The sequence below is a fragment of the Streptomyces sp. cg40 genome (assembly GCF_050320165.1).
GTDB classification, from domain to species: domain Bacteria; phylum Actinomycetota; class Actinomycetes; order Streptomycetales; family Streptomycetaceae; genus Streptomyces; species Streptomyces hokutonensis.
Genome location: NZ_CP190128.1, coordinates 8,407,533 through 8,637,085 on the forward strand (window position 1 = coordinate 8,407,533; position 229,553 = coordinate 8,637,085).

The window sequence follows — 229,553 nt, forward strand, 5'->3', positions numbered from 1 at the left end:
GCTCGTCGGCACGTCGGTCCTCGGCCGGGGCCGCCCGAACGTCTGGGGCACGGCGCTGGGCGCGGTCCTGATCGGCATCATCACCACCGGCCTGACCATCAAGGGTCTGCCCTACTACACCCAGGACGTCGTCGAGGGCGCGGTCCTCATCCTCGCCCTGGTCTTCAGCTTCACCCTGTCCAAGCGCCGCACCGCATAAGGAAGTTCGAGGAGTTCGTACGATGGGCTACCGCATCCTGGAGACCGACGACATCCCGGCGTACCTGCACGAGCGCGGCCACTGGGCGGACGTGACCGACATCCACGTCCGCGAGGTGTCGGACGGCAACATGAACCGGGTGTTCCTCGCCTCGAACGCCGACGGCAGCCACAGCCTCGCCGTCAAGCAGGCGCTGCCCTGGGTACGGGTCGCCGGCCCCTCCTGGCCGATGAGCCCCGAGCGCGCCGACGCGGAGGCACGCGCGTACGAGCAGGTGGCGCGGGTCGCCCCCGACAAGATCCCGGCGATCCACGGCTACGACGCCGACAACTACGCCCTCGTCATGGAGGACATGTCCGACCTGGAGGTCCTGCGCACGGTCCTCAACGAGGGGGCGTCCTACGGCCCGGACACCTCGGCGCGGATCGGTGAGTTCGTCGCCCAACTCGCCTTCGCGACCAGCGACTTCGGGATGGAGTCCGCCGACCGCAAGGCGCTGGTCGCGGCCTCGGTGAGCCCGGAGCTGTGCAAGATCACGGAAGACGTGGTGCTGTCCGAGCCGTACATCGAGCACGAACACAACCACTGGCTCCCGGAGTTGACGGACCTGGCGGCCGAGTTCCGTGCGGATGCCCGCCTGCGCACGGAGGTCGCGGACCTCCGGTACACGTTCATGACCAGTGCGCAGGCCCTGCTCCACGGCGACCTGCACACCGGCAGCGTGATGGTCGGCGAGCGCGAAGGCGCCCCGGTGGTACGGGTCTTCGACCCCGAGTTCTCCTTCGTCGGCCCGGTCGGCTACGACCTCGGGCTGTACTGGGCCAACGTGCTGGTGTCGGAGGAACGGGCGCGTGCGCTGGGCACGTCGACCGACCACGGCGACCAACTCCGCCTCTCCTGGGAGGCGTTCGAGACCGAGTTCCGCCGCCTGTGGCCGACCCGCGTCGACACCTTCTTCGACGACGCCTACCTGGACCGCTTCCTCTTCCGCGTCTGGACCGACTCCGTCGGCTACGCCGGCACGGAGATCGTCCGCCGCATCATCGGCTTCGCCCACCTGACCGACCTGACGACCCTGCCGGATCCGGTGCCGGCGTCCCGGCGGGCGTTGTTGTTGGGGCGCGAACTCATCGTGCGGCGCGCGGAGTTGACGTCACCGGAGGCGGTCCGGGCGCTGGTCTGAGTCCGGGTGGGAACCCGAGGACTCGCCTGCCTGCACCGAGCGGTCCTCGCACTCGCGCGGTCGTGACGGCCCGTCCTCCTGGCGAGGGGCGACCACCGGGGGCGTGTCGAGGCCCGCCAGGTGCGACTGAAGCCGCTGGTGCCGGAACTCGAACCCCGCGCCGGACTGCCGTAGAACACCGCGGCGGTGGGCGTCCTCCAGGAACGTCATCAGGCGCCACGGCATTCGGCCCGTCGCCGCGAGCCAGGTTCGGGCGACGGTGAAGCGGCCCCAGGCGCTCAGCGCGAGGGCCGCCGAGCCCAGTGGCAGCCACAGTTGGGTGCCGATGTGGACGAGGCCGCCCCAGTCGCCCGGCAGCGTTACCACCGGTACGCAGACGGCGGCGATCAGCAGCGCTACCAGGCCGCCGCGGGTGAAGGACGCCGTACGGTCCGTACGCAGGGACGAACCGGGGCCGGCCGCGCGCATGACGTCCGACGGGACGCTCAGCGCGCGGTAGACGCCGCACACACAGCCGCCCACGATCCCGACCAGCACCCCGCCCGCCATCAGCGGCGGCAGACAGCGCCGGAGCACGCCCGACGGCGGGCCCGCGGTGAGCCAGCCACGGGACGCCTCCGGCAGCACGGACCGCAGGTTCGCGGCGTACGCCGTGATAGGCGGAGCCGTGTCGTCCGTGAGGTCGAGGCGGGCCACCACCGCGCCGTCGTGCGACTCGAAGACCGTGCGCCGCGCGGTGAACGGGACGCAGCGGCGGTCGGCGAGGAGCGGGATCTCGCAGTCCGGGGGCCGAGTGCCTTCGGGGTAGGCGATCGGCCGGGCCCCGTTGCCGGGCAGGAGCAGTGTGCCGCGCAGGTGGTGCCGGGTGGTCGCGGTCCGGATGCCGGGGCGTTCCGTGAAACTCCAGCCGTCGATCGTCCGGCCCGAAAGGTCGTTCGTGGAACCGGACTTGAGCAGGGTCACCCCGGCTGCCGTGAACCCCGCGACCGTGCAAGCCGTGACCCCGATGAGCAGTGCGGCGGCAGTGCCCCGGACCGCGCCCGCGGCGAAGCGCCGGGCGATGCGGCCGGACCGGGTCGCGTGCGCGAGGTCCTGTCCGGCCCGGCGGCCACCGCTCATCAGCAGGGCCGCGCCCGCTCCCGCGCAGGTGATGCCGACCAGCCCGGTCCAGGGGTTGCCGGACCGGCCGGTCACCACCGCGCACGCCAGGCCGAGCCCGCTCAGCAGCAGGACGGCCCCGCAGACCCGGGCCACCGCGCGGCCCGCGCTGCCGCTCCAGGGCAGCGAGAGCGGCACGGGATGGCGGGACAGCCCGGCGATGCCGAAGAACAGGGTGAACAGGAGGGAGAACAGGCAGCCGCCCAGCAGATCGGGTACCCAGCCGTCCGTCACCGCGCCGAAGCGGAATCCGAACCGCAGGTCGTCGGCGTAGGCGAAGCCCGCCCACAGCAGCGCGCTCACCCCGGCGGTGATCAGCGTTTGACGCAGGAGAGCGCGGCGGCCCGGCGGGGTGTCCCCGGACGGGAGCAGGAACGCCTCCCCGAACGCGAAGCCCGCGGTCTGCCCGGCGAGGGTGGCGAGCACGGACGCGAGATCCTCCACGCCCGCCAGTTCGTTCGCCGCGCGCGCCACCGTGATCGGCAGTACCACCAGCGACAGCAGGGCCAGCGACAGCAGGCCCGGGGCCAGGACGGAGACGGCCCTCGGCAGCAACGACTCCAGCTCCCACCACGCCAGCCGCCCGGTGCCGCGCCGCTCCAACGCCCGTGCCAGCAGCGTGAGTCGGCGCACCGCGGCCGAGGTCGTGGCGGGCCCGGAGTCCGCGAACGCGGCGGGCACGAACGCCCCGAGCAGATGCTCCTCCACGGCCTCGACGGTCGGGAAACGGTCCGGGTCCAGGAGTTCGGACGGGTCGCGGGAGGTGTCGCCGTAGACCGCGCGGGCCAGCGCCACCATCAGGGGAGTGGTGAGCGCCCGGGCCGCAGGGCCGTCCGGACGGGCCGTGAGTTCCCGGAGCACGGGTGTCCACACGGTGCCCGGCTCACCCTCCCCGTGGCGTAACGGCCGTGCCGTGCGCTCCAGATGGGCCCCGGCCTGCGCGAGGCCGAGCGGGCGCAGCTCGACCACCTCGGCGGCGGTCAGCACATCGCCCTCGGTCACCGCCTTCGCCCAGGCCTCGGCCCGGCTGGTGAGCAACAGCGGCAGGCTGTCGTCGAGTTCGGCGTTGATGCGCCGTACGGCCTCTCCGTAGACGGGCCGGGGCAGTTCGTCGAAGCCGTCGAGGACCGGCAGCACGAGCCCCGAGTCGAGCAGGCCCCGGGCGAGGGTGTGCCGTCCGTCGGTCACGGCGGCCAGCGGGCGGTGCTCGGCGGCCAGCCGCTCGGCGAGCCAGTCGCGCAGCCCGGTCCGCCTCGGGTCCCAGCCCGCCAGCGGGAAGATCACCGGGACCGGACCGCCGGGCCGCCGCGCGGCCAGCCGCCCGAGCACGAACCGCATCGCCAGCACGCTCTTGCCCGACCCGGGACCGCCCAGCACCACCAGCCGCCGCCCGGGCAGCGCGGCGAACGACCCGGTGACGTCCTCGATCCGCTGCCCACGCGGCGCGGGCAGCGGCCGGCCCCGCCTGATGTTCTCCGGGTGATCGGCCAGCCACCGCTCCGCCGGAGCCCAGGCCACGTCCAGCGGGGCGGGGTCCTGCAACCGCCGGAGCCGGGCCTCGGCGGACCACTGCTCCCGTACGGCCTCGGCGAGCGCGTCGGCGGCCCGCCTGCGGTCCTCGTCGGCCGGGCGCGGGGACGGATCGGCGTCGCCGCGCAGCACGTCGGCGACGAGCGCCGCGACCGACACGAACGCGCCGATCGCCGACACCATCACCCCGGCCGTGGCCGCGTCGCTCCACCACAGCCGCAGCACCCCCGCCAGTGCCGCGAGCGCGCCCCCGCACACGGCGAACCCGAGCCGCCGCCGGACCCGCGCGCTGTGCCATCCACCTTGCATACGACCGCCGCTCCCCGGGCCGGACCCCATGGCCCGACCGCTGTGTCGGAAGCCAACTGTTCTAACGGCCGGGCGGGCCGAGATCCGCCGGTCGCCAACCCGTGTGAGGGAGCGCGCGGAATCACCGCAGGGGCGTGCGGAAGCGCGAATCCCCGGAGGGGCATGGGCCGTTGGCACGTGTGAGCAGCATGCACAGGACACGGCGGAGGGGCGGCTCCCGGTCGGGAACCGCCCCTCCGATGTCGTAGCGACTACTTCTTGTCGAGCAGATCCTGCACCTTCGCCCGCACCTCGTCCGTGGCAAGCCCACGGATTGTCAGGGTCGTGCGGCGGCGCAGGACGTCGTCCTGGGTCTCCGCCCACTCGTGGTCACGGGCGTAGACGACCTGCGCCCAGATCTCGGGGGCGTCCGGGTGGACGCGCTGGCCCAGCTCCGGGTTCTCGTTGGCGAGTCGGGCGATGTCGAAGGCCAGCGAACCGTAGTGGGTGGCCAGGTGCTTCGCCGTGTCGGCCGCCATGCGCGGGCCCGGCGCAGGGTTGTCGACCAGGAGGCGGTGGGCGACCGCGCGCGGGTTGGCGACACCCGGCAGCGGGAGCTTCTTCGGGAGGGAGGAGATCGGCTCGAAGTCCTCGCCCAGCGGGCGGCCGGGGAGGGCCTCCAGCTTCTGCATGACCGTACGGCCGATGTGCCGGAACGTCGTCCACTTGCCGCCCGCGACGGACAGCATGCCGCCCTTGCCCTCGGTCACCACGGTCTCGCGCTTGGCCTTGGCGGTGCTGCCGGGGCCGCCGGGCAGCACGCGCAGACCGGCGAAGGAGTAGGTGATCAGGTCACGGGAGAGCTGCTGGTCGCGGACCGAGAACGCGGCCTCGTCCAGGATCTGGGATATGTCCTGCTCGGTGACCGAGACGTCCGCCGGGTCGCCCTCGTACTCCTCGTCGGTCGTGCCGAGCAGCAGCATGTCCTCCCAGGGGAGGGCGAAGGTGATGCGGTACTTGTCGATGGGGGTGGCGAGAGCGGCCTTCCAGGGGGAGGTGCGCTTCAGGACCAGGTGCGCGCCCTTGGAGAGGCGGATGGAGGGCGCCGCGTTCGGGTCCTCCATCTTGCGCAGGTGGTCCACCCACGGGCCGGTCGCGTTGAGCACCAGGCGGGCGCTCACGCCGAACTCGTCGCCGGAGGTCGTGTCGCGCAGCTCCGCGCCGGTGACCCGGCCCTGGGTGAAGCGCAGGCCGGTGACCTCGGCGTGGTTGAGGACGACGGCGCCCGCCTCGACGGCCGCGCGGACCGTCATCAGCGCCATGCGGGCGTCGTTCATCTGGTCGTCGCCGTACACCGCGACGGCCTTGAGGTTCTGGGTGCGCAGCTCGGGCACGTCCTGCGCCGCCTTCGCGGGGGACAGAAGGTGGCCGACGCCGTCGCCGAACGCGGAGAGCGCGGAGTAGGCGAAGACGCCCGCCCCGAGCTTCGCCGCGCCGTGCGGACCGCCCTTGTAGACGGGGAGGTAGAACGTGAGCGGGTTCGCCAGGTGGGGGGCCACCTGGCGGGAGACCGCACGGCGTTCGAAGTGGTTCTCCGCCACCAGCTTCACCGCGCCGGTCTGCAGGTAGCGCAGACCGCCGTGGAGGAGCTTGGAGGAGGCGGAAGAGGTGGCACCGGCGAAGTCGCCGGCGTCGACCAGGGCCACCCGCAGCCCGGACTGCGCGGCGTGCCAGGCGGTGGAGATGCCCAGGATGCCGCCGCCGATGACGAGGAGGTCGTACGTCGCCTTGGAGAGCTGCTCCCGGGTCTCGGCCCGGCTCGGGTTCGAGCCGGAGGCCGGGTGCGTACCGAGGGCAGGCACGGACTGCAGGGTGGACTTAACGGTCATGTGGGGTTCTTACTCCTCGTCCTCGAGCCAGCCCATGGTCCGCTCGACGGCCTTGAGCCAGCTCTTGTACTCACGGTCGCGCTTCTCCGCGGCCATGTTGGGGGTCCACTCGGCGGCCCGGCGCCAGTTGGCGCGCAGGTCGTCGGTGCTGGTCCAGAAGCCGACGGCCAGACCGGCGGCGTAGGCGGCGCCGAGGCAGGTGGTCTCGGCGACCATCGGGCGCACCACGGGGGCGTCGACGAAGTCCGAGAGCGTCTGCATCAGCAGGTTGTTGGAGGTCATGCCGCCGTCGACCTTGAGCGCGGCGAGCTCGACGCCGGAGTCCTTCGTCATGGCGTCCGTGATCTCACGGGTCTGCCAGGCGGTGGCCTCCAGGACGGCACGCGCGAGGTGCGCCTTGGTGACGTACCGGGTGAGACCGGCGATCACACCGCGGGCGTCGGAGCGCCAGTACGGGGCGAACAGGCCGGAGAAGGCCGGCACGAAGTAGGCGCCGCCGTTGTCCTCGACCGAGAGCGCGAGCGTCTCGATCTCGGCGGCGGTGGAGATGAGGCCCATCTGGTCGCGCATCCACTGCACCAGCGAACCGGTGACGGCGATCGAGCCCTCCAGGGCGTAGACCGGCGCCTCGTCGCCGATCCGGTAGCCGACCGTGGTCAGCAGGCCCGAGTAGGAGTTGATGATCTTCTCGCCGGTGTTCATCAGCATGAAGGTGCCGGTGCCGTACGTGGACTTGGCCTCGCCCTCGGCGAAACAGGTCTGGCCGAACAGGGCCGCCTGCTGGTCGCCGAGCGCGGAGGCGACCGGGATGCCGCCGAGCAGCTCGCCGAGACGCCCGCCGGTGACCTCGCCGTAGACCTCGGCGGAGGAGCGGATCTCCGGGAGCATGTTCAGCGGGACGCCGATGGACTCGGCGATCTTGTCGTCCCACTCCAGCGTGTGCAGGTTCATCAGCATGGTGCGGGAGGCGTTGGTGACGTCGGTGTAGTGCTTGCCGCCGTTGACACCGCCCGTCAGGTTCCAGATGACCCAGGTGTCCATGGTGCCGAAGAGGATGTCGCCCGCCTCGGCGCGCTCGCGCAGGCCCTCGACGTTGTCGAGCAGCCAGCGGGCCTTGGGTCCGGCGAAGTACGACGCGAGCGGCAGACCGGTCTCGCGGCGGAAGCGGTCCTGGCCGACGTTGCGGCCGAGCTCCTTGCAGAGCGCGTCGGTGCGGGTGTCCTGCCAGACGATGGCGTTGTGGACGGGCTCACCGGTGTTCTTGTCCCACAGCAGCGTGGTCTCACGCTGGTTGGTGATGCCGATGGCCTTGATGTCGTCGCGGGTGATGCCGGCCTTCTCGATGGCGGAGGCGACGACCTCCTGGACGTTGGTCCAGATCTCGGTGGCGTTGTGCTCGACCCAGCCCGGCTTCGGGAAGATCTGCTCGTGCTCCTTCTGGTCGACGGAGACGATACGGCCGTCCCGGTCGAAGACGATGCAGCGGCTGGAGGTCGTGCCCTGGTCGATGGCCGCGATGAACGGTCCGGCGGTGTGGGCGTCGGTCACTGTGTGCTCCTGAGGGGTTCCGTGGTCATGAGGACTGGTTCTACGGCTGCTTCAGTGCTCGGAAGTGCTTGGAATTCTGCTTCTAAGCAAAAGCGACGTTGTAGAGGCCCGCAGCGATGGCGCCGCCGATCAGCGGACCGACCACCGGGATCCAGGCGTAGCTCCAGTCGGAACCGCCCTTGTTGGGCAGGGGCAGGAGCGCGTGCACGATGCGCGGGCCCAGGTCACGGGCCGGGTTGATCGCGTAGCCGGTCGGGCCGCCGAGCGACAGACCGATGGAGACGACCACGAAGGCCGTGATCAGGGCGCCCAGGGTGCCCAGGCCGTTGCCCTTGTCGTTCAGACCCTGCGTCAGGATGGCGAGGATCAGGACGACGGTGCCGATGATCTCCGTGGCGAGGTTCTGCACCACGTTCCGGACCTCGGGGCCGGTGGAGAAGATGCCCAGGACCGGGCCCGCGCCCTTCTCCTCGGCCTCGACGGCCTTGGCCGCCGGCTCGCCGACGATCTCCGTGTCGGTCAGGTGCGCCTGGAACTGGCCGTAGTAGGCCACCCAGACCAGGGTCGCGCCGATCATGGCGCCGAGCAGCTGCCCGGCCCAGTAGATCGGGACGTTGTCCCAGCCACCGTCCTTGATCGCGAGTGCGAGCGTCACGGCCGGGTTGAGGTGGGCACCGGAGAGCGGTGCCGAGATGTACACGGCCGTCATGACGGCGAAACCCCACCCGAAGGCGATGGCCAGCCAGCCGGCGTTACGGGCCTTGGAGGCCTTCAGCGTGACGGCGGCGCAGACGCCACCGCCGAGCAGGATGAGTACGGCGGTACCTATGGTCTCGCCGATGAAGATGTCGGAGCTGGACACCCGCGACTCCTTTGTCCTTCGTCCAGGGAAGCCGAACCCCGGGTCCCGCCGGGGGTTCGTGCGCCCTCGGGGGTGAGAGCGATGCCAGCCTTTGGCGTTGCCACACTCTAGCGCGTATTGCCGGTAGGTGTTCGACAATGCCGACCGATGGACGGGAGTCTTGCTCCGGGGTTACAGGCGCGTCAAGAGTGCTGTTATCGAAAACACGATCGTTATTGATCGCTGTGGGCTATCGATCCCGCGATCGCTGCGGACGGCGTTCAGCTGGACACCGTGTGTGGCGATTTGGCGTTTTGGCCGACTTTGTCGTTCAGGGTACGACTAAGACCGGAACATCCCCCAGGATGTTCCGGTCTTTTTGCTGTGAATCCGGCTGTGGATCCGCCGAGGTCAGAACCGCCCGGCGCCCAGGTCCCGCGACACCGCGCGGGCGCAGTCCCGTACCGCGGCGATCAGCTCGGGCCGCAGCGCGCCGTCCTCGTCCGGCCGGCACAGCCGCTCCACGGCGCCCGTGATCCCCACCGCGCCCACCGGCATGCGCCGCCGGTCGTGGATGGGTGCGGCGATGGACGCGACGCCCTCCCAGGTCTCCTCGACGTCCGCCGCGTACCCACGCGCGCGCGTGACGTCCAGGACCTGCTCGAAGGCGGCCAGCTCGGACACCGTGCGCTCGGTGAAGGGCTTGCGGTCGGCCTCCAGGACCTCGCTGTGCGCGACCGGATCGTAGGCCGACAGCACCTTGCCCAGGGCCGTGGAGTGCAGCGGCTGCATGGCGCCGATCTCCAGGACCTGCCGGCTGTCGTCGGGCCGGAAGACGTGGTGCACGATCAGGACGCCCTGCTGGTGCAGGACCCCCAGGTGCACGCTCTCGCCGCTGGAGCGGGCCAGGTCGTCCGTCCACACCAGGGCACGCGCGCGCAGCTCGTGGACGTCGAGGTACGTGGTGCCCAGGCGCAGCAGTTCCGCGCCCAGCTGGTAGCGCCCGGAGGCGTCGTCCTGCTCGACGAAGCCCTCCTGCTGGAGGGTGCGCAGGATGCCGTGGGCCGTGCCCTTGGCCAGGCCGAGCGACGAGGCGATGTCCGAGAGGCCGAGCCGTCGCTCGCCGCCCGCGAGCAGGCGCAGCATCGCGGCCGCCCGTTCGAGCGACTGGATGTTCCGTGCCATCGCCGTACTGCCTCCGTCCCGTTCGACCGCCGATGCGCGACGCTGCCGCCGCCGTTCGGCAATGTCGAACACTACCGGTCCATGCCGACCTCCCGCCAATGGTCGGTCGGCACCTGTTACGTCACTCGTCGCGAGAACCTAGACGGGGTTGATCCGCCCGTCACCCCGGTCCGCCCCATGGACGTTCCGACATCCTCCCGTCCGACCCCGTTACCCTGGCGGCGTGCACGCTCCCCGGGGTGTTCCGTGAGAGGTTCCCCGGGAAGCCGCGAAAGCCGACAGCCGTCGCACTCCAGGGAGCCCCTCCATGGCCTCGTCGCCACTGACCCCTTCTGCCGACAGCCGGACCCGTGTGTCCGAGCTCCGAGAGGCACTCGCCACCCGTGTGGTGGTCGCCGACGGAGCCATGGGCACCATGCTCCAGGCGCAGGAGCCCACTCTCGACGACTTCGAGAACCTCGAAGGCTGCAACGAGATCCTGAACATCACCCGCCCGGACATCGTCCGCTCGGTCCACGAGGCGTACTTCGGCGCGGGCGTCGACTGCGTCGAGACCAACACCTTCGGCGCCAACCACTCCGCGATGGCCGAGTACGACATCGCCGACCGCGTCTACGAACTCTCCGAGTCCGGCGCCCGCATCGCCCGCGAGACCGCCGACGACTTCGCCGCCCGCGACGGCCGCCGCCGCTGGGTCCTCGGCTCCGTCGGCCCCGGCACCAAGCTGCCCACCCTCGGCCACATCGGCTACGCCACCCTCCGGGACGGCTTCCAGGCGAACGCCGAGGGACTGCTCGCCGGTGGCGCCGACGCCCTGATCGTCGAGACCACCCAGGACCTCCTCCAGACCAAGTCGTCGATCCTGGGCGCCCGCCGCGCCATGGAGGCGACCGGAGTCGACGTGCCCCTGCTGGTCTCGATGGCCTTCGAGACCACCGGCACCATGCTGCTCGGCTCCGAGATCGGCGCCGCGCTCACCGCGCTGGAACCCCTCGGCATCGACATGATCGGCCTGAACTGCTCGACCGGCCCGGCCGAGATGAGCGAGCACCTGCGCTATCTGGCCCGCCACTCCCGCACCCCGCTGCTGTGCATGCCGAACGCGGGGCTGCCCATCCTCACCAAGGACGGCGCCCACTTCCCGCTCGACCCCGAGGGCCTGGCGGACGCCCAGGAGCACTTCGTCCAGGACTACGGCCTGAACCTCGTCGGCGGCTGCTGCGGCACCACCCCCGAGCACTTGCGTCAACTGGTCGAGCGGGTCCGAGAGTTGGAGCCCGTCGAGCGCCACCCCCAGCCCGAGCCCGGCGCCGCCTCGCTCTATCAGACGGTCCCGTTCCGCCAGGACACCGCCTACATGGCGATCGGCGAGCGCACCAACGCCAACGGCTCGAAGAAGTTCCGCGAGGCCATGCTGGAGGCCCGCTGGGACGACTGCGTGGAGATGGCCCGCGACCAGATCCGCGAAGGCGCCCACATGCTGGACCTCTGCGTGGACTACGTGGGCCGCGACGGCGTCGCCGACATGGAGGAGCTGGCCGGCCGCTTCGCCACCGCCTCCACCCTGCCGATCGTTCTCGACTCCACCGAAGTCGCGGTCATCCGGGCCGGGTTGGAGAAGCTCGGCGGCCGCGCGGTCATCAACTCCGTCAACTACGAGGACGGCGACGGCCCCGACTCCCGCTTCGCGAAGGTCACCAGGCTGGCGCAGGAGCACGGCGCCGCGCTCATCGCGCTGACCATCGACGAGGAGGGCCAGGCCCGCACCCCCGAGCACAAGGTCGCCATCGCCGAGCGGCTCATCGAGGACCTCACGACCAACTGGGGCATCCACGAGTCGGACATCCTCATCGACACCCTGACCTTCACCATCTGCACCGGCCAGGAGGAGTCCCGCGGCGACGGCATCGCCACCATCGAGGCCATCCGCCAACTCAAGAGCCGTCACCCGGACGTCCAGACCACGCTCGGCCTGTCCAACATCTCCTTCGGCCTCAACCCGGCCGCCCGCGTCCTGCTCAACTCCGTCTTCCTCGACGAGTGCGTCAAGGCCGGCCTCGACTCGGCGATCGTGCACGCCTCGAAGATCCTCCCGATCGCCCGCTTCACCGAGGAGGAGGTGAAGACCGCCCTCGACCTCGTCTACGACCGCCGCGCCGAGGGCTACGACCCCCTCCAGAAGCTGATGGCCCTCTTCGAGGGCGCCACCACCAAGTCCCGTACGGCGGGCCGCGCCGAGGAGCTTGCCGCCCTCCCGCTGGACGAGCGGCTCAAGCGCCGGATCATCGACGGCGAGAAGAACGGCCTGGAGGCCGACCTCGCCGAGGCCCTCCAGACCCGCCCCGCCCTGGACATCGTCAACGAGACGCTCCTGGACGGCATGAAGGTCGTCGGCGAGCTGTTCGGATCCGGGCAGATGCAGCTGCCGTTCGTGCTCCAGTCCGCCGAGGTCATGAAGACCGCGGTCGCCTATCTCGAACCGCACATGGAGAAGTCGGACGCCGAGGGCAAGGGCACCATCGTGCTCGCCACCGTGCGCGGCGACGTCCACGACATCGGCAAGAACCTCGTCGACATCATCCTGTCCAACAACGGCTACAACGTCGTCAACCTCGGCATCAAGCAGCCGGTCTCCGCGATCCTGGAAGCAGCCGAGGAGCACCGCGCCGACGTCATCGGCATGTCGGGCCTCCTGGTCAAGTCCACGGTGATCATGAAGGAGAACCTCCAGGAGCTCAACCAGCGCAAGATGGCCGCGGACTACCCGGTCATCCTGGGCGGCGCCGCCCTGACCCGTGCCTACGTCGAGCAGGACCTGCACGAGATCTACGAGGGCGAGGTCCGCTACGCCCGCGACGCGTTCGAGGGCCTGCGCCTCATGGACGCCCTCATCGGCGTCAAGCGGGGCGTGCCCGGCGCGAAGCTGCCCGAGCTCAAGCAGCGCAGGGTACGGGCGAGCGCCCCCGTCGAGGTCGAGGAGCGCCCCGAGGAAGGCCACGTCCGCTCCGACGTCGCCGTCGACAACCCGATCCCCACTCCGCCGTTCCGCGGCACCCGGGTCATCAAGGGCATCCAGCTCAAGGAGTACGCCTCCTGGCTGGACGAGGGCGCCCTCTTCAAGGGCCAGTGGGGCCTCAAGCAGGCCCGTACGGGCGAGGGACCGTCGTACGAGGAACTGGTGGAGACCGAGGGCCGCCCCCGGCTGCGCGGCCTCCTGGACCGGCTCCAGACCGACAACCTCCTCGAAGCCGCCGTCGTCTACGGCTACTTCCCCTGCGTGTCCAAGGACGACGACCTGATCATCCTGGACGACGAGGGCAACGAGCGGACCCGCTTCACCTTCCCGCGCCAGCGCCGCGGCCGCCGGCTCTGCCTGGCCGACTTCTTCCGGCCCGAGGAGTCCGGCGAGAAGGACGTCGTCGGCTTCCAGATCGTCACCGTCGGCAACCGCATCGGCGAGGAGACCGCCAAGCTCTTCGAATCCAACTCCTACCGCGACTACCTCGAACTGCACGGCCTGTCCGTCCAGTTGGCCGAGGCGCTCGCCGAGTACTGGCACGCGCGCGTGCGCTCCGAGCTGGGCTTCGCCGGCGAGGACCCCGCGGACGTCGAGGACATGTTCGCCCTCAAGTACCGGGGCGCCCGCTTCTCCCTCGGCTACGGCGCCTGCCCCGACCTGGAGGACCGCGCGAAGATCGCCGACCTGCTGGAGCCCGAGCGCATCGGCGTCCACCTGTCGGAGGAGTTCCAGCTGCACCCGGAGCAGTCGACGGACGCGATCGTCATCCACCACCCCGAGGCGAAGTACTTCAACGCACGTTGATCGGATAAGTCGTACACTGGTCGGTCCACCGCAGGCCGGTTGCCTCTCTGTGAAAAGGAGGCGACCGGCCTGATCGTCCCTCAAGGAGGTGCGCCAGGATGACCAGCACGGTTCCCGCGCTCGGAACCCGTACGGCCGAAGGCTCCGCGCTTCAGGCCGTACTCCTCGACATGGACGGCACCCTGGTGGACACCGAGGGCTTCTGGTGGGACGTCGAGGTCGAGGTGTTCGGCGCCCTCGGACACACTCTCGACGACTCCTGGCGCCATGTCGTGGTCGGCGGCCCCATGACCCGCAGCGCCGGCTTCCTGATCGAGGCCACCGGCGCCGACATCACCCTCGCCGAGCTGTCCGTCCTGCTCAACGCGGGCTTCGAGGACCGCATCGGGCGGGCCCTGCCGCTGATGCCGGGTGCCGCCAGACTCCTGGCCGAGCTCTCCGAGTACGAGATCCCCACGGCCCTGGTCTCCGCCTCGCACCGGCGCATCATCGACCGCGTCCTGACCGCGCTCGGCCCCCAGCACTTCGCGCTGACGGTCGCCGGGGACGAGGTGGCGCGCACCAAGCCGTACCCCGACCCGTATCTGTTCGCCGCCGCCCGCCTGGGCGTCGACCCGGCCCGCTGCGCGGTCGTGGAGGACACCGCGACCGGTGTCGCGGCGGCGGAGGCGGCGGGCTGTCTGGTGGTCGCCGTGCCGTCCGTGCAGCCCATCGCCCCGGCCGCCCGGCGCACCGTCGTGACCTCGCTGGAAGTCGTCGACCTGGCATTTCTGCGGGGACTGATGACCGACCGATGACGGAAATGCGTCAGCCGTTCACCGAGCGTGCAAAGTCCAATGGGAAAGGAATTCACGCTCGGTCGACCGGTCGAATTCGGTTGCTCTTCAACCGAGTTGAGGGTGTGAGGTTCCCCACGTGCACGGGAGTCGACATCCCGGCCGTCCTGTGCTGTTCACCCCATTTCTGAGGCCGATCACGCACCGTTGTGTCCCGATTGGTGAAACGCTGCACTAATCCTTCCGCCGACGGGTTTTCGGTCTGTCCACAGCCGGTTCCGCAGCGTGATGGGAACTCGACTACGGTGACCGCGAACCCCTGTGCGGGTCCGGACTAATCTCAACGCGAGAACATCGCCCTTGTCCCCGTGATTCGGTGTCACCACCCCATGCATGCCGGGTACACGGATTCGAACAGCTCTGGAGATACGCCCGCATGAACCGCAAGACTTTGGTGCTGCCGGCCGTCGTCGGCCTGCTCGCGCCGGTGCTCGCCGCCTGTGGCGGTTCCGGCAGCGGGAGTTCCGGCGACGGAGCGATAGTCGTCGGCACCACGGACCGGTTCGAGGCGACGAAGGACGCTCCGGCGCCGCTCGACCCCGCCTACGCCTACGACGTCGGCACCTGGAACATCCTGCGCCAGACCGTGCAGACCCTGATGATCCAGCCCAAGGGCGAGGGCGACCCGGTCCCCGAGGCCGCCGAGAAGTGCGGCTTCACCGACACCGGCAGCGAGCGCTACGCCTGCACCCTGCGCGATGGTCTGAAGTTCGCCAACGGCAGCAAGATCACCGCGGCCGATGTGAAGTACTCCATCGACCGCGCGATGCGCATCAAGGCCGACAGTGGTGTGTTCGCCCTGCTGTCGACCGTCGACACCGTCGAGACCCAGGGCGACCGCGAGGTCATCTTCCACCTGAAGACGGCCGACGCCACCTTCCCGTACAAGCTGTCCACCCCGGTCGCGGGCATCGTGAACCCCGACGACTACCAGAAGGACAAGCTGCGCGACGGCTTCGGCGTGGACGGCTCCGGCCCGTACACGCTCTCGGTCTCGCAGAAGGACGACGCGATCACCACGGCCACGTTCACCAAGAACCCCAATTACAAGGGGACTCTGCAGGTGAACAACAGCAAGGTCGAGATGCGCTCCTTCGACGACGCCACCTCCATGGGCACCGCGCTGAGCAAGGGCGACATCGACGTGATGACGCGCACCATGTCCCCGGAGCAGATCCAGAAGCTCGGCGACGACACGAACGGCGACATCGACCTCGTCGAGATGCCCGGTCTCGAGATCCGCTACCTGGCCTTCAACACCGACGCCGCGACCGTCAAGACGAAGGCCGTGCGCGAGGCGATGGCCCAGCTCATCGACCGCGGCGAACTCGTCTCCAAGGTCTACGGCACCGAGGCCGAGCCGCTCTACTCGATGGTCCCCGCGACCATCACCGGCCACTCGAACTCGTTCTTCAACAAGTACGGCAACCCGAGCGCCACCAAGGCCAAGTCCCTGCTGACCAAGGCCGGCATCACCACCCCGGTGAAGCTCACGCTGCACTACACGACCGACCACTACGGCCCGGCCACCAAGGACGAGTTCGAGCAGCTGCGGTCGCAGCTCAACAACAGCGGCCTGTTCGACGTCACCATCAAGGGCGAGCCCTGGTCGACGTTCGTCCCGGCCGAGCGCAAGGGCTCGTACGACGTCTGGGGCATGGGCTGGTTCCCCGACTTCCCCGACGCCGACAACTACCTCGCGCCGTTCCTCGACACGGACAACTTCCTCAAGCTGCCGTACAGCAACCCCGAGATCATCAAGACCCTGATCCCGGAGTCCCGCCAGGAGGCGGACCGGCTCGCCGCCGCCAAGAGCCTCACCACCATCCAGGACATCGTCGCCACGGACGTCCCGCTGATCCCGCTCTGGCAGGGCAAGCAGTACGTCGCCGCCCGCGACGACATCACGGGCACCGCGTACGTGCTCAACTCCTCCTCGACGCTCCAGCTGTGGGAGCTCGGCCGCGGAGTCTGACCGCCCGACAACCCAGTGAGCAGTTCCACCAGTGGCCGGTCCCGCCCATCGCGGCGGGGCCGGCCACTGGCCTGTCGACTCGGCAAGAGCCGAACTCGCCCCGCAGACACGGAGAGGGCGCCCCTGTCAGGAAGGGGCGCCCTCTCCGCTCGTACCCGGTCTGCTACGGCGTCTACTGCGCGCCGGGGCGCACCAGCCCGCTCTCGTACGCGTACACCGCCGCCTGCACCCGGTCGCGCAGGCCCAACTTGGTGAGGACGTGCCCCACATGCGTCTTCACGGTGGTCTCGCTGACGAACAGATCGGCGGCGATCTCCGCGTTCGACAGCCCGCGCGCCACCAGCTTCAGCACCTCGACCTCACGCTCGGTCAGCGTGTGCAGGGCGTCCGGCACCGGCTCGTCACCGGACGGCAGATGACCGGCGTACTTGTCCAGCAGCCGCCGCGTGATGCTCGGCGCGAGCATGGCCTCGCCGGCCGCCACCACCCTGATCGCCTGCACCAGTTCGTTCGCCGGCGCGTCCTTCAGCAGGAAGCCGCTGGCACCGGCCCGCAACGCCTCCACGACGTACTCGTCGAGGTCGAAGGTGGTCAGCACCAGTACCTTCGCCGGGCCGTCCCGCCCGGGACCGGTGATCTGCCGGGTCGCCTCCACCCCGTCCATCCGCGGCATACGGATGTCCATCAGCACGACATCGGGCTGCAGAGCCCGCACCTGGTCGAGCGCCTGCAGACCGTCACCGGCCTCACCGACGACCGCGAGATCCTGCTCGGCCTCCAGAATCATCCGGAACCCGGTGCGCAGCAGCGGTTGGTCGTCGACAAGTAGGACGCGGATGGCCACGTGAGTCTCCTTCGCTAGCCCGGGCCCATTCTGCCCTGCGCGACAGGTGACTACCCGACCGGGCCGAGGGCCTGACGCCCGGACCGGAGTGGCTGCTCCGGGTCTCGGGCCGCCTGACGCCTCGACTGCTCCGATGCTCGGGCCGCCCGAGGCTCCGGCGCCCGGTTCGCTGACGCTCCGACTGCTCCGACTGCTCCGACGCTCGGCCCGCTGACGCCCCCGATCGCTCCGACGTCCGAGCGCCCTGATGGCGGACCGGCCGGACGCCTTGAGGCCCGACTGGATGGCCCGACTGGCCGGGTTGGCCCGGCCCTCGGATCGGCCTGACCGGCTCGGCGGGCTTGATCGACCGGACTGACCGGACTGGTTGGACTGCCCGGACCGGCTCGGCCGGCTGCCGGACCAATCGGACCAGCTCGGCTCGGCTGGCTGCCGTAGCGGCCGACCCACTGAGCGCAGGCCCGACCCGTAAGGTCCGGGTCACTCGCTCTGCCGACGGCGTCGGAGTCGGCCGCTACGCCTCCGGCTGAAGCGCCGTCAGCGGTTCCTAGCCCGCCGTGGAGTCACCGTCCACTGTCGTGCCGTCGGCCAGAACGCGGTGGGCCGCCGTGCCCTCGCCCGCTGCGCCCTCGTCGGAAACGCCGCCGGGCGCCCGCACCGGCAGCGGATACGGTGGGGGAGTGCCGCCGAACTCCGGGCACACCGCTTGGTGGTCGCACCAGCCGCACAGCTTGGTCGGCCGCGGCACCCACTCGCCGGTCTCCGTGGCCAGCCGGATCGCCTCCCACAGGGCCAGCAGCTTGCGCTCCACCCGCTCCAGATCGGCGAGGACGGGGTCGTACGTCAGCACGTCCCCGCTGCCCAGGTACACCAACTGGAGCCGCCGCGGCACGACCTGCTTCAGCCGCCAGACCACCAGCGCGTAGAACTTCATCTGGAACAGCGCGCCCTCGGCGTACTCCGGCCGAGGCGCCTTGCCGGTCTTGTAGTCGACGATCCGCACATCACCCGTGGGCGCCACATCGACCCGGTCGATGATCCCGCGCAGCTTCAGCCCCGAGTCCAACTCGGCCTCGACGAACATCTCGCGCTCGGCGGGCTCCAGCCGCGTCGGATCCTCAAGCGAGAACCAGCGCTCCACCAGCCGCTCCGCCTCCCCGAGCCAGCGCGCCAGCCGCTCGCCCTCCGGATCGTCGGCGAACAGCTCCACGACCTCCGGCCGGGTCTCCCGCAGCCGGTCCCACTGCCCCGGGATCAACGACTTCGCGCGCGGCGCCGTACGCTCGGCGGCCGGCGCGTCGAAGAGCCGCTCAAGGACCGAGTGCACCAAGGTCCCTCTGGTCGCCGCCTCGCTGGGCTTCTCGGGCAGCCGGTCGATCACCCGGAACCGGTACAGCAACGGGCACTGCATGAAGTCGCTGGCACGCGAGGGGGACAGCGAGGCGGGCGCTATGGCGACCCGCTCGACCACGCCCACCGTCCCCGTCTCCACTGCCGCTTCCGCGCCCGGCCCCGCCGCCGCGCCCTCGTCGCCGACTGTCCCCGCGACGCCCTCCGCACTCGTCTCCATGCCCACAGACCTTACGGCCCGCCACTGACAGTGACCCGCCCCCGGCCGACGCGCCCGCGACAGCCGGGGAAACACGGGGGGTGCCGGGGCGGAACGCGTCGCGACCGCCGCATACCATCGACCCGAGACCCCTCCGCCCGGCTGGCGCGGAGGACGCTTCGAACGAGGGGACACCGTGGACGAGAGCGGCGGCAGCGCACAGCCGCGGTCCGGCAACGACGAGCCGACCGAACACGCCACGGGCGCCACGACCCCGGCCGCCGATCCCGGCACCCCCGAACCGAAACACGACGCCACCCCCCACAACGGCGCCGAGAGGCCCACCCGCCACGTCGAGAACCCCGACACGTCTTCCCCCAACCACGCGAAGCCGACCACGCCCGACGACCCGCAGACCCCGACTCCTTCCGGCACGACTCCGACGGACCGCAACGAGCCGGGACCGCCGTCCGAGCCCACCACGAGCGACGGCCCGTCGGCGCCGGCATTGCTCACGCCGTCCGACGTATCCACTCCGCACGGTGGCCTGCCGCCCCGGGCATCGGCCGCGCAGCCGGCCGGCTCGGCCCCGCACGACGACCCGTCGGCGCAGGCATCGGATACGCCGTCCGTCGACTCGTCCCGGCCCGACGACGCGTCGGGGGCGGTATCCGGTCCGGCGTCGGCCGACTCTGCCCCGCACGACGGCACGCCGACGGCCGTGTCGGGCACTCAGCCCATCAGCCCTGCCCCGCACGACGGGTTGTCGGTGCCGGGATCGGCTACGCCGTCCGGAGACTCCGCCCCGCAGGAGGCCGCATCGGCGCCTGAAACGGGCACGCAGTCCGGTGACTCCGCCACGAACGCCGACCCGTCGCCGCCGGTATCGGGTACGCCGTCCGCCGGTTCCGCCCCGCACGACGGCTTGTCGGTGCCGGTATCGGGCACGCAGTCGGCCGACTCCGCAGCCAACGACGACCCGTCGACCCCGGTACCCGGCGCACCGTCCACCGGCCCCACCCCACGCCCTGACACGAACACAGCGACCGGCGCCCCCGACGTGGGCATCACCCCCCACGCCGACCAGCCCCCCACCGACCTGGCCCCCGACCGCCCCCACGCCCACACGGAGCCGCACGCCCACGCGGGAGCGCCCACGGCGCCCGATGCCCGCCCCGCCATGCCCAAGGGACGCCCTCCGCAGCGCCCCAAGGAGCCCGGTGGGGGCCTGCTGATGGGGCGGCCCTTCGGGGTGCCCGTCTACGTGGCGCCCAGCTGGTTCCTCGTCGCGGCGCTCATCACCTGGGTGTTCGGCGGCCAGCTGGACCGCGTGCTGCCCGAACTCGGCGCCGCCCGCTACCTCGTGGCGCTCTTCTTCGCGGTCGCCTTCTACGGCTCGGTCCTGGTGCACGAACTCGCGCACACGGTCGCCGCGCTCCGCTTCAAACTTCCGGTCCGCCGCATCCAGTTGCAGTTCTTCGGCGGGGTCTCCGAGATCGAGAAGGAGGCCGAGACCCCCGGCAGGGAGTTCGTGCTGGCCTTCGTCGGCCCGTTGCTCTCGCTGATCCTGTCCGGCATCTTCTACCTGGCGATGCAGCCCGTGGAGCCCGGCACGGTCCCCGGGGTCCTGCTGGCCGGCCTGATGGTCTCCAACCTCATCGTGGCCGCCTTCAACCTCCTCCCCGGCCTGCCCCTCGACGGCGGCCGGATGCTCCGCGCCGTCGTCTGGAAGATCACCGGCAGGCCCATGAGCGGCACGATCGCCGCCGCCTGGGTCGGCCGCGCCCTCGCCGTCTCCGTCCTGATCGGCCTCCCGCTGCTCACCCAGACCGGCGCCCTCGGCACCAACACCGAGGACATCAGCGGCATGGACACCGTCACGGACGCCCTCCTGGCCGCGATCCTCGCCGCGATCATCTGGACCGGCGCAGGCAACAGCCTCCGCATGGCCCGCCTGCGCGAACACCTCCCCGACCTCCGCGCACGCAACCTCACCCGCCGCGCGGTCCCCGTCGAGACCAACACCCCCCTCTCCGAGGCCCTGCGCCGCGCCAACGCGGCCGGCGCCCGCGCCCTGGTCGTCGTCGACGCCGACGGCCAGCCCCTCTCCCTCGTCCGGGAGGCCGCCATCGTCGGCGTCCCCGAACACCGCCGCCCCTGGGTCTCCGTCAGCGGCCTCGCGCAAGACCTCACCGAGGGCATGCGCGTCTCCGCGGAACTGGCCGGCGAGGACCTCCTCGACACCCTGCGCGCCACCCCCGCCACCGAATACCTCGTGGTCGAGGAGACCGGCGAGATCTACGGCGTCCTGTCCGCCGCAGACGTGGAGCGCGCCTTCGTGAAGGCCATGGCCCGCCCCAACTGAGGCACGCGCGTGGTCGGCGGCCCCCGCAATCGCCGGTAGGCTGGTCACATGTCCGAACCGACCGGTGCCGCCCGCAGGCGCGGGCCCTTCAAGGTCGGGGACCAGGTTCAGCTGACCGACCCCAAGGGCCGCCACTACACGTTCACGCTCGAAGCGGGGAAGAACTTCCACACCCACAAGGGTTCCTTCCCGCACGACGAGCTGATCGGCGCACCCGAGGGCAGCGTTGTCCGCACCACCGGAAACGTCGCCTACCTCGCGCTGCGCCCCCTGCTCCCCGACTACGTCCTGTCCATGCCCCGCGGCGCCGCCGTGGTCTACCCCAAGGACGCGGGGCAGATCCTGTCCTTCGCGGACATCTTCCCCGGCGCGCGCGTCGTGGAAGCGGGCGTGGGCTCCGGCTCGCTCAGCAGCTTCCTGCTGCGCGCCATCGGCGACCAGGGCATGCTGCACTCCTACGAGCGCCGCGAGGACTTCGCCGAGATCGCCCAGCAGAACGTGGAGCGCTACTTCGGCGGCCCGCACCCCGCCTGGCAGCTCACCGTAGGCGACCTCCAGGACAACCTGTCCGACACGGACGTCGACCGCGTCATCCTGGACATGCTCGCCCCGTGGGAGTGCCTGGAGGCCGTCTCCAAGGCGCTCGTGCCCGGCGGCATCCTGTGCTGCTACGTCGCCACCACCACCCAGCTCGCGCGGACCGTCGAGTCCATCCGCGAGATCGGCTCCTTCAACGAGCCGACCGCCTGGGAGACGATGCTCCGCAACTGGCACGTCGAGGGCCTGGCCGTCCGCCCCGACCACCGCATGATCGGCCACACCGGCTTCCTCCTCACCGCCCGCCGCCTCGCGGACGGCGTCGAGCCCCCCATGCGCCGCCGCCGCCCCTCCAAGGGCGCCTACGGCGACGACTACACCGGCCCGAACGCCGACGGCGGTGGCGGCCGCTAGCACCCGCCGCGCCGCACCCTTGGCGGCCCTGTGCCGCACTCAACGCACGAACGCCGTGGCCGAGTTCCCGGAAGACCTCCGGAACTCGGCCACGGCGTCTCTCTTCTGACGTACCGCCACGGCCGAACCTCTCCCGGGCGATCACGCGAACGAACTCTCGACCCCGCCGTTCCCCCGCATTGTGACGTGTGGCACCATGCAGGCCACCCCCACCGGCACAGCCCTCACAGGAGACACTCCTAGTGCAGCACTCCGCCGTCCCGGAACTGGAACTGGCACACACGAACACCCGGCCCATCCACTGGGTCGCCACCGCCACGGCACTGGCCGCCGTCGTGGCGCTCTCCTCGGTCCTGCAGCCCGATTCGGCGCGCGCCGCCCAGGCCTCCGGCCCGCAGGCGAAACCCGCCACCGCCGCTGCCCCCGCGACCACAGGGGTCGACTTCCCCATCCAGTGCGGTCCCACGAAGGCCGTCGTCCAGAAGCAGGCCTCCGGCGACCTCGACGGGGACGGCAGGCCCGAGACGGTCGCCGTGGTCCACTGCGACGCCGGCATGGGCACCCCGCCCGACGCCGTCTACGTCCTGACCCAGGCCGCGCACGCCGCCAAACCGCGCGTGGTGGCCACCCTGATCGCGCCGAAGTCCCGGGAGACGGTCACCGAGTTCGCCGTACGCGACGGCGCCGTACTCGCGACCATGCTCGGCTACTCGACCCAGGACGTGCCCAGTTGCTGCCCCGACGTCAAGGAGAGCGCGAAGTGGCAGTGGAAGAACGGCACGTTCGTCCGCTCCACGCCCGGCAACACCCAGAGCGTCTGACGCCCCGGAACCGGCGCCCCGACGGCCCTCAGGCCGCGTCGGGGCCGTACACCTCGACCCGGTCCGCGACCCGGCGCACGTGAATGCAGTCGCCGGGACACTCCTTCGCGGAGTCCACCACGTCGACCAGCAGCGGCAACGGCACGGGCGTGGTGGCGCCCTTGTCCTGCAGCAGCTCGTCGTCCGGGCTCTTCACATAGGCCAGACCGTCGATGTCCAGTTCGAAGACCTCAGGGGCGTACTGCGCGCAGATGCCGTCGCCGGTACAGAGATCCTGGTCGATCCAGACCTCCAGCGCCTCGCCGTCGGCCGCTGCCTCGTCCTGCACGGTGATGTCTCCTGCTTCCGCCGGGTGTTGAACGCTTCGACCCTACCTCCGCGCACCCCGGCGACACTTCCCGGAGATCCCTGGTTTCACGCCACGGCATGACGGGCACCGTCCGCGCGGACACTCTCCGTCAAGGGACGTCCCGGCGGGATTTCGCCGGGCCCCGGACCCGCCGTCACGGCAACTCACGTCCCCCATGAAGGATTTTGACCGACCCACCCTTGGAACAGTCGGCTTCTGAATCACGTTGAGTGGGTATTCAGACGGCACGAGGGAGAGCGCAGGGTGACCGACGACACACCTTGACAGTCTTTGTGATCTAGGGGTTTCAATCGACACCCACCCAGGTAGGGTCTGGAAGCGTCCAGCTCCCCTTGGAGGAGGTGAGGACCGTGGCAGCCCACGACGACGACATGAACCGCGGCATCCGCCCGGGACGAGGGTCCGACGACCCGTCCGGGCAGATTGCCTACCTTGAGCAGGAGATCGCCGTCCTGCGACGTAAGCTCGCCGACTCTCCGCGACACACGAGGATTCTCGAAGAGCGGATCGTCGAGCTGCAGACCAATCTGGCCGGAGTGTCCGCCCAGAACGAGCGACTCGCCAACACGCTCCGTGAGGCCCGCGACCAGATCGTGGCCCTCAAGGAAGAGGTCGACCGGCTCGCACAGCCACCGGCCGGCTTCGGAGTCTTCCTCGTGGCCAACGAGGACGGCACCGCGGACATCTTCACCGGCGGCCGCAAACTCCGGGTGAACGTCAGCCCAAGCGTGGATCTCGAAGAGCTCCGCCGCGGCCAGGAAGTAATGCTCAACGAAGCGCTCAACGTGGTCGAGGCCATGGAGTACGAGCGCGTCGGCGACATCGTCACCCTCAAGGAGATCCTTGAGGACGGCGAACGCGCCCTCGTGGTGGGGCACACCGACGAGGAGCGGGTGGTACGGCTCGCCGAGCCACTGCTGGACATCACCATCCGCCCCGGCGACGCCCTGCTGCTCGAACCCCGTTCCGGCTACGTCTACGAGATCGTCCCGAAGAGCGAGGTCGAGGAACTCGTCCTCGAAGAGGTCCCCGACATCGGCTACGAGCAGATCGGCGGTCTGGGCGGCCAGATCGAGATGATCCGCGACGCGGTCGAACTGCCGTACCTCTACCCCGACCTCTTCAAGGAGCACGAACTGCGGCCGCCCAAGGGCGTCCTGCTGTACGGGCCCCCCGGATGCGGAAAGACGCTCATCGCCAAGGCCGTCGCCAACTCGCTGGCCAAAAAGGTCGCCGAAGTCACCGGACAGGCCACCGGCAAGAGCTTCTTCCTCAACATCAAGGGCCCCGAGCTCCTCAACAAGTACGTCGGCGAGACCGAGCGGCAGATCCGCCTCGTCTTCCAGCGTGCACGCGAAAAGGCCAGCGAGGGCACCCCCGTCATCGTCTTCTTCGACGAGATGGAATCCCTCTTCCGCACCCGCGGATCCGGTGTCAGCTCGGACGTGGAGAACACCATCGTCCCCCAGCTGCTCGCCGAGATCGACGGCGTGGAAGGCCTACAGAACGTGGTCGTCATCGGCGCCTCGAACCGCGAGGACATGATCGACCCCGCCATCCTGCGCCCCGGCCGCCTGGACGTGAAGATCAAGATCGAACGTCCCGACGCCGAGGCCGCCAAGGACATCTTCGGCAAGTACCTCACCGAACGCCTCCCGCTCCACCCCGACGACGTCGGCGAGCACGGCAACGACAAGACCACCACCGTCACGAGCATGATCCAGACGGCCGTGGAACACATGTACACGGAATCCGAGGAGAACCGCTTCCTGGAGGTCACCTACGCCAACGGTGACAAGGAAGTCCTCTACTTCAAGGACTTCAACTCCGGCGCCATGATCGAGAACATCGTGGGCCGGGCCAAGAAGATGGCCATCAAGGACTTCCTCGACCACAAGCAGAAGGGCATCCGCGTCTCCCACCTCCTCCAGGCATGCGTGGACGAGTTCAAGGAGAACGAGGACCTGCCCAACACCACCAACCCGGACGACTGGGCCCGGATCTCCGGAAAGAAGGGCGAACGGATCGTCTACATCCGTACGCTCATCACCGGCAAGCAGGGCGCCGACACCGGACGCTCCATCGACACGGTGGCGAACACCGGTCAGTACCTGTAAAAAGCAGGGTGGCTGCGGGTGCCCTAGGCGGGTACCCGCAGCCAACTGTTTTTCAGGCCATGACCGCGACAAGGGGCGCGCAAGGCAATGACGCAAATGATCTCCCCACCAGCGCAAAGCCGTTCTAGGCTCTTCGGTACCGCCGAGTCGCGCAGTGCGGGGACGGGCACCGCACACGCACCGGAGCGCCAGCGGTACTTGAGCGGCGCCCCCGACCGAGGGCGCCGCCGGGCAAGGAGGGCCGCATGACCGTACGGCGAGTAATGGGCATCGAGACGGAGTACGGGATCTCCGTCCCCGGCCACCCCAACGCCAATGCCATGCTCACCTCGTCCCAGATCGTCAACGCCTACGCGGCGGCGATGCACCGGGCCCGGCGGGCCCGCTGGGACTTCGAGGAGGAGAATCCGCTGCGGGACGCGCGAGGCTTCGACCTCGCCCGGGAGGCCGCCGACTCCACCCAGCTCACCGACGAGGACATCGGCCTCGCCAATGTCATCCTCACCAACGGCGCGCGCCTCTACGTCGACCACGCACACCCGGAGTACAGCTCTCCCGAAGTCACCAACCCCATGGACGCCGTGCTGTGGGACAAGGCCGGCGAACGCATCATGGCGGAGGCCGCCGAACGCGCGGCCCAACTCCCCGGCGCCCAGCCGATCCACCTCTACAAGAACAACACCGACAACAAGGGCGCCTCCTACGGCACGCACGAGAACTATCTGATGAAGCGGGAGACCCCCTTCTCGGACATCGTGCGCCACCTGACGCCCTTCTTCGTCTCCCGACAGGTCGTCACCGGAGCCGGCCGCGTGGGCATCGGCCAGGACGGACACGAGCACGGCTTCCAGCTCAGCCAGCGTGCCGACTACTTCGAGGTCGAGGTCGGCCTGGAGACCACCCTCAAGCGCCCGATCATCAACACCCGCGACGAACCGCACGCGGACGCCGAGAAGTACCGCCGCCTGCACGTGATCATCGGCGACGCCAACCTCTCCGAGATCTCGACGTACCTGAAGCTCGGCACCACGGCCCTGGTCCTCTCCATGATCGAGGACGGCTTCATCGCGGTCGACCTGGCCGTGGACCAGCCGGTCCGCACCCTCCACCAGGTCTCCCACGACCCGACCCTCAAGCGCCTGGTCACCCTCCGCAGCGGCCGGACACTCACCGCGGTCCAGCTCCAGATGGAGTACTTCGAGCTGTCCCGCAAGTACGTCGAGGAACGCTACGGCTCCGACGCGGACGACCAGACCAAGGACGTCCTCGCCCGCTGGGAGGACACGCTCAACCGCCTGGAGAACGACCCGATGAGCCTGGCCAGCGAGCTGGACTGGGTCGCCAAGCGGGAGCTCATGGAGGGCTACCGGCGCCGCGACGGCCTCGACTGGGACGCGGCCCGGCTCCAGCTGGTCGACCTCCAGTACGCGGACGTACGGGCCGACAAGGGCCTCTACAACCGTCTGGTGGCCCGCGGCCGCATCAAGCGGCTGCTGGACGAGGACACGGTCGAGCGGGCGCGTACGACGCCTCCGGAGGACACGCGCGCGTACTTCCGCGGACGCTGCCTGGAGCAGTACGCCGACGACGTCGCGGCGGCCTCCTGGGACTCCGTGATCTTCGACCTCCCGGGCCGGGACTCGCTCCAGCGCGTCCCAACCCTGGAACCGCTTCGCGGAACGCGTAATCACGTCAAGGAGCTCCTGGACCGCTGTCGTACGGCGGAAGACCTGGTCAGGGTCCTGTCGGGCGGCTGACAGGACCCTTCGATCCGGGGCTCCGGACAGGGTGGAATGTCCGGTGGCCGGGAATCATCGAGGTGGCCGCCGTACGTTGTAGGAACTGCGGGGCCGATGTCAGTCCCTGCAAGTAGGGTCTGATCAAGAACGTCGAACCGAGCGGGGTGAGGGTTATGGCGACCAAGGACACCGGCGGCGGACAGCAGAAGGCGACGCGCTCCACGGAGGAGGTCGAGGAACAGGCCGAGGAAGCACAGGCGACCGACGACCTCAAGGAGCGCCACGAGAAGCTGAGCGACGATGTCGACTCGGTTCTGGACGAGATCGACGATGTCCTCGAGGAGAACGCCGAGGACTTCGTGCGGTCCTTCGTTCAGAAGGGCGGCCAGTAGGTCGCTCTACCCTTCGATTCGAAGGTGAACGGGGTGGCGTGGTGGCAGGCGAGTCGAAGATGAAGTGCTGCGTGCGGTGCGGTGGGACCAAACCGCACGCAGCCTTCGCATCCGAGCGCACGAATCGCGTGCGATTCGGGGAGGGCCGGCCACGTTCGGAGCGGTATTCCGAGCGGTGCAGGAATGCCTCCGCCGTTCATGTGGATCACTGCCACGAGACGGGTAGGGTCCGTTGCGTACTGTGCTTCAACTGCAATTCGGCCATCGGCAAGTTGGGAGATGATCCCGACGCTGTTCGTCGGGCTGCCGCCTACTTGGAAGGATCCTCGTGGAAGCCAACACTCGTAGCACCGGGCGTCTACCAGCTGCCTTCCTGACGCCCGGGTCGTCGTCCTTCATGGACTTCCTCTCCGACCACCAGCCGGAGATGCTCCCGGGCAACCGGCAACTGCCGCCCACCCAGGGCGTCGTCGAGGCCCCGCACGGCACGACCATCGTCGCCGTCACGTTCCCCGGCGGCGTGGTGCTCGCCGGTGACCGGCGGGCCACCATGGGCAATGTCATCGCACAGCGGGACATCGAGAAGGTCTTCCCGGCGGACGAGTACTCGGCCGTCGGTATCGCCGGCACCGCCGGCCTCGCCGTCGAGATGGTCAGGCTCTTCCAACTGGAGCTGGAGCACTTCGAGAAGGTCGAAGGCGCCCAACTCTCCCTGGAGGGCAAGGCGAACCGACTGTCCACCATGATCCGTTCCAACCTCGGCATGGCCATGCAGGGCCTCGCCGTGGTCCCGCTCTTCGCCGGCTTCGACGTGGACCGCGGCGTCGGCCGCATCTTCTCGTACGACGTGACGGGCGGCCGTTCCCAGGAGCTCGGCTACGCGGCCACCGGCTCCGGCTCGGTCTTCGCCCGCAGCGCCATGAAGAAGTTCTTCCACGACGGACTGACCGAGTCCGAGGCCACGACCCTCGTGGTGCAGGCCCTCTACGACGCCGCTGACGACGACTCGGCGACCGGCGGTCCCGATGTGGCCCGCCGGATCTACCCGATCGTCACCGTGATCACCGAGGACGGCTTCCGCCGGCTCACCGACGACGAGTCCTCCGAGATCGCCGCCTCGATCCTGGAGCGGCGACTGCAGCAGCCCGACGGCCCGCGCGCCGCGCTGCTCTGACCGCGGGCCCGTTCTCATTCAAGGTGATCCAGTGACTTCGACGGAACTTTAAAGAGAGGGACGGATACCGGTGTCGACGCCGTTCTATGTCTCACCCCAGCAGGCCATGGCCGACCGGGCGGAGTACGCCCGCAAGGGCATCGCCCGTGGCCGCAGCCTGGTCGTGCTGCAGTTCGCCGACGGCATTGTCTTCGTCGGCGAGAACCCGTCCCGTGCGCTGCACAAGTTCAGCGAGATCTACGACCGGATCGGGTTCGCGGCCGCCGGAAAATACAACGAGTACGAGAACCTGCGGATCGGCGGCGTGCGCTACGCCGACATGCGCGGTTACACCTACGACCGCGCGGATGTGACCGCCCGCGGTCTCGCCAATGTCTACGCCCAGACGCTCGGCACGATCTTCTCCAGCGCGGCCGAGAAGCCGTACGAGGTGGAGCTGGTCGTCGCGGAGGTCGGGGACACCTCCGACGGCGATCAGATCTATCGGTTGCCGCACGACGGTTCGATCGTGGACGAGCACGGCTCGGTCGCGGTCGGCGGCAACGCGGAGACGATCAGCAGCTATCTGGATCAGCGGCACCGCGACGGCATGACGCTCGCGGAGGCGCTCAAGCTGGCCGTGCAGTCCCTGTCCCGCGACACGAACGGCAGCGAGCGGGAGATCCCCGCCGAGCGCCTGGAGGTCGCGGTGCTGGACCGTACCCGCCCGCAGGCCCGCAAGTTCAAGCGGATCGTCGGCGGGGAGCTGTCCCGGCTGCTCGGCGAGAGCGAGAGCGCGGACGCCTCGTCGGAGTCCGAGGACGACGCCGAGAAGTGAGTCGGGCGGTCGCCCCGCTCATAGCCCTTCGTGCGCCCCGGCCGGTCATCGGCCGGGGCGCACGGCGTTGCGAGGGGCGTCAGGGGCCGTCCGGCGCGGCTGTGGAGCCTCGTACGACCAGTTCCACCGGGATGTCCCCGTCCTCCGGCACGCGGCCGTCCAGGACCGCCAGGAGGGCGCGCATGCCGTGTTCTCCGAAGAGTTCGGCGTCGAGGCGGACCGTGGTGAGTTCGGGGTCGAGGGCGGTGGCCAGGGCGAGGTCGTCGAGGCCGGTGATCGACACGTCCTCGGGGATGCGCAGCCCGAGGCGGCGGGCAGCCTTGTAGGCGCCGGCGGCGAGTTTGTCGTCGTCGCAGACCAGGGCGGTGGGCCGGGGACCGGGTGCCGAGAGGGCGGTCCCGGCGGCGGTCAGGGCGCCCTCGATCGAGATGGGTGCGCGGGTCGTGCGTACCGAGGTGCCTGCCACGGAGCCCACCCGCGCGGCCAGTTCACGCGCGCGTACCTCGAAGGTCCAGGACGGAATGTCCGCGGCGAGGTGGAGGAAGCGGCGGTGGCCCAGGGTCAGCAGGTGGTCGGCGACCTGGCGGACGCCGTCGGCGATGTCCAGGTTGACGGTCGCGGCGCCGAGGCTGCCCTCCGGGTCGCTGTCGAGCATCACGAGGGGCAGCTGGTCGCCGCGGATCGCGGTGAGGGCGTCGGCGGCCATGGAGGAGGCGATGACGCCGTCCAGGGCGGCCTGTGCGGAGGCGAAGGGGTCGCGGGCGGGGCCGATGCCCTCGGGGGAGGGGTAGAGGACCACGCCGAAGCCGTGTTCGGCGGCGACCCGGGCGGCGCCGGTGTAGACGCCGGCGAAGAACTCCGTGGTCAGCGCGGGGACGACCAGGAGGACGGTACGGGTGCGTCCCAGCCTGAGATTGCGGGCCGCGAGGTTGGGGCGGTATCCCAGGTCGCGTGCGGCCTCCCGGACGCGTTCGGCGGTGGTCTCCGAGACGCGGCCCCGCCACTTGTCGCCGAGCACCAGCGAGACGGCGGCCTGCGACACCCCCGCGGCCTGGGCGACGTCGCGGCTCGTGGGGCGGGTGCTGCCTCGTGCCACCGTGGGGCTGCTCCTTCGGCCGGGCTCCGTCTGGACTCGTGACAGGGCACATGGTACGTATGACGATGGAAGTTATACGTAAAACGTGAGGGTGGGGCATGGCCGTGGGATATCTGGAGATCCTCAGGGCGAGGCACGCCACCCGGCTGCTGGTGGGCACGCTGGTGGGACGCCTGCCGAACGCCACCGCCGCGATCGCGATCGTGCTCTTCGTCCGCGCGGAGGGCGGCACCTACAGCCTCGCCGGGGCGCTGGCGGCCGTCTACGGCATCGCCAACGCGGTCGGGCAGCCCCTTCTCGGCCGGCTGGTGGACGTCCACGGCCAGCCGCGGGTGCAGCTGCCCGCCGCGGTCCTCTCCGCCCTCTCGATGACCGTCTTCGCCTGCTGGGGCACGGACCCGCTTCCGCTCGCCTACGTCTCCGTGGCCGCCGCCGGTCTCTTCGCGCCGCCCCTGGAGGGCGGTCTGCGCGCCCTGTGGCCGGCCGTGCTGCGCCGGGAGGAGCAGGTGCACACGGCGTACGCCATGGACGCCGTGGCGCAGGAAGTCATGTTCACCGTGGGGCCGTTGCTCGTGACGGTGTTCGTGTCGCTGTGGTCCGCCCCGGTGGCGCTGCTCGTGCTGAACGTCATCGGGGTGCTGGGCGCCCTCTCCGTGGTCGTGTCGCCGCCCTCGCGCGCGTGGCGGTCGGCTCCGCGCGAGGCGCACTGGCTGGGCGCCCTGCGCTCGCCGGGGCTGCTGGCGCTGCTGGGCGCCTTCCTGTTCGTCGGGATGGCGCTCGGGTCCATCACGGTCGCCTCCGTGCCGTACGCGGACGGGCACGGCGGCGACGTGGTGTACGGGTGGCTCATGGCGGCGATCGGTCTGGGCGCGCTGCTGGGCGGGACGGTCTACGGGGCGCGGCAGTGGACCGGGGTGCCCGAGCGCCGACTGCGGGTCCTGGTGGGGCTGCTGGCGGTGTGTTACCTGCCGCTGATGCTCATGCCGGGCGCGGTCGCCATGGTGCTGCTGACCGTGCTCGCCGGGGTGTTCCTGGCGCCGGCTCTCGCCTGTGCGTTCATCATCGTGGACCGGCATGCCCCCAAAGGGACGGTCACCGAGGCTTTCTCCTGGCTTGTCACGACGTTCACCGTGGGCGCGTCGGTCGGAACGGGCGTCGCGGGACCGGTCGTAGAGGCCGGTGGGGCCCTGTGGGGGTTCGCCGTGCCGGGGGTCGCGGGGGCCGTGTCGCTGCTGGTCCTGCTGTCCACCGGGCGGGTCCTCGCAGCTCCCGCCGGGGGAGCGGTCGTTGCGGCTTCATCGGAAAATGATCCAAACCGTGCGGTCGAACCCCGTTTCAGCACAGGCGATCGGGCGTAATGTTCACTCATGGACCGCCGCATTTTCGGGCTGGAGAACGAGTACGGCGTCACGTGTACGTTCAGGGGACAGCGGCGTCTGTCTCCCGACGAGGTGGCTCGGTACCTCTTCCGCCGTGTCGTGTCATGGGGCCGCAGCAGCAATGTCTTTCTGCGAAACGGCGCCCGGCTCTATCTCGACGTGGGCTCACATCCGGAATACGCGACCCCCGAATGTGACAACGTGACCGAACTGGTCACCCACGACAAAGCCGGCGAGCGCATTCTCGAAGGACTCCTGGTGGACGCCGAACGACGCCTGCACGAGGAAGGAATCGCGGGCGACGTCTACCTCTTCAAGAACAACACCGACTCGGCGGGCAACTCGTACGGCTGCCACGAGAACTATCTGGTGGCACGGCACGGCGAGTTCTCCCGGCTCGCGGACATCCTCATCCCGTTCCTGGTGACGCGTCAGCTGCTGTGCGGCGCGGGCAAGGTACTGCAGACCCCGCGCGGCGCCGTGTACTGCGTCAGCCAGCGCGCCGAGCACATCTGGGAGGGCGTCTCCTCGGCGACGACGCGTTCCCGGCCCATCATCAACACCCGCGACGAACCGCACGCGGACGCCGAGCGCTACCGCCGTCTCCACGTCATCGTGGGCGACTCGAACATGTCCGAGACGACCATGCTGCTCAAGGTCGGCGCCACCGACCTGGTGCTGCGCATGATCGAGGCGGGCACGGTGATGCGCGACCTGACCCTGGAGAACCCGATCCGGGCGATCCGCGAGGTCAGCCACGACATCACGGGCCGGCGCAAGGTGCGTCTGGCCAGCGGTCGCGAGGCCTCCGCGATCGAGGTGCAGCGCGAGTACTACGAGAAGGCCGTGGACTTCGTCGACCGCCGCGGCATCCGCACGGGCACTGTCGAGCAGGTCCTCGAACTGTGGGGCCGCACCCTCGACGCGATCGAGGCCGAGGACCTCGACCGGATCGGCACCGAGATCGACTGGGTCATGAAGTACCAGCTGATCGAGCGGTACCGGGCCAAGCACAACATGACCATGTCCCACCCGCGGGTCGCGCAGATCGACCTCGCGTACCACGACATCCACCGTCGCCGAGGGCTCTACTACCTCCTGGAGAGGAAGGGCCAAGCCGCCCGGATCTGCAACGACTTGAAGATCTTCGAGGGCAAGTCCGTTCCGCCGCAGACCACTCGGGCACGGCTGCGCGGCGACTTCATCCGCCGGGCCCAGGAACAGCGGCGGGACTTCACCGTCGACTGGGTCCATCTCAAGCTCAACGACCAGGCGCAGCGCACCGTGTTGTGCAAGGACCCGTTCCGTTCGGTGGACGACCGGGTGGAGAAACTGATCGCCGGAATGTAGACAAAAGCGTCCGGATGCCGATGTCCGGATACATATTCGGTACGCCACACGGGCCCCGTACGTTTCACGTACGGGGCCCGTGCCACGCCGTAGAGTTGCGCGCACGCCATCAACAAGATCGACCGATACGAGGCCTTCACCGTGCGCCGACGCTCCCTTCTCATCGCTGTTCCCGCAGGACTTGTGACGCTCGCGGGGTGCGGTGACAGCGATTCCTCCTCCAGCAAGGCCAGTGCGTCGCCGTCGCCGTCCGCCTCGGCCTCGACCGTTCCGCCGCCGAAGGTGGTCGACGGTCCGGTGCCGGCGATCACCGCGGGCACGAAGTTCGACGAGAAGCCGACCGTCGCCAAGGGGACCGGCGATCCGTCGAAGAACCTCGCGGTCAAGACGGTCATCGCGGGCAGCGGAAAGGCCGTGGCGGAGGGCGACTTCGTCCAGGTCAACTACCTGGGCCAGATCTGGTCGACGGCCAAGGTCTTCGACAACTCCTACGACCGCAAGACCCCGTTGGTCATCCAGCTCGCACAGGGCAGCATCATCGACGGCTGGCGCTACGGCCTCGCGGGCCGCAAGGTCGGCAGCCGCGTCGAGATGGCCATCCCGCCGACCTGGGGATACGGCACGACGGGCAACAGCCAGGCGGGCATCAAGGGCACCGACACGCTGGTCTTCGTGATCGACGTGCAGGACGCCTTCAACATCAAGAGCTCCGCCAAGGGCAAGGCCGTCGCCCAGTCCGACTCCGCGCTGCCCAAGGTCGGTACGAACACCGACGGCAAGGCGCCCTCGGTGACCGTCCCGAAGGCGGACCCGCCGAAGAAGCTGGTGTCGAACTACGTCCTGGAGGGCGACGGAGCCGTCGTCAAGGCGTCCCAGACGATCCTGTGCCAGTTCGAGGGCGTGGTCTGGTCCACCGGCAAGCAGTTCGAATCGACGTACTCCCAGGGCCGGTTGAGCCAGTTCGCGATCTCGCAGATGGAGTCGGTCGTCAAGGGCCTGGCCCAGGGTGTCACCGGCAAGAAGGTCGGCAGCCGCGTCCTGATCGTCGCGCCCCCGGACCTGGCCTACGGCGACACCCCGCCGACCGGCGGCACCATCAAGAAGGGCGAGACCCTGGTGTTCTCGGTCGACATCCTGGCGGCGATGTAGTCGCGCGGGTGAAGAGCCTGGCCGACGCACGAGCGCGGCCGGGATGCGAGACTGTCCGAGTTGCCTTGTCGTACACAAGCAGGAGCTAGAGACGTGAGCATCGAGAAGCCCGAGATCGACTTCCCGGAGGGCGCACCCCCGGCAGACCTGGAGATCAAGGATCTTTGGGTGGGTGAGGGCGAGGTCGCGAAGTCGGGCCAGAACGTCACCGTCCACTACGTGGGCGTGGCCTTCAGCACCGGCGAGGAGTTCGACGCCAGCTGGAACCGCGGCACCCCGTTCAAGTTCCCGCTCGGTGGCGGCCGTGTCATCAAGGGCTGGGACCAGGGCGTGCAGGGCATGAAGGTCGGCGGCCGCCGCCAGCTGACCATCCCGGCGCACCTCGCCTACGGCAACCAGAGCCCGACCCCGGCGATCAAGCCGGGCGAGACCCTGATCTTCGTGGTCGACCTCGTCGCCGTCTGATCACCGGTTCCGACCGGGCCTGATCAACCGGGGCCCATGCCTGCTCGGGCATGGGCCCTCGGCTTTTGCCAGGCCACCGCGGAGCGGTACGGTCATCGTTCGTAAGTACAGAGGAAGGCGAAGGGCGTCGATGGCCATTGCCAAGGCCGAGCGGCTGATGAACCTCGCGCTGTGTCTGCTCGGGACGCGGCGGCCGCTCAGCAAGCGTGAGCTGCGCGAGTCCATCGAGGCCTATCTCGAAGCGGGCAGCGACGACTCCTTCAACCGGATGTTCGAGCGCGACAAGGACGATCTGCGCGAACTCGGGCTGGTCATCGAGACGGTGGAGAATCTCGACGGCGAGGTCGGCTATCTCGCCCGCCGCGACAGCAACCGCCTCCCGCCCATCACCCTCGACGCCGAGGAGGCCGCGGCCCTCGGTCTCGCCGCGAAGGTCTGGCAGCAGGCCCGGCTCGCCGGCGCGGCCAGCGGCGCACTGCAGAAACTGCGGGCCGCCGGAATGCCCGAGGACCTCGACCCGTACGAGCCGCACGGCGCCCTGGAGCCTCGTATTCCGGTGCACGAGGCGTCGTTCGAGCCGCTGATGCTGGCCTGCCGGGACCGTCGGCCGGTGGTGTTCGAGTACCGCAAGGCCACCGCCGCCCGCCCCGAGACCCGCAGCGTCGAGCCCTGGGCCCTGGAGTGCTGGCGCGGCCACTGGTACCTCGCCGGCTGGGACCGGGACCGTGGCGCCGAGCGCGTCTTCCGGCTCTCCCGGATCACCGGCAAGGTGCGCTCGCGCAACGGGCGGTTCACCGCGGACGTGCCCGATGTCGTGACCGTGCGCGAGACCGTCGCGAGCTGGGCGGGGGAGACCGCCGACCGCTCCGCCCTGATCCGGCTGCGCACCGGCTCCGGGTACCCCCTGCGGGCGAAAGCCACGGCGGTTCGGGAACTCGGGGACGGCTGGGACGAGTTGGAGATTCCGTACGGCCACGGACTCGACGCCTGGCTGGTCGAGTTCGGGCCGGACGTGGTCGTCCTGGAGCCCGCCGAGCTGCGGGCCGACGTGGTGGACCGGCTGCGTGCCGTGGCCAAGGGCTGAGGGGGAGCGGAAGAGAACTGTGGCAGGAAAACCGGTCAGGCCCGTCAACGCCATCGACCAGACCCGGCGGATGCTCTCCCTGGTGACCTATCTCAAGGAGCGCCCCGGAGCACGCGTCGAGGACGTCGCGCGCGCCTTCGGGGTCACCGAGGAGGAGCTGGTCTCCGACCTCGACGTGCTGCCCATGTGCGGGACCAGCTTCCGGGGCGGCGACCTGCTCGACATCGACACCGACGGCGAGCGCATCTGGTGGCACAACCCGGACGACGTCGCCGAACCGCTCCGGCTCGCCGCCGACGAGGCCACGGCCCTCCTGGTGGCCGCCCGCGCGGTGTCGACGCTGCCGGGCCTGCGCGAGAGCGACCGGCAGGCGCTGCTGCGGGCCAATGCCAAGCTGGAGGCGGCGGCCGGCGAGGCGGCCGGGGCCAGCGCCCGCCTCTCGGTGACCTTCGAGTCCGAGGGCGGGGTCTTCGCGGACGTCGACCGCGCGATCTCGGAGCGCCGCCGCCTGTGGATCCGCTACTACTCGCCCGCGCGCGACGAGCTGTCCGAGCGCGAGATCGACCCCATCCGCCTGGTCAGCGTCGGGCACACGTACGTGGAGGCCTGGTGCCGGCGCTCCGAGGCGCGCCGCACCTTCCGCCTCGACCGGGTCGCCGAGATCAAGATCCTCGACGAGCCGTCCGCACCGCCCGAGATCGAACTGCGGGACCTGTCGGAGGCGCTGGTGCAGCCCGCCGCCGAGGACCCGGAGGTCGTCGTCGAGGTCGGCCCGGGCGGGCGCTGGGTCGCCGAGTACTACCCGCACGACAGTGCCGATGAGCTTCCCGACGGCGGGCTGCGTATTACCCTGCGCACCCCCGACCCGACGTCCTTGCGGCGCCTGGCCCTGCGGCTCGGGCGCGACGGCCGGATCGTCTCCCCGGGCGATCTCGCCGACAGCGCCCGCCGCGCGGCCCGCGAGGCGCTGGCGGCGTACGACGGACCGCAGGGAGTTGTTGACGGAGTGCACGCAGTTGACGACAGGCAGGAGCAGGAGCTGTGAGCGAGTCGACGATGTCGGGTGTTTCCGGTGTCCAGGAGATGACGGTGGCCACCGCCTTCGCCGGGATGAAGAACGTGATGCCGGTCGTGTTCAGAGCGGGCTGCCCGGACTGCCGGGGCAACTTCGAACTGGCGGCGAGCGCCCTGCGCCTCGCCATCGGCGCCACCAGCCGCACCACCTTCTACTCCTTCACCTGCCCCGACTGCGGCGCCGCGGTCCGCAAGCCCGCGGGCGAGCGGATCGTCGAACTGCTCACCGGCGGCGGGGTGCGGACCCTGCGCCTGACCTCCGTCGGGTAGCAGGGTCTAGGCTCGCCCCATGTTCTGGGCGATGGTCGCGGTAGCTGTGGGTTTTCTGGGTCTCGCCGTGCTCGGCGTGCTCGCCGTCCGGGTCTTCCTGGAGGCGCGGCGGCTCGGACTGCAGGTCACGGACGCCGCGCAGCGCATCAACAGGGCGGCCGAGGACCTGGAGAAAGCGGCCGTCTCCACGGCCCGTTCCGTCGACGCACTGTGAGTCACGTATGCGTGGGGTGTGAGTTGCGCGGCTGATGCGCTTCGCGTCACTTTGCCCTGTCACGTTGTCGCTCAAGGCGGGTACGCTGCTGATCGCGGTCCGGATAACGAGGCCCGGAGCGCGGACCGGGAGTACGCACGGGGATTGCCTGACGTTTACCCCTGAGCGTTACGATCGCTGGCAGCACGAACGTCGGACACATGTCCGACCGATCGGACAGCACCCCCACCCCAGCCGCCTCGGTGAGAAGGTAAAGACTTATGTTCGGAAGGCTCGGAGCTCCCGAGATCATTCTCATCCTCGTCGTCATCGTGCTGCTCTTCGGCGCGAAGAAGCTTCCGGACATGGCCCGCTCCCTCGGCAAGTCCGCCCGCATCCTCAAGAGCGAAGCCAAGGCGATGAAGGAAGAGGGCAACAGCACCCCCGCTCCCGCCGGCCCGCCGGCCACCGACGAGCCCGTGCAGCGCACCATCCAGGCGGCCCCCGGCGACGTGACCAGCTCGCGCCCCGTCACCGAGCCGTCGGACACGACCAAGCGCTGACGCAGGGCCGGGACGCCCCCGGCCTGCCGCACGAGATGAGGACGTGGGTTGCCCAAGTCTGCCCGCAAGAAGGAGAAGGACCCCGAGGGGCGGATGCCCCTCGCGGACCATCTGCGTGAGCTGCGCAACCGGCTCGCGAAGGCGATGCTCGCCATCATCGTGGTGACCTGCGTGGCCGCCTTCTTCTACAACGACATCGTCAACATCATCACCAAGCCGGTGCTGGACTCGGTCGGTTGCGCCTCGACCTTCGAGGAACTGCGGAAGGCAGGCGACAAGAGCCACCAGTGCGCGCAGATCACCATCAACGGTCTGCTGACGCCGTTCACACTGGCGTTGAAGGTGTCCCTGATGGCCGGCGTCGTCCTGGCGTCCCCGGTCTGGCTGTACCAGCTGTGGGGCTTCGTCGCCCCGGGCCTGCACAAGAACGAGAAGAAGTACGCGCTCGGCTTCGTCGGCACCGGCGTACCGCTCTTCCTCGCCGGCGCCTACTTCGCCTACCGGGTGCTGCCCACCACCGCGAAGGTCCTGCTCGGCTTCACGCCGAAGGACGTCAACAACCTGCTGCCGCTCGACGACCTGCTCGACCTGGTCACGCGCATGGTGCTGGTCTTCGGACTCTCCTTCGAGCTGCCGCTGCTGCTGATCATGCTCAACCTCACCGGGGCGCTGACCGGCAAGCGGATGCTCGGCTGGTGGCGGGCCATGATCCTCGGCATCACGGTCTTCGCGGCCGTCGCCACCCCCAGCACCGACCCGCTCACGATGCTGGCCCTGGCCGGGCCCATCTGGGTGCTGTACTTCGGCGCGGTCCTCTTCTCGCTGCTCAACGACCGGCGCAAGCGCCGCCGCGACGAGTCCGGACCGGCCGACGACGAGGCCTCCGACCTGGACCTCACCCCCGAGGACATCGGCGACGTCGAAGCCGTCTCGGCCGGCCGGGCGGCCCTGCCCGAGCAGGCGGGCGGCACCGGTTCGGACCGGGTCAACGGGTATGACGACGTGACCTGACCACCGTCCCGACCTCCGCCGAGACCGGCCGTTCCCGCAGCGCGGGCGGCCGGTCTCCGTGTGTGGAGGACCTATGGGAACGGATAATGATCGTCCTGTTGTCAGTGGCGCCCGGTACGCTCGAAAGCACGATGACAGAGGACCTCTCCCCGGCCGAGCGGTACGCGGCAGCCCGCCTGCGGGCAGCCGAGCAGGCCACCGCGCTCGCGGACTTCCGCGAGATGTACGACTTCGGTCTCGACCCCTTCCAGATCGAGGCCTGTAAGGCGCTCGAAGCGGGGAAGGGCGTCCTGGTCGCGGCGCCCACCGGCTCCGGCAAGACGATCGTCGGCGAGTTCGCCGTCCACCTCGCCCTCCAGCAGGGCAAGAAGTGCTTCTACACGACCCCCATCAAGGCACTGTCGAACCAGAAGTACGCCGACCTGTGCCGCCGTTACGGCGCCGACAAGGTCGGCCTGCTCACCGGCGACAACAGCGTCAACTCCGAGGCACCGGTGGTCGTCATGACCACCGAGGTCCTGCGGAACATGCTGTACGCCGGTTCACAGACCCTCCTCGGTCTCGGCTATGTGGTCATGGACGAGGTGCACTACCTCTCCGACCGCTTCCGCGGCGCCGTCTGGGAAGAGGTGATCATCCACCTCCCCGAGTCGGTGACCCTGGTCTCCCTCTCGGCGACGGTGTCGAACGCGGAGGAGTTCGGCGACTGGCTCGACACCGTCCGCGGCGACACCGAGGTGATCGTCTCCGAGCACCGGCCGGTGCCGCTGTTCCAGCACGTGCTCGCCGGGCGGCGGATGTACGACCTCTTCGAGGAGGGCGAGGGCCAGAAGAAGGCCGTCAACCCCGACCTCACCCGCCTCGCCCGCATGGAGGCGCAGCGCCCGTCCTACCAGGACCGCAGACGCGGCCGGGCCATGCGCGAGGCCGATCGGGAGCGCGAGCGCAGACAGCGCTCACGCGTCTGGACACCGGGACGCCCCGAGGTCATCGAGCGGCTGGACAGCGAAGGCCTGCTCCCCGCCATCACGTTCATCTTCAGCCGCGCCGCCTGCGAGGCCGCCGTACAGCAGTGTCTGTACGCCGGGCTGCGGCTCAACGACGACGAGGCGCGGGAGAAGGTGCGCGCCCTCGTCGAGGAGCGCACGGCGTCCATTCCGTCCGAGGACCTGCATGTCCTCGGGTACTACGAGTGGTTGGAAGGCCTGGAGCGCGGCATCGCGGCCCACCACGCGGGCATGCTGCCGACGTTCAAGGAGGTCGTCGAGGAGCTGTTCCTGCGCGGCCTGGTGAAGGCCGTGTTCGCCACCGAGACCCTGGCGCTCGGCATCAACATGCCCGCGCGCTCGGTGGTGTTGGAGAAGCTCGTCAAGTGGAACGGCGAGCAGCACGCCGACATCACCCCCGGCGAGTACACCCAGTTGACCGGTCGGGCCGGCCGGCGCGGCATCGATGTCGAGGGCCACGCCGTCGTGCTGTGGCAGCGCGGGATCAGCCCCGAGCACCTCGCGGGACTGGCCGGCACGCGTACGTATCCGCTGCGCTCCAGCTTCAAGCCGTCGTACAACATGGCGGTCAACCTCGTCGAGCAGTTCGGGCGGCACCGCTCGCGGGAGCTGCTCGAGACCTCCTTCGCGCAGTTCCAGGCGGACAAGTCGGTCGTCGGGATCTCCCGGCAGGTGCAGCGCAACGAAGAGGGCCTGGAGGGCTACAAGGACTCCATGACCTGCCACTTGGGCGACTTCGACGACTACATGCGGCTGCGCCGCGAGCTCAAGGACCGCGAGACCGAGCTCGCCCGGCAGGGCGTGGCGCAGCGGCGCGCCGAGTCCGCCGTCGCCCTGGAGAAGCTCAAGCCGGGGGACGTCATCCATGTCCCGACCGGCAAGTACGCGGGCCTGGCACTGGTGTTGGACCCGGGCCTGCCCGCCGGGCGGTCCAACGGCCACCGCGGTTTCGAGCAGCACGACGGTCCGCGTCCGCTCGTCCTGACCGTCGAACGCCAGGTCAAGCGGCTCGCGTCGATGGACTTCCCGGTGCCCGTCGAGGCCCTGGACCGGATGCGGATCCCGAAGTCCTTCAACCCCCGTTCCCCGCAGTCCCGTCGGGACCTGGCCTCCGCGCTGCGCACCAAGGCCGGGCACATCCCGCCGGAGCGCGCCCGCAAGCAGCGCTCGCAGGCGGCGGACGACCGGGAGATCGCCCAGTTGCGTACGGCGATCCGTGCGCACCCGTGTCACGGCTGCACCGACCGTGAGGACCACGCCCGTTGGGCCGAGCGGTACCACCGGCTCCAGCGGGACACCACGCAGCTGGAGCGGCGCATCGAGGGCCGGACCAACACCATCGCCCGCACCTTCGACCGGATCGTCGCGCTCCTCACCGAGCTGGACTATCTGCGCGGCGACGAGGTCACCGAGCACGGCAAGCGACTCGCCCGGCTCTACGGCGAACTCGACCTGCTCGCCAGTGAATGCCTGCGCGAGGGTGTGTGGGAGGGGCTCGCCCCTGCCGAACTCGCCGCGTGCGTCTCGGCGTTGGTGTTCGAGGCGCGGGTCAGCGACGACGCCACGACGCCGAAGGTGCCGTCCGGTGCGGCCAAGGCCGCGCTGGGGGAGATGGTGCGGATCTGGGGGCGTCTCGACGCCCTGGAGGAAGACTTCCGCATCACTCAGACCGAGGGGGTCGGGCAGCGCGAGCCCGATCTCGGCTTCGCCTGGGCCGCGTTCATGTGGGCCAGTGGGAAGGGGCTGGACGAGGTCCTTCGGGAGGTGGAGATGCCGGCCGGGGACTTTGTTCGGTGGTGCAAGCAGGTGATTGATGTGCTGGGGCAGATTTCGGCGGCGGCTCCGGTTTCTGGTGGGGAGGCGTCTTCCACTGTGGCGAAGAATGCGCGTAAGGCTGTTGATTTGTTGCTGCGGGGGGTTGTGGCCTACTCGTCTGTGGGGTGACGGGTGTGTTGGCGGGTGCGGGTGCGTGGGGGCTGGTCGCGCAGTTCCCCGCGCCCCTAAAACGCTATCGGCTCAGGTAAGTTCGCCAGGCGCCGTACTTGGTGATGTCCTCTGCGTCGGGCAGCGCTGCCGGCTCGCACAGGAAGCCCGGCACCCTCGTGCCGTCTGCCAACTCCACGCTTCCCAGCGTCATCGGGCGGGGGAGGGTCGCCAGCAAGCGGCCCAAACCCTCTGCCGGTAGGCGCCATACCTCTGTCTCTATCGCAGCGCCGCCCTCGCCGCCCACATGCACCAGGCCCGGCTTGGGGGGAGTTGTCGCGAGGGCGTGCAGGCGGTAGACCGGGGCCGTTGTCGTTGTGCGGTCCAAGCGGGCGCCCAGGGACAGGAGTTGGGGGTTCAGGGGCTGGCCCGTCAAGTGGGCTCCTACGACTGCCAGTTGGATCGTCGGATCGAGGGCGCGCGCGATCTGTGCCAGGCGGTCGTCCGTGAACGCCGGGCCGATCAGCATCACGCCGAAGGGCAGTTCGTTCACCTTGCCCGAAGGGACCGCCACCGCCGCCAGGTCGAAGAGGTTCGTGGAGTTGGTGAAGCGGCCCATGCGGGCGTTGGCCCCCAGGGGGTCGGCCGCGACGTCCGCCAGGGTGGGGTGGCCCGGTGTGGTCGGGAGCAACAGGGCGTCCGCGTCGGCCAGTTCGGACAGGGCTCGGGTGCGGAGAGCGGCCAGACGTTCCTCGTCCGCGTACAACTGGTGGGCCGGGATGTCGCGGGCCCGGGTGATGATGCCGGTGACCGTGGGGTCCAGGCCCTCGATGCCGTCTGCGATTGTTTTGTCGATAAAGCTCCCCACCGCTGTATAGCGCTCGGCCACGAACGCGCCCTGGTAGAGCATCGCCGCCGCCTCCGTGAAGGGGGTGAGGTCGAGGGTGCGGATCTCGGTGCCCGCGTCCCTGAGCTGCTCCACCGCCGCCTCGTAGGCCTCCGCCCAGCCCTCGTCCAGTTCGCCGAGCTGTTCGCGTGCCGCTACCGCGATGCGCCACGGGCCCGGCGCGCGCTGGGGGAGGGGAGGGAGGTCGCGGTCAGGTGGGGAGGCCATGAAGGACAGGGCCTGTTCGGCCTCGGGGAGGGTCCGGGCGAAGACCGTCACGCAGTCGATCGAGGCGCAGGCCGGGACGACTCCCGCCGTCGGGACTAGGCCCCGGGTGGGCTTGAGGCCGACGATGCCGTTGAAGGCGGCGGGGACCCGGCCCGAGCCCGCCGTGTCGGTGCCGAGGGCGAAGTCGACGATGCCGAGGGCCACGGCGACCGCCGAACCGGCGCTGGAGCCGCCGCTGATCCGCGCCGGATCGTGGGCGCCTCGGACCGCGCCGTACGGGGAGCGGGTGCCGACCAGGCCGGTGGCGAACTGGTCGAGGTTCGTGGTGCCGAGCACGATCGCGCCGGCCGCGCGGAGGCGGGCGACGACCGGGGCGTCCGTGTCCGGGTCGTAGGCGTACGCCGGGCAGCCCGCCGTGGTCGGGAGGCCGTGTACGTCTATGTTGCCCTTGGCGGCGAACAGGCGGCCCGCGAGGGGGAGTTGCTCGCCTGCGGCCACTCGCTCGTCGATCGCCCGTGCCTCTTGTTCGACCTCCGCCTGTGGGCGCAGATCGATCCAGATCTCGGGCCGGTCCACGGCCTCGATGCGGGCGTAGGCGGCGCGGACTCGGGACACGGTGGTCGAAGTGGTCGACATCTCTTGGTGCTCCTTGCTGTTCAGCTTGCGGGGGCGAGGACGAGGAGCGCCGTGCCCGCTTCGACCTGGTCGCCGGGCCTGGCCAGGATCTCGGCCACCACACCGGCCATCGGGGCGTGGACCCTGGATTCCATCTTCATGGCCTCAAGGGCCAGGAGGGGTTGGCCGACAGTCACTTCGTCGCCGGGTTCCACGTTCAACTGCCAGACGGACGCGGCGAATTCGGCCTCGACCAGGCGTCCGCCGGCCGGGACCGTCACCTCGGCCTGCGGTGGTGCCGGGGCGGCCGCCGCCTCCGCGCGGGTGAACTCGCCCGCAGCCTCCCAGGCATCACGTTCCGCGCCGAACGCGGTTTGCTGCCGGGTCCTGAACTCCGCGATGGACTCGGCGTGTTCGGCCAGGAACGCCTCGTACTCGGCCAGCGAGAACGTGCCCTCCTCGATGCGCGGGACGAAGCGGCCGGAGACGATGTCGGCCCGGAGTTCGAGGAGTTCGTCCGCCTCCACCGGGTACCACTTGATGCGGTCGAAGAAGCGCAGCAGCCAGGGCGAGCCCGGTTCGAACGCGCCGCGCTGCTGCCAGCCCGACCACACCTGGGTCGTACGGCCCACGAACTGGTAGCCGCCGGGGCCCTCCATGCCGTAGATGCAGAGATAGGCGCCGCCGATGCCGACCGAGTTCTCCGCCGTCCAGGTGCGGGCCGGGTTGTACTTGGTGGTCACCAGGCGGTGGCGCGGGTCCAGCGGCGTGGCCACCGGGGCGCCCAAGTAGACGTCTCCCAGGCCGAGTACGAGGTATTCGGCGTCGAAGACCGTGCCGTAGACGTCCTCGACCGAGTCCAGGCCGTTGACGCGGCGGATGAACTCGATGTTCCAGGGGCACCAGGGGGCGTCGTCGCGGACGCCGGCCATGTAGCGGGCGATGGCCTCGCGGGTGGCCGGGTCGTCCCAGGAGAGGGGGAGGTGGACCGTGCGGGAGGGGACGATCAGCTGGTCTGTGGGTGGGAGGGAGGCCGCAATTTCCCTTACTGCGGTGAGGAGTTCGGACTGTCGCAGGCGGGTCGGGTCCGTCTGGATCTGGAGGGAGCGGATGCCCGGGGTGAGGTCCGTGACGCCCTCGAAGTCGGCCTCCGACACCGCCTCCATCAGGGCGTGGACGCGCATGCGCTGCGCCAAGTCCAGTTGCATGGGGCCGAATTCGACCAGGAGGTTGTCGTCACCGCTGCGGCGGAAGGTGACGTCACCGTCCCTGGCGAGGATTCCGCCGTCCACGATGTCGGGGCGGGGCGAGCCGTCGACGTTCACCGGGAGGAAGCGGACCGTGTCGCCGGGCCTGAACTGACCCAGTTTCCAGCGCTCTTGGCTGATCACCGTCGCCGGGCAGACGAAGCCGCCGAGGGACGGGCCGTCGGGGCCGAGCAGGACCGGCATGTCGCCCGTGTAGTCGACGGCGCCGACCGAGTACGGGGTGTCGTGGATGTTGGACGGGTGCAGGCCCGCCTCGCCGCCGTCGGTGCGGGCCCAGCGCGGCTTGGGGCCGACCAGCCGGACGCCCGTGCGCGCCGAGTTGAAGTGGACCTTCCAGTCGGCCGCGTAGAAGTCGTGGACGTCGTCCTCGGTGAAGAACTCCGGTGCCGCGTGCGGGCCTTCGACCGCCGCCACGTTCCATACGGTGCCGAAGGCCGGGCGGTCGGCGGGCGGTACCGGTGTGCCCTCGGTGACCGTGCCGCCGTGCAGGACGTCACCGGTGCGCAGCGCCCGGCCGCCGTGGCCGCCGAAGCGGCCCAGGGTGAAGGTGCTCGCGCTGCCGAGGAAGGCGGGCACGTCCAGGCCGCCGGCGAACAACACGTAGGTCCGCAGGCCGTGTTGGGCAGGGGCGCCGATCTCCAGGACCGCGCCGACGGGGACCGTCACCGGTTCCCACTGCGGGACCGGAACGCCGTCGACCGTCACCGGTGCCGGGGCGCCCGTCACGCACACCGTGGTGGCGTGGGTGAACCTCAACGTCGGTCCCTGGAGCGTGCATTCGAGGCCAGGGGTGCCTTCGTCGTTGCCGAGCGCGCGGTTGCCGAGGCGGAAGGAGAGGTCGTCCATCGGGCCGCACGGGGGGACGCCGACCTGCCAGTAGCCGGTGCGGCCTGGCCAGTCCTGGACCGTGGTGAGGGTGCCGCCGGCGACGATCTCGATGCGGGGCGTGGGGTCGGTGACGCCGGCGAGGGTCGCCGTGGAGTGGGCCGCCGTACGGAAGTGCGGCTCGGCGAGTGCCGCCCGGACCAGGCCCAGGTTCGTCTCGATGCCGTCGACTCGGGTGCGGGCCAGGGCCTCGTCGAGCCGTCGCAGCGCGTGGGCGCGGTCGGAGCCGTAGGCGATGACCTTCGCGAGCATCGGGTCGTACGACGTCGTCACCTCGGTGCCGGTCTCCACCCAGCCGTCGACGCGCACGCCGTGCGGGAACTCGACGCGGGTCAACAGGCCCGCGCTGGGACGGTGTTCGCGGGAGGGGTCCTCGGCGTAGACGCGGGCCTCGACGGCGTGGCCGCGCGGGCTGCCCGGGTCGCGGACGACGTCCCGCTCGCCACGCGCCAGGCGCAGCATCCAGGCGACCAGGTCGACGCCGTAGATCTCCTCGGTGACCGGATGTTCCACCTGGAGGCGGGTGTTGACCTCCAGGAAGTAGGCCTCCTCGCGGCGGGCGTCGTAGACGAACTCGACGGTTCCGGCGGAGCGGTAGCCGACCGAGGCGCACAAGTCGCGCGCGTTCGCCGCCAGTTGGTCGCGCACGTGGTCGGGGAGTCCCGGTGCGGGGGCCTCCTCGACCACCTTCTGGTTGCGGCGCTGGAGGGAGCAGTCGCGGTCGCCGAAGGTGACGACCCCGCCCTCGCCGTCGCCGAAGACCTGTACCTCGACATGGCGGGCGTGTTCGACGAGGCGTTCCAGGAAGACGCCGGCGGAGGAGAAGGAGGCGGCGGCGACGCGCTGCACCCGCTCCCAGGCCTCGGTCAGTTCACCGGCTGAGTGGCAGGCCGACATGCCGATGCCGCCGCCTCCGCCGGTCGCCTTGAGCATGACGGGGTAGCCGATGCGCGCGGCTTGGGTGAGTGCTTCGGTCAGGTCTGCCAACAGGCCTGTTCCCGGGGCGAGTTGTACGCCCGCCGCCTCGGCCGCCGCCCGTGCCGTGTGCTTCGCGCCGAACAGTTCGAGCTGTCCCGGCGTCGGGCCCACGAACACAATGCCCGCGTCCTCGCAGCGCCGGGCGAAGGCCGCGTCCTCGGAGAGGAAGCCGTAGCCGGGGTGGATCGCGCCCGCGCCGGTGTCCTTGGCGGCCTTGAGCACCAAGTCGGCGTCCAGGTACGACTCTTTGGCCGGTGCCGGGCCGAGCCGTACCGCCTGGTCGGCGAGTCGTACGTGGGGTGCGGAGCGGTCGGCGTCGGAGTACACCGCGACGGTGCGCAGGCCGAGTTCGCGGGCGGTGCGGATGATGCGGACGGCGATCTCGCCCCGGTTGGCGATCAGCAGCGTGTCGAAGCTCATCCGGAGACTCCGATGGTCATCTGTACGGCCGTCGGCTCGAAACCGTTGCAAGGGTTGTTGATCTGGGGGCAGTTGGAGACCAGGACGAGGACGTCGCGTTCGGCGCGCAGGGTCAGTTTCAGACCCGGTGCGGAGAGGCCGTCGACGATGCCGAGGGTGCCGTCCTTCTCGACGGGCACGTTCATGTACCAGTTGATGTTGGACACCAAGTCCCTTTTGCCCAGGCCGTACTTGGCGCCCTCGGCGAGGAAGTTGTCCACGCACGCGTGCTGCGACCACGTGTGGTGGCCGTAGCGCAGGGTGTTGGACTCCTTGGAGCAGGCGCCGCCGACCGTGTCGTGGCGGCCGACCTCGTCCTCGGTGACGGTCATCAGCGGGGTGTGCTCGTTGGACATCAGCACGCTGCCGGTGGTCAGGAAGATGCCGCCCTGGGCGTGGATGGTGTCGGGGGCGCTGTAGCGGACCGACGTGTCGTGGGCGTCGTAGACGAGGAAGTCGACGGCCTGGTTGCCGTGCAGGTCGGTGATGGTGAGGGTTTCGCCGGTGCGGACGACGGCGGACCAGGCGGCGCGAGCCGGAACTTCCGCGTTCCGTACGGGCGTTGCGTCCTCGGTCTTCATATGAGCCCCCTCGCGGCAAGGAATTCGGTGGTGTTGAGGAAGGCGCGGCGGCCTTCGGGCGTCGCCTCCCACAGTGGGTCGCCGGGTCCGGTGGCCTCGGCGCGCCAGGCGAGCACCTCCAGCGGGGTGCTGACGTAGTCGTCGCGCGGGTCGGCCGGGTGGGGCACGTTGGCGATCAGTACGGTCACGTCCTGCTCGGCGCGCAGGGTCACGCTGCCGCCGGGGCCGGCCGAGCCGGTGAAGTCGAGGGAGCCGTCGTCGCCCACGTCGACGCCCTGGAAGAAGGAGAGTGAGGGTGGCAGATCGCGGGGTTCGAGGCCGTTCTTGGCGGCGGCGAGCTTGAACAGTTCACGGCCGGCGGGGGAGCCGGACTGCGGGGTGCCGTCGCCGTAGCGCGTGGTGTTGCGCACGAGGGTGGACGTGCCGCAGAGCGCGTCGTGGCGGCCGGAGGTGTCGGCGAGGAGGGATGCGAGGACGCGGCCCTGGTCGGAGAGGAGGAGCTGGCCCTCGCCGAGGTAGGCGTTCCACTGGACCTTGACGGTGTCGGCGACGTTCAGCCGCTCCCAGGGGCGGTCGGCCGCGTAGAGGAGCAGGTGGGCGCAGGCGTCGCCGCGCAGGTCGGTGAGGCGGAGTTCGGTGCCGCGGGCCAGGACGCGGTGGGTGTAGTTGCCGCCCGCGACGGTCTCGGCCCAGACCAGGTGGCCCGCCTCGCAGGGCGGGGCCGGCCAGTCGGCGGCCGGGACGACGGGCATCGCCTCGGCACGTTTGCCCTCCTGGGCACGGGCGTGGGCGCGGGCTCCGTAAGTGGTCGCTGTCGCCATCGCGGGGGACCTCCGGCTGCGGGGACGTCTGGGTCGTACGACATTTCTGTCGCTGGTTCTTTCGCTATTTCTGTCGCTCGACAGAAATTAGGAGGCGGCCGGGTCGCCGGGGTTGCCCGGGTGTTGCCGGTCGGTTACCGAGCCCTCACCAAGATCACCGGGCGTTCGCGGCGCGGTGCCGTGTGCGAGGATCGAACGCATGGGGACAACGGGTGCACAGGGCGGCCGCCGGGTGGGCAGGCCGCGGGCCGATCAGCGGCCGGACAGCGGACTGTCCCCGCGCGCCGAACTGCTCGCCGCCGCGGCCGAGTTGTTCACCACTCGCGGCTACGCGGCCACCACCACCCGGGCTGTCGCCGAACTCGCGGGCATGCGGCAGGCGTCCATGTACCACTACGTCTCCGGCAAGGAGGAACTCCTCGCGGACCTCCTCGAGTCCACGGTCACACCCTCGCTGACCTGCGCCCGGGAACTCCTCGCGGACGACGCCACCCCGGCCGAGGACAGGCTGTGGGAGCTGTGCCGCACCGACGTCGAGCTGCTGTGCGGCGGCACGCACAATCTCGGCGGGCTCTATCTACTGCCCGAGGTGCGCGCCGAACGCTTCGCCGGCTTCCATGCCGTACGCGCCGAACTCAAGGACGCCTACCGGCAGTTGCTCGCCGCGACCGCCGCGGGCGGGGCGCTCGCCAAGAGCGAGCTGGAACTCCGCACGGATCTGCTGTTCGGGCTCATCGAGGGCGTCATCCTGGTGCACCGCTCCGACCCCGAGCGGCCGGTGTCCGCCTTCGCGGAGGCTACGGCCGACGCGGCGCTGCGTATCGCGGGGATCTGAGCCGGAGGCGCGGTCGGAAACCCGGTCGGAATCAGGGCTTCACTCCTTACGGTGAGTGATTTCCGCATGCCCGTTCGCCGTCACGTGTCGTGTTCGATCGGTGGCGTTGCGTGTAAATGGGCTGAGCGTACTCCTCTCTTGTGTCCCTTTTCAGGGGCTTGCTGAATATGACACAGCGATGATCCGGTCGGACTAAGCTCGCCCGCAGCGCACCGAGTTGGGCTGTATTCGTGCGTTTGTTCCTAAACATAACGAAGATCCCCAGGATCTTTCCCCTAACCCAGCCGACTTCTTCTAGAGGGCATACATGGTGAGTGTTCAATCGCCCCCCGGCCGCCGTGAACTTCCGTACGCCCGTGTGCTGTTGCTGCCCGCCATAGTGATGGCCGCGGCGACCGGGGCCGCCGTCGCCGTGGTGACGGAGCCGGCCCGGGCCGCGGTCGGCTTTTGCGGTGGCATCGCCACGCTCCTGGTGATCGTGACGGCCGCCGAAGCGGTCCGCCGCGGCCGGACCGTGCGTGACCAGCGTGCGGACCACGTTCGTCACCGTGCGTATCTGGAAGGGCGGATCGCCGCCCACGATCGGGACATCGCGCGGTTCGGGAAGGAGATCGTGCCCGCCGCGCTCTACGGAATGCGGGGCGGAGAATCGCCCGGAGAGGTGATTCGCCAAGTCGTCGACACTCACCCCCAGTGGCGCGAAATCTCCGAACCGCAGCGCGATTTGCTGCGCACACTGCTCGACATCGTGGACCGTGAGACGGCCATGCGTGACTCCGCGCAGCGTTCCTTCGTCAGCATCGCCCGGCGCGTCCAGGCCATTGTCCACCAACAGGCCAACGAACTCCGGGAGATGGAGGAGGACCACGGCCGCAACCCCGAGGTCTTCGACGACCTGCTGCGCATCGACCACGGCACCGCGCTGATCGGCCGCCTCGCCGACTCCATCTCGGTGCTGGGCGGCGGCCGTCCCGGCCGTCAGTGGCCCCAACCCGTCACGCTCTACAGCACGTTGCGCGGCGCCATGTCCCGAATCCTGGAATACCGGCGCATCTCACTGGACTCCATCGCCAAGGTCAACATCAACGGCACCTCCGTCGAACCGATCATCCACGCGGCTGCCGAACTCCTCGACAACGCCACCCGCTACTCGCCGCCGCAGACCAAGGTGCACGTCACCGCAGTCGAGGTGCAGACCGGTGTCGCCATCGAGATCGAGGACGCCGGCGTCAGCCTCAGCGAGGAGGCCCGCGCCCGGGTCGAGAACATGCTGGAGCAGGCCAAGGCCGGTATCGACCTCCAGGACCTCGGCGAGAGCCCCCGCCTGGGCCTGACCGTTGTCGGCCGGCTCTGCCAGACCTACAACATGCAGGTCTCGCTCAGGGCCTCGGCGTACGGCGGCGTCCGCGCCGTGCTGGTTGTGCCGCGCGACATGCTCACCAGCGAGCCCGCACCCGGCCTCGCCCACGGCATCGGCGCGACCGCCGCGCCCAAGATCGAGCTCGGCGCGCTCGAGGGTCCCAAGCGCGCGCCCAAGAAGCGCCGGCCGACCAGCCCCCGCATCCCTGCCACGGTCTCCATGGTGGACGAGGTTCCCGAGGTCACGGAGTGGACCGTGGGCGGCCTGCCGCAGCGCCGCAGCCGGGTCAAGATGCCGCTCAGCCAGCGGCTCGCCGAGCAGGCGGCGGCCGAACGGGCCGAACAGGCCGAGCGGGAGGCCCTGTCGGCCTGGGCCGAGCCGGCGCCCGAGCCCGAGAAGAAAGAGCCCGAACCGGGGCTGTGGGTCGAGGCGTTCATGAACGGACTCAAGGGCGACCCGGACCCGACTGCATTCACTCAGACGACCGAGCCGGCCCGTGTCGAGGCCGACGACGAGGGGGACCTCAAGTGATCCAGCAGCGAGCCAACTTCGACTGGATGCTCAAGGAGCTCGCCGACGGCGTACCGGGCATCGAGATGATCGTGGTGCTCTCCGCCGACGGACTGCGGATCGCCCGCTACGGCGGCGACCCGGACGCCGCCGACCGGGTCGCCGCGGCCTGCGCGGGGCTGCAGAGCCTCGCGAGCGCCGTAGCCCACGAGATCCCGGACAGCGACGGCACGATGCGGATGGTCATCATCGAGATCAACGGCGGCTACTTCTATCTGATGGCGGCGGGCTCCAACGCCTATCTCGCGGTGCTCTCCGACGTGGTCGCCGAACCCGGTCTGATGAGCAACCGCATGCGTGACCTGGTCGTCCGGATCGGCGCCCATCTCACCAGCCCGCCCCGGCGTAACGGGCAGACCGTATGACTCCTCCGCAACGCCGACGGCGCCACCCCAAGGAACAGCCCCCGCCCGAGCCCCTCAAACCGGGCCCGCGCAAGGAGCCCGAGCGGCTGTACGTGCTCACAGGATCGGAAGAGGGCCGCGAGCGCGCCGCCCTCGACCTGGTCACGTTAATCGTGGCACGCGCCGACCCGCCGCCCTCCTCCACGCCGGAGCGGGCGGCGCTGATCCGGCTCTGTGCCGCCCCCCTGTCCGTGGCCGAACTGTCGGCCTATCTGAATCTGCCGTTCAGCGTGGTGACCGTCCTGCTCACCGAGCTGCTGACGGCCGGACTGGTCCAGGCGCGCGCCCCCATCGTGCGGCAGGCGATCGCCGACCGTTCCCTCCTCGAAGCGGTGATGCATGGACTTCAAAAGCTCTGACACCCTCCCCGGACCACGGACCGAGGACCATCTGCCGCAGACGGCACAGGCCGCGGTGAAGATCGTCATCGTGGGCGGTTTCGGGGTGGGCAAGACGACCATGGTCGGTTCGGTCAGCGAGATCAGGCCGCTGACCACGGAAGAGACCATGACGCAGGCCGGCGTCGGGGTCGACGACGACTACGGCTCCGAGACCAAGACCGCGACCACAGTGGCGATGGACTTCGGCCGCATCAGCATCACCGAGCAACTGGTGCTGTACCTCTTCGGCACTCCTGGCCAGGAACGCTTCTGGTTCCTGTGGAACGGGCTGTTCGAGGGGGCGCTTGGCGCGGTGGTGCTGATCGACACCCGGCGCCTGGAGGTCAGCTTCGACGTCATAGGACGGCTTGAGGAGCGCGGTGTTCCGTTCGTGATCGCCGTCAACTCCTTTCCGGACGGGCCCCGTTACCCAGTCGAGGATCTGCGCGCCGCGCTCGACCTGTCTCCGGAGATCCCCATCGTCGAGTGCGACGCGCGGCGCAGGGCTTCCAGCCGGGACACCTTGATGACCCTGATGCGTTTCCTGCATTCCCTCGCGACGACGGGCTCCCCGGCCTGATCCCGCCGCCGCGGTTCTGTGCCCTGTCCCGCACTCCCCAGACACCGGATCCACTTCAGTTTTCGGAGCGACCATCGTGACGTCTGAACGACTCTCCCCGACCGGTACGGACGACCCCATGCCCGGCCCGCCCCCCGGCTGCCCCGCGCACGGCCTCGGCCCCGGGGGACTGCACCGGCTGTACGGCCCCGAGGCGCAGAACCTGGGAGCCGTGTACGAGAAACTGCGGGCCGAGCACGGTGCGGTGGCCCCCGCGCTGCTCCACGAGGACGTGCCGGTCTGGGTGGTGCTCGGCCACAGCGAGAACCTGCACATGGTGAGCACCCCCTCGCAGTACTGCCGTGACACCCGGCTGTGGACCTCCTTGCAGGACGGCACGATCAAGCCGGATCACCCGCTCATGCCGGTCATCGCCTGGCAGCCCATCTGCTGCCACGCCGAGGGCGACGAGCACCTGCGGCTGCGCGGCGCGGTCACCGGCGCCATGTCGACCATCGACCACCGGGGCATTCGCCGCCATATCAACCGTGCGACCCAGCACCTCGTCAACAAGTTCTGCAGGGAGGGCAGGGCCGACCTGGTCGGTCAGTTCGCCGAGCATCTGCCGATGGCCGTGATGTGCCAGATCCTCGGTATGCCCGACGAGTACAACGACCGGATCGTGCATGCCGCCCGCGACATGCTCAAGGGCACCGAGACATCCATCGCCAGCAACGCGTACATCATGGATGTCCTGATGCGGCTTGCCGTCCGCCGCCGGGCCGCCCCCGAGGACGACTTCACCAGCCATCTGATCAACCACCCGGCGCGGCTCAACGACGAGGAGGTCGGCCAGCATCTGCGCGTCGTTCTGATGGCCGCGTACGAGGCCACGGCCAACCTGCTCGCCAACGTGCTGCGACTGGTGCTCACCGACCCGGGGTTCCGCGCCCAGCTCAACGGCGGCCAGATGACGGTGCCCCAGGCGGTGGAGCAGTCCCTGTGGGACGAGCCGCCGTTCAGCACCCAACTCGCCTATATCGCCAAGCAGGACACCGAGCTGGGCGGTCGGCGGATCCGCAAGGGCGACGGCCTCCTCCTGGGCATCGCACCGGGCAACGTCGACCCGCGCGTCCGCCCCGACCTCAAGGCCAACATGCGGGGCAACCGCTCCCATCTCGCCTTCAGCGGAGGCCCCCATGAGTGTCCTGGCCAGGACATCGGCCGCGCCATCGCCGACGTCGGCGTCGACGCGCTGCTGACTCGCGTCCCGGACATCCAACTCGCCTGTGGGGAGGACGAGTTGAGCTGGCGCGAGTCCATCTCGAATCGACACCTGGTGGAACTGCCGGTGAAGTTCGCGCCGAAGCCCCAGCAGGACGTCATGCAGCGGCCCGCCGCCAAGCCGGTGCCGCCGCAGCGCCCCGACGACTGGCAGATCAGTACACAGCAGCCTCCGGTCACGACCCCGGAACCCGCTGTCCCGGCCCACGACCCCACACCGGAACCGGTATCCGAACCGACGCCCGTACCAGCCCGCCGACCGGGCGTGCTCCAGCGTCTCCTGCGCTGGTGGCGCGGCGACTGAGCAGACGAGCACCGGGCTACCCCGCCGCCCACTCCTCGTACGACGACCAGGCCCGCAGCACACGTGGGCTGACGAACCGGTGCTCGCGCCCCGTGATCGGATCGGTGAACTCCAGGACCCGCGCCAGTAGTTGGAGCGGGCGTCGGAAGTCACCGGCCGCCACGGGGCGGCTCACCACCGGATAGAGAGGATCGCCGAGGATCGGCACTCCCAACGCGCTCATGTGCACCCGGAGTTGGTGGGTCTGCCCGGTCCGCGGCAGCAGCCGGTACCTGGCCCGCCCGTTGTGGTGCTCCAGCAGCTCGACCCGGCTGACGGCGTTGGGCTCGCCCTCGACCTCACGGGCCGCCATGACTCCGCGCTCCTTGAGGATCCGGCTGCGTACGATCCGGGGCAGGACCAGAGCAGGGGCGTACGGTGCCACCGCCTCGTACTCCTTCACGACCCGTCTGTCCCGGAACAGCGACTGGTATGCGCCGCGCTCCTCGGGCCGCACGGTGAACAGCACGATTCCGGCCGTCAGCCGGTCCAGCCGGTGTGCCGCGCCGAGCGCCGGGATGTCCAGCTGCCTTCGCAGTCGCGCCAGGGCCGTCTCGGCGACATGGCTGCCGCGCGGGGTGGTGGCCAGGAAGTGCGGTTTGTCGGCCACCACCACGTGCTCGTCCCGGTACACGACATCGATCGCGAACGGCACCTGCTCCTCGGCGGGCAGCTCCCGGTGGAACCACACGAACATGCCCGGCACGTACGCCCTGTCCCGAGTCACCGGACGCCCGGTGACGTCCACGATCTGCCCCGCGTCGAGCATCGCGTCGATCACTCCGGCGCCGGCCCCGCCCGCGAGCCGTGCCACGAGATGATCCCGCACGGTCACCCACGCGTCCCCGGCCGGCAACCGCACTCGCACCGGATCGACCCCGTCGCGCTGCGGCAGGGGGGAGGGTGGGAGGGGGGTACGGCGTCTCATCGCGATCAAGCGTACGTGGCGGCGCCGACATCGGGTACGCGGTGACGTGTCCTAGGCGGCTACGGGGCGGGCGGAGCCGGCGCCGGTCCGGTACCTGTCGGTGACCTTGTGCCAGTGGTAGGAGCCCGCCGCCCAGCCCTGGATGGCCCGGGCGTGCCGTAGCACGGCGTGCCGGGTGTCCTGGTCCGCGCACAGATCGCGCAGTGCCCGTGGGAGGTCGGTCTCGACGGTTTCGGCGAGTGTCCTGACCCGGCCCGTCAGGATCCGGTCGACGTAGGGGACCGCCTCGTGGAGGGGGAGGTCCAGCAGTGCCTGGGCCACGTGCACGATGTTGTTCCCGGCGACGCCCTCGCGGACTTCCTTGGGATAGGACACGAGGTCGTTGTGCAGATCGACGGTGTCTCGGAATGCGTTGATCAGCACGGTGAACGCGCGCGTTCCCCGGACATCTTCGGGAATCTCCCAGTCGAACGAGTGCTCCATCAGTAGCGCGCTGCACCCGGCGGCTCCGTAGTCGCGGCGCATCTCCGTCTGCTCTATGAGGTCGGGGTACCGGGGATGGGTGAGGTTCTCGGTCTCCCACAGCGACGCTTCCAGGAACTGACGTACCGACCTGGTGTAGAGGCGCCGCCACGAGAGCGATGCGGAGGGCGCGGTACGGCGCCACAGTGCCGACAGCGCACGTTCCAGCGGCTGTTCCGGTACCGGGACCGAGACGTGTGCCGTCACCGGCAGGAAGGCCATCAACCGCTCTATGCGGCGCAGGATCTGCTCCCGCTCGCCCAGCGCCTCGCACCAGGGGAGGAAGACGTCGTCCAGGCACCAGATGACGCTGTGCCACCCGGACAGCAACTCCAGTTCCTCCGCCGAGGCGTGAGGATAGGTAAGCGCGGTGAACCTGGTGAAGTCCGCACGGTCGAAGATCTCGGCACTCCACCCGCCGTGGTGCGAGTCCGTGTGCTGAGGTTCAAGCAGACCCACGGAGTACGCCCAGGCGCGAACACGCGGACGGACATCGGCCAGGTGCGGATTTACCCGGGTCTGGAACGGCATGTAGAACGAGGGCAACTGGAAGGTGTCCGTCACGGCTGCCTCCTGTGTGGTCACGGCGTACGTCTGCACAGCTGCCTGTCTCGCACCGACGGTGCGCAGGCAGCAACCAGGTCCATGAACTGCGCGCTGTGCTCCATACCCCGCGACCGCGTCGCCCCGTGGACGGCGCGGGAAGCCCGTTGTCGGTCAACCGCCGAGACCCTGTGGGGCGGTCGACCACCGTCTCGTCACGCTCACGCGTGTCCGAGCCGCCGATCCGGATCTTGTGGATGGTGTACGCGACATACGCCCGCTGACACCCCTTCGGCCAGTAGTGAGGACACCCACTGGCAGCCGTGGGCTGTCGTATGAGCAAGTCCCACATCCTCCGCGAACATCCGGGTGGTCCCGCTGTCGGTCAACAGCCGGTCCGTTCCGGCCGGATTCGCACCCCCATACGATACAACCGCATTCGTTCGATCTCCAGAGTCGCTTCTCCGGGACGCCACTGGAGGCTCGCCTGTCGCGTCGGCCAAGTCCCGCTCCGCATCGACTAGTTCGCTGAGGCGTCCCCGGGCCGTCAATAGTCTTGACTACCCATTGCTTCGCAGCATGTGACGGCTTCCGGCCGGTCAGAAAGGGCGTGCACTCCGGCGCATGGAGCTGTCCCGTGCGCGGCTTCACACCGTGTTCACGGCCGTGCGCCACCACTGAGACGACGGATCATCAGGGTGACGCACGGCCGCCAGGACGGCTACTGAACCGGTTCCGGCGAGATGCGGGCCACTTCCGCGGCGGCGGGCACGCTCCGCGCGCCCGTCAGCCGATACAGCACCCCGACCCCCACAGTGACCCCCAAGAACAACACCGTGAACCACTGGAAGTACCAGTGCCCGCCCGCCGGGTCATACACCGCCGCCCGCGGCCAAGCCAGGTTGACGGTCATGATCAGGCCGTAGAGAAGCGCCAGGGCGTTGACCGGTACTCCCCACCGGCCGAGCGAGAACAGGCGGGCGCCCGTCTCGTCCGTGCCGTCCGTCGTGAACTCGCCGCGCAGGCGGCGGAGCAGCAGCGGTCCCGTGACCATCGCGTAGGCCAGGTACAGCATCACGATGCAGGTGGTGCCGATGGCGAGGAAGGCGTCGGGGGAGGCGAAGTTGAGGAGGAGCAGGGCTGCCGACAGGACGCCTACGGCGATGGCCGGGGCGCTGGGCATGCCCGTGCGGGGGTTGACCTTGGACAGGCGGGTGGAGAAGGGGAGTTGGCCGTCGCGGGCCATGGAGAAGAGCATGCGGCAGGCCGCCGTCTGGATGGCCAGGGTCGCCACCGCGATCGCGACCACCACGTCGGCCAGCAGGGCCTTGCCGACGCCGTCGCCGAGGCGGCTCGTCAGGACGTAGCTGAGGCCGTCGACGCCCAGGTGGCCGTCGGTCAGGCTGGGCGCGGCGAGCAGGCCGCCGAGGATGATCAGGCCGCCGAGCAGGCCCGCCGCGCCGAGCGCGGTGAGGATCGTGCGGGGCGCGGTGCGGCGGGGGTTGTGGGTCTCCTCGCTCATCTCGCCCGCGCTGTCGAAGCCGATCATCACGTAGGCCGCGGTGAACGAGCCGACCAGCAGCGCGCCGAGCAGTCCGCCCTCCAGGCTGCCGGTCGTGTGGAAGGTGATGGTCGGGGTGCGCTTCGAATGGGTCAGCAGGAGGACGACGATCAGGATCGCGCCGATGATCTCCGCCGTCACTCCGACCCGGTTGATCACCGACATCACGCGGTTGTCGAGGATGTTCACCAGCGTCGTCAGGATCAGCAGGATCACGCCCAGGACGGCCGCGTTGGCCGCGCCGTCCGGTGAGGTGGGCGTGGGATCGGTGCCCACCAGCTGGAAGCCCGACCAGATCGCCGGCAGCACCATCTGGAGCGCGAGCGCCGCCGCCGCCACGACGACGATCTGGCCGATCACCATGATCCACCCGGCGAACCAGCCGAAGGTCGCGTTGGAGAGGCGGGACGACCACTGGTAGATCGCGCCCGAGATCGGGTAGCGCGCGGCCAGTTCGGCGAAGCAGGCGGCCACCAGCAGTTGGCCCGCCAGCACGATCGGCCAGGCCCAGAAGAAGACCGGGCCGCCGAACGCGTACCCGAAGGCGAAGAACTGGAAGACGGTCGTCAGTACGGAGATGAAGGAGAACCCGGCCGCGAACGACGCGTACCGGCCGAGGCTGCGATGGAGCTCCTGGCGGTAGCCGAACTCGGCGAGGGAGCCGTCGTCGGGGGAGTGGGGCGGATCGGGGCGTACGTCGGAGGGGGTGGTTGTGGCCACGGCGGCACCTGCCTTCGGCGCGAATTCCTGTCGGGTGACAGAAATTAGGGACGGCCTGTTTCGGACGCGTCACGCCACCGTGTCCGGGGCGGGCCCAAGTCCTCACGCTCTTGCCCCCGCCGTAAAATCGCGATACATCGTGTATTGACGTTCCGTTGCTACTCGCGATATGTTCGATCACGAATATTTGGATGCGAGGTGTCCCGAGGGGGAGTGGGAGGTGGTGGCGCCGTGGCCGCGAAGCGTCGCAAGCTCAGCAATCCGCTGGCACTCGCCGTGCTGGTGACCCTCTGCCAGGGCCCCATGCATCCGTACGAGATCGCCCAGACTCTGCGCCGCCAGGGCAAGGACACCAGCACGAAGATCAACTACGGCTCGCTCTACACGGTCGTGCAGAACCTGGAGAAGCACGGCTTCGTCGAGGTCGCCGACATAGAGCGCAAGGGCAACCGCCCCGAGCGCACGGTCTACGGCCTGACCGGCGCCGGGCGCGAGGAGATGACCGAGTGGCTGTCGGAGCTGCTGGCCCGCCCGGTCAAGGAGTTCCCCATCTTCGAGACGGCCCTCTCGCTGCTGGGCGCCCTTCACCCCGACGAGGCGGTGACGCTGCTGGAGGAGCGGGTGAAGAACCTGGAGGTGCAGGCGGCCGGCGAGCGCGGAGCGCTGGAGAAGCTCTACGAGTCGGTGCCCCGCCTCTTCCTCGTCGAGGTCGAGTACCAGCTGCACATGACCGAGGCGCAGACCGAATGGGTCCGCGGCCTGCTGGAGGAGCTCAGAAAGGGCTCCTCGCTCGGCGTCGAAGGCTGGCGCCACTTCCACGAAACGGGGGAACAGCCACCGGAGTTCACCTGACGAAGACTGACCCCGACCGGACTGTTGCAGCAGTCCTGCCGGGGTCACGAACCCCGAGACCGACCCGCCGTGCGGCAAGCCAGGCAATCGAGGTGCGGCACACCCAGGATAGCCCGGCGCTCTGCACGCGGATCAGTCGTGACCTTTCACACTCACATCCGCTCATTCATGGAGAGCTGTCATGGGCAGTACCCGTGCGCCCGCAGTAGCGGCACACCAACTCATCAAGACCTATCCCGGCGACGTCACGGCCCTCAACGGCATGGACGTCACCGTCGAACCCGGCACCGTCTTCGGCCTCCTCGGGCCGAACGGCGCCGGCAAGTCCACCACCGTCAAGATCCTCACCACCCTGGCCCGCCCCGACTCCGGCACGGCCACCGTCGCCGGACACGACGTGCTGCGCCACCCGGACCGGGTGCGCCGCGCGATCGGCGTGGTCGCCCAGAACTCGGGCGCCGACCCGACGGCGACCGGCCGCGAGAACCTCCAACTCCAGGGCAGGCTCTACGGCTTGAAGGGCGCCGCGCTCACGCAGCGGGTGGACGAACTCCTCGACCGCTTCACCCTCGCCGACGCCGCGAGGCGCCCGGTGAAGGGCTACTCCGGCGGAATGCGCCGCCGCCTGGACGTGGCGCTCGGTCTGGTGCACCGGCCCGAGGTGCTCTTCCTCGACGAGCCCACGACCGGCCTTGACCCCGAGGCCCGCACCGCGATGTGGGACGAGATCGGCCGGCTCGCGGGGGAGGAGGGGCTGACCATCCTGCTCACCACGCACTACCTCGAAGAGGCCGACCGGCTCGCCGAACGCATCGCGATCGTCGACCGCGGCCGCGTCGTCGTCGAGGGCACCCCCGACTCCCTCAAGGGTGAACTCCGGGGCGACGCCGTCCACTTGGAGCTGCGCGAAGCGGTCGGCGACGCCGGTCGTACGCTGCTCAGGAGCGCCCTCGTCGGCCTGCCGGGCGTGCACGAGGTGCTGGTCGACGGACGTCGGGTCAGTGCCCGCGCCGACGACGGAGCGGCCGCGATGCCCGTCCTGCTGGCCGCGTTCGAGCGCGTCGGCGTCGGAGTCGCCGCCGCGACCGTCGCCCGCCCCTCGCTCGACGACGTCTATCTCCGCTACGCCGGCCGCCGTTACTCCGAGGCCGACGCGGACAGTACCGAGCAGCTCGCCGTCGCCGCCGTCGCAGGGGGTGCGCGATGAGCACCGCCGTCTCCCAGACCTGGTACATGACGCAGCGTCAACTCAGGGTGTTCGCACGGCAGCCCGCCTTCGCGGTCATCACCCTCATCCAGCCGGTGATCTGGCTGTTCCTCTTCGGCAACCTCTTCAAGAAGGTCGTCGAACTCGGCGGCTTCGGCACCACCTCGTACCTGGACTACCTCGTCCCCGGGGTGGTCGTGATGAGCGCGCTCAGCTCCAACATGTGGGCGGGCATGGGCACGTTGGAGGAGATCCAGCGCGGCACCCTCAACCGCTTCCTGACCACTCCGGTCAGCCGGGCCGCGCTGATGAACGGCAACGTCGTCAACAACGGCCTGGTGACCGCGTTCCAGTCGCTGGTCATCGTGCTGCTCGGACTGCTCGGCGGCGCCGACTACCCGGGAGGCGTCGGCGGCATCGCGATCCTGATCGTCGCCTCGGTGCTGCTGGGCACCATCTTCGGGGCACTGTCCAACGCGCTCGGCATGCTGGTGCAGGAGCGGGAGTCGATCATCGGCATCAACACCTTCCTGTTGCTGCCCCTGACCTTCCTGTCCAGCGCCTTCATGGCACCCTCGCAGATGCCCTCCTGGATGCGGCACACAGCCGACTTCAACCCGCTCAACTGGGCGATGGTGGCAGGCCGTTCGGCGATGTCCGAGCATCCCGACTGGGGCGACGTACTCAGCCGGGGCGGCGCGCTACTGGGGCTGGCGGTGGTGGCAGTGTGGCTGTCGATACGGACGTTCAGGTCGTATCAACGGTCGGTGTAGAGCCCCAAAGGAAGCGCCCCAAAGGGAGCGCCCTAAACAAAGGGGCGCTCCTATAGGCGCACCTACGCGGCAGCGCCGGCCCCCGTCACGCCCTCCTGCTCCGCCTCGATCTTCGCGTTCCACTCCCGCTTCGATGCCTGCCAGCCGTCCTCGTTGTGGCCGAGCCGCCAGTAGCCGGAGATCGACAGGTCCTCGCGCGGGATCGCCGACTCGACCCGCAGCAGGGCCCGCAGGTCCTTCACGAAGGCCGCCTCGCCGTGCACGAACGCGTGCACGCGGCCCTCGGGGAACTCCAGGGCCCGTACCGCCTCGACGAGCGCCTCGCCGACGGGACGGTCCCCGCGGTGCAGCCAGACGACCTCGATGTCCGAGTCGATCTTCTGCTCCTCCTCGGGACCGGAGACCTCCACGAAGGCGTGGGCCGTGACGCCCTCGGGCAGCGACTCCAGCGCGCGGGCGATGGCGGGCAGCGCGCTCTCGTCCCCGGCGAGCAGATGCCAGTCGGCGTCGGTGTCGGGGGCGTAGGCGCCGCCGGGGCCCATGAAGCGGACGGTCTCGCCCGGCTGGACGCGGGTGGCCCACGGGCCGGCGAGACCCTCGTCGCCGTGGATGACGAAGTCCAGGGTGAGTTCGAGGTGTTCGGGGTCCCAGGCGCGCACGGTGTAGGTCCGGGTCACCGGCCACTGCTCGCGCGGGAACTCGGCGCGGATGCGCTCCATGTCGAAGGGCTCGGGGTAGGTGGCGCCCCCGGCCGGGAAGAGCAGCTTCACGTAATGGTCGGTGCAGGTATCCGCCGAGAACTCGGCCAGACCCTCGCCACCGAGCACCACGCGCTGCATGTGAGGGGTCAGCCGTTCGGTGCGGACGACCTGCGCGGAGTGGGGCTTACGCGGCTTCCGTGCCGGACGTTCTGCCATGACGGCCTCCCAGGTCTATAGCTAAGGCTTACCTAAGTTAGCATCTCTCCCCCACTTAACACCCCTTGTATGAGGGGTTCATGAACGTCTCGCACAGAGCATCACTCCCCACCTGCGAGAATTCCGTTCACGGAAAACGAGAATTAAGCTTGCGCCCCGAGTGTGGTCAGCAGTCGCTGCAATGATCCGCCCAGCCCCCAGCATTCCGCCAGTGCACCCACCAGCTCCGGATCACGCGGGGCGCGCGGCAGGGCGGGGTCGACATCGGGCAGCGGGACGTCGTCGGCGACCCGTACGACCTTGGGGGCGACCGCGACATAGGGCCGCGACTCGTCGAGGCGCTTGCGCTGCGAAGGGGTCAGCTTGGACTTCGGATCGTCGATCGCCGCCATGATCCCCGGCACGTCACCGAACTCGGCGAGGAGCTTGGCCGCCGTCTTCTCGCCGATCCCGGGGACGCCCGGCAGGCCGTCGCTGGGGTCGCCGCGCAGCAGTGCCAGATCCACGTAACTGCGGCCGTCGACACCGTACTTCTCGCGCAGCACCGCCTCGTCGGTGAGCTGGAGCGTGCCGACACCCTTGATCGGGTACAGCACGCGGATGCCCCGGGCGTCGTCGACGAGCTGGTACAGATCGCGGTCGCCGGTGACGATGTCGACCGGGCCCTTGGCCTGGGCGGTGAACGTGCCGATCACGTCGTCCGCCTCGTACGGCTCGACGCCCACGCGCGCGATGCCCACCGCGTCGAGGACCGCCTCGATGATCGGGACCTGCGGGGAGAGCGTGTCCGGGACCTCCTCCGCGTCCGGGCCGCTCTCGCGCACCTCGGCGACGCGGTGCGCCTTGTAGGTGGGGATCAGGTCGACCCGCCACTGGGGCCGCCAGTCCGCGTCCATGCACGCGACCAGCTGGTCCGGACGGTGGTCCTTGACCAGGCGGTCGATGAATTCGAGCAGCCCGCGCACGGCGTTCACCGGCGTCCCGTCCGGTGCCTTCACGGACTCCGGGACGCCGAAGTAGGCGCGGAAGTAGAGCGAGGCGGTGTCGAGGAGCATCAGTCGTCCGGTCACGTCACGCATCATGCCGCACGACGGCGCGAGGACCACCTCTCCCTGTCACCCGGAGAGACGAACGCGGCGGGCCGGTGGGACGGACGACCGGCCGGTGAGCTGGACCACTCCTGTGTTTGCGGGTGGAAAGCGGGGGCAGGCGCCGCCTCGGAGCGGGCTCGGTTGCACATTCAACTGCAGCGGCCCGCCATGTCCTGCCCCCGAACGAGAGGTACGCGTGTCAGCCAGGCTAGAAGCCGAACACCTGCACAAGGTGTTCGGCAGACGACCCGACCAGGCAGTGGAACGGCTCCAGGCAGGAGCCGACCGGGAGGAACTGCGCGCCGACGGCACCACCGCGGCCGTGATCGACGCCTCCTTCTCCGTCGCACCGGGCCAGATCTTCGTCGTCATGGGCCTGTCCGGCTCCGGCAAGTCCACCCTCCTGCGCATGCTCAACGGACTCCTCGAACCCACTGCGGGCCGCGTCCTCTTCGACGGCCAGGACCTCACCGCGCTCACCGACCGCGAGCTGCGCGAGGTCCGCGCCCACAAGATCAGCATGGTCTTCCAGCACTTCGCGCTCTTCCCGCACCGCAGCGTCCGCGAGAACGCCGCCTACGGCCTGGAAGTGCAGGGCGTGCCCCGCGCCGAGCGCGAGGCCCGCGCCGGCGAGGCGCTCGCCCTGTGCGGTCTGGCCGGCTGGGAGGACTCCTGGCCCGACGAGCTGTCCGGCGGAATGCAGCAACGCGTGGGCCTGGCCCGGGCGTTGGCCACCGACGCCGACCTGCTCCTCATGGACGAGTCCTTCAGCGCGCTCGACCCGCTGATCCGCCGGGACATGCAGGACCAACTCCTTGAACTCCAGAAGTCGTTGAAGAAGACCATCGTCTTCATCACCCACGATCTCAACGAGGCCATGCGCCTGGGCGACCGCATCGCCGTCATGCGCGACGGCCGCATCGTCCAGACCGGCACCGCCGAGGACATCCTGCTGCGCCCCGCCAACGACTACGTCGCCTCCTTCATCCAGGACGTCGACCGCTCCCGGGTGCTCACCGCGTCCGCCGTCATGGACACCGGCGTCGACGGCCACGAGGCCGACTGCGCCTGCGAGACCGCCACACCGGACACCCCCTTCACCGACCTCTGCGCCCTCAGTGCCCGCCTGACCCACCCGGTCGCGGTGCTCGACGCGGTCGACGACGTCGTAGGGGTCGTATCGCAGGACCGTCTGGTGGCGTTCCTCGGCGGGGACTCCGCCGCGGAGCCGGTGGAGGTGACGGCCTGTGCCTAGGCTCCCGCTCGGTGACTGGGTCGACTCCGGTGTCGACTGGCTGGTCGCCCACATGTCCTGGCTCTTCGACGCGATCAGGACGGTCGTCGAGGGGATGTACGACGGTGTCGACGCGGTCCTCACCGCGCCCCAACCCCTGCTTCTTGCGGGCATGCTGGCGGTACTCGCCTGGTGGCTGCGCGGACTGGTCGCGGGGGTGCTGGCCTTCGCCGGGTTCCTGCTGATCGACTCGCTCGACCTGTGGGACCGGTCCATGTCGACGCTGGCCCTGGTGCTGGTGGCGACCGTCATCGCCCTGGTGATCTCGATTCCGCTGGGTATCTGGGCGGCCCGTTCCAAGACGGTCAGCGCGGTCGTACGGCCCGCCCTCGACCTGCTCCAGACGATGCCGTCGATGGTGCTGCTGATCCCGGCGATCCTCTTCTTCGGACTCGGCACCTCCGCCGGCGTCATCGCCACCCTGATCTTCGCGCTCGCCCCCGGCGTCCGCATGACCGAGCTGGGCATCCGGCAGGTCGACGCCGAACTCGTGGAAGCGGCCGAGGCGTTCGGCACCTCACCGCGCGACACCCTGCTGCGCGTCCAACTGCCGCTCGCGCTCCCGACGATCATGGCGGGCGTCAACCAGGTCATCATGCTCGGCCTGTCGATGGTCGTCATCGCCGGCATGGTCGGCACCGGCGGCCTCGGCGGAGCCGTCAACGAGGCCATCGGCCAGCTCGACATCGGCTTCGGCTTCGAGGCGGGCGTCGGCATCGTCGTCCTCGCGATCTACCTCGACCGGATGACCGGCGCGCTCGGCACCCAGATCTCCCCGCTCGGCCGCCGTGCCGCCGCCAAGGCCCGTGCGGCGGAGACCGCCAAGCCCTGGAACCACCGCCCCCGCCCGGCGTTCGCCGTGATCGGTGTCGTCGTGCTCGCGCTGGTGGCCGGCGGCCTCGGCGTCTTCGGCTCCACCTCCGGCACGACGGCGACCTCCGCCGACGACGTCGGCAAGGGCAAGGAGATCACCATCGGCTACATCCCCTGGGACGAGGGCATCGCCTCCACGTTCCTCTGGAAGGAGATCCTGGAGGAGCGCGGCTACAAGGTGACGACCACCCAGTACGCGGCCGGCCCGCTCTACACCGGCGTCGCCACCGGCCAGGTCGACTTCCAGACCGACGCCTGGCTGCCCACCACGCACGCCGAGTACTGGAAGAAGTACGGCAAGCAGCTCGACGACCTCGGCAGCTGGTACGGCTCCACGTCCCTGGAGCTGACCGTCCCGTCGTACGTGAAGGACGTCAACACGCTCGCCGGCCTCAGGACCCACGCCTCGGAGTTCGGCGGGAAGATCACCGGCATCGAACCGAGCGCCGGAATGATGGGCCTCCTCAAGACCAAGGTCCTCAAGGAGTACGGCCTTCAGGGCTACGACGTCGTCGACGGCTCCACCCCGGCGATGCTGGCCGAGCTGAAGCGCGCGTACGCCAAGAAGCAGCCGATCGTCGTCACGCTCTGGTCGCCGCACTGGGCGTACAGCGACTACGGGCTGAAGAAGCTCAGCGACCCGAAGGGCGCCTGGGGCAAGGGCGACGGCGTGCACACCGTGTCCCGGAAGGGCTTCGCCGCCGACAACCCCGAGGCCGGGAAGTGGCTGAGGGACTTCCGGATGACCGAGGCGCAGCTCACCGGTCTGGAGGCGCAGATCCAGAAGTCCGGCAAGGGCCAGGAGCAGTCCGCCGTCCGCACCTGGCTGAAGCGGCACCCGGGTCTCGTCGACCGGTGGGCACCGGTGAAGCAGCACCAGAAGAGCCAGGCGGCCGGATGACCTGACAGTCCCGGCCGCCGCCCCCAGAGGTGGGCCCCACCGCGCGTTCCCCCCTTCGCGCGGTGGGGCCCACCCTTCTCGGTACCCCTGTCAGGTACGAAAAGGATTCGGCCAACCACATAGCGCTACGAAACCGTGCAATCGGGCCTGTGATGTGAGCGGGAACACAGGCGACTGCGTACGCATTGAAGAGTAGGGACGAAGTCGCGCGCTGATCGAGGGGTAGAGGGACCTCGCACACTGGCCAGAACTGTGAAGTCCGATCGCACGCTGTGTGACGTGGATGTGACAGGCGCATGAAACGGTTTGCCGAACATGCGTAGGGTGCAGAGAACTCATCAGAGGCGGTTTCAGAACCGGCCGCGGGCCGACGAGCGAAGGAGGGAGCCGGAGCGATGGGCGACCACAAAGAACAGCCCCTTCGGGTGGGTGCGGCCGTACGCCGGCGGCGCCGCGCGCTGGACCTGACGCTCGCCGTCGTGGCCGAGCGCAGCGGTCTGTCGGTGCCCTTCCTGAGCCAGGTCGAGAACGACCGGGCGCGCCCCAGCCGCAGTTCCCTGGAGAAGGTGGCCGACGCCCTGCGCACCACGGCCGTCGAACTCCTCGCCGCCGCCGACCCCGCATGCAGCGTCGACGTCGTACGGGCCGAGGAGCCCGAGTCGGCGGCACCCCGGATGCGTTCGCTGGTGCGGGGCCATCACCAGCTGCACGCCTCGGAGTTCACCGGCGACCACGACGCCGGACGCGAATTCCAGCACCGGAACGACGAGTTGATGTACGTCGCGGACGGCGCCGTCGAGATCGAGGCGGAGGGGCGCGCGTACCGTCTCGTGCGCGGCGACACGATGTACCTGACCGGCGGGGTACGGCACCGCTGGCGCGCGACCGTGCCGGACACCCGGGTCGTCGTGGTCGCGGTGGCCGAGCACATCGAGGCGGTCCAGGACCGCCCGCGCTGATGCGTGTCGTCTCGCTCGTACCCTCCCTGACGGAGGCAATAGCCGTATCGCTGCCGGGAGTTCTGGTCGGCGCGACCGACTGGTGCAGCCATCCGGCCGACCTGGACGTCACCCGCGTCGGCGGCACCAAGAACCCGAAGCTCGACCCGATCCTCGCCCTCGCGCCCGACCTGGTGGTCGCCAACGAGGAGGAGAACCGCGAGCCCGACCTGACGGCCCTGCGGGAGGCGGGTGTTGAGGTCCTGGTCACCGAAGTGCGGGACGTCCCGCAGGCGTTCCGCGAACTGGACCGGGTCCTCGACGCCTGCGGAGCGCCCGTACGACCGCGCTGGCTGGACGAGGCCGAGCGGGCGTGGACCGAACTCCCGTCCCCCGAGCGCCGGTTGACCGCCGTCGTGCCCGTCTGGCGCCGCCCCTGGATGGTGCTCGGCCGGGACACCTTCGCGGGCGATGTGCTGTCCCGGCTGGGGGTCGACCACGCGTACACGACGCACACCGAGCGCTACCCGCGCGTCACTCTGGATGAACTGCGGTCCGTGGAGCCGGAGTTGGTGGTCCTCCCGGACGAGCCGTACCGCTTCACGGCCGAGGACGGACCGGAGGCGTTCCCCGGTCTGCCCTGCGCGCTCGTCAGCGGTCGGCACCTCACGTGGTACGGGCCGTCACTGGCCGAAGCGCCACGGGTGCTGGGCGAGGCCCTGCGAGCAGCTCGCCGCTGACCAGGCCCCGGGCCGTGTGCGCGGCGGCGGTGACCCAGGCGGCGACGAGCACGCCGTACAAGGCGAACGCGAGTCCGTCGTAGACGGCGAGGCCGGTGTGCCGGGCCAGGGACTCCGCGCCGGTGACGCAGGTGCCGACCGGGAAGGTGAACGCCCACCAGGTCATCGCGAAGCCCATGCCCCGGCGCCGGGCGCGGACCACGTGCGCGGTGGCGAGGGCGAACCAGAGCAGCGCGAAACCCATGACGGGGACACCGTAGAGAACGGCCAGGAGACCGAAGGCCTGGGCGGTGGCGGCCGGTACGACACCGGGGGCGAAGTCCGCGAACTTGCCCACGGCGGTGGTTGATTGGCCGAGCGGGCCCAGCACCAGGAACAGCGTCGGCGTGAGCGCGAAGGGCAGCGGTCCGCCGGCGACCAGCCGGGCGAAGACCAGCGGGAGCATCAGGAGCGTGGCCAGCAGACTCAGCCCGAACATCGCGAAGCACGCGAGGAGGAGGGTCTCCCGGGGCTGCCCGGCCGGCAGATGGGGCACCAGGAGCGGCCCGAGGGCTGCGGACACCATGGGCGCGACGACCGGCAGCAGCCACACCGGGGACGCCTCGGACAGGTGCACACGATGTCGTACGGCCATCAGGTACGGGACGGCTACGGCGGCCACCAGCCCTACGACCGTACCGGCGCCGAACAGCACGAAGTCGAGGACGACCGCCGCGCGCAGCCCGATCCAGTCCCGCCCGACGACCAGGGTGCCGCCGCCCACCGCCAGCAGGGCCATCGCGAGGCAGCCGTAGAAGGGGGCCGTCGCCGGGTCCTGGAGGTGGGCGCGGGCCTGGTCGCGGTGGTGGGTCCAGTGCAGGGTGCGGGCGGTGAGCAGGGCCAGGAGGAGGGCGAGGGAGAGGGCCCAGACGGCGGTGCAGGCCGCGCGCAGTCCCGGGAGGTGGCCGGGGAGCCCGGCGCCGGCCGTGGCGACGATGGCGGTGCCCATGACGGACGCGTACCAGTTGGGTCCGAGGTGACGAACTGCGGTGACCATGTGTCCAGCGTCTCGCCGGTTGAGACGGGCGACCAGGGAGGATGTGTCTATGGGGACATAAACTGGATTTATGAGCAGTGGCGAGACGGATGGCGGGCGGGAAGGGTCGATAGCGCACCGGGTGCCGGATCTGGGCGCGCTGGAACTGCTGCTGGCGGTGGCCCGGCTCGGCAGCCTCGGTGGCGCGGCGCGCGAGCTCGGCATCACCCAGCCGGCGGCCAGCAGCCGGATCCGCTCGATGGAACGGCAGCTCGGTGTCGCCTTGGTGGACCGCTCCCCGCGCGGCTCGCGCCTGACCGACGCGGGCGCCCTGGTCACGGACTGGGCGCGCCGGGTCGTCGAGGCGGCCGCCGCGTTCGACGCGGGTGCCCAGGCGCTACGGCACCGGCGCGACTCGCGGCTCCGGGTCGCCGCGAGCATGACCATCGCGGAGTACCTGCTCCCCGGCTGGCTCCTGGCCCTGCACTCCCAACGCCCCGACACGGCGGTGTCGTTGCTGGCCGGCAACTCCACGACGGTCGCGGAACAACTCCTGTCCGACGAGGCGGACCTGGGCTTCGTCGAGGGACTATCGGTCCCGCCCGGCCTGGACTCCACGGTGATCGCCCACGACCACCTGATCGTCGTGACGGCCCCTACCCACCCCTGGGCCCGCCGCCGACGACCCGTTCCCGCAACGGAGTTGGCGTCCACACCACTGATCCTCCGCGAGAAGGGCTCGGGCACCCGCCAGGTCCTGGACGCGGCCCTGGGCGGCCTGGCCCGCCCTCTCATCGAGCTGTCCTCCACTACGGCGGTCAAGGCATCGGCGGTGAGCGGAGCGGGCCCGGCCGTCCTGAGCGAACTGGCCGTCGGCGAGGAACTGTCGACCCGACGCCTGGTCCGCATCCCGGTGGAAGGGGCCACCCTGGCCCGCGACTTGAGAGCGGTATGGCCCACAGGGCACCGCCCGACGGGCCCGGCCCGCGAGCTACTGTCCCTGACCCGCGGTTGAAGTTCCCGCCCCGGGGGCTCCGCCCCCAGACCCCCGACCTTTGCCCACCCACCACCCGACTCGGTGAGTTGAGAGGTGCGCCGACCCGGCTTGGTGGGGAGAGGAGGGTGCGGCCCGAGCTCGGTAGGTCGAGGGGGAAGGGGGGCGGTCTCGGCTTGGTGGGGTGAGCGGTGCGTGGCCGCTACTCGCTGGGGCGAGAGGTGTACACCTCGGGCTCGGTGGGTCGTGAGGTGCGCTACCGCGACTTGGTGGGGCGAGAGTCTCGTGGCCTGGGCTTGGCAGGTCGAGAGGCGTGCGCCCCGGGCCCGACTTCGGTTCTGTGGGGTGAGGAGTGCGCGGCCGAGACTCTGCGGGGTGAGGAGTACGCGGCCGAGGCTCGGTGGGTCGTGAGGTGCGCCGCCCGGGGTCCACACGCCGAGAGGCTCGCGGCCCTGGTCCGGTACGGCGAGAGGTGCGCCGCCCCGACTCGGTGCTGATGAGTACGCGGTCCGACCTGGAGCAGTCGAGCGGGGCGTCACCCGGCCCGAAGCAGTCGAGCGACGCACCAGCCCGGCCCGGAGTATCGGCACCCGGGACGAAAACCCTTGGCACGCGCCCTCGCCCCTCCCTCACCATGACCGGCATGTCTTCTCACGTCGCTCCGCCCGCCGTAGGCGTCCGTACGCCCTGGGAAGCCCTCCCTGCCCACGTCCACGACGTCGTCGCGCGGTTGCTCGGTTCGCCCGTTGCGCGTGCCGTCACTCAGGTCGGCGGGTTCTCTCCGGGGACGGCCGCTCGGGTGCGGACCGTCGACGGTTCTCGTGCCTTCGTCAAGGCGGTCAGCGCCGAAGTCAACCCGCACAGCCCGGAGTTGCATCGTGCGGAGGCCCGTAACGCCGCCGCCCTCCCGGCCGGGGTTCCCGCTCCTCGTCTCCTGGGAACCCATGACGACGGCACGTGGGTTGTCCTGGTCTTCGAGGAGGTTGCGGGGCGGCAGCCCCATGTCCCCTGGCGGGACGCCGAGTTGACGCGGGTCCTGGACGCCGTGGAGCGGCTCGGCCGTACCCTCACGCCGTCTCCCGTCGTCGCCCCGTCCGTGGCCGACAGCCTTGCCGACGACTTCGACGGGTGGCGGCGCCTCCTCGACGGGGCGGCGGGTGACCTTACCGGACGACTCGACTCCTGGACGGTCGGGCATCTCGCCGATCTTGCCCAACTCGCCGCCCCCTGGGCCGAGTCCGCGGTCGGTGGCACCCTCGCGCACTGCGATCTGCGGGCCGACAACATGTTGCTCACGGAGGACGGCGGGGTCGTCTTCGTCGACTGGCCGCATGCCGTTCTTGCCGCACCCTGGTTCGACCTGTTGGTCATGTTGCCGTGTGTGCGGGCTCAAGGCGGGCCGGATCCCGAGGAGTTGTTCCGTCGGCATCCCCTTGCCGAGGGTGCGGATCCGGCCGGTGTCACCGCCACCCTGGCTGGGCTCGCCGCGTTCTTTGTCGAGCACTCGCTGCTGCCTCCGCCGCCGGGTCTGCCCACCCTGCGCGCCTTCCAGCGGGCGCAGGGTGACGCGGCCCTCGCCTGGCTCAGGACGCGGTGGGGGACGGCGCCGTAGCCGTGACCGTGGCCGCTTCCACCAGTGACCGCATCACGCGCAGGTCCTCGCCCATCTCCGGGTGCCATTGGACGCCCAACACCCAGTCCGAGGAGGGGAGTTCGACCGCCTCTGCCGTGCCGTCCTCCGCCCAGGCCGAGACCACCAGGCCCGCGCCCAGACGGTCCACGGCCTGGTGGTGGAACGTCGGGACCGACGTCTCCTCCGGTACCGCCGTCGCGTACAGCGTGCCCGGTACCGGCTTGACCGGGTGGCGGCCGAAGACTCCCGGGGTCTCCGCGTGGCCGTCCATGTGCTGGACGAGGGTGCCCCCCGTGGCGACGTTCAGGAGTTGCATGCCCCGGCAGATGCCCAGCAGGGGGAGACCGGCTGTCAACGCGGCCTCGATCAGGGCGAGTTCCCAGGCGTCGCGGGCGAGGGCGGGCGGGCCGGTGCGGGGGTCGCGCTCCGCGCCGTAGCGGACCGGCTCGACGTCCGGGCCGCCCGCGATCACCAGGCCGTCGAGGCGGGCCACGGTCGCCGCCGCGTGCTCGGGGGCGTCCGGCGGCAGCATCGCGGCCAGACCGCCCGCCTGTTGGACGAGGCGCGGGTAGCTGGCCGGCAGCAGCGCGGCCTCCAGCTCCCAGGCGCCCCACCGCGCCCCCGCCTCCAGGTACGTACTGATGCCGATCAGCGGCCTGCCCGCCATGCTTTCCTCCGACCGCGAAGCGACGTGAATGGACTCGACGGGGACCATTAGACAACCCCACCCGTCACGCGAGGAAGCCCCGCAGCAGAGCGGCCGTCCCGGCGCAGTGCTCCCGCATCATCTCCCGCGCCCCGTCCGCGTCCCCGTCCAGCACCGCCTCCACCAGCGCGATGTGCTGCCGCTGCGAGTGCTCCAGGTTGCGCACCAGGAGCGGGATGCAGTCGAGGAGGTCGTTCACCGTGGCCCGTACCGCCGCGTACTGCGCGGTCAGCGTCGGCGAACCGCACAGTTCGGCCAGGGTGAGGTGGAGCAGGGTGTCCAGGCGGCGGTAGTCGGCGAGCGGGGCGTCGTGCGTGCGGGCGAGGGCCTCGCGCAGGCGGCCGGCCTGCTCGGCGTTCAGGCCGTGGGTCGCGCACAGACCCGTCGCGCCGACCTCCAGCACCTCCCGGAAGCGCAGCACGTCCTCGATGTCGACCGCGCTGATCCGCCGCCGCAGCTCGTCCTCGCCGCCGGCGTCCGACTTCGGCAGCACGAACGTCCCGCCGTAGCGCCCGCGCCGCGACTCCACGAGCCCCTGGTCCTGGAGTACCTTCAGAACCTCGCGCAGTGTCACCCGGCTGATCCCCAGCCGCTCGGCCAGCTCCCGCTCGGCCGGCAACCGCTCGCCCCCCGGCACCAGACCCAGCCGTACGACCTGCAGAATCTGTTCCAGCGCCTCTTCGAAGCCGTTGCCCGCCCGCACCGGCCGCAGCACCGGGGTCAACCGGTCCGCTACGCCGTCCTCCGCATCCAGCGACATATGGCGGCACCCCCTTCCCAAGCAATGGTTCTCCGCAATACCTTATGGCTTCCGGCCCGGCCGGAAAAAGCGCGCAGAAGCCGAAGGAGCTTTCCCGTGGCAGACCGCACACCCCCGCTGAGCGTCGAGGAGCTGCACACCCTCGTCGCCAGTGGCGAGATCGACACTGTCGTCCTGGCCTTCCCCGATATGCAAGGCCGGCTCCAGGGCAAGCGGTTCGCCGCCCGCTTCTTCCTCGACGACGTACTCCAGCACGGCACAGAGGGCTGCAACTACCTCCTCGCTGTCGACACCGACATGAACACGGTCGACGGCTACGCGATGTCCTCCTGGGAGCGCGGTTACGGCGACTTCGCCATGCACCCGGACCTTTCCACCCTCCGCCGTGTGCCCTGGAACGCGGGCACCGCCCTGCTCATCGCCGACCTCGCCTGGAACGACGGGTCGCCGGTGGTCGCCGCACCCCGCCAGATCCTGCGCCGCCAGCTGGAGCGCCTCGCCGAGCACGGTTTCACCGCGCAGGTCGGTACGGAGCTGGAGTTCATCGTGTTCAAGGACACGTACGAACAGGCCTGGGACGCCAACTACCGAGGGCTCACGCCGGCCAACCAGTACAACATCGACTACTCCGTCCTCGGGACCGGGCGGATCGAGCCGCTGCTCCGGCGGATCCGCAACGAGATGGCCGCCGCCGGGCTGACCGTCGAGTCCGCCAAGGGCGAGTGCAACCCCGGCCAGCACGAGATCGCCTTCCGCTACGACGACGCCCTCGTCACCTGCGACCAGCACGCCGTCTACAAGACCGGTGCCAAGGAGATCGCCTCTCAAGAGGGCGTCTCGCTCACCTTCATGGCGAAGTACAACGAACGCGAGGGCAACTCCTGCCACATCCACCTCTCGCTCGGCGACGGGCACGGCGGCAATGCCATGGCGGGGACCGACGGCGACCCCGGTGGGATGTCGGAGGTCATGCGGTACTTCCTCGCGGGCCAACTCGCCGCGCTCCGCGACTTCTCGCTGCTCTACGCCCCCAACATCAACTCCTACAAGCGGTTCCAGCCGGGCTCGTTCGCGCCGACCGCCGTCGCCTGGGGCTACGACAACCGCACCTGCGCCCTCCGGGTCGTCGGCCACGGCCGCTCCATGCGCTTCGAGAACCGGCTGCCCGGCGGCGACGTCAACCCGCATCTCGCGGTGGCGGGGCTCGTCGCGGCCGGGCTCTACGGCATCGAGCACAAGCTGGAGCTGCCGGAGGCCTGCGCGGGCAACGCCTACAGCGGCGACTACGCGCACGTCCCCACCAACCTCCGCGAGGCCGCCGAGCTGTGGGAGAACAGCCCGATCGCCAAGGCCGCCTTCGGGGACGAGGTCGTCGCGCACTACCGCAACATGGCGCGCGTCGAACTGGAGGCCTTCGACGCCGCCGTCACCGACTGGGAGCTGCGCCGCTCCTTCGAACGCCTGTGAGGACTCAGACCCCTTTGCCTGCCGACGAACGCCTGTGAGGACCCCCTTGCCTGCCGAGCACCCGCTGCACGTACTGAACCCCGCCACCGAGGAGGTCATCGCCACCGTCCCGGCCGCCACCGCGGTCGACGTGGACGCCGCTGTCGTACGCGCCGCCCGGGCCCAGGCGAAGTGGGCCGCGCTGCCGCCCGCCGACCGGGCCCGCCTGCTGCGTCGCTTCGCGACCGCGGTCGACGAACACCTCGAAGAACTCGCCCAGTTGGAGGTGCGTGAGGCCGGGCACACGGTCGGCAACGCCCGCTGGGAGGCCGGCAACGTCCGTGATCTGCTCGACTACGCGGCCGGGGGAGTGGAGCGGCTGACCGGCCGTCAGATCCCGGTCGCGGGCGGTCTCGACGTCACGATCCTCGAACCGCTGGGCGTGGTGGGCGTGATCGCGCCCTGGAACTTCCCGATGCCGATCGCCGCCTGGGGCACCGCGCCGGCGCTCGCGGCGGGCAACGCGGTCATCCTCAAACCGGCCGAGACGACCCCGCTCACCGCGCTCCGACTGGCCGAACTCGCCCTGGAGGCAGGCCTTCCCGAGGGGTTGTTCCAGGTACTTCCCGGCCACGGCCCGGTCACGGGCACCGCGCTCGTCGAGCACCCGGGCGTCGCGAAGATCGTGTTCACCGGGTCGACCGCCGTGGGCAAACAGGTGTTGGCGAAAGGCTCGGAACTCCTCAAGCGCGTCACCCTCGAACTCGGCGGCAAGAGCCCCAACATCGTCTTCGCCGACGCCGACATCGAGGCCGCCGCGGCAGCCGCCCCCATGTCCTTCCTCGACAACTCCGGCCAGGACTGCTGCGCCCGCACCCGCATCCTCGTCCAACGCGGCGTCTACGACCGGTTCCTGGACCTCCTCACCCCCGCGATCGAGGGCGTGACGGTCGGCGACCCGGCCGACGAGAAGACGGACATGGGCCCGCTGATCTCCAAGGTCCAGCTGGAGCGCGTTCGTTCGTACGTCACCGACGACCTGGCAGGCATCCGTGGCAAGGCGCCCGAGGGCCCCGGCTTCTGGTTCCCGCCGACTGTCGTCACGGGCGTCGACGCGCACGCACGCGTGGCCGTGGAAGAGGTCTTCGGCCCGGTCGCCGTCGTGCTCCCCTTCGAGGACGAGGCGGAGGCGGTCGCCCTCGCCAACGCCACCGACTACGGCCTCTCCGGCTCCATCTGGACCCGGGACGTCGGCCGCGCCCTGCGCGTCTCGAAGGCCGTCCGGGCCGGCAACCTGTCCGTCAACTCCCATTCGAGCGTCCGCTATTGGACCCCCTTCGGCGGCTTCAAGCAGTCGGGGATCGGCCGCGAACTCGGCCCGGACGCGCTCAGCGCCTTCACCGAAACCAAGAACGTCTTCATCAGCGACGTGTCCACCAGCGACGACTCCACCACCAACGTCTCCACCAGCACGGAGGGCTCCGCACAGTGACCTCAGAGATTGTCTGCCGGCGACTCGTCGGCCGTACCGCCGTCATCACCGGAGCCGGCAGCGGCATCGGCCTCGCCACCGCGCGCCGGCTCGCCTCCGAGGGGGCCAACGTCGTCTGCGGCGACATCGACGAGACCCACGGCAAGGCGGCGGCCGACGAGGTCGGCGGGCTCTTCGTGAAGGTCGACGTCACCGACCCCGAGCAGGTCGAGGCGCTCTTCAAGGCCGCCTTCGACACCTACGGCAGCGTCGACATCGCCTTCAACAACGCGGGCATCTCACCGCCCGACGACGACTCCATCCTCGACACCGGCCTGGAGGCCTGGAAGCGCGTCCAGGACGTCAACCTGACGTCTGTGTACCTGTGTTGCAAGGCCGCCATCCCCTACATGCGCCGCCAGGGCAAGGGCTCCATCATCAACACGGCGTCCTTCGTGGCCAGGATGGGCGCGGCGACCTCCCAGATCTCCTACACCGCCTCCAAGGGCGGGGTGCTGGCCATGTCCCGTGAACTGGGCGTGCAGTTCGCCCGCGAGGGCATCCGCGTCAACGCACTGTGCCCGGGACCGGTCAACACCCCACTCCTGCAAGAGCTGTTCGCCAAGGACCCCGAGCGGGCCGCGCGCCGCCTCGTCCACATCCCGGTCGGCCGCTTCGCCGAGGCGACCGAGATCGCCGCCGCCGTCGCCTTCCTGGCGAGCGACGACTCGTCGTTCGTCAACGCCGCCGACTTCCTGGTCGACGGCGGCATCGCGGGGGCGTACGTCACCCCGATGTAGGCAGTGAACCCCCGCCGGAGCGGGGGCAGTTGGCCCCGTGATTGCTCACAGGAAGGTCATGCCCTCGCCCCGGTAGGTCGGGACGGTGGCCGTCACCCGGTCGCCCTCGATCAGGTGCAACGCGTCGAACCGCTCGCACAGTTCACCGGCCTTGGCGTGCCGGAACCACACCTTGTCGCCGATGAGCAGATCGTCGGCGGGGGAGCCGAGCAGCGGCGTCTGCACCTCGCCGGGCCCCTCCTGGGGGTCGTAGCGCAGACCCTCCGGGAGGTACGGCACCGGGAGCCGGTCGGGTCCTGCGGCTCCGGAGGCCGGGTAGCCTCCGCCGAGGACGGTGACCACGCCGACGCCCGGGCGCCGTACGACGGGCTGGGCGAAGAGCGCGGCCGGACGGGCCGTGAACGACGTGTAGTTGTCGAAGAGGCGCGGCACGTACAGCCCGGAACCGGCCGCGATCTCGGTCACGGAATCCTCGGCCGCGGTGTACTGGACACTGCCGGTGCCACCGCCGTTGACGAACTCCAGATCCGGCACGACGGCCCGCACGGCCCGCACCACCTCCGCGCGCCGCTCGGCGAGTTCGCGCTTGGCGGTGGCCTGCATCAGCCGGATGGCGCGGGAACGGAAGGGCCGCCCCGCGACGGAGTCGCCGACACCGGCGATGTGGCCCTCGTAGGCCATGATCCCGACGACCTTGAAACCGGGGCGGCGCGACACCGTCCTTGCGATGTCGGCGAGTTGGGCGGGGGAGCGGAGGGGAGAGCGGAGCGCGCCGATGCGCACCCGGCCGCCGAGCATCCGCAGCGCGGTGTCCAACTCCAGGCAGACACGCACCACTTCGGTGCCGCCGGCGCGGGAGTCGTCGATGAGCTTGAGCTGCGCCGGGTCGTCGATCATCACGGTGACGGCGGCGGCGAGCTTGGGGTCGCTGGTCAGTTCCGCGAAGGCGGCGTGGTCGGCGGAGGGGTAGGCGAGTAGGACGTCGTCGAAGCCGGAGCGGGCGAGCCACAGCGACTCGGCCAGTGTGAAGGACATCAGGCCCGCGAAGCCGTCCCTGGCCAGGACGCGTTCGAGGAGGGTTCGACAGCGGACGGACTTGCTGGCGACGCGGACCGGCTTGCCGCCGGCCCGGCGGACGAGGTCGTCCGCGTTGGTATCGAAGGCGTCCAGGTCGACGATCGCGAGAGGGGCGTCGAGGTGGGCGGTGGCCCGGTCGTAACGGGCCCGGTCGGCGGCGCGCGCAGTCATGAACGAAGCCTGCCAGACAGGATTACCGCAGGGTAGGGGGACGTTCCGGGCAGAAGCCCCGGGGGCGCGGACTGGTTCCCGTTCGAGCGGGGGCAACCCGTAGAGTGACGCGCACGCACGGAGGAAACGCCGCCGGTCGTTCGACCTCGCCCGGGATGGCGGTCCGCCGCGGCGGGTATGCGTGCTCGGGACGCCTTTGATTTTTTTGTGAGCGTGCCGGGTGAGGCGAGGTGGACGCCGGTGCGTATACGAACAAGGGCAGGAGCACGCCGGCCCGCGCAAGAAACAAAACGGTGGCCCGGGTACGAGGAAACGGGGGGTGCATGAGCACGGAAGCGCGGCGCGCCCCCGTACCGCCGCATCCCACCTCGCCGCAGGCCCCTTCGGGGAGTTCGACGCAGCCCGTGAACGACACAACAGGCGAAGACTTGGACGGACCGTATTCCGGCACCGGGGGATCTTCCGGGGCCGCTTCGGGGGCAGGTTCGGGGCGTGGTCGCGTTCCGTCGGATACGCGGGATGCGTCGGATACGCGGGATACGCAGGAGCAGTCGGACGTGCAGGGCGGACCGGGGGCGTCGGCCGGGAGCGACAGCGGCAGGGTGACCTGGGGTGGCGACCGGCCCGGTACGGGGTGGTGGGAGGGCGGCAACGCGAGACGCGCGGCCCGACGGGGCGCCGGGGCCGACACGGGCGCCGACCTCCGGGGAAACGGTTCGGAAGCGGACCGCGGTGTGCCCCCGGGCAACGGGTTCGACACGGGTTCGGTTTCTCCGGGCAACGACTTCGAGAGCGGCGGCTTCGAGAACTTCGCGGACTCCTCGGACTCCGCGGACTTCGAGAGTGACGGCTCCGCGAGCGGCGGGGCCGGGGGCCGCAACGGCGCCAGATCCGGGTCTAGGTCTGGGACTGGGGCTGGGCCAGGCTCTGAAACCGGAGCCGGGTCCGGAGCTGGGTCCCGGACAGGGGCAGGGGCTGGGTCTGGGACGAGTTCGGAACCCGGGGCCGGAGCCGGGTCCGGGGCTGGAACTAGGGCCGGTTCAGGTGCCGTTGGCCCGTCGGCAGTCGGCTCCTCCGCCACTCGGCCGCGCTTCCCCGGCCTTCGGCCGTTCGCGCCCTTCGCCGCCGAGACGGTGAGCCCGCCCCCTCCGCCGGCCTCGGCACGCTTCCCGGACACACCCCCCGCATCCGCGACCGACCCGCGCCGCGCGAACCCCGAACGACCCGGAACCGTCCCGCCCCGGCCACCCCACCGACCCACGGCGACGACGGGTGCCGGAGGAGAAGCGCCCCGGCCCGGCGGACCGGAAACGAGCACGCCCCTCCGCCCGACCGCGCCGACGGCCCCCGACGTTCCGACGCGCCCGGCTGCCCCACCGCGCCCTACGGGTGAGGCTCCGCCCCGGTCGTCCGACCGATTGCGCCAGGGCCCCACGCGTCCGGCGACACCCCCCGGTTCCGCTGTACCGCCGCGTCCCACGGGTGAGGCTCCGCCCCAGCCGTCCGACCGGTTGCGCGAGGACCCGTCCCGCCCGGCCACGCCTGCCAGTCCTCCTGTTCCGTCCCGGCCCGAGGGTGAGGCTCCGCGCCCGTCGTTCGATCGGCCGGGCCAGGAGTCGTCCCGCCCGGGGATGCCTGCCGGTTCTTCTGTTGCGTCCCGGCCGGCTGGTGAGGCTCCGCGCCCGTCGTTCGACCGGCCGGGCCAGGACCCGTCCCGCCCGGCGACGCCTGCGAGTCCTCCTGTTCCGTCCCGGCCCGAGGGTGAGGCTCCGCGCCCGTCGTTCGATCGGCCGGGCCAGGAGTCGTCCCGCCCGGGGATGCCTGCCGGTTCTTCTGTTGCGTCCCGGCCGGCTGGTGAGGCTCCGCGCCCGTCGTTCGACGGGCCGGGCCAGGACCCGTCCCGCCCGGCGACGCCTGCGAGTCCTCCTGTTCCGCCCCGGCCCGAGGGTGAGGCTCTGCGCCCGTCCTTCGATCGGCCGCGCCAAGAATCGTCCCGCCCGGCGACGCCTGCCAGTCGTGCCGTTCCGCCCCGGCCGGCTGGTGAGGCTCCGCGCCCGTCGTCGGATCGACCGCGCCAAGACCCGTCCCGTCCGGTCGCGCCTGCTGTGCCGCCGCGTCCTGCGGGTGAGGCTTCGCGCGAGGTGCCTGAGCGGGCGCGGCAGGAACCGGCTCGCCCGGCGGCGCCTGCCAGTTCTCCGGCGATGCCTCCCCGTTCTGCTGTGCCGCCCCGGCCCGCTGGTGAGGCTCCGCGCGAGGCGCCCGACCGGCCGCGGCAGGAACCGGCTCGCCCGGCGACGTCTCCCGATTCCGGTGGTTCGGTCCGGCCCGTGGGGTCTCCCGGTCCCGCCGAGTCGTCGCGCCCCGCGACCGAGACCTCGCCCTCGACGGCCGAGCGGCAGCGCGACACCCCCGCCCGCCCGGCGACGCCTCCCGCGCGTCCGGCGGTCGCTCCCGAGGAACCGTCGGCGACCGCCTCTGGACTGAGGCCGCCGCCCCCTGGTGCGCCTTGGCGGGGTGAATCGTTCACGGATCCCACTGACGGTGCGCCCACGCGCGGTGTGTGGTCGCCTTCCGGTGCCGGTGCGCCGTATCCCTCCTCCGGTGGCGGAACTGCCGGGCCCCGGCCCGCCGATGCACCTCCCGCCGAGCCCACCGCCGAAGGCACCGGCACCGGCACTGGTGCCTGGTCATCCGCCGCTGCCAGTGCGCCGGTTCGGCCCGAGGACGACGTCACCGGCACTGGCGCCTGGTCATCGGCCCCTCCCAGCAAGCCTGTTCGGCCGGCCGAGGACTCGTCCAGTACCCGCTCATGGTCAACTGCCGGTACCGGCAACCCGGTTCGGCCCGCCGACGACACCTCCACCACCGCCCCTTGGGCAGCTGCCGCTCCCAGTACCCCGGTTCAGCCCGGCCCCGGCCCTGTGCCCGTCTCCGACGACGCCGGCACCAGCGCCTGGTCGCCCGCCGCCCCCGGTACCCCCGTCCGCCCCGCTTCCGAGATGCCGCGGCCCGGGGGCAACCCCGGTCCCGGTCCCGATCCCTCCCTTTCCTGGAGTGCGCCCGTAACTCCCGGCGGTGGGCGGCCGGTTGTGTCGTTCGGGGAGCCCGAGGGGTACGACGAGCGCGTGCGGCCACGGCCGTTGGGGGCGCGGATACGGTCCCGTACCGCCGCCGTCGCCGCCTGTGTCGTGCTCGGTCTCGGGCTCATCGGCGGTGCGGTGACCGGGAGTTGGCTCACCGGCGACGACGGGGACGACGGCGGTGCGAGCACTTTCGCCGCCGCCGGGCAGTTGTGGCACAGCGTGCCCGTCGACCAGCTGTTTCCGCCCACCGTCCAGGGACAGGGCGCGGGCCCCGGCGGCGCGGACCGCACCTGGACCCGGATCGCCGTGGCCCCGGACACCGGCTGTGCGGGCGCCTTCGACCCGCTGTTGAGCAAGGTGCTCGCCCCGGTCGGGTGTCAGCGGCTCCTGCGCGCCACCTACACCGACGCCACCCAGAGCTATGTCACGACGGTCGGCCTCCTCTTCACCAAGGCCGACACCGCCGCGATGACCTCGCTGTCCACGCGGTTCAAGAACGAGAAGCTCGGCGACCGGACCGACCTCCTGCCCCGCCCGTACGCCGCGAAGGACACCGTCGCCGCGGCCTTCGGCGACAAACAGCGGGCCTCCTGGACCGTCTCCGTGCTCACCGACGCGCCCGTCGTCGTCTACGCCGTCTCCGGCTGGGCGGACGGCCGTACCGTCGACGCACCCGAACCCGCCGACGAAGCCGTCACCTCGGGCTCCACCGCGGCCCCCGCGCAGTCGGGTCTCGGCAACGAGGCGCAGGGGCTGGCGGACCGGATGGAGCGGAGCCTGCGCAAGACCGTCGACTCACCTTCCGAGACCTCGGCCTCGGAGACGTCGGGAACGTCCGGCGCCTCGGCGAACTCGAAGGCCTCGGGAGGGAATTCATGAGTGTCACGTCCCGCCGCGCCGGGCTGGTGAGCGCCCTCCTGGCCGCCTCCCTCGCCCTGGTCCCGTCCACCGTCGCGCACGCCGACGGCATCCGCGCCCAGGAGTGGGCCCTGGACGCCATGCACACCCAGGAGGTCTGGGGGACCACCAAGGGCAAGGGCATCACGGTCGCCGTCCTGGACACCGGCGTGGAGGCCGACCACCCCGACCTCGTCGGCAACGTCCTCACCGGCAAGGACATGGTCGGCTTCGGGGCGAAGCCGGGCGACCGGGCCTGGGCCCGGCACGGCACCGCCATGGCCGGCATCATCGCCGGGCACGGACACGGTCCCGGGGACGAGGACGGGGTCATGGGTGTCGCCCCGGAGGCGAAGATCCTGCCCGTCCGCGTGATCCTCGAAGACGGCGACTCCGCGCGCGGCAAGGCCCGTACGACCCGGGGCAACGCCCTTGCGGACGGCATCCGTTGGGCCGCCGACCACGGCGCCGACGTCATCAACCTCTCCCTCGGCGACGACTCCGCCTCCGCCCACCCCGAGCCCGCCGAGGACGAGGCCGTGCAGTACGCCCTGAAGAAGGGTGTCGCGGTCGTCGCCTCGGCAGGCAACGGCGGCGAGAAGGGCGACCACGTCTCCTACCCGGCCGCCTACCCCGGGGTGATCGCCGCGACCGCCGTGGACCGCTACGGCACCCGCGCCTCCTTCTCCACCCGCCGCTGGTACGCCACGGTCAGCGCGCCCGGCGTCAACGTCGTCATCGCCGACCCCGACCACAAGTACTACGAGGGCTGGGGGACCAGCGCCGCGTCCGCCTTCGTGTCGGGCGCGGTGGCGCTCCTCAAGGCGGCCCACCCGGGACTGACCCCGGCCCAGATCAAGAAGCTCCTTGAGGACACCGCCCGCAACCCCCCGGTCGGCGGCCGGGACGACTCCCGCGGCTTCGGCTTCATCGACCCCGCCGCCGCGATCAAGGCCGCCGCGGCCCTCAAGCCGACGAGCCTGCACGCCGCCGCCTACGGCAAGAAGTACTTCGGCGCGGGACCCGACCCCGTCAAGTCCGACAGCCGTACGTCCGACTGGGCGGGCCCCCTCGCGGGCGGCGCCGGCGGAGTCCTGCTCGTCGCGGCGGTCGTCCTGTGGCGCGGCCGGCGCAGACGGCCCGCAGGGTTCTAGGGACCCGCGGGCGATCTTCGGGCGCCCCGCAACAGCCGGACGGCAGTCAGTCGGTGGCCGACGCGGAAGCCGACGTGGAAGAGCCGGACCCCGCGAACGCCGCGACCCCCGCCTTCGCCGCCGCCTCGATCAGCGTGATGCCCTTGTTCTGCGTCGTGCTGCCCTTCGACAGCACCGCGATCAGGTACTCGTGTCCGTCCGGGGCCGTCACCCGTCCGATGCTGTTGACGTCCCACAGCCCGGTCGTGCTCCGCGCCAGCCAGCCGTTCTTCAGCCGCCACCGGGAGCCGTCGGCCGCCGCCGACACCCCCCACTGCTGGTCGGCCTCTATCTTCCCCATCAGGCCCTGGATGTACGACTTCGAGGCCGCGCTCAGCTTGGAGTCGTCCCCGAACACCTGCTGGAGCAGGGTGAGTTGATCCGCCGCCGTGGTCTGCGTCAGCCCCCAGAGCGGGCCGTCGCCGCCCTTGGTGCCGGTCAGCCCGAACTTCTTGTTGGCCGCGTCGAGCCCGTCCGCCGTGCCGATGATGTTCCACAGCGCCGTGGCGGAGTCGTTGTCGCTGTTCTCGATCATCGTGGTGGCGTACGACTTCTCCGTCGCGGTCAGCTGCCGTCCCGCGTCCTGCGCCTGGAGCAGCAGCGTGGCCAGGATGTCGACCTTGACGATGCTCGCCGTGTCGTAGGCCGTGCTGCCGTACGTGGCGCTCTTACCGGAGTCCACGTCGAGCACGGCGACGGACACCTTCTGGTCGCCGGCCGGGGTCACCGCCTTCATGGCCGTGGCCAGCAGCGCGTCGTAGTCCACCGCCGGCTGTGTCACCGGTTCCACCGTCGCCTCCCCGCCGCCCGATGCCGACGCCGATGCCGAGGTGGACGGCGTCGCAGCCGACGATACGGGGCCGGAGTGCGCCTGTGCCTTCACGTACACGGTTCCGGCCGCCGTACCGCCCACGACCGCCACGGTGGCGAGGGCGGTGTAGAGGAGCGGACGGCGCCGGGAGGGACGCGCGCGGTGGTTGCGGCGGGCGGCTCTGGAAGACTCCATGCCCGCGATGGTGGGGGCGGCGACTGTGCGGACCGTGAGACGAAAGTTAGATGTCTGTCAACGGTTTCTGAGAAACGTGTGAAACCTGTGTCCCCTGCGTTTCAGGACCCGCACAAGCCCAGCAGGATCCCCCCGATAGGGTCGGTCACCGTGGCGAACAAGAACATTCCCGACTCCGGCTACTCCGACGACGACGGCTCGGCCGATCCCGCACTGAGCGCGGCGCTCGCCGCCTGGGCCGAGGACCGCACCGCCGTGGATCCCGTCCTGGCGGCCCTCAAGGGCGCCCGGCTGCTCGTGCCCGTGGTGGCCGTGCTCGGCGAGGTCGAGACGGACGAGAACGGACTGCGCCGCGAGAAGACCAGCGACATGGCCGTCCCCACCCTGAAGGCCGGCGGGCGCACCGCGCTGCCCGCCTTCACCTCCAGCGACTCGCTGGCCCGCTGGGACCCGGCGGCGCGCCCCGTGGCCGTACCGCTGCACCAGGCCTTGCAGGCCGCGGTGCACGAGAAGGCGGACACGATCGTGCTGGACCTGGCCGGGCCGGTGTCCTTCGAACTGTCGGGGCCCGCGCTGCTGGCCCTCGCCGAGGGGCGCACCAGCGCGGACCCGCTCACCGATCCGGCGGTCGCGGCGGCGGTCCGCTCCGCGCTCGGCCACATGCGCGGGGTACTCCGTGCCTACCTCGGCCCCGGCCGGGGCGACGGCACCCTCGCCCTGATCTTTGAGCCGGCCATACCGCACGCCGCGGGCATCCACGGGGTGGCACGCCGGCTGGCCGCCGAGGAAACGCTGAGGGCCCGCCTGGTGCACGGCCTCGACCTGGCGGTGCTGCCGGCCGGGGCGACGCCTCCGGGCGAGCCCTTCTACGTACGCGTGGGGTGAGCCGCTAGCCGTAGACCGGGCCCGTGTACTTCTCGCCCGGGCCCTGGCCCGGCTCGTCGCGGACGAGGGACGCCTCGCGGAACGCCAGCTGGAGCGACTTCAGACCGTCGCGCAGCGGGGCCGCGTGGAAGGAGCTGATCTCGGTCGCGCTCGCGTCGAGCAGCCCGGCCAGCGCGGTGACCAGCTTGCGGGCCTCGTCCAGGTCCTTGTACTTGTCGCCCTCGTCGGTCAGACCGAGCTTCACGGCGGCGGCGCTCATCAGGTTGACGGCGACCGTCACGATCACCTCGACCGCCGGGACCTCCGCGATGTCGCGGGTCAGGGCGTCGAAGTCGGGGGAGTCGGGATTCGCGGACTCGGGGGGCGTGTCACTCATGCCCCACACGATAGGGCCCGGTGTACGGCGGTTCGCACCACCCCCGGGTAGCTGCTAACCTTGTGTGATGACCGGCCAGGCACTCGCGTGCCCGGCCAACAAGTGGAGGCTCCGATCTCCCACCTGACTGTCCTCACGGACGGCGGGTCACCCCCGGTCAGGCGGTTGCCATCGTTCCGTACGGACGATGGAGTCGCCCGAAAGCGCGCCCCGCGATCATCGCGGCGGTGCTCCGGCAGTGCTTTGGAGCCCCGTCTTGTGATCGTCCGGGGCATTTTTTGTGCTTCGGCGCGGTTAGGTCTGTCTATCGAGACAAACGCGGCCGTCCGCCAGATGGCCGTGTGGTGCTAACCGAGGAGGATCCATCAGCGCCGAACCCCGCATCAACGACCGGATTCGCGTTCCAGAAGTGCGACTGGTCGGTCCCAGTGGCGAGCAGGTCGGCATCGTGCCGCTTGCCAAGGCACTGGAGCTTGCGCAGGAATACGACCTGGACCTGGTCGAGGTCGCGGCGAACGCCCGTCCGCCCGTGTGCAAGCTCATGGACTACGGGAAGTTCAAGTACGAGTCGGCCATGAAGGCCCGTGAGGCGCGCAAGAACCAGGCGCACACGGTCATCAAGGAAATGAAGCTCCGGCCGAAGATCGACCCGCACGACTATGACACCAAGAAGGGTCACGTCGTCCGGTTCCTGAAGCAGGGCGACAAGGTCAAGATCACGATCATGTTCCGCGGTCGCGAGCAGTCCAGGCCCGAGTTGGGCTACCGACTGCTGCAGCGTCTCGCTTCGGACGTCGAGGACCTCGGGTTCGTCGAGTCGAACCCGAAGCAGGACGGCCGAAACATGATCATGGTGCTCGGCCCGCACAAGAAGAAGACCGAGGCGATGGCCGAGGCCCGCGAGGCCCAGGCCGCCCGCAAGGCGGAAGCGAAGGCCAACCCGGGCAAGTCGCAGAACGCCGCGGAGTCCGACGTCGAGGACGAGAACACCGTCGCCGAGGACATCGTCGACGAGGTCGAGGCCCCGGCCGAGGCTTCCGCCGACGCCTGATCCCCGGACGTCAGTCCAGGGACGCAACCGAAACAAGAGCGACGCTCCACCGTGCCCGGTTTCACGACCGGGCATCGGAGCGCCACCGACGAGGAGATAACGGCGCTATGCCGAAGAACAAGTCGCACAGCGGTGCCAGTAAGCGCTTCAAGATCACCGGCTCCGGCAAGGTGCTCCGCGAGCGCGCCGGCAAGCGCCACCTGCTCGAGCACAAGTCGTCCCGTGTGACGCGTCGCCTCACCGGCAACGCCGAGATGGCCCCGGGCGACGCCAAGAAGATCAAGAAGCTTCTCGGCAAGTGACGTACGCGGCGCGGTGATCAACAGATCCGTCCGCGCCGTACGTCTGGACCGGGACCCCATCGATTCCGGGCCGTGTGAGTCCAACCACGGCCCCGCTACAAGGAGTTAAACAAGTGGCACGCGTCAAGCGGGCAGTCAACGCCCACAAGAAGCGCCGGGCGATCCTCGAAGCCGCCTCCGGCTACCGCGGTCAGCGTTCGCGTCTGTACCGCAAGGCCAAGGAGCAGGTCACCCACTCGCTGGTCTACAACTACAACGACCGCAAGAAGCGCAAGGGCGACTTCCGCCGGCTGTGGATCCAGCGCATCAACGCGGCTGCCCGCGCCAACGGCATCACCTACAACCGCTTCATCCAGGGTCTGAACGCGGCCAACATCGAGGTCGACCGCAAGATCCTCGCGGAGCTGGCTGTCAACGACGCCGGTGCGTTCGCCGCGCTGGTCGAGGTTGCGCAGAAGGCGCTGCCCGCCGACGTCAACGCGCCCAAGGCTGCGTGACGCTGCGCTGGCTTTGAGCCGACGTGACTTAAGGACCCGCAGGTCTAATCCTGCGGGTCCTTTGTTGCTGGCCGCGCCCCGCGGCGGAGCCGCTAGTGTCACGGCCCCGCGCCCCTAGGGGGATTGCGGTTGCCCTGAGATTTGAAGGTGAAGTAGAACATGGCCCCCGACCTCATCTCCCCCCGTTCCCCCCGCGTCGCCGCCGCCCGGCGGCTCGCTCGGCGGAACTTTCGGAGCAAGGAGCGGCTGTTCCTGGCCGAGGGGCCGCAGGCCGTGCGGGAAGCGGGCGGGTACAAGGACACGCTCGTCGAGCTGTTCGCGACCGTTGAAGCCGCGGAGCGGTACGCCGACATCGTCGGCGAGGCCCGTGACGCCGGTGCCCGGGTGCATCTTGCCGACGAGCAGGTGATCGCCGACATCTCGACCACCGTCACCCCGCAGGGGCTCGTCGGCGTCTGTCGGTTCATCGACACCCCCTTCGAGGAGATCCTGCGTGCGCGGCCCAAGCTCGTCGCCGTGCTCGCCAACGTGCGTGACCCCGGGAACGCCGGCACTGTGCTGCGCTGCGCCGATGCCGCCGGTGCCGAGGCCGTCGTACTGACCGACGCGTCCGTCGATCTCTACAACCCCAAGGCCGTACGGGCCTCCGTGGGATCCTTGTTCCATCTGCCCGTCGCCGTCGGGGTGCCCGTCGAGCAGGCCGTGGCCGGGCTCAAGGAGATCGGGGTGCGGATCCTCGCCGCGGACGGGGCCGGGACCGACGACCTCGACGACGAGCTGGACCAGGGGACCATGGGCGGGCCCACCGCCTGGGTGTTCGGGAACGAGGCGTGGGGGCTTCCGGAGGAGACCCGCGCACTCGCGGACGCCGTCGTGCGGGTTCCGATCCACGGGAAGGCCGAGAGCCTGAACCTGGCCACCGCCGCCGCCGTATGTCTGTATGCGTCTGCCCGTGCACAGCGCGGCTCCGGAGGGTGCCGTTCCGTCACCGACAGCTAGTAGGGTGACCAGCTCGGGGGCCACCTGCGCCGTATGAGAAGAGGTGGGGTACGGGGATGACTGTCGGCACGAGCAGCGCGCCGGGAGCACGGGGCGTGCCCCGGCCGTCCGCGGCCCGGCACGACGACCTCACCGGCCTCGGTATCGACCCCGACGAGCTGGCCGACGGTCTGGTCGTAGCCGACGAGCACGGCCGTGTCGTCTGCTTCAACGCCGCCGCCGAGCGCATCACCTCCGTCCGTGCCGCCGACGCCCTCGGCCAGCGGCTGGAGAAGGCCCTCCCCTTAGAGGACCTGGAGGGCCGCCGCTGGTGGCAACTGACCGATCCCTATGGGGGGTTGGCCATCCGGGTACGGCAGCCGGAGCGGAATCTGCTGCTGCCGGGCGGGCACGAGGTACTGGTCACCGCACGCTATGTCCGTGCGGAACCGCTCGGTCCGGTCCGTCGGGTCGTCGTCTCGCTGCGGGACACCGAGGCCCGTCGCCGCACCGAGCGCAGCCACGCCGAGCTGATCGCCACCGTCGCCCACGAACTGCGCTCGCCGCTCACCTCCGTCAAGGGCTTCACCGCGACCCTGCTCGCCAAGTGGGAACGCTTCACCGACGACCAGAAGCGGCTGATGCTGGAGACCGTCGACGCCGACGCCAACCGCGTCACCCGGCTCATCGCCGAGTTGCTCGACATCTCCCGCATCGACTCCGGGCGGCTCGAACTGCGCCGCCAGCCCGTCGACATCGGCGCGGCGGTCGGCCGTCACATCCAGGCGTACGTCGCCGCCGGCCAGCCCGCCGACCGGTTCATGCTCCGCGTCGAACAGCCGCTGCCCGACCTGTGGGCGGACCCCGACAAGGTCGACCAGGTGCTGAGCAACCTGCTGGAAAATGCGGTGCGCCACGGCGAGGGAACCGTCACTATCGACGTCACGGCCTCGGCCTCTCCGCGCGAAGGGGAGGAGACCGGCACCTCGGTGACGGTCAGCGACGAGGGCCCAGGCATCCCGGAGGAGTCCATGAACCGCGTCTTCACCCGCTTCTGGCGGGGCAGTAAGCGCGGCGGCACGGGCCTCGGGCTGTACATCGTCAAGGGCATCGTCGAAGCCCACGGCGGCACCATCACGGTCGGCCGGGCTCCCGGCGGCGGCGCCGAGTTCCGATTTATGTTGCCCGTGGGCACCCCGGCGTACCTTCAGTAACCGCCGACGAGGCCCCACGGGCGCGGTCACCTGCCTCACCCCCGTTAGACTCGGCCTTTGGCACCTTTGCGTCCCCGTTTCAGGGACGACGACGCGTCCCCCGAGTCGAGTCGGGACGGGGACCATCCGCCAGCCAACCGGAAGCACGGGAAGAGATGTCGGCACCGAATAAGTCGTACGACCCTGTAGAGGTCGAGGCCTTGAAACCGGAAGAGATCGAGCGCATGCGGGACGAGGCGCTCGCCGCCTTCGCCGCCGCCGGTGATCTCGACGCGCTCCAGGAGGCCAAGGTCGCCCACACCGGCGGCACCTCCCCGCTCGCCCTCGCCAACCGCGAGATCGGCGCGCTGCCCCCGCAGGCCAAGGCCGCGGCCGGCAAGCTCGTCGGGCAGGCCCGGGGCGCCGTCAACAAGGCCCTCGCCGCCCGCCAGGCCGAGCTGGAGGCCGACCGCGACGCCCGCGTCCTGGTCGAGGAGGCGGTGGACGTCACGCTGCCGTACGACCGCGTACCGGCCGGCGCCCGGCACCCGCTGACCACGTTCATGGAGCGGGTCGCGGACGTCTTCGTGTCCATGGGATACGAGATCGCGGAGGGCCCCGAGGTCGAGGCGGAGTGGTTCAACTTCGACGCCCTGAACTTCACCCCGGACCACCCGGCCCGGCAGATGCAGGACACCTTCTTCGTCCAGGGCCCGACCGGGACCGAGGGCGACGAGTCCGGTGTCGTCCTGCGCACGCACACCTCGCCCGTGCAGGCCCGCGCCATGCTGGACCGCGAGCCGCCGGTCTACATCGTGTGCCCCGGCCGCGTCTACCGCACGGACGAGCTGGACGCCACGCACACCCCGGTCTTCCACCAGATCGAGCTCCTCGCCATCGACGAGGGCCTCACCATGGCCGACCTCAAGGGCACCCTCGACCACATGGTCCAGTCGCTCTTCGGCGCGGAGATGAAGACCCGGCTGCGGCCGAACTACTTCCCCTTCACCGAGCCGTCCGCCGAGATGGACATGCTCTGCTACGTCTGCAAGGGCGAGTCCGTCGGCAACCCCGACCGCCCCTGCCGCACCTGCTCCTCCGAGGGCTGGATCGAGCTGGGCGGCTGCGGCATGGTCAACCCCCGCGTCCTGGTGGCCTGCGGGGTGGACCCGGAGAAGTACAGCGGATTCGCCTTCGGGTTCGGCATCGAGCGGATGCTGATGTTCCGCCACAACGTCGAAGACATGCGAGACATGGTCGAGGGTGACGTCCGGTTCACCCGGCCGTTCGGGATGGAGATCTGATGCGGGTCCCGCTTTCTTGGCTGCGGGAGTACGTCGACCTGCCGGCGACGGAGACCGGCCGCGACGTCCAGGCCAAGCTCATTTCCGTGGGCCTTGAGGTAGAGACCGTCGAGCAGTTGGGCGACGGCCTCAAGGGCCCGCTCGTCGTCGGCAAGGTCCTCACCATCGAGGAGCTGACGGAGTTCAAGAAGCCCATCCGCTTCTGCACCGTCGACGTCGGCCAGGCCAACGGCACCGGTGAGCCCCAGGAGATCGTCTGCGGCGCCCGCAACTTCGCCGTCGGCGACAAGGTCGTCGTGGTCCTCCCCGGCGCGGTCCTGCCGGGCGGCTTCGCGATCGCCGCGCGCAAGACGTACGGCAAGACCTCGCACGGCATGATCTGCTCCGGCGACGAGCTGGGCATGGGCGACGACGGCTCGCACGGCATCATCGTGCTGCCGCCCGAGCACGAGGTCGGCACCGACGCCATCGAGCTGCTCCAGCTCGTCGACGAGGTCCTCGACATCGCCGTCACGCCCGACCGCGGCTACGCCCTGTCGATCCGCGGCGTCGCCCGCGAGACCGCCACCGCCTACGGCCTCCCGCTGCGCGACCCGGCCCTGCTCGACGTACCCGGCCCGAACGCCTTCGGCTATCCGGTGCAGGTCGCCGACCCGATGGGCTGCGACCGCTTCACCGCCCGCACGGTGACCGGCCTCGACCCCGAGGCCCGCTCCCCGCTCTGGCTGACCCGCCGCCTCCAGAAGGCGGGCATGCGCCCGATCTCGCTCGCCGTCGACATCACCAACTACGTGATGCTGGAGCTGGGCCAGCCCCTGCACGCCTACGACCGCTCCCGCGTCCAGGGTCCGATCGGTGTGCGCCGGGCCACGCAGGGCGAGAAGCTCACCACCCTCGACGGCGTCACGCGCACGCTCGACGCCGAGGACCTGGTGATCACCGACGACCGCGGCCCCATCGGCCTCGCGGGCGTCATGGGTGGCGCCAACACCGAGATCGACGACACCGAGAACACCACCACCGAGGTCGTTGTCGAGGCCGCCCACTTCGACGCGCTCTCCATCTCGCGCACGGCCCGCCGTCACAAGCTGGCCTCCGAGGCGTCCAAGCGCTTCGAGCGCGGCGTCGACCCGCAGGCCGCGTCGGCCGCCGCACAGCGCACGGTCGACCTCCTGGTCCTCCTCGCGGGCGGCACGGCGGACGCCGGTGTCACCGAGGTCATCGCCCCGTCGGCACCCCACACCATCGCCATTCCGGCCAACCACCCGGACAAGGTGGCGGGCGTCGACTACGGCCGCGAGACCGTCGTACGGCGTCTCCAGGAGGTCGGCTGCGACGTGTACGGGCAGGACGAGCTGATCGTCACCGTCCCGTCCTGGCGCCCCGACCTCACGGACCCGAACGACCTGGCCGAAGAGGTCATCCGCCTGGAGGGCTACGAGAACCTGCCCTCCACGCTCCCCAAGCCCCCCGCGGGCCGTGGCCTCACCGACCGCCAGCGCCTGCACCGCCGCGTCGGCCGCGCACTCGCCGGCGCCGGTTACGTGGAGGCGCCGAACTACCCGTTCGTCGGCGAGCACGTCTTCGACCAGTTCGGCCTGGCCGCCGACGACCCGAACCGCAAGGTCGTCAAGCTGGTCAACCCGCTCTCGGACGAGGAGCCCGCGCTCCGTACGACGCTGCTGCCGGGCCTGCTCGGCGCGCTGCGCCGCAACGACGGCCGCGGCTCGCACGACCTGGCGCTCTTCGAGACGGGCCTGGTCTTCCACCCGCGCGAAGAGCTCAAGATCGCGGTACGACTCCCCGTCGACCGGCGTCCCACGGACGAGGAGATCGCGTCCCTCACCGAGGCGCTCCCGCTCCAGCCCCGGCACGCGGCCGTCGTCCTCACGGGCGCCCGCGAGCAGGCCGGCTGGTGGGGCAAGGGCCGTCCGTCCGACTGGGCCGACGCGGTCGAGTCGGCGCGGGTGATCGCGCGCGAGGCCGGTACCGAACTCATCGTCCGTGGTGGGCAGTACGGGCCGTGGCACCCCGGCCGCTGCGCCGAACTCGCGGTCGTCGTCGAGGGTGTTGAGCAAGTCATCGGCTACGCCGGCGAGTTGCACCCCGGTGTGCTGAAGACCCTGGGTCTGCCCGCGCGCACCAGCGCGATGGAACTGGACCTGGACGTCCTGGAGTCGGCGTCGTCGGGTGTCCCCAAGGGCCCGAAGATCTCCACCTTCCCGGTCGCCACGCAGGATGTCGCGCTGGTCGTCGACGCCCCGGTCCCGCACGCGGACGTCGAGGCGGCGCTGCGCGAGGGCGCCGGTGAACTGCTGGAGTCCATCCGGCTGTTCGACGTCTACGACAACGCCGCGCAGCTGGGCGAGGGCAAGAAGTCCCTCGCCTACGCGCTGCGGTTCCGGGCGCCCGACCGGACGCTGACCGTCGATGAGGCGTCGGCGGCTCGGGACGCGGCGGTCGCGCTCGCCGCCGAGCGCACGGGAGCCGTACTGCGGGGCTGATCGCCGGAGGGGCCGATTCCGTAGCGGAATGGCCCCTACCTGCATAAATGCACCTGTCTCATGTCACCTCACTCATTCGGGTGAGAAGTTCGGGCGATCTGGCCCGATCGGGGCATGCGGTCGACAGAATCGGACCGGCCTTTCGGGGTCGGTCCGATTGCGCTGTCGGGGCCTATTTGGGGGGCCACAGGCATGATCCGCATCAAGGCTGGGGTTCCCCGCAGGCCGCGCCCGAGGCCGCGCGCCCGCCGTCCACTGCGCCGGGCGCTCGCCCTGGGGCTGCCCAGCATGTGGGGCGCCATAGCGATCACCTACAAACTCACCTGCCCGCTCGCCCAGCAGACCGGCCTGGGCGCCCGCATCGTCACCAGCGCGGTGTTCTTCGCGGTCGGCACCGGACTCGTCGTCCAGGTCCGCCGCTCGCTGCTGCGCGAACTCCGCCAGATCCGCCAGATCGCGGGCGCCGCCCAGAACGCGCTGCTCCGCCCACTGCCACCCCGCCTCGACGGCCTGAACATCGCCGCCGCCCAACTCTCCGCCGAACGCGGCGCGGTGGTGGGCGGCGACCTCTACGAGGTGATCGCCACCGAGCACGGCGTCCGGGTCGTGATGGGTGACGTACGAGGCCATGGCATCGCGGCGATCGGCACGGTCGCCGCCGTTCTCGGCAGCTTCCGCGAGGCCGCCCACGACGAACCCCACCTGGAGGGCGTCCTACGCCGCCTCGACCGCGCGCTCGCCCGCCACCTCCGCGAACGCGCCCGCGCGGAACACCCGGCGTCGGGCGTGCTGGACCCCGACAGTCCGGTGGCGGAGGAGTTCGTCACGGTACTGCTTCTGGAGATCGGCGCGGACGGCGAAGTCCGGGCTCTCAACTGCGGGCATCCGTGGCCGTATCTGCTGAGCGGGGGAGGGGTGCGGCCCATTGCCCGCACGGACCCGCTCCCACCGCTCGGTCCGTTCCCTCTGCCGACGGAACTGCCGTTCGTCTGCGGCGGCCAACTACGCCCGGGCGAGGCCCTGTTCCTCTATACGGACGGGGCGGAGGACGCGCGTGACGGCCAGGGACGCTTCTTCCCGTTGAAGGAGGCGCTGGCGGAGGTGGTGGGTCACCACCCCCTTCCGGTACCGCAGTCGATCCTTGGCGCGGTCTTCACGGCGTTACTGCGTCATGCGGGCGGCACGCCCACGGATGACGTTGCCTTACTGGTCCTCCGCAATGATCGCAAGGCTATGCATCCCCACCTAGGGGCGCGGGGAACTGCGCGACCAGCCACGACGGCGCCGCAGCCGACAAACCTCCGTTAGTCGGTGTCCCCGCAAAGCCAGGCCGCCGCACTTACGAGGGGGAGCCGGCGGCCCGGCCGGCCTCTTGCGAGGCAATCCAGTCAACCGGTTGGGAACTCTCCGCAACAGCGCGCACACACCCCGGATCCACGCACTCCGTTCACACCCCGTGTGAACCCAGCCGCACTACTCTGTCCGCACCGAGTCACCGGGGGGCCATCCATGCAGCCCAACACACTTCTCGACGCCATCCTGGACGAGGCGGGCATCTCGCACGCGGGACTCGCCGCACATGTGAACCAGGCGGGCCGCGCCCGAGGCCTCGCACTCCGGTACGAACACACCGCCGTAGCACGGTGGTTGAAGGGCCAGCGCCCCCGGGGCCAGGTCCCCGATCTGATCTGCGAGGTGCTCGCGACCCGCCTGCACCGACCCGTCACGCTCGACGACATCGGCCTGGGCGTGCCCGGCGAGCCCTCCACCCCGCACGGCACCTCCCTCTCCGGCTTCGTCGAGCGGGCCACCGCCCTGTGGCGCTCCGACGAACAGCAGCGCCCGCACATCCTCGGGGCGCCCGCGGTCACCGGAACGCCCGCCGTGATGCCCGTGTGGGAGTGGGAGAACCCGCCGGACGACGTGGACGTCTCGCGCGGCGGCCGGCACCGGGTGAGCATGGCCGACATCGAGATGCTGCGCGCGGCCCGCGCCCACTACGAGCAGATGTACCGCAAGGCCGGCGGCGTGGCGACCCGCAGCCGCATCGTCGGCTTCCTCAACTCCGAGACCGCGCCCCTGCTGCGCGGCAGCTACACCGACGCCACCGGCCGCCAACTGCACCGGGCGACCGGCGGGTTGGTGGCCATCGCGGGCATCTGCGCCTACGACTCCGACGCGCACGGACTCGCCCAGCGCTACTTCCACCAGGCGCTGCGGCTCGCGAAGGCCAGCAACGACAGGGGACTTGGCGCGTACGTCATCGCGCTGCTGGTCAACCAGTCGCTGTTCATGCGGGAGTTCCGCCAGGCCGTCGCCTTCGCGGAGGCCGCGCTGCGCGCGGCGGGTCGGCAGATCACCCCGGCGCTCGCCTCCGACCTGTACGCGATGCAGGCCAAGGCGTACGCCCACCTCGGCGACGGCACGAGCGCGCTCTCCTGCATCCGGCGGGCCGAGCAGGCCGCCGAACGCATCCGGCGCGGATACGAACCCGACGAGACCGGCTATGTCCAGCCGGGCCTGGTCAACGTCCAGGTGGCGGAGGCCCTGCTCAGCCTCGGCGATCTGACGGCGGCGGGGGAGCACGCCACCGCGGCCGTGGACACTCCGGCGCACGACCGGGGCCGGGTGCACCGGCTCGCCATGCTCAGCCAGATCGAACTCCGCCAGGGAAACGCCGACAAAGCGGTGGCCACGGCGGTGCAGATGGCCGAGCAGGCCAGGGGGATGGAGTCCCAGCGGCTGCGCGACAGACTCCGCGCGGTGCGCGAGTACCTGGTGCGCAGCGACTGCGCGGGTACGGCCGAGGCGGCCGAACTCATCGACGGGGCACTGCGCGTACCGCTGTAAAGGAGCCGTAGACCACAACACAGTCCCTGCTGCGATATTGCCACTTACTCGACGGAAGGTGGCAGAACCGTGCAGTGGACGAAACAGAACGAACAAACTGTGTACTCAAACCGCTGGTTCAGCGTCAATCTCGCGGATGTCGAACTACCCGACGGCCAGCACCTCGACCACTTCCTCATACGGCTGAGGCCGGTGGCGGTGGCGACGGTCGTGAACGAGGCGAACGAGGTTCTCCTCCTGTGGCGCCACCGCTTCATCACCGACAGCTGGGGGTGGGAGCTCGCGGCGGGCGTCGTCGAGGACGGCGAGGACATCGCGCGGGCCGCCGCCAGGGAACTGGAGGAAGAGACCGGCTGGCGGCCGGGGCCCCTGCACCACCTGATGAGCGTGGAACCGTCCAACGGGCTCACGGACGCCCGGCACCACATCTACTGGGCCGACGAGGGCGAGTACACCGGACACCCCGTGGACGACTTCGAATCGGACCGCCGGGAATGGGTACCGCTCAAACTCGTACCCGACATGGTCGCCCGCGGGGAGGTCCCGGCCGCCAACATGGCGGCCGCGTTACTGCTGTTGCACCACTTGAGGCTGGGCCAGGACGCCCCTCGAAGTCCTGCCCGACGTCCAGGCGTCTAGCGCCCCAGGGCCTGCCAGATCGTCACGACGAGCGCGCCCACGGCGGTCAGTGCGGCAATGGCCGGCAGCGGCCACCGCGTGTGCTCGAGGGCGACGATGCGCGCGCTCAGATCATCCACTTCCTTGTCCGTCTCCTCGGTGCGATGGCTGAGCAGCGCCAGCCCTCCCTCGACCCGCGCGTAGGCGACGTCGAGGCGGCGGCGTAACTCTGCGAGTTCTCCATGGACCACGGGATGCTCGGGGTCGGCGGTCACGTGTCCGCTCCTTTCCGTAGTCGGAACATCCCTTGCATGCGCATGAAGAGTCAACTCGCCTGGTGGACACCGGGGGAGAGTGTGCGAGCGGCATATGCGGGCCCGGCGCGCACACGGTGTGTGAATGCCGCGGGCCCGGCACTCCGACGAGCGCCGGGCCCGTAACGGCCGCGACATCACCGTGAGTTGTCGCGTACGGCGGCAGCTCAGCCGTAGGTGTAGAACCCCGAGCCGGACTTACGGCCCAGCCGTCCCGCGTCGACCATGCGCTGGAGCAGCGGGGGAGCGGCGTACAGCGGCTCCTTGTACTCCTCGTACATCGAGTACGCGACCGAGGCGACCGTGTCCAGGCCGATCAGGTCGGACAGCTTCAGCGGGCCCATCGGGTGGGCGCAGCCCAGCTCCATGCCGTTGTCGATGTCCTCGCGGCTGGCGATGCCCGACTCGAACATCCGGATAGCGGAGAGGAGATAGGGGATCAGCAGCGCGTTGACCACGAAGCCGGAGCGGTCCTGGGCGCGGATCGCGTGCTTGCCGAGCACCTTCTCGGTGAACAGCTGGGCGCGGCCGAGCGTGCCCTCGGACGTGGTCAACGCCGGGATCAGCTCGACGAGTTGCTGCACCGGGGCCGGGTTGAAGAAGTGGATGCCGACGACCTGGTCGGGGCGCGAGGTGGTGACCGCGAGCCGGACCAGCGGGATCGAGGAGGTGTTGGAGGCGAGGATCGCGTCGGGGCGGGTCACGACCTGGTCGAGCACCTGGAAGATCTCGGTCTTCACCTGCTCGTTCTCGACGACGGCCTCGATGACGAGGTCGCGGTCGGCGAACTCGCCGAGGTCGGTGGTGAAGCTGAGCCGCGCCTGCGTCCCGGCCAGCTCCTCGGCGGAGATCTTGCCGCGCTCGGCCGCCTTGGACAGGGAGTTGAACAGCCGGGTCCGGCCGATCTCCAGGGCCTCGCCGGTGGTCTCGGCGACCTTCACGTCCAGGCCGGCGCGGGCGCACACCTCGGCGATACCGGCGCCCATCTGGCCGCAGCCGACCACTCCGACGCGCGAGATGTCTCCCGACGGGATGTCCGTCACATCGTCCCCTTCGCTGCTTCTGCGGGCTCTGGTAGAACCCCGTTGTCCGGAGTCTGCTCCGATCGTGCACGTTACCCGCAAGTATCGATGATCGATCGTCGGGGTCGGGCATCCTGGGGCGCGGAGACGATCCGTGACCGCACGGATCCGCAGCGTATGGGGGTGTACGGATGGGGCGACTGTCACGCCGGACGTTCGCGATGGCGGCACTGTCCACGCTGGCCACGACCGGCAGCGCGGCGGCGGACACCGGGCGCGCGCCGGCAGTGGCCGGGCGTCCGCGCGCGGTCACCGAGATGCGGGGCGTGTGGCTGGCGACGGTGGCCAACCGCGACTGGCCCTCCCGCCCGGGCCTGACCGCCGCGCAGCAGCGCACCGAACTCATCGCCCACCTCGACACGGCGGTCCGCGACCGCCTCAACACGGTGATCTTCCAAGTCCGGCCCACCGCCGACGCGTTGTGGCCCTCGCCCTACGAACCCTGGTCCCAGTACCTGACCGGCACCCAGGGCGTCGCCCCCGGCTGGGACCCGCTGAAGACCGCCGTGGAAGAGGCGCATGTGCGGGGGCTGCAACTGCACGCCTGGTTCAACCCGTACCGGATCGCCAACACCACCGACGTGACGAAGCTCGTCGCCTCGCACCCCGCGCGCAAGCACCCCGACTGGGTCGTGACGTACGGCGGGAAGCTCTACTACAACCCCGGGCTGCCCCAGGTCCGGCTCTTCGTCGAGAACGCGATCCTCGACGCGGTGCGCAAGTACCCCGTGGACGCGGTCCACTTCGACGACTACTTCTACCCGTACCCGGTCGCCGGCCAGACCTTCGACGACGAAGCGGCCTACGACAAGTACGGCGGCGCCTTCACCGACAAGGCCTCCTGGCGCCGCGACAACATCGACAAGCTGATCCGCGAGACCGCCGCCCGCATCAAGCGGATCCGCCCGGGCACGCGCTTCGGCATCAGCCCCTTCGGCGTGTGGCGCAACGCCGCCACCGACCCGCGCGGCTCCGACACCACGGCGGGCGTGCAGACGTACGACGATCTCTGCGCGGACACCCGGAAGTGGGTGCGCGAGGGCTGGATCGACTACATCGTCCCTCAGTTGTACTGGAACATCGGCTTCGCCCCCGCCGACTACGCGAAGCTGCTGCCCTGGTGGGCGGCGGTCGCGCGCGGTTCGAAGACGCGGCTGTACGCGGGGGAGGCGCTGTACAAGGCGGGCGACCCGGCGCAGCCCGCGGCCTGGCGCGACCCGGCCGAACTCTCCCGGCACCTCACCCTCGCCGACCGCTACCCGGAGGTCGGCGGGCATGTCTTCTTCGCCGCCCGGGACGTCGCGGTGGACCCGGTCGGCGCCATGGCGCGGGTGGTCGCCGACCACTACGGGCAGCCGGCGAAACCCCCGCGTTGATCTACCGTTCCGTGTCCTGGTGCCTGACCTCGCAGTCGGGGCCTGGTGACATCACGGCCTCGTGCCCGTCGGTGAAGCGGACGCGGTAGGGCGGGTTGCCCTCCGTGCCCATCACCTCGACGACCTCCGAGACCTGGTCGTGCAGGCCGACCACCCTGCCGTGCTGGACGAGCCTGTCGCCAACGGTCGCACGCATCTGCAGCGCCTCCTCACCGAGTCCGGGAGCAGCGGTCCATGCCTTTCGAGTCTACGGCGGCCCGCCCGGCCGGGACCGGGTCGCGCACGTCCCTCAACTCCGGGCGCGCTGGGTGACGGCGATGCACACCAGCACGGCCGCCGCCGTCAGCGGAGCGGCCAACGGCAGGTGCTCACCCAGCAGGAACACCGACCACACCAGCGTGAGCAGCGGCTGCGCCAACTGCAACTGGCTGGCCTTCGGGACCCCGATCGCCGCCATGCCCCGGTACCAGACGACCAGCCCCAGGAACTGCGAACCGGCGGCGACCCACAGCACCCCGGCCACGCTGTGCGCGGTGAGGTGCGGGGTGTCGTAGGACAGGGCTGTCGCGGCGGCCGGGACGCTCAGCGGGAGGCACAGGACCAGGGCCCAGGCGATGACCTGCCAGCCGGGCATCACCCGGGCCAGCCGGCCGCCCTCGGTGTAGCCGGCCGCGCAGACCAGCAGGGCCGCGAGGAGATACAGGTCGGCGCTGGTCAGCGCGCCGCCGCTCTGCTGGATCGTGAAGGCGAGCACGGCGCCTGCGCCCGCGAGCGCGGCCGTCCAGAACGTGCGCGAGGGGCGGACGCCGGTGCGCAGCGCGGACATCGCGGCGGTGGTCAGGGGCAGCAGGCCGACGACGACCGCCGCGTGCGCCGTGGTGGACGTCTCCAGTGCGAGCGTGGTCAGCATCGGGAAGCCGACCACCACTCCGGCCGCGACGACGGCCAGTCCGGCCCAGTGCCGGCGGGCGGGCACCGGCACACGCAGCGCCAGCAGACAGCCGCCCGCCATCAGCGCGGCGAGGACGCAGCGCACGGCCACCAACGACCAGGGGCCGAAGCCTTCGAGCCCCCAGGCGGTCGCGGGAAAGGTGAGGGAGAAGGCGATCACACCGAGCGCGGCGAGGACCGTGCCGGCGGGGATCTTCGCCGCCCTGGCCGTCCCGGTGGTGGCGGGCGCGGTGCTGACCGCTATCGGGCTCGGGGCAGTAGCGCTATCATGTGCTCTCATGCAAGAGCGTAGCAGTGTCGGTGAACTGGCGAATCACCTACGACGGGAACTCAACCGCTACTCTCCTGGTGGAAAGCTGCCGTCGAGCCGGGCGCTCGTGGAGCGGTTCCGGGTGAGCCCGGTGACCGTCACGCGCGCCCTCGCGCAGCTGACCGCCGAGGGGCTGGTGGTCACCCGCCCCGGCGCGGGCGCGTTCCGGGCCGTGCCCCGCGCCGCGACCGCCGCCACCGGAGACACCTCCTGGCAGGAGGTCGCACTCAGCGCGGACGGCGCCGCCGACGTCGTACCGCGCACGGTCGACGCCTCCGGCGTCCTGGCCACGCTCGCTGCCCCACCGCCCGGGGTGATCGAGTTCAACGGCGGCTACCTGCACCCCTCCCTCCAGCCCGAGCGCGCGATGGCCGCGGCCCTGTCCCGGGCCGGGCGGCGCCCCGGCGCCTGGGGCCGGCCGCCGATGGAGGGACTGCCGGAACTGCGCGAGTGGTTCGCGCGCGGCATCGGCGGAGCGGTGACCGCCGCCGATGTCCTCGTCTGCGCGGGCGGCCAGACGGCGCTGACGACGGCATTGCGCGCCTTGGCGCCCCCCGGTGCACCGGTCCTCGTCGAATCCCCCACGTATCCAGGCATGTTGGCGATCGCGAGGGCAGCGGGCCTGCGCCCGGTCCCCGTCCCGGTCGACGCGGACGGCGTACGTCCCGCCCTGCTCGCCGACGCCTTCCACGCGACCGGCGCCCGGGTGTTCGTCTGCCAGCCCCTCTTCCAGAACCCGACCGGCGCCGTCCTGGCCCCCGCGCGCCGCCCGGAGGTCCTGCGCATCGCCCGCGACGCGGGCGCGTTCGTCATCGAGGACGACTTCGTACGACGGCTGGTGCACGAGGACGCGGGGCCGCTGCCGCCCCCGCTGGCCGCCGACGACCCCGACGGAGTCGTCGTCCACGTCGGCTCGCTCACCAAGGCCACCTCGCCCAGCTTCCGCGTCAGCGCGCTCGCCGCACACGGCCCGGTACTGCAACGCCTGCGCGCCATCCAGGTCGTCGACACCTTCTTCGTCCCCCGCCCGCTCCAGGAGGCGGCCCTCGAACTCGTCGGCTCACCGGCCTGGCCACGCCATCTCCGCGCGATCTCGGCCGAGTTGAAGACCCGCCGGGACACCATGACGGCGGCCCTGCGCCTGGAACTCCCCGACTTCTCCCTCCCGCACATCCCCTCCGGCGGCTACCACCTCTGGCTCCGCCTCCCCACCGGCACGGACGAGCAGTCCCTCACGACCGCCGCCCTCCGCGCGGGCGTCGCCCTCACCCCCGGCCGCCCCTACTTCAGCGCCGAACCCCCGGCCGCCCACATCCGGCTGAGCTTCGCGGCGGTCGCGGGGACGGGGGAGATCGTGGAGGGGGTACGGCGCCTGCGGGCGGCCCTTTAGGGGCGCGGGGCGGTGACACTCTGCGACTCTGCCGCGTGGGCGCGACCAGCCCCCACCGGCCCACAGGATGAAAACCACTCGACGCCCACGTTCCTGGCCTGCAAGTCTCCCGCCATGAACGACACCCCGAGCCTCCCCGACGGCTACGAATTCTCCGCCGACACCGCCCGCGTCGACCGCGACCGCACCTACAACTGGCTGTCCACCGACGCATATTGGGCAAAGGGCCGCCCCCGCGAACAGCAGGAGCGCGCGGTCGAGTCCTCAATGAACTTCGGGGTCTACGACACGGCTTCGGGCGAACAGGTGGCGTACGCACGCGTCGTGACCGACGGCGCGCTGTTCGCCTGGCTGTGCGACATCTACGTGGACCCGTCGGTCCGCGGCAAGGGCATCGGTACGGCGTTCGTCGCCGCAGTCCGCGAGGAACTGCGGCCCTTCGGAGTGCGCCGGATCCTGCTCGCCACGCACGACGCCCACGGGGTGTACGAGAAGGTCGGATTCAAGCCACTGGAGCGGCCCGACCAGTGGATGGCCCTGTATTTCGAGTGACTTGTCCGCATGGTCCTGACTTCGAAGTAAGGTTTCGCCCACCCTGGGTAACTCTCATCCGGCCCCCCTTGACCTGCGTACTTCGGCGGGATCACGATCGCCGCATGCAACTTCGGGTCACGTTCGTCGCAGCCGCGCGCAGCTCCCCGCTGCTCGCGGAGCGCTTCGAGGACGACCGGCCGCTGGACCAGGCGGGCTGGGACGAGGTGCAGCGCGCCGCACCGGTACTGCTGCCGCTGGCCGCGGCGGAGCTGCGCTACTGCTCGCCCACCCCGCGCAGCCGCACCACCGGCGACGGCCTCGGCTACACCCCGCTGGTGCAACTCGCTCTGCGGGACTGCGACATGGGCCGCTGGCGCGGGCTGACGCTCGGCGAGGCGATGGCCCGCGAACCGGCACTGGTGGACGCCTGGCTCGCCGACCCGCGCTCCACCCCGCACGGCGGTGAGTCGCTGCTCTCCTTCATCGCCCGGGTGGGCGGCTGGCTGGACACCCGCCCCATCGAGGACGGCGACCGGATAGTGGCCGTCGCCGAACCCTCCGTCATCCGGGCCGCGTTGGTCTACGCCCTCAAGGCTCCGCCCTCGACCTACTGGAACATCGACGTACGCCCCCTGTCGACCACCACGGTCACCGGCAGCGCGGGCCGCTGGAACCTGCGCTTCGACGGAGCGGCGGTTCAGTCGCGGCGGGTCTAGCCGGCGTGAATCACCGGTCAACTCGGGGGAGAGGAGCCCGAGTTCAACCTTCGCGCACGTAATCCGTGCTGAGCACGAGATCCTTCGCGGGCCCGCCCACCCGCCACACGGTCCGCCACCGGTAGGCGTCCAGGACCGTGAACTCGCCCCGGTACAGGTCGGCGGAGCAGGGATGGTCGGCGACATACCGTCCCGAGGTCAGATCCAGTGCGTGGAAGGGCCGCCCGTCGCCGAAGCGCACATCGGCCGTACCGGGCCTCGCGCCCGGCAGGAACCGCAGGGTCCGCTCGGCGGGACGGGCCACGCCCCGCCAGGTGAAGGTGCCCGACTCGGCGTGCAGCAGCCCCCCTTCGGGCAGTGCGCCGAACACGGTCGTACCCGAGAACGCGCCCTCGTCCCCGCTCGCCAGATCCCGCACGGACCGCCGCACCCGCCAACTCCCCGACAGATACGCGAGTACATCGGAAACCGGCCAGAACTCGCCCACCGTCATCCCTTCCTGCGCCGCCGGCGCCACCCGTCCGGCGAGTCGGCGGGCGCCTTGCGCTCCGCCTGCGCCCGGATCTCGTGGTGCGAGGCGTGACTCGTGGTCCGGAAGGCCTCCTCGTACGCGGCCAGGGCACCGCCGATCCCGCCCCCGGCCGTGCCGCGGCGGCGGATCCGCCGGGCGAGCAGGGTGAAGAACCCCAGCGTGACGGCGAGAGAGCCGAGCAGGACGAGGTACGGCAACAACGCGGACATGCCCTCGACCCTACGTCCCCGCCCGCGCCGGTCCCATTGACGTGCTCACGACCCTTGCCTATCTTGCCGTTCGAAGTGCTGACCGACGTCCGATATCTCGAACTGGACATTCGAGCATCGCGCACGATCCGATCCGAGCCGCGGAGTATCCATGTCACGCACCAGCCGCACCCGCCTGAGACTTGCCCTCGGGGCAAGCGCTTTCCTGCTGGCGACGGCCGTCGTCCCCGCCCCTGCCCACGCCGAGGACGTCACCGACTACGCGATCACCGTCGACCCGGGCACGCGGGGCGCCGCGATCGACAAGACGATGTACGGCGTCTTCTTCGAGGACATCAACCGCGCGGCCGACGGCGGTCTCTACGCCGAACTCGTGCAGAACAGGTCCTTCGAGTACTCCACCGACGACAACAAGTCGTACACCCCGCTGACCGGTTGGACGGTCACCGGTACGGCCCAGGTGGTGAACGACGCCGGCCGCCTCAACGAGACCAACCGCAACTACCTCTCCCTGGCGGCCGGTTCGTCCGTCACCGACGCCGGCTACAACACCGGCATCGCGGTCGAGGACGGCAAGAAGTACGACTTCTCGGTGTGGGCCCGCGCGGAGGGCGGCACCACGCTCACCGTGAGCCTCCAGGACGCCGGCGGCACCCTGGCGACCGCCCACCAGGTCGCCGTACGGAAGAACGGCTGGGCCAAGTACAAGGCCACGTTCACCGCGACCCGCACCAGCACCACGGGCCGCCTCACCGTCGCCTCCTCGGCCGCGACCGCCCTCGACATGGTCTCCCTCTTCCCTCGCGACACCTACAAGCACGAGCCGAACGGCCTCCGCAAGGACCTCGCCGAGAAGATCGCCGCCCTGCACCCGGGCTTCGTACGCTTCCCCGGCGGCTGCCTGGTCAACACCGGTTCCATGGACGACTACAGCGCGGCCTCGGGCCACCAGCGCAAGCGCTCGTACCAGTGGAAGGACACCGTCGGCCCGGTCGAGACGCGTGCCACCAACTCCAACTTCTGGGGCTACAACCAGAGTTACGGCCTCGGCTACTACGAGTACTTCCGCCTCGCCGAGGACATCGGCGCGATGCCGCTGCCCGTCGTACCGGCCCTGGTGACCGGCTGCGGCCAGAACAAGGCCGTCGACGACCCCGCGCTGCTCAAGCGGCACATCCAGGACACCCTGGATCTCATCGAGTTCGCCAACGGCCCGGTCACCTCGAAGTGGGGCAGGCTCCGCGCCGAGATGGGTCACCCGAAGCCCTTCCACCTCACCCACATCGAGGTCGGCAACGAGGAGAACCTCCCCACCGAGTTCTTCGCCCGCTTCACCCAGTTCCGTACGGCGATCCAGTCCGCGTACCCGTACATGACCGTGATCTCCAACGCGGGCCCGGACGACAGCGGTTCGACCTTCGACACGGCCTGGCAGCTGAACAAGGACGCCAAGGTCGACATGGTCGACGAGCACTACTACAACAGCCCGCAGTGGTTCCTGCAGAACAACAGCCGCTACGACTCCTACGACCGCACCGGCCCGAAGGTCTTTCTCGGCGAGTACGCCTCCGGCGGCAACGCGTTCAAGAACGGCCTCGCCGAAGCGGCCTACATGACCGGCCTCGAACGCAATGCGGACGTGGTCGAACTCGCCTCCTACGCACCGCTGTTCGCGAACGAGGACTACGTCCAGTGGCGCCCGGACCTCGTGTGGTTCAACAACCACGCGTCCTGGGGCTCCGCCAACTACGAGGTGCAGAAGCTGTTCATGAACAACGTCGGCAGCCGGGTTGTGCCGTCAACCGCCACCGGCACACCGTCACTTGTCGCCCCGATCTCCGGCGCGGTAGGTCTCTCGACCTGGGCGACGAGCGCCGCGTACGACGACGTGAAGGTGACGGCGGCGGACGGTTCGGCGCTGCTCTCCGACGACTTCTCCGGTGACGCGACGCAGTGGACCCATACGGGAGGCGGGAGTTGGAGCCTCCAGGACGGGCAGTACGTCCAGACCGACACCGCCGCCGAGAACACCATGGTGTCGGCGGGCGACCCGGCCTGGCACGACTACGACCTCCATGTGAAGGCCACCAAGAAGGCAGGGAAGGAAGGCTTCCTGGTCGCGTTCGGCGTCAAGGACACCGGCAACTACTACTGGTGGAACCTGGGCGGCTGGAACAACACCCAGACCGCCGTCGAACAGGCCGTGGACGGCGGCAAGTCGACGCTGATCGCCAAGCCGGGGACCATCGAGACGGGCCGCGCCTACGACGTCGACATCAAGGTGAGGGGCCGTCAGGTGACCCTGTACCTCGACGGTCAGGAGTGGGGAAGCTTCACCGACGACAAGCCGGCCGAGCCGTTCCGCCAGGTGGTGACCAAGGATGCGAAGACCGGTGACCTGATCGTCAAGGTCGTCAACGCCCAGTCCTCGGCGGCCCGTACGGCGATCGACCTGGGCGGCACCAAGGTCGCGTCCAGGGCGAAGGTGACCACGCTGGCCGCCGCGCCCGACGCGGTGAACAGCGAGACGGCCACGGCGGTCGCGCCGGTCCTGTCGACCTTCAACGGCGTTGCCGACAAGTTCAGTTACACCTTCCCGGCGAACTCGATCACCTTCCTGAGGATCAGGCAGAAGTAGCCGCTGCCTCCGGCGTGGGCTGCTGTCCCAGCGGCAGCAGCCCACGTTCGGCGAAGACCTTCTTCGCGGCGAAGGTCGCGTTGAGGGCCTTCGGTATGCCGCAGTACACCGCGGAGTGCGTCAGGGCCTCGACGATCTCCTCCGGCGTGAGGCCCACGTTCAGCGCCGCGTTCACATGCACGTCGAGCTGGGCCTCGCAGCCGCCGAGCGCGGTGAGCATGCCCAGCGTCACCAACTGGCGGTCGCGCGGGGCAAGTCCGGGACGGTCGTAGATCTCGCCGAAGGCCCAGGCGACGACCTGGTGGCCCAGTTCGGGGTTGATGTCGGCGAGCGAGTCGACGACCCGCTGCCCGGCCTCGCCGTCGACCCGCTTCAGGACCTCCAGGCCGTGGGTGAACCGCTCTTCACGGGTGGTGCTGGTGTTCATGTCGTTCCGTCCGATCCCGGCTGCTCGTGCTCGGATTCTTCGCGTTCTTCGAGTTCTTCGAGGAGCAGCTGTTCGTAGTGTTCGATCTTGTGGTCCAGTACGGTCGCGTTGCGGCGCAACACCCTGATCCGGTCGGCGAGTTCGGCGCGGTGCTCGCGGAGCATCGCCAGCCGGTCGGCGACCGAGACGTTCCCCGCCGCCCGCAGCGCGGCGAACCGCTGCATGTCGGCGATCGACATGCCCGTCTCGCGCAGCCGCAGCAGAAACTCCAGCCAGGCCAAGTCCGCTGCCTGGTAACGCCGTTGGTTGCCGGTGCTCCGGCCGACCCGTTCGATGAGGCCGGCCTTCTCGTAGTAGCGCAGGGTGTCGTGCGAGAGTCCGGTGCGCTCGGCGACCTGGGCGATGGTCAGGGTGGGTTCCCGGTCCCCGGGGAGGGGGTTCTGGGGCTGTCCGCTGCTCATGAACACAACCGTAGAACCTGGAGCGCGCTCCAGGTCAAGCCCTGTCGGGGATCAGTCTCCGAAGTAGGCCTGAGCTGCGCGGACGCCCTCGACCAGGGCATCGACCTCGGCCGGGGTGCTGTAGACGTAGAAGCTCGCCCGGGTCGTCGCCGGGATGCCGTAGCGGCGCACGATCGGGCGGGCGCAGTGGTGGCCGACGCGGACGGCCACGCCCCGTTCGTCGAGGACCTGGCCGACGTCGTGCGGGTGGATGCCGTCGACGGTGAAGGAGACGGCCGAGCCGCGGTCGGTGAGGTCGCGGGGGCCGATGATCCGTACGCCGGGAACCTCCTGGAGCAGCCGCAGCGCGCGGGCGGTGAGCCGGTCCTCGTGGGCCGCGACCTCGTCCATGCCCAGTTCCTCCAGATACTCCACGGCCGCGGCGAGCCCCACCGCCTGGGAGGTCATCGGGACACCCGCCTCGAAGCGCTGCGGCGGCGGCAGGAAGGTCGCGCGGTCCATCTCGACGACCTCGATCATCGAACCGCCGGTGAGGAACGGCGGTAGTCCGGCGAGGAGTTCGCGCCGTCCCCACAGCACGCCGATGCCGTTCGGGCCGAGCATCTTGTGCCCGGAGAAGGCGAGGAAGTCCGCGCCCAAGTCCCTTACGTCGACCGGGCGGTGGGGCACCGACTGGGCGCCGTCGACCACGACCAGGGTGCCGAACTCGTGCGCGCGGTCGGCGAGTTGCCGTACCGGATTGATGGTTCCGAGGACGTTCGACTGGTGGGCGACGGCGAGGACCTTCGTGCGCTCGTCGAGCAGTTCGTCGATCCGGGTGAGGTCGAGGCGCCCCTCGTCGGTCAGGCCGAACCAGTCCAGGGTCGCGCCGGTGCGCTCCGCGAGCTGTTGCCAGGGCACGAGGTTGGCGTGGTGTTCCATCTCGGTGACCACGATGCGGTCGCCGGGGCCGATCCGGCCGGCATTGCCCAGGGCGTAGGCGACGAGGTTGATGCCCTCGGTGGTGTTCTTGGTGAAGACGATCTCGTCGTCGTCGGCACCCATGAACCGGGCGACGGTGTGCCGCGCGCCCTCGTACGCCTCCGTCGCCTCGCCGGCCAGCTGGTGGGCGCCGCGGTGCACGGCCGCGTTGTGCGTGAGGTAGAAGTCCCGTTCGGCGTCCAGGACTTGGAGAGGTTTCTGGGCGGTCGCGCCGGAGTCGAGGTAGACGAGCCGGGCGCCGCTGTCCATCGTCCGCTCCAGGATGGGGAAGTCCTTGCGCAGCGCGTCCACATCGAAGCCCACGGCATCTCGCCTCTCACGGTTTTGATTTCGATTCTCCGTGAGGAAAGCTAGAACTCCTCACGGGGAATCGCAAGCGTTACCATGAGGCCGTGGATCTCGACGCGCCCGTCTACCTGCACCAGCTCCCGGTCCCTGGGGAGGAGCGCTACCTCTCCCTCGCCCTGGTCAACACGCGCTTCGCGCTCAGCCATGGCACGGTCGACCTGCTCGACGGCGTCGAGGCCGCCCACCTCTGGCTCGTACGCCATCAACTGCTGCCCGACCGCGTGGTGTTGAACGGCCGCCAGTCCGGCCGGCTCCGTGCCCTGCGCGAGGCCCTGCGCACCCTCTTCGAGGCCTACGGCGACGGTCGCGTCCCGTCCGCCGAGAGCCTCGCCGCCCTCAACTCGGCGCTGGCGGCGGCCCCTTCGACCCCTCGGCTGCTCTGGGCCGCCGACGGCCCGCGCCGGGCCGACGAACCCGACACCGGAAACCCGGCGGCGGCAGCCCTCTCTCTCCTCGCCGAGGACGCCACCGACCTGCTCACCGGTCCCGAGGCCGAACAGCTCACCGCATGCGCCGCCCAGGGCTGCACCCGCTGGTTCCTGCGCTCGCACGGGGCGAGGCGCTGGTGCACGACCAGATGCGGGAACCGGGTCCGCGCGGCACGGGCGTACGCGGCCAAGCGCGAACGAGCAGACGAGTGACGGGGAGGGGCGGGCGAACAACTCGGTTGCGTGCCGCCGGTGTTGCCGTCACGAGCCCCGGCGGGCGCCTCACGGCCGCGCGAGGCGCCGCCGGTAGTGGCCGATGACGTAGTGCATGGGGACGACCGTGGCCCAGAACCACCTGGCCGCAGTCGTGTTGACGTAGGCCGGCGGGATGGACAGGGCGAAGATCGGCGCGCTGGCACTGAGCTGTCCGGTGAAGCGGCGGCGGGCCACCGCGGCGGGCGACTCGGGCGAGGGTGCACCTGGCGTTGGGTGAGCGGCAGCAGGGTCACGTGCACCCCGTGGATCGCGGTCATGGCTCCCGCGTCGAGGGCGACGGCCTCCGGACGGGAGGCGTACTCGGCCGGCAGCGCGGTCGGGCAGGGCGGCAGCGCGACCAGTCCGAGCCCGACGAGTGCGAGGTGGGTGACCGTGGTCGTGTCGGTGCGCGGCGAGGTGAGGATGCGCCGGTGGTCCCGCCAGAACCCGGAGATCAGCGAGAAGCTCGGCGCGAAGGCCGCGTTGCTGGGCAGGGCCTCGCCGAGCGCCTTGTGGAACCCGGCGTCGTCCAGCTGCGTGGGGACGGCCAGGTCGATCACGAGCAGTGTCATCGCGATCAGACGGCTCGGGCTCGGTTCGTTCTCGTGCGGGCGGGTCTCTGCCACTGGTTCCGTCATGGCGGTGAGAGCGGGGGCGTCGAGCCCTTGCGCCTTCGGCGAGGACCGGTCCCGGCACTGGGGTCTGACTCACTTCCTTCTCGACGGCCACCACAAACTGGAGGCCGCGGCCACCGCCGGCCGCCCGGTGCGACTCCTCTCGCTGCTGGCCCTGGGGGAGGGCCTGGCCACCGCGGAGGACTGCGCCCGGCTGCCCGAACTGCGTCGCCGACCCCGCTCGGTCCGGACGCCCGCCGTCGGCGCCTGATCCCTGCACCGAGGAGGGGTGCCGAGTCCCGGCCGACCCGTCTGCATACCCCTCCCGTCGGATTGCATAAACGTGCAGCACAACGTATAGTCATGCCATCGATGAGGAGGGTTCCATGGCGGTACGTGCGGCAGTGGCCGGAGCGAGTGGATACGCGGGTGGCGAACTCCTGCGGCTGCTCCTGGCCCACCCCGGGGTCGAGATCGGTGCCCTGACGGGCAACTCCAACGCCGGTCAGAAACTCGGCGCGCTCCAACCGCATCTGCTGCCGCTGGCCGACCGGGTCCTGGAGGAAACTACCCCCGAAGTCCTCGCCGGACACGAGGTGGTTTTCCTCGCCCTGCCGCACGGCCAGTCCGCCGCCGTCGCCGAGCGGCTCGGCCCGGACGTCCTCGTCGTCGACATGGGTGCCGACTTCCGGCTGAAGGACGCGGCCGACTGGGAGAAGTTCTACGGCTCCGCACACGCCGGCACCTGGCCCTACGGCCTTCCCGAACTGCCGGGCGCCCGCGCCGCGTTGGAGGGGTCCAAGCGCATCGCGGTGCCCGGTTGCTATCCCACCGCCGCCTCTCTCGCGCTCTTCCCGGCCTACGCCGCCGGGCTCGCCGAGAACGAGGCCGTGATCGTCGCCGCCTCCGGGACCTCCGGTGCCGGCAAGGCGCCCAAGGCTCATCTCCTGGGCTCCGAGGTCATGGGCTCCATGTCGCCGTACGGCGTCGGCGGCGGCCACCGGCACACCCCCGAGATCATCCAGAACCTGGGCGAGGCGGCCGGCGAGCCCGTCACCGTCTCCTTCACGCCCACCCTCGCGCCGATGCCCCGCGGCATCCTCGCCACGTGCAGCGCCAAGGCGCGGGACGGGGTCACCGCCGAGTCGCTCCGCGCCGTCTACGAGAAGGCCTTCGCCGACGAGCCCTTCGTGTACCTCCTCCCCGAGGGGCAGTGGCCGGCGACGGCGTCCGTCTACGGTTCCAACGCCGTTCAGGTGCAGGTCGCGTACGACGAGGCCGCGGGACGGATCATCGCGATCAGCGCCATCGACAACCTGACCAAGGGCACCGCGGGCGGTGCCGTCCAGAGCATGAACCTCGCCCTCGGACTCGACGAGACCACCGGGCTTTCTACGATCGGAGTCGCGCCGTGAGTGTGACGGCAGCACAGGGATTCACGGCCGCGGGCATCGCCGCCGGGATCAAGGAGAACGGCAACCCGGACCTGGCCCTCGTGGTCAACAACGGGCCCCGCCTCGCCGCCGCGGGCGTCTTCACCTCCAACCGCGTCAAAGCCGCGCCGGTGCTGTGGTCAGAGCAGGTGCTCAAGGGCGGCCAGGTCTCCGCCGTGATCCTCAACTCCGGTGGCGCCAACGCCTGTACGGGGCCGAAGGGCTTCCAGGACACCCACGCCACCGCCGAGAAGGTCGCCGACACCCTCGGTCTGAACGCGGCCGAGGTCGCCGTCGCCTCCACCGGGCTCATCGGGCTGCTGCTGCCGATGGACAAGCTGCTCCCGGGAGTCGAGACCGCCGCCGGTCAACTCTCCGAGCACGGCGGCGAGAAGGCCGCCATCGCCATCAAGACCACGGACTCCGTCCACAAGACCGCCGTCGTGACCACCAAGGACGGCTGGACCGTCGGCGGTATGGCCAAGGGTGCCGGCATGCTCGCCCCCGGCCTCGCCACCATGCTCGTCGTCCTCACCACCGACGCCGACGTCGAAAGTGACGTACTGGACGCGGCACTTCGGGCAGCCACCCGCACCACCTTCGACCGGGTCGATTCCGACGGCTGCATGTCCACCAACGACACCGTGCTGCTGCTCGCCTCCGGCGCCTCCCAAGTCACCCCGGGATACGAGGAGTTCGCGGAGGCCGTCCGTGCCGTCTGTGACGACCTCGGGCAGCAGCTGATCCGGGACGCCGAGGGCGCCAGCAAGGACATCAAAATCGAGATCGTCAACGCCGCGAGCGAGGACGACGCCGTCGAGGTGGGCCGTTCCATCGCCCGCAACAACCTCCTCAAGTGCGCGATCCACGGCGAAGACCCCAACTGGGGACGGGTGTTGTCCGCGATCGGCACGACGAAGGCCGCCTTCGAGCCGGACCGGCTCAACGTCGCCATCAACGGCGTCTGGGTCTGCAAGAACGGCGGCGTCGGCGAGGACCGCGACAAGGTCGACATGCGCTACCGCGAGGTGCACATCGTCGCCGACCTGGCAGCCGGGTCCGAGACCGCGACGATCTGGACCAACGACCTCACCGCCGACTACGTCCACGAGAACAGCGCGTACTCGTCATGAGCACTACTCGCAAGCACACCGCGCTGCCCAAGGCTCAGATCCTCATCGAGGCGCTGCCCTGGCTGACCCGGCACAACGGCAAGACCGTCGTCATCAAGTTCGGCGGCAACGCCATGATCGACGAGGACCTGAAGGCCGCCTTCGCCCAGGACGTCGTGTTCCTGCACCACGCGGGCCTCAAGCCCGTCGTCGTGCACGGCGGCGGCCCGCAGATCAGCGCCGCCCTCGACCGGCACGGCATCGTCAGCGAGTTCAAGGCCGGCCTGCGCGTTACCACCGAGGACGCCATGGACGTCGTACGGATGGTGCTCGCCGGGCAGGTGCAGCGCGAGCTGGTCGGGCTGCTCAACCAACACGGGCCGCTCGCCGTCGGGTTGACCGGCGAGGACGCGCACACCATCACCGCCACCAAGCATCTGCCCGAGATCGACGGGGAGTTGGTCGACATCGGGCGGGTGGGCGAGATCACCGCGATCGACACCGGCGCGATCGAGGCACTGCTCGCCGACGGCCGTATCCCGGTCGTCTCGTCGATCGCGAGGAGCGAGGACGACGGACATGTCTACAACGTCAATGCTGATACGGCGGCTGCGGCACTCGCTGCTGCTCTGGGGGCCGAGACCCTCATGGTCCTCACGGACGTCGAGGGTCTCTACGAGGACTGGCCCAACAGCGACGAGGTGATCAGCCGCCTCACCGCCTCCCAACTGGAGAAACTGCTCCCGGAGTTGAGCTCCGGGATGGTGCCCAAGATGGAGGGCTGTCTGCACGCCGTCCGCAACGGCGTCACCACCGCGCGCGTCATCGACGGCCGGGTCCAGCACTCGATCCTGCTGGAGATCTTCACCGACGAGGGCATCGGCACGATGGTCGTGCCCGACCGGAAGCCCGACGAGAACCAGGGGGACGCCGTATGACCGCCAATGAGGAGCTGACCCAGCGGTGGCAGGGGGCGCTCATGAACAACTACGGCACCCCCAAGCTCCCCCTCGTGCGTGGCGCGGGCGCCAAGCTCTGGGACGCGGAAGGCAACGAGTACACCGACTTCGTCGGCGGTATCGCGGTCAACGCGCTCGGTCACGCCCACCCGGCGATCGTCGAGGCGGTCAGCAAGCAGATCGCCCAACTCGGCCATGTCTCCAACCTGTTCATCGCCGAACCGCCCGTCGCCCTCGCCGAACGGCTCCTTGAGCGCTTCGGCCGGGACGGCAAGGTGTTCTTCTGCAACTCGGGCGCCGAGGCCAACGAAGGCGCCTTCAAGATCGGCCGGTTGACGGGCCGTCAGCACATGGTTGCCACCCAAGGCGCCTTCCACGGCCGGACGATGGGCTCCCTCGCCCTCACCGGCCAGCCCGGCAAGCAGGAGCCGTTCCTGCCGCTGCCCGGCGATGTCACGCACGTCCCGTACGGCGACGCGCAGGCGCTCGCCGCCGCCGTCACCGACGAGACCGCGCTCGTCATCATCGAGCCCATCCAGGGCGAGAACGGCGTCGTCGTACCGCCCGCCGGATACCTGAAGGCGGCCCGCGCCATCACCGCCGCGCACGGCGCGCTGCTGGTCCTCGACGAGGTGCAGACCGGGGTCGGCCGGACCGGGCACTGGTTCGAGTACCAGGCCCACGAAGGCGTGCTCCCCGATGTGGTGACCCTCGCGAAGGGGCTCGGCGGCGGACTGCCGCTCGGTGCCACCGTCGCCTTCGGACGCGCCGCCGATCTGCTCCAGCCGGGCCAGCACGGCACGACGTTCGGCGGCAACCCGGTCGCCTGCGCCGCCGGTCTCGCCGTACTCGACACGATCGAGGCCGAGGGCCTGCTCGACAACGTGAAGCGGCAGAGCGAGAAGCTGCGGGACGGGATCGAGGGCGCCGACGGCGGTTCTCGTCACCCGTTGATCGATTATGTCCGGGGTGCGGGCCTGCTCCTGGGTATCGTGCTCACCGAGCCGCTCGCGCCCCAGGTGCAACAGGCGGCTCAGGACGCCGGTTTCCTGGTCAACGCGCCCGCTCCCGATGTCGTACGGCTGATGCCGCCGCTGAACCTCGGCGACGACGAAGTGGACGCGTTCCTCCGGGCGTTGCCCGGTGTCCTGGACGTGGCCAAGGGGGACGGATGATCCGGAGAATGAGTCGACGATGAGTCAGGCGCAGGAGCACGAGCAGCCCGTGGGGCCGGCCGTGCCGCAGACCCGCACCGCCCGCCACCGCCGGATCGTGGACATCCTCAACCGGCAACCGGTGCGCTCCCAGAGCCAGTTGGCGAAGCTGCTGTCCGACGACGGGCTGAGCGTCACCCAGGCGACGCTCTCCCGGGACCTGGACGAGCTGAACGCGGTGAAGATCCGCAACAACGACGGCGACCTCATCTACGCGGTTCCGAGCGAGGGCGGCTTCCGCACCCCGCGCGTGCCGCTGGGGGAGTCGGCGAAGGAGGAGCGGATGCGGCGGCTCTCCGCCGAGCTGCTGATCTCCGCGGAGGCCTCCGCCAACCTCGTGGTTCTGCGCACCCCGCCGGGCGCCGCCCAGTTCCTCGCCTCGGCGATCGACCAGGCGGAACTTCAGGACATCCTCGGCACCATCGCCGGCGACGACACGCTCCTGCTGATCAGCAGGGACCCGCTCGGCGGACAGGCCCTCGCGGACCATCTGCTGCGGCTGGCGCAGAACGACCACTGACGTACCCGTACGACCGACGAGTTACGAGTCACTGGCGTACCCGTACGACCTACGGGCTACGAGTCGGGGGCGCACCGGAGAGTTCCGGTGCGCCCCCGACTCGCATGGGGGATCCCTACCCGAGGCGGCTCGCCAGCCCGCCCGTGCAGCGGACTTCGTCGCCTGCCGTGATGAGCAGGGCTTCCACGTCCGGGAGTGATTCGAGCCAGGCCAGGCCCTCCCGTGAGCCCATCGCGAACGCGGCCGTGGCCCAGCAGTCGGCCCAGGTGAGGCGGGGTGCCACGACGGTGACGGCGACCAGGTCGGTCACCGCGGACTTGCCGGTGGACGGGTCCACGATGTGCGCCCCGCGCTCCGCCGTACCGGATGTGGCGACCGCCAGTTCGTCGGTGCCCGCCGCCGAGATCACGGCCGCGAGACCGCCGGGACGGAGGGGATCGGAGACGCCGACCCGCCAGGGCCGGTGCGGTCCCGGGGTGCCGAACATCTGGACGTCGCCGCCGCCGTTCACGCTGACCCCGCTCACCCCGGCCGCCGTCGCGATCAGCTCGGCGGCCCGCTCGGCCGCCCAGCCCTTCACGATGCCGGTCGGGTCGAGGCGGCCCTCGTAGTTCGTGCTGAACCAGCCGGAACTGACCCGCTCCGCCTCGGCGCCCAGCTCCAGCACCTCGGCGACCTCGGCGTCGCACTCCGCCACGGTCAGCTCGCCGCGGGCCAGCCGGGACACCTGACTGTCGTCGCGGTAGGTGCTGAACACCTCGTTGACGCGGTGCAGTTGGGCGACCGCCTGCTCCAGTGCGGCCTGGACGGCCTCGGGCTCCCCGCCGCGGATGTCGAAGGAGAACACCGTCCCCATGACCTCCTCGGCGTGCCGCAGCGCGGCGGGCGCCTCCGCGGGATCGGTCACCGTGTCAGCCACCGGCCTTGTCCAGCGCCGACTGCAGGGACTGCTTGTAACCGCCGCTCGTGTACGTGGCACTCGACACCGAGTCGATGTTCGCGTTCCCGGCGGCTACGGCCTCCTGGTTGAGCTTGGGGATCGCCAGCGCTGTCTTCTGGTCGCTGGTCCCGCCGCTCGGGGCCTGTACCGCCTCGGCCTTGGTGATCTTGCCGTTGGCGACCGTGATCCGGACCTGGACCGGTCCGTACATGGTCGTCGCGACATTGCCGGTGACCGTCTTGGCCTGCGCGGCGGGCGCCGCGGCGGCCGAACTCTGCGACGGGGCGGCCGTGTTGGCACCGGCGGCCTTCATCTTGTCGATGGCCGACTGGAGGGACTTCTTGTAGCCGCCGCTGGTGTACGTCGCCCCGGTCACGGAGGTGATGTCCGCGCTCTGCGTGGCGACCACCTCCTGGTTCAGCTTGGGGACGGACAGGGCGGTCTTCTGGTCGCTGGTGCCGCCGTGCGGCGCCTGGACGGCCTCGGCCTTGGTGATCTTGCCGTTGGCGACCGTCAGGCGCACCTGGACGACCCCGTACTCGGTCTGGGTGGCGGCGCCGGTGACCGTCGAGGTCCCGGCCGCCGCGGCACCGCCCTGGGGCGACTCCTGCGCGGCGGCGGCCCCCTGGGCCGCACCCTGCGCGGACGCCGAGGAGGAGTCGGTCGCCGGCTTCAGGGAGAGCAGCAGAACGATCCCGGACACGGTGGCGGCGCTCGCGAGCAGAACACGCCGGATGGGGTGGCTCTTCTTCATTGCTCCTGACTCCCGTCGCTCACATCTCGAACGACTCGTGATGGATGCGGCGGGCGGGGACCCCCGCGCCGCGCAGTGCTTCGTAGACCGACTGCGCGAAGCCGGGCGGCCCGCACATGAAGACGTCGTGGTTGTCGATGTCGGGCAGCTTCCGGCGCAGCGAGTCCGCAGAGATGTCGGGGCGCTCGCCGTCGGGGCTGTTGACCGCGTACATCAGACGGGCGCCGCGCTCGTCGGCGATTTTCGCCAACTCGTCCCACAGCGCCAGGTCCTGAGTGGTGTTGGCCCGGTAGAGCAGCGTGATGTCACCGGCCGCGCCGGGCAGCGTCTCGAACAGCGCCCGCATCGGGGTGATGCCGACACCGCCCGCGACCAGCAGCACCTTGCCCCGGGTGCGCCGCTGCGAGGTCATCGCGCCGTACGGACCCTCGGCCCACACCTTCATGCCGGGGCGCAGTTCGCGCAGCCGGGTGCTGTGGTCGCCGATGGCCTTGACCGTGATCCGCAGCATGTTCGGGCGGGGCGCGGCCGACAGCGAGTACGGGTGCGAGCTGAAGCGCATCCCCGGCGCGAGGAACCGCCACCGGAAGAACTGCCCGGCCTCCGCGCCCATCCGGTGCAGCTTCCGCCCGCCGATCAGCACGGACACGATGCCCGGCGTCTCCTCGATGACCGCCTCGACGTACATGCGGTGGCGCAGGTTGAGCCGGATCGGGGTGAGGATCCGGTACCAGACGACCAGCGCGGTGACCGTGCCGTAGAGCCCGTACCAGACGGTCTTGGCGAGTGGGGTCAGCGCGAAGTCGTTGCCGGTGGTGATCTGGTGCCAGAAGGTGAGGAACACCGCGCCGTACGTCAGCAGGTGCACGTGGTACCAGGTGTCGTAGGGGATCCTGCGGCGGACGGCGCCGATCGAGGACAGGCCGATGAGCACGAACAGGCCCGTGCCGATGGCGGCCTTGCCCATGTCGGGCAGCTGGTTCACCGAGTCGATGGTCTGCTGGACGATGTCGCTCAGCGTCTTGCCCGCCTGGAGGGCGTAGCCCCACATGATGAGGAAGACGTGCGCGAACACCAGGCAGAGCGTGTACCGGCCGCTCATCGCGTGCCAGCGGGCGACCCGGTCGGAGCCGACCCTCCGCTCCAGGGCGGGCACGCGGGCCATCTGGAGCACGACGAGTGCCATCAGATAACCGGCCAACAGGCCGGTGATACGGCCCGCGTTGAGGATCTTGCCGTTCTGGTCGGCGATGGACGGCGTGTTGTGCCACCACAGCCACAGCACTCCGGCGGCGCCCGCCCAGACGGCGAGCAGCAGCAGGGTCGCTGGGGAGCGGCGCGGGCGGATGCGGCGCATCGTCTGTCGGCGGGCGGCACGTCCGCCTGCGAGCGTGGTGGTCACGGTTCCTCCGTGGACGGGGCACAAGGGGGGTGGCGTGGCCCCTTGGCCCTGAAGTACGTGCCGTGGAGGCTGTGCGTTCAGAGTCCCGCGGAGTCCAGTGCGGACTGGAGTGACTGGCGGTAACCGTCGCTTGTGTAGGTGGCTCCCGACACCGTGTCGATCTTCGCGCTCTGCGCGGCCAGCGCCTCGCTCTTCAACTGGGGCAGGGCATAGGAGTTGATCTCCTGGTCGCGCGGATTGTCCGACGGCGACTGGACCGCGGTGACATCGGTGATCTTGCCGTTCGTCACGGTGATCTTCACCTGGACGGGGCCCCACCGGGTCTGCACGGTGTCGCCGGTGACGGTCTTCGTCCCGGCGACGGCCTTGCCGCTCGCGCTCCCGGACGGAGCGGGCGACGAGACGACCTGGGGCGCCGAGGCCACCTCGGGCACCGTGTGCGGCTTCAGCGCCAGCAGCATGACCAGGCCGGACGCGGTCACGGCGCTCGCCAGCACGATGCGCCGCAGCGGCCGGTTCTGCTTCAACGGATGCACGACGACCTCACAGCTCGAACGACTCGTGGTGGATACGGCGGTCCGGCACACCGGCGGCGCGCAGTGCGCCGTACAGCTCCTGGGCGAAGGCGTGCGGACCGCAGATGTACACGTCGTGCCCGGCGAGATCGGGCACGGCCTCGCGCAGCGCCGCCGCGCCGAGCACGGGCCGCTGCCCCTGCGGCCCGTTGAGGGCGTACAGCACCTTCGCCCCGCGCCACCGCGCGATCGCCTCCAACTCCCCGCCCAGCGCCAGGTCTTCGGCCGAACGCGCCCGGTACAGCAGCGTCACCTCGCCCGGCAGCGTCTCGAACAGCGCCCGCAGCGGGGTGATCCCGACCCCGGCCGCGATCAGCAACGACCGCTGCCCGGTGCGCCGTTCGGCGGTCATCGAGCCGTACGGCCCCTCCGCCCACACCCGCGCGCCCGGCCGCAGCAGCGGTACGGCCGCGCTGTGGTCGCCGAGCGCCTTCACCGTGATCCGCAGCAGGTCCCCGCGCGGCGGCGCCGACAGCGAGTACGGCGTCGACGTCCAGCCCATGCCCTCGCCGAAGAACCGCCAGCGGAAGAACTGCCCGGCCTCGGCGCCCATCTCGTCGACCCGGTGCCCCCGTACGACGACGGAGTACACACCCGGCGCCTCCCGGTGTACGGACTCGACCCGCAGCCGGTGCCGCAGGTTGAACCGCACCGGGGCGAGGACCCGGTACCAGAGGACCAGCGCCGCGACGCCCAGGTACAGCGCGTACCAGGCGGCCGTGGCCCCGGCGTGGCCGTTGAACTCGTTGCCCAGGGACAGCTGGTGGAAGAAGGCGAGGAAGACCGCGAGGTACGTGACCAGGTGGACGTAGTACCAGAACTCGTAGCTGAGCCTGCGGCGCGCGGCGCGGGCCGAGGTGATCCCGACCGCGAAGAGGATCAGCCCACCGATGGTGCCCTTGAGCATGTCCGGGTAGTCGAAGACGACCGTGACCGTCTCGTGCACGATCGAGGCATGGTCCTGCGCGGCGTACCCGAGCAGGATCAGCACGACGTGCACGACCAGCAGACAGATCGTGTAGCGGCCCGCCATCGCGTGCCAGCGCGCCACCCGGTCCGAGCCGATCCGCCGCTCCAGCAGCGGCACCCGGGCCATCAGACCGACGAGCACGGCACAGGCGTATCCGCACAGCAGCCCGGCGAGCCGCCCGGCCCCGGTCAGCCAGCCGGCGGCCCCGACCACGGAGCCGGTGTCCGCCCACCAGAGGGCGACGGAGGCCGCCGCGCCGGCCCAGAGCAGAGCCAGCAGCGGACCCGCGGGCGAGCGCCGGGGAACGGGTGCGACGGGCGGCGCCTTCCGCTGCTCGTACACGGTGGTCATGTGTGCGTCCTTTCACCTGTCCTCCACGCAACTGTGCGGGCACAACCTCTGAGGGATCTCTGAGCGGACGCGGTTCTCAGAGTTCTCAGAGGAAACTCAGAGGCCCTCAACGGCGGCCGGCGAGGCCGTGAGGGGCGATGCTGGTAAGTGCCATGAACACGACCCGCTCCGGCCGACCGGCCCTCACCCGCCCCGACGGCACTCCCGTCCGCGTCCTCGTCGTCGACGACGACCCCGACCTGGCCGAGGTGCTCTCCGGTGCCCTGCGCTACGAGGGCTGGGAGGTCCGCACGGCGGGCGACGGAGCCGCCGCGCTCACCGAGGCGCGCGACCTGCGGCCGGACGCCGTTGTCCTCGACGTGATGCTCCCGGACACCGACGGCTTCGCCGTACTGCGCTCCCTGCACGAGGTGAAGCCCGACGTCTGCGTGCTCTTCCTCACCGCCCGGGACACCGTCGAGGACCGCATCGCCGGTATCACGGCGGGCGGCGACGACTACGTCACGAAACCCTTCAGCCTGGAGGAGGTCGTCGCCCGGCTGCGCGGACTGCTGCGCCGCGCCGGCATGGCCCGCCAGGCGGAGGAGGGCCCCCGGATCACCGTCGGGGATCTGGTCATGGACGAGGAGGCCCGCGAGGTCAGCCGGGCCGGCCGCATCGTAGAGCTGTCACCCACCGAGTTCGAACTGCTCCGCTTCCTCATGCGCAACCCGCGCCGCGTCCTCAGCAAGGCCCAGATCCTCGACCGCGTCTGGTCCTACGACTTCGGCGGTCAGGCCCATGTCGTCGAGCTGTACATCTCCTACCTGCGCAAGAAGGTGGACGCCGGCCGCCAGCCCATGATCCACACCGTGCGCGGCGCCGGATACGTTCTCAAGCCGGTCCTCTGATGACCAGGGCACTGCGGGCCGTCGCACGCAGGCTGCGGAGCCTGCCCCGGCCGCACACCCTGCGGGCGCGCCTGACGGCGGGCCTGGTGGTCCTGCTCGCGGTCAGCTGCGCGGCCGTCGGAGTGGCCGCGGTCGTCGAACTGGACGGCTTCCTCACCGGCCGCCTCGACCAGCAGCTCACCGAGGTCGGTACCCAGTTCCCCGCCAGCCTGGAGCACAAGGGCCAGACGCTCACCGACCACGACGCCGACGACCGGGAACGCGGCGACACCCGCCGACAGGCACCGCACACCTTCGGCGCCCGCCTGGTCAACGGCATCGTCACCAACTCGGGGGTCGTGCCCGCGGACAAGGACGACACCACGACCGACCTGAAGGTGGCGCTGACCGCGAGGGACCGCAGGGAACTCGCGGCGGTGCCGGTAGGGGGCACGGCCCGCACGATCCATCTCTCGTCCCTCGGCAAGTACCGCGTCCTCGCCGCAAAGGGCCGGGACGGCGACGTGATGATCACCGGGCTCCCGCTGGAGTCGGTGGAGGCCGCCGTCCACCGGCTGGAGGCGGTCGCCGCGATCGTCTTCGGCGCCGCCCTCCTGATCACCGGCTTCGCGGGCGCGCTCTGGGTGCGCTGGTCGCTGCGGCCGCTCAGCCGGGTCGCCGCCACCGCCACCCGGGTCAGCGAACTCCCGCTGGCCAGCGGCGAGGTGGCTCTCCCGCCCCGGGCGCCCGAATCGGACCCGCGCAGCGAGGTGGGCCAGGTCGCCGGCGCCTTCAACCGCATGCTCGGCCATGTCGAGGACGCGCTCACCCACCGGCACGCCAGCGAGGAACGCCTGCGCAGCTTCGCGGCCGACGCCAGCCACGAACTGCGCACCCCGGTCGCGTCGATCCGGGGCCACGCCGAGTTGGCCCTCCTCCACCCGGACCCCGTCCCGCCCAAGGTGACCCGGGCCCTGGAACGCATCGAGGCCGAGTCCGCGCGCATGGGCGTGATGGTCGACGAGATGCTCCTCCTCGCCCGCCTCGACGCGGGCCGCCCCCTCGAACGCCGTCCCGTCGACCTCACCCGCCTGGTCCTCGACGCCATCGCCGACGCCCGGGCCGCGGGTCCCGACCACCGCTGGGCCCTCCAACTCCCCGAGGAACCGGTCACCGTCACCGGCGACGCCCACCGCCTCCAACAGGTGTTGGCCAACTTGTTGGCCAACGCGCGTTTGCACACACCTGTTGGCACGAAGGTGACGGTGTCGGTGGAGACGAGCGCCGAGGCGACTTCCCTGGTGGTCCACGACGACGGCCCGGGCGTCCCGCCGGAGGTCCAGCCGGGCGTCTTCGAACGCTTCACGAGGGCGGACCGCAGACGGACGGAGGGCAGAGGCGGGGGAGCGGGCCTGGGCCTGTCGATCGTGGCGGCGGTGACGGAGGCGCATGGGGGGAGCGTGGGGTTGGAGAGCTGCCCAGGCTCAACAACGTTCACGGTGAAACTCCCGTCCAGGGGGGTTGCTTAGAGGCGCGGGGAACTGCGCGCCCAGCCACAACCGGCCGGCACCCGCCGTACAACCGAAACCTGAACGGCGCTCTCGCGAATCAGTACTTGGTGATGGCCGTAGCCCCACTCACCGTCCCAATGGCGATATGCGGCGCCCGCCCAGGATCGACCCACCTCAAAATCCTCCGCATCGCATCCACCGACACGGACACACAACCGGCGGTAGCCCCACGCCCGTTGACATGCAGAAAGATCCCGGCCCCACGCCCCTTCACGGGCTTGGCGTAGTTGTACCCGATGACAACCCCGTACGAGTACTGCGTCGCATAAGAGATCAACCGCTCCGACTCGGACGCCCGACAGTCACGGGCAAGCGGCTCACTCCACCGGTTGTAGACGCGAGACCGGGTGTCCTCACACCACCAAGAACTCCCGTTCACCCGCCGGTACTTGACCCGGGTCCCACCCGGCGCACCCTTGATCCCGAAGGCGTACGGCAGGTCGTACAACCCGGTGGGAGTCGTGTACGACCCCTGCTTGCGAGCCCGCCCCTCGACGAGCCCCTTCGCCCCGAACCGGGCGACGGCGGAACTGACCTTCATCCACTTCCCGCCCCGCCGCCGTTCCCACCAACTGAGCGTCCCTGACGTGGAGTTGGCGTGCGGAGCCTGAGCGAGGAGCAGCTGACTCCCACCCCCGGTGTCCGCGAGCGACAGGGGCGACGGCTCCACCGCCCGGGCGGGAACCGCACCGAGCAGGAGCAGAAGGGAGGTGAGGGCGACGACACCGGGACGCATGCCTCAGACGCTAGAGCGCGCACCCGGTGACGGCACCTCAGATGGGCCGAACAGGCAACGCGCCGCACCGCTGCGGACATCACCGTGGCCGCCCCGGCCGGCGTTCATCGGGGCGGCCACGGCTGCCTGTCACGTCACTTGGTGAGCGTGCAGGCGGCCAGGGAGTCCAGTCCGGTCGGCTTGGTGCCCTGGCGCCCGATGGCGATCGCGATGCGGTCGATGGTGGAGACGCGCTTGTCCTCCAGCGGGCCGAGGATGGCGTTCTGGACGAAGTTGGCGCCGCCCTGTCCGACGGTGTCGACGAGTCGCTTGTTGGCCTCGGCGATCTGCGTGTCGAGGAGGGCGAGGTTGCGGTCTACCTCGGCCTGCGCCGACGCCGGAACCGCCGGCAGCTGCGACTTCACGTCCGGGCAGGAGATGGTCCCGACCGCACTCGACCCGGCGGCGGTGTCGTCCGTCCCCCCGGCCGCCTGTGTGGCGGCGGCCGTCGCGCTCGGGGTGGCGGTCGCGGTGTCCGTCGCACCGGTCGACCCCGTAGCGCCCGTAGCACCGGCCGCGTTGAGCGTGCAGGTGGCCAGGGAGTCGAGTCCGGTCGGCTTGGTGCCCTGGCGTCCGATGGCGATGGCGATGCGGTCGATGGTGGAGACGCGCTTGTCCTTCAAGGGGCCGAGGATGGCGTTCTGGACGAAGTTGGCGCCGCCCTGTCCGACGGTGTCGACGAGTCGCTTGTTGGCCTCGGCGATCTGCGTGTCGAGCAGGGTGAGGTTGCGGTCTACCTCGGCCTGCGCGGTCGCCGGCACGGCGGGGAGCTGCGACTTCACGTCGGGGCAGGTGATCGTCCCGGGGTCGGACAGCGTCCGGGCGCTCTGCGTGGTGCTGCTCTTGTCCGGCGTCCCGGCAAGAGCGGTGCCGGCGATGACAGCACCGGTGAGGGCCACGGCGGCGGCACCGCCGATGAACACGACGCGACGCTTGTTGTACTTGGGGAGAGCCCTGGACATGCGAATGCCTCACTCGGGTCAGGGGTGAACTGGGGGTGACTCGTGGGGGGAAACGCGGCGCCTGCGTTCGGCGAGAGGTACGGGTAAGCGGTTGCTGGTGTTCAAGGTTGTTCAAGGGTCTTTCAAATTGACGAATCATGCAGAGCTCTGCATAATCATGCATGCGGCACAATGCAGGGACACCACAGCAGGAACCCACGGAACGACGACCCTCGGTCCACGGCCTTTGAGGAGCAGCGCAAGTGAGCAGCAACAGCGGTGACGTACGGCTCTGGGGCGGTCGTTTCGCCGACGGTCCCGCCGAGGCCCTGGCGAAGCTGTCCGCGTCCGTCCACTTCGACTGGCGGCTCGCGCCCTACGACATCGCCGGTTCCCGCGCCCACGCACGCGTGCTGCACAAGGCGAACCTCCTCGACGACGACGAGCTGACCCGCATGCTCGCGGGCCTCGACCAACTGGCGGCGAACGTGGCCGATGGCACCCTGGTCGGCACGATCGCCGACGAGGACGTCCATACGGCCCTGGAACGCGGGCTGTTGGAGATCCTCGGCCCCGACCTCGGCGGCAAACTCCGCGCCGGCCGCTCGCGCAACGACCAGGTCGCCACCCTCTTCCGCATGTACCTGCGGGACCACGCCCGGACGATCGGCGGCCTGATCGCCGAACTCCAGGACGCGCTGATCGGCCTCGCGGAGGCCCACCCCGACGTGGCGATGCCCGGCCGCACCCACCTCCAGCACGCCCAGCCGGTCCTGTTCGCCCACCACGTCCTGGCCCACGTCCAGCCCCTCTCCCGGGACGCGGAGCGGCTGCGCCAGTGGGACGAGCGCACTGCGGTGTCCCCGTACGGCTCGGGCGCGCTGGCCGGTTCCTCCCTGGGCCTGGACCCGGAGTCGGTGGCGAAGGACCTCGGCTTCGAGCACGGCTCGGTCGCGAACTCGATCGACGGCACGGCCTCCCGTGACTTCGTCGCGGAGTTCGCCTTCATCACCGCGATGATCGGCGTGAACCTCTCCCGGATTGCCGAGGAGATCATCATCTGGAACACGAAGGAGTTCTCCTTCGTGACCCTGCACGACGCGTTCTCCACGGGCTCGTCGATCATGCCGCAGAAGAAGAACCCCGACATCGCGGAGCTGGCGCGCGGCAAGTCCGGCCGCCTGATCGGCAACCTGACGGGCCTGATGGCCACGCTCAAGGCGCTCCCGCTCGCCTACAACCGGGACCTCCAGGAGGACAAGGAGCCGGTCTTCGACTCCATCGACCAACTCGAGGTCCTGCTCCCGGCGTTCACCGGCATGATGGCCACCCTGACCATCCACCGCGAGCGTATGGAGGAACTGGCCCCGGCCGGCTTCTCCCTCGCCACCGACATCGCCGAGTGGCTGGTCAGGCAGGGCGTCCCGTTCCGGGTGGCGCACGAGGTCGCCGGCGAGTGCGTCAAGGTCGCGGAGTCCGAGGACATCGAACTGAGCGACCTCACTGACGAACAGTTCGCGAAGATCTCCGCCCACCTCACCCCCGAGGTCCGCACGGTCCTCGACGTCCCCGGCGCCCTGGCCTCCCGCAACGCCCGAGGCGGCACGGCCCCGAGCGCGGTGGCGATCCAACTGGCCGAGGTGAAGCGGGACTTGGCGGTACAGCAGGAGTGGGTGACTGCCAAAGACAAGCGGTAGGGGCAGGTTTTCAGGGGCGCGGGGAACTGCGCGACCAGCCCCCACGCACCCGCACCCGCCAAACAACCGTACAAACCAAATCCTGAGGCGAACGGCATCCCGAGTTACGTTGTCGGCATGCCCTTCGCCCGCCTCACCACCGCCACCACCCCCACCGCCCACCTCGGACTGGGCCTCGCCGCAGTAGGCCGCCCCGGCTACATCAACCTCGGCCGCGACGAAGACCTCGGAGAGACCCGCACCGTAGAAACCCTCCGAGCCCGCACCCACGAACTCCTGGACGCCGCCTACGCGCAGGGCGTCCGCTACTTCGACGCGGCCCGCTCCTACGGCCGCTCGGAGGAGTTCCTCGCCGCGTGGCTGACCGCCCACCCCGACCTCGACGACATCGTGGTCGGCAGCAAATGGGGCTACACCTACACCGCCGACTGGACCACCGACGCCGAGAAGCACGAGGTCAAGGACCACGGCGTCCGGACCTACGACCGTCAGCGCCGCGAAACCGCCGAACTGCTGGGCGACCGCCTCGACCTGTACCAGATCCACTCGGTGACCCCCGACAGCCCGGCCCTCAGCGACAAGGAACTCCACGCGAAACTGGCCGAGTTGGCGGCGACGGGCGTGACCGTCGGCTTCTCGACGAGCGGCCCGGCCCAGGCGGACGCCATCCGCGCCGCCCTCGCCGTGACGGTCGACGGCGAACCTCTCTTCCGCACGGTCCAGTCGACGTACAACGCCCTGGAGACTTCGGCCGGCCCCGCCCTCGCAGAGGCCCACGACGCCGGACTCGCGGTGATCGTCAAGGAGGGCATGGCCAACGGCCGGCTCGCGGGACCGTACGCGCCGGACGCCCTGAAGGCCGTGGCGGAAGAGACGTCCATGGGTGCCGACGCGATCGCCCTGGCCCTGATCCTGCGCGAGCCGTGGGCAGGCGTGGCCCTGTCCGGCGCCGCGACGGTCGCCCAGCTCGCCTCCAACCTGCACGCGGCGGTCGTGGACCTGGACGACGATCAGCTCGCCCGCCTCGCCGCACTCACCGAGGACCCGCACACGTACTGGGAGAAGCGCGGGCAGCTCCCCTGGCACTGAGCGAACCGGACGACCGACCCCGTCCGTGAGGCAGCCACGCCCACCGTGAGACATGAATGTCTCATGTGGGTTATGGTTGTCTCATGGCTCTCGACCGCGACGACGTACTCCGCGCTGCCGCCGCCCTGCTGACCCGCAAGTCCACCGCGACGATGGACGAGGTCGCCAAGGCGGCCGGGATCAGCCGGGCCACCCTGCACCGCCAGTTCGCGGGGCGCGACGCCCTCGTACGGGCGCTGGAGGCGCTCGGCATCGCCGAGTGCGAGGCGGCCCTGGACGCGGCGCGGCTGGACGAGGGCCGTGCCGAGGACGCCGTACGGCGGCTCGTCCGTGAGGCCGAACCGGCCGCCGGTCTGCTCGCCTTCCTCTACACCGAGAACCAGCTGTTCGAGGGCGAGGAGCAGCACGCCGGCTGGGCCAGGATCGACGACCGGATCACCGCCCTGTTCCGGCGCGGCCAGCAGAGCGGTGAGTTCCGTATCGATCTCACGCCCGCCTGGCTCACCGAGGCGCTGTTCGGCCTGCTGGCCTCCGCGGTGTGGCTGGTGCAGAGCGGCAAGGGCGCCCCGAAGGACTTCACGCACATGACCGTCGAGCTGCTGCTCGGCGGCGCACTACGCAGAGACACGACACGGAGAGAGGAATCATGACCAGCACCCTGCAGCCGGCGGCTGTGACGGAGACGGAGAAGCGCCCGGGCCGTTGGCTCGCGCTCTCCGTCCTCGTGCTCGCCGTGCTGCTGGTGGCCGTGGACGCGACCGTCCTGGGCCTGGCAACCCCCTACATCAGCGAGGACTTGAAGCCGTCGGGCACACAACTCCTCTGGATCGGCGACGTCTACTCCTTCGTCATCGCGGGCCTGCTCGTGTCGATGGGCAGCCTCGGCGACCGAATAGGCCGCAAGCGCATCCTGCTCGTCGGGGCCACCGCCTTCGGCGCGATCTCGGTCCTCAACGCCTATGCCACGACACCGGAGTTGATGATCCTGGCCCGGGCGCTGCTCGGTGTCGCGGGCGCGACCCTGATGCCCGCCACCCTCGCCCTGATCCGAAACCTCTTCCACGACCCGCGCGAACGCAGCCTCGCGGTCGGCATCTGGGGCGCAACGGCCTCCGCCGGTACGGCAGTCGGTCCGGTCGCCGGCGGCTTCCTGCTCGAACACTTCTGGTGGGGCTCGGTGTTCCTCATCAACCTGCCGGTGATGGCGGTCCTTGTCCTGGTCGGCATCAAGATGCTCCCGGAGTCGAAGAACCCCGACCCGGGGCCCTGGGACATGATCAGCGTCGTACTGTCCCTGGTGGGTGTGATCGGTGTCGTCTACGCGGTCAAGGAGGCCGCGACCCACGGCTTCGAGTGGCCCGCACTCGCGGTGGGCGCACTGGGCGCGGCGGCCCTGTACTGGTTCGTCCGCCGCCAACTCACGCTACCCGCACCGCTGTTGGACATGCGCCTGTTCCGCAACCGGGGCTTCAGCGCGGCCGTCCTGGCCGACCTGCTGACCATCCTCGGCCTGTCCGGACTGGTGTTCTTCCTCTCCCAGTACCTGCAACTGGTCCAGGGCAGGGGCCCGTTCGAGGCGGGCCTGGCCGAAATCCCCGCCGCGGTGGGCGCGGTGGCGGCCGGCCTGATCGCCGGCCGGACGGCCCGCCGTTTCTCGGTCCGCGCGGTGGTGGCGGGCGGCCTCGCGGCCGTCGGCCTGGCACTCGCCGTCCTGACGACCCTCGACCAGTCGACCGGCTACCCGCTCCTCGGCGCCGCCCTGCTGGTGGTCGGCGTAGGCGCCAGCTTCTCCTTCACGGTGACGGCCGACGTCATCCTCTCCTCCGTACCGAAGGAACAGGCGGGCGCCGCATCAGCGGTCTCGGAAACGGCCTACGAACTCGGCGCGGCCCTCGGCATCGCGGTCCTGGGCTCGATCGTGACGGGTGTCTACCGGGGCTTCGGATCTCCGGCGGGCACACCGAGCGCCGCCCACGAGTCGTTGGGCGGCGCGGTGGAAGCGGCGGGCGCCATGCCGACCCAGGCGGCCCAGAAAATGCTGACGTCGGCGAGAGAGGCTTTCGTCAACGGCCTCAGCGTGGCGTCGGCGGTAGGCGCAACGGTCTTGCTGCTAACGGCAGTTGCGGCATGGTTCATGCTTCGAAACCAACGGCTGGAGAGCGCCCCGTAAGGGGCGCGGGGCTGTGTCGATTTGCGGCTCCGCCGCGCGGGCGCGACCAGCCCCCACTCACCCGCACTCAAAAACGAACCTCTACGCGGCTTTCGCCTTAGTCGCGTACATGTCCACGTACTCCTGCCCCGACAACCGCATGACCTCAGCCATCACGGAGTCCGTCACGGCCCGCAGCACATACCGATCCCGGTCCATCCCCTCGTACCGGGAGAACTCCATCGCCTCACCGAACCGAACGGTGACCCGCCCAGGGCGGGGAATCCCCGCACCCCCGGGCTGCAACTTGTCCGTACCGATCATCGCGAACGGAACAACCGGCGCGCCCGTCATCATCGTGAGCCGGGCGATGCCGGTGCGGCCCCGGTACAGCCGCCCGTCGGGCGACCGCGTGCCCTCGGGGTAGATCCCGAAGACCTTGCCCTCCTCCAGCACACGCCGCCCGGTCATCAGCGCGGCGACGCCGCCATTGGCACCGTCCCGGTCGACCGGGATCATGCCGACGCCGGTGAAGAACCAGGCCATGAGGCGGCCCTTGAACCCCTTGCCGGTGACGTACTCGTCCTTGCCGATGAAGAACACCTGCCGGTCGCAGACCAGCGGAAGGATCATCGAGTCGATGAACGTGAGGTGGTTGCCGGCCAGGATCACCGGGCCGTCACCGGGGATGTGCTCCGCGCCCTCCACACGTGTGCGGAACATCAGGCGCATGATCGGTCCGAGCACTGCCTTGATGAGCACGAAGCGGGACAACGGGCCCTCCGGTGTCAAGGGGTCGATATAAAACTGTGCAGGTGAGGACGATACTCGCGGTGCGACGCGTATTGCACATCGGGTTCACCGAGGTCTTACGCAGTGTTGACGCACGTTTACCTGCGGTGTCGCTCCGGAGTCGCCCCGTAACCGGGCCGCCATGTTGTGACTCATCTCGCGTTCCTTGCTGAGGCCGTGTCAAACCTGTCCGTCCGTGCGACATCCAGCGTCACACCCGTGTTCCGGCCGGGGTCTCCCGTTCGTCATGTACGCGCACCTACGATCGGCGCGCACCGACGGGGCGACGCCAGGAGGTTTCATGGACACGCAGGGAACGCAGGGGCCGAACGAGCGGGCAGGCGGAACGGGACGACGGGCACTCCTCGGTGCGGCCGTGCTCGGTGCGGGAGTGGCCGCACTGGGACCGGCGGGCACGGCGAGAGCCGCCGAGGCCTCGACGGCCCGTCACGGCGGTGGTCTCAAGGACCTGCCCAAGCCGGCCATCGTCGGGCACCGGGGCACCAGCGGCTACCGTCCGGAGCACACCTTCGGTTCGTACAACCTGGCCCTCGACCTGGGTGCCGACATCGTCGAGGCGGGTGACCTGGTCCCCACCAAGGACGGTCACCTGGTCTGCCGGCACGAGCCGGAGATCGGCGGCACGACGAACGTCGCCGACCACCCCGAGTTCGCGAGCCGCAAGACCACCAAGCTGCTCGACGGTGTCTCCACGACCGGCTGGTTCACCGAGGACTTCACGCTCGCCGAGCTGAAGACCCTGCGCGCGATCGAGCGCATTCCGGCCAACCGCCCGCACAACACGCTCTACAACGGCCGCTGGGAGATCCCGACCTTCGAGGAGGTCCTCAAGTGGCAGGACGAGCAGACCCGTAAGCGCGGCAAGCAGGTCTGGATCTACCCCGAGATGAAGCACCCCACCTACTTCCGCAAGCGCGGCTTCGACATGGAGAAGCTGCTCTCCTCGGCCCTGCGCAAGCACGGCAAGGACAAGCGGAACTCGCCGGTCCTCATCCAGTCCTTCGAGCCGACCAGCATCCAGAAGATCAGCAAGCTGGTGCGCAACAACCTCGTCGTGCTGCTGTCCGGCACGGGCACCCGCCCCTTCGACTTCGTCGACCTGGGCGACCCGCGCACGGTCGACGACCTGGTCACCCCCAAGGGCCTCGCCGAGATCGCGACGTACGCGCAGGGCCTGGGCCCGACGCTCGACCTGATCATCACGAAGAACGCCGACGGCAGCCTGAACAAGGAGACCACCCTGGTCGCCGACGCGCACAAGGTCGGCCTGATCCTGCACCCCTACACCATGCGCAACGAGAACCCCTTCCTGCCGCTGGAGTACCGCAAGGGCACCGCCGTCGACGCCTACGGCGACGCGTTCGGCGCCTTCAAGCGCTACTTCGCCACCGGCATCGACGGTGTCTTCACCGACAACGCCGACACCGGCCTGCTGGCCCGCGCGGACTTCGTCAACGGCTGAGCCCCGCGCCCCGTTGGAGTGACAGACGGCCGCCCCGGCAACCTTGTGCCGGGGCGGCCACGTCGTGCCGCATATGACACACCAACTCGTCGCCACCCTGCGCCCACTGCTCGCCGCCGAGGCCTCCGCCGAGGCATATGCCTCCGGAACCGAACCGGCCGACCTCGAACAGGCCGTCTGGCTCCGCCTCCTGGAGCGCCTCGACGCCTCCGGCCCACCGGTCGACCCCCAGCGCTGGCTCCGCCGCGCGGTCCGCTCGGAGTCCCGCCGCACCCGCCGCACGGCCCGCATCGAGCAGTCGTACGGCGATGATCCCGTCGAGGACACCGAGCGCGGCCCCGAGCAGTCCGCGCTCACGGCGGCGCGGCACCGCGCGCTGCACGACGCGGTGCGCCGACTGCCGGGTCGCTGCCCGCGTCTGATGGAGGCGCTGCTGTCGCCCAAGGACCTCACCTACCGCGAGATCGCGGGGGAGTTGGGTATCTCACAGGGCAGTCTCGGCCCGGAACGTTCCAGATGTCTGGGATGTCTTCGCCGATTGCTGACGCCGGAGGTTGCGGCCCGCGAAGCGCGGGGATAGGAGTGAGAACCACATGGCGATCAGGTGAGCGGGAGGCGTGCGCACATGGGCATGAGTGTGACCATCTCGGTGGCGACCGAGCAGGACGCGGAGCAGATCTTCAGGCTGCAGTACCTGTGCTTCCAGAGCGAGGCGGCGCTGTACGGCAACTACCGCATCGACCCGCTGGTCCAGAGCCTCGACTCGGTCCGGGCCGAGCTCGGCTCCGACTGCGTGTTCGTGGCCCGGCTGGGCGAGGAGGTGGTCGGCTCGGTCCGCGGCACGGTGACGGAGGACGGCGCCGCCGCCATCGGCAAACTCTGCGTCCACCCGCGCCTCCAGGGTCACGGCATCGGCGCCCGCCTCCTCCGCGCGGCCGAGTCGGCCCTCGCCGAGGAGCGCGGCGCCAAGAAGTTCCGCCTCCACACCGGCCACCGCAGCGAGGGCAACCTCCGCCTGTACCGCCGCGTCGGCTACGAGACCGTAGGCACCTCCCAGGGCGACGACGGCGTACCGATGATCGTCCTGGAGAAGCCGGTCGAGGCCTACGTCGCTACTGCGTGACCGCTACTGATTGACGGCGTCCCGGTTCTTCCGGAGCCAGTAGAGCGCCGAGAGCGGCAGCAGCACGGGGATGAAGACGTACCCCGCGCCGTAGTACGACCAGACCGTCGCGTCCGGGAACGCCGAGCTGTCGATCACGGTCAGCGTGCCGACGATCAGGACACCCGCGAGTTCGGCGGCGCAGCACGCCTGTGCCGCCCTGCGGGCCTTCTCGCCACCGCGGATCAGGGAGTACGTGATGAAGCCGTACACCACACCCGCGACGGCCGACAGGGAGTAGGCGAGCGGGGCCCGGTCGAACTCGGTGGCGATCTGGTAGACGGAGCGCGAGACCGCGCCGACGACCATCACGCCGTAGAACCAGACGAGCAGCATGCCGGGCCCGCTGATGAGCCGCTTGGGCTTCTCTTCCGCGGTGTTGTCTTCCACGGTGGTCATCTCAGCTTCCCCAGATGTCGTAGAGCCGGACTTCGAGCACGGCCAGGACCACGGCGCCGGCCGCGACCGTCGCCGTGCCCCAGCGGGTGCGCTCCGCCAGGGACATGAAGCCCGCCGCGGGGACCGCCGCGAACGCGCCCAGGAGGTACGCCACGAAGATCGCCGTGCCCTGCTCCGCCTTCTCGCCGCGCGCCAACTGCACGATGCCGACCACCAGTTGGACCGTGGCCAGCAGGGTGACCACGGCCATTCCGATGAAGTGCCAGTCCTTCGTCGACTGGTCGCGGTAGGCCGCCCACCCGGTCCAGGCGGCGAGCAGCAGCGCGGCGACACCGATCGCCAGCGTCAGGGCATCAAGCATGCGGCGACCCTATTACGGGCCAAAAGACCCGGTGACCGTAGGGTCGGGAACATGAAGATCCATGCTGAGGCCCTCCTGTTCGACAACGACGGCACGCTCGTCTCCTCCCTCGAATCCGTGCGCAGGTGCTGGACGCGCTGGGCGGCGGAGTTCGAGATCACCGCGGAGGACTTCGCCCGGGTCGAACTGCACGGGCGGACCGCCGTGGAGATAGCCGCCGACCTCCTGCCCGCCGACGTCGTCCCCGCGGCGGTCGCACGGATCGAGGCGCTGGAGGTCGAGGACGTGGCCAACGGGGGTGCCGTGCTGCTGCCCGGCACGCGAGACTTCCTCGACTCGCTGCCCGCCGACCGCTGGGCCGTCGTCACCTCCGCCACCCGCCGGCTCGCCGAGGCCCGGCTCGCGCACGCCGGCATCCTCCCCAAGACCCTCGTGGTCGCCGAGGACGTCACGCGCGGCAAGCCCGACCCCGAGCCCTACCTCCTCGCCGCCCGTCAGCTCGGTGTCGACCCGGCCCGCTGTGTCGTCTTCGAGGACGCCCCGGCGGGACTCCGGGCGGGCCGCGCGGCCGGAATGATCACCGTGGCATTGGCCACAACCCACCAGGCCCACGAGCTGGACGCCGACCTTGTTGTGAGTGACCTGTCAGCGTTGTCCGCGCTGGTCAGCGACGGGGGAGTGGAGGTCTCCGCGCGCGGCTGACAGGCGTCCGCCGCTGTCCGGCATACGGACAGCGGCACTTTGTCAGGACCGTACGTCTGCTTTACTGATTCCATGACCACGACGAGCAGCCGCACCCTTGCGACCGAGGCGACCCTGACGCCCGGTGCTCGCTGTATGTGTCGAATGTGCGCCTTCTAGAGGGCCCCCGCACCACCCCCGGGCCACCCGCCCCAGCCTCGCGCCCCGAAGCGAGCCGCCGTGGCACGTCCATGCGCTGAACGCCGTGCGACTCCGCCGCCCCACGCACATTTCCCCCCTCGTACCAGGGCACACCCACGCCCTCGTACTCGACAGTCATGGAACCCCAGTGATCACCACATCGGGCCTGACCAAGGTCTACCGCTCGCGCGGCCGTGAGGTCACCGCCCTCGACGGCGTCGACCTCCACGTCCGCGAAGGCGAGGTGTACGGCGTCATCGGCCAGTCCGGCGCCGGCAAGTCCTCGCTCATCCGCTGCGTCAACCTGCTGGAGAGGCCCACCGCCGGCACGGTCACCGTCGACGGGCAGGACCTCACCGCCCTCGCCGGGCGCGGACCGCGTGCCGGACGGGAACTCCGGCAGGCGCGCAGCCGTATCGGCATGGTCTTCCAGCACTTCAACCTGCTCTCCTCGCGGACCGTGCAGGACAACGTCGAGCTGCCGCTCGAAATCCTCGGCAAGTCGGGGAAGGAACGGTCCGCCAAGGCCCTCGAACTCCTCGACCTCGTCGGGCTCGGCGACAAGGCGAAGGCCTACCCGGCCCAGCTCTCCGGCGGTCAGAAGCAGCGCGTCGGCATCGCCCGCGCGCTGGCCGGCGACCCCAAGGTGCTGCTCTCCGACGAGGCCACCAGCGCCCTCGACCCGGAGACCACCCGCTCGATCCTCCAGCTGCTGCGCGACCTGAACCGGCAACTGGGCCTGACCGTCCTGCTCATCACCCACGAGATGGACGTCGTCAAGTCGGTCTGCGACTCGGCCGCGCTGATGCAGCACGGGCGCATCGTCGAGGCCGGGACGGTGAGCGAACTGCTCGCCACTCCCGGCTCCGAGCTGGCCTCCGCGCTCTTCCCGGTCAGCGGCGAGGCGGGCGGCGCGGAACGGACCGTCGTCGACGTCACCTTCCACGGCGAGGCCGCCACCCAGCCCGTGATCTCCCAGCTCTCGCGCACCTACAACATCGACATCTCGATCCTCGGCGCCGCCATCGACACCGTCAGCGGACTCCAGGTCGGCCGCATGCGCATCGAACTGCCCGGCCGCTACGAGGACAACGTCGTGCCGATCGGCTTCCTGCGCGAACAGGGCCTCCAGATCGACGTGTTGGGCCAGGAGCCCGTACTGCTGAAGGAAGGTGCCAAGTGAGCTGGTCCGAGATGCAGCCCCTGCTGTCCCAGGCGTGTTGGGACACGCTCTACATGGTCGGCTGGTCCACGGTCATCGCCGTCGTCGGCGGACTCCCGCTCGGCATCCTGCTGGTCCTGACCGACCGCGGCGGACTGCTCCAGAACGTGGCCGCCAACAAGGTCATAGGGCAGATCGTGAACGTGGCCCGCTCGCTGCCGTTCATCATCCTCATGGTCGCGCTGATGAACTTCACCCGGACCATCACGGGCACGACCATCGGCCGCGAGGCCGCGATCGTGCCGCTCGCGATCGGTGCGATCCCCTTCTTCGCGCGCCTCGTTGAGACGGCTGTCCGCGAAGTGGACGGCGGGCTCGTCGAGGCCGTGCAGTCGATGGGCGGCAACACCTGGACGATCGTGCGCAAGGTCCTCGTACCGGAGTCCCTGCCCTCGCTGATCTCCAGCACCACCACCACGATCGTCGCGCTCATCGGCTACTCCGCGATGGCCGGCACGGTCGGCGCGGGCGGCCTCGGCGACATCGCCATCCGCTACGGCTACCAGCGCTTCGAGACCCAGCTGATGTGGATCACCGTGGCGATCCTCGCGGTCGTCATCTCCCTCATCCAGTTCGCCGGCGACTACGCGGCCCGCTCCGTGCACCGGCGCGGCGGACGCTCGGGACCCGCGCCGAGGCTCCGGCTGCTGAAAGCCGCGTAGGCCCACCCCTCCACAGACTCCCCGCACCACCCACCGCGGGGTCGTAGTACGCGACACCCTTCAGGAAAGGCACTTTTCGTGCGTAACACCGCAAAGCTCACCACCGCCGTCCTCGCCGCCGGAGCGCTCACCTTCGCGCTCTCCGCCTGCGGCTCGGACAAGGGCTCCTCCTCGGCCTCCGACTACAGCGGACCGCTGGTCGTCGCCGCGAGCCCCACCCCGCACGCCGAGATCCTCGACTACGTCAAGGACCACCTGGCGAAGAAGGCCGGACTCGACCTGGAGGTCAAGGAGTTCACCGACTACGTCACGCCGAACACGGCGACCGAGGACGGCTCGGTGGGCGCCAACTACTTCCAGAACCAGCCGTACCTCGACGACTTCAACAAGAAGAACGGCACCCACATCGTGCCCGTCGTCACGGTCCACCTGGAGCCGCTCGGCCTCTACTCCCACAAGGTGAAGAGCGCCGACGCCCTGAAGAGCGGCGCGACGATCGCGGTTCCGAACGACAGCGTCAACGAGGCCCGCGCCCTCAAGCTGCTCGCGGCGAACAAGCTGATCACCCTCAAGGCCGGTGTCGGCAACGAGGCGACCCCCGCGGACATCACCGACAACCCCAAGAAGCTCAAGTTCAAGGAGCTGGAGGCGGCCCAGACCCCGCGCTCCCTGGACGACGTCGACGCGGCCGTCATCAACGGCAACTACGCCATCTCCTCCGGCCTGAAGCCCGCCAAGGACGCCATTGTCCTGGAGTCCGCGACGAACAACCCCTACGGCAACTTCCTCGCCGTGAAGAAGGGCAACGAGAAGGACCCGCGCGTCAAGAAGCTCGCGAAGCTGCTGACCTCGCCCGAGGTGAAGAAGTTCATCGAGGACAAGTACGCCGGTTCGGTCATCCCGTCCTTCTGAGGCGTCTTGTAGACAACTCGCCGCGACTCACGGGGTCCACTCACTCACCATGTGTGGACCCCGTGGTGCGGTTCCCCGCTTTCATGCTGCATGCTGGGCAGTTCAGGTTGCCCTGAACATTTTCCAAAGGTTACGGAGTGGCGCATGACTAGCACCTTCCCCAACATCTCCATCAGCACGGAGCGGTTGGTGCTGCGGCCCCTCGACGAGGACGATGTGCAGGCCCTGGCCGAGATGATGAACGACGATCAGGTCGCGGCCTGGACCGACGTGCCCCAGCCGTTCACCGTCGCCGGCGCCCGCGAGTGGATCACCAACTACGCGCCCGCCGAACGGACTTCGGGCCGCGGCCTCGACCTCGCCGTCACCGAGTTCCTCACCCAACGGCTCGTCGGCATCGTCCAGTTGACCAAGACCGACTGGCATGTCCGGTCCACCGAGCTGTCGTACATCATCGCGCCCTGGGCCCGCGGCGAGGGCTACGCCTCCGAAGCCGCCCTCGCCACCGCCCAATGGCTGTTCGGGGACCAGAAGCTGGAGCGCATCGAACTGCGCACCGCCGCCGACAACACCGCCTCCCAGCAGGTGGCCCAGAAGATCGGCTGCATCAGCGAGGGCGTCCTGCGGGGCGCCTGCATAGCGCACGTCCACGCCGACGACGGCACCTGGATCGACGTCCGCACCGACTTCATCGTCTGGAGCCTCCTCCCGGAGGACCTGGAGGGCACGGCGGAGCAGCTCGCCGACATCGACGGTTTCACGTCACTCGCCGACTGGAACTGATTCCGGCGGGTACGACCACGGGAGCACCGCCCAGCCGCACCAGGTACCCTCACGGTGCCCGCGTACGGGCCGCTTCCCCCGACGACCTGCGATGTACCCCTGGAGACTGACGACGATGGCCGACCGCGTCACGGTGATCGGCTGGGACGGCTCTCCGCTGACAGCTGCGGCACGCTCCGCCCTGAGCGCCGCCACCCTGGTGGCCGGCGCGCCCCACCATCTGGAGCTCCCCGAAGTACCGGCGCGCGCCGAACGCATCCGCCTCGGCAGCGTGGCCCTCGCCGCCCGCCGTATCGCCGGCGTCCGCGGCACCGCGGTGGTGTTCGCCGACGGGGACCCGGGCTTCTTCGGAGTCGTACGGACCCTGCGCGCACCCGAGTTCGGCCTGGAGGTGGAGGTCGTCCCGGCCGTCTCCTCAGTGGCCGCGGCCTTCGCCCGCGCCGGGATGCCGTGGGACGACGCACAAGTGGTCGTCGCACACAGACGCACCCTGCGACGCGCGGTGAATGTGTGCCGGGCCCACACGAAGGTCGCCGTCCTCACCTCACCGGGCGCCGGCCCCGCCGAACTCGGCCTGCTGCTGGAGGGCGTCCACCGCACCTTCGTCATCTGCGAGGAACTGGGCACCGAGCACGAACAGGTCACCGTCCTCACCTCCGACAAGGCCGCCGACCGCACCTGGCGCGACCCCAACGTCGTCATCGTCCTCGGCGGTCCGGTCGGCCGCGCCGTCACGACCGGCCCGGGCGAGGGCTGGATCGCCGGCCGCGACCCGGCCGCCGTCTCCCGCGGCTGGACCCTCCCCGCCGAGGCCTACGTCGGTGAGCTCGGCGAGGGCGAGACGGAACTGCTCCGGGCCGCCCAACTCGCCCGCCTCGGCCCGCGCGTCGGAGACCTCGTGTGGGACATCGGCTGCGGCAGCGGCGCCTTCGCCATCGAGGCGGCCCGCGCCGGAGCCGCCGTCATCGCCGTCGACCGCGACGCCCAGGCCTGCGCCCGCACCGACTCCGCGGCCCGCAGCTTCGGCGTGCACCTCCAGATCGTGAAGGGCGACGCCCCGCACATCCTGGAGAACCTCCCCGAACCCGACGTGGTACGCGTCGGCGGCGGGGGAGTGGCCGTCGTCTCCGCGGTCGCCGACCGGCGCCCGCAGCGCATCGTGGCGCACGCGTCCACCCGCGACGAGGCCGAACTCGTCGGCCGTGACCTCACGGAGCACGGCTACCACGTGGAGTGCGCCCTCCTCCAGTCCGTCGAACTCGACACCAGGGCCTGGACGGAGACGGAACGGAGCGTCGCGTTCCTGCTCAGCGGCCTCCTTCCGGAGCGCGTTTCGTGACCCCGCGAACCGTCCCCGTGATCCTGTTGTCGTACTGCGCGCGGTAGGCTGGCGGACCGTTGTACCGCACAGGGTGGACCGGCGCTTCGTTCGCCAATGTCCGGAAAACCCGCCCGTTTTGGGGTGTGTGTGGTACAGCGGAACCGGAGGACGCGCAACGTGGCGCAGTCCACAGCGGGCCGTCGCGGATCAAGCTGCCGTGACGGCGCAACGGCCGCGACAATGCCAGTGAATGGCTTTGTCGTCTAAATGGCTTTGTCGCTTTTTGGCGTCGGGTCGTTCGTGCCGCTGGACACGCACGCTCGTTCTCCACTGCGGGGCGGTCGGTGCGCCGTTCCCGGTGAGCGGGTCGTAGAAGCACTAACCGATGGGCGAGGGGTACGCATGACCGACACCGGCCAGGTCCCGGCCGAGGGGTTGCCGGAGAACGCAGGCATGGTGGAACAGCCGAGCGTTCCCGCACACGGCGCGTACACCTACCTCTCCGAGACCACCGCAGAGGACGAGGACCTGTTGCTGCTCCCGGGCGCCCAGGGCGCCTGGGGCAACGAGGTCCCGCCCCCCGTCCCCGAGCCGGTCGTCGAGACCGTCCAGGAGCCCGCTCCGCTCGAGCCCGCCGCGTACGAACCCGCGGCGTACGAGCCGGGTGCGCACGAGACGGCTCCGCACGGGCAGGGTCCGCACGACTCGGCCCGGCACGACTCGCCCCTGCACGAGCCCGGTCCGCACGAGACGGCGGGCCGCGACAGCGGCTCCGTCGACCTCGGCGCCGTCCGGCTCGCCGAACAGCCGCCCGCGCCGGTCACCCCGCGCCGCCCGCTGCACCTCGGCCCGCCGCTCCCCGACACCTCCGCGAGCCCGGTCCGCTCCCTCGCCGACCGCGGCCCCGCCGGCGCGCCGGTACGGCAGTCAGGGCCGCAGGCGATCAGTCCCGAGTACCTCGACGCACCCCAGCTCCGCGACCTGCCCCCGCAGGGCGCGGCCCCCTGGGGCGCCCACTCCTCGGTCGCCGCAGGGGTGCGAACCGCCGAAACGGTTGCTCCGGCACCGGTGGCCGAACCGGCCCCGGAGCCCGCCGACCCGGCCCAGGCCGCGATGGCGCGGCTCGCCACCGAAGCGGTGAACGGGACGGTCGCCACGGCCGTGGACACCGCGCTCACCCAGGCTCCCGAGCCGGGCCCGGGCCCGGCACAGGCCCCCGACGCGGGCGAGGCCTGGCAGGGGCACGGTCAGCTGTACGCGGTGGAGACGGCGGTGGCTACGGCCTCCGCAGTGGAGTCCTCGGCCTCCTCCGCTTCTTCGGTCCACGCGAGCACGGAGAGCTCTGAGCCTGTCGGTCTGCCTGAGGTGGGCCAACTGCCGGAGGGCGCTGAGGTGTTGAGCGCCGGGTCGGTGCCGGGGGCGGCCGGAGAGGCCGTAGAAACCGGGTTCGTCGCAGCGAACGATCAGGGTGTTGAGGCCGAGGTGGCTCACGGCGGCGGGGGGAACCCGGACGCCATGCCCGTGCCGGACGGCAACCCCGTTTCCGAAGCCGCGCAGACCCCCGAGGGCGCGTTCGTCGTCCCCCCGGCCCCGGAAGCCGTGGCCGCTGCGGAGCCGAGCCACGCGGAGGGGGACCAGGGGTTCGAACCCGTTCAGGTCCCGGAGGCCGCTCCCGTCGACGAGGTCGACGAGGTCGGCGAGGTCCAGGTCCAAGACGCCGGGCCAACTGCCCCTGTTCCTACGGCAGTCGAGACCCCGCTCACCCCCGACGCCGAGCCCCTGGCCCCCGCCCCGGACACCGAGCACCCCGCACCCACGGCCGACGACTCGGCTCCCCTGGCCGAGGCGGTCCCGGTCCCGGTCCCAGCGCCGGTCCTGGACGAGGCACACCCCGACACTGCGGTCACGCCCGTCGCGGAGGCCGTTCCCACTCCAGTCGCCGAAGACTCACCCGCCTTCCTCGGCGCGACCCCGGAAGCCTCGGTTCTCCAGCCCGCCGCCGTACCGGACGAGCAGTTCGTGGCCGAGGCGGAGCCCGCACTCGTGCCGCAGCCGACCACGGCCGAGGACCACGGAGCGGAAGCCGCCGCCCCCCACGGCCCGCTCTCCACCGAGCAGCCCCCAACCCCGGAGCCCCTCGCCGCCGCCCCGCAGACACCCCCGGTCGGTCCCGAAGACGCGTCCCTCGCTCAACCCGCCACCCCCGAAGCCGAGTTCGTCGAGTTCGCCGAGGTGCCGCAGGCCGTCCCGGCGGGCCCGAACCCCGACGACTCGCTCGGCCGCTTCGTGCCGGTGGAGGGCTCCGTGCCCACCACCCCGCACCTCGCACCGACCCCGCCGCACCCCCTCACCCTCCCCACGGAGGACCCGTCGGGCGGCGCGGAAGCCTTCGCCACCGTCCCCGGCCCCCGAGAGACCGATGCCGACGGTGAACCCGAACTCGTACAGCACGCGGACGACCTGGACACCCGGGCCGCCGATCAGGAAGAAGAGAGCACGGCCGCAGTGGAAGAAGTACGAGAGTCCACCGGCCCCGCCGCACCCGCCTACGACGACGCCGAGCGCGAGGCCGTGCTGAAGGTGATGCGCGAGCGCCGTGACATCCGCAACGGCTTCCGCGGCGACCCGATCCCGCACGACGTGCTGCTGCGTGTGCTGGAGGCGGCGCACACGGCGCCGTCCGTCGGGCACTCCCAGCCGTGGGACTTCGTGGTCATCCGTTCCGCCGACACCCGCCGCAACATGCACGAACTGGCCCAGAGCCAGCGCGAGGCGTACGCCAAGTCGCTGCCCAAGGGCCGGGCGAAGCAGTTCAAGGAACTGAAGATCGAGGCGATCCTCGACACCCCGGTGAACATCGTCGTCACCGCCGACCCGACCCGTGGCGGCCGGCACACCCTCGGCCGCCACACGCAGCCGCAGATGGCGCCGTACTCCGCCGCCCTCGCCGTCGAGAACCTCTGGCTCGCGGCGCGCGCCGAGGGCCTGGGGGTCGGCTGGGTCAGCTTCTTCGACGAGCGCGAGATGGTCCGCGCGCTCGGTCTGCCGGAGCACCTGGAGGTCATCGCGTACCTCTGCGTCGGCTACGTCGACGAGTTCCCGGACGAGCCCGAGCTGATGCAGGCCGGCTGGTCCAAGCGCCGCCCGCTGTCGTGGGTCGTGCACGAGGAGACGTACGGCCGCCGCGCCCTGCCCGGCGAGGACCCGCACGACCTGCTCGCGGAGACCGTCGCCGGGATCCGTCCGCTGGACGCGAAGGCGCTCGGCGAGGCGTGGGAGCGGCAGAAGCGGATGACGAAGCCGCCGGGCTCGCTCGGCATGCTGGAGATCATCTCCGCGCAGTTGTCCGGTCTTTCGCGGCAGTGCCCGCCGCCGATCCCGGAGCCCGCGGCCGTCGCGATCTTCGCGGGCGACCACGGTGTGCACGCGCAGGGCGTCACCCCCTGGCCGCAGGAGGTCACGGCCCAGATGGTCGCCAACTTCCTTGGCGGCGGCGCCGTTTGCAACGCCTTCGCGAGCCAGGTGGGCGCCGAGGTGTGCGTGGTGGATGTGGGCGTGGCATCCGAACTGCCCGCCACCCCCGGCCTGTTGCCCCGCAAGGTCCGGGCCGGAACGTCCGACATGACGACCGGTCCCGCGATGTCCCGCGAGGAGGCCAAGCAGGCCATCGAAGTGGGCATCGAGACGGCCCGCGACCTGGTGGCGGCCGGCAACAGGGCTTTGCTCACAGGGGAGATGGGCATCGCGAACACCACCGCGTCCGCCGCCCTGATCTCGGTGTTCACGGACACCGACCCCGCCGACGTCACCGGCCGGGGCACCGGCATCAACGACGAGACCCTGGCCCGCAAGACGGAGGTCGTGCGCCGCGCGATCGAACTCCACCAGCCGGACCCCGCCGACCCCATCGGTGTCCTCGCCGCGATCGGCGGCTTCGAGCACGCGGCCATGGTCGGCCTGCTGCTCGGCGGCGCCTCCCTGCGTACGCCGGTGATCCTGGACGGCGTCAGCGCCGGCGCCGCGGCCCTCGTGGCCCGTGCCATCGCCCCCGAGGTCCTCGCGGCCTGCATCGCGGGCCACCGCAGCGCCGAACCGGGTCACGTCGCCGCCCTCAACAAGCTCGGGCTGCGCCCCCTGGTCGACCTCGACCTCCGCCTCGGCGAGGGCACGGGCGCGCTGCTGGCCCTGCCGCTGGTGCAGAGCACGGCGCGGGCGATGCACGAGGTGGCGACGTTCGATTCGGCAGGTGTGACCGAGAAGTAGGCGCCCGCACGGGGCTGTGGCGGCTCAGCCAGTGGACCGGCTGAGCCGCCACAGCCCCCTGCCCGTAAAATCTGCACGTCAGGGCCACCGCACGCCGTACAGCACGCCGGGCAACCCGCCGTACAAGAGGAGCCGCACCCTCATGGCCGAAAACCCCGCCTACCCCGTAGGCCTCCGCCTCACCGGCCGCAGGGTCGTAGTCCTCGGCGGCGGCCAGGTCGCCCAGCGCCGCCTGCCGGCGCTGATCGCGGCGGGCGCGGACATCACGCTCGTATCCCCCGAGGCGACCCCGTCCGTCGAGGCGATGGCGGACGCGGGCGAGATCACCTGGGAGCGCCGCCCGTACGCGGAAGGCGACCTCGCGAACGCCTGGTACGCCCTCATCGCCACCACCTCCCCCGAGGCCAACACCGCCGCCTCCGCCGAGGCGGAGGCGAACCGCGTCTGGTGCGTCCGCGCGGACGACGCCGACCAGGCGACCGCCTGGACCCCGGCGACCGGCCACAGCGAGGGCGTCACCGTCGCCGTACTCACCACGGACGCGCGCGGCCGGGACCCCCGCCACACCGCCGCGATCCGCGACGCGGTGGTGGCAGGCCTGCGCGACGGCACGCTTGTCGCCCCCCACCACCGCACCCGCACCCCCGGCGTCGCCCTCGTCGGCGGCGGCCCCGGCGACCCGGACCTCATCACGGTCCGCGGCCGGCGCCTCCTCGCCGAGGCCGACGTCGTCATCGCCGACCGCCTCGGCCCCCGCGACCTCCTCGCCGAACTCCCCCCGCACGTCGAGGTGATCGACGCGGCGAAGATCCCGTACGGCCGCTACATGGCCCAGGAGGCCATCAACAACGCGCTGATCGAACACGCCAAGCAGGGCAAGTCGGTCGTACGGCTGAAGGGTGGCGACCCCTACGTCTACGGCCGTGGCATGGAGGAGGTCCAGGCGCTCGCCGAGGCCGGCATCCCGTGCACGGTCGTGCCCGGCATCTCCAGCTCGATCTCGGTACCGGGCGCGGCCGGTATCCCGGTCACCCATCGCGGAGTCGCACACGAGTTCACGGTGGTCAGCGGCCATGTCGCCCCTGACGACGAACGCTCCCTGGTCGACTGGCCGTCCCTCGCGAAGCTCACCGGCACGCTGGTGGTCCTCATGGGCGTCGACAAGATCGGGAAGATCGCCGAGACCCTGATCGCGCACGGCAAACCGGCCGACACCCCGGTCGCCCTGGTCCAGGAGGGCACCACGGCCGCCCAGCGCCGGGTGGACGCGACCCTCGCGACGGTCGGCGAGACAGCACGCGCACAGGACGTGAAGCCGCCCGCGGTGATCGTCATCGGCGCCGTCGTCACCGTGGGCCCCGAGGCGCTCGCGTAACCCCGGGTAACACAACCCGTTCCCAGCCGTTGGCACGACACCCAGGACAAGGCAGTATCACCCTGTGGCCGATCTCATCACCGTTGAGGATCCCGACGACCCGCGCCTGCGTGATTACACGGGCCTGACCGACGTAGAGCTGCGCCGCAAGCGCGAACCGGCCGAGGGCCTGTTCATCGCCGAGGGCGAGAAGGTCATCAGACGGGCCAAGGACGCGGGCTACGAGATGCGCTCGATGCTGCTGTCCGCGAAGTGGGTCGACGTCATGCGGGACGTCATCGACGAACTCCCGGCCCCCGTCTACGCGGTGAGCCCGGAGCTGGCCGAACGCGTCACGGGCTACCACGTACACAGAGGCGCGTTGGCCTCCATGCAACGCAAACCCCTCCCCACAGCCGACGAACTCCTCCAGACCACCCGCAGGGTGGTGGTGATGGAGTCGGTCAACGACCACACCAACATCGGCGCGATCTTCCGCTCGGCGGCGGCACTGGGCATGGACGCGGTCCTGCTGTCCCCCGACTGCGCGGACCCCCTCTACCGCCGCAGCGTGAAGGTCTCGATGGGCGCGGTCTTCTCGGTTCCCTACGCCCGCCTCGACAGCTGGCCCAAGGGCCTGGAGTCGGTCCGCGAGGCAGGCTTCACGCTCCTCGCGCTCACCCCCGACGAGAAGGCGAAGAGCCTCGACGAGGCGGCCCCGCACCGCATGGACAGGGTGGCCCTGATGCTGGGAGCGGAGGGCGACGGCCTCTCCACCCAGGCCCTGGTGGCGGCCGACGAATGGGTCCGCATCCCCATGGCCCACGGCGTCGACTCCCTCAACGTCGGCGCCGCCGCTGCCGTAGCCTTCTACGCGGTGGCCACCGGCCGCCCCGAACTCTAGGGAGCACGGCTTGGCCCAGCGCGAGGCGATCGTCGCAGTCCTACGGCGCGCGGACCGCGTCCTGGTCATCCGCCGCGGCCCCGACTCCGCCCGCTCCGGCTACTGGGCCCCGCTCAGCGGCAAACTGGAACCGGGCGAGACCCAGGAAGAAGCCCTGGTCAGAGAGGTCCACGAGGAGGTCGGCCTCACGGTCTCCCCTTTGGCCAAGGTCTGGCAGTCCGACACCGACGACGGTGTCTTCCGCCTCCACTGGTGGACCGCCACAGAAACAGGCAACGGCACGATCGTCCCCGACCCGGGCGAGGTCTCGGAGGTCCGCTGGGTCACCCCGGCGGAGTTCCTGACGATGGCGCCACTCTTCGACGCGGACCGGGAGTTCTTCGAGCGGGTGCTGCCGAGCCTGTAAGCACTCACCCCATCCGGCGCCCCCATTCAGCCCGTCCGGCGTTTGAGGACGAGGCCCCTTCAGGGCCGATGGGGGTCTGGGGGCGCAGCCCCCAGGCGGGGCCGAAGGGGCGGCAGCCCCTGGTGACGGGAAGGGCAGGGGCGGCGGGGGCGAAACAACCCCACGACACCCCACCGCTCACGACCCGGCGAAACCGCCCGCAGCCCCGAACCGCCCATCCGCCCCCACGACCCGCTGCACATCGCCCCCCGTACGCCCAAGCCCATGCGCCGGCCCCGAACACCCCTGAGCCACCGCGATACCAAGCGCGACCAGCAACGTCACCACGACGAACACGAACAACCGCTGCCGCAACAGCCGCGGGTTGGCGGGCCGCCGCCCCGTACCCGTCGTCCGCGGCCCCGGCCGCCCGGTGCCACTACGCGGAGCGGGCCGGCTGCCACTGCCGTTGCCGTTGCCGGAACGCGTGGTGTTGCGCCCGGCCGGAGTCGGCCGCACCGAGCCCGGCCGCGAGGGCACGCCCCCGCCCCCACGCGACGCACTGCCCCCACCCCGCGACGGCGGAGCCGCACCGCGCGGCGCCGGAGTGCCCTGCGGACCCTGCGACCCCTGCGGCCGCCGCCCGCCCTGCGTCCGCTGCTGCTCGGGATAGCTCTCGGTGAGCCGCCCGGTGGGCCGGTCGGCTTCGCCACCACGCGGCGCGGGCGGCCGTACGTCCGACAGCCCCTGCGCCTCGCGGGCGGCGATCTCCTTGAGCCGCAAGGACAGTTGAAGAGTGCTGGGCCGCTCCTCGGGGTCCTTCGCCAGGCACGCCCGCACCAGCGGGGCAAGCGCGTCCGGCACACCGTGCAGCTGCGCCTCCTCGTGCACCACGCGGTACAGCATCACCTCGGAACTGCCGTGCCCGAAGGGCGAGTCGGAGGTGGAGGCATACGCGAGCGTGGCCCCGAGCGAGAACACGTCCGTGGCGGGCGTGACCGCGGCCCCCCGCACCTGCTCGGGCGCGAGGAACCCCGGCGACCCCACCGCCGTACCGACGTGCGTGAGCGTCGACGCCCCGGTGGCCCAGGCGATGCCGAAGTCGATGATCCGCGGACCCTTGGGGGACAGCAGAATGTTGGACGGCTTGAGATCCCGGTGGACGACCCCGGCCTCATGCACAGCGACGAGCCCCTCGGACAGGGCGGCCCCGATCGCGGCGACCTCGGCCGCGCCGAGCGCCCCCTCGTCGGCGACCTTGTCGTGCAGAGAGGGCCCGGGAACGTACTGCGTGGCGAACCAAGGCCGATCGGCCTCAAGATCCGCCGCGACCAGCCGGGCGGTACACCCACCCCGAATCCGCCGCGCGGCCGACACCTCCCGCGCGAACCGCGAACGGAACTCCTGGTCCTCCGCCAGATCCGGCCGGATGACCTTCAGCGCGACCCGCTGGCCCTTGCGGTCGGAACCCAGATAGACGACGCCCATTCCGCCCGCGCCGAGCCGTCTGTGAAGCCTGAACGAGCCGACGACGCGCGGGTCCTCGCGCCTCAGGCGCATCATCGCCATGTTCATCCCCGCTGCCCGGTCCGTGTGACGAGCGACAGCTTACGTTTCCACAGCCGCCCGCGCGCAAAGGCCGCGCCCTCTCGGACCGACGGATTGTCAGTGCCGGGTGGGAAACTTTGAAGGGTGGTCAGAGACCGTGCGAACAGCAGGACTTCGTACTGTCCTCAACCCCAACCAACCATCACAGAAGGGGGATTGAGCGCGTGAAGGGTGATCGCGTCGAGATAGTGGTGGACGCCGGCGACACCACACGTACATACGAGGTGGTGGCGAGCAGGGCAGGCCGCAGGGTGGAGACGGCGGTACGACGAGGTGTCGTGGAAGTGAGCGAAGTCACCCGCAACGGCTCCGTCGTCCGCACCGCCCGCTTCATGGCGACCAGGGTCCTCGCCCTGGTCGAGCAGCCGGTCCCGCGTGAGGACAGCTCAGAGAAAGCGGGGCACACCGGGCGCCCCCTCCGGGAAGACCCCGAGACCTAGGACCTCGTCTCCACCCAGGGGAGTAGTTCGCAGGTCATTGCTCATCCTCCGGGAGGCCCGCCAATCGGTACGAGGGCATGACGACCCGCACCCGCCGCACGCCTAGATTTGAGGTCAAGCGGCGGGTGCAGCACTCGTCCCCCGAGGTCAGACACCCGCCGCTGCCAACGACAACTGAGTTCGGTCAACGGAGCACGGTCAGGAGAGGGACCATGGCCCACACGGCACCGCGGGCATTGATCCGCGAAGAGGGACGCAAGGCGTACAACGCGGCGTTCCGCACCCGCCGCACGGGCCGTCGCCACCCGCTGGTGGCGACCTTGATGGCACTTCCCCTGGCGGTCCTGCTCCTGGTCGTCTTCGACGGCTGGGAGACCGTGGCCACACAGGCGTCGTCCGTGGGAGTGATGCTGGGGCGCTGAGCGGCGACCCCAGGCCCGGAAGAGCGGTCCGGGCGGGGACATCAACCCATGAAACCCCGTGGGGACGGGGGTGCGGCGGACGGCAAAAAAGCCGGCGCAGCTGGGGAGCTGCGCCGGCTTTGCTTTGCCCCCGCGCTGGAGCGCCCCATAGGGGCGCGGGGAACTGCGCGCCCAGCCCCCACCGGCCCGCAGCGAACCCACACACCCAGCCGTACGCTCCCATCGAAAGCCGTACGACTCAGGGGGACCCGGTGACCACCCACCAACTGCTGCCCGACCTGACAGCCCGAGCCATAAAGGCAGCGCACACCCAAGCCCCCGCCTGCCCCTGCGGAGCCACAGCGACTCTTACCGACCGCCCCGACGGCACAGTCGTCCGCCACGCAGCCACCGTCGCCAAGGCCCACGCCCCGCACACAAACCCCACCGACCTCACCGCCCGCCTCAAAACGGCAGCCCACCTCCCCGGCATCCTCCTGCCCCCACTGGACCCCACCCCCGTCACCCTGCACGACCGCCAGGTGACGTTCTGGCCCTACGGCACCCCGGTGGACCCGGATGATCCGGACGCGGCTCCCTGGGAAGCCGCCGCCACCCTCCTCGCCCGCCTCCACCGCACCCCCGCCCCGACCCGGCTCCCACCGATGCGCGGCCCCCTCAAGGCGGTTCGAGCGATCACCCGGCTCCGCGAGGCGGTCGGCGGACACCCCGCCGTCGCCTCCGTCCTGCACGCGTGGTGCCTGCTCCCGGCGTGGGCCCGCGCGGAGGCACCCCAGCCCGACACGACCACCCTCTGCCACGGCGACCTCCACCTCGGCCAGCTCGTCCGGTACCCGTCCCCCAACGGCCCCTGGCTCCTGATCGACGTCGACGACCTCGGCGTAGGAGTCCCCGGATGGGACTTGGCCCGCCCGGCGGCCTGGTACGCCTGCGGCCTGCTCCCGCCCGACGAGTGGACCCGCTTCCTGGCCGCGTACCGCGCGGCCGGCGGCCCGGCGGTTCCCGCCGACGGCGACCCGTGGCCCGCCCTGGACGTCCCGGCCCGCGCCCTCACCGTGCAGACGGCAGCCCTCGCCATCGTCAAGGCGGTCACGGCGGGCCGTCCACTCGACGAGGTGGAGGAGGCGGTCGTGGACGCCTGTGTCCGAATGGGTTCCGTCCCGCCCGAGTTGGCGCCCGGATTCGCGAAGTAGGGTGCAACCGACCGGGGTCGGACGGAGTCTGTCCTGGGGAAACACGAAGACGTACCAACGGCCGAGGAGTTGAGCCGAGCATGCAGTGTCCGAAGTGCCATGCGCCGATGCACACGTACAACCGCAACGGTGTCCAGATCGAACAGTGCAGCAACTGCCGGGGGATCTTCCTCGACTACGGCGAGCTGGAGGCGCTGACCCGCGTGGAGTCGCAGTGGCAGCAGCCCGCCCCGCCGCCCCCGGGCCCGCAGGCCTACCCCGCCCCGCCCGCGCCCGCCTGGGGCGCCCCGCACGGCGGCGGTCACGGCGGTGGCCACTACGGCGGTCACGGCAGCCACCACCGCCACAAGAGCTTCGGTCACATGCTGTTCTCCAGCTGACCGGCACACGGAAGAACCCCCGGCCGTACGAGACGGCCGGGGGTTCCGGAGTGTGGACGATACTGGGATTGAACCAGTGACCTCTTCCGTGTCAGGGAAGCGCTCTCCCGCTGAGCTAATCGTCCTCAGGACCACGATCCGGGGATCATGGGCGGTGCGTGCGCGATACTGGGATTGAACCAGTGACCTCTTCCGTGTCAGGGAAGCGCTCTCCCGCTGAGCTAATCGCGCGGGGATCCTCGCGGACCAAGTCCTTGCGGACCAGTGGACGATACTGGGATTGAACCAGTGACCTCTTCCGTGTCAGGGAAGCGCTCTCCCGCTGAGCTAATCGTCCTTGGAGGTGGAGACGGGATTTGAACCCGTGTAGACGGCTTTGCAGGCCGTTGCCTCGCCTCTCGGCCACTCCACCAGGAGCGTAGGGGTTCGGGAAGATCCCCCACTTCCTGCGAGCGGACGACCAGGTTCGAACTGGCGACCTCAACCTTGGCAAGGTTGCGCTCTACCAACTGAGCTACGTCCGCTTGTCGTTTCCGCTCGGCTTGTGCGTCGCGGCGACGAGTTGAACTCTAGCGGATTCCCCGGCCAGCACAAAAACGCGTTTGTGCAGCGTGCTGGCCTGCGACTACAGGAACACATGGCCAGGGCACCCGCGGTGACATGGCCGGGCAACCTGTGAGACACCCGCCATAGACTCGACGGCGTGCTCGACCTCGCTCCTCTCGCCCGCTTCGGCGGCCGTGTCGCCACCGGCCTCCTCGATGTCACCAGCGATCCCGAAGCCCTGGACTCCACCGGCTTCTGGGCGGTCGCGGCCGACTTCGAGGGCCGTCTGACCTGCGCGCGCTTCGGCGACGTACGACCCGAACCGGTCCCGGCACCCGTGCCCGGCGCCTGGCACGGCCCCGCGACCGACGCCTGGACCAGCTCCCTCGACCGCGCCGCCTACACGGCCGGCGTCCGCCGCATCCGGGAGCACATCGCGGCCGGCGAGGTCTACCAGGCCAACCTGTGCAGGGTCCTGTCCGCGCCGATCGGCCCCGACGCCGACGTGGACGCCCTCACCGCGCTGCTCGCACGCGGCAACCCGGCGCCGTACGCAGGAACGATCCGGCTGCCCGGTCGCGGGGTCGAGATATCCACCGCGTCGCCCGAACTCTTCCTGCGTCGCACCGGGTGGGTCGTCGAGTCCGGCCCGATCAAGGGCACCGGGCGGACGGAGGCGGATCTGCTCCAGAAGGACTACGCCGAGAACGTGATGATCGTGGACCTGGTCCGCAACGACCTCGGGCGGGTCTGCGCCACGGGGACCGTGACCGTGCCGGACCTGTGTGTCGTCGAGAAGCACCCCGGTCTCGTCCATCTCGTGTCGACGGTCCGGGGCGAGCTGCCCACGGACGCGGGCTGGCCGGCGCTGCTCGCCGCCGCCTTCCCGCCCGGGAGTGTCACCGGCGCCCCCAAGTCCAGCGCCCTGCGCATCATCGACGCGCTGGAGACCGCGCCCCGGGGACCGTACTGCGGGGGCATCGGCTGGGTCGATGCCGACCGGGGCACCGGCGAACTGGCCGTAGGCATCCGCACCTTCTGGATCGATCGCGCCGACGGCATGCTCCGCTTCGGCACCGGCGCCGGGATCACCTGGGGCTCGGACCCCGAGGGGGAGTGGCGGGAGACCGAGCTGAAGGCGTCACGGCTGCTCGCGGTAGCGTCGGGCGCGTACGACGTGAGCGGAGGGGCTCTTTCATGAAGATCTGGCTCGACGGCGGGCTCCAGGACATCGAGTCCGCCCGTGTCTCCGTCTTCGACCACGGACTGACCGTGGGCGACGGCATTTTCGAGACGGTGAAGGCGACGGACGGGAAGACGTTCGCGCTGACCCGCCATCTCGACCGGCTGACCCGCTCCGCACGCGGCCTCGGCCTCCCCGACCCCGACCTGGACGAGGTCCGCCGCGGCTGCGCCGCCGTCCTCGCCGCCAACCCGATGCCGTTCGGCAGGCTCCGCATCACGTACACGGGCGGCCACGGCCCCCTCGGATCGGACCGCGGCGAGCACGGCCCGACCCTTGTCGTCGCCCTCGGCGAGGCGACGCGCCGCCCCGACTCCACGGCCGTCGTCACCGTCCCCTGGACCCGCAACGAACGCGGCGCCCTCGCCGGCCTCAAGACCACGTCCTACGCCGAGAACGTCGTCGCCCTCGCCCTCGCCCACCGACACGGCGCCTCCGAGGCCCTGTTCGCCAACACGGTCGGCCAACTCTGCGAAGGCACCGGGTCGAACGTCTTCGTCGTCCTGGACGGCGAGCTCCACACCCCGCCGGTCACCTCCGGCTGCCTCGCCGGCATCACCCGCGCCCTGACCGTCGAATGGACCGGCGCCAAGGAGACCGACCTGCCGCTCGACGTTCTGGAGCGCGCCGACGAGGTCTTCCTGACCTCCTCACTCCGGGACGTACAGGCCGTCCACCTGCTCGACGACCGTCAACTCCCGGGCGTGGCAGGGCCGGTGACCGCCAAGGCGATGCGCGTCTTCGACGAGCGGTCGGCCGACGACCTTGATCCATAAATGCCCGATCCACTGGGCTGACCTGGCGCTCCGGGTCGGGTAGAACACAGGTGATGACCACGACCCTGCGGCCGACCGAGCCGCTTCAGCACGAGGCCGACGGGACGCGTTCACGCCGTTACCAGGTGTGTGTGAACAGCCGTCCCGTCGGCGCCATACACCTCGCCACGAGTCCGCTCTACGGCGATTCGGCGGCCCGGATCCTGGACCTGCGCATCGCGGAGCCGGACCGCCGGCGCGGCCGGGGCACGGTGGCCGCGCTCGCGGCCGAGGAGGTGGCGCGGGGCTGGGGCTGCGACCGGATGGAGGTCTCCGTGCCGGCCGACGCGGAGGCGGCGCTGAAGGTGGCGACGGCCCTCGGTTACGTCGTGCGCAACCGCCACATGGACAAGCCGCTCGGCGACACCGCGCCCGAACTGCCCGCCGGAAGCAGGGCCCGGCCCATGGCCGAGGAGGAATACGGCCCCTGGAAGCAGCAGCACACGGAGAGCTTCGTCCGGAGCTGGGCCGACCGCGGGATACCGGAGGCGGAGGCCCGGACCCGGGCTCTGCAGAGCAACGCCGAACTGCTGCCCGACGGACTGGCCACCGCGGACATGCGCCTCAGCGTCCTGGAGCACGAGGGCACGGTGGTGGGCACACTCTGGACCGGCCTCCGTGACGGCAAGATCTTCGTCTACAAGGTCGAGTCCGACGCCCGCCACCGGGGCAAGGGCCACGGCCGCACCCTGATGCTCCTGGCCGAGGCACAGGGCATCGAGGCCGGTCTGCCGGTCATCCGCCTGAACGTCTTCCAGGGCAACACCCCGGCCGAGCGGCTCTACGAGTCACTCGGCTACGAGACGGTCGCCTACCACCTGTACAAGAGCCTGCTCTGAGCCCCTCGCCGCGGCCTACTCGCCCCCGGCGAGCAGCCGGTCGGCGATCCCCTCGATGCGGGCGCGCAGCCCCTCCTGGCTCTTGCCGCCGTCGAGGCGTTCGCCGTCGATGACATACGTCGGGGTGCCGGTCACGCCGATGGCCTTGCCCTCGGCCTGGTCGGCGTCGACGATCAGGATGTGCCGGCCGTCGATCAGGGCGGTGTCGAACTCCTCGGCGTCCAGGCCGAGTTCGTCGGCCACCTCGACCAGGAGGGGTTCGCCCCTACGGTCCAGCTCCTCGACCCGGGCGAGCACGGCCTCGACGTAGTCCCAGCCCAGCCCCTGCTCCACGGCCTCTTCGGCGGCCTGGGCGGCGGCGAAGGAGTGCTTGTGCTTCTCCATGGGGAAGTGCCGCAGCCGCAGTTCCAGCCGGTCGCCGTAGCGGGCCCGTAGGGCGCGCAGATCCTCCAGGGCGGTGCGGCAGTCCGTGCACTGGAGCTCGCACCAGACGTCGAGGACGGGGGTGCGCGCGGAGGGGAGGTCACTCATGGGACCAGTCTCCCAGCCCCGGATCCACCCTCCCAACCGGGATCACGGGGGCCGAGGGGCGCGGGCGTACGACGCCGACCGGCACCTGGGGAGGATGCGACCCGGAGATGTCCCTGATGTCCTACCGGGGCATGGCATCCCGGGGACCGGACGGTGCAGGATGGAAGGGACGAAGTGCGACCTGCCGGACCGACGTGTCCGAGTGGACCGCCCGACCTCGTCCGACCGAGAGCGCCCGACGGAACTGCCTGGAGGACCGGATGATTGCCGAGACCGTCTGTTCCGCCGCCTCCGCGGCAGGCCTGGGCATCGCGGCGGTCACCGCGTACCGCAAGCGATTTCTCTCCGCCGCCCGTATCGCCGCCTATTCGCTGGTGCCCGTCGGCCTGGTCATGACCGGGGTCGTCGGCTGGGCCGCCGACACCGCGTTCAGTCCCATGGCCTGGGCGGGTTTCGTCGTACTCGGCGGCGCCTGGCTGCTCTTCACCGGCACCCGCGCCGTGGAGCGCCGCCGCGGCGGCACCCGCAAGGAGCGCAGGGCGGCCCGCGCCTCGGCGCAGCCGGACGCGGTGGCACCGACGGCCTCCGCGCCCTCCCTCGGCCCGGCCGTACGCCCGGCGACCCGGCCCGCCGCCGCGCCCCGCGCCAAGAGCGGGGACGACTTCAGCGACATCGAGGCCATCCTGAAGAAGCACGGCATATGACGGCCGCACAGCGACTGAAACGACACAGAGCGAGCCGGGTCCGCCGGTAAGTGTTCAGGACGCGACGCGACCCGAAACGGACATCACGGAATTCGGCGAACTCCCTCTCCTATCGGGCGTGTTGATCGCGTGAGGGGTGCTCGCTGCGTCATCATCGCGGCGAGATGCTGGACACGACACAGAGCGACGCCGCGCCGCCGAAGGACGAGCCGCGCGGGTGCCTTTTCGCCCTTTCCCAGCCACCGCTGATGATCTTCCTTGCGGTGATCGGGTGTCTGCTGCTCATGGCCTCGCTGCACGACCTGCTGATGCTGTGAGCCGTACTCGTGGTCCCCGACGTCACCCGCCGGGGGCCACGACCTCATCGAGAGACACCGGCCCTCAGCCCGCGGCTTCCCGGCGGCCCGGCGCCGTACCGCCTCCAGCTCAGCCCGCCGCTTCCTTGCGCCGGGCCCGGTACGCGGCGACATGCAGGCGGTTTCCGCAGGTCCGGCTGTCGCAGTATCTGCGCGAGCGGTTCCGGGAGAGGTCGACGAAGGCGCGCCTGCAGTCGGGGGCCTCGCAGCGGCGCAGCCGCTCCTGCTCGCCGGCCACCACGAAGTACGCGAGCGCCATCCCGCAGTCGGCGGCGAGATGGTCGGCGACCGAGGCGCCGGGCGCGAAATAGTGCACGTGCCAGTCGTAGCCGTCGTGGTCCGTGAGGCGGGGCGTGGTGCCCGCGGCGGCGACCAGGTCGTTGATCAGTCCGGCGGCGGTCCGGGGGTCCGGCGCGGAGAAGACCGCGGTGAACCGGCCGCGGATCTTGCGCACGGCGGAGAGGTCGAACTCGGAGAGCGCGCCGACATCGCTGATCTCATGGTTTCGTACGAAATCCGTCAGCAGCGCGACGTCCGACAGTCCGTCCGGCGCCGCGGCGTCCTCCGGTGCGGTGTTCACCAGATCCACCACGGTGTCGAGGGCACACCGGGTGTCGTGGGTGATCAGCACGTTTAGCTCCCTGGCCTGGGGGTCGGGCGGGCGCCCGCCGATGCTGGCCGATGGTAGTGGCTTCCCGGAGGGTGGCCCCTGCCTCTATGAACGCCTTCCTGCCCCGCACGGTTCCCCGGACTACGGAGAGTCGCCGACAGCGGGCGCCGTACTGCACGCACCGGCGCCGCCCCCGCGACGAATCGCGGCGACGGCGCCGGTGTGTGCCCTATGCGGTTGTCCACGCCCGAGCCGTCTCCCCGAGTTCGGACGGCGCGGGTGGTTCGGGTCGGGGCCTTGCGCTAGCTCTCCGCCAGGATGTGCGACAGCTCCTGATCCAGGTCGAAGTGCCGGTGCTCCGTGCCGGGTGGCACGGCGGCGTCCGTCCGCTTCAGGAAGGACTCCAGGGCCCGTGCGGGAGCCTCCAGCAGGGCTTCGCCCTCGGGAGAGCTCAGTGCGATGCAGACGACGCCCTGGCCGTGACTACGGGATGGCCAGACACGGACGTCGCCGGTACCGGTGGGCCGGTGGAGGCCCTCCGCGAGAAGGTCGCGGGCGAACACCCACTCGACGGTCTCCTCGGCTCCGGTGTGGAAGGTGGCGTGCACGGCGTAGGGGTCGGCCGTGTCGTACCTCAGGCCTGCGGGGACAGGCAGGGATGACTCGCTCGACACAACGAGGCGCAGGTGCAGCTCGCAGCTGACCGTGGTGTTCATAAGCGCCAGGGCCTTTCGCTCAGTGTGCGCTCGGGGATTCGCACGTCGGCGAAATCGACATGCCACCTACGGTGCCGTTGTAAACCCCTCTGAGTGTTTTGCGTGCCTTTACGTAACTCTTCCGGCCGAGAGCTCGATCGCCCGGTGCGGCCATTCCGGTGACTGGTTTCCCTCGGGTAGGGTTTGTCCGTATGAATACGGGGAGTGACGGGCCGGGTGAGGTTGTCGTGGCGTCGGAAGGCGCGGCGGACGAGACGCCGGACGGGACAGGGGCGGACGGGGCGCGGGACGAGCGGGGGCTCGGTTCCAAGGCGCCGGAATTCGTCAAGGCGCGCCGTGCGCTGCACGTGAGCTGGCAGGTCGGCGTGTTCGTCGTCGGCCTCGCGGTCGTGGCCGCCGGCATCGTCATGCTCCCGCTGCCGGGACCCGGCTGGGTGGTGATCTTCGGCGGTATGGCGATCTGGGCGACTGAGTTCGTCTGGGCCCAGCTGGTGCTCCGCTGGACGAAACGCAAGGTCACCGAGGCGGCACAGCGCGCGCTCGACCCCGCCGTGCGCCGCCGCAACATCGTCCTGACCTCGATCGGCCTGGTGATCGTGATCGCCCTGGTGAGCTTCTACGTCTGGAAGTTCGGTGTCGTGATGCCCTGGAACATCAAGGACCAGTGACCCGATGACGGCGCCCGGGTGCCTTCCTGTGCTGGTCGGAGGCACCCGCTGACATGGGGTAATGTTCTCCGTGCGTCCGGGCGATTAGCTCAGTGGGAGAGCGCTTCGTTCACACCGAAGAGGTCACTGGTTCGAACCCAGTATCGCCCACCCGGACCGACGGCCCGCCTGTGATCACACAGGCGGGCCGTCGTCGTTCACCCGTCGACGACGAGAAGTCAACTCCCCGCCGCCCAGGCCTTTTTCGGCCGGTCGCCGACGAGCGCGGCGGGCCGCTTCCTGTTCGGCCGGCCGACCGCGGGCGTCTCACCTGCGGTGCCCGCCCCGCCGCCGCCGTGCCGACCCCGGCGGCGCCGTCGTAGCGCTCAGCCGGTCCACAAGAAAATCCTGTCCGAATCATTGACGCACCCCGAGGGCCTCCGTAACTTGTGCCAGCAAGCGCTTACTTGAAACGATTCATGCAGGTGGCAACGACGCTACGGGGAGGGCCCGTCATGGGAACCGGCACGAATGTGGAGAGGCGTACGGTCTTGAAGGCCGCCGGAGTCTCGGCGGTCACGCTGGGGCTGGCCGCGACGGCCTGCGGCGGAAACGGCGGCACGTCCGCGGACGGGACGGTGACGATCCGTTACTCGTGGTGGGGTGCCGAGGAGCGGGCGAAAAAGATCAATCAGTCCATCGCGCTCTTCGAGAAGAAGTATCCGAAGATCAAGGTGAAGACGGACTTTCAGACGTATCAGTCGTTCTGGGAGAAGTTCCAGACGCAGGCCGCGGGCGGAAATCCGCCGGACGTATTCCAGAACGCCGTCGGATTTCTTCGGAAGTACGACAAGAGAGGCATTCTTCTCGACCTCAACTCACAGGTGAAAGCAGGCAATCTGAGCCTGGATCACTTCCGCGCCGGCGTCACCAAGGTCGGCGAGGTCGACGGAAAGCAGCTCGGTGTTCCGGTCGGCTCCAACACCATGGCGCTGGTCATCGACAAAAAGGTGTTCGAGAAGGCGGGCGTCGACCCGGCCGCGGGCTGGACCTGGGACGACTACTTCAAGGCCCTCAAGACGATCCACGACAAGACGAAAGTCCCGGGCGACACGGGCTACTTCGCCATCATGTACCTGTACGACCTCTACCTCCGCCAGAACGGCAAGGCGTTCTTCACCAAGGACGGACTCGGTTTCGACAAGTCCGATCTGACGGAGTGGTGGACGGACGGCTACGGCCGGGTGAAGGCCGGAATCGTCACGGACCCGAAGATCGTCGCCCAGGACCAGCCCAAGTCCTCGCTCTCCGCCGGACACGGCGCCTCGGAGTTCACCTGGGACAACTTCACCGTCCGCTACTCGGCGGAGGGCAGCAGCACCTACGGTCTCGCCCCGATCCCCACCATGGACGGCAAGCACACCGGCCAGTACCTCGCCTCGCTGATGCTCAGCGCCTCCGCCCACACCTCGCACCCCAAGGAAGTCGCGCAGTTCATCGACTTCATGGTCCACGACCCGGCGGTCGGCACGATCATGGGCTACGACCGCGGCATCCTGGCCAGCACCGAGCAGTACGCGGCGTTCAAGCCCACCGACACGGTGAGCAAGGAGATCGCGCAGTACGAGGACACCACCGCCAAGTCCGGCGTCCTCGGCACGATCACCCCGCACCCCTCCGGCGCCGACACCGTCGAGGCCGCCTTCCTGCGCATCGGCGGTGACCTCGGGCAGGGCAAGACCAAGGTCACCGACGCGGTGAAGCAGCTCTTCACCGAGTCCGAGGCCGCCTTCCAAGCCTGATGGGAACCGCCGTGACGCTCGTCAAGGACTCCGTGCCCACCACCCGGAAGGCACGCTCCGCCGCCCCTGTCGGCAAGGGGCGGCGGAGCCGCCGGGAGAACCTCGCCGGCTATCTCTTCATGTCCCCCTGGATCGCGGGCTTCCTGCTGCTGACCGCGGGCCCCATGGCCGCCTCGCTCTACTTCGCGTTCACCGACTACAACCTCTTCAACAGCCCGAAGTGGGTCGGCCTCGACAACTTCACCGCGATGTTCGACGACCCGCGCTGGCGGAAGTCGGTCGAGGTGACGGCGAAGTACGTCGTCATCGGCACCCCGCTGAAGCTGCTGCTCGCCCTCGGCGTCGCCCTGCTGCTGGCCCAGAGCCGCCGCGGCCAGGCCTTCTACCGGGCCGCGTTCTACGCTCCGTCGCTGATCGGCGCGAGCGTCTCGATCGGCTTCGTCTGGCGGTCGCTCTTCTCCGACGGCGCCGTGGTGGACCGTACACAGTCCTTCCTCGGCTTCCATGTCGGCGGCTGGGTCGGCAACGCCGACTGGGTCCTGTACTGCCTGGTCGCGTTGACCGTCTGGCAGTTCGGGGCGCCCATGGTCATCTTCCTGGCCGGGCTCAAACAGGTGCCCCGGGAGCTGTACGAGGCCGCCGAGATGGACGGCGCCGGACCCTTCCGCCGCTTCTGGAGCATCACGCTGCCGATGATCTCACCGGTGCTGTTCTTCAACGTGCTGCTGGAGACCATCCACTCGTTCCAGATCTTCGGCTCGGCGTACGTCGTCTCCAACACCTACTGCGGTCCCGCCGACGCCACCCTCGTCTACACCTGTTACCTCTACCAGAAGGGCTTCAAGGACGCCCAGATGGGCTTCGCCGCCGCGATGGCCTGGATGCTGCTGCTCGCCGTGGCACTGGTGACTGCCGTCCTCTTCTGGTCGCAGAAGAAGTGGGTGCACTACGAGGAGGACGCCCGATGAGCGCCACCACCACGAAGCCCCCGGCCCTCGGCCGCAAGCACACCGGTTCCCTGGTCTGGCACCTCGGCGCGCTGCTGATCCTCGCGGTGATCCTCTACCCGGTCGTCTGGGTCGTCGGGGCTTCGTTCAAGCCCAGCAAGGACATCATCAACAGCCTCCAGCTTTTCCCGGGCCACCCCATCCTGTCCAACTTCAAGGGCCTCGCCGACGGCATAGCCGACATCAGGATCTGGACCTTCTTCCAGAACTCCCTTTTCTACGCGCTCGGTTCGGTCGTCGGCATCCTCGTCTCCTGCTCCCTGACGGCATACGCCTTCGCCCGCATCCGCTTCGCCGGCCGCAATCTGCTCTTCTCCCTCATGATCGGCACGCTCCTGCTGCCGTACCACGTGCTGCTGATCCCGCAGTACGTGATGTTCCAGAAGCTCCAACTGGTCAACACCTACGTCCCGTTGCTCATCGGCAAATACCTGGCGACCGAAGCCTTCTTCGTCTTCCTCATGGTGCAGTTCATGCGGAACCTGCCGAAGGAACTGGACGAGGCCGCCCGCCTCGACGGCTGCGGACACCTCCGCATCTACTGGTCGATCGTGCTGCCGTTGTGCAGGCCCGCGCTCATCACCAGCGCGATCTTCACCTTCATCAACGCCTGGAACGACTTCATGGGCCCATTGATCTACCTCAATGAACCAAGTAAGTACACCGTCTCCCTGGGCCTGATGATGTTCCGCGACTCGGACGGTGTGGCTGCCAACTACGGCGGCATGATCGCCATGTCGCTCGTCGCGCTGCTGCCGGTGCTGCTGTTCTTCCTCGCCTTCCAGCGGTACCTGATCGACGGTATGGCGACCTCCGGACTGAAGGGCTGAGGCGGTGGCCGGAGCACGTGTGAGGGCACGGAAGGAATCGGTCTTCGCCGAGCGGTTCGGGGTGTTCGCCGAATGTCTGCTTACCGGGGTGTGGATCGCCGTCGCGTCGGCGGGAGTTGTCACGTATCCCGCCGCGTTCGCCGCCGGGGCACGGCACTTGAGGCGCCGTACCGGTCATGTGGGTGGCGGCTGGCGGGAGTTCGTCGCCGACTTCCGGGCGGCGGTGCGCGGCGGGTGGGTCGTCGGTCTCGCCGGGTGGGGTGCGGGGGCCGCCGTGTGGGTGGACGTCCAGGCCGTGCGGGCCGGGCTGCCCGGCGGGCCGCTCGTCGGGGCCGTCGGGGTGTTCGCGCTGCTCGGGCTCGTCGTCGCCGGGATGCGCGCGGCGGCGGTCTGGGCACCGGGGGACAGCTGGCGGTCGCTGCTTGCCGACGCCGGTCGTCGTACGGTCCTCGACCCGGCCGGTTCCTTCCTGCTCGTCGGCGGACTGGTCCTCGTCGGCTGCTCCGCCCTGATCGTCGCACCGCTGGCGGTCCCCGTCCTGGGAGCCGTCGCCGCGGCGGCCGTCGCGGCGGAGGAGCGCTACCGCCACCGCTGACGGGCGGTTCTACGGCAGCGAGTCGCTGCCGTAACTCCATCTGTCATGCCCCTGACCAAACGGACGTGAGAAACGCTACCCGCACGGAAAGGACAGGCCATGTCTCCCATTCCCCGCAGGTCCCTCCTCAAGGCCGCCGCTGCCGCCGGAGCCGCCGCGCAGTTCAGCTGGGCGCTAGGGGCGAAGGACGCCCAGGCCGCGCCCAGAGCCGCGGTGGCCGACGACGATCCGGTGACCCTCGACTGGCTGGAGGACGGCGGTCTCGGCGCCGCGCCCGGCTCGACCGTCGGCGTGCCGTGGCCGATGGGCGCCTACCAGGAGGACCAGACCTTCGCGCTGACGGACGCCGGGGGCACGGCCGTCCCCGTGCAGTCCTGGCCGCTCGCCTACTGGCCCGACGGCTCCCTCAAGTGGACCGCGCACGCGGTGAGTTCGGGCTCCGGCAAGCTCACGCTCACCGCCGGGGACACGGCCGCCCCCGACAAGAAGGTGACCGTCGACAAGAGCGGCGGCACCATCGACGTGTCGACCGGGGTCATCACCGCGAAGCTCGGCAAGAACGGCTCCACCCTCATCAAGTCGGTCACCCGGGGCGGCACGGAGATCGCCAAGAACGGCCGGCTCGTCCTCGTCCGCCAACCGGAGATCGAGGACGAGGACCAGGGCGCGGTGAAGACCGAGCGCTTCGACGGAGTGATCGGCGAGGTCACCGTCGAACAGGACGGCCCGGTAAGGGCGGTGGTCCGCATCGACGGCAAACACCGCAAGGGCGGCCGGAGTTGGCTGCCGTTCTCGATCCGCCTCTACTTCTACGCGGGCGCCGACTCCTTCCGCATGGTGCACACGATCACCTTCGACGGCACGGTGGAGCCCGGCAAGGCCAGCGGTGACTTCATCCGAGGCCTCGGCGTCCGCTTCACCGTGCCGATGCGGGACGCGGCCTACGACCGCCACATCCGCATCGGCGGCGAGGGAACAGGCCTGCTGCGGGAGGCGGTTCAGGGCATCACCGGGCTGCGCCGCGACCCGGGTGCGAGCGTCCAGGCCGCCCAGTACGCGGGCCAGAAACTCGCCGACCCCTCCACCTGGGACCAGCGGGTCACGACCCGCCTCCAGTACATCCCCAAGTGGGGCGACTACACCCTCTCCCAGCTCTCCGCCGACGGCTTCACCCTGCGCAAGCGCACCACGAAGGGCTACGGCTGGATCCCGGCCGGCGGTGGCGGACACGCCTCCGGATTCGGGTACGTCGGCGGGGCGAGCGGCGGATTCTCCTTCGGGCTGCGGGACTTCTGGGAGAAGTTCCCCGCGCAGCTCGACATCCGCGACGCCCACACCGACGAGGCCGAGGTCACCCTCTGGCTCTGGTCGCCCGAGGCGCAGCCGATGGACCTGCGCTTCTACCACGACGGCATGGGCCAGGACACCTACGCCGAACAACTCCAGGGCCTCGAAATCACCTACGAGGACTACGAGCCCGAGTTCGGCACCCCGTACGGCATCGCCCGCACCTCCGAACTCCTCTTCTGGGCCAACGAGTCGACACCGACCCCGGAAACCCTCGCCCAACAGGTCGAAGCAGTACGGGTGTTGCCCCAACTCGCCGCCCCGCCCGCACAGTTGATCGAGTCCAAGGTCTTCGGCCCCGGCCTCTACTCCGAGCCCGACCGCTCCACCGCCGCCAAGGCGAAGATCGAGGACCACCTCGACTTCCTCTTCACCTACTACAAGGACCAGGTGGCGCAACGCCGTTGGTACGGCTTCTGGGACTACGGCGACTTCATGCACTCCTACGACACCGTGCGCCACCAATGGCGGTACGACGTCGGCGGCTACGCCTGGGACAACTCCGAGCTGTCGCCGGACATCTGGCTCTGGTTCGCGTACATCCGCTCGGGCCGCTCCGACATCTTCCGCTTCGCCGAGGCGCTCACCCGGCACACCGGCGAGGTCGACGTCTACCACCTCGGGCAGTGGGCCGGCCTGGGCACCCGGCACGGCGTCCAGCACTACGCGGACAGCGCCAAGCAGCAGCGCATCGCCAACACCACCTACCGGCGCTACTACTACTTCCTCACCGCGGACGAACGCGTCGGCGACCTCATGGCCGCCAACGTCGACTCCGACGAGACGTTCCTCGTCCTCGACCCCATCCGCAAGATCCGCACCGCGCCGTACACGCCCGACCGGCACGCCCTGTCGATCGGATTCGGCACGGACTGGAGCGGGTTGGTGTCGGCGTGGCTGACCGAGTGGGAACGCAGGGGCCCCAAGTGGGAGAAGGCGAAAGCCCGGGTCCTGTCGACGATGGAGACAATCGCCGCGCAGCCCAACGGATTTGTGCAGGGCAGCGGGCTGTACGACCTCGACACCGGCAAGTTCGCCGTCGCCTCCGCGCCCGTGGTCTCCGTCTCGCACCTCTCGGCGGTCTTCGGCCTCAACGAGCTCTGCGCGGAGCTGATCCACCTTGTCGACATGCCCAAGTTCAAGGAGGTGTACATGGATTACTGCCGCTACTTCAACGCCTCCAAGACGGAACAGGCGGCACGCTACGGCTCCAACTTCGGGACCCTGCTGCTCTTCCAGGGCCACTCGCGCCTCGACGCCTACGCCGCCGTACAACTCGACGACGCGACGCTCGCCAAGCGGGCCTGGACGAAGTTCTACAGCTCGGACGGCTACATGGAGACCTCGCCGTGGAAGACGGAGGCGCTGAACGGTCCGGTCACCCTCGTCCCAGGCAGCGAGGCCGCATGGGTGTCCTCGAACGACACCGCGCTGTACGGCCTCGCCGCCATCGAGAACCTGGCGCTGCTCGGCGACAAGATGCCCTAGCCGAGGGCTAGTTCATCCTTCCCAGGACCTCCCGCACCCGCCGGGCGTCCCGGATCCGCTGCTCGTAGGTCGCGCCGAGTGCGAGCAGCAGGAGTCCGGCGAGGGCGGGAGGTGCCCAGCGGGGGAGGGCGCCGACGACCTGGGCGAGGTACGGGGCGAGTTCGTGCAGCGCGACCAGCGCGAGGGTGGTGCCACCGAGGACGAGGGGCGCCTGTAGGCGGTGCCGGGCGCCGAGCAGGGTGACCGTCAGCGCGGCCAGGCCCAGCAGCAGCGGGCGCGTCCAGTGCGGGTCCGTCCAGGCCGCGAGGAGGCTCGGCGCGAGCGTGACGGTGAGCCCGGGGCCGTAGGCCGTCCAGGAGGTGGCGCTCGGGTCGCGGCGCCTGCGCAGCGCGCCGACGAACAGCGCGGGGACGGTGACCGGCAGCGTGTACGCCTCGGGGTCGGTGACGTTCCATGCGCCCAGCCGCACCCAACTGGCGAGGACGAAGAGAGCGGCGGCCGCGTAGCCGAGGCTCCTGCGCTCGGGTCGTATCGCCGTACCCGCCACGATCACTCCGCAGAGGGCCAACACCAGCGCCAGCATGGGCAGTTCGGCCGTCGCGAGATCGATCGCGATCAGGGCTGACGCAGCCCCGGTGATCTCGACCGCCTTCGTGGTGGCCGGGTCGGCGACGCGTGCCGCGAGCAGTGCGGCGGTCGCCGGTACGAGGAGCACCAGCAGCGCGATGTGCTGTGGCTGCCAGTCGAGGGAGGCGCCCACCGCGCAGGCCAGGGCCGTCGCGTAACCGAGGGAGGCGGCGGCTGACGCCGGTGCGAGGCGTCCGCGCCAGGCGGCTGCCGCGAACATGGCGGTCAGTGACGCGAGGACGGAGAGAGTGGCCGGCTCGGCGGCCAGGGCGAGACAGGCGAGGCTGAGAGAGGTGACCAGGGCGAGTGTCGTGGCCGCGCGGTGCCTGAGTGCGAGCAGGACCATGACCATGCCCCCGTGCACCAACAGGCCGATGTTGTACGGCAGTTGCAGCGCGGTCGGGAGCGTGAGTGCCGCCGCCCAGGTCAGGGTGAGGGCGGCGGTCAGGGCCTGGGGGCGCCACGCGGCGGCCCGGACCGTGAGGGCCAGCACTGCGGCAACCGCGAGCAGGATCAAGGGAGTTGCGGTCGCGTGCGCCGGCCAGAAGGTGTCCGTCGCCGCCGCTTCGCGGGCGTCGCCGGGCGCTCCGGACCACGCACGGGACAGCCACGCGGCCGGGCCGAGCAGCGTGACGCCGACGGCGGGCAGCGTCCACAGGACCGCGCTCGCCTGCGCGATGCCGGAGGCCCGGCCGAGGCCGTGGCGCACGGGCTCGGGGAGTCGGCCCCGTACCAGTGCCAACAGGGCGATTCCGCACGCCAGATACCCGGGAACCGTCCAGTCGGCGGGCGTCGCCGCGCGCAGCATTCCGCCGAGCGCGGCGACCACGAACAGGCCGCCCGCCGCGGCCGTACTCGTCCTGAGGCCACGGCCCGAGGCGAGCCACGCGGCGCCGAACGCGCCCGCTGCCGCGAGAGCGAAGAGCGCCGCCGCACGGGCGGCGGCGCCCGGACCGGCCGCATCCAGCGAGATGAGGCCGGTCGCCAGCACGCCCCAGCCGCCCATGCCGAACGCGCCGCCGGCGGCGACGAGACGAACGGCCTTCGGAGTGGCCCGGAGCGCGACAACCATGTCGGTCATGGCGGTCACCAGCACCGCCGCCGTGATTGTACGAAGGCCCCCGCCGGCCGCGATCGCCCAGAGGATCAAGGGGAGTTGGGCGACCGCGAGCGCGGCGGGGAGGGGGAGGAGAAGGGTCGGTGAGGTGGGTGCGGTGTTCGTGGTGGTCGGGTCGGTGCGGGTGACGGCCGGGCGGGGGAGTGCCGCCGTTCCGATGCCGTACGCCGTCCACACCACCGCGAGCACCGCCGACGCGGCGGCCGCGAACGAGACGCTGTCCCCGTCCGGGAACGCGACCTCGTGCAGCGCGTAGGTGTCCAGCACCGTCAGGACGAGACCGATGCCCGCGATCGACTCGGCGGTGGAACGCAGGCCCCGCCGCAGCAGCGCGACGGGCGCGCCGAGTGCCGCCAGGGTCACCGCGCCGAGCACCAGCGCCCGGCCCGTGATCCCCATGCTTCCCCAGCTGACCAGCGTGAACGCCGTCGCGGCGAGGGCGAGCAGGATGCCGCCGAGCATGAGCAGCAGGTTCTGCACACCGGGTGCGGTGGCCTCCCGGCGGGGCGGCACGGCCGGCCGCGGTAGCGGCACGGGCGCGGACCAGGCCGGCTGAAGCGCGGTCAGCAGCCAGGCCCGGCGGTGCAGCAACTGCGCACGGCGGGCGTCCAGTTGGCGCAGCTCGGCATCGAGGAGCTGCAACTCCACGGCCGGTGGCGGAATGTGCGTCATGACTCGGAGTGTGGCGCCCGTCACGTCGTACGGCATGAGTACGGGTACTCAAACGCTCCCGGTTGGCGGGAGACGGGCCTTCGAGCGGGCAGACTCCCGCCATGGACTGGACCCACTACCGCTTCCGTGCCCGGTGGGAGCTGCCCGCCCCGCCCGCCGTCGTCTACCCGGTCCTGGAGCGGGCCGAGGAGTATCCGCGCTGGTGGCCGCAGGTGCGTGAGGTCGACCAGCTCGACGACACCACCGGTGTCATCCGCATCCGGGCGAGCCTGCCGTACACGCTGACCTTCACCGCGCGCGAGGTGCGGCGCGATCCGGCCGCCGGGGTGCTGGAGATCGCGATGACCGGCGACCTGGAGGGCTGGGCGCGCTGGACGCTCACGGCCGACGGCTCCGGCACGCTCGCCCGCTACGACCAGGAGGTCGACCTGAACCGGCCGCTGCTCAGGTGGTTCGCCGTACCCGGGCGGCCGGTGTTCCGGCTCAACCACGCGCTGATGATGCGGGCCGGACGGCGCGGACTGCTCGCCCGCCTGGAAGCGGTTTGAAGGAAACCGGCGGGGGCCTGTATTGTTCAGTCCGTTCCCGGGCGATTAGCTCAGTGGGAGAGCGCTTCGTTCACACCGAAGAGGTCACTGGTTCGAACCCAGTATCGCCCACCATAAGAAGTTCATTGGAACAAGGTACCTTCCAGGGGCCGCCCACCAGGGCGGCCCCTGTTAGTTGCAGGCCAGCGCCCGTCCCCGGCTGGGGAGGGGCGCTTTGCCGTTTGGGGGCCGGTAGGACGGCCCGGAGGCTGGGCGGGGCCTCTGGCGGCCCTATGGGGGCCTGGTGCTGAGTCTGCGCCGTGTGCAGGATGCCGAACGACTCCCTGAGTTGGTGGTGCACTCGTACATCGCCGTTCGAGTCCTCCTCTATGTACAGCGCCTCGAGGAGGGCTTGGTTCAGTCGGCGGCGCTGCTGCTCGTCGCAACGCCGGTACAGCGCCTGCGGATCTTGCAGCAGTTGCAAGCACGCCTCGATGGTCGCCGCTCCCGTGCTGAGGGAGTCATCGACGTCGTGGAGCCGATCCGTAAGGCGGTCTCGCTGTTTGGTGATCTCCCGCAGTCTGGCCTTGATCTTGTCTTGGGGCAGATCGCCGTCAGCGGCCAGATCTATGAGGTTGTTCTCCTTGGTGTCGAGCGTACGAAGCTGCTTCGTGAGCTGGACTTGGAGGAGCCTGGTCGTGGTCTGCTGTTCATCGACCATGGCGGTCAGTTCAGTGCGCATGGTCGTGATGAACTCTGGCGTGAAGCGCACAGTGGCGTAGTGGTCCTCGACGGCGTCCTCGGCCTGCTCGATCGGGACGTACGGCATCTCGCAGATGTGGTCGAAGCGGCCGTTGCAGAAGAAGTATCGGTGCTCGTTGCCGGTGCGGTTGGTGGCGTGCTGAACGATCATGCGGCGCTGTTCCTCACGGAGGCGACGGCAGGAGCCGCAGAACAGCGAGCCCTTCAGTCCATGGTGATGTCTGCGCCGCTTCTCACGAGCGGTGTTCCGTGTGTAGAAGACCTCTTGGACACGGTCGAAGAGGTCTTGAGGAACCAGGTGCTTGTGGCGACCCTAGAGCCTTTTCCAACCTCAGGCTGATGCGTGGTGAAGGACGAGGACGGCCTTCACCACGTCGGTGATCCGGTTGGTGCTGCAGCGAAGCTTCCGCAGGAGGCGTCATCCCTTGAGGGTGGCCATGGCCCGCTCGCCGAGGCAGCGGATCTTGCCGTGGATGGTGTTATGGAGACGCTTCCATCGCTGGAGACGGCGGCCTCGAAACGGAACCCGGACGGATCCGCCGGCGCCTTGATATGCCTTGTCCGCCCAGCATTTGAGCCCCGCACCGGCGAGGGCTTCGATGATCCCGTGCTGCCGCGCGGCGGTCAGGTCGTGAGTCGATCCGGGCAGTGCCGGCGAGGCCCAGAGCAGTCGTCCGAACGGATCAGAGAGGACCTGGACGTTCATGCCGTGGCCTTTGTGTTTCCCGGAGTAGTACGGGGTGTCGGCGGCGATGCGGTCGATGGGCAGCAAGGTGCCGTGGGGGATGACGAACGCCTTCGCCCGGATCGTCGTCATCGCCGGGTCCGGGGGCAGGGCGAGGGCGGCCAGGGTCTCTACGGCTTCACGCATGTAGCGATGCACGGTCGCGATCCCGATGCCGAATCCGGCGGCGAGCTGGGCGTAAGTGTCACCGCACCGCAGGTGGGCCGGGGCGAGCAGGGCCTGACGTCCGGCAGGAAGGCGCCGCCACCGCGTTCCGATCTCCTGCCGCCGGGCTGTCAGTTGCCCGGTCAGGAACCGCTAGGTGCGGCTGGATAGATCAATCGAGGACGGGTAGACAAGCACACGAAGCTCCTGGCGGACACGGGTGATCTTGGTCGAGAACCCGTCTACCAGGAGCTTCGTCGTTGCGCAGGACAGTCCAACTCGCGGTCAGCCGCCAGCTTGAAAAGGGCTCACTGAGCCGTGTACGCACTCCCGTTGAGGCAACCTAACGAGGGGGGGCTGGAGCGTCGGTGAGGTACCAAGTGCTGACTGCTGTCCGAGTTCGTGTGGGGGCGACCTTGCTGGCGGGCTACACGGCCGTCCTCGACAGATCGAAGCGGGCGTGATGACGATACACCGCGATGCAGATCGTCCTCACTGAGCTACGCTTTCCTCGTGATTGGTGGATTGAGATGACTCAGGGGCTCCCTGACGTGCCGAGTTGCCGACATGGTCTGATCAAGGAATTTAAAGCCCATGTGGTTGCACTCGCCTCGAGGCCAGATTTCGTCCATCACTCGTGGTATGTCGAATACCACCTACAAATCGTGGAGCGGATCTCCGGCGAGCTAGCGGCTTCCTATCCCCAAGCCGATCGCGACGTTATCGATGTGCTGGTCTGGCTTCACGACTACGGCAAGCTGATCGACCGGGAGCGTGAGCACGAGCGCACGCTCACTGAAGGTCCGCGCGTCCTCATCAACATTGGGTTCGATCAGCAGTTCACCGATCAGGTGATCGCCTGTGCTCGCGAACTGGATATGAATCGGACAATGGACCTTCGTGCGGCGCGGATCGAAGTGCAGATTGTCTCCTCTGCGGATGGCTGCGCGCATCTCATCGGACCGTTCTTCCCGATCTGGCTGTGGGAAAATTCCACCCGCCCCTTGCGTGATCTGATGGGCGACAACCTTCGCAAGTTGGAGAAGGACTGGAATCGAAAAATTGTTCTTCCCGAAGCCCGGGCGGCTTTTGAGGGTCGCTACCGGCTCCTTCGCGAACAGAACGGAGATATTCCAGCGCGTTTTGTGTGAACTGATGACCATCGTCGCGTCGGCCACTGAGCTCAAGTGCGCAGTCCGCCAAGGTAGCTAATGAAACGCGCGATGAAGATTTCGTACTGACTGCGCCAGGCTGCCAGATCCGTCCCGTCCACGGTGCGGTCTGTGAGTTGGTGGAGGTGTGCGATCAGGTCGGCATCGACGTGTCGAGAGTTGAACACGATACTCTTGTCGCAGATTTCAGAGCGGCGATTCAAGTCCATTTTCATCGTTTCATACTGCAACGAGCCGGGGGGAAATTTATAGCTTTCGGGGAACTTGCGGCCGCTCGACTCGGGACCGTGGTACCAGGACACGTATGCGGAGTCGTCGAACAGCTCGACCCGGTAAATGGCTGTGTCTTCCATGTAGGAAATCTCGATCGGACAGAAATGCCGACAATCGAACAGAGCCACCACTGACATCAGTAGTTCGTCGCGCAATTCTTCCACAAGTCGAGGCACTGGGTTGATTCCCAGATTCCGTCGGCTACCTCGGTCTGAAGCGCGCCGTGAGACGGACTTTTCCAGGCTCGGGTCAAGCATGCAGACACGTACGAGATGCGGATGCCGCGGGGACGTTCTCAGGCGCCCGGGGAGGTAGCGTGGGCTCGGCCCCTTGAAACCGTAGAAGCTCGTACTGCTGAGGCTGTCGGTGAGATCGCGGTTGAACAATTCGTCGAATCCTTCCGACGGCAGGTACGAGCCGGAAGGAAGGAAAATCTTCTCTCTCTCAGACATCCGTTCGGTCAAACGGGTCGAGAGATCATCGAACTTGTCCGCGACGCTCTCCATAAAAGCGCGCTCCTGAATGCGTGAGCTGATGGACGCGAAGAGCAGGGCGAAGACCGCGGAGGCGACAAGGTTCAGGCCGAGAGAGGACATGATCGTCCCGCTGGTCAATGAGTGATCTTGCAGCGTCAGGATCAGGCCGGCGGCGACGATCACCACGTACCCGAGGGCGAGCGCGTAGGTGACCAGCGTTCTACGGGAGTGGTGTGGGTCCGCCACTGGATATCCCTCTCTCGGCGCGCACCTGGACGCTCAGTGTAGTCAACTGTCCCCGCAACCGGCATGGTTGTTGGCCGGATCCGCCTTCGGCCTGCCTGCCCATGCCTGAAGTCCTATAGCTAATCCTGGCCGGTTGCCCTGACGGCCTCTGTTCCGTTGGGGCGTGAGGCGGATAGAGTCCAGCCCATGTCGCTTGCCAGGCGTGGCGGGTGCGTCACCAGTCCCTCACGCCCCAGGATGGGGGGTGACCTATGCCTTCACGTCATGAACGCCTCAGTGCTCACTTTCGGCACATGGGCTACCTTCGCGTACCCGAGGCCATTCCGTCGGAACTGGTGACGAGACTGCTTGCGGTTGTCCGAGAAGAGTTCGCCGCCGAACGGGGGCCCTGTCGGCGAGGCGCAGAGGGAGAGATTGTCCGTATCGACGGCGTGAGTCGGCGTGACCCGGTCTTCATCGAAGCCCTGACGACGCCAGACCTACTCGATGTTTTGCGGGTTCTACTCGGCCCTCGCATTGTTCTGCTCCAAAACCGTCATGACCACGCTACCTTGAATCGGCGAGGTGATATTCTAGTTCGGCTGCACCGGGACGTTCTCCAGTGGTCGAGGCCGGTTATCACTGTTCTGCTCTTTCTTGAGAGATCCGGCCCGGCCAACGGCTGCACGCATGTGGTTCCTGGTTCCCATATGGCGCCCTATCTAGGTATGTCACCTGAAGGCGGTGGAGGGAATTGGGTCGATGACCACGAGGAATACGCACACTTCCCGGATCAGGCCCTCCCTGCCCCCTTACCGGCCGGTGGCGCTCTGATCATGGACGGTCTGCTATTTCACTCCGTCGGTCACAACACGACGGAGGACTCACGTACCAGCGTCACTTTCGCGCTTCGGAGCTGCGACGAACTCTCCGTGCACGAGGGTCGACATCAGGTGATTGTCGGATCGCCGCTCTACAGAGGAAACGATCTCCATCACGCCAACAGCGACCACCGTACTGTTTTGAGAGAGGGGAAGGAAAGGCATGACGATGTTTGAGGGTGCGAGCCCAACAGTTGGTTTCCCGAGTATCGCAGGACTTGCGTGGTCGGAAGACCCCGACCGTGCGCATGTCGAGGCCCGCAAGCTGCTCGAAGAAGAAGGGGAAGGCCTGGCTCGCAGGATATCTTTATGGCTGTCGGCGCTGGATCAACGGGACGTCGACAGCCTGCTCTCCCGTTCGATGTACCGAAGTTCGCATCACAAGTGGTGCCTTGGTGGAGACCATCACGACTACGTCGTCTGGCTACATCAGTACAAGGAGCCGGCCGAGTTCGCCGAGGCGGAGGGCTTCGCGGCATCCACACACAACCACAGGTACGGATTCTCCTCCCGTGTGGTGAGTGGAGGACTCCATACGACTTGGTTCCATGTCGTCGGTCAAGACAACGCGGAACATCGGGAGTTCGACGGTGGCGGCAACGCGCACGTAGAACTGCGCCCCGCGAAACAGACGTGGTTGAGGGAGGGGGACGTGGTGACCCTCGATCACCATGACATCCACCAGATCGACAAGGTCGCGGCTCGCACCTGCACTCTACTGATCCAGGGGCCTGTCCGGCGTGACTTCAGCACCGTCTTCAACCCTTCCGGCGGGCCCGTGAAGATCATTGACGCTCATGAGACGCTGCTGTCCCGGCTCACCCACCGACTGTCCGACTGAAGCGAGCGTGTCGATCTCACCTTGGGCAGGCATAGACTTCGTGACCATGACTCATGGCGAAGCGACATGGACTCAGCTGTCGCGAAGTACCGTCTTCCAGCGATTTGGCCGAAACGTGGACGAGGTTCATTATCGGCTACCAAACGGCCATCAAGATGCTTTTTACATCAAGAACGAACGTCCCGCCGTCAGCGTCCTAGCGCTCACGGAATCCCAGCAGGTCATTCTGGTACGGCAATACCGACCCGGACCCGACCGGATCCTGGCCGAACTTCCGGGCGGCTATCTGGGACGCGACGAAAACCCTGAGTACGCCGCCGAACGAGAACTGTTAGAGGAGACGGGTTACCGGCCCCGCACTCTGCAGTATGTCACGGACTGCTGGGACGATGCCTACTCCACAATGTTCCGAAAGTGCTTCGTAGCAATCGGATGCGTGAAAGTATCCGATCCCGATCCTGAGATCACCGAGACTCTCGAAGTCGTCCTCACCGATGTGAAGGACTTCCGCCAGCAACTCAGGAGCGGTCTCTCGACTGACGTAGAAGTGGGCTACATGTGTTTGGACTATCTCGAACTGCTCTAGTACGCAGCTCGAAGACGTTCTCTCCGGAAGGGGGCCATCGTGCCGGAGGCATTACCGCGCCTACGGACCGGGTACATCAGCACTCTAGTCCCGATCGATTCCGTGGAAGTCCTCGTCCTCGCGGGCGGTCTGGGAACTCGGCTGAGAGGGCAGGCGCAAAAATCCGTTCCCGCAGTGCCCAAGCTACTGATGGAGGTGGGTCCCGAAACGGAACCCACACCGATGATCGGAACTATTCTCGGCGAAATCTACGGAAACGGCTTCCGGACGATTAGCGTGTTGACAAGTTCGGCTGCGGGCGCCGGTGGGAGCGACATCGAAACCTATGTACTCGCCCACCACGGGCACAACGCCCGGCTGCAACTGCTCCGCGAGGCATTACCACTGGGCACGGCTGGTGCGGTGTATGCGGCGCTGGCCCACGTCGCTGCCGAGCTCATAGTGATCGTCCCGGGCGACACCCTCTTTCCCTTCGGGGCGCTGCAGGCAGCACTGACCGCTCATCGTCGCGCCAGCCATAACCTCACCTGGGTCGTCACGACACGGCCGGGGTCTGCGGCCCAGAACGCCGGGCGCCTCCTGCTCAATACCGATGGAACCTTGTGCCGCGTACTGGAGGGACTAAACGCGGAGGATGCCGGCAGCGAGCGTTCCAGCATCAGGGTGGACGTGACCGAAAGCACCAGTACGGGTGTCGTCATAGCGAACCGGATCCACTACGCCTCGGTCTTCGAGAAGCACACGGCTGGACAGTCTGACCCGGCGCCGGTCGATATTTACCGACAGTTGGTTCCGTGGTTGCTGAGACAGGGGGACGTCATCGGGACCTATGATATCCGCTGCTCCGCACCGGACTTGGGAACTCCGGAGCGGCTGGCGGTCTTCGGTCGCACGCCGAGCAAGTATCTCAGCGGCGGATCTGGGCGTATTGACCTTTGATGTCGTGGTCGAGTTCGAGGCATCTCTGTCTCCGGAAGGCGCGAATGGGGACACGCGGCGCATGAAGCTCAAGCCGCGCCTCCAGAAGCGATGAGACTCGGAGGCCACCGAACCGGACGCATCAGGCTGCTTTCACGGTATCGCCGTGCAGTGAGCCCTTTTCAGTAGAACCACAGAGGTTTATAGCCACACCCGACCTGCCACCCTGAATCCCTCAGGGGGCTTCTTGGTGCTTCTTTTATACCCTCACCCTACGTTACGTGTTGGCAGGACACGTAACGTAGTTCCTTTACATGTATTTATACAGCCGGCGCTATATTTTGTGAAGCGTCGCGAGGGTTCGCGTGTTCGATTAATAAATCAGTTGCCTTGCATGTTCAAAGTGGGGATACTGTGAATCAAACATGAGGAGCCAGCTATGTCTGTAAATGATGATGTCATCAAAGTCGGTGTGGTGAGCGATGCTGACTATATGGGTCGGCTGTTTCGCGACATTCAGGCAGCGAACGATGTGAACGTATCGGCGACCGTGCCCTTGTGTATGGCACCGTACTTCTCGCTGATGCTGCATGAGGCGAAGGGGAAGACTAGGACGATCGACTCGTCCGTGTTTGCCGAGTTCTCCGTAGAAGCTGAGCAAATCTGCGCTCGCGCTCGGCATGGCCTTAAGCTCTTCGAGGACACCCAGCGGCCGATCGATGAGCAGTTGCAATATTTTGAAGATGACATCTTGAACAAGCACTCTGCGGAGTTCCTTGGGAACACCTGGCTTAAGTTCGCCCGTCGCTGGGAGAGGGACTTGGGACTCTTCACCTACGATGACGTGCTCGTTACGACGTCACACGCGGCTGCATTTCAGCTTGGAGTCGACGCAGACAAGCTCTTCCAGGGCGACGGCGGTGCCTATAGGTTCGAAATCATGCGACAGGTGGGCCGATGCTTCGCGGCGCTTGGCGCTCGTATGGATACTCAGGGAGGCGAGACGTTTGTATGTTCGCTCTCCGGAGCCCGAATGAAGTCCAAGGATGTGCTGGCCTCCCCGTACTACGCGAAGGCTTTCAATGGAGCGGCCACAAAGGCAGTCATCAACCTAGCCTTGACTGACCTCCAGGTCAGGATGAACTTCATCAACAAGGTCATCACGGCTGGCGCTGATATCCGCAACCTTGAGTACACAGTGTTCAAGATTCGGTACATCACTCTGTATCAGGTGTTGTCGAGCCTCAAGCTTCTCAAGGGGGATGCTCGGTACCCGCTGCCGCTTGCGTCGAGCGTAGCGCTGGACAACATCTTGGACACTGACTCCGTCCGCATCATCATGGACGGTGCGGCACGAGGGTTCCGAAACACCTTGATGCACTACAACCTGCTGAGGAGTGTTGACACCACCAAAGTAGACCTCAGTCGGCCGATCTTCGGTCTCGTACCTCAGTATTTCCCGGCGTATGACTTCGGCGGGCTGAGCGAGGTGGTCGACACCTGCATTCGCGAGACGGCCAGTGCCTTGAACGACTGGGCTGGTGGTGTCTAACTACCAAGGACATTCCCTGATTCGTGGTTCCATGAACATACAAAACCCGCCCCAGCATCGGGGACGGGTTTTGTTGTGCACACTACTGATCTTTTGGTCGTGTTCCGCGCCTACCGCTCTGGCTGTTTGTCCGTGTAGGAACAGCTTCGCCTGATGCCTCTGGTGCTGTCGCAGTCTGACCAGGTATCCCCGCGATGGCGGCCCGTCGTTGCTGGAGCCGCTTCTCCTCGTGGTCAAGCTCAGCCATGGCTTTCTGCCGGACTGTTTCATCTTCCAGTGTTTTTGCCACCCAGTCGTTGAGGGCCTCCACCAACATCGTTGACGCTCTGTTCTGTTATGCCGCGCAGCCCCTCGATCTGCTCCCGCAGAACCGGATCAATGTGCACAGCGAACACCACTGGCTTGCGTTCTTCCTCGACCACGAGATCCTGTGCTTGTATGTCTGGTGCTTGTTCTTCCATCCAAACCTCCTGCCGGTTATTGGTTGGCAGGGGCATTTATAGCGGGCGAAGCTTATAAACTGGTTGGCGGACATGAGTTGGCCCCACCGTTCACGCGAAAGGCGGGGCCAATCTGGAGGTTCGCGGTTTGTCAAGGCCGGTCGTGTGGATCGCGCATCTGCACACCGCGCTTACGTAGGCGGAGGCGCACGGTTTCTGGATCGGCCTTCAGCCGGTCAGCGATTCGAGCTGCCGACATGCCTTGATGGACGTAGAGGCGCTCGGCTTCGTCAATGTTCGCCTCGGTGAGCCGCCGCCAGCGGGGCGTAACGCCGTTGCGCTTGAGGATGTCGCTGACCGTCTGCCGCTTGATGCCGAAGCGGCCGGCGAGTTGGTATGTCGTCGACCCTTCCTTATATGCCTCAACCAGCTCTGTGACTTCGGGCGCTTTTAGCCGTTTGGCAACGCGACGCGGCGGCTTCGGCATGCGCTCAACGGATGGAACTTCGGACCCGGGCAGGCTGCCAAGAAGGGTCCGGAGGGCTTGCAGCCTGTACTTCGTGTTCCAGTCGGCTACCTTGTCCCCCACCGGGAAAAACCGGTCCGCAACAGCGGGCCGGTTTTTGTGTTCCGGGTACGCCCTTGTGTCCGTTGTGCGTTTGCCGGTGGTCGGCGTGCCCCCACACCGTCAGGCCGCTTCGGCCAGGACCGGTCGCAGTGGCCAGTCCGTGCTCACCACCTCCGGTGTGCCGCTGCGCGTGAACCACGCCTGGAGTCCGCGTGCTTGGGCCGCGTGCCACGTCGACTGCAGGGTGTGCAGTTCGGCGGGGGACAGGCGCTCCAGCCGGGTCGCGAAGCGGCGGCCCAGGGCCCGTACGACTTCCAGGGAGGCCAGCGCGTCCGCGCCCGCGTCGTGCGCGCCGTCCAGCGTGACGGCGTAGTGCGCGCACAGGTCGGTGAGGGTGCGGCGGCCCTTGCGGTAGCGGTCCAGGTGTTTGTCCAGGACCCGGGGGTCCAGCACCCGCAGCGCCGCCGACTCGAACCAGTGGTCCAGCGAGGACGCGCGGTGGCGGCGCAGTTCGCGGTCCAGCAGGGTCAGGTCGAAGGGCGCGTTCATCACCACCAACGGGCGTCCCATGGCGGCCTGTTCGGCCAGCTCGTCGGCTATCTCGTGCATCACCGGCGCGGGCCAGCGGCCGTTGCGCTGAAGATGCTCATCCGTCAGTCCATGGATCGCCGTCGCCCCGGCGGGCACCGGCACCCCCGGGTTCACCAGCCACCGGGAGACCCGGGGACGGGTACCGGGGGCGTCCTGGACGACGACGGCGGCCGACACTATGCGGTCGGTCTCCACATCCACGCCCGTGGTCTCCGTGTCGAACGCGGCCAACGGGCCCTCGTACCAGCACGTCATACGTACACAACTCCTCGTTCACCCACGGCAGGTGACGCACCGTCTTCTGCCAGTTTGGTGATACCCGTGCTGTTTGCGCCGTACGCCGGAAGGACACAACAGGAGTGCGGGTCTTTGCAGTTCAGCGGCCCGGTACGGGGAAACACTTGGCGTGGAAGGCGAATTGGTCATGGTGATAGCGCAGCCCGAGCGGGGCGGGCTGCTGCCCGAACGGACGGCACCCCATCGCGGATCGCTCGCCACCACCGCCTGCATGGAAACGTTGCAGGTGGGCTATCTGCACGCCGTCGCCGCCGCGGCCGGCTGCTCGCTGTCCCAGCCCTTTCCGGACAACGGCATCGACTGGCACGTCAGTCACGGCTCGCCCGGACACACGGTGGACGACGAGGTCACCATCAAGGTGCAGCTCAAGTGCACCTACCAGATCCCGCCGAACCCGCCAGGACGTTCCTTCTCCTTCACGCTCGACAACGACCACCTGCGCAAGCTCGCCCGCACCCCGGTCTCGGTGCACAAGATCCTGGTCGTGATGCTCGTCCCGCGTTCCCAGGACGACTGGCTGCGCGCCAGCCACGACCGGCTCGACCTGCGGCACTGCTGCTACTGGGTCAACCTCGCCGGTCACGCCATCACCGGCCGGACCCGGACCACCGTGCGCATACCGACCGCACGCATCTTCGACGACCGGGCGCTGTGCGAGATCATGACGCGGGTCGGGACGGGAGGCAGGCCATGAGGGACCGCCCGGTCGAGGAACACCTGAGGCAGGTACGGCCGCACCCCGACGACCATGCCGTCACCACCTCCTGGGAGCGCCCGCCCCAGCCCGACCAGGTCGACCCCGCCGTCCTCGGCGCCCTGCTGCGCCGGCACGGCTGGCAGCGGCGCGGTGGCGCCCCCGGACGCTACGGCCGCTGGACCCCACCCGGGCCCGGCGGCTCGGGCACCAGCCTGCTGGTCCCCGAGAGCCGGGCCTTCCCCGACAGCGACGACCTCCTCGGCGAGGCGCTCTTCGCCCTCGCCCGCAGCAACACCCCCTCCGCCCGAGAGGTCCTCGTCGGCCTCGCCGTACCGAGCGACGAGATCCGCTGGTGGCGGGACATCCCCACCGGCCCGGCCGGCGCCGCGCCCTGGACCGTGGAGGAGCAACTCCGCGCCGCCGCCCGCCAGATGCTGCTCGCCGCCGCCCTCGCCACCCGCGCGCGGGCCGGTTACTACGGCGCCCGCCACCGCCGTCCCGCCGCCGCGTCCCTGGACCACGTCCTCGTAGGCTCCGCCCCCGGCGGCCGGCAGCTCACCGCGTTCGTCCCCGTCGACACGGGCCGCACCCTCGCCGTACGCCTGCACCAGGCCCTGTACGCCACCCGCGAGGCCATCGACTACCAGCGGGCCACCGGCGGCATGGACGCCTTCGACGGGGCCGTCGAGGCGGGCGTCAGCCGCGAGTTGACCGAAGCCGTCGTCGCGCTGGTGCGCGGCACCGAGGGCGCCCGGATCGCCGTCGAATGGGCGCCCGCCGCCGGTGTCCCCGAAGGCTGCGCCGCCCCTGCCGAGGCCGTCGAGTTCTCGCCCGGCGACCTGCCCGTGCTGCGCGCGGCCGGGGCCCGCTATCTGCGCGAGGAACCCTCCATGCCCGTGCGCATCACCGGCTCGGTGGTGCGGATGCGCCGGTCGGGGCCGCGCGGCGAGGGCACCGTACGGATGCAGGTGATCGCGGGCGCCGAGGTCGGGCACGTCCGGATGACGCTGGACGAGGAGTCGTACCGGATAGCCGGTCACGCGCACCTCGTCGGGCTCCCGGTGCGGGTGCACGGGCGGCTGGAGAGCCGGGGCGGCTTCCGCAGGCTGACCGGCGCCTCCGGGGTCGTACCCGTGCAGGTGGACGAGGCGGAGCGGGACCGGCTGATGAAGTCGATCCAGGGGCACGGTGAAAGCACTGCCTTCTTCGAGGAGGCGTGCAGCGGGGAGGACTGAGAGAGGGGAGCCCGGGACAACCGTTTCGCGGTGGGGCCCTTAGGGTCGGTACGATCCCCTATTGCGCGCGCTCACGGTATGGCGCCGCATCCACCCCGCAGTCAGGAGAGACCGGTGTCAGACGTCCGCGTGATCATCCAACGCGATTCCGAGCGGGAAGAGCGCACGGTGACGACGGGCACGACGGCCGCCGAGCTCTTCGCCGGCGAGCGCTCGATCATCGCCGCGCGCGTGGCCGGAGAGCTCAAGGACCTGGCCTACGTCGTCTCCGAGGGGGACGAGGTCGAGGGCGTCGAGATCTCCTCCGCCGACGGCCTCAACATCCTGCGCCACTCCACCGCGCACGTCATGGCGCAGGCCGTGCAGGAGCTGTTCCCCGAGGCCAAGCTCGGCATCGGCCCGCCGGTCAAGGACGGCTTCTACTACGACTTCGACGTCGAGCGGCCGTTCACGCCCGAGGATCTCAAGGCCATCGAGAAGAAGATGCAGGAGATCCAGAAGCGGGGGCAGAAGTTCTCGCGGCGCGTGGTGACCGACGAGGACGCCCGCGCGGAGCTGGCGAACGAGCCGTACAAGCTCGAACTCATCGGCATCAAGGGCTCCGCGTCCACGGACGACGGCGCGGACGTCGAGGTCGGCGGCGGCGAGCTGACGATCTACGACAACCTCGACGCCAAGACCGGCGACCTGTGCTGGAAGGACCTCTGCCGGGGCCCGCACCTGCCGACGACCCGGAACATCCCGGCGTTCAAGCTGATGCGCAACGCCGCCGCCTACTGGCGCGGCAGCGAGAAGAACCCGATGCTCCAGCGCATCTACGGCACCGCGTGGCCCTCCAAGGAGGAGCTGAAGGCGCACCTCGACTTCCTGATCGAGGCCGAGAAGCGCGACCACCGCAAGCTGGGCAACGAGCTGGACCTCTTCTCCATCCCGGATCAGATCGGCTCCGGCCTGGCCGTCTTCCACCCCAAGGGCGGCGTCGTCCGCCGGGTCATGGAGGACTACTCGCGGCGCCGCCACGAGGAGGAGGGCTACGAGTTCGTCTACACCCCGCACGCGACGAAGGGGAAGCTCTTCGAGACGTCCGGGCACCTGGACTGGTACGCCGACGGCATGTACCCGCCCATGCAGCTCGACGAGGGCGTGGACTACTACCTCAAGCCCATGAACTGCCCGATGCACAACCTGATCTTCGACGCGCGCGGCCGTTCGTACCGTGAACTGCCGCTGCGGCTCTTCGAGTTCGGGACCGTGTACCGGTACGAGAAGTCGGGCGTCGTGCACGGCCTGACCCGCGCGCGGGGCTTCACGCAGGACGACGCGCACATCTACTGCACGCGCGAGCAGATGGCCGACGAGCTCGACAAGACGCTCACGTTCGTCCTCAACCTGCTGCGGGACTACGGTCTGACGGACTTCTACCTGGAGCTGTCGACCAAGGACCCGGAGAAGTTCGTCGGCTCGGACGAGGTCTGGGAAGAGGCCACGGAGACGCTGCGCCAGGTCGCCGAGAAGCAGGGGCTGCCGCTCGTGCCCGACCCGGGCGGTGCCGCGTTCTACGGGCCGAAGATCTCCGTCCAGACGAAGGACGCGATCGGCCGGACCTGGCAGATGTCGACGGTCCAGCTCGACTTCAACCTGCCCGAGCGCTTCGACCTGGAGTACACCGGTCCCGACGGCGCCAAGCAGCGGCCGGTCATGATCCACCGGGCGCTGTTCGGGTCCATCGAGCGGTTCTTCGCGGTGCTCCTGGAGCACTACGCGGGCGCCTTCCCGGCGTGGCTCGCGCCTGTGCAGGCGGTCGGCATCCCGATCGGGGACTCGCACGTCGAGTACCTGGAGAAGTTCGCCGTGGCGGCCAAGAAGAAGGGGCTGCGCGTCGAGGTCGACTCCTCCTCGGACCGGATGCAGAAGAAGATCCGCAACGCGCAGAAGCAGAAGGTGCCGTTCATGGTCATCGTCGGAGACGAGGACATGAACGCCGGCACGGTCTCCTTCCGCTACCGCGACGGCTCGCAGGAGAACGGCATCGCGTTCGACGCGGCCATCGCGAAGATCGAGCAGATCGTGGCGGACCGGGTCCAGGTCTGAGCCAGTCGTTCTGCGGGAGGCCCTCGGGGAGTTCAGATCCCCGGGGGCCTCTCGTCGTCCTCCCGCGCGAAGACCTGGAGCAGCCAGGAGGCGAAGGTTCCGGTGACCGCGCCGAGGAGGGCCAGGCCGATGGCCATCATTCCTACGGCGATCAGGCGGCCCAGCGGAGTGATCGGCGCGACGTCGCCGTAGCCGACGGTCGCGAAGGTGGCGCAGGTCCACCAGACGGCGTCGCCGAAGGTCTTTATCGTCGCGCCGGGGGCGTTGTGCTCCTCCTGGTAGACGGAGAGGGCGCCCGCGAAGCCCAGCAGGACGGTGGACAGGCCGGCGTAGACGATCACGCGCGCGTGCAGCGCGAGCCGGGGCCGGCCGTGTCGGCGCTGTACCGCCTCGTAGACCTTGACGACCCGCAGCGGGCGCAGCAGGGGCAGGAGCAGGACCAGGGTGTCGAGCCAGTGGGTGCGGACGAAGCGCAGGCGCCGGCCGCTGAGCCGCCAGCGGACCGCGTAGTCGACGGCGAAGAGCGCCCACGCGGCGAACAGCACGGTGAGGCAGAGGTCCTGCCAGTCGGCCGGCAGGCCGTGGGCCAGGATGCGGACCGCGTACGCGGCGAGGTACACCATCGACGCGATGGCGAGCGGTACCTCGGTGCGGCGCTCCCACCGGGCCTTGCGGCTGTCGTCGTCCATCGGACCAGCTTGGCGGTGGGCCCCCTTCGCGCAACCCCGGCGACACGCCGCGAACGAGCGAAGCCATATGCTGACTTGCATGACGAGTGAGCCGGAGCAGCAGATCGGAGTGGGGACGCCGGACGCGTTCCAGCGCCTGTGGACCCCGCACCGGATGGCCTACATCCAGGGCGAGAACAAGCCGACCGGCCCCGGGGCCGACGACGGTTGCCCCTTCTGCTCGATCCCGGCGAAATCGGACGAGGACGGGCTGATCGTCAGGCGTGGTGAGCTGGTGTACGGGGTGCTCAATCTGTACCCGTACAACGGCGGGCATCTGATGGTCGTGCCCTACCGCCATGTCGCCGACTACACCGACCTGACCGACGCGGAGACCGTGGAGCTCGCGGCGCTCACCAAGCAGGCGATGACGGCTCTGCGGACCGCGTCGGGCGCCCACGGCTTCAACATCGGCATGAACCAGGGGAGCGTGGCGGGCGCGGGCATCGCGGCCCATCTGCACCAGCACATCGTCCCGCGCTGGGGCGGCGACACCAACTTCATGCCGGTGGTCGGCCACACCAAGGTGCTGCCCCAACTCCTCGCGGACACACGGAAGATGCTGGCGGACGCGTGGCCCACGGCGTGAGCCACGCGACCGGGACAGGCTACGCGTCGTAGAGGTCCGCCTTCTTCGGTGACACCTCCTGCACGCCTCCGCTGAGGACCGACGAGCGGGAGCTGAACTTGTCCGTGTTCACGCCGTTCTCGTCGAGGACGCGGATCGCCGCCGCGTGGACCACGCGCAGGACCGGTGTCGCGGCGCGCAGCGCGTCGTCGGCCATGAAGCGGTGGCGCCAGGGCTGGTCGGCCCAGGCGTGCCGCAGGCCGAACGGCTCGGGCAGGGATATGGAACCGCCGAGCCAGTTCAGCAGCGGCGGGTACCAGGTGATCGGGGCGCGGACCGCGAGGCGTACGACCTCGTCGGCGGGGACGAGGGGGAGCTTGACGCTGCGGTTCTCCCACGGCTTGAAGGTCTTCTGGACGCTCTTCGTCGGGGCCTCGGGCTTGCCGGTGAACAGCGAGTTCACGGGCCCGAGCGCGTGTCCGGTGATCTCGATGCGCAGTGTCTTGTGCAGCACGGTCACCGTGATCATCATCGTGATGACCAACTGCCCTTCCCAGAGCGTCCACTGCACGCCCAGGTAGTGCCGCTCGCCGCTGCCGAACTGCTGCTTGTTGCAGATGTCCTGTATCGCGTGCGACTTGACCTGGTACGCCTCGACGTCCGTGCCGTCGGGCCGGGACACCGCCTTGGCGCCCTCGCCGACCGGCGTGACGATCCAGTGCCGTACCGACGCCTTCGGGAAGCCGCCCGTGTTGATCGTGTTCCGCTCCAGCATGCGCAGGTCGTCATGGATGTTGCGGATGACGTCCCAGCTGCGGAAGGGGTGGATCTCCCGGTCGGCGTCGCGCGCGATCAGGTCCTCGGCGAGCTGCCAGCTGCCCCAGCGGGTGCCCATGCCGAGGATGCCCTTGGGGCCGGCGTAGAAGATCGAGTTGGACTGCTGTTCGGCGCTGAGCTTGGCCAGGGACTGGCGCAGCTGCTCGGCCTGGGTCTCGCCGGGGCTGGTCGGCACCGCCTCGGGGACCTTGGCCCCGACGCTGCTGCCGGACAGCAGGCTGTCCCAGCGCCCGCGCAGATCCTTCGCGGTGTTCTCGCAGACCTGCTTGGCCCACAGCCAGCCGACCACGGGCAGGACGACGCACGCGCGCGCGTACCAGGACCAGAAGCCCGCGAAGGGCGCCTTGACCAGGAAGATCACGGCGACCGCGCCCACCGCGACGAGCAGGGTCGTGGCGATCGCGCCGGCCCGCTTGTTGGTCTGGGTGCGCTTGTCGATCAGGCTGCGCAGCTGGAAGACCAGCAGCCAGACGACGAGCCCGGGCAGGAACAGCAGGCCGCACAGCACCATGATCATGGACAGCCTGTTGTCCCGCGCGCGGCGGATGTTGTTGGCCGCCAGGGCGTGCTCCACGACGGCCTGCGGCTCGGTGCCGAACGACTGGATCAGCGGTTTGCGGCCGGGGCCGAGCATGCGGGCCACGACGGCTCCGGCGAACGCCTCACCGAGGTTGGGGCGGAAGATCGTCGCCCACTTGCGGCCCTCGTTGACCGTCGTCTCGTGCCATTCGTTGTCGGCCTTCTTGATGTCCGCGACCGGGTTGTCCCGGTAGGCCGCCGAGGCCAGCGCGAAGGTCGCCGTCTGGCCCTCGTCGCCCGTACGCGGCACCTGTGGTCCGAAGATGTCCGCATAACCGCTGTCAACGGTCATTCCCGCCCCCGATCGCCGCTGCTCCCGCTTCTGCGGCTTTCCCGACTTCCGTGCTCCGCACACCTGTTGATCAGGTCATCAGCGTATCGGCCATCACTGACATGTGTCGGCGGACGGCCGAAAGCCGCCCACCGACAGCGAAGATCCCGAACTACGGGGCGTCAGATCCCGAACTACGGGGCGTCGCCCGCCTGTTCGCGGATTCGTTCGGCGATCTGCGGAGGCATCGGTTCGTGGCGGACGTAGGCGCGGTTGAAGCGGGCCGTGCCGTGCGAGAGGGAGCGGAGGTCGACGGCGTAGCGGCCGATCTCTATCTCGGGGACCTCGGCCCGGATCAGGGTGCGTCCGCCGGTCGTCTGCTCGGTGCCGAGGACCCGGCCGCGCCGCCCGGACAGGTCGCTCATGACGGCGCCCACGTAGTCGTCGCCGACCAGCACGGTCACCTCGGCCACCGGCTCCAGCAGATGGATCTTCGCGTCGGCCGCGGCCTCCCGCAGGGCGAGCGCGCCCGCCGTCTGGAACGCGGCGTCCGAGGAGTCCACCGAGTGCGCCTTGCCGTCCAGGAGCGTGATCCGTACGTCGAGGAGCGGATGACCGGCGGCAACTCCCTTGGCGGCCTGGGCCCTTACGCCCTTCTCCACCGACGGGATGAACTGGCGGGGCACCGCGCCGCCGATGACCTTGTCCACGAACTCGATGCCCGTGCCGCCCGGCAGCGGTTCGACCTCGATCTCGCAGATCGCGAACTGCCCGTGCCCGCCCGACTGTTTGACGTGCCGGCCGCGTCCCTGCGCCTTGGCGGCGAACGTCTCCCGCAGGGAGACCTTGTGCGGGACGAGGTCGACCTGGACGCCGTAGCGGCTGCGCAGCCGTTCCAGGGCGACGTCCGCGTGGGCCTCGCCGAGGCACCACAGCACGACCTGGTGGGTGTCCTGGTTCTGTTCCAGGCGCATGGTGGGGTCCTCGGCGACGAGCCTGCTCAGGCCCTGCGAGAGCTTGTCCTCGTCCGCCTTGCTGTGCGCCTGGATGGCGAGCGGCAGCAGCGGGTCGGGCATCTCCCAGGGCTCCATCAGGAGCGGGTCGTCCTTGGCGGAGAGGGTGTCCCCGGTCTCCGCGCGGCCCAGCTTCGCGACGCACGCGAGGTCGCCGGCGATGCAGTGCGTGAGGGCCCGCTGCTGTTTGCCGAAGGGCGCGGACAGGGCGCCGACGCGTTCGTCGACGTCGTGGTCCTCGTGTCCGCGGTCGGCGAGACCGTGCCCGGAGACATGGATCGTCTCGTCGGGGCGCAGCGTGCCCGAGAAGACGCGCACCAGGGAGACCCGGCCGACGTACGGGTCGGAGGCGGTCTTCACGACCTCGGCGACCAGCGGCCCGTTCGGGTCGCACGCCTTCAGCTCCCGCGCCCTGCCGTCGACCGTGGTGACCCCGGGCGCCTCGCGCTCCAGCGGGGTCGGGAAACCGCGCGTGATCAGCTCAAGGAGCTCGACCGTGCCCAGGCCCTGGCGGGCGCCCTCGGCGGCCGGAGCGGCGGCCAGGACGGGGAAGAACACCCCGCGCGCGACGGCCCGCTCCAGGTCCGCGATCAGCGTCTTGACGTCGATCTCCTCGCCGCCGAGATAGCGGTCCATGAGGGTCTCGTCCTCGCTCTCCGAGATGATCCCCTCGATCAGCCGGTTGCGGGCCTCCTCGATCCCCGGCACCTGGTCGGGCCCGGGCTCGGACTCCTTGCGCTCCCCGGACGCGTAGTCGAACAGCTTCTGCGACAGCAGCCCCACCAGACCGGTCACGGGCGCGTGCCCGTCGGGCCCCGGCGCGCCGTGCAGTGGCAGATACAGCGGGAGTACGGCGTCGGGGTCGTCCGCGCCGAACGCCTCCGCGCAGTACCGGGTCATCGACTCGAAGTCCGCGCGCGCGGACTCCAGGTGCGTGATGACGATGGCGCGCGGCATGCCGACCGCCGCGCACTCCTCCCACACCATGCGGGTCGAGCCGTCCACGCCGTCGGAGGCCGAGACGACGAAGAGGGCCGCGTCCGCCGCACGCAGACCGGCCCTCAACTCGCCGACGAAATCGGCGTACCCGGGAGTGTCCAGAAGATTGACCTTGTACCCGTCCCAGTCGACGGGCACCAGGGAGAGCTGCACCGAGCGCTGCTGGCGGTGCTCGATCTCGTCGTAGTCGGAGACGGTGCCGCCGTCCTCCACGCGGCCCGCCCGGTTCACCGCCCCCGCGGTCAGCGCGAGGGCCTCCACCAGAGTCGTCTTGCCCGATCCGGAGTGGCCGACCAGCACCACATTCCGTACGGACGCGGGGTGGTCGGCCGCCGTAGCCCTGCCGGCGGCTCCGGGGTGTGCGTTCGCCTTGTCGCCCATGGCCTTGCCTCCCGTGCACGGTGAGGTCACTGTGGGCGCGGACACACGGTGCCGCGTGCGGTGGCGGCTCCGATGACGCCCGCGGTGGTTCGAGCTTTCCACTCCCGTCACGGTGCGTCCATACAGCGGACGCGATCCGGCCGCCGGCACCGATGGCATCGCGTCGTGCTGCAGCCTTTCAAAACATGTGCACGCGGGTGCCCGGCCGTCGCCCACGCGCGCGCGTGGCTACGATGGGCCAGCCGGTGGCCAGCAGGGGCCGCGCGGCGACACCGACCCTCCGGGAAGGCCATGCTGAACAAGTACGCGCGTGCATTCTTCACGCGTGTCCTCACGCCGTTCGCCGCGTTTCTGATCCGCCGGGGCGTCAGCCCCGACACGGTCACCCTCCTCGGCACCGCCGGAGTGGTCGCGGGCGCGCTGGTCTTCTACCCCATGGGCGAGTTCTTCTGGGGCACGGTCGTGATCACGCTGTTCGTGTTCTCCGACCTCGTCGACGGCAACATGGCCCGCCAGCTGGGCCGCTCCAGCCGCTGGGGCGCCTTCCTCGACTCCACGCTCGACCGGGTCGCGGACAGCGCCGTCTTCGGCGGCCTGGCCCTCTGGTACGCGGGCGGCGGCGACAACATCGCGCTGTGCGCGGTCTCGATCTTCTGCCTGGCCAGCGGTCAGGTGGTGTCGTACACCAAGGCACGCGGTGAGGCGATCGGACTGCCGGTGGCCGTCAACGGTTTGGTCGAGCGGGCCGAGCGACTGGTGATCTCACTCGTCGCGTGCGGTCTCGCGGGCCTGCACAAGTTCGGCGTCCCCGGCATCCAGTGGCTGCTGCCCATCGCGCTGTGGATCGTCGCCGTCGGCAGCCTGGTCACGCTCATCCAGCGGGTCGTCACGGTCCGCCGGGAGTCCGCCGAGGCGGACGCGGCGGCTGCCGAGGAAGCCGCTCAGCACAGCACCGGGGCGACCCCGTGAGCAGTGCCCGGGAGCGGCTGACCGACGCGCTCTACGGCGTCGGCTGGAGCACCGTCAAGAAGCTCCCCGAGCCGGTCGCCGTCCGGCTCGGCCGCACCATCGCCGACCTCGCCTGGAAGCGTCGCGGCAAGGGCGTACGACGCCTGGAGAGCAACTACGCGCGCGTGGTGCCCGACGCGAGCCCCGAGCGGCTCGCCGAGCTCTCGCGCGCGGGCATGCGGTCGTACCTCCGCTACTGGATGGAGTCCTTCCGGCTCCCCGCCTGGAGCGCGGAGCGCGTCAGGACGGGCTTCGACCCCAAGGACGTCCACTACCTGACCGACGGCATCGCCTCCGGTCGCGGTGTCATCCTCGCGCTGCCGCACCTCGCCAACTGGGACCTCGCCGGCGCCTGGGTCACCACCAAGCTGGAGACCCCGTTCACCACGGTCGCCGAACGCCTCAAGCCGGAGACGCTCTACGACCGCTTCGTCGCCTACCGCGAGGGCCTCGGCATGGAGGTCCTGCCGCACAGCGGCGGCACCGCCTTCGGCACGCTCGCCCGGCGGCTGCGGGACGGCGGCCTGGTCTGCCTGGTCGCCGAGCGCGACCTGTCCGCCTCCGGCGTCGAGGTCGAGTTCTTCGGCGAGGCCACCCGGATGCCCGCGGGACCCGCCCTCCTCGCCCAGCAGACGGGCGCGCTACTGCTCCCGGTGACGCTCTGGTACGACGACTCGCCGGTCATGCGGGGACGCGTCCATCCGCCCGTCGAGGTACCCGAGTCAGGTGACCGGGCCGAGAAGACGTCTGTCATGACACAGGCGCTGGCAGACGCCTTCGCCACCGGCATCGCCGACCACCCGGAGGACTGGCACATGCTCCAGCGCTTGTGGCTCGCGGATCTCGACCCCACGAAGGGGCCCTCGTGAGGATCGGCATCGTCTGCCCCTACTCCTGGGACGTCCCGGGTGGCGTCCAGTTCCACATCAGGGACCTCGCCGAGTACTTCATCCGGCTCGGCCACGAGGTGTCCGTCCTCGCCCCGGCCGACGACGACACCCCGCTGCCGCCGTACGTCGTCTCGGCGGGGCGCGCGGTCCCGGTGCCGTACAACGGCTCGGTGGCCCGGCTGAACTTCGGCTTCCTGTCCGCCGCGCGGGTCCGACGCTGGCTGCACGACGGCGAGTTCGACGTCATCCACATCCACGAGCCGACCTCGCCGTCGCTGGGCCTGCTGGCCTGCTGGGCGGCCTCGGGCCCGATCGTCGCGACCTTCCACACCTCCAACCCGCGCTCCCGGGCGATGATCGCCGCGTACGCGATCCTCCAGGCCGCGCTGGAGAAGATCAGCGCGCGGATCGCCGTGAGCGAGTACGCCCGCCGCACGCTCGTCGAACACCTCGGCGGCGACGCGGTCGTCATCCCGAACGGCGTCGACGTCGACTTCTTCGCCCGCGCCGAACCCAAGCCCGAGTGGCAGGGAGAGACCATCGGCTTCATAGGGCGCATCGACGAACCCCGCAAGGGCCTCCCGGTGCTGATGAAGGCCCTGCCGAAGATCCTCGCCGAACGGCCGAACGCCCGGCTGCTGGTCGCCGGACGCGGCGACGAGGAGGAGGCCGTCGAGACGCTCCCCGAGGAGCTGCGCTCGCGCGTCGAGTTCCTCGGCATGATCAGCGACGACGACAAGGCCCGCTTCCTGCGCAGCATCGACCTCTACGTAGCTCCCAACACCGGCGGCGAGAGCTTCGGCATCATCCTCGTCGAGGCCATGTCGGCGGGCGCCCCGGTCCTCGCCTCCGACCTGCCCGCCTTCGCGCAGGTCCTCGACCAGGGCGCGGCCGGCGAGCTGTTCACCAACGAGGACGCGGACACCCTCGCCGAGGCGGCCGTACGGCTCCTGGGCGACCCGGAGCGGCTGGCACAGCTGAGCCGGCAGGGGAGCGCCCATGTCCGGCGCTTCGACTGGTCCACGGTCGGGGCCGACATCCTGTCCGTGTACGAGACGGTGACCGCCGGTGCGGCGGCCGTCGCCACCGACGAACGCACCGGACTCCGGGCGCGGTTCGGGCTGGCCCGGGACTGAGGTGCGGGACGGTGACCGCGCGGGGGCGTGCTGCTCTCCCGCTTCTCCCGCGCGCGGGGAGGTCGGTTCGGGTTTCCAACTCGGGGTGCCCGTCGGCCGATCCGGCGACGACGCCCGCGCGATCGCCCTGCCTGGCGGTGAGTTCCGCATGGGCGACGCCTTCGACGAGGGGTACCCCGAAGACGCCGAAGGTCCCGTCCGTACGGTCACCGTCGAGCCGTTCCGCATCGACGCGACCGCCGTCACCAACGCGCGCTTCGCCCGCTTCGTGGACGACACCGGATACGTCACCGAGGCGGAGCGGTACGGCAGTTCGTTCGTGTTCCACCTGCTGCTGCACCCCCGCGCGCGGGACGCCGTGTACGGCCAGGTCGAGGCGGCACCCTGGTGGCTCGGGGTGGAAGGCGCGTCCTGGAGAGCACCGGAGGGCCCCGGGTCCGATGTCGTCGACCGCGCGGACCACCCCGTAGTGCACGTGGCGCACCACGATGCCCTCGCCTACTGCGCCTGGGCGGGCGCCCGGCTGCCCACCGAGGCCGAGTGGGAGTACGCGGCACGGGGTGGCCTCGACGGTCGGCGCTATCCCTGGGGCGACGATTTCGCCCCGGAGCGGCTGAACACCTGGCAGGGCGACTTCCCCAGGACCAGTACCCGCACCGGCGGCGCCACGGGCACGGTCCCCGTGGACGCGTACGAGCCCAATGCCTACGGCCTGTTCAACACGTCGGGCAACGTGTGGGAGTGGTGCGCCGACCGCTTCGTACCCGGCGGCGAGGAGCGCGTGATCCGCGGCGGCTCCTACCTCTGCCACGCCTCCTACTGCCACCGCTACCGGGTCGCCGCCCGCTCGAAGAACACCCCCGACTCCTCGACGGGGCACGGGGGTTTCCGGTGCGCGTGGGACCCGACGGGACCGTGACCGGGGACCGGTAGCCTTGCCGCCCGTGAGCGCAACTCTGATCTGGATCCTCGTCGCCCTGGTGGCGATCGGCCTGTACCTGAGCTGGACCGCGGGCCGGCTCGACCGGCTGCACGCCCGGATCGACGCGGCCCGCGCGGCGCTCGACGCCCAACTGCTGCGCCGTGCCTCGGTGACCCAGGAGCTGGCCACCTCGGGCGTCCTCGACCCGGCCGCCTCGATCGTCCTCTACGAGGCCGCGCACGCCGCCCGGCAGGCCGAGGAGGAGCAACGGGAGGTCGCCGAGAGCGAGTTGAGCCAGGCCCTGCGCGCCGTCTTCGCCGAGCCCCCGCAGGTCGAGGGCGTCCGCGAGGCCCCCGGCGGAGAGGCGGCGGCCCGCGAACTCGCCGAGTCGGTACGCCGCGTCCCGATGGCCCGCCGCTTCCACAACGACGCCGTGGGCGCCGCCCGCCGCCTCCGCGAACACCGCAAGGTCCGCTGGTTCCACCTGGCCGGACACGCCCCCTTCCCCATGGCCTTCGAAATGGACGACGAGCCGCCTGCGGCACTGGTGGACCGGGCGGCCTGAACGCTCCGCTGGAAGTCCGGTGCGTCGACCGCGGATCCGTCGTGGCTGGTCGCGCCCCGCGGCGGAGCCGCTGATGTGTACAGCCCCGGGCACCTTCGGGGCGCTGCCGAACTGCACAGGACTTCACCGGACCTGCTTGGACACGTCCGTCGGACCCGGTCGTCGGACACGTCTGTTCGAAAACGATCCACCGCCTACCCATTGGCCCTTGCTGTGGCCTGCATCTCTCGCGTTTCCTCGGTAGTGCAGCAGCCCTCTTTCACCGAGTGAGGTCACCCCGTGTCCAGCACCCCCAGCTCCGCCCAGACTCCCGAGACCGGCACCGCGCGCGTCAAGCGCGGGATGGCCGAGCAGCTCAAGGGCGGTGTGATCATGGACGTGGTCAACGCCGAGCAGGCGAAGATCGCCGAGGACGCCGGTGCCGTCGCCGTCATGGCCCTGGAGCGGGTCCCCGCCGACATCCGCAAGGACGGCGGCGTGGCCCGGATGTCCGACCCGAACATGATCGAGGAGATCATCGAGGCGGTCTCCATCCCGGTCATGGCCAAGTCCCGCATCGGCCACTTCGTCGAGGCCCAGGTCCTGCAGTCCCTCGGCGTCGACTACATCGACGAGTCCGAGGTCCTCACCCCGGCCGACGAGGTCAACCACAGCGACAAGTTCGCCTTCACCACCCCCTTCGTCTGCGGTGCCACCAACCTGGGCGAGGCCCTGCGCCGCATCGCCGAGGGCGCCGCGATGATCCGCTCCAAGGGCGAGGCCGGCACCGGCAACGTCGTCGAGGCGGTCCGCCACCTGCGCCAGATCAAGAACGAGATCGCCCGCCTGCGCGGCTTCGACAACAACGAGCTGTACGCCGCCGCCAAGGACCTGCGCGCCCCGTACGAGCTGGTCCGCGAGGTCGCCGAGCTGGGCAAGCTCCCCGTCGTGCTGTTCTCCGCCGGTGGCGTCGCCACCCCCGCCGACGCCGCGCTGATGCGCCAGCTCGGCGCCGAGGGCGTCTTCGTCGGCTCCGGCATCTTCAAGTCCGGCGACCCGGCCAAGCGCGCCGCCGCGATCGTCAAGGCGACCACGTTCTACGACGACCCGAAGATCATCGCCGACGCGTCCCGCAACCTGGGCGAGGCCATGGTCGGCATCAACTGCGACACCCTCCCCGAGGCCGAGCGTTACGCGAACCGGGGCTGGTGATGACCACTCCCGTAGTCGGAGTGCTCGCGCTCCAGGGCGACGTACGGGAACACCTGATCGCCCTGGCCGCGGCCGACGCCGTGGCCAGGCAGGTCAGACGCCCCGAGGAACTCGCCGAGGTGGACGCTCTCGTCATCCCCGGGGGTGAGTCCACCACCATCTCCAAGCTGGCCGTCCTCTTCGGACTGATGGACCCCCTGCGCGCACGCGTGCGTGCCGGTATGCCCGTCTACGGCACCTGCGCCGGCCTGATCATGCTCGCGGACAAGATCCTCGACCCGCGCTCGGGCCAGGAGACGATCGGCGGCATCGACATGATCGTGCGCCGCAACGCCTTCGGACGTCAGAACGAGTCCTTCGAAGCGGCTGTCGACGTGAGGGGCGTCGAGGGCGATCCTGTAGAGGGCGTTTTCATCCGCGCCCCCTGGGTCGAGTCCGTCGGTGCCGAGACCGAGGTCCTCGCCGAACACGAGGGCCACATCGTCGCGGTCCGCCAGGGCAACGCGCTCGCCACGTCGTTCCACCCGGAACTGACCGGCGACCACCGCGTGCACTCCCTGTTCGTCGACATGGTGCGCGCGAACCTGGCTCCGAGGTCCTAGTAGGATCTCTGGGGTTCGTAAAGAGTTGGGTTACGCGAAGGAGACAGGCAGATGTCCGGCCACTCTAAATGGGCTACGACGAAGCACAAGAAGGCCGTGATCGACGCCAAGCGCGGCAAGCTCTTCGCGAAGATGATCAAGAACATCGAGGTCGCGGCCCGCACCGGTGGCGCCGATGTGTCCGGCAACCCGACGCTGTTCGACGCCATCCAGAAGGCCAAGAAGAGCTCGGTCCCGAACAAGAACATCGACTCCGCGGTCAAGCGCGGCGCCGGCCTCGAAGCCGGTGGCGCCGACTACGAGACGATCATGTACGAGGGTTACGGCCCCAACGGCGTCGCGGTGCTCATCGAGTGCCTCACCGACAACCGCAACCGCGCCGCCTCGGACGTCCGCGTCGCCATGACCCGCAACGGCGGGAACATGGCCGACCCCGGCTCCGTCTCGTACCTCTTCAACCGCAAGGGCGTCGTCGTCGTCCCCAAGGGCGAGCTGACCGAGGACGACGTCCTGGGGGCCGTGCTCGACGCGGGCGCCGAGGAGGTCAACGACCTCGGTGAGTCCTTCGAGGTCATCTCCGAGGCCACCGACCTGGTCGCGGTCCGCACCGCGCTCCAGGACGCCGGGATCGACTACGACTCCGCCGACGCCAACTTCGTCCCGACCATGCAGGTCGAGCTCGACGAAGAGGGCGCCCGCAAGATCTTCAAGCTGATTGACGCCCTGGAGGACAGCGACGACGTGCAGAACGTCTTCGCCAACTTCGACGTCAGCGACGAGGTCATGGAGAAGGTCGACGCGTAGCGCTGCCGCGAGCTGAGCGGGATTTCGGCGGGCCGACGGGACACACCCCGTCGGCCCGCCGCTTTGTCAGTGACACCCGATAGCCTGCACAAACAGGCGATCGAACGAGGGGGGTTGGTGTGCGGGTACTCGGGGTGGACCCCGGACTGACCCGATGTGGTGTCGGTGTCGTCGAAGGCGTCGCGGGCCGGCCGCTCACCATGGTCGGCGTCGGTGTCGTACGGACCCCGGCGGACGCCGAGTTGGGGCTGCGTCTGGTCGCCATCGAGCAGGGCATCGAGGCGTGGCTGGACGAACACCGGCCCGAATTCGTCGCCGTGGAGCGGGTGTTCAGCCAGCACAACGTACGGACGGTGATGGGCACCGCCCAGGCCAGCGCCGTAGCCATGCTGTGTGCCGCGCGGCGCGGCATCCCGGTCGCCCTGCACACCCCCAGCGAGGTCAAGGCGGCCGTCACCGGCAGCGGGCGCGCGGACAAGGCCCAGGTCGGCGCCATGGTGACCAGGCTGCTGCGGCTCGACGCGCCCCCCAAACCCGCCGACGCGGCCGACGCCCTCGCCCTCGCCATCTGCCACATCTGGCGCGCCCCCGCACAGAACCGCCTCCAACAGGCGGTCGCGCAGAACCGACTTCAGCAGGCCGTCGCCCTGCACGCAGCCAAGACCCCGAACGCATCGAAAGGCCGTACCGCATGATCGCCTTCGTCAGTGGCACGGTCGCCGCACTCGCTCCCGACGCCGCCGTGGTCGAGGTCGGCGGGGTCGGCATGGCGATCCAGTGCACGCCGAACACGCTGTCCACGCTCCGCCTCGGCAAGCCGGCCAAGCTCGCCACCTCACTCGTCGTGCGCGAGGACTCGCTCACCCTGTACGGCTTCGTGGACGACGACGAACGCCAGATCTTCGAGCTGTTGCAGACCGCGACCGGTGTCGGACCCCGGCTCGCGCAGGCCATGCTCGCCGTGCACACCCCGGACGCGCTGCGTCGAGCCGTCGCCTCCGGTGACGAGAAGGCGCTGATGGCCGTGCCCGGCATCGGCAAGAAGGGCGCGCAGAAGCTCCTCCTGGAGTTCAAGGACCGGCTCGGCGCACCCGTGGGCACCGGGCCGGCGATCGGTGCCCCGGTCACCAGTGGCTGGCGCGACCAGTTGCACGCGGCGCTCATCGGCCTCGGGTACGCCACCCGCGAGGCCGACGAGGCCGTGGCCGCCGTGGCACCGCAGGCCGAGGCCGCCGAAGGGGCGCCGCAGGTGGGGCAGTTGCTCAAGGCCGCCCTGCAGACCCTGAACCGCGCCCGCTAGGAGACGTCAGTGAACTGGGACGACACGACCGACGAGACCGCCGCCGAGCGGCTGGTGGGCTCGGTCGCCGACCGCGAGGACCAGGCCGTCGAGGCCGCCCTGCGCCCCAAGGACCTGGGCGAGTTCATCGGCCAGGAGAAGGTCCGCGAACAGCTCGACCTGGTCCTGCGCGCCGCACGCGCGCGTGGCGCCACCGCCGACCACGTGCTGCTCTCCGGCGCCCCCGGCCTCGGCAAGACCACCCTCTCCATGATCATCGCGGCCGAGATGGGCGCCCCTATCCGCATCACCAGCGGCCCCGCCATCCAGCACGCGGGTGATCTCGCCGCGATCCTCTCCTCCCTCCAGGAGGGCGAGGTCCTCTTCCTCGACGAGATCCACCGCATGTCGAGGCCCGCCGAAGAGATGCTGTACATGGCGATGGAGGACTTCCGCGTCGACGTCATCGTCGGCAAGGGCCCCGGCGCCACCGCCATCCCGCTCGAACTGCCGCCGTTCACCCTGGTCGGCGCCACCACGCGTGCGGGACTGCTGCCGCCCCCGCTGCGCGACCGCTTCGGCTTCACCGCGCACATGGAGTTCTACGAACCCGCCGAGCTGGAGCGCGTCATCCACCGCTCCGCGAACCTCCTCGACGTCGAGATCGACCCCGCCGGCGCCGCCGAGATCGCGGGACGCTCCCGCGGCACCCCTCGTATCGCCAACCGGCTGCTGCGCCGCGTCCGGGACTACGCGCAGGTCAAGGCCGACGGCTTCATCACCCGGGACATCGCCGGGGCGGCCCTCAAGGTGTACGAGGTCGACGGCCGCGGCCTCGACCGGCTCGACCGCGGTGTCCTGGAGGCCCTGCTCAAGCTGTTCGGCGGCGGACCGGTCGGTCTCTCCACGCTCGCGGTCGCGGTGGGGGAGGAGCGCGAGACCGTCGAAGAGGTCGCCGAACCCTTCCTCGTGCGGGAAGGTCTGCTGGCCCGCACCCCGCGCGGACGCGTCGCCACCCCCGCCGCGTGGGCCCATCTCGGCCTCACCCCACCCCGCTCGTCAACCGGGGGAAACGGACAAGGGGACCTGTTCGGGGCGTGACGGCGGGGGCACTGGCCGGGTCAGGAACCCCGGTGCCATGCTGTGCGTTGTTCCATCAGCGTGGACTCGCTTAGACTCCGCCGATGCCGCCTTTGTGGGCGGCGCCGACCACCCCCATCCACCAGGCCGCTCACCGCCGCGGTCGTGCGAAGGAAATTCCGTCCCGTGAATATCGTGACCCTCCTCCCGTTCATCGTGCTCATCGGGGCCATGTTCCTGATGACCCGCTCTGCCAAGCGCAAGCAGCAGGCGGCCGCGTCGATGCGTAATGACATGCAGCCCGGCACCGGCGTCCGCACGATCGGGGGCGTGTACGCGACGGTCAAGGAGGTCAACGAGGAGACGGTTCTCCTCGACGCCGGCCCCGGCGTCGAGCTCCTCTTCGCGAAGAACGCGATCGGCGCCGTCCTCACCGACGACGAGTACAACCGCATCGTCCACGGCATCGAGCACGACCTGAAGGACGACTCCGACGTCGTCCCGGACGACGCCTCCTCCCTCACCGAGACCGACGAGCCCGCCGCCGACTCTTCCGACGACAAGCCCATCGACCTCGGCAAGAAGGACGTGGCCGACGAGCCCGCCGACGCCACCGAGGAGCCGGCCGAGGCCGAAGAGGCCAAGACGGACGAAGAGCCGAAGAAGACCGACGGCGACTCCGACGCGAAGTAGTCACGTCCCGGGAGCGCGGCGCGATCCGCTCGCGCCCCGCGCACCCCGGGTACGTGCGCCGCTCGCACGGGATCCCGACACCATGTCATGGCCGCAGGCGCGCTGACCCGGCGCGGAGCGGCCCGAGAGGGAGTACGAGAAGGTGGCAGCACCTAAGAGGGGCCGTAGCGCGAGCGCCCAGAGCAAGCCAGGGCGCTCGCTGGCCCTCATCCTGATCGCCATCGTGGCGCTCACGGGTGGCATGTTCGCATCCGGGCACACCACTCCGCGTCTCGGCATCGACCTGGCCGGCGGTACGAGCATCACTCTCCGGGCCGTCCCGGAGAAGGGCCAGGAATCCGCGATCAACAAGGCCAACATGGACACCGCGGTCGACATCATGAACCGCCGTGTCAATGGTCTTGGTGTCTCGGAGGCCGAGGTCCAGACGCAGGGCACCAGGAACATCATCGTCAACATCCCCAAGGGCACGAACTCGGAGGAAGCCCGGCAGCAGGTCGGTACCACGGCCAAGCTGTACTTCCGCCCGGTCCTGGCCACGGAGGCGTCGGTCGGCGCCGCGGCGAGCCCCTCCCCGAGCGCCTCGGGCAGTGCTTCCAGCAGCCCGTCCAGCTCGGCCAGCCCCAAGACGACGGCTTCCTCGTCCAAGACCGGCTCCGCGACCCCGACGGCCACCGCCACCTCGCAGGGACGCGCCGCGAGCGACGCCCTGAAGGCCGACTCCACCCCGTCCGCGAGCGCCAGCGCCTCGGCCTCGGCCAGCGCCAGCCCGTCGGCGTCCAGCAGCAGCGCCGCCAGCGCGGCGGCGGCCAAGCTGGAGGCCCAGTACACCGCGCTGGACTGCTCCAAGAAGTCGACACAGAACACCGCGGGCAAGGACTCCAAGGCCACCGACGCGACCGTGGCCTGCGGCCAGGTCAGTGGCGTCTGGTACAAGTACCTGCTCGGTCCCGCCGCCGTCGACGGCACGGACGTCAAGAAGGCCTCGGCCGTCTACAACACGACGACCGCCGCCGGCTGGCAGGTCACCATGGACTTCACCGGCAAGGGCGGCGACAAGTTCGCCACCGTCACCGGCGAGCTGGCGAAGAACACCGCCCCGCAGAACGAGTTCGGCATCGTCCTCGATGGCCAGGTCGTCTCCAGCCCCTCCGTCAGCTCGTCGATCACCGGCGGCAGCGCGGAGATCTCCGGCAGCTTTACCCAGGAAGAGGCCCAGAGCCTCGCCAACATGCTGTCGTACGGCGCCCTGCCGCTGACCTTCAAGGAGGACAGCGTCACCACGGTGACCGCGGCCCTCGGCGGTGAGCAGCTGCACGCCGGTCTGATCGCGGGCGCGATCGGCCTCGGCCTGGTCGTCATCTACCTGCTGATCTTCTACCGCGGCCTGTCGGTCATCGCGATCCCCTCGCTGCTGGTCTCCGCGATCCTCACCTACGTGATCATGGCGCTGCTCGGCCCGGGCATCGGCTTCGCGCTGAACCTGCCGGCCGTCTGCGGTGCGATCGTCGCGATCGGTATCACCGCGGACTCGTTCATCGTGTTCTTCGAACGCATCCGGGACGAGATCCGCGAGGGCCGCTCGCTGCGCCCCGCCGTCGAGCGGGCCTGGCCGCGTGCCCGGCGCACCATCCTGGTCTCCGACTTCGTGTCCTTCCTCGCCGCCGCGGTGCTGTTCATCGTCACCGTCGGCAAGGTCCAGGGCTTCGCGTTCACGCTCGGTCTGACCACCGTGCTCGACGTCGTCGTGGTGTTCCTCTTCACCAAGCCGCTGATGACGATCCTCGCCCGCCGGAAGTTCTTCGCCAACGGCCACAAGTACTCCGGCCTCGACCCGAAGGCCCTCGGCGCCAAGGCGCCCCTGCGCCGGACCCGCCGTCCCTCCGCCCCCGTCGACCCGAAGGAGGCGTGAGATGTCGAAGCTCGGCAACCTCGGCGCCCGACTGCACCGTGGCGAGGTCGGGTACGACTTCGTCGGCAATCGCAAGATCTGGTACGGCATCTCGATCCTGATCACCATCACGGCCATCCTCGGTCTGACGGTGCGCGGCCTGAACATGGGCATCGAGTTCCAGGGCGGTGCCGCCTTCACCACGCCGAAGCACATGAGCGCCTCGGTGAGCCAGGCGGAGAAGTACGCCGTGGACGCCTCCGGCCACGACGCGGTCGTCCAGAAGCTCGGTGACGGCAGCCTGCGCATCCAGATCGCCGGCATCGACACCGACAAGTCCGACGCCATCAAGACGAAGCTGGCCAAGGACCTGAACGTCAGCTCCGAGGACATCGCCGCGGACCTGGTCGGCCCCAGCTGGGGCGACCAGATCGCCAACAAGGCCTGGGAGGGCCTGGCGATCTTCATGGTGCTGGTCGTGATCTACCTGGCCATCGCCTTCGAGTGGCGCATGGCCCTGGCCGCGCTCGTCGCCCTGATCCACGACATCACCATCACCATCGGCATCTACGCCCTCGTCGGCTTCGAGGTCACGCCCGGCACGGTGATCGGTCTGCTGACCATCCTCGGTTACTCGCTCTACGACACGGTCGTCGTCTTCGACAGCCTCAAGGAGCAGACCAAGGACATCACCAAGCAGACCCGCTGGACCTACAGCGACATCGCCAACCGCTCGATCAACGGCACGCTGGTGCGTTCCATCAACACCACGGTCGTCGCGCTGCTGCCGGTCGCGGCCCTGCTGTTCATCGGCGGCGGCTTCCTCGGCGCGGGTGTCCTCAACGACATCTCGCTGTCGCTGTTCGTCGGCCTCGCGGCCGGTGCGTACTCCTCGATCTTCATCGCCACGCCGCTCGTCGCCGACCTCAAGGAGGCCGAGCCGCAGATGAAGGCGCTCAAGAAGCGCGTCCTCGCCAAGCGGGCCCAGGCCGCGGCGCAGGGTGAGCCGGTCGAGCCCGAGGTCACCGACGACACGGACGACGACTACGACGACGAGGACGCGGCAGCCGTCGTAGGACCGCGCACGCAGCCGGCGTCGCGCAACCGCGGCCGTGGCCGCCCCTCGGGGAAGCGCCGATGACGGGCGTCCAGGAGCTGCTGCTCAGCCGTATCCGCGATGTGGCCGACTACCCGGAGCCGGGCGTGATGTTCAAGGACATCACCCCGCTCCTGGCGGACCCGGCCGCGTTCACGGCCCTCACGGACGCGCTCGCCGAGGTAGTCGAGCGCACCGGCGCCACCAAGGTCGTCGGCCTGGAGGCCCGCGGCTTCATCCTCGGCGCCCCGGTGGCCGTCCGCGCGGGCGTCGGCTTCATCCCCGTACGCAAGGCGGGCAAGCTCCCCGGAGCGACCCTCAGCCAGGCGTACGACCTGGAGTACGGCTCCGCCGAGATCGAGGTCCACGCGGAGGACCTGTCGGCCGAGGACCGGATCCTGATCGTGGACGACGTCCTGGCCACGGGTGGCACGGCCGAGGCCTCGATCCAGCTGATCCGCCGGGCGGGCGCCGAGGTCGCCGGCCTCGCGGTCCTGATGGAACTGGGCTTCCTCGCGGGCCGCGCCCGCCTGGAACCGGCACTGGGCGGAGCGCTGCTGGAAGCGCTGCTGGTGGTCTGAAGCCGACAGCACGCCTTATGGCGATTTCGAGAACGGCCGCCCCGGTACCACCGGGGCGGCCGTTCTCGTACTCCCGGGGCGTGGGGCTGTTCACGGCACGACACCTGCAAGGCGCCCCCACTTCACCTCCCGGAATTCCGGCGGCAGCCCCCCGCGTTTCACCGGTGGACGGCCCTCACATCGGCCTGAAGGCGATCCCCGAGCCCGGGATCGCTACCATGGGCACTCCGGAGCCTGACCGGGGGACCCGGATCGCGCACGAGGAGTCCTCTTGGCAGACGAGGCCCAGCCCCTGACCGCCGCCAAGCCCGAGCCCACCCCGGGCCCCGCGGCGGAGCCCGCGCCCAGCGCGACGACCGCGCAGAGCGAACCGCGCGGGACGGCGGAGCACGCCCAGACGGCGCCCGCCGACAAGGCGGCCGAGTCCTCGCGCCCCAAGCCGGACCAGCCCGAGCGCCCGGCCCCGGCCGTCGCGCCCCGGCCCACCGCGGGGCAGCCCGCCCGCACCGGCGGCGGCTCCTCCAACCGCGTCCGCGCGCGCCTGGCCCGTCTCGGCGTGCAGCGCTCCAACCCTTACAACCCGGTCCTGGAGCCCCTGCTGCGGATAGTGCGCAGCAACGACCCGAAGATCGAGACGGCCACCCTCCGCCAGGTCGAGAGCGCCTACCAGGTCGCCGAGCGCTGGCACCGCGGCCAGAAGCGCAAGAGCGGCGACCCGTACATCACCCACCCGCTCGCCGTCACCACGATCCTCGCCGAGCTGGGGATGGACCCGGCCACCCTCATGGCCGGCCTGCTGCACGACACCGTCGAGGACACCGAGTACGGCCTCGACCAGCTCCGCCGCGACTTCGGCGACTCAGTCGCCCTGCTCGTCGACGGCGTCACCAAGCTCGACAAGGTCAAGTTCGGCGAGGCCGCGCAGGCCGAGACCGTGCGCAAGATGGTCGTCGCGATGGCCAAGGACCCGCGCGTCCTGGTCATCAAGCTCGCCGACCGCCTGCACAACATGCGCACCATGCGTTACCTCAAGCGCGAGAAGCAGGAGAAGAAGGCGCGCGAGACCCTGGAGATCTACGCGCCGCTCGCCCACCGCCTGGGCATGAACACCATCAAGTGGGAACTGGAGGACCTCGCCTTCGCGATCCTCTACCCCAAGATGTACGACGAGATCGTCCGGCTGGTGGCCGAGCGGGCACCGAAGCGTGACGAGTACCTGGCCATAGTGACCGACGAGGTCCAGACCGACCTGCGCGCCGCCCGCATCAAGGCGACCGTCACCGGCCGCCCGAAGCACTACTACAGCGTCTACCAGAAGATGATCGTCCGCGGTCGCGACTTCGCGGAGATCTACGACCTGGTGGGCATCCGCGTCCTCGTGGACACCGTCCGCGACTGCTACGCGGCCCTCGGCACCGTGCACGCGCGATGGAACCCGGTCCCCGGCCGGTTCAAGGACTACATCGCGATGCCCAAGTTCAACATGTACCAGTCGCTCCACACGACGGTGATCGGCCCCAACGGCAAGCCCGTCGAGCTCCAGATCCGCACCTTCGACATGCACCGCCGCGCCGAGTACGGCATCGCCGCGCACTGGAAGTACAAGCAGGAGGCCGTCGCCGGCACGTCCAAGGTGCGCTCGGACGCGCCCCGGACCACCGGCAAGGACGACCACCTCAACGACATGGCGTGGCTGCGCCAGTTGCTCGACTGGCAGAAGGAGACCGAGGACCCGGGCGAGTTCCTGGACTCCCTGCGCTTCGACCTGTCCCGCAACGAGGTCTTCGTGTTCACGCCGAAGGGCGACGTGATAGCGCTGCCCGCCGGTGCCACCCCGGTGGACTTCTCGTACGCGGTGCACACCGAGGTCGGCCACCGGACCATAGGAGCACGGGTCAACGGGCGGCTCGTACCGCTCGAATCCACCCTGGACAACGGCGACTTGGTCGAGGTCTTCACCTCCAAGGCACCCGGTGCGGGTCCCTCCCGCGACTGGCTCGGCTTCGTCAAGTCGCCGCGCGCCCGCAACAAGATCAGAGCCTGGTTCTCCAAGGAGCGCCGCGACGAGGCGATCGAGCAGGGCAAGGACGCCATCGCCCGCGCGATGCGCAAGCAGAACCTGCCGATCCAGCGCATCCTGACCGGCGACTCCCTGGTCACGCTCGCGCACGAGATGCGCTACCCGGACATCTCCTCGCTGTACGCGGCGATCGGCGAGGGCCATGTCGCCGCGCAGAACGTCGTACAGAAGCTGGTGCAGGCGCTCGGCGGCGAGGAGGCGGCCACCGAGGAGATCGACGAGAGCGTCCCGCCGACGACCGGCCGGGGCCGCAAGCGCCGGTCGAACGCCGATCCCGGTGTCGTCGTCAAGGGCGTCGACGACGTGTGGGTCAAACTGGCCCGCTGCTGTACGCCCGTCCCCGGCGACCCCATCATCGGTTTCGTCACACGGGGTAGCGGCGTATCGGTTCACCGCAGCGACTGCGTCAACGTGGAGTCACTGTCCCGCGAACCGGAGCGCATCCTGGAAGTCGAATGGGCGCCCACCCAGTCCTCGGTCTTCCTGGTCGCCATCCAGGTCGAGGCGCTGGACCGCTCCCGGCTCCTCTCGGACGTCACCCGCGTCCTGTCCGACCAGCACGTCAACATCCTCTCCGCGGCCGTCCAGACCTCCCGCGACCGCGTCGCCACCTCCCGCTTCACCTTCGAGATGGGCGACCCCAAGCACCTGGGCCACGTCCTGAAGGCGGTCAGGGGAGTGGAGGGCGTCTACGACGTCTACCGCGTGACGTCGGCGCGCAACAAGTCGTAGAACGGACGCAGAAGGGGCTCCCGTACGCGATGTACGGGAGCCCCTTCTACGTGCCTACGACTACGGTCAGCCGCCGAACTCCTGGAGGCCCTTCAGCGCCTGGTCCAGCAGGGCCTGGCGGCCCTCCAGCTCGCGCTCCAGCTTGTCGGCGCGGGAGTTGTTGCCCTGGGCGCGTGCCTGCTCGATCTGGCCCCTGAGCTTGTCCACGGCGGCCTGGAGCTGGCCGGTCAGACCCTCGGCACGCGCGCGTGCCTCCGGGTTCGTCCGGCGCCACTCGGTCTCCTCGGACTCCTGGAGGGCCCGCTCGACCGCGTGCATCCGGCCCTCGACCTTGGGTCGGGAGTCGCGCGGCACATGGCCGATGGCCTCCCAGCGCTCGTTGATCGAGCGGAAGGCCGCGCGGGCCGCCTTGAGGTCGCCGATCGGCAGCAGCTTCTCGGCCTCCTCGGCGAGCTCCTCCTTGAGCTTCAGGTTCTCCGTCTGCTCCGCGTCCCGCTCGGCGAAGACCGAGCTGCGGGCGGCGAAGAAGACGTCCTGGGCGCCGCGGAAGCGGTTCCACAGATCGTCCTCGTGCTCGCGCTGGGCGCGGCCCGCCGCCTTCCAGTCGGACATCAGCTCGCGGTACCGCGCGGCCGTGGGACCCCAGTCCGTCGAGGCAGACAGCCCCTCGGCCTCGGCGACCAGCTTCTCCTTGGTCTTGCGGGCCTCCTCGCGCTGCGCGTCCAGCGACGCGAAGTGCGCCTTGCGGCGCTTGGAGAAGGCCGACCGGGCGTGCGAGAAGCGGTGCCACAGCTCGTCGTCCGACTTGCGGTCCAGCCGCGGCAGCCCCTTCCAGGTGTCCACCAGGGCGCGCAGCCGCTCACCGGCGGCCCGCCACTGGTCGGACTGCGCCAGCTCCTCCGCCTCGACGACCAGCGCCTCCTTGGCGTGCCTGGCCTCGTCGGACTGCTTGGCGCGCTGCTGCTTGCGCTCCTCGCGCCGTGCGTCGACGGTCTCCACGAGCTTGTCGAGCCGCACCCGCAGCGCGGCGAGGTCGCCGACCGCGTGGTGGGCGTCGACCTGCTCGCGCAGATGGTCGACGGCGGCCTGCGCGTCCTTCGCCGACAGGTCGGTGGTCTTCACGCGCTTTTCGAGGAGGCCGATCTCGACAACCAGGCCCTCGTACTTGCGCTCGAAGTAGGCCAGCGCCTCGTCAGGGGAGCCGGCCTGCCAGGAACCGACGACCTGCTCGCCGTCGGCCGTACGCACGTACACGGTCCCCGTCTCGTCGACGCGTCCCCACGGGTCGCTGCTCACAGCGCCTCCTCCACATGATGCCTGCACAGGGCCTCTGCGCCCCCGGGCATCGTCCACAGTTTCGTCACGGCCAACATAGGCGACCGGCGGGTTGCCTGTCCGCATCCCGCGCGACCGAAGTTTCCCTGTTGACGGTCAGGATTTGGTGACGGTCGCCTTGTTGATCACGACGGTCGCGTTCGGTGCTCCGTCGCCCGCGCCCGTGCTCTCGCCGGCCGCCGCGATCTTCTTCAGGACCGTCATTCCGGAGGCGGAGATGGTACCGAACGGGGTGTAGTTGGCCGGGAGCGGGCTGGCTTCGTAGACCAGGAAGAACTGGCTGCCGCCGGTGTTGCGGCCCTTGCCCGTGGAGGCGTCGTAGGTGTTCGCCATCGCGACCGTGCCCGCCGGGTAGGTGGTGCCGCCCTTGAGGCTCGCGTCCTTCAGGTTCTCGTCCGGGATCGTGTAGCCGGGACCGCCGCTGCCCGTGCCCGTCGGGTCGCCGCACTGGAGCACGTAGATGCCGCTGGTGGTGAGCCGGTGGCACTTCGTGTGGTCGAAGAAGCCCTTGCTCGCGAGGAAGTTGAACGAGTTCACGGTGTGCGGCGCGGCCGACGTCTTCAGCGCGATGTCGATGTCGCCGCAGGTCGTCGCCAGCTTCATCGTGTACTTCGCCGACTTGTCGATCGTGATCGCCGGCTCCTTCTTCCAGGTCTCCGTCTTGACCTTGCCCGCGGCGGCCTTCGCGCACGGGTCCGGCGCCTTGCTCGTCGCCGAGGCACTGGGCGTCACGTCCGCGCTCGCGTTGGACTTGTCGTCGTTCTTCATGACCCCGGTCGTGTACAGCGCCACGCTGCCGATCACGATCACGCCGAGCACCGACGCGATCACCGAGTTGCGCGTGCGCGCCTTGCGCCGAGCGGCCGTGCGCCGCTGCTGCTGCCGCAAGAACTTCTCCCGCGCGAGCTGCCGCTTCCGCTGTTCCTGGGTGACCACCGGATTCTCTCCTCATGCGTCTCGTACGTCGACTGGGACGCGTGCGTCTTGTGAGCCGACCGCCTGCGTGTGCCCCGTACCGTATATGGGTTCGCTGAGGATTCGGCAGCGCCGGTAGGCTCTGACCACTGACGCAGGGATCCTTATCCCCACCCGTATCGACACAACGAAGGACGATCGTGCTCATTGCCGGGTTCCCCGCCGGGGCCTGGGGGACGAACTGTTATCTCGTCGCCCCCGCCGCCGGTGAGGAGTGCGTGATCATCGACCCGGGCCATCAGGCCGCCGAGGGAGTCGAGGAAGCGCTCAGGAAGCATCGGCTCAAGCCCGTCGCGGTCGTCCTCACCCATGGCCACATCGACCATGTGGCCTCGGTCGTCCCGGTGTGCGGCGCGCACGACGTGCCGGCCTGGATCCACCCCGAGGACCGGTACATGATGAGCGACCCCGAGAAGGCGCTCGGCCGCTCGATCGGGATGCCGCTGATGGGCGAGCTGACCGTGGGTGAGCCCGACGAGGTCAAGGAGCTGACCGACGGCGCCCGGCTGGAGCTGGCGGGACTGGAGTTCTCGGTCGCGCACGCGCCGGGCCATACGAAGGGGTCGGTGACCTTCCGGATGCCCGAGAACACGGAGATCCCGTCCGTGTTCTTCTCCGGGGATCTGCTCTTCGCCGGCTCCATCGGACGCACCGACCTGCCCGGCGGCTCCCACGCCGAGATCCTCGAATCGCTGGCCCGTGTGTGCCTGCCGCTCGACGACTCGACCGTGGTGCTGTCCGGCCACGGCCCCCAGACGACCATCGGCCAGGAGCGCGCCACGAACCCGTATCTGCGGGACGTGGCCGCGGGCCGTCAAGATCGCGGCGCTGATGTGAAGGCTCCCCGACGAGGAATGTGACGAGAACTTCGTGAGCACCTTTCAGGCCCCCAAGGGCACGTACGACCTGATTCCGCCGGAGTCGGCCAAGTACCTCGCCGTGCGCGAGGCGATCGCGGCCCCGCTGCGCAACTCCGGCTACGGCTACATCGAGACGCCCGGCTTCGAGAACGTCGAGCTCTTCGCGCGTGGTGTCGGCGAGTCCACCGACATCGTGACCAAGGAGATGTACGCCTTCGAGACCAAGGGCGGCGACCAGCTCGCCCTGCGCCCCGAAGGCACGGCCTCCGTACTGCGCGCGGCACTCGAGGCCAACCTGCACAAGCTCGGCAACCTCCCCGTCAAGCTCTGGTACTCGGGCTCCTACTACCGCTACGAGCGTCCCCAGAAGGGCCGTTACCGCCACTTCTCCCAGGTCGGCGCCGAGGCGATCGGTGCGGAGGACCCGGCCCTGGACGCCGAGTTGATCATCCTGGCGGACCAGGCGTACCGCTCCCTGGGACTGCGCGACTTCCGCATCCTCCTCAACAGCCTGGGCGACAAGGAGTGCCGTCCGGTCTACCGGGCCGCGCTCCAGGACTTCCTCCGTGGCCTCGACCTCGACGAGGAGACGCTCCGCCGCGCGGACATCAACCCGCTGCGGGTCCTCGACGACAAACGCCCCGACGTCCAGAAGCAGTTGACGGACGCCCCGCTGCTGCGCGACTACCTGTGCGACGCGTGCAAGGCGTACCACGAGGAGGTGCGCGAGCTGATCTCGGCCGCCGGCGTCTCCTTCGAGGACGACCCGAAGCTGGTGCGCGGCCTGGACTACTACACCCGCACCACCTTCGAGTTCGTCCACGACGGTCTGGGCTCCCAGTCCGCGGTGGGCGGCGGCGGTCGCTACGACGGCCTCTCCGAGATGATCGGCGGTCCCGCACTGCCCTCCGTGGGCTGGGCGTTGGGCGTCGACCGTACGGTCCTGGCACTGGAGGCGGAGGGCGTCGAACTCGAACTCCCCGCGTCCACCAGCGTGTTCGCCGTCCCGCTCGGCGAGGAGGCCCGCCGTGTCCTCTTCACCAAGGTCACCGAACTCCGCAAGCTGGGCATCGCGGCGGACTTCTCCTACGGCTCCAAGGGTCTCAAGGGCGCGATGAAGAGCGCCAACCGCAGCGGGGCCCGCTACACGATCGTCGCCGGGGAGCGGGATCTCGCCGAGGGGGTCGTCCAGCTCAAGGACATGGAGTCCGGCGAGCAGTCGGCGATCCCGGTGAACGAGATCGTGGCGGAACTGGAGTCGAAGCTCGGCTGAGGAGGGGGTCTTTCGCCCCCGCCGCCCCTACCCGTCCCGTCCCTGGGGGCTGCCGCCCCCAGCCCCCCGCTTCGGCCCCGAAAGGGCCTCGTCCTCAAACGCCGGACGGGCTGAAAGAGGCATCAACTCAGCCTCTCCGGCGTTTGAGGAGCGGGGGCTGGGGCGGAGCCCCAGGAGGATGGGACGGGTAGGGGCGGCGGGGGCGAGAATCCCTAGTCCAGCAACCCGAACCGCATCGCACTCGTCACCGCCGCCGTCCGGTCGTCCACCCCCAACTTGCCGAACACGCGCAGGAGATGGGTCTTCACCGTCGACTCCCCGATGTAGAGACGCCGCCCGATCTCCGCATTGGTGCACCCCTCCGCCACCAACCGCAACACCGCCGTCTCCCGCTCCGACAACCGCGGCCGCTCCGGCCTCGTCCGCAACTGGTCCACCAACCGCGCGGCCACCGAGGGCGCCAACACGGTCTCGCCCCGCGCAGCGGCTCGCACCGCGTCGGCGAGTTCCCCCCGGGGCAGGTCCTTCAGGAGATAGCCCGCCGCCCCCGCCTCCACCGCGCGGAGAATGTCCCGGTCGGTCTCGTACGTGGTGAGGACGATCACGCGGCACGGCAACCCCGCCGCGCTCATCCGCACGATGGAGTCGACGCCCCCGCCGCCCGGCATCCGCAGGTCCATCAGCACGATGTCGGGCCGGAGTTCGGCCGCCAGCGCCTCGGCCTGCGGCCCGCTGGAGGCGTCGGCGACCACATCGAGATCCGGTTCGGCACTGAGCATGGCGCGCAGCCCCTCCCGTACGACGGGATGGTCGTCGGCCAGCACGATCCGGATCATCGGGGACTCCTTGACGGTGACAGGGGCGATACCGGCAGTTGTACGGTCACCGTCGTGCCCCCGCCCGGCACGCTGCGCACCCGCGCCGTCCCGCCCACCTCCGCGGCCCGCGTGCGGAGCCCCGCCAGGCCGTAGCCGCCGGACACCGCGGCAGGATCGAAGCCGCACCCGTCGTCCCGTACCGACACGGTGACTTGATCGTCCGCGTACGCCAGCGCGAGGCTCACCGTCGCCGAACTCCCCGCGTGCTTGCGGGCGTTGGCAAGGGCCTCCTGGCAGGAGCGCAGCGCGACCACCTCGGGTGCGGCGGGCAACGCCCTTACGGGACCGGTGACTTGGAGGGTCGCGTCATGGCGCGCGGCGAGCCGGCGCAGGGCGTCCGGCAGTGAGGCGTCGGCGAGGTCGGCCGGGGTGCCGCCGGCGACGAGGGCGCGGGCCTCGGCGAGGTTCTGCCGGGCGGTCTCGTCCATGAGCGCCAGGTGGCGGCGGGCTTGGGGGAGGTCCTCGTCCAGTTCGGCCTCCACCGCCTGGATGAGCATCAGCAGGCTGGTGAAGCCCTGGGCGAGGGTGTCGTGGATCTCCCGGGCCATGCGCTCGCGTTCGGCCAGCGCGCCGTGTGCCGACGACAACCGGGAGACCTCGTGGCGGCTCGCGTCCAGTTCGGCGATCAACTCGGCGCGCTCCTGGCTCTGTTCGATGACCCGGATGATCCACGTCCCGAGGGCCATCGAGAAGACCAGGGTGACCACGGCGAACACCGAGTTGAAGAACACGTCGTGGGCGCCGGGCCACCACAGCAGCGCCCAGCCGATCACCGGTGCGATGTTGATCACGGTCACCGCGATCAGCGCCCAGCGCAGCCGCAGCATCATGAAGCAGGGCGGGACGAGAGCGAAGGCCATCAGCCGGGTCTCGCCTACCAGCACCGCCGACGGCAGGAACAGCGCCATCTGCGCCACGAGGTAGGTGACGGCCCGCCGCTCGTCGGGCGGATCGCCCTGGAGGACCGGGCGCCCGAGCCGGACGTACAGGGGAATCAGCGGGGCGAGCAGTCCGGCCGCCACCACGCGCACCGGCCACCCCGGCCTGTCCGTGCCGAGCACGAACACCAGGGTGGCCAGCCAGATCAGGGCGAAGTACGTGTCCCAGAGCCGGAAGGAGCGGTCCCAGGTGTACGAGCCCTTCGCCGGGGCGGGAGCGGTCATCCGTCGCGCCGGTTCTTCCACCGGAAGGTCAGCAGGCACAGCAGCAATCCTCCGACGCACCACGCCCCGAGCACCAGCGCGACCTTCCCGAACTCCCAGCTCCCGGCCTGCTCCAGCACCTGCGCCGACGAGGGCAGGAACACTCCGCGCAGCCCCTGGCACATCCACTTCAGCGGGAACAGGGCACCGATGTTGAGCATCCAGTCCGGGATCGTGTCGATCGAGATGTACACCCCGGAGATGAACTGGAGCACCAGGAACGGCAGTACGACCACGGAGGTCGCGCTCTTGCCGGACTTGGGCACCGAGCTGACCGCGATGCCGAGCAGCGCGCACGCCGTCAGACCGAGCACGAAGATCCAGCCGAAGTCCAGCCACTTGGTCGCGGACGAGGGCAGGTCCACGCCGTAGAAGCCGGTCCCGACGAGCAGCAGGATCGCCGTCTCCAGCAGGCCCGTGACCAGAACCAGCCAGATCTTGCCGAGGAAGTACGCGGCCGGTGGCATCGGCGTGCCGCGCAGCCGGCGCAGCACCTTCTCGTCGCGTTCGATGGCGATCGAGATGCCGAGGGACTGGAAGCTCGTCGACATGATGCCGGCGGCCATCATGGCCGGGACGTAGAGCTGGGAGGCGGTGACGCCCGCGCCCCGGACGTCGTCCTTGAAGATCGACGCGAAGAGGAAGAGGAAGACGACCGGGAAGGCGAAGGTGAAGACGACCTGGTCGCGCTGGCGGAAGAACTGTTTGAGTTCCAGCACCCCGCGCCACAGCCCGAGCCCCCAGGCGCCGGGCAGTCGTTCCTCGGAGGTCCGGGGCCGGGCCCGCACTGCCGTCGTGGTCATCGCACGTCCTCCTGTCCGGTCAGCCGGAGGTAGACGTCCTCCAGGGTGGGGCGGGTCACCAGCAGCCCGGGGATCTCGCCGTCGAAGCGGTGCATCAGCTCGGCTACGACCTTGGTAGGAGTGGCGGTGTGCTCCGCGCGCGGGGTGCCGTCGGGCTCGGTCCACTCGACGGTGGCTCCGGTGCCGTGGGCCTCGCGCAGGGCGGCCGGTTCGCCCTTCGCGACCACGCGACCCTTGGCGACGATGGCGAGGCGGTCGGCGAGGTTCTCCGCCTCCTCCAGGTAGTGGGTGGTGAGGAGGATGGTGGTGCCCTCGCCGGCCAGCTTGCGGATCAGGTCCCAGAACTGGCGCCGGGCCGCCGGGTCGAAACCGGTCGTCGGCTCGTCCAGGAGCAGGAGTTCCGGATCGCCGATCACTCCGAGGGCCACGTCCAGGCGCCTGTGCTGGCCGCCCGAGAGTGCCTTGATACGGCTGTCGACCTTGGCCTCCAGACCCACCAGGCCGATGACCTCCTCGGGGTCGCGCGGACGCGGGTAGTAGCGGGCGAAGTGCCGTACGGTCTCGCCGACCGTCAACTCCGCGGGTGCCGATTCGTCCTGCCAGACGATGCCGACCCGCGAACGCCACGCGCGTGTGCCCGTCGCCGGGTCCGACCCGAGGACCAGGACCTCGCCCGCGTCCCGGCCGCGATTGCCCTGGAGGATCTCCACCGTGGTGCTCTTGCCCGCGCCATTGGGCCCGAGCAGGCCGAACACCTCCCCGGTGCGTATCTCCAGGTCGATTCCGTCCACGGCGGTCACGTCCCCGTACTGCTTGCGCAGCCCCCGCACATCCACTGCGAGTTCGTTCGCCTGTGTTGTCATGCCATGAGCATCGTCCGGAATCGAGCGCTCAGGGACGACCGTGCGTACTTCCTTATGTCCACCGAACGGTGGACAGGGCCATGCGTGCGGCACAATGGCCCTGCCCGAAGATGGTCCAACTCTCAAGTGACGGATCGGCGTGATGAGCAAGACGACAGTGAAGGACGTCTCCACCGACTCCGAGCCGGAGCACACGGCCGAGGAGCCGCGCACGGTCGGCAGCAGCCGGGCCTTCGCCGTGCTGCTGGTGATCACGGGAGCGGCCGGTCTGCTCGCCGCGTGGGTCATCACGATCGACAAGTTCAAGATTCTTGAGGGCAAGCTCGCGGGCAAGACGTTCACCCCGAGCTGCAGCATCAACCCGATCGTGTCCTGCGGCAGCGTCATGGAGTCCAAGCAGGCCGCGGCCTTCGGCTTCCCGAACCCGATGCTCGGCCTGGTCGCCTACGGCATCGTCATCTGCGTCGGCATCAGCTTGCTGACCCGGGTGAAGTTCCCGCGCTGGTACTGGCTGACCTTCAACTTCGGCACGCTCTTCGGAGTGGGCTTCTGCACCTGGCTCCAGTTCCAGTCGCTGTACCGGATCAACGCGCTGTGCCTGTGGTGCTCACTGGCCTGGGTCGCCACGATCACCATGTTCTGGTACGTGACGTCGTTCAACATGCGCAACGACTTCCTGAAGGTCCCGCGCCCGGTGAAGAACTTCCTGGGCGAGTTCACCTGGGTCCTCCCGGTCACCCACGTCGGCATCATCGCCATGCTGATCCTGACCCGCTGGGGCACCCAGCTCTGGGCGTAACGCCTGCCAGGCCGGATTGTCAGTGGCGTGACATAGGGTTTTCGACGTGGAGCCCGACCTTTTCACCGCCGCAGCCGAAGAACGCCAGGAGAAGGACCCGTCCGGCAGTCCCCTGGCGGTACGGATGCGCCCGCGCACCCTCGACGAGGTAGTGGGCCAGCAGCATCTGCTGAAGCCGGGCTCGCCTCTGCGCAGGCTCGTCGGCGAGGGCGCGGGCGGCCCGGCCGGACCGTCCTCGGTGATCCTCTGGGGGCCGCCCGGCACCGGCAAGACGACCCTCGCCTACGTCGTCTCCAAGGCCACCGACAAGCGGTTCGTGGAGCTGTCCGCGATCACCGCCGGGGTCAAGGAGGTCCGCGCGGTCATCGACGGCGCCCGCCGCGCCACCGGCGGTTTCGGCAAGGAGACCGTCCTCTTCCTCGACGAGATCCACCGCTTCAGCAAGGCCCAGCAGGACTCCCTCCTCCCGGCCGTGGAGAACCGCTGGATCACCCTGATCGCGGCGACCACCGAGAACCCGTACTTCTCGGTGATCTCCCCGCTCCTGTCGCGCTCCCTCCTCCTCACCCTCGAACCGCTCACGGACGACGACCTGCGCGCCCTGCTGCGCCGGGCGCTGTCCGACGAGCGCGGTCTCAAGGACGCGGTCACCCTCCCCGAGGACAGCGAGAACCACCTGCTGCGCATCGCCGGCGGCGACGCCCGCCGCGCGCTGACCGCCCTGGAGGCCGCCGCCGGTGCCGCCCTCGACAAGGGCGAGCCGGACATCACCCTCCAGACCCTGGAGGAGACGGTCGACCGCGCGGCCGTGAAGTACGACCGGGACGGCGACCAGCACTACGACGTGGCCAGCGCCCTCATCAAGTCCATCCGCGGTTCTGACGTCGACGCGGCCCTGCACTACCTCGCCCGCATGATCGAGGCAGGCGAGGACCCCCGCTTCATCGCCCGCCGCCTGATGATCTCGGCCAGCGAGGACATCGGCCTCGCCGATCCCAACGCGCTGCCGATCGCGGTCGCCGCCGCCCAGGCCGTGGCGATGATCGGCTTCCCGGAGGCCGCACTCACCCTCAGCCACGCCACCATCGCCCTAGCCCTGGCCCCCAAGTCGAACGCGGCGACCATGGCGATCGGCGCCGCCATGGAGGACGTACGCAAGGGGCACGCGGGCCCGGTGCCGATGCACTTGCGGGACGGCCACTACAAGGGCGCGGCCAAGCTCGGGCACGCCCAGGGGTACGTCTACCCGCACGACCTGCCCGAGGGGATCGCCGAGCAGCAGTACTCCCCGGACGAGCTGAAGGACCGCGAGTACTACGAACCGACCCGGCACGGCGCGGAGGCGCGGTACGCGGACGCCGTCGAGTGGACCCGCAAGCACCTCGGTCGAAAGCGGTCCTGAGCACCCTGTAGAATCCCCCGAAGTGCTGTGTCCCGTGCTGTCAGAACGGGACGGTCAGCCGGAGCCAGTCAAAGGACCCAGTTCTCGGACCGGCTCCAGGAGCGTCGCGCACCGTTCGAATGGTGTCGCGGGCAGCCCACCACCATCCGCCGCGAGGCGGGACCGGTCGGTGGGCCACTCGCGTGCTGCACGTAGTGCCCAGATCAGGGGAGCGGCTGCCCACCAGGTCCCGCAAGGGATTCGGCGGGTCTCCCCGGCTGCGGATGCGACCTCTCTCACCACCCTGACAAGCCGATAACCAGGAAAGAGACATCGTGGCGAACCAGTCCCGCCCCAAGGTCAAGAAGTCGCGTGCCCTCGGCATCGCGCTGACCCCGAAGGCCGTCAAGTACTTCGAGGCCCGTCCCTACCCGCCGGGTGAGCACGGTCGTGGCCGCAAGCAGAACTCGGACTACAAGGTCCGTCTGCTGGAGAAGCAGCGTCTGCGCGCGCAGTACGACGTGTCCGAGCGCCAGCTCGTCCGCGCCTACGAGCGTGCCTCCAAGGTCCAGGGCAAGACCGGTGAGGCCCTGATCATCGAGCTGGAGCGTCGTCTCGACGCGCTGGTCCTGCGTTCGGGCATCGCCCGCACGATCTACCAGGCCCGCCAGATGGTCGTTCACGGCCACATCGAGGTCAACGGCCAGAAGGTCGACAAGCCGTCCTTCCGCGTCAAGCCGGACGACGTCGTCATGGTCCGCGAGCGCAGCCGCAGCAAGACCCTGTTCGAGGTCTCCCGCGCCGGTGGCTTCGCCCCCGACGGCGAGACCCCGCGCTACCTCCAGGTGAACCTCGCCGCCCTGGCCTTCCGCCTGGACCGCGAGCCGAACCGCAAGGAGATCCCGGTGATCTGCGACGAGCAGCTCGTCGTCGAGTACTACGCCCGCTGATCACCTCACGGACGTAGCACCACCTGCACCACGTCAGCCCGCCGTCTCCCCGCCCTTCCGGGTGGGCGAGGCGGCGGGCTTTCGCATGTCCACGCCCACCGGCGCAGGCCGTACCGGCCCGCGCGGCAGCGGTACGGCGTCGAGGGGGCGCCGCTGCCCCAGCGCACGTGCCACGGCGGCCTCCCGGCCGAGCCGCGCGCCCTCGCGCACGCGCTCCTCGTACGGGCCGTCGCCCAGCCGTTCGCGGGCCATCGCCTCGCACAGCTCGTGCGGGGCGTTGTAGTACGCCGAACCGAACAGCGGCAGGCCCACCGACGGCCACATCCCGCCCGCCGCGCCTTGTAGCAGCGCGGCCTCGGCTGCGTCGCCCTCGGCCGCCGTGACGAGGGCCAGCAGTTCGACCGCCAGCACCGTGCCCAGCAGATCGCGGAAGCCGTGCGCGCTGCCCAGGCAGTCCGCCAACAGGTCGCGCGCGTGCGGGAGTCGCCCCTCGCTCCAGGCGACGTAGGCCAGGACGTACAGGGCGTAGGAACGGGTCCACCGCTCACCGTGGTCCTCGCACACCCGCCGTACGTCCTCGCACAGCTTCACCGCGTCCGCCAGGTCGCCCTGGAAGGCCCGGGCCATCGCCAGCTCGACCTGGCCCATCAGTACGTTGCTGTTCAGCTCGCCGATCTGCTGGTAGCGGTCGAGCGCAGAGCGCAGCAGGGTCTCCGCGCGCGGCATGTCGTCCGTGACCAACGCCAGGCAGCCGGTGCGGTGTTCGGCGTACGCCACCGCCGTGGGGTTCGCGGTCTGGTCGGCCTCCTCGCGGCACTCCTGGAGCGCGGCGAGCGCGGGCACGGTGTCGCCCTGGAGGATCGCCACGTAGCCGAGCACCCACAGGGCCTTCAGCCGTGACTGGTCGTTGTCGGAGTCGAGCTGTACGGCCTGCTCCAGCCAGTGCCGGCCCTCCGAGAGCCGCCCGCAGCCCGCCCAGTAGAACCACAGGGAGCCCGCCAGGTACTGGCCCAGATGCGTCTCGTCCGGCTCGGTCAGGCAGTACTCCAGGGCGCCGCGCAGATTCGGCAGTTCCGCCTCGACCCGCGCGGCGACCTGGCCCTGGCGCGGCGAGAACCAGTCCAGCTCGCACCAGGTGGCAAGCCCCAGATACCAGTCGCGGTGCCGCCGCCGCAGCCGGGGCGCGTCCCCGGTCGCCTCCAGCCAGTCGGCACCGTAGGCCCGGATCGTGTCGAGCATCCGGTAGCGCACACCCGTCGCCGTCAACTCACGGACGACCACCGACTGCGCGAGCAGTTCGGACAGCACGTCGAGGACACCGTCCGAGGGCAGTCCGTCGCCGCCGCACACGTACTCGGCGGCCTCCAGGTCGAAGCGCCCCGCGAACACCGACAGCCGCGCCCACAGCAACCGCTCCTCGGGCGTGCACAGTTCATGGCTCCAGCCGATCGCCGTCCGCAGCGTCTGATGCCGGGGCAACGCGTCCCTGCGTCCACCCGCCAGCAGCCGGAACCGATCGTCGAACCGCGCCAGCAACTCCCCGGGCGACAGAGCCCGCAGCCGCCCCGCCGCCAGCTCCACGGCGAGCGGAATCCCGTCCAGGCGCCGACACAACTCCCGTACGTCCGCGTCCTGTTCGCCGAGGACGACCCCCTGCTGCGCGGCCCGCTCGGCCAACAGCTCGGCCGCCTCGGCCTCACCCAGCGGAGCCAGCGTCACCACCCGCTCGCCCGCCAGCTCCAACGGCCGCCGCCCCACCGCCAGCACCCGCAGCCCCGGCACCCGCCCGACCAATTCGGCCACCAGCGGGGCACACACGTCCACCAGATGCTCGAACCCGTCCAGCACCAACAGGAGTTGACGCCCGGCCAGATGCGCGAGCAGCGCCTCGCGCGGCAGCCGCGTGGTGTGGTCCGTCAGCCCCAGGGCCTCCACGACCGCGAAGTCCACCAGTTCCGGATCGCGCACCGGCGCCAGCTCCACCCGCCACACGCCGTCCGGGGGAGCGGTGCGCGCCGCCGCGTGGGCCGCGAGCCGGGACTTGCCGACCCCGCCGGGCCCGGTCACCGTGACCAGACGCGAGGCGTCGAGTGCCCGCGCCAGTTCGGTGAGTTCGGCCGTACGGCCCACGAACCGGTCGGGTTCGAGGGGCAGATTGCCGTCCGCGGTGGCGTCGCCGCCATGGGGAGCTCGCATGGAACACGGAGCGTACTGAACCGTGTTCAGTCCGTACAATCGCTTCACCCAACTCCACCGCGCGCGGGGCGGGAATGCGGTACGGAGCGCCACCCCCGGCGCGATAGGCTCGGGGCCAGCCATCAACATATGTTTACGGAGCGCTGTCTCCGGCCCGATAGGCTCGGGCCAGTCATCTACAGGTGTTTATGAGAGCGGGTGTCAGGTGTCCGGTGGAGAGGTGGCCGGGATCCTGGTGGCCGTCTTCTGGGCGATCCTGGTCTCCTTCCTCGCCGTCGCACTGGTGAGGCTGGCCCAGACGCTCAAGGCGACCACCAAGCTCGTCGCGGACGTCACCGACCAGGCCGTCCCGCTCCTGGCGGACGCCTCCGCGGCGGTGCGCTCGGCGCAGACCCAGATCGACCGGGTCGACGCGATCGCCTCCGACGTCCAGGAAGTCACGTCGAACGCCTCCGCCCTGTCCACCACCGTCGCCTCCACCTTCGGCGGTCCCCTCGTCAAGGTCGCGGCCTTCGGCTACGGCGTCCGCCGGGCCCTGGGCGGCCGACGCGAGGACGTGCCCGCGCCGTCGGGGGCGTCCCGTCGTACGGTGATCGTGGGCCGTACCGTCCCGGCCGGACGGCGGGGCAAACGCACCCGGAAGAAGGACTGACCGAGCGATGTTCCGCCGTACGTTCTGGTTCGGCACGGGCGTGGCCGCCGGTGTCTGGGCGACCACCAAGGTCAATCGCAAGCTGAAGCAGCTGACCCCCGAGCACCTCGCCGTCTCCGCGGCCAACAAGGCGCTCGAAGCCGGGCACCGGCTCAAGGACAGCGCGGTGGGCTTCGCGCTCGACGTCCGCGCGGGCATGGCCCAGCGGGAGGCCGAACTCGGCGACGCGCTGGGGATCAACGCCCCGGTCGACCCCGAACTCCCCGCCGCCCGGCGGTACATGGCCATCGAGAACCACAGCACCCCGAAGTCCGTCGACAGGACGACGTACTCGTACAACCGGAATGAGGACCACTGATGGAGTCGGCTGAAATCCGCCGCCGCTGGCTGAGCTTCTACGAGGAGCGCGGCCACACCGTTGTCCCCTCGGCGTCGCTCATCGCGGACGACCCGACTCTGCTCCTGGTCCCCGCCGGCATGGTCCCCTTCAAGCCGTACTTCCTCGGCGAGGTCAAGCCGCCGTGGCCGCGCGCCACCAGCGTGCAGAAGTGCGTGCGTACGCCCGACATCGAAGAGGTCGGCAAGACCACCCGGCACGGCACGTTCTTCCAGATGTGCGGCAACTTCTCCTTCGGCGACTACTTCAAGGAAGGCGCCATCACCTACGCCTGGGAGCTGCTGACCTCGCCCCAGGACAAGGGCGGTTACGGTCTCGACCCCGAGCGGCTGTGGATCACGGTCTACCTCGACGACGACGAGGCCGAGACGATCTGGCGAGACAAGATCGGTGTCCCGGCCGAGCGCATCCAGCGCCTCGGCAAGAAGGACAACTACTGGTCGATGGGCGTCCCCGGACCCTGCGGCCCGTGCTCCGAGATCAACTACGACCGCGGCCCCGAGTTCGGCGTCGAGGGCGGCCCGGCCGTCAACGACGAGCGGTACGTGGAGATCTGGAACCTGGTCTTCATGCAGTACGAGCGCGGCGAGGGCATCGGCAAGGAGGACTTCGAGATCCTCGGCGAGCTGCCCAGCAAGAACATCGACACGGGCCTCGGCCTGGAGCGCCTGGCGATGATTCTCCAGGGCGTGCAGAACATGTACGAGATCGACACCTCGATGGCGGTCATCAAGAAGGCCACCGAGCTGACCGGCGTCGAGTACGGCGACTCCCACGAGTCCGACGTCTCCCTGCGTGTCGTCACCGACCACATGCGCACGTCCGTGATGCTCATCGGCGACGGCGTGACCCCCGGCAACGAGGGCCGCGGCTATGTCCTGCGCCGCATCATGCGCCGTGCCATCCGCAACATGCGCCTGCTCGGCGCCACCGGCCTGGTCGTCAAGGACCTCATCGACACCGTCATCGCGATGATGGGCCAGCAGTACCCCGAGCTCGTCACCGACCGCCAGCGGATCGAGACCGTCGCCCTCGCCGAGGAGGCCGCCTTCGTCAAGACGCTGAAGGCCGGCACCAACATCCTCGACACGGCCATCTCCGAGACGAAGGAGACCGGCGGCAAGGTCCTCGCCGGCGACAAGGCGTTCCTGCTCCACGACACCTGGGGCTTCCCGATCGACCTCACCCTCGAAATGGCCGCCGAACAGGGCCTTTCCGTGGACGAGGACGGCTTCCGGCGCCTGATGAAGCAGCAGCGCGACCAGGCCAAGGCCGACGCCCAGGCCAAGAAGACCGGCCACGCCGGCGTCGGCGCCTACCGCGCGATCGCCGACCAGGCCGGCGAGACCGACTTCATCGGCTACTCCGACACCCGGGGCGAGTCCACGATCGTCGGCATCCTCGTCGACGGCGTCTCCTCCCCGGCCGCCACCGAGGGCGACGAGGTCGAGATCGTCCTCGACCGCACCCCCTTCTACGCCGAGGGCGGCGGCCAGATCGGCGACACCGGCCGCATCAAGGTCGAGTCCGGTGCCGTGATCGAGATCCGCGACTGCCAGAAGCCGGTCCCCGGGGTCTATGTCCACAAGGGCGTAGTCCAGTTCGGCGAGGTCACCGTCGGCGCCAAGGCCGAGGCCTCGATCGACGTCCGCCGCCGTACCGCCATCGCCCGTGCCCACTCGGCCACCCACCTCACCCACCAGGCGCTGCGTGACGCGCTGGGTCCGACGGCCGCGCAGGCCGGTTCGGAGAACCAGCCGGGCCGCTTCCGCTTCGACTTCGGTTCGCCGTCCGCGGTTCCCACCGCCGTGATGACCGACGTGGAGCAGAAGATCAACGAGGTGCTCGCCCGCGACCTGGACGTGCACGCCGAGATCCTCAGCCTCGACGAGGCCAAGAAGCAGGGCGCCATCGCCGAGTTCGGCGAGAAGTACGGCGAGCGGGTCCGCGTCGTGACCATCGGCGACTTCTCCAAGGAGCTGTGCGGCGGCACCCACGTCCACAACACTTCCCAGCTCGGCCTGGTGAAGCTGCTCGGCGAGTCGTCGATCGGCTCCGGAGTCCGCCGTATCGAAGCGCTCGTCGGGGTCGACGCCTACAACTTCCTCGCCCGGGAGCACACGGTCGTCGCCCAGCTCCAGGAGCTGATCAAGGGCCGCCCGGAGGAGCTTCCGGAGAAGGTCTCCGCCATGCTCGGCAAGCTGAAGGACGCCGAGAAGGAGATCGAGAAGTTCCGCGCCGAGAAGGTGCTCCAGGCCGCCGCCGGACTCGTCGAGTCCGCCAAGGACGTGCACGGCGTCGCCGTCGTCACCGGCCAGGTCCCGGACGGCACCACCCCGGACGACCTGCGCAAGCTGGTCCTCGACGTGCGCGGCCGGATCCAGGGCGGACGGGCCGCCGTCGTGGCCCTGTTCACGGTCAACAACGGCAAGCCGCTCACCGTCATCGCCACCAACGAGGCCGCCCGCGAGCGCGGTCTCAAGGCCGGTGACCTGGTGCGCGCCGCCGCCAAGACCCTCGGCGGCGGCGGTGGCGGCAAGCCGGACGTCGCCCAGGGCGGCGGCCAGAACCCGGCCGCCGTCGGCGAGGCCGTCGACGCCGTCGAACGCCTCGTCGCCGACACGGCGAAGTAAGAAGCGGTCGAGAGTATGAGAAGAGGACGTCGGCTCGCGCTCGACGTCGGGGACGCCCGCATCGGGGTCGCCTCGTGCGACCCCGACGGGATCCTCGCCACTCCCGTCGAGACGGTCCCCGGCCGTGACATCCCGGCGGCGCACCGCCGGCTGAAGCAACTCGTCGAGGAGTACGAACCGGTCGAAGTCGTCGTCGGCCTCCCCCGCTCCCTCAAGGGCGGCGAGGGACCGGCCGCCGTGAAGGTCCGGGCCTTCGCCCAGGAGCTGGCCAGGGGCATCGCCCCGGTACCGGTCAGACTGTTGGACGAACGGATGACCACAGTGACGGCCAGTCAGGGACTGCGCGCCTCGGGCGTCACGTCCAAGAAGGGCCGCTCGGTCATCGACCAGGCAGCGGCCGTCATCATCCTTCAGCAGGCGTTGGAATCCGAACGGGTGTCAGGTAAACCACCCGGCGAGGGCGTCGAAGTGGTCATCTGATCGCGATACGGTAACGTTCCGCGCGATGCGATGGTGTTCGAACAGCCATGGCACAGCAAGAGGCGGGACGGGAGCCGGAGCCCCAAGCGCCGCGACCGCCGCCTCGCGGCTCTAGGGGATCGATGACTGAGTATGGCCGGGGCCCAGGCTCCGAACCGTGGCATCCGGAGGACCCGTTGTTCGGGGACATCGGATGGGAAGGCCAGCAGGCCCACGTGGGCCAGCAGTCTTCGTACGACGGCCAGCAGCAGCACTATCCGGAACAGCCGCAGCAGCCACAGCAGTACGGCGACTGGGGTCACGGCCAGCAGGCCGACTACGGTCAGGCGCAGCAGCAGTACCAGGTCTACGACGAACAGGGCCACCCGCAGTACCCCGATCAGCACCAGCAGTACAACGGTCAGCAGCAGTACAACGACCAGCAGCAGTACGCCGATCAGAGTCATCAGCAGTACGCCGGTCAGCAGCAGCAGTACCAGCAGGGCGGCTGGGACGGCACCCACCCGCACAACCAGGTCCCGTACGCCGCCGACCCCGGTGACCCGTACGGGCAGCAGGCCGCCGCCTATGGCGAACAGCAGCCCGATTTCTACGGCACGCCCGACGCGTTTCCGCCGCCGGAGCCGCCCGGCAAGCGCCGCACGGAACCCGAGCCGGAGAAGACCGACTGGGACCCGGGGCCCGACGAAGGCGAACACGCGTTCTTCGCGGGTGGCGGCGACGACGAGGACGAGGTCGACGACGAGCCCGAGGACGGCCGCCGGCGCGGCAAGGGTGGCAAGGGCAAGGGCAAAGGCGGCAAGGAGAAGAAGCGCCGCAACGGCTGTGCCTGCCTGGTCGTCGTCCTGGTGTTCGGCGGAGGTCTCGCCGGCGTCGGCTATTTCGGCTGGCACTTCTACCAGAACCGTTTCGGCTCGGCGCCCGACTACGCGGGCGACGGCACCGGTTCGGTGAGCGTCACCATCCCCAAGGGCGCCTTCGGCTCGGACATCGGACAGAAGCTGAAAGAGGCGGGAGTCGTCAAGAGCGTCGACGCGTTCGTCGCCGCCCAGTCGCAGAATCCCGACGGGAAGAAGATCCAGGCCGGCGTCTTTCTGCTGAAGAAGGAGATGTCCGCCGCGGCCGCCGTCAAGCTGATGCTCGACCCCAAGAGCCAGGACAATCTCATCGTCGCCCCCGGCTGGCGAAACGCCCAGGTCTACGCGGCGATCGACAAGAAACTCCAGATTTCCAGCGGCACCACCAAGGCCGTCGCCAAGAAGGAATTCAAGAGCTTCGGACTGCCCGACTGGGCGAACGACAACTCGAACATCAAGGACCCGCTGGAGGGCTTCCTCTACCCGGGAACCTATGGCGCCGCCAAGGGTATGAAACCCGAAACGGTCCTCAAACAGATGGTAGCCCAGGCCAACGACAATTACGACGCGATCGACCTCTCGGCGAAGGCCAAGGCGCTCAATCTGGACAGTCCGCTGCAGGTCATCACGGTCGCGAGCCTCGTCCAGGCCGAGGGCAAGACGCACGAGGACTTCCGGAAGATGGCCGAAGTCGTCTACAACCGGCTCAAGACCACGAACACCGAGACCAACCGCTACCTGCAATTCGACTCGACCTTCAATTACCTGAAGGGCCAGAGCAACATCCGCATCAGCGAGTCCGAGATCAACAGCAACAAGGACCCGTACAACACCTACACCCAAAAGGGCCTGCCGCCCGGACCGATCGACAACCCCGGTGCCGAGGCTCTGGCCGCGGCGCTGAATCCGACCCACGACGGCTGGATCTACTTCGTGGCGACCGACGGCGAGAACAAGACCGAATTCGCCAAGACGTACGCCGAATTCCAGGCACTCAAGGACAAGTTCAATGCCACCACGGGCAACTGACGCCCGCCGGGCCGCTGTGCTCGGTTCGCCCATCGCCCACTCCCTCTCCCCGGTGCTGCATCGCGCGGCATACGGGGAGCTGGGCCTCGACGACTGGTCCTACGACCGCTTCGACGTCGACGAGGCCGGTCTGCCGGGGTTCTTCGAGGACCTCGGGCCGGAGTGGGCGGGGCTGTCCCTGACGATGCCGCTGAAGCGGGCCGTCATACCGCTGCTCGACGAGATCAGCGAGACAGCGGCATCGGTGGACGCGGTCAACACGGTCGTGTTCACCGAGGACGGCCGCAGCGTCGGCGACAACACCGACATCCCCGGCATGGTCGCCGCCCTCCGCGAACACGGCATCGAACAGGTCGACTCGGCCGCGATCCTCGGCGCCGGCGCCACCGCCTCCTCCGCGCTCGCCGCCCTCTCCCGGATCTGCACCGGCGAGGTCGTCGCCTACGTCCGCAGCGAGGCCCGCGCCGCCGAGATGCGCCAGTGGGGCGAGCGGCTCGACGTGGAACTCCGTACGGCCGACTGGGCCGACGCGGCGGAGGGCCTGCGCGCCCCCCTGGTCTTCGCCACCACCCCGGCCGGCACCACGGACGCCCTCTCCTCCCTCGTACCGGAACGCCCCGCCACCCTCTTCGACGTCCTCTACGACCCCTGGCCCACCGACCTCGCGGCCCGCTGGTCCGGCTACGGCGGCGCGGTCGTCAGCGGCCTCGACCTCCTGGTCCACCAGGCCGTGCTCCAGGTGGAACAGATGACAGGCCACCGGCCGGCCCCGCTGGACGCGATGCGCAGAGCGGGCGAGAAGGCCCTGGCCGACCGCTGACGCGGGCGCGTTCGCACGGGGGAGAAGAAGCGGCCCGGCCCACGGGCCGCAGAGCGCTGAGCAAGGCGAGCGCGCAGATTCACCGCGGCCTCGCGGGTCCGCGAGAGCAGGCGGCCGGTCGTCCACGCGGGGAGGTGAAGTGGCCCTTCCTGCTGGTCGTGGAGCGTGTGCCGGTCGCTGACCTCGGCCGTTCGGCGTCCGCTCTCTGGACCGTCGGCCAGGTCCGTGTGCCGAACGTGGGAGGATCGGGGGCGGCGGGCCAGGGCCGCGCACCCGGTCACGCCGACGCCGTACGCGAGGACACGCGTACGCAGGGCAGTACCAGGGCGCGAGCATGAGGAGCACCGTTGAGCAGGTTGCGCTGGCTGACCGCGGGGGAGTCCCACGGTCCCGCACTCGTGGCGACGTTGGAGGGTCTTCCCGCCGGCGTCCCGATCACCACGGAGATGGTCGCGGACCACCTGGCCCGGCGCCGGCTCGGCTATGGACGCGGCGCCCGCATGAAGTTCGAGCGCGACGAGGTCACGTTCCTCGGCGGTGTCCGCCACGGCCTCACGCTCGGTTCCCCGGTCGCGATCATGGTGGGCAACACCGAGTGGCCGAAGTGGGAGCAGGTCATGGCGGCCGACCCCATCGACCCGGAGATCCTCGCCGGGCTGGCCCGCAACGCCCCGCTGACCCGCCCGCGCCCCGGCCACGCCGACCTCGCCGGTATGCAGAAGTACGGCTTCGACGAGGCCCGCCCGATCCTGGAGCGCGCCTCCGCCCGGGAGACCGCCGCGCGGGTCGCGCTGGGCGCGGTGGCCCGGTCGTACATCAAGGAGACGGCCGGCATCGAGATCGTCTCGCACGTCGTCGAGCTGGCCTCGGCCAAGGCCCCGCAGGGTGTCCTGCCCACGCCGGCGGATGTCGAGAGGCTGGACGCCGACCCGGTGCGCTGCCTGGACGCGGACGCGTCGAAGGCGATGGTCGCGGAGATCGACCAGGCCCACAAGGACGGCGACACCCTGGGCGGTGTGGTCGAGATCCTCGCCTACGGCGTCCCCGTCGGCCTCGGCTCGCACGTCCACTGGGACCGCAAGCTCGACGCCCGCCTGGCCGGTGCCCTCATGGGCATCCAGGCCATCAAGGGCGTCGAGATCGGCGACGGCTTCGAGCTGGCGCGGGTGCCCGGTTCCAAGGCGCACGACGAGATCGTGAAGACCGACGAGGGCATCCGGCGCGTGTCGGGCCGTTCCGGCGGTACCGAGGGCGGCCTGTCCACCGGCGAACTGCTGCGGGTGCGGGCCGCGATGAAGCCGATCGCGACCGTGCCGCGCGCGCTCCAGACCGTCGACGTCGTCACCGGTGAGGCCACGCAGGCCCACCACCAGCGCTCCGACGTGTCCGCGGTCCCGGCCGCCGGGATCGTCGCGGAGGCGATGGTCGCGCTCGTCCTCGCGGACGCGGTGGCGGAGAAGTTCGGCGGCGACTCGGTGCCCGAGACCCGCCGCAACGTCCGCTCGTACCTCGAGAACCTGGCCATCCGGTGACCGCGACCCCGCTGGTCGTCCTGGTCGGCCCGATGGGGGTCGGCAAGTCGACGGTCGGACAGCAGCTCGCCGAGCGGCTCGGTGTCGGCTACCGGGACACCGACGACGACATCGTGGCGGCCGAGGGCCGATCCATCGCGGAGATCTTCGTCGACGAGGGCGAGCCCGTCTTCCGCGCGATCGAGAAGCGCGCCGTCGCCCAGGCACTCGCCGGGCACGACGGCGTCCTGGCGCTCGGCGGCGGTTCGATCCTCGACGAGGACACCCGCGCGCTGCTCGCCGCACACCGGGTCGTCTACCTCTCCATGGAGGTGGACGAAGCCGTCAAGCGCACCGGCCTCAACGCGGCCCGCCCGCTGCTGGCCATCAACCCGCGCAAGCAGTGGCGCGAACTGATGGAAGCCAGGCGCCACTTGTACGCCGAGGTCGCGCGGGCCGTCGTATCCACCGACGGCCGCACCCCCGAGGACGTCACCCAAGCCGTCCTGGACGCACTGGAGTTGAAGGAAGCATGAGCGAGTCAGTGACGCGGATCCAGGTCGGCGGCACGGCGGGCAGCGACCCGTACGAGGTCCTGGTGGGCCGTCAACTCCTGGGCGAACTGGGCGGGTTGGTCGGCGACAAGGCCAAGCGGGTCGCCGTCATCCACCCCGAGGCGCTCGCCGAGACCGGTGACGCGCTCCGTGCCGATCTGGCGGGGCAGGGCTTCGAGGCCGTGGCGATCCAGGTGCCGAACGCGGAGGAGGCCAAGACCGCCGAGGTCGCCGCCTACTGCTGGAAGGCGCTGGGCCAGTCCGGGTTCACGCGCTCCGACGTCATCGTGGGCGTCGGCGGCGGCTCCACCACCGACCTGGCCGGATTCGTCGCCGCGACCTGGCTGCGCGGGGTCCGCTGGATCGCCGTACCGACCACCGTGCTCGCGATGGTGGACGCGGCGGTCGGCGGCAAGACCGGCATCAACACCGCCGAGGGCAAGAACCTGGTCGGCTCCTTCCACCCGCCGGCCGGCGTGCTCTGCGACCTCGCCGCGCTGGACTCCCTCCCGGTCAACGACTACGTCTCCGGGCTCGCCGAGATCATCAAGGCCGGCTTCATCGCCGACCCGGTGATCCTCGAACTCATCGAGTCCGACCCGGAGTCCGCCCGCACCCCGGCGGGACCGCACACCGCCGAGCTCATCGAGCGCTCCATCAAGGTCAAGGCCGAGGTCGTCTCCGCCGACCTCAAGGAGTCGGGCCTGCGCGAGATCCTCAACTACGGCCACACCCTCGCGCACGCCATCGAGAAGAACGAGCGCTACAAGTGGCGGCACGGCGCCGCAGTGGCCGTGGGCATGCACTTCGCGGCCGAACTGGGCCGTCTCGCTGGCCGGTTGGACGACGCGACGGCCGACCGCCACCGCACAGTGCTCGAATCCGTCGGCCTCCCGCTCAGCTACCGCTACGACCAGTGGCCCAAGCTGCTGGAGACCATGAAGGTCGACAAGAAGTCCCGCGGCGACCTGCTCCGCTTCATCGTCCTCGACGGCCTCGCCAAGCCGACGGTCCTGGAGGGCCCCGACCCGGCCGTTCTCCTCGCCGCGTACGGCGAAGTGGGCGACTAGGTCCCGCCAAGCCCCATCCACCCGATGTGCCTTGCGGGGACGGGCACTTCGGCCCCTCCCCGGCCGTTCACCAAATGGCGGCCGGGGAAGGTACCGTTCGGTAGGGAGCGGGGGTTTCGGGCCCGCTGCCAGCGCCAATTGCCTTGTACGAGACGGAGTGGCACCGGATGCAGCACGCAGTGGGGTCTCCGCTGCCGCCGCCCCACCAGCCGGGGCAGGGACCGGCCGCCGGTTGGATGCCGACGGGACAGCACCCGGGCCCACAGCATCCGGGCTCGGTGCCCCCACCGCCGGCGGCCCCGCCGATGCCGTACACGATCCCGCGCCACGTCCCGGACACCACCGGCCATGTCCAGCTGCCGCCCGGCGGCCCCGTGGCCATGCCGAGTACGCCGCCCGCGCAGGCCGCGCCCGACCCGACCTCCACCACCCTCGCGGTGCTGCTCATCGGCCCCGCCGGCGCGGGCAAGACGAGCGTCGCCAAGTACTGGGCGGACCACCGCCGGGTCCCCACCGCGCACATCAGCCTCGACGACGTCCGCGAATGGGTGCGCTCCGGTTTCGCCGACCCCCAGTCCGGCTGGAACGACCACTCCGAGGCGCAGTACCGCCTGGCCCGCCGCACCTGCGGCTTCGCCGCCCGCAACTTCCTCGCCAACGGCATCTCCTGCATCCTCGACGACGCGGTCTTCCCCGATCGTCCGGTCGTCGGCCTCGGCGGCTGGAAGCGCCACGTGGGCCCCGGCCTCCTCCCCGTAGTCCTCCTCCCGGGCCTCGAAATAGTCCTGGAGCGCAACGCCAAACGCTCCGGCAACCGCCGCCTCACCGACGAGGAGGTCGCCCGCATCCACGGCCGCATGGCCGGCTGGTACGGCTCGGGCCTCCCGATCATCGACAACTCCCAGATGGACGTACAGCAGACGGCCCAGGTACTGAACGACGTCCTGGCCAGGTCGATAGCAAGCCCACCGAGCTGGTAATCGCCGGAAAGGTGTCCCACCAAGGGGCGCGGGGCTGTATCAATATGCGGCTCCGCCGCGTGGGCGCGACAAGCCCCCACCGGCCCGCAGCCGAAACTCCGGGCCCGTCCCCCGAACGGCACCCTCCCAACCGGCACAATCCGGCCACCGCTCCTACGCTCGTCTCATGTCAGAGGTCTACGCAGCCCGCAGAGCCAGGCTGAGGGAACGAGCCCAAGCCGGCGGCAGCCAATCCGCCCTGGTCACCCACCCGGCCAACGTGCGCTACCTGGCGGGCCCCGCCCCGCAGGACACCGTCCTGCTGCTGGGCAAGCGCGAGGACATGCTGGTCTGCGCGAGCCCATTGGACGAGCGTCCAGCAGAGGGCCGCCCTGACGAAACCCTCCGCATCCACACCCTCCCCGGCCCCGGCGGCGACCCCGCCGTAGCCGCCGCGGACCTCGCGTCGGCGACCGGCGCCGAATCCATGGCCGTGGAGGAGCACCACCTCACCGTGACCCGCCACCGGGCCCTCCGC

General features: G+C 70.0%; 207 protein-coding genes, 7 tRNA genes and 3 pseudogenes (2 of these 217 cut by a window edge). 146 read left to right on the forward strand and 71 right to left on the reverse strand.

Translation table 11 applies throughout. The annotated features are described in order from the left end of the window. Positions 1-199, forward strand: the final stretch of a protein-coding gene (locus tag ACQHII_RS37960) for an ABC transporter permease (RefSeq protein ID WP_427923507.1). 848 nt of this gene lie to the left of the window's left edge; only the last 199 of its 1,047 coding nucleotides appear in the window; the start codon falls outside the window, past its left edge; it ends in the stop codon at positions 197-199. A gap of 22 nt (positions 200-221) precedes the next feature. Continuing rightward, positions 222-1,382 (forward strand): S-methyl-5-thioribose kinase, encoded by a 1,161-nt coding sequence (mtnK, locus tag ACQHII_RS37965; RefSeq protein ID WP_427923508.1) that lies wholly within the window; start codon positions 222-224, stop codon positions 1,380-1,382. Here the strand turns inward: mtnK and ACQHII_RS37970 are convergent. The 5 genes from ACQHII_RS37970 to ACQHII_RS37990 all read right to left on the reverse strand — a co-directional run bounded on the left by ACQHII_RS37970 (position 1,353) and on the right by ACQHII_RS37990 (position 9,821). Continuing rightward, a complete protein-coding gene (locus ACQHII_RS37970) occupies positions 1,353-4,379 on the reverse strand; it encodes an NACHT domain-containing protein (RefSeq protein WP_427923509.1) in 3,027 nt (1,008 codons plus the stop codon). The two genes, mtnK and ACQHII_RS37970, sit on opposite strands and share 30 nt — an antisense overlap. A gap of 251 nt (positions 4,380-4,630) precedes the next feature. Further along, positions 4,631-6,247: an FAD-dependent oxidoreductase gene (locus ACQHII_RS37975; protein ID WP_427923510.1), complete on the reverse strand. Its 1,617-nt coding sequence runs from the start codon at positions 6,245-6,247 to the stop codon at positions 4,631-4,633. Positions 6,248-6,256: 9 nt separating this feature from the next. Continuing rightward, entirely contained in the window at positions 6,257-7,795 is a 1,539-nt protein-coding gene (gene glpK, locus ACQHII_RS37980) for a glycerol kinase GlpK (RefSeq protein WP_427923511.1), read from the reverse strand. An 82-nt stretch (positions 7,796-7,877) separates the two neighbouring features. Next, the gene (locus ACQHII_RS37985; protein WP_427923512.1) at positions 7,878-8,657 is read right to left on the reverse strand and encodes an MIP/aquaporin family protein; all 780 of its coding nucleotides are present in this window, start codon (positions 8,655-8,657) and stop codon (positions 7,878-7,880) included. Positions 8,658-9,047: 390 nt separating this feature from the next. Continuing rightward, positions 9,048-9,821 (reverse strand): IclR family transcriptional regulator, encoded by a 774-nt coding sequence (locus tag ACQHII_RS37990; protein ID WP_427923513.1) that lies wholly within the window; start codon positions 9,819-9,821, stop codon positions 9,048-9,050. 307 nt (positions 9,822-10,128) lie between these two features. Between ACQHII_RS37990 and metH the strand changes: the two genes are divergently transcribed. The 3 genes from metH to ACQHII_RS38005 all read left to right on the forward strand — a co-directional run bounded on the left by metH (position 10,129) and on the right by ACQHII_RS38005 (position 16,455). Then, entirely contained in the window at positions 10,129-13,644 is a 3,516-nt protein-coding gene (metH, locus tag ACQHII_RS37995; RefSeq protein ID WP_427923514.1) for a methionine synthase, read from the forward strand. Between the two features lie 98 nt (positions 13,645-13,742). Continuing rightward, a complete protein-coding gene (locus ACQHII_RS38000) occupies positions 13,743-14,441 on the forward strand; it encodes an HAD family hydrolase (protein WP_427923515.1) in 699 nt (232 codons plus the stop codon). Between the two features lie 415 nt (positions 14,442-14,856). Further along, positions 14,857-16,455, forward strand: coding sequence for an ABC transporter substrate-binding protein (locus tag ACQHII_RS38005; RefSeq protein WP_427923516.1), 1,599 nt, complete (start codon positions 14,857-14,859; stop codon positions 16,453-16,455). 172 nt (positions 16,456-16,627) lie between these two features. Here ACQHII_RS38005 and ACQHII_RS38010 read toward each other — a convergent pair whose 3' ends face one another. Together ACQHII_RS38010 and ACQHII_RS38015 are read right to left on the reverse strand one after the other, a co-directional pair. After that, positions 16,628-17,299: a response regulator gene (locus tag ACQHII_RS38010; RefSeq protein ID WP_019066105.1), complete on the reverse strand. Its 672-nt coding sequence runs from the start codon at positions 17,297-17,299 to the stop codon at positions 16,628-16,630. A 547-nt stretch (positions 17,300-17,846) separates the two neighbouring features. Beyond that, complete coding sequence (locus ACQHII_RS38015) at positions 17,847-18,869, reverse strand: RecB family exonuclease (protein WP_427923517.1); 1,023 nt, start codon at positions 18,867-18,869, stop codon at positions 17,847-17,849. A gap of 748 nt (positions 18,870-19,617) precedes the next feature. Here ACQHII_RS38015 and ACQHII_RS38020 point away from each other — a divergent pair. The 3 genes from ACQHII_RS38020 to ACQHII_RS38030 all read left to right on the forward strand — a co-directional run bounded on the left by ACQHII_RS38020 (position 19,618) and on the right by ACQHII_RS38030 (position 22,985). Beyond that, the gene (locus ACQHII_RS38020; protein WP_427925501.1) at positions 19,618-21,213 is read left to right on the forward strand and encodes a site-2 protease family protein; all 1,596 of its coding nucleotides are present in this window, start codon (positions 19,618-19,620) and stop codon (positions 21,211-21,213) included. A 48-nt stretch (positions 21,214-21,261) separates the two neighbouring features. After that, on the forward strand, positions 21,262-22,164 hold the full coding sequence (locus ACQHII_RS38025; protein ID WP_019066108.1) for a tRNA (adenine-N1)-methyltransferase: 903 nt from the start codon (positions 21,262-21,264) through the stop codon (positions 22,162-22,164). A 242-nt stretch (positions 22,165-22,406) separates the two neighbouring features. Continuing rightward, positions 22,407-22,985 (forward strand): hypothetical protein, encoded by a 579-nt coding sequence (locus ACQHII_RS38030; RefSeq protein WP_427923518.1) that lies wholly within the window; start codon positions 22,407-22,409, stop codon positions 22,983-22,985. 28 nt (positions 22,986-23,013) lie between these two features. Here ACQHII_RS38030 and ACQHII_RS38035 read toward each other — a convergent pair whose 3' ends face one another. Further along, positions 23,014-23,319 carry a ferredoxin gene (locus ACQHII_RS38035; RefSeq protein ID WP_043682010.1) on the reverse strand — a complete coding sequence of 102 codons (306 nt, stop codon included), beginning with the start codon at positions 23,317-23,319 and terminating at the stop codon, positions 23,014-23,016. 386 nt (positions 23,320-23,705) lie between these two features. On the opposite strand from ACQHII_RS38035, the gene arc reads away from it, so the two are divergent. From arc to prcA, 6 genes are all read left to right on the forward strand, one after another. Then, on the forward strand, positions 23,706-25,472 hold the full coding sequence (arc, locus tag ACQHII_RS38040) for a proteasome ATPase (protein WP_427923519.1): 1,767 nt from the start codon (positions 23,706-23,708) through the stop codon (positions 25,470-25,472). A 245-nt stretch (positions 25,473-25,717) separates the two neighbouring features. Next, on the forward strand, positions 25,718-27,229 hold the full coding sequence (gene dop, locus ACQHII_RS38045; protein WP_427923520.1) for a depupylase/deamidase Dop: 1,512 nt from the start codon (positions 25,718-25,720) through the stop codon (positions 27,227-27,229). Positions 27,230-27,384: 155 nt separating this feature from the next. Continuing rightward, on the forward strand, positions 27,385-27,603 hold the full coding sequence (locus ACQHII_RS38050; protein WP_019066113.1) for a ubiquitin-like protein Pup: 219 nt from the start codon (positions 27,385-27,387) through the stop codon (positions 27,601-27,603). Between the two features lie 59 nt (positions 27,604-27,662). Beyond that, positions 27,663-27,980: an endonuclease domain-containing protein gene (locus ACQHII_RS38055; protein ID WP_427925502.1), complete on the forward strand. Its 318-nt coding sequence runs from the start codon at positions 27,663-27,665 to the stop codon at positions 27,978-27,980. Then, a complete protein-coding gene (gene prcB, locus ACQHII_RS38060; RefSeq protein WP_427923521.1) occupies positions 27,932-28,777 on the forward strand; it encodes a proteasome subunit beta in 846 nt (281 codons plus the stop codon). The genes ACQHII_RS38055 and prcB overlap by 49 nt, the downstream gene beginning before the upstream one ends. Before the next feature lie 70 nt (positions 28,778-28,847). Next, entirely contained in the window at positions 28,848-29,594 is a 747-nt protein-coding gene (gene prcA / locus ACQHII_RS38065; RefSeq protein ID WP_427923522.1) for a proteasome subunit alpha, read from the forward strand. Positions 29,595-29,673: 79 nt separating this feature from the next. On the opposite strand, the gene ACQHII_RS38070 is transcribed toward prcA, so the two are convergent. Next, entirely contained in the window at positions 29,674-30,690 is a 1,017-nt protein-coding gene (locus tag ACQHII_RS38070) for a LacI family DNA-binding transcriptional regulator (RefSeq protein ID WP_427923523.1), read from the reverse strand. Positions 30,691-30,788: 98 nt separating this feature from the next. On the opposite strand from ACQHII_RS38070, the gene ACQHII_RS38075 reads away from it, so the two are divergent. The 11 genes from ACQHII_RS38075 (at position 30,789) to ACQHII_RS38125 (ending at position 42,179) form a co-directional block, all read left to right on the forward strand. After that, complete coding sequence (locus tag ACQHII_RS38075) at positions 30,789-32,048, forward strand: MFS transporter (RefSeq protein ID WP_427923524.1); 1,260 nt, start codon at positions 30,789-30,791, stop codon at positions 32,046-32,048. A gap of 9 nt (positions 32,049-32,057) precedes the next feature. Beyond that, positions 32,058-33,419: a Pup--protein ligase gene (gene pafA, locus ACQHII_RS38080; protein ID WP_043681683.1), complete on the forward strand. Its 1,362-nt coding sequence runs from the start codon at positions 32,058-32,060 to the stop codon at positions 33,417-33,419. 141 nt (positions 33,420-33,560) lie between these two features. Continuing rightward, positions 33,561-34,568 (forward strand): FKBP-type peptidyl-prolyl cis-trans isomerase, encoded by a 1,008-nt coding sequence (locus ACQHII_RS38085; RefSeq protein ID WP_427923525.1) that lies wholly within the window; start codon positions 33,561-33,563, stop codon positions 34,566-34,568. Between the two features lie 93 nt (positions 34,569-34,661). Continuing rightward, entirely contained in the window at positions 34,662-35,033 is a 372-nt protein-coding gene (locus ACQHII_RS38090) for an FKBP-type peptidyl-prolyl cis-trans isomerase (RefSeq protein WP_427923526.1), read from the forward strand. Positions 35,034-35,163: 130 nt separating this feature from the next. After that, on the forward strand, positions 35,164-36,117 hold the full coding sequence (locus ACQHII_RS38095) for a helix-turn-helix transcriptional regulator (RefSeq protein WP_381245888.1): 954 nt from the start codon (positions 35,164-35,166) through the stop codon (positions 36,115-36,117). 19 nt (positions 36,118-36,136) lie between these two features. Further along, positions 36,137-37,162, forward strand: coding sequence for a helix-turn-helix transcriptional regulator (locus ACQHII_RS38100; protein WP_427923527.1), 1,026 nt, complete (start codon positions 36,137-36,139; stop codon positions 37,160-37,162). Beyond that, positions 37,159-37,461 (forward strand): hypothetical protein, encoded by a 303-nt coding sequence (locus ACQHII_RS38105; RefSeq protein ID WP_427923528.1) that lies wholly within the window; start codon positions 37,159-37,161, stop codon positions 37,459-37,461. The genes ACQHII_RS38100 and ACQHII_RS38105 overlap by 4 nt, the downstream gene beginning before the upstream one ends. A 19-nt stretch (positions 37,462-37,480) precedes the next feature. Beyond that, on the forward strand, positions 37,481-37,675 hold the full coding sequence (locus tag ACQHII_RS38110; protein WP_359608362.1) for a hypothetical protein: 195 nt from the start codon (positions 37,481-37,483) through the stop codon (positions 37,673-37,675). Positions 37,676-37,935: 260 nt separating this feature from the next. Further along, complete coding sequence (gene tatA, locus ACQHII_RS38115; protein WP_427923529.1) at positions 37,936-38,217, forward strand: Sec-independent protein translocase subunit TatA; 282 nt, start codon at positions 37,936-37,938, stop codon at positions 38,215-38,217. A 48-nt stretch (positions 38,218-38,265) separates the two neighbouring features. Beyond that, on the forward strand, positions 38,266-39,228 hold the full coding sequence (gene tatC, locus ACQHII_RS38120) for a twin-arginine translocase subunit TatC (RefSeq protein ID WP_427923530.1): 963 nt from the start codon (positions 38,266-38,268) through the stop codon (positions 39,226-39,228). An 86-nt stretch (positions 39,229-39,314) separates the two neighbouring features. Further along, on the forward strand, positions 39,315-42,179 hold the full coding sequence (locus ACQHII_RS38125; protein WP_427923531.1) for a DEAD/DEAH box helicase: 2,865 nt from the start codon (positions 39,315-39,317) through the stop codon (positions 42,177-42,179). 64 nt (positions 42,180-42,243) lie between these two features. Here ACQHII_RS38125 and atzF read toward each other — a convergent pair whose 3' ends face one another. From atzF to ACQHII_RS38145, 4 genes are read right to left on the reverse strand one after another with little or no spacing between them, the layout of a single operon-like run. After that, the gene (atzF, locus tag ACQHII_RS38130) at positions 42,244-43,932 is read right to left on the reverse strand and encodes an allophanate hydrolase (RefSeq protein ID WP_427925503.1); all 1,689 of its coding nucleotides are present in this window, start codon (positions 43,930-43,932) and stop codon (positions 42,244-42,246) included. Beyond that, entirely contained in the window at positions 43,929-47,438 is a 3,510-nt protein-coding gene (locus ACQHII_RS38135) for a 5-oxoprolinase/urea amidolyase family protein (protein ID WP_427923532.1), read from the reverse strand. The genes atzF and ACQHII_RS38135 overlap by 4 nt, the downstream gene beginning before the upstream one ends. After that, positions 47,435-48,058, reverse strand: a complete 624-nt coding sequence (locus tag ACQHII_RS38140) for an urea amidolyase associated protein UAAP2 (protein ID WP_427923533.1) — start codon at positions 48,056-48,058, stop codon at positions 47,435-47,437. Before ACQHII_RS38140 ends, ACQHII_RS38135 begins: the two co-directional genes overlap by 4 nt. Continuing rightward, positions 48,055-48,879, reverse strand: a complete 825-nt coding sequence (locus tag ACQHII_RS38145; protein ID WP_427923534.1) for an urea amidolyase associated protein UAAP1 — start codon at positions 48,877-48,879, stop codon at positions 48,055-48,057. Before ACQHII_RS38145 ends, ACQHII_RS38140 begins: the two co-directional genes overlap by 4 nt. 199 nt (positions 48,880-49,078) lie before the next feature. On the opposite strand from ACQHII_RS38145, the gene ACQHII_RS38150 reads away from it, so the two are divergent. From ACQHII_RS38150 to ACQHII_RS38175, 6 genes are all read left to right on the forward strand, one after another. Further along, positions 49,079-49,714, forward strand: coding sequence for a TetR/AcrR family transcriptional regulator (locus ACQHII_RS38150; RefSeq protein WP_427923535.1), 636 nt, complete (start codon positions 49,079-49,081; stop codon positions 49,712-49,714). Positions 49,715-50,021: 307 nt separating this feature from the next. Further along, on the forward strand, positions 50,022-51,605 hold the full coding sequence (locus ACQHII_RS38155) for a sensor histidine kinase (RefSeq protein WP_427923536.1): 1,584 nt from the start codon (positions 50,022-50,024) through the stop codon (positions 51,603-51,605). After that, entirely contained in the window at positions 51,602-52,009 is a 408-nt protein-coding gene (locus ACQHII_RS38160) for a roadblock/LC7 domain-containing protein (RefSeq protein WP_200715016.1), read from the forward strand. The genes ACQHII_RS38155 and ACQHII_RS38160 overlap by 4 nt, the downstream gene beginning before the upstream one ends. Further along, a complete protein-coding gene (locus tag ACQHII_RS38165; RefSeq protein ID WP_427923537.1) occupies positions 52,006-52,407 on the forward strand; it encodes a DUF742 domain-containing protein in 402 nt (133 codons plus the stop codon). The genes ACQHII_RS38160 and ACQHII_RS38165 overlap by 4 nt, the downstream gene beginning before the upstream one ends. Next, positions 52,388-53,008, forward strand: coding sequence for a GTP-binding protein (locus ACQHII_RS38170; RefSeq protein ID WP_427923538.1), 621 nt, complete (start codon positions 52,388-52,390; stop codon positions 53,006-53,008). Before ACQHII_RS38165 ends, ACQHII_RS38170 begins: the two co-directional genes overlap by 20 nt. Positions 53,009-53,084: 76 nt before the next feature. Continuing rightward, positions 53,085-54,575, forward strand: a complete 1,491-nt coding sequence (locus ACQHII_RS38175) for a cytochrome P450 (RefSeq protein ID WP_427923539.1) — start codon at positions 53,085-53,087, stop codon at positions 54,573-54,575. Positions 54,576-54,591: 16 nt separating this feature from the next. Here ACQHII_RS38175 and ACQHII_RS38180 read toward each other — a convergent pair whose 3' ends face one another. The 3 genes from ACQHII_RS38180 to ACQHII_RS38190 all read right to left on the reverse strand — a co-directional run bounded on the left by ACQHII_RS38180 (position 54,592) and on the right by ACQHII_RS38190 (position 58,888). Beyond that, on the reverse strand, positions 54,592-55,542 hold the full coding sequence (locus tag ACQHII_RS38180; protein WP_427923540.1) for an RluA family pseudouridine synthase: 951 nt from the start codon (positions 55,540-55,542) through the stop codon (positions 54,592-54,594). A gap of 51 nt (positions 55,543-55,593) precedes the next feature. Then, positions 55,594-56,628, reverse strand: coding sequence for a terpene synthase family protein (locus tag ACQHII_RS38185; RefSeq protein ID WP_427923541.1), 1,035 nt, complete (start codon positions 56,626-56,628; stop codon positions 55,594-55,596). 700 nt (positions 56,629-57,328) lie between these two features. Next, a complete protein-coding gene (locus ACQHII_RS38190; RefSeq protein WP_427923542.1) occupies positions 57,329-58,888 on the reverse strand; it encodes an amino acid permease in 1,560 nt (519 codons plus the stop codon). Positions 58,889-59,119: 231 nt separating this feature from the next. Here ACQHII_RS38190 and ACQHII_RS38195 point away from each other — a divergent pair, with 231 nt between their 5' ends. The 3 genes from ACQHII_RS38195 (at position 59,120) to ACQHII_RS38205 (ending at position 61,720) form a co-directional block, all read left to right on the forward strand. Next, positions 59,120-59,740: a PadR family transcriptional regulator gene (locus ACQHII_RS38195; protein ID WP_427923543.1), complete on the forward strand. Its 621-nt coding sequence runs from the start codon at positions 59,120-59,122 to the stop codon at positions 59,738-59,740. Between the two features lie 181 nt (positions 59,741-59,921). Next, positions 59,922-60,947, forward strand: coding sequence for an ATP-binding cassette domain-containing protein (locus ACQHII_RS38200; protein ID WP_427923544.1), 1,026 nt, complete (start codon positions 59,922-59,924; stop codon positions 60,945-60,947). Then, positions 60,944-61,720 carry an ABC transporter permease gene (locus ACQHII_RS38205; protein WP_427923545.1) on the forward strand — a complete coding sequence of 259 codons (777 nt, stop codon included), beginning with the start codon at positions 60,944-60,946 and terminating at the stop codon, positions 61,718-61,720. Before ACQHII_RS38200 ends, ACQHII_RS38205 begins: the two co-directional genes overlap by 4 nt. Before the next feature lie 62 nt (positions 61,721-61,782). On the opposite strand, the gene ACQHII_RS38210 is transcribed toward ACQHII_RS38205, so the two are convergent. Further along, a complete protein-coding gene (locus tag ACQHII_RS38210) occupies positions 61,783-62,637 on the reverse strand; it encodes a siderophore-interacting protein (RefSeq protein ID WP_427923546.1) in 855 nt (284 codons plus the stop codon). A 143-nt stretch (positions 62,638-62,780) separates the two neighbouring features. Then, on the reverse strand, positions 62,781-63,716 hold the full coding sequence (locus ACQHII_RS38215; protein ID WP_427925504.1) for a 5'-3' exonuclease: 936 nt from the start codon (positions 63,714-63,716) through the stop codon (positions 62,781-62,783). A gap of 208 nt (positions 63,717-63,924) precedes the next feature. Here ACQHII_RS38215 and ACQHII_RS38220 point away from each other — a divergent pair, with 208 nt between their 5' ends. From ACQHII_RS38220 to ACQHII_RS38235, 4 genes are all read left to right on the forward strand, one after another. Continuing rightward, on the forward strand, positions 63,925-64,983 hold the full coding sequence (locus ACQHII_RS38220; protein ID WP_427923547.1) for a quaternary amine ABC transporter ATP-binding protein: 1,059 nt from the start codon (positions 63,925-63,927) through the stop codon (positions 64,981-64,983). Beyond that, positions 64,976-66,796: an ABC transporter permease/substrate binding protein gene (locus ACQHII_RS38225; protein ID WP_427923548.1), complete on the forward strand. Its 1,821-nt coding sequence runs from the start codon at positions 64,976-64,978 to the stop codon at positions 66,794-66,796. The genes ACQHII_RS38220 and ACQHII_RS38225 overlap by 8 nt, the downstream gene beginning before the upstream one ends. A 395-nt stretch (positions 66,797-67,191) precedes the next feature. Then, entirely contained in the window at positions 67,192-67,755 is a 564-nt protein-coding gene (locus ACQHII_RS38230) for a helix-turn-helix domain-containing protein (RefSeq protein WP_019066149.1), read from the forward strand. Further along, positions 67,755-68,474, forward strand: a complete 720-nt coding sequence (locus tag ACQHII_RS38235) for a helical backbone metal receptor (protein WP_427923549.1) — start codon at positions 67,755-67,757, stop codon at positions 68,472-68,474. Before ACQHII_RS38230 ends, ACQHII_RS38235 begins: the two co-directional genes overlap by 1 nt. On the opposite strand, the gene ACQHII_RS38240 is transcribed toward ACQHII_RS38235, so the two are convergent. Further along, the gene (locus tag ACQHII_RS38240; RefSeq protein WP_427923550.1) at positions 68,401-69,510 is read right to left on the reverse strand and encodes a TDT family transporter; all 1,110 of its coding nucleotides are present in this window, start codon (positions 69,508-69,510) and stop codon (positions 68,401-68,403) included. The two genes, ACQHII_RS38235 and ACQHII_RS38240, sit on opposite strands and share 74 nt — an antisense overlap. A 70-nt stretch (positions 69,511-69,580) precedes the next feature. Between ACQHII_RS38240 and ACQHII_RS38245 the strand changes: the two genes are divergently transcribed. Together ACQHII_RS38245 and ACQHII_RS38250 are read left to right on the forward strand one after the other, a co-directional pair. Continuing rightward, positions 69,581-70,504, forward strand: coding sequence for a LysR family transcriptional regulator (locus tag ACQHII_RS38245; RefSeq protein WP_427923551.1), 924 nt, complete (start codon positions 69,581-69,583; stop codon positions 70,502-70,504). A gap of 622 nt (positions 70,505-71,126) precedes the next feature. Next, on the forward strand, positions 71,127-72,095 hold the full coding sequence (locus ACQHII_RS38250) for a phosphotransferase family protein (RefSeq protein ID WP_427923552.1): 969 nt from the start codon (positions 71,127-71,129) through the stop codon (positions 72,093-72,095). Here ACQHII_RS38250 and ACQHII_RS38255 read toward each other — a convergent pair. After that, positions 72,067-72,783 (reverse strand): gamma-glutamyl-gamma-aminobutyrate hydrolase family protein, encoded by a 717-nt coding sequence (locus tag ACQHII_RS38255; RefSeq protein WP_427923553.1) that lies wholly within the window; start codon positions 72,781-72,783, stop codon positions 72,067-72,069. The two genes, ACQHII_RS38250 and ACQHII_RS38255, sit on opposite strands and share 29 nt — an antisense overlap. Positions 72,784-72,847: 64 nt before the next feature. Beyond that, on the reverse strand, positions 72,848-73,582 hold the full coding sequence (locus tag ACQHII_RS38260) for a FadR/GntR family transcriptional regulator (RefSeq protein ID WP_427923554.1): 735 nt from the start codon (positions 73,580-73,582) through the stop codon (positions 72,848-72,850). Positions 73,583-73,678: 96 nt separating this feature from the next. On the opposite strand from ACQHII_RS38260, the gene ACQHII_RS38265 reads away from it, so the two are divergent. The 3 genes from ACQHII_RS38265 to ACQHII_RS38275 are packed head-to-tail and all read left to right on the forward strand — an operon-like array spanning position 73,679 to position 77,299. Then, positions 73,679-75,049: a glutamine synthetase family protein gene (locus ACQHII_RS38265; RefSeq protein ID WP_427923555.1), complete on the forward strand. Its 1,371-nt coding sequence runs from the start codon at positions 73,679-73,681 to the stop codon at positions 75,047-75,049. Positions 75,050-75,095: 46 nt separating this feature from the next. Beyond that, the gene (locus ACQHII_RS38270) at positions 75,096-76,520 is read left to right on the forward strand and encodes an aldehyde dehydrogenase family protein (RefSeq protein ID WP_427923556.1); all 1,425 of its coding nucleotides are present in this window, start codon (positions 75,096-75,098) and stop codon (positions 76,518-76,520) included. Next, complete coding sequence (locus tag ACQHII_RS38275; RefSeq protein ID WP_427923557.1) at positions 76,517-77,299, forward strand: 3-oxoacyl-ACP reductase; 783 nt, start codon at positions 76,517-76,519, stop codon at positions 77,297-77,299. The genes ACQHII_RS38270 and ACQHII_RS38275 overlap by 4 nt, the downstream gene beginning before the upstream one ends. 45 nt (positions 77,300-77,344) lie before the next feature. On the opposite strand, the gene ACQHII_RS38280 is transcribed toward ACQHII_RS38275, so the two are convergent. Continuing rightward, positions 77,345-78,547 (reverse strand): amino acid deaminase/aldolase, encoded by a 1,203-nt coding sequence (locus ACQHII_RS38280; RefSeq protein ID WP_427923558.1) that lies wholly within the window; start codon positions 78,545-78,547, stop codon positions 77,345-77,347. Between the two features lie 3,089 nt (positions 78,548-81,636). On the opposite strand from ACQHII_RS38280, the gene ACQHII_RS38285 reads away from it, so the two are divergent. Both ACQHII_RS38285 and mycP read left to right on the forward strand, forming a co-directional pair. Further along, positions 81,637-82,509 carry a hypothetical protein gene (locus ACQHII_RS38285; protein WP_427923559.1) on the forward strand — a complete coding sequence of 291 codons (873 nt, stop codon included), beginning with the start codon at positions 81,637-81,639 and terminating at the stop codon, positions 82,507-82,509. Continuing rightward, positions 82,506-83,681 (forward strand): type VII secretion-associated serine protease mycosin, encoded by a 1,176-nt coding sequence (gene mycP / locus ACQHII_RS38290; protein ID WP_427923560.1) that lies wholly within the window; start codon positions 82,506-82,508, stop codon positions 83,679-83,681. Before ACQHII_RS38285 ends, mycP begins: the two co-directional genes overlap by 4 nt. 46 nt (positions 83,682-83,727) lie before the next feature. Here the strand turns inward: mycP and ACQHII_RS38295 are convergent, their stop codons facing one another. Next, the gene (locus ACQHII_RS38295; protein WP_427923561.1) at positions 83,728-84,726 is read right to left on the reverse strand and encodes a serine hydrolase; all 999 of its coding nucleotides are present in this window, start codon (positions 84,724-84,726) and stop codon (positions 83,728-83,730) included. A gap of 150 nt (positions 84,727-84,876) precedes the next feature. On the opposite strand from ACQHII_RS38295, the gene ACQHII_RS38300 reads away from it, so the two are divergent. After that, positions 84,877-85,611, forward strand: a complete 735-nt coding sequence (locus tag ACQHII_RS38300) for an SseB family protein (protein ID WP_427923562.1) — start codon at positions 84,877-84,879, stop codon at positions 85,609-85,611. A gap of 4 nt (positions 85,612-85,615) precedes the next feature. On the opposite strand, the gene ACQHII_RS38305 is transcribed toward ACQHII_RS38300, so the two are convergent. Beyond that, positions 85,616-85,987 carry a DUF1844 domain-containing protein gene (locus tag ACQHII_RS38305; RefSeq protein ID WP_362972155.1) on the reverse strand — a complete coding sequence of 124 codons (372 nt, stop codon included), beginning with the start codon at positions 85,985-85,987 and terminating at the stop codon, positions 85,616-85,618. A gap of 339 nt (positions 85,988-86,326) precedes the next feature. Between ACQHII_RS38305 and infC the strand changes: the two are divergent. The 10 genes and pseudogenes from infC to ACQHII_RS38355 all read left to right on the forward strand — a co-directional run bounded on the left by infC (position 86,327) and on the right by ACQHII_RS38355 (position 97,305). Next, positions 86,327-87,038 (forward strand): annotated as a pseudogene (gene infC / locus ACQHII_RS38310) (translation initiation factor IF-3). A 107-nt stretch (positions 87,039-87,145) separates the two neighbouring features. Continuing rightward, positions 87,146-87,340, forward strand: a complete 195-nt coding sequence (gene rpmI / locus ACQHII_RS38315; RefSeq protein WP_019065473.1) for a 50S ribosomal protein L35 — start codon at positions 87,146-87,148, stop codon at positions 87,338-87,340. Positions 87,341-87,453: 113 nt separating this feature from the next. Then, on the forward strand, positions 87,454-87,837 hold the full coding sequence (gene rplT, locus ACQHII_RS38320; protein WP_105974242.1) for a 50S ribosomal protein L20: 384 nt from the start codon (positions 87,454-87,456) through the stop codon (positions 87,835-87,837). 159 nt (positions 87,838-87,996) lie between these two features. Further along, positions 87,997-88,836 (forward strand): TrmH family RNA methyltransferase, encoded by an 840-nt coding sequence (locus ACQHII_RS38325; protein ID WP_427923563.1) that lies wholly within the window; start codon positions 87,997-87,999, stop codon positions 88,834-88,836. Between the two features lie 56 nt (positions 88,837-88,892). Further along, positions 88,893-90,029, forward strand: a complete 1,137-nt coding sequence (locus tag ACQHII_RS38330; protein WP_200714452.1) for a sensor histidine kinase — start codon at positions 88,893-88,895, stop codon at positions 90,027-90,029. A gap of 155 nt (positions 90,030-90,184) precedes the next feature. Continuing rightward, complete coding sequence (gene pheS, locus ACQHII_RS38335) at positions 90,185-91,312, forward strand: phenylalanine--tRNA ligase subunit alpha (protein WP_427923564.1); 1,128 nt, start codon at positions 90,185-90,187, stop codon at positions 91,310-91,312. Next, a complete protein-coding gene (pheT, locus tag ACQHII_RS38340; RefSeq protein ID WP_427923565.1) occupies positions 91,312-93,816 on the forward strand; it encodes a phenylalanine--tRNA ligase subunit beta in 2,505 nt (834 codons plus the stop codon). Before pheS ends, pheT begins: the two co-directional genes overlap by 1 nt. 192 nt (positions 93,817-94,008) lie before the next feature. Next, positions 94,009-95,124 carry a PP2C family protein-serine/threonine phosphatase gene (locus tag ACQHII_RS38345; protein ID WP_427923566.1) on the forward strand — a complete coding sequence of 372 codons (1,116 nt, stop codon included), beginning with the start codon at positions 94,009-94,011 and terminating at the stop codon, positions 95,122-95,124. Positions 95,125-95,325: 201 nt separating this feature from the next. Continuing rightward, positions 95,326-96,666, forward strand: a complete 1,341-nt coding sequence (locus ACQHII_RS38350; RefSeq protein WP_019066267.1) for a hypothetical protein — start codon at positions 95,326-95,328, stop codon at positions 96,664-96,666. A gap of 69 nt (positions 96,667-96,735) precedes the next feature. After that, positions 96,736-97,305, forward strand: a complete 570-nt coding sequence (locus tag ACQHII_RS38355) for an NUDIX hydrolase (RefSeq protein ID WP_026178159.1) — start codon at positions 96,736-96,738, stop codon at positions 97,303-97,305. On the opposite strand, the gene ACQHII_RS38360 is transcribed toward ACQHII_RS38355, so the two are convergent. Continuing rightward, positions 97,302-97,559: a hypothetical protein gene (locus ACQHII_RS38360; RefSeq protein WP_043681816.1), complete on the reverse strand. Its 258-nt coding sequence runs from the start codon at positions 97,557-97,559 to the stop codon at positions 97,302-97,304. The genes ACQHII_RS38355 and ACQHII_RS38360 overlap by 4 nt on opposite strands. 206 nt (positions 97,560-97,765) lie before the next feature. Further along, entirely contained in the window at positions 97,766-98,641 is an 876-nt protein-coding gene (locus ACQHII_RS38365; RefSeq protein ID WP_427923567.1) for a 3-hydroxybutyryl-CoA dehydrogenase, read from the reverse strand. Positions 98,642-98,811: 170 nt separating this feature from the next. Between ACQHII_RS38365 and ACQHII_RS38370 the strand changes: the two genes are divergently transcribed. After that, positions 98,812-100,056 (forward strand): glycoside hydrolase family 10 protein, encoded by a 1,245-nt coding sequence (locus ACQHII_RS38370; RefSeq protein ID WP_427923568.1) that lies wholly within the window; start codon positions 98,812-98,814, stop codon positions 100,054-100,056. A 1-nt stretch (position 100,057) separates the two neighbouring features. Here ACQHII_RS38370 and ACQHII_RS38375 read toward each other — a convergent pair whose 3' ends face one another. Together ACQHII_RS38375 and ACQHII_RS38380 are read right to left on the reverse strand one after the other, a co-directional pair. Then, positions 100,058-100,252 carry a DUF1918 domain-containing protein gene (locus ACQHII_RS38375; RefSeq protein WP_427923569.1) on the reverse strand — a complete coding sequence of 65 codons (195 nt, stop codon included), beginning with the start codon at positions 100,250-100,252 and terminating at the stop codon, positions 100,058-100,060. Positions 100,253-100,345: 93 nt separating this feature from the next. Continuing rightward, a complete protein-coding gene (locus ACQHII_RS38380; protein WP_427923570.1) occupies positions 100,346-101,287 on the reverse strand; it encodes a DMT family transporter in 942 nt (313 codons plus the stop codon). Here ACQHII_RS38380 and ACQHII_RS38385 point away from each other — a divergent pair. From ACQHII_RS38385 to ACQHII_RS38395, 3 genes are all read left to right on the forward strand, one after another. Further along, positions 101,286-102,707 carry a PLP-dependent aminotransferase family protein gene (locus tag ACQHII_RS38385; protein ID WP_427923571.1) on the forward strand — a complete coding sequence of 474 codons (1,422 nt, stop codon included), beginning with the start codon at positions 101,286-101,288 and terminating at the stop codon, positions 102,705-102,707. The two genes, ACQHII_RS38380 and ACQHII_RS38385, sit on opposite strands and share 2 nt — an antisense overlap. A gap of 114 nt (positions 102,708-102,821) precedes the next feature. Then, positions 102,822-103,259 (forward strand): GNAT family N-acetyltransferase, encoded by a 438-nt coding sequence (locus ACQHII_RS38390; RefSeq protein WP_427923572.1) that lies wholly within the window; start codon positions 102,822-102,824, stop codon positions 103,257-103,259. Between the two features lie 104 nt (positions 103,260-103,363). Then, positions 103,364-103,957, forward strand: a complete 594-nt coding sequence (locus ACQHII_RS38395; protein ID WP_427923573.1) for a histidine phosphatase family protein — start codon at positions 103,364-103,366, stop codon at positions 103,955-103,957. A 43-nt stretch (positions 103,958-104,000) separates the two neighbouring features. Here the strand turns inward: ACQHII_RS38395 and ACQHII_RS38400 are convergent, their stop codons facing one another. Next, positions 104,001-104,444 carry a DUF6314 family protein gene (locus ACQHII_RS38400; protein WP_427925505.1) on the reverse strand — a complete coding sequence of 148 codons (444 nt, stop codon included), beginning with the start codon at positions 104,442-104,444 and terminating at the stop codon, positions 104,001-104,003. A 2-nt stretch (positions 104,445-104,446) separates the two neighbouring features. Next, positions 104,447-104,698, reverse strand: a complete 252-nt coding sequence (locus tag ACQHII_RS38405; protein ID WP_427923574.1) for a hypothetical protein — start codon at positions 104,696-104,698, stop codon at positions 104,447-104,449. A 151-nt stretch (positions 104,699-104,849) separates the two neighbouring features. Here ACQHII_RS38405 and ACQHII_RS38410 point away from each other — a divergent pair, with 151 nt between their 5' ends. Next, positions 104,850-107,336, forward strand: coding sequence for an alpha-L-arabinofuranosidase C-terminal domain-containing protein (locus ACQHII_RS38410; protein WP_427923575.1), 2,487 nt, complete (start codon positions 104,850-104,852; stop codon positions 107,334-107,336). On the opposite strand, the gene ACQHII_RS38415 is transcribed toward ACQHII_RS38410, so the two are convergent. The 3 genes from ACQHII_RS38415 to ACQHII_RS38425 are packed head-to-tail and all read right to left on the reverse strand — an operon-like array spanning position 107,323 to position 109,508. Continuing rightward, positions 107,323-107,763 carry a carboxymuconolactone decarboxylase family protein gene (locus tag ACQHII_RS38415; RefSeq protein WP_427923576.1) on the reverse strand — a complete coding sequence of 147 codons (441 nt, stop codon included), beginning with the start codon at positions 107,761-107,763 and terminating at the stop codon, positions 107,323-107,325. The two genes, ACQHII_RS38410 and ACQHII_RS38415, sit on opposite strands and share 14 nt — an antisense overlap. Then, the gene (locus tag ACQHII_RS38420; RefSeq protein ID WP_427923577.1) at positions 107,760-108,224 is read right to left on the reverse strand and encodes a MerR family transcriptional regulator; all 465 of its coding nucleotides are present in this window, start codon (positions 108,222-108,224) and stop codon (positions 107,760-107,762) included. Before ACQHII_RS38420 ends, ACQHII_RS38415 begins: the two co-directional genes overlap by 4 nt. A 51-nt stretch (positions 108,225-108,275) precedes the next feature. Continuing rightward, positions 108,276-109,508 carry a cysteine desulfurase gene (locus ACQHII_RS38425; protein ID WP_427923578.1) on the reverse strand — a complete coding sequence of 411 codons (1,233 nt, stop codon included), beginning with the start codon at positions 109,506-109,508 and terminating at the stop codon, positions 108,276-108,278. Positions 109,509-109,597: 89 nt separating this feature from the next. On the opposite strand from ACQHII_RS38425, the gene ACQHII_RS38430 reads away from it, so the two are divergent. Next, entirely contained in the window at positions 109,598-110,194 is a 597-nt protein-coding gene (locus ACQHII_RS38430) for a CGNR zinc finger domain-containing protein (protein ID WP_427923579.1), read from the forward strand. 69 nt (positions 110,195-110,263) lie between these two features. Here ACQHII_RS38430 and ACQHII_RS38435 read toward each other — a convergent pair whose 3' ends face one another. After that, positions 110,264-110,431, reverse strand: coding sequence for a hypothetical protein (locus ACQHII_RS38435; RefSeq protein WP_427923580.1), 168 nt, complete (start codon positions 110,429-110,431; stop codon positions 110,264-110,266). Between the two features lie 209 nt (positions 110,432-110,640). Further along, positions 110,641-110,874 (reverse strand): annotated as a pseudogene (locus tag ACQHII_RS38440) (TMEM175 family protein); the annotation flags it as partial. A 362-nt stretch (positions 110,875-111,236) separates the two neighbouring features. Here ACQHII_RS38440 and argC point away from each other — a divergent pair. From argC to ACQHII_RS38465, 5 genes are read left to right on the forward strand one after another with little or no spacing between them, the layout of a single operon-like run. After that, entirely contained in the window at positions 111,237-112,265 is a 1,029-nt protein-coding gene (argC, locus tag ACQHII_RS38445) for an N-acetyl-gamma-glutamyl-phosphate reductase (protein ID WP_427923581.1), read from the forward strand. Then, positions 112,262-113,416 carry a bifunctional glutamate N-acetyltransferase/amino-acid acetyltransferase ArgJ gene (gene argJ / locus ACQHII_RS38450; RefSeq protein ID WP_427923582.1) on the forward strand — a complete coding sequence of 385 codons (1,155 nt, stop codon included), beginning with the start codon at positions 112,262-112,264 and terminating at the stop codon, positions 113,414-113,416. Before argC ends, argJ begins: the two co-directional genes overlap by 4 nt. Next, positions 113,413-114,333 (forward strand): acetylglutamate kinase, encoded by a 921-nt coding sequence (gene argB / locus ACQHII_RS38455; protein WP_427923583.1) that lies wholly within the window; start codon positions 113,413-113,415, stop codon positions 114,331-114,333. Before argJ ends, argB begins: the two co-directional genes overlap by 4 nt. Beyond that, entirely contained in the window at positions 114,330-115,529 is a 1,200-nt protein-coding gene (locus ACQHII_RS38460) for an acetylornithine transaminase (protein WP_427923584.1), read from the forward strand. The genes argB and ACQHII_RS38460 overlap by 4 nt, the downstream gene beginning before the upstream one ends. 19 nt (positions 115,530-115,548) lie before the next feature. Then, entirely contained in the window at positions 115,549-116,088 is a 540-nt protein-coding gene (locus ACQHII_RS38465; protein WP_427923585.1) for an arginine repressor, read from the forward strand. Positions 116,089-116,203: 115 nt separating this feature from the next. On the opposite strand, the gene ACQHII_RS38470 is transcribed toward ACQHII_RS38465, so the two are convergent. The 5 genes from ACQHII_RS38470 to ACQHII_RS38490 form a co-directional block, all read right to left on the reverse strand. Then, positions 116,204-117,007, reverse strand: a complete 804-nt coding sequence (locus ACQHII_RS38470) for an FAD:protein FMN transferase (protein WP_427923586.1) — start codon at positions 117,005-117,007, stop codon at positions 116,204-116,206. Beyond that, complete coding sequence (locus tag ACQHII_RS38475; protein WP_427923587.1) at positions 117,000-117,782, reverse strand: FMN-binding protein; 783 nt, start codon at positions 117,780-117,782, stop codon at positions 117,000-117,002. The genes ACQHII_RS38470 and ACQHII_RS38475 overlap by 8 nt, the downstream gene beginning before the upstream one ends. A gap of 19 nt (positions 117,783-117,801) precedes the next feature. Continuing rightward, positions 117,802-119,184, reverse strand: a complete 1,383-nt coding sequence (locus tag ACQHII_RS38480; RefSeq protein WP_427923588.1) for a ferredoxin reductase family protein — start codon at positions 119,182-119,184, stop codon at positions 117,802-117,804. A gap of 77 nt (positions 119,185-119,261) precedes the next feature. Then, positions 119,262-119,720: an FMN-binding protein gene (locus ACQHII_RS38485; RefSeq protein ID WP_427923589.1), complete on the reverse strand. Its 459-nt coding sequence runs from the start codon at positions 119,718-119,720 to the stop codon at positions 119,262-119,264. Positions 119,721-119,727: 7 nt separating this feature from the next. Continuing rightward, on the reverse strand, positions 119,728-121,080 hold the full coding sequence (locus ACQHII_RS38490) for a ferredoxin reductase family protein (protein ID WP_427923590.1): 1,353 nt from the start codon (positions 121,078-121,080) through the stop codon (positions 119,728-119,730). Positions 121,081-121,232: 152 nt separating this feature from the next. Here ACQHII_RS38490 and ACQHII_RS38495 point away from each other — a divergent pair, with 152 nt between their 5' ends. Both ACQHII_RS38495 and ACQHII_RS38500 read left to right on the forward strand, forming a co-directional pair. Then, a complete protein-coding gene (locus ACQHII_RS38495; RefSeq protein ID WP_427923591.1) occupies positions 121,233-121,970 on the forward strand; it encodes a response regulator transcription factor in 738 nt (245 codons plus the stop codon). Then, positions 121,970-123,478, forward strand: coding sequence for a sensor histidine kinase (locus ACQHII_RS38500; RefSeq protein WP_427923592.1), 1,509 nt, complete (start codon positions 121,970-121,972; stop codon positions 123,476-123,478). Before ACQHII_RS38495 ends, ACQHII_RS38500 begins: the two co-directional genes overlap by 1 nt. Positions 123,479-123,557: 79 nt before the next feature. Here the strand turns inward: ACQHII_RS38500 and ACQHII_RS38505 are convergent, their stop codons facing one another. Both ACQHII_RS38505 and ACQHII_RS38510 read right to left on the reverse strand, forming a co-directional pair. Then, complete coding sequence (locus tag ACQHII_RS38505) at positions 123,558-124,256, reverse strand: L,D-transpeptidase family protein (protein WP_427923593.1); 699 nt, start codon at positions 124,254-124,256, stop codon at positions 123,558-123,560. A gap of 134 nt (positions 124,257-124,390) precedes the next feature. Further along, entirely contained in the window at positions 124,391-125,257 is an 867-nt protein-coding gene (locus tag ACQHII_RS38510) for a hypothetical protein (RefSeq protein WP_427923594.1), read from the reverse strand. Positions 125,258-125,499: 242 nt separating this feature from the next. Between ACQHII_RS38510 and argH the strand changes: the two genes are divergently transcribed. The 4 genes from argH (at position 125,500) to ACQHII_RS38530 (ending at position 130,192) form a co-directional block, all read left to right on the forward strand. Next, positions 125,500-126,933, forward strand: a complete 1,434-nt coding sequence (gene argH / locus ACQHII_RS38515; protein ID WP_427923595.1) for an argininosuccinate lyase — start codon at positions 125,500-125,502, stop codon at positions 126,931-126,933. 117 nt (positions 126,934-127,050) lie between these two features. After that, entirely contained in the window at positions 127,051-128,022 is a 972-nt protein-coding gene (locus ACQHII_RS38520) for an aldo/keto reductase (RefSeq protein ID WP_427923596.1), read from the forward strand. Positions 128,023-128,105: 83 nt separating this feature from the next. Then, positions 128,106-128,672, forward strand: a complete 567-nt coding sequence (locus tag ACQHII_RS38525; RefSeq protein WP_427923597.1) for a TetR/AcrR family transcriptional regulator — start codon at positions 128,106-128,108, stop codon at positions 128,670-128,672. Further along, positions 128,669-130,192 carry an MFS transporter gene (locus ACQHII_RS38530; RefSeq protein ID WP_427923598.1) on the forward strand — a complete coding sequence of 508 codons (1,524 nt, stop codon included), beginning with the start codon at positions 128,669-128,671 and terminating at the stop codon, positions 130,190-130,192. Before ACQHII_RS38525 ends, ACQHII_RS38530 begins: the two co-directional genes overlap by 4 nt. A gap of 81 nt (positions 130,193-130,273) precedes the next feature. Here the strand turns inward: ACQHII_RS38530 and ACQHII_RS38535 are convergent, their stop codons facing one another. Beyond that, the gene (locus tag ACQHII_RS38535) at positions 130,274-130,945 is read right to left on the reverse strand and encodes a lysophospholipid acyltransferase family protein (RefSeq protein ID WP_427923599.1); all 672 of its coding nucleotides are present in this window, start codon (positions 130,943-130,945) and stop codon (positions 130,274-130,276) included. Positions 130,946-131,264: 319 nt separating this feature from the next. Between ACQHII_RS38535 and ACQHII_RS38540 the strand changes: the two genes are divergently transcribed. The 3 genes from ACQHII_RS38540 to ACQHII_RS38550 all read left to right on the forward strand — a co-directional run bounded on the left by ACQHII_RS38540 (position 131,265) and on the right by ACQHII_RS38550 (position 133,569). Next, positions 131,265-132,446, forward strand: a complete 1,182-nt coding sequence (locus ACQHII_RS38540) for a glycerophosphodiester phosphodiesterase (protein ID WP_427923600.1) — start codon at positions 131,265-131,267, stop codon at positions 132,444-132,446. Between the two features lie 73 nt (positions 132,447-132,519). After that, complete coding sequence (locus tag ACQHII_RS38545; protein ID WP_427923601.1) at positions 132,520-133,026, forward strand: sigma-70 family RNA polymerase sigma factor; 507 nt, start codon at positions 132,520-132,522, stop codon at positions 133,024-133,026. A gap of 45 nt (positions 133,027-133,071) precedes the next feature. Continuing rightward, the gene (locus tag ACQHII_RS38550) at positions 133,072-133,569 is read left to right on the forward strand and encodes a GNAT family N-acetyltransferase (protein WP_019066311.1); all 498 of its coding nucleotides are present in this window, start codon (positions 133,072-133,074) and stop codon (positions 133,567-133,569) included. A 3-nt stretch (positions 133,570-133,572) separates the two neighbouring features. Here the strand turns inward: ACQHII_RS38550 and ACQHII_RS38555 are convergent, their stop codons facing one another. Together ACQHII_RS38555 and ACQHII_RS38560 are read right to left on the reverse strand one after the other, a co-directional pair. Continuing rightward, on the reverse strand, positions 133,573-134,007 hold the full coding sequence (locus ACQHII_RS38555; protein ID WP_427923602.1) for a hypothetical protein: 435 nt from the start codon (positions 134,005-134,007) through the stop codon (positions 133,573-133,575). A gap of 1 nt (position 134,008) precedes the next feature. Continuing rightward, positions 134,009-134,368, reverse strand: coding sequence for a hypothetical protein (locus ACQHII_RS38560; RefSeq protein ID WP_019066313.1), 360 nt, complete (start codon positions 134,366-134,368; stop codon positions 134,009-134,011). 51 nt (positions 134,369-134,419) lie between these two features. Between ACQHII_RS38560 and ACQHII_RS38565 the strand changes: the two genes are divergently transcribed. From ACQHII_RS38565 to ACQHII_RS38610, 10 genes are all read left to right on the forward strand, one after another. Continuing rightward, positions 134,420-135,070 (forward strand): HAD family hydrolase, encoded by a 651-nt coding sequence (locus tag ACQHII_RS38565; RefSeq protein ID WP_427923603.1) that lies wholly within the window; start codon positions 134,420-134,422, stop codon positions 135,068-135,070. A gap of 328 nt (positions 135,071-135,398) precedes the next feature. Continuing rightward, positions 135,399-136,433, forward strand: coding sequence for a methionine ABC transporter ATP-binding protein (locus ACQHII_RS38570; protein ID WP_427923604.1), 1,035 nt, complete (start codon positions 135,399-135,401; stop codon positions 136,431-136,433). Further along, positions 136,430-137,134, forward strand: coding sequence for a methionine ABC transporter permease (locus ACQHII_RS38575; protein ID WP_019066316.1), 705 nt, complete (start codon positions 136,430-136,432; stop codon positions 137,132-137,134). Before ACQHII_RS38570 ends, ACQHII_RS38575 begins: the two co-directional genes overlap by 4 nt. Positions 137,135-137,212: 78 nt before the next feature. Next, positions 137,213-138,046 carry a MetQ/NlpA family ABC transporter substrate-binding protein gene (locus ACQHII_RS38580; RefSeq protein WP_427923605.1) on the forward strand — a complete coding sequence of 278 codons (834 nt, stop codon included), beginning with the start codon at positions 137,213-137,215 and terminating at the stop codon, positions 138,044-138,046. Positions 138,047-138,190: 144 nt separating this feature from the next. Further along, the gene (locus ACQHII_RS38585; RefSeq protein ID WP_427923606.1) at positions 138,191-138,829 is read left to right on the forward strand and encodes a GNAT family N-acetyltransferase; all 639 of its coding nucleotides are present in this window, start codon (positions 138,191-138,193) and stop codon (positions 138,827-138,829) included. 115 nt (positions 138,830-138,944) lie between these two features. After that, the gene (gene cbiE / locus ACQHII_RS38590) at positions 138,945-140,168 is read left to right on the forward strand and encodes a precorrin-6y C5,15-methyltransferase (decarboxylating) subunit CbiE (RefSeq protein ID WP_427923607.1); all 1,224 of its coding nucleotides are present in this window, start codon (positions 138,945-138,947) and stop codon (positions 140,166-140,168) included. Positions 140,169-140,552: 384 nt separating this feature from the next. Next, complete coding sequence (gene cobT, locus ACQHII_RS38595) at positions 140,553-144,413, forward strand: nicotinate-nucleotide--dimethylbenzimidazole phosphoribosyltransferase (protein WP_427923608.1); 3,861 nt, start codon at positions 140,553-140,555, stop codon at positions 144,411-144,413. A gap of 142 nt (positions 144,414-144,555) precedes the next feature. Continuing rightward, a complete protein-coding gene (gene cobA / locus ACQHII_RS38600) occupies positions 144,556-145,788 on the forward strand; it encodes a uroporphyrinogen-III C-methyltransferase (protein WP_427923609.1) in 1,233 nt (410 codons plus the stop codon). A 64-nt stretch (positions 145,789-145,852) separates the two neighbouring features. Continuing rightward, positions 145,853-146,671, forward strand: a complete 819-nt coding sequence (locus ACQHII_RS38605; RefSeq protein ID WP_019059837.1) for a TrmH family RNA methyltransferase — start codon at positions 145,853-145,855, stop codon at positions 146,669-146,671. Between the two features lie 10 nt (positions 146,672-146,681). Then, positions 146,682-147,077, forward strand: coding sequence for an NUDIX domain-containing protein (locus ACQHII_RS38610; protein WP_427923610.1), 396 nt, complete (start codon positions 146,682-146,684; stop codon positions 147,075-147,077). Between the two features lie 177 nt (positions 147,078-147,254). Here ACQHII_RS38610 and ACQHII_RS38615 read toward each other — a convergent pair whose 3' ends face one another. Continuing rightward, a complete protein-coding gene (locus tag ACQHII_RS38615) occupies positions 147,255-148,631 on the reverse strand; it encodes a protein kinase domain-containing protein (RefSeq protein WP_427923611.1) in 1,377 nt (458 codons plus the stop codon). A gap of 197 nt (positions 148,632-148,828) precedes the next feature. Between ACQHII_RS38615 and ACQHII_RS38620 the strand changes: the two genes are divergently transcribed. The 4 genes from ACQHII_RS38620 to ACQHII_RS38635 all read left to right on the forward strand — a co-directional run bounded on the left by ACQHII_RS38620 (position 148,829) and on the right by ACQHII_RS38635 (position 151,099). Beyond that, the gene (locus ACQHII_RS38620) at positions 148,829-149,104 is read left to right on the forward strand and encodes a hypothetical protein (RefSeq protein WP_019066326.1); all 276 of its coding nucleotides are present in this window, start codon (positions 148,829-148,831) and stop codon (positions 149,102-149,104) included. A 212-nt stretch (positions 149,105-149,316) separates the two neighbouring features. Continuing rightward, a complete protein-coding gene (locus tag ACQHII_RS38625; protein ID WP_026178166.1) occupies positions 149,317-149,526 on the forward strand; it encodes a hypothetical protein in 210 nt (69 codons plus the stop codon). A 251-nt stretch (positions 149,527-149,777) separates the two neighbouring features. Next, positions 149,778-150,719 carry a phosphotransferase family protein gene (locus ACQHII_RS38630; protein ID WP_427923612.1) on the forward strand — a complete coding sequence of 314 codons (942 nt, stop codon included), beginning with the start codon at positions 149,778-149,780 and terminating at the stop codon, positions 150,717-150,719. An 80-nt stretch (positions 150,720-150,799) separates the two neighbouring features. Continuing rightward, on the forward strand, positions 150,800-151,099 hold the full coding sequence (locus ACQHII_RS38635) for a zf-TFIIB domain-containing protein (protein WP_043684060.1): 300 nt from the start codon (positions 150,800-150,802) through the stop codon (positions 151,097-151,099). A gap of 53 nt (positions 151,100-151,152) precedes the next feature. Here ACQHII_RS38635 and ACQHII_RS38640 read toward each other — a convergent pair. The 5 genes from ACQHII_RS38640 to ACQHII_RS38660 form a co-directional block, all read right to left on the reverse strand. Next, positions 151,153-151,224: transfer RNA gene (locus tag ACQHII_RS38640), tRNA-Val, on the reverse strand. Positions 151,225-151,258: 34 nt separating this feature from the next. Then, positions 151,259-151,330: transfer RNA gene (locus ACQHII_RS38645), tRNA-Val, on the reverse strand. 34 nt (positions 151,331-151,364) lie between these two features. Next, positions 151,365-151,436 (reverse strand) — tRNA-Val (locus ACQHII_RS38650). Between the two features lies 1 nt (position 151,437). Beyond that, positions 151,438-151,511 (reverse strand) — tRNA-Cys (locus ACQHII_RS38655). 39 nt (positions 151,512-151,550) lie between these two features. Next, a tRNA-Gly gene (locus ACQHII_RS38660) sits at positions 151,551-151,623 on the reverse strand. A gap of 179 nt (positions 151,624-151,802) precedes the next feature. On the opposite strand from ACQHII_RS38660, the gene ACQHII_RS38665 reads away from it, so the two are divergent. From ACQHII_RS38665 to ACQHII_RS38675, 3 genes are read left to right on the forward strand one after another with little or no spacing between them, the layout of a single operon-like run. Continuing rightward, positions 151,803-152,846, forward strand: a complete 1,044-nt coding sequence (locus ACQHII_RS38665; protein ID WP_427923613.1) for a chorismate-binding protein — start codon at positions 151,803-151,805, stop codon at positions 152,844-152,846. After that, positions 152,843-153,664, forward strand: a complete 822-nt coding sequence (locus ACQHII_RS38670) for an aminotransferase class IV (RefSeq protein ID WP_427923614.1) — start codon at positions 152,843-152,845, stop codon at positions 153,662-153,664. The genes ACQHII_RS38665 and ACQHII_RS38670 overlap by 4 nt, the downstream gene beginning before the upstream one ends. Before the next feature lie 53 nt (positions 153,665-153,717). Next, entirely contained in the window at positions 153,718-154,542 is an 825-nt protein-coding gene (locus ACQHII_RS38675; protein ID WP_427923615.1) for a GNAT family N-acetyltransferase, read from the forward strand. Between the two features lie 15 nt (positions 154,543-154,557). Here ACQHII_RS38675 and ACQHII_RS38680 read toward each other — a convergent pair whose 3' ends face one another. Then, the gene (locus ACQHII_RS38680; RefSeq protein WP_427923616.1) at positions 154,558-155,073 is read right to left on the reverse strand and encodes a DsbA family protein; all 516 of its coding nucleotides are present in this window, start codon (positions 155,071-155,073) and stop codon (positions 154,558-154,560) included. Between the two features lie 260 nt (positions 155,074-155,333). On the opposite strand from ACQHII_RS38680, the gene ACQHII_RS38685 reads away from it, so the two are divergent. After that, the gene (locus ACQHII_RS38685) at positions 155,334-155,777 is read left to right on the forward strand and encodes a hypothetical protein (RefSeq protein ID WP_359608458.1); all 444 of its coding nucleotides are present in this window, start codon (positions 155,334-155,336) and stop codon (positions 155,775-155,777) included. Positions 155,778-155,941: 164 nt separating this feature from the next. After that, complete coding sequence (locus ACQHII_RS38690; protein ID WP_019059824.1) at positions 155,942-156,094, forward strand: hypothetical protein; 153 nt, start codon at positions 155,942-155,944, stop codon at positions 156,092-156,094. 109 nt (positions 156,095-156,203) lie between these two features. Here the strand turns inward: ACQHII_RS38690 and ACQHII_RS38695 are convergent, their stop codons facing one another. After that, a complete protein-coding gene (locus tag ACQHII_RS38695; protein ID WP_427923617.1) occupies positions 156,204-156,764 on the reverse strand; it encodes a CGNR zinc finger domain-containing protein in 561 nt (186 codons plus the stop codon). Between the two features lie 281 nt (positions 156,765-157,045). After that, positions 157,046-157,459, reverse strand: coding sequence for an SsgA family sporulation/cell division regulator (locus tag ACQHII_RS38700; protein ID WP_004002642.1), 414 nt, complete (start codon positions 157,457-157,459; stop codon positions 157,046-157,048). 191 nt (positions 157,460-157,650) lie between these two features. Here ACQHII_RS38700 and ACQHII_RS38705 point away from each other — a divergent pair, with 191 nt between their 5' ends. The 7 genes from ACQHII_RS38705 to ACQHII_RS38735 all read left to right on the forward strand — a co-directional run bounded on the left by ACQHII_RS38705 (position 157,651) and on the right by ACQHII_RS38735 (position 165,175). Next, positions 157,651-158,127 carry a TIGR02611 family protein gene (locus ACQHII_RS38705; protein ID WP_427923618.1) on the forward strand — a complete coding sequence of 159 codons (477 nt, stop codon included), beginning with the start codon at positions 157,651-157,653 and terminating at the stop codon, positions 158,125-158,127. Positions 158,128-158,205: 78 nt separating this feature from the next. Beyond that, positions 158,206-158,277, forward strand: a tRNA-Val gene (locus ACQHII_RS38710). Between the two features lie 344 nt (positions 158,278-158,621). Next, positions 158,622-159,908, forward strand: coding sequence for an ABC transporter substrate-binding protein (locus ACQHII_RS38715; RefSeq protein WP_427923619.1), 1,287 nt, complete (start codon positions 158,622-158,624; stop codon positions 159,906-159,908). Continuing rightward, positions 159,908-160,876 carry a carbohydrate ABC transporter permease gene (locus tag ACQHII_RS38720; protein WP_427923620.1) on the forward strand — a complete coding sequence of 323 codons (969 nt, stop codon included), beginning with the start codon at positions 159,908-159,910 and terminating at the stop codon, positions 160,874-160,876. The genes ACQHII_RS38715 and ACQHII_RS38720 overlap by 1 nt, the downstream gene beginning before the upstream one ends. Next, on the forward strand, positions 160,873-161,745 hold the full coding sequence (locus ACQHII_RS38725) for a carbohydrate ABC transporter permease (RefSeq protein ID WP_427923621.1): 873 nt from the start codon (positions 160,873-160,875) through the stop codon (positions 161,743-161,745). Before ACQHII_RS38720 ends, ACQHII_RS38725 begins: the two co-directional genes overlap by 4 nt. Positions 161,746-161,749: 4 nt before the next feature. Continuing rightward, positions 161,750-162,340, forward strand: coding sequence for a hypothetical protein (locus tag ACQHII_RS38730; RefSeq protein ID WP_427923622.1), 591 nt, complete (start codon positions 161,750-161,752; stop codon positions 162,338-162,340). A gap of 99 nt (positions 162,341-162,439) precedes the next feature. Beyond that, complete coding sequence (locus ACQHII_RS38735; protein ID WP_427923623.1) at positions 162,440-165,175, forward strand: Tat pathway signal sequence domain protein; 2,736 nt, start codon at positions 162,440-162,442, stop codon at positions 165,173-165,175. Positions 165,176-165,182: 7 nt separating this feature from the next. Here the strand turns inward: ACQHII_RS38735 and ACQHII_RS38740 are convergent, their stop codons facing one another. Continuing rightward, complete coding sequence (locus ACQHII_RS38740; protein ID WP_427923624.1) at positions 165,183-167,627, reverse strand: SCO7613 C-terminal domain-containing membrane protein; 2,445 nt, start codon at positions 167,625-167,627, stop codon at positions 165,183-165,185. 65 nt (positions 167,628-167,692) lie between these two features. Between ACQHII_RS38740 and ACQHII_RS38745 the strand changes: the two genes are divergently transcribed. Continuing rightward, positions 167,693-168,139, forward strand: a complete 447-nt coding sequence (locus ACQHII_RS38745) for an SRPBCC family protein (RefSeq protein ID WP_427923625.1) — start codon at positions 167,693-167,695, stop codon at positions 168,137-168,139. A gap of 39 nt (positions 168,140-168,178) precedes the next feature. Beyond that, positions 168,179-168,253, forward strand: a tRNA-Val gene (locus tag ACQHII_RS38750). On the opposite strand, the gene ACQHII_RS38755 is transcribed toward ACQHII_RS38750, so the two are convergent. Then, positions 168,210-169,031 (reverse strand): hypothetical protein, encoded by an 822-nt coding sequence (locus ACQHII_RS38755; RefSeq protein ID WP_427925507.1) that lies wholly within the window; start codon positions 169,029-169,031, stop codon positions 168,210-168,212. The genes ACQHII_RS38750 and ACQHII_RS38755 overlap by 44 nt on opposite strands. Positions 169,032-169,211: 180 nt before the next feature. Further along, positions 169,212-169,916, reverse strand: a pseudogene (locus tag ACQHII_RS38760) (transposase family protein). Between the two features lie 332 nt (positions 169,917-170,248). On the opposite strand from ACQHII_RS38760, the gene ACQHII_RS38765 reads away from it, so the two are divergent. After that, complete coding sequence (locus ACQHII_RS38765; protein ID WP_427923626.1) at positions 170,249-170,920, forward strand: hypothetical protein; 672 nt, start codon at positions 170,249-170,251, stop codon at positions 170,918-170,920. A gap of 32 nt (positions 170,921-170,952) precedes the next feature. Here ACQHII_RS38765 and ACQHII_RS38770 read toward each other — a convergent pair whose 3' ends face one another. Beyond that, entirely contained in the window at positions 170,953-171,936 is a 984-nt protein-coding gene (locus ACQHII_RS38770; protein ID WP_427923627.1) for a hypothetical protein, read from the reverse strand. A 293-nt stretch (positions 171,937-172,229) separates the two neighbouring features. Here ACQHII_RS38770 and ACQHII_RS38775 point away from each other — a divergent pair, with 293 nt between their 5' ends. From ACQHII_RS38775 to ACQHII_RS38795, 5 genes are all read left to right on the forward strand, one after another. Then, positions 172,230-172,973, forward strand: coding sequence for a phytanoyl-CoA dioxygenase family protein (locus tag ACQHII_RS38775; RefSeq protein ID WP_427923628.1), 744 nt, complete (start codon positions 172,230-172,232; stop codon positions 172,971-172,973). Next, positions 172,960-173,637, forward strand: coding sequence for a hypothetical protein (locus tag ACQHII_RS38780; protein WP_427923629.1), 678 nt, complete (start codon positions 172,960-172,962; stop codon positions 173,635-173,637). Before ACQHII_RS38775 ends, ACQHII_RS38780 begins: the two co-directional genes overlap by 14 nt. 46 nt (positions 173,638-173,683) lie before the next feature. Further along, positions 173,684-174,223 (forward strand): NUDIX hydrolase, encoded by a 540-nt coding sequence (locus ACQHII_RS38785; protein ID WP_427923630.1) that lies wholly within the window; start codon positions 173,684-173,686, stop codon positions 174,221-174,223. A 102-nt stretch (positions 174,224-174,325) separates the two neighbouring features. After that, entirely contained in the window at positions 174,326-175,162 is an 837-nt protein-coding gene (locus ACQHII_RS38790) for a nucleotidyltransferase family protein (RefSeq protein WP_427923631.1), read from the forward strand. A 418-nt stretch (positions 175,163-175,580) separates the two neighbouring features. Continuing rightward, the gene (locus tag ACQHII_RS38795; protein WP_427923632.1) at positions 175,581-176,693 is read left to right on the forward strand and encodes a hypothetical protein; all 1,113 of its coding nucleotides are present in this window, start codon (positions 175,581-175,583) and stop codon (positions 176,691-176,693) included. A gap of 266 nt (positions 176,694-176,959) precedes the next feature. Here the strand turns inward: ACQHII_RS38795 and ACQHII_RS38800 are convergent, their stop codons facing one another. The 3 genes from ACQHII_RS38800 to ACQHII_RS38810 form a co-directional block, all read right to left on the reverse strand. Further along, entirely contained in the window at positions 176,960-177,154 is a 195-nt protein-coding gene (locus ACQHII_RS38800) for a hypothetical protein (protein WP_427923633.1), read from the reverse strand. A 130-nt stretch (positions 177,155-177,284) separates the two neighbouring features. Next, positions 177,285-177,620 (reverse strand): hypothetical protein, encoded by a 336-nt coding sequence (locus ACQHII_RS38805; RefSeq protein WP_427923634.1) that lies wholly within the window; start codon positions 177,618-177,620, stop codon positions 177,285-177,287. 201 nt (positions 177,621-177,821) lie between these two features. Next, positions 177,822-178,547 (reverse strand): 3'-5' exonuclease, encoded by a 726-nt coding sequence (locus ACQHII_RS38810; protein ID WP_427923635.1) that lies wholly within the window; start codon positions 178,545-178,547, stop codon positions 177,822-177,824. A 169-nt stretch (positions 178,548-178,716) separates the two neighbouring features. On the opposite strand from ACQHII_RS38810, the gene ACQHII_RS38815 reads away from it, so the two are divergent. The 3 genes from ACQHII_RS38815 to thrS all read left to right on the forward strand — a co-directional run bounded on the left by ACQHII_RS38815 (position 178,717) and on the right by thrS (position 182,612). Continuing rightward, positions 178,717-179,283: a DUF4365 domain-containing protein gene (locus ACQHII_RS38815; protein ID WP_093624554.1), complete on the forward strand. Its 567-nt coding sequence runs from the start codon at positions 178,717-178,719 to the stop codon at positions 179,281-179,283. After that, positions 179,280-180,521: a hypothetical protein gene (locus ACQHII_RS38820; RefSeq protein ID WP_427923636.1), complete on the forward strand. Its 1,242-nt coding sequence runs from the start codon at positions 179,280-179,282 to the stop codon at positions 180,519-180,521. The genes ACQHII_RS38815 and ACQHII_RS38820 overlap by 4 nt, the downstream gene beginning before the upstream one ends. 114 nt (positions 180,522-180,635) lie before the next feature. Beyond that, positions 180,636-182,612, forward strand: a complete 1,977-nt coding sequence (thrS, locus tag ACQHII_RS38825; RefSeq protein ID WP_427923637.1) for a threonine--tRNA ligase — start codon at positions 180,636-180,638, stop codon at positions 182,610-182,612. A gap of 32 nt (positions 182,613-182,644) precedes the next feature. Here thrS and ACQHII_RS38830 read toward each other — a convergent pair whose 3' ends face one another. Continuing rightward, positions 182,645-183,301, reverse strand: a complete 657-nt coding sequence (locus tag ACQHII_RS38830; RefSeq protein ID WP_427923638.1) for a potassium channel family protein — start codon at positions 183,299-183,301, stop codon at positions 182,645-182,647. A gap of 67 nt (positions 183,302-183,368) precedes the next feature. Between ACQHII_RS38830 and ACQHII_RS38835 the strand changes: the two genes are divergently transcribed. Continuing rightward, complete coding sequence (locus ACQHII_RS38835) at positions 183,369-183,929, forward strand: HIT family protein (RefSeq protein WP_019066352.1); 561 nt, start codon at positions 183,369-183,371, stop codon at positions 183,927-183,929. Positions 183,930-183,948: 19 nt separating this feature from the next. Here the strand turns inward: ACQHII_RS38835 and ACQHII_RS38840 are convergent, their stop codons facing one another. After that, entirely contained in the window at positions 183,949-185,616 is a 1,668-nt protein-coding gene (locus ACQHII_RS38840) for a hypothetical protein (protein WP_427923639.1), read from the reverse strand. Between the two features lie 173 nt (positions 185,617-185,789). After that, a complete protein-coding gene (locus ACQHII_RS38845) occupies positions 185,790-187,988 on the reverse strand; it encodes an elongation factor G-like protein EF-G2 (protein ID WP_427923640.1) in 2,199 nt (732 codons plus the stop codon). Positions 187,989-188,279: 291 nt separating this feature from the next. On the opposite strand from ACQHII_RS38845, the gene pgsA reads away from it, so the two are divergent. The 16 genes from pgsA (at position 188,280) to ACQHII_RS38925 (ending at position 204,538) form a co-directional block, all read left to right on the forward strand. Further along, positions 188,280-188,957 (forward strand): phosphatidylinositol phosphate synthase, encoded by a 678-nt coding sequence (gene pgsA, locus ACQHII_RS38850; RefSeq protein WP_427923641.1) that lies wholly within the window; start codon positions 188,280-188,282, stop codon positions 188,955-188,957. Then, positions 188,954-189,865, forward strand: a complete 912-nt coding sequence (locus ACQHII_RS38855) for a phosphatidylinositol mannoside acyltransferase (protein ID WP_427923642.1) — start codon at positions 188,954-188,956, stop codon at positions 189,863-189,865. The genes pgsA and ACQHII_RS38855 overlap by 4 nt, the downstream gene beginning before the upstream one ends. Further along, positions 189,862-191,022, forward strand: a complete 1,161-nt coding sequence (locus ACQHII_RS38860) for a glycosyltransferase family 4 protein (RefSeq protein ID WP_427923643.1) — start codon at positions 189,862-189,864, stop codon at positions 191,020-191,022. Before ACQHII_RS38855 ends, ACQHII_RS38860 begins: the two co-directional genes overlap by 4 nt. A gap of 85 nt (positions 191,023-191,107) precedes the next feature. Next, positions 191,108-191,941 (forward strand): formylglycine-generating enzyme family protein, encoded by an 834-nt coding sequence (locus ACQHII_RS38865; protein WP_427923644.1) that lies wholly within the window; start codon positions 191,108-191,110, stop codon positions 191,939-191,941. Positions 191,942-191,966: 25 nt separating this feature from the next. Continuing rightward, on the forward strand, positions 191,967-192,509 hold the full coding sequence (locus ACQHII_RS38870; protein WP_427923645.1) for a hypothetical protein: 543 nt from the start codon (positions 191,967-191,969) through the stop codon (positions 192,507-192,509). Positions 192,510-192,851: 342 nt separating this feature from the next. Next, positions 192,852-193,700, forward strand: a complete 849-nt coding sequence (gene pdxS, locus ACQHII_RS38875; RefSeq protein ID WP_234468195.1) for a pyridoxal 5'-phosphate synthase lyase subunit PdxS — start codon at positions 192,852-192,854, stop codon at positions 193,698-193,700. Further along, entirely contained in the window at positions 193,700-194,302 is a 603-nt protein-coding gene (pdxT, locus tag ACQHII_RS38880; protein WP_427923646.1) for a pyridoxal 5'-phosphate synthase glutaminase subunit PdxT, read from the forward strand. The genes pdxS and pdxT overlap by 1 nt, the downstream gene beginning before the upstream one ends. A 51-nt stretch (positions 194,303-194,353) precedes the next feature. Continuing rightward, positions 194,354-195,106, forward strand: a complete 753-nt coding sequence (locus ACQHII_RS38885; RefSeq protein ID WP_019066362.1) for a YebC/PmpR family DNA-binding transcriptional regulator — start codon at positions 194,354-194,356, stop codon at positions 195,104-195,106. Between the two features lie 119 nt (positions 195,107-195,225). Next, on the forward strand, positions 195,226-195,801 hold the full coding sequence (gene ruvC / locus ACQHII_RS38890) for a crossover junction endodeoxyribonuclease RuvC (RefSeq protein WP_329246026.1): 576 nt from the start codon (positions 195,226-195,228) through the stop codon (positions 195,799-195,801). Continuing rightward, positions 195,798-196,406, forward strand: a complete 609-nt coding sequence (ruvA, locus tag ACQHII_RS38895; protein WP_200686517.1) for a Holliday junction branch migration protein RuvA — start codon at positions 195,798-195,800, stop codon at positions 196,404-196,406. The genes ruvC and ruvA overlap by 4 nt, the downstream gene beginning before the upstream one ends. A gap of 9 nt (positions 196,407-196,415) precedes the next feature. Further along, on the forward strand, positions 196,416-197,486 hold the full coding sequence (ruvB, locus tag ACQHII_RS38900; protein WP_093624529.1) for a Holliday junction branch migration DNA helicase RuvB: 1,071 nt from the start codon (positions 196,416-196,418) through the stop codon (positions 197,484-197,486). A 165-nt stretch (positions 197,487-197,651) separates the two neighbouring features. Continuing rightward, complete coding sequence (gene yajC / locus ACQHII_RS38905) at positions 197,652-198,158, forward strand: preprotein translocase subunit YajC (RefSeq protein WP_427923647.1); 507 nt, start codon at positions 197,652-197,654, stop codon at positions 198,156-198,158. Between the two features lie 142 nt (positions 198,159-198,300). Next, entirely contained in the window at positions 198,301-200,070 is a 1,770-nt protein-coding gene (secD, locus tag ACQHII_RS38910) for a protein translocase subunit SecD (RefSeq protein WP_427923648.1), read from the forward strand. A 1-nt stretch (position 200,071) separates the two neighbouring features. Further along, a complete protein-coding gene (gene secF, locus ACQHII_RS38915) occupies positions 200,072-201,190 on the forward strand; it encodes a protein translocase subunit SecF (RefSeq protein WP_427923649.1) in 1,119 nt (372 codons plus the stop codon). Further along, positions 201,187-201,726, forward strand: a complete 540-nt coding sequence (locus ACQHII_RS38920) for an adenine phosphoribosyltransferase (protein ID WP_427923650.1) — start codon at positions 201,187-201,189, stop codon at positions 201,724-201,726. The genes secF and ACQHII_RS38920 overlap by 4 nt, the downstream gene beginning before the upstream one ends. Before the next feature lie 271 nt (positions 201,727-201,997). Then, a complete protein-coding gene (locus ACQHII_RS38925; protein WP_427923651.1) occupies positions 201,998-204,538 on the forward strand; it encodes a RelA/SpoT family protein in 2,541 nt (846 codons plus the stop codon). Positions 204,539-204,604: 66 nt separating this feature from the next. Here the strand turns inward: ACQHII_RS38925 and ACQHII_RS38930 are convergent, their stop codons facing one another. Together ACQHII_RS38930 and ACQHII_RS38935 are read right to left on the reverse strand one after the other, a co-directional pair. Continuing rightward, positions 204,605-205,834, reverse strand: coding sequence for a DUF349 domain-containing protein (locus tag ACQHII_RS38930; RefSeq protein ID WP_427923652.1), 1,230 nt, complete (start codon positions 205,832-205,834; stop codon positions 204,605-204,607). A 135-nt stretch (positions 205,835-205,969) separates the two neighbouring features. After that, positions 205,970-206,809, reverse strand: a complete 840-nt coding sequence (locus tag ACQHII_RS38935) for a peptidylprolyl isomerase (RefSeq protein WP_427923653.1) — start codon at positions 206,807-206,809, stop codon at positions 205,970-205,972. A gap of 179 nt (positions 206,810-206,988) precedes the next feature. Between ACQHII_RS38935 and ACQHII_RS38940 the strand changes: the two genes are divergently transcribed. Both ACQHII_RS38940 and hisS read left to right on the forward strand, forming a co-directional pair. Next, a complete protein-coding gene (locus ACQHII_RS38940) occupies positions 206,989-207,708 on the forward strand; it encodes an MBL fold metallo-hydrolase (RefSeq protein WP_427923654.1) in 720 nt (239 codons plus the stop codon). A 10-nt stretch (positions 207,709-207,718) separates the two neighbouring features. Further along, positions 207,719-208,981, forward strand: a complete 1,263-nt coding sequence (hisS, locus tag ACQHII_RS38945; protein WP_427923655.1) for a histidine--tRNA ligase — start codon at positions 207,719-207,721, stop codon at positions 208,979-208,981. A gap of 212 nt (positions 208,982-209,193) precedes the next feature. Here hisS and ACQHII_RS38950 read toward each other — a convergent pair whose 3' ends face one another. Genes ACQHII_RS38950 through ACQHII_RS38965 form a run of 4 tightly spaced genes read right to left on the reverse strand, consistent with a single transcriptional unit; the run spans position 209,194 to position 212,727 of the window. Beyond that, positions 209,194-209,817, reverse strand: coding sequence for a response regulator (locus tag ACQHII_RS38950; RefSeq protein WP_427923656.1), 624 nt, complete (start codon positions 209,815-209,817; stop codon positions 209,194-209,196). Then, positions 209,814-211,022: a sensor histidine kinase gene (locus ACQHII_RS38955; RefSeq protein ID WP_427923657.1), complete on the reverse strand. Its 1,209-nt coding sequence runs from the start codon at positions 211,020-211,022 to the stop codon at positions 209,814-209,816. The genes ACQHII_RS38950 and ACQHII_RS38955 overlap by 4 nt, the downstream gene beginning before the upstream one ends. Continuing rightward, positions 211,019-211,864: an ABC transporter permease gene (locus tag ACQHII_RS38960; protein ID WP_427923658.1), complete on the reverse strand. Its 846-nt coding sequence runs from the start codon at positions 211,862-211,864 to the stop codon at positions 211,019-211,021. Before ACQHII_RS38960 ends, ACQHII_RS38955 begins: the two co-directional genes overlap by 4 nt. Further along, positions 211,861-212,727, reverse strand: coding sequence for an ABC transporter ATP-binding protein (locus tag ACQHII_RS38965; RefSeq protein ID WP_427923659.1), 867 nt, complete (start codon positions 212,725-212,727; stop codon positions 211,861-211,863). Before ACQHII_RS38965 ends, ACQHII_RS38960 begins: the two co-directional genes overlap by 4 nt. A gap of 142 nt (positions 212,728-212,869) precedes the next feature. Between ACQHII_RS38965 and ACQHII_RS38970 the strand changes: the two genes are divergently transcribed. From ACQHII_RS38970 to rpsD, 3 genes are all read left to right on the forward strand, one after another. Beyond that, on the forward strand, positions 212,870-213,526 hold the full coding sequence (locus ACQHII_RS38970; protein WP_201050361.1) for a vitamin K epoxide reductase family protein: 657 nt from the start codon (positions 212,870-212,872) through the stop codon (positions 213,524-213,526). Positions 213,527-213,572: 46 nt separating this feature from the next. Continuing rightward, entirely contained in the window at positions 213,573-214,928 is a 1,356-nt protein-coding gene (locus ACQHII_RS38975) for a replication-associated recombination protein A (protein WP_427923660.1), read from the forward strand. Between the two features lie 314 nt (positions 214,929-215,242). Beyond that, positions 215,243-215,857 (forward strand): 30S ribosomal protein S4, encoded by a 615-nt coding sequence (gene rpsD, locus ACQHII_RS38980; protein ID WP_362660023.1) that lies wholly within the window; start codon positions 215,243-215,245, stop codon positions 215,855-215,857. 33 nt (positions 215,858-215,890) lie between these two features. Here rpsD and ACQHII_RS38985 read toward each other — a convergent pair whose 3' ends face one another. Then, the gene (locus ACQHII_RS38985; RefSeq protein WP_427923661.1) at positions 215,891-218,053 is read right to left on the reverse strand and encodes an ATP-binding protein; all 2,163 of its coding nucleotides are present in this window, start codon (positions 218,051-218,053) and stop codon (positions 215,891-215,893) included. A 205-nt stretch (positions 218,054-218,258) separates the two neighbouring features. Here ACQHII_RS38985 and ACQHII_RS38990 point away from each other — a divergent pair, with 205 nt between their 5' ends. From ACQHII_RS38990 to ACQHII_RS39040, 11 genes are all read left to right on the forward strand, one after another. After that, complete coding sequence (locus ACQHII_RS38990; RefSeq protein WP_063739143.1) at positions 218,259-218,705, forward strand: DUF948 domain-containing protein; 447 nt, start codon at positions 218,259-218,261, stop codon at positions 218,703-218,705. Positions 218,706-218,712: 7 nt separating this feature from the next. Then, positions 218,713-219,063: a hypothetical protein gene (locus ACQHII_RS38995; RefSeq protein ID WP_427923662.1), complete on the forward strand. Its 351-nt coding sequence runs from the start codon at positions 218,713-218,715 to the stop codon at positions 219,061-219,063. Next, positions 219,063-221,735 (forward strand): alanine--tRNA ligase, encoded by a 2,673-nt coding sequence (gene alaS, locus ACQHII_RS39000; protein WP_427923663.1) that lies wholly within the window; start codon positions 219,063-219,065, stop codon positions 221,733-221,735. Before ACQHII_RS38995 ends, alaS begins: the two co-directional genes overlap by 1 nt. A gap of 15 nt (positions 221,736-221,750) precedes the next feature. Beyond that, positions 221,751-222,215 carry a Holliday junction resolvase RuvX gene (ruvX, locus tag ACQHII_RS39005; RefSeq protein WP_427923664.1) on the forward strand — a complete coding sequence of 155 codons (465 nt, stop codon included), beginning with the start codon at positions 221,751-221,753 and terminating at the stop codon, positions 222,213-222,215. 122 nt (positions 222,216-222,337) lie between these two features. After that, on the forward strand, positions 222,338-224,101 hold the full coding sequence (gene mltG / locus ACQHII_RS39010) for an endolytic transglycosylase MltG (RefSeq protein ID WP_427923665.1): 1,764 nt from the start codon (positions 222,338-222,340) through the stop codon (positions 224,099-224,101). Beyond that, positions 224,082-224,921, forward strand: a complete 840-nt coding sequence (locus ACQHII_RS39015; protein ID WP_427923666.1) for a shikimate dehydrogenase — start codon at positions 224,082-224,084, stop codon at positions 224,919-224,921. The genes mltG and ACQHII_RS39015 overlap by 20 nt, the downstream gene beginning before the upstream one ends. Positions 224,922-225,268: 347 nt before the next feature. Next, positions 225,269-226,453, forward strand: coding sequence for a chorismate synthase (gene aroC / locus ACQHII_RS39020; protein WP_427923667.1), 1,185 nt, complete (start codon positions 225,269-225,271; stop codon positions 226,451-226,453). Then, positions 226,450-226,968 carry a shikimate kinase gene (locus ACQHII_RS39025; RefSeq protein ID WP_427923668.1) on the forward strand — a complete coding sequence of 173 codons (519 nt, stop codon included), beginning with the start codon at positions 226,450-226,452 and terminating at the stop codon, positions 226,966-226,968. Before aroC ends, ACQHII_RS39025 begins: the two co-directional genes overlap by 4 nt. After that, positions 226,965-228,056 (forward strand): 3-dehydroquinate synthase, encoded by a 1,092-nt coding sequence (gene aroB / locus ACQHII_RS39030; protein ID WP_200712619.1) that lies wholly within the window; start codon positions 226,965-226,967, stop codon positions 228,054-228,056. The genes ACQHII_RS39025 and aroB overlap by 4 nt, the downstream gene beginning before the upstream one ends. Before the next feature lie 167 nt (positions 228,057-228,223). Next, complete coding sequence (locus ACQHII_RS39035; protein ID WP_388105577.1) at positions 228,224-229,036, forward strand: Pro-rich N-terminal domain-containing protein; 813 nt, start codon at positions 228,224-228,226, stop codon at positions 229,034-229,036. Positions 229,037-229,202: 166 nt separating this feature from the next. Further along, positions 229,203-229,553 carry the start of a M24 family metallopeptidase gene (locus ACQHII_RS39040; RefSeq protein WP_427923669.1) on the forward strand. The gene runs 756 nt beyond the window's last position, so the window shows 351 of its 1,107 coding nt (coding positions 1-351); it begins with the start codon at positions 229,203-229,205; its stop codon lies beyond the right edge, outside the window.

Coding starts and splice junctions, on each gene's coding strand:
- dop (WP_427923520.1), top strand. CDS start 25,718: ATGACCGTACGGCGAGTAATGGGCATCGAGACGGAGTACGGGATCTCC.
- ACQHII_RS38735 (WP_427923623.1), top strand. CDS start 162,440: ATGTCTCCCATTCCCCGCAGGTCCCTCCTCAAGGCCGCCGCTGCCGCC.
- ACQHII_RS38920 (WP_427923650.1), top strand. CDS start 201,187: ATGACGGGCGTCCAGGAGCTGCTGCTCAGCCGTATCCGCGATGTGGCC.
- ACQHII_RS38500 (WP_427923592.1), top strand. CDS start 121,970: ATGACCAGGGCACTGCGGGCCGTCGCACGCAGGCTGCGGAGCCTGCCC.
- ACQHII_RS38765 (WP_427923626.1), top strand. CDS start 170,249: ATGCAGATCGTCCTCACTGAGCTACGCTTTCCTCGTGATTGGTGGATT.
- ACQHII_RS38110 (WP_359608362.1), top strand. CDS start 37,481: ATGTTCTGGGCGATGGTCGCGGTAGCTGTGGGTTTTCTGGGTCTCGCC.
- argB (WP_427923583.1), top strand. CDS start 113,413: ATGAGCACTACTCGCAAGCACACCGCGCTGCCCAAGGCTCAGATCCTC.
- ACQHII_RS38885 (WP_019066362.1), top strand. CDS start 194,354: ATGTCCGGCCACTCTAAATGGGCTACGACGAAGCACAAGAAGGCCGTG.
- ACQHII_RS38135 (WP_427923532.1), bottom strand. CDS start 47,438: ATGAGCTTCGACACGCTGCTGATCGCCAACCGGGGCGAGATCGCCGTC.
- mycP (WP_427923560.1), top strand. CDS start 82,506: ATGAGTGTCACGTCCCGCCGCGCCGGGCTGGTGAGCGCCCTCCTGGCC.
- ACQHII_RS38530 (WP_427923598.1), top strand. CDS start 128,669: ATGACCAGCACCCTGCAGCCGGCGGCTGTGACGGAGACGGAGAAGCGC.
- ACQHII_RS38055 (WP_427925502.1), top strand. CDS start 27,663: ATGAAGTGCTGCGTGCGGTGCGGTGGGACCAAACCGCACGCAGCCTTC.
- ACQHII_RS38670 (WP_427923614.1), top strand. CDS start 152,843: ATGAAGATCTGGCTCGACGGCGGGCTCCAGGACATCGAGTCCGCCCGT.
- ACQHII_RS38235 (WP_427923549.1), top strand. CDS start 67,755: ATGCGTGTCGTCTCGCTCGTACCCTCCCTGACGGAGGCAATAGCCGTA.
- ACQHII_RS38700 (WP_004002642.1), bottom strand. CDS start 157,459: ATGAACACCACGGTCAGCTGCGAGCTGCACCTGCGCCTCGTTGTGTCG.
- ACQHII_RS38520 (WP_427923596.1), top strand. CDS start 127,051: ATGCCCTTCGCCCGCCTCACCACCGCCACCACCCCCACCGCCCACCTC.
- ACQHII_RS38345 (WP_427923566.1), top strand. CDS start 94,009: ATGATCCGCATCAAGGCTGGGGTTCCCCGCAGGCCGCGCCCGAGGCCG.
- ACQHII_RS38325 (WP_427923563.1), top strand. CDS start 87,997: ATGGCCCCCGACCTCATCTCCCCCCGTTCCCCCCGCGTCGCCGCCGCC.
- ACQHII_RS38215 (WP_427925504.1), bottom strand. CDS start 63,716: ATGCGTGACGTGACCGGACGACTGATGCTCCTCGACACCGCCTCGCTC.
- ACQHII_RS38465 (WP_427923585.1), top strand. CDS start 115,549: ATGAGTCAGGCGCAGGAGCACGAGCAGCCCGTGGGGCCGGCCGTGCCG.
- ACQHII_RS37970 (WP_427923509.1), bottom strand. CDS start 4,379: ATGCAAGGTGGATGGCACAGCGCGCGGGTCCGGCGGCGGCTCGGGTTC.
- ACQHII_RS38685 (WP_359608458.1), top strand. CDS start 155,334: ATGATTGCCGAGACCGTCTGTTCCGCCGCCTCCGCGGCAGGCCTGGGC.
- ACQHII_RS38005 (WP_427923516.1), top strand. CDS start 14,857: ATGAACCGCAAGACTTTGGTGCTGCCGGCCGTCGTCGGCCTGCTCGCG.
- secF (WP_427923649.1), top strand. CDS start 200,072: ATGTCGAAGCTCGGCAACCTCGGCGCCCGACTGCACCGTGGCGAGGTC.
- ACQHII_RS38415 (WP_427923576.1), bottom strand. CDS start 107,763: ATGAACACCAGCACCACCCGTGAAGAGCGGTTCACCCACGGCCTGGAG.
- pafA (WP_043681683.1), top strand. CDS start 32,058: ATGGACCGCCGCATTTTCGGGCTGGAGAACGAGTACGGCGTCACGTGT.
- ACQHII_RS38460 (WP_427923584.1), top strand. CDS start 114,330: ATGACCGCCAATGAGGAGCTGACCCAGCGGTGGCAGGGGGCGCTCATG.
- ACQHII_RS38815 (WP_093624554.1), top strand. CDS start 178,717: ATGGTGATAGCGCAGCCCGAGCGGGGCGGGCTGCTGCCCGAACGGACG.
- rpmI (WP_019065473.1), top strand. CDS start 87,146: ATGCCGAAGAACAAGTCGCACAGCGGTGCCAGTAAGCGCTTCAAGATC.
- ruvX (WP_427923664.1), top strand. CDS start 221,751: ATGAGAAGAGGACGTCGGCTCGCGCTCGACGTCGGGGACGCCCGCATC.
- pheS (WP_427923564.1), top strand. CDS start 90,185: ATGTCGGCACCGAATAAGTCGTACGACCCTGTAGAGGTCGAGGCCTTG.
- ACQHII_RS38780 (WP_427923629.1), top strand. CDS start 172,960: ATGACGATGTTTGAGGGTGCGAGCCCAACAGTTGGTTTCCCGAGTATC.
- ACQHII_RS38475 (WP_427923587.1), bottom strand. CDS start 117,782: ATGAAGAAGAGCCACCCCATCCGGCGTGTTCTGCTCGCGAGCGCCGCC.
- pdxT (WP_427923646.1), top strand. CDS start 193,700: ATGACCACTCCCGTAGTCGGAGTGCTCGCGCTCCAGGGCGACGTACGG.
- ACQHII_RS38165 (WP_427923537.1), top strand. CDS start 52,006: ATGACTCCTCCGCAACGCCGACGGCGCCACCCCAAGGAACAGCCCCCG.
- ACQHII_RS38075 (WP_427923524.1), top strand. CDS start 30,789: ATGGCCGTGGGATATCTGGAGATCCTCAGGGCGAGGCACGCCACCCGG.
- ACQHII_RS38250 (WP_427923552.1), top strand. CDS start 71,127: ATGTCTTCTCACGTCGCTCCGCCCGCCGTAGGCGTCCGTACGCCCTGG.
- ACQHII_RS38510 (WP_427923594.1), bottom strand. CDS start 125,257: ATGTCCAGGGCTCTCCCCAAGTACAACAAGCGTCGCGTCGTGTTCATC.
- ACQHII_RS38615 (WP_427923611.1), bottom strand. CDS start 148,631: ATGAACATGGCGATGATGCGCCTGAGGCGCGAGGACCCGCGCGTCGTC.
- ACQHII_RS38725 (WP_427923621.1), top strand. CDS start 160,873: ATGAGCGCCACCACCACGAAGCCCCCGGCCCTCGGCCGCAAGCACACC.
- ACQHII_RS38495 (WP_427923591.1), top strand. CDS start 121,233: ATGAACACGACCCGCTCCGGCCGACCGGCCCTCACCCGCCCCGACGGC.
- ACQHII_RS38050 (WP_019066113.1), top strand. CDS start 27,385: ATGGCGACCAAGGACACCGGCGGCGGACAGCAGAAGGCGACGCGCTCC.
- ACQHII_RS38180 (WP_427923540.1), bottom strand. CDS start 55,542: ATGAGACGCCGTACCCCCCTCCCACCCTCCCCCCTGCCGCAGCGCGAC.
- ACQHII_RS38835 (WP_019066352.1), top strand. CDS start 183,369: ATGCTGACTTGCATGACGAGTGAGCCGGAGCAGCAGATCGGAGTGGGG.
- ACQHII_RS38635 (WP_043684060.1), top strand. CDS start 150,800: ATGCAGTGTCCGAAGTGCCATGCGCCGATGCACACGTACAACCGCAAC.
- ACQHII_RS38155 (WP_427923536.1), top strand. CDS start 50,022: ATGGTGAGTGTTCAATCGCCCCCCGGCCGCCGTGAACTTCCGTACGCC.
- ACQHII_RS38550 (WP_019066311.1), top strand. CDS start 133,072: ATGGGCATGAGTGTGACCATCTCGGTGGCGACCGAGCAGGACGCGGAG.
- alaS (WP_427923663.1), top strand. CDS start 219,063: ATGGAGTCGGCTGAAATCCGCCGCCGCTGGCTGAGCTTCTACGAGGAG.
- cobT (WP_427923608.1), top strand. CDS start 140,553: ATGACCGACACCGGCCAGGTCCCGGCCGAGGGGTTGCCGGAGAACGCA.
- ACQHII_RS38565 (WP_427923603.1), top strand. CDS start 134,420: ATGAAGATCCATGCTGAGGCCCTCCTGTTCGACAACGACGGCACGCTC.
- ACQHII_RS38840 (WP_427923639.1), bottom strand. CDS start 185,616: ATGACCGTTGACAGCGGTTATGCGGACATCTTCGGACCACAGGTGCCG.
- ACQHII_RS38000 (WP_427923515.1), top strand. CDS start 13,743: ATGACCAGCACGGTTCCCGCGCTCGGAACCCGTACGGCCGAAGGCTCC.
- ACQHII_RS38140 (WP_427923533.1), bottom strand. CDS start 48,058: ATGAAGACCGAGGACGCAACGCCCGTACGGAACGCGGAAGTTCCGGCT.
- ACQHII_RS38245 (WP_427923551.1), top strand. CDS start 69,581: ATGAGCAGTGGCGAGACGGATGGCGGGCGGGAAGGGTCGATAGCGCAC.
- ACQHII_RS38540 (WP_427923600.1), top strand. CDS start 131,265: ATGGACACGCAGGGAACGCAGGGGCCGAACGAGCGGGCAGGCGGAACG.
- ACQHII_RS38395 (WP_427923573.1), top strand. CDS start 103,364: ATGCAACTTCGGGTCACGTTCGTCGCAGCCGCGCGCAGCTCCCCGCTG.
- ACQHII_RS38795 (WP_427923632.1), top strand. CDS start 175,581: ATGTCTGTAAATGATGATGTCATCAAAGTCGGTGTGGTGAGCGATGCT.
- ACQHII_RS38690 (WP_019059824.1), top strand. CDS start 155,942: ATGCTGGACACGACACAGAGCGACGCCGCGCCGCCGAAGGACGAGCCG.
- ACQHII_RS38255 (WP_427923553.1), bottom strand. CDS start 72,783: ATGGCGGGCAGGCCGCTGATCGGCATCAGTACGTACCTGGAGGCGGGG.
- ACQHII_RS38260 (WP_427923554.1), bottom strand. CDS start 73,582: ATGTCGCTGGATGCGGAGGACGGCGTAGCGGACCGGTTGACCCCGGTG.
- ACQHII_RS38955 (WP_427923657.1), bottom strand. CDS start 211,022: ATGACCGCTCCCGCCCCGGCGAAGGGCTCGTACACCTGGGACCGCTCC.
- ACQHII_RS38705 (WP_427923618.1), top strand. CDS start 157,651: ATGAATACGGGGAGTGACGGGCCGGGTGAGGTTGTCGTGGCGTCGGAA.
- ACQHII_RS38555 (WP_427923602.1), bottom strand. CDS start 134,007: ATGACCACCGTGGAAGACAACACCGCGGAAGAGAAGCCCAAGCGGCTC.
- ACQHII_RS38560 (WP_019066313.1), bottom strand. CDS start 134,368: ATGCTTGATGCCCTGACGCTGGCGATCGGTGTCGCCGCGCTGCTGCTC.
- ACQHII_RS38280 (WP_427923558.1), bottom strand. CDS start 78,547: ATGACTGCGCGCGCCGCCGACCGGGCCCGTTACGACCGGGCCACCGCC.
- ACQHII_RS39035 (WP_388105577.1), top strand. CDS start 228,224: ATGCAGCACGCAGTGGGGTCTCCGCTGCCGCCGCCCCACCAGCCGGGG.
- ACQHII_RS38625 (WP_026178166.1), top strand. CDS start 149,317: ATGGCCCACACGGCACCGCGGGCATTGATCCGCGAAGAGGGACGCAAG.
- ACQHII_RS38810 (WP_427923635.1), bottom strand. CDS start 178,547: ATGACGTGCTGGTACGAGGGCCCGTTGGCCGCGTTCGACACGGAGACC.
- ACQHII_RS38370 (WP_427923568.1), top strand. CDS start 98,812: ATGGGGCGACTGTCACGCCGGACGTTCGCGATGGCGGCACTGTCCACG.
- ACQHII_RS38420 (WP_427923577.1), bottom strand. CDS start 108,224: ATGAGCAGCGGACAGCCCCAGAACCCCCTCCCCGGGGACCGGGAACCC.
- ACQHII_RS38375 (WP_427923569.1), bottom strand. CDS start 100,252: ATGCGTGCGACCGTTGGCGACAGGCTCGTCCAGCACGGCAGGGTGGTC.
- ACQHII_RS38720 (WP_427923620.1), top strand. CDS start 159,908: ATGGGAACCGCCGTGACGCTCGTCAAGGACTCCGTGCCCACCACCCGG.
- ACQHII_RS38385 (WP_427923571.1), top strand. CDS start 101,286: ATGCAAGAGCGTAGCAGTGTCGGTGAACTGGCGAATCACCTACGACGG.
- ACQHII_RS38950 (WP_427923656.1), bottom strand. CDS start 209,817: ATGATCCGGATCGTGCTGGCCGACGACCATCCCGTCGTACGGGAGGGG.
- ACQHII_RS38095 (WP_381245888.1), top strand. CDS start 35,164: ATGGCCATTGCCAAGGCCGAGCGGCTGATGAACCTCGCGCTGTGTCTG.
- cobA (WP_427923609.1), top strand. CDS start 144,556: ATGGCCGAAAACCCCGCCTACCCCGTAGGCCTCCGCCTCACCGGCCGC.
- ACQHII_RS38745 (WP_427923625.1), top strand. CDS start 167,693: ATGGACTGGACCCACTACCGCTTCCGTGCCCGGTGGGAGCTGCCCGCC.
- ACQHII_RS38305 (WP_362972155.1), bottom strand. CDS start 85,987: ATGAGTGACACGCCCCCCGAGTCCGCGAATCCCGACTCCCCCGACTTC.
- ACQHII_RS38775 (WP_427923628.1), top strand. CDS start 172,230: ATGGGCTACCTTCGCGTACCCGAGGCCATTCCGTCGGAACTGGTGACG.
- ACQHII_RS38800 (WP_427923633.1), bottom strand. CDS start 177,154: ATGGAAGAACAAGCACCAGACATACAAGCACAGGATCTCGTGGTCGAG.
- ACQHII_RS38205 (WP_427923545.1), top strand. CDS start 60,944: ATGAGCACCGCCGTCTCCCAGACCTGGTACATGACGCAGCGTCAACTC.
- ACQHII_RS38390 (WP_427923572.1), top strand. CDS start 102,822: ATGAACGACACCCCGAGCCTCCCCGACGGCTACGAATTCTCCGCCGAC.
- ACQHII_RS38230 (WP_019066149.1), top strand. CDS start 67,192: ATGGGCGACCACAAAGAACAGCCCCTTCGGGTGGGTGCGGCCGTACGC.
- ACQHII_RS38210 (WP_427923546.1), bottom strand. CDS start 62,637: ATGGCAGAACGTCCGGCACGGAAGCCGCGTAAGCCCCACTCCGCGCAG.
- ACQHII_RS38125 (WP_427923531.1), top strand. CDS start 39,315: ATGATCGTCCTGTTGTCAGTGGCGCCCGGTACGCTCGAAAGCACGATG.
- argC (WP_427923581.1), top strand. CDS start 111,237: ATGGCGGTACGTGCGGCAGTGGCCGGAGCGAGTGGATACGCGGGTGGC.
- cbiE (WP_427923607.1), top strand. CDS start 138,945: ATGGCCGACCGCGTCACGGTGATCGGCTGGGACGGCTCTCCGCTGACA.
- ACQHII_RS38755 (WP_427925507.1), bottom strand. CDS start 169,031: ATGATCGTTCAGCACGCCACCAACCGCACCGGCAACGAGCACCGATAC.
- ACQHII_RS38545 (WP_427923601.1), top strand. CDS start 132,520: ATGACACACCAACTCGTCGCCACCCTGCGCCCACTGCTCGCCGCCGAG.
- ACQHII_RS38585 (WP_427923606.1), top strand. CDS start 138,191: ATGACTAGCACCTTCCCCAACATCTCCATCAGCACGGAGCGGTTGGTG.
- ACQHII_RS38845 (WP_427923640.1), bottom strand. CDS start 187,988: ATGGGCGACAAGGCGAACGCACACCCCGGAGCCGCCGGCAGGGCTACG.
- ACQHII_RS39015 (WP_427923666.1), top strand. CDS start 224,082: ATGCCACCACGGGCAACTGACGCCCGCCGGGCCGCTGTGCTCGGTTCG.
- ACQHII_RS38145 (WP_427923534.1), bottom strand. CDS start 48,879: ATGGCGACAGCGACCACTTACGGAGCCCGCGCCCACGCCCGTGCCCAG.
- ACQHII_RS38200 (WP_427923544.1), top strand. CDS start 59,922: ATGGGCAGTACCCGTGCGCCCGCAGTAGCGGCACACCAACTCATCAAG.
- ACQHII_RS38680 (WP_427923616.1), bottom strand. CDS start 155,073: ATGAGTGACCTCCCCTCCGCGCGCACCCCCGTCCTCGACGTCTGGTGC.
- pheT (WP_427923565.1), top strand. CDS start 91,312: ATGCGGGTCCCGCTTTCTTGGCTGCGGGAGTACGTCGACCTGCCGGCG.
- ACQHII_RS38960 (WP_427923658.1), bottom strand. CDS start 211,864: ATGACCACGACGGCAGTGCGGGCCCGGCCCCGGACCTCCGAGGAACGA.
- ACQHII_RS38805 (WP_427923634.1), bottom strand. CDS start 177,620: ATGCCGAAGCCGCCGCGTCGCGTTGCCAAACGGCTAAAAGCGCCCGAA.
- ACQHII_RS38295 (WP_427923561.1), bottom strand. CDS start 84,726: ATGGAGTCTTCCAGAGCCGCCCGCCGCAACCACCGCGCGCGTCCCTCC.
- ACQHII_RS38820 (WP_427923636.1), top strand. CDS start 179,280: ATGAGGGACCGCCCGGTCGAGGAACACCTGAGGCAGGTACGGCCGCAC.
- ACQHII_RS38015 (WP_427923517.1), bottom strand. CDS start 18,869: ATGGAGACGAGTGCGGAGGGCGTCGCGGGGACAGTCGGCGACGAGGGC.
- ACQHII_RS38740 (WP_427923624.1), bottom strand. CDS start 167,627: ATGCCGTACGACGTGACGGGCGCCACACTCCGAGTCATGACGCACATT.
- metH (WP_427923514.1), top strand. CDS start 10,129: ATGGCCTCGTCGCCACTGACCCCTTCTGCCGACAGCCGGACCCGTGTG.
- ACQHII_RS38785 (WP_427923630.1), top strand. CDS start 173,684: ATGACTCATGGCGAAGCGACATGGACTCAGCTGTCGCGAAGTACCGTC.
- tatA (WP_427923529.1), top strand. CDS start 37,936: ATGTTCGGAAGGCTCGGAGCTCCCGAGATCATTCTCATCCTCGTCGTC.
- ACQHII_RS38675 (WP_427923615.1), top strand. CDS start 153,718: ATGACCACGACCCTGCGGCCGACCGAGCCGCTTCAGCACGAGGCCGAC.
- ACQHII_RS38830 (WP_427923638.1), bottom strand. CDS start 183,301: ATGGACGACGACAGCCGCAAGGCCCGGTGGGAGCGCCGCACCGAGGTA.
- ACQHII_RS38405 (WP_427923574.1), bottom strand. CDS start 104,698: ATGTCCGCGTTGTTGCCGTACCTCGTCCTGCTCGGCTCTCTCGCCGTC.
- ACQHII_RS38380 (WP_427923570.1), bottom strand. CDS start 101,287: ATGAGAGCACATGATAGCGCTACTGCCCCGAGCCCGATAGCGGTCAGC.
- ACQHII_RS38490 (WP_427923590.1), bottom strand. CDS start 121,080: ATGACCACCGTGTACGAGCAGCGGAAGGCGCCGCCCGTCGCACCCGTT.
- ACQHII_RS38970 (WP_201050361.1), top strand. CDS start 212,870: ATGAGCAAGACGACAGTGAAGGACGTCTCCACCGACTCCGAGCCGGAG.
- ACQHII_RS38410 (WP_427923575.1), top strand. CDS start 104,850: ATGTCACGCACCAGCCGCACCCGCCTGAGACTTGCCCTCGGGGCAAGC.
- ACQHII_RS38350 (WP_019066267.1), top strand. CDS start 95,326: ATGCAGCCCAACACACTTCTCGACGCCATCCTGGACGAGGCGGGCATC.
- ACQHII_RS38170 (WP_427923538.1), top strand. CDS start 52,388: ATGGACTTCAAAAGCTCTGACACCCTCCCCGGACCACGGACCGAGGAC.
- mltG (WP_427923665.1), top strand. CDS start 222,338: ATGACTGAGTATGGCCGGGGCCCAGGCTCCGAACCGTGGCATCCGGAG.
- ACQHII_RS38505 (WP_427923593.1), bottom strand. CDS start 124,256: ATGCGTCCCGGTGTCGTCGCCCTCACCTCCCTTCTGCTCCTGCTCGGT.
- ACQHII_RS37975 (WP_427923510.1), bottom strand. CDS start 6,247: ATGACCGTTAAGTCCACCCTGCAGTCCGTGCCTGCCCTCGGTACGCAC.
- ACQHII_RS37990 (WP_427923513.1), bottom strand. CDS start 9,821: ATGGCACGGAACATCCAGTCGCTCGAACGGGCGGCCGCGATGCTGCGC.
- ACQHII_RS38330 (WP_200714452.1), top strand. CDS start 88,893: ATGACTGTCGGCACGAGCAGCGCGCCGGGAGCACGGGGCGTGCCCCGG.
- ruvA (WP_200686517.1), top strand. CDS start 195,798: ATGATCGCCTTCGTCAGTGGCACGGTCGCCGCACTCGCTCCCGACGCC.
- mtnK (WP_427923508.1), top strand. CDS start 222: ATGGGCTACCGCATCCTGGAGACCGACGACATCCCGGCGTACCTGCAC.
- ACQHII_RS38025 (WP_019066108.1), top strand. CDS start 21,262: ATGTCCGAACCGACCGGTGCCGCCCGCAGGCGCGGGCCCTTCAAGGTC.
- pgsA (WP_427923641.1), top strand. CDS start 188,280: ATGCTGAACAAGTACGCGCGTGCATTCTTCACGCGTGTCCTCACGCCG.
- ACQHII_RS38715 (WP_427923619.1), top strand. CDS start 158,622: ATGGGAACCGGCACGAATGTGGAGAGGCGTACGGTCTTGAAGGCCGCC.
- ACQHII_RS38965 (WP_427923659.1), bottom strand. CDS start 212,727: ATGACAACACAGGCGAACGAACTCGCAGTGGATGTGCGGGGGCTGCGC.
- aroB (WP_200712619.1), top strand. CDS start 226,965: ATGAGCGAGTCAGTGACGCGGATCCAGGTCGGCGGCACGGCGGGCAGC.
- ACQHII_RS38240 (WP_427923550.1), bottom strand. CDS start 69,510: ATGGTCACCGCAGTTCGTCACCTCGGACCCAACTGGTACGCGTCCGTC.
- ACQHII_RS38995 (WP_427923662.1), top strand. CDS start 218,713: ATGTTCCGCCGTACGTTCTGGTTCGGCACGGGCGTGGCCGCCGGTGTC.
- pdxS (WP_234468195.1), top strand. CDS start 192,852: ATGGCCGAGCAGCTCAAGGGCGGTGTGATCATGGACGTGGTCAACGCC.
- ACQHII_RS38150 (WP_427923535.1), top strand. CDS start 49,079: ATGGGGACAACGGGTGCACAGGGCGGCCGCCGGGTGGGCAGGCCGCGG.
- ACQHII_RS38525 (WP_427923597.1), top strand. CDS start 128,106: ATGGCTCTCGACCGCGACGACGTACTCCGCGCTGCCGCCGCCCTGCTG.
- ACQHII_RS38985 (WP_427923661.1), bottom strand. CDS start 218,053: ATGCGAGCTCCCCATGGCGGCGACGCCACCGCGGACGGCAATCTGCCC.